This is a genomic window from Segatella copri (assembly GCF_019249765.2).
Classification (GTDB): Bacteria; Bacteroidota; Bacteroidia; order Bacteroidales; family Bacteroidaceae; genus Prevotella; species Prevotella copri_K.
The window spans coordinates 57,672-288,357 of sequence record NZ_CP152484.1 but is presented as its reverse complement, the minus strand read 5'-3'; the positions used below and the strand labels follow the sequence as shown (position 1 = coordinate 288,357).

Annotated in this window: 200 protein-coding genes, 4 tRNA genes and 7 pseudogenes (2 of these 211 only partly in view); 83 read left to right on the top strand and 128 right to left on the bottom strand. The window is 44.4% G+C overall.

Annotation, left to right across the window (positions count from 1 at the left end; all coding sequences use genetic code 11):
- From KUA46_RS01220 to KUA46_RS01200, 5 genes are all read right to left on the bottom strand, one after another.
- Window positions 1-88, bottom strand: partial view of a RapZ C-terminal domain-containing protein gene (locus tag KUA46_RS01220; RefSeq protein WP_217326156.1) — the beginning only. It extends 1,457 nt beyond the left edge of the window; only the first 88 of its 1,545 coding nucleotides appear in the window; the start codon lies at window positions 86-88; its stop codon lies off the left edge, out of view.
- On the bottom strand, window positions 72-287 hold the full coding sequence (locus tag KUA46_RS01215; RefSeq protein WP_006846290.1) for a hypothetical protein: 216 nt from the start codon (window positions 285-287) through the stop codon (window positions 72-74). Before KUA46_RS01215 ends, KUA46_RS01220 begins: the two co-directional genes overlap by 17 nt.
- Window positions 288-652: 365 nt before the next feature.
- Window positions 653-2,281 (bottom strand): chaperonin GroEL, encoded by a 1,629-nt coding sequence (gene groL / locus KUA46_RS01210; RefSeq protein WP_006846289.1) that lies wholly within the window; start codon window positions 2,279-2,281, stop codon window positions 653-655.
- 100 nt (window positions 2,282-2,381) lie between these two features.
- Window positions 2,382-2,654: a co-chaperone GroES gene (locus KUA46_RS01205; RefSeq protein ID WP_153112893.1), complete on the bottom strand. Its 273-nt coding sequence runs from the start codon at window positions 2,652-2,654 to the stop codon at window positions 2,382-2,384.
- Between the two features lie 150 nt (window positions 2,655-2,804).
- Window positions 2,805-4,148, bottom strand: coding sequence for a sugar phosphate nucleotidyltransferase (locus tag KUA46_RS01200; protein WP_218487441.1), 1,344 nt, complete (start codon window positions 4,146-4,148; stop codon window positions 2,805-2,807).
- A 432-nt stretch (window positions 4,149-4,580) separates the two neighbouring features.
- Here KUA46_RS01200 and KUA46_RS01195 point away from each other — a divergent pair, with 432 nt between their 5' ends.
- Window positions 4,581-6,008, top strand: a complete 1,428-nt coding sequence (locus KUA46_RS01195; RefSeq protein WP_194253363.1) for an undecaprenyl-phosphate glucose phosphotransferase — start codon at window positions 4,581-4,583, stop codon at window positions 6,006-6,008.
- A gap of 309 nt (window positions 6,009-6,317) precedes the next feature.
- Here KUA46_RS01195 and KUA46_RS01190 read toward each other — a convergent pair whose 3' ends face one another.
- The gene (locus KUA46_RS01190; protein ID WP_228114970.1) at window positions 6,318-7,127 is read right to left on the bottom strand and encodes an alpha/beta hydrolase; all 810 of its coding nucleotides are present in this window, start codon (window positions 7,125-7,127) and stop codon (window positions 6,318-6,320) included.
- A gap of 264 nt (window positions 7,128-7,391) precedes the next feature.
- Here KUA46_RS01190 and sppA point away from each other — a divergent pair, with 264 nt between their 5' ends.
- From sppA to KUA46_RS01160, 6 genes are all read left to right on the top strand, one after another.
- The gene (sppA, locus tag KUA46_RS01185; protein ID WP_218487440.1) at window positions 7,392-9,176 is read left to right on the top strand and encodes a signal peptide peptidase SppA; all 1,785 of its coding nucleotides are present in this window, start codon (window positions 7,392-7,394) and stop codon (window positions 9,174-9,176) included.
- Between the two features lie 65 nt (window positions 9,177-9,241).
- Window positions 9,242-10,417 carry a tetraacyldisaccharide 4'-kinase gene (gene lpxK / locus KUA46_RS01180; protein WP_117727747.1) on the top strand — a complete coding sequence of 392 codons (1,176 nt, stop codon included), beginning with the start codon at window positions 9,242-9,244 and terminating at the stop codon, window positions 10,415-10,417.
- Complete coding sequence (locus KUA46_RS01175; protein ID WP_082231209.1) at window positions 10,302-11,111, top strand: purine-nucleoside phosphorylase; 810 nt, start codon at window positions 10,302-10,304, stop codon at window positions 11,109-11,111. Before lpxK ends, KUA46_RS01175 begins: the two co-directional genes overlap by 116 nt.
- Before the next feature lie 23 nt (window positions 11,112-11,134).
- The gene (gene thiL / locus KUA46_RS01170; protein ID WP_040552461.1) at window positions 11,135-12,247 is read left to right on the top strand and encodes a thiamine-phosphate kinase; all 1,113 of its coding nucleotides are present in this window, start codon (window positions 11,135-11,137) and stop codon (window positions 12,245-12,247) included.
- Between the two features lie 111 nt (window positions 12,248-12,358).
- Window positions 12,359-12,431: transfer RNA gene (locus tag KUA46_RS01165), tRNA-Phe, on the top strand.
- 134 nt (window positions 12,432-12,565) lie between these two features.
- Window positions 12,566-13,969, top strand: a complete 1,404-nt coding sequence (locus tag KUA46_RS01160; RefSeq protein ID WP_218487439.1) for a glycoside hydrolase family 28 protein — start codon at window positions 12,566-12,568, stop codon at window positions 13,967-13,969.
- A gap of 25 nt (window positions 13,970-13,994) precedes the next feature.
- Here KUA46_RS01160 and tsaA read toward each other — a convergent pair whose 3' ends face one another.
- Window positions 13,995-14,675 (bottom strand): tRNA (N6-threonylcarbamoyladenosine(37)-N6)-methyltransferase TrmO, encoded by a 681-nt coding sequence (gene tsaA, locus KUA46_RS01155; RefSeq protein WP_006846275.1) that lies wholly within the window; start codon window positions 14,673-14,675, stop codon window positions 13,995-13,997.
- A 111-nt stretch (window positions 14,676-14,786) separates the two neighbouring features.
- On the opposite strand from tsaA, the gene KUA46_RS01150 reads away from it, so the two are divergent.
- From KUA46_RS01150 to KUA46_RS01070, 17 genes are all read left to right on the top strand, one after another.
- Window positions 14,787-15,662, top strand: a complete 876-nt coding sequence (locus KUA46_RS01150; protein ID WP_022121629.1) for an FAD-dependent thymidylate synthase — start codon at window positions 14,787-14,789, stop codon at window positions 15,660-15,662.
- Between the two features lie 333 nt (window positions 15,663-15,995).
- Window positions 15,996-16,080, top strand: a tRNA-Ser gene (locus KUA46_RS01145).
- Between the two features lie 186 nt (window positions 16,081-16,266).
- Entirely contained in the window at window positions 16,267-17,163 is an 897-nt protein-coding gene (locus KUA46_RS01140) for an SPASM domain-containing protein (protein ID WP_256625065.1), read from the top strand.
- 8 nt (window positions 17,164-17,171) lie between these two features.
- Window positions 17,172-17,993: a bifunctional hydroxymethylpyrimidine kinase/phosphomethylpyrimidine kinase gene (gene thiD, locus KUA46_RS01135; RefSeq protein ID WP_218487437.1), complete on the top strand. Its 822-nt coding sequence runs from the start codon at window positions 17,172-17,174 to the stop codon at window positions 17,991-17,993.
- A gap of 41 nt (window positions 17,994-18,034) precedes the next feature.
- Window positions 18,035-18,715 carry a thiamine phosphate synthase gene (locus KUA46_RS01130; protein WP_218487436.1) on the top strand — a complete coding sequence of 227 codons (681 nt, stop codon included), beginning with the start codon at window positions 18,035-18,037 and terminating at the stop codon, window positions 18,713-18,715.
- 106 nt (window positions 18,716-18,821) lie between these two features.
- Window positions 18,822-21,395 carry an endonuclease MutS2 gene (locus KUA46_RS01125; protein ID WP_218487435.1) on the top strand — a complete coding sequence of 858 codons (2,574 nt, stop codon included), beginning with the start codon at window positions 18,822-18,824 and terminating at the stop codon, window positions 21,393-21,395.
- A 192-nt stretch (window positions 21,396-21,587) separates the two neighbouring features.
- A tRNA-Thr gene (locus tag KUA46_RS01120) sits at window positions 21,588-21,661 on the top strand.
- A 205-nt stretch (window positions 21,662-21,866) separates the two neighbouring features.
- The gene (locus tag KUA46_RS01115; RefSeq protein ID WP_006846268.1) at window positions 21,867-22,481 is read left to right on the top strand and encodes a DUF4199 domain-containing protein; all 615 of its coding nucleotides are present in this window, start codon (window positions 21,867-21,869) and stop codon (window positions 22,479-22,481) included.
- 35 nt (window positions 22,482-22,516) lie between these two features.
- Window positions 22,517-23,488 (top strand): glycosyltransferase family 2 protein, encoded by a 972-nt coding sequence (locus KUA46_RS01110; RefSeq protein WP_117691989.1) that lies wholly within the window; start codon window positions 22,517-22,519, stop codon window positions 23,486-23,488.
- Complete coding sequence (locus KUA46_RS01105) at window positions 23,476-23,955, top strand: DUF6452 family protein (protein WP_117691987.1); 480 nt, start codon at window positions 23,476-23,478, stop codon at window positions 23,953-23,955. The genes KUA46_RS01110 and KUA46_RS01105 overlap by 13 nt, the downstream gene beginning before the upstream one ends.
- Entirely contained in the window at window positions 23,906-24,601 is a 696-nt protein-coding gene (locus KUA46_RS01100; RefSeq protein ID WP_367397047.1) for a DUF6048 family protein, read from the top strand. Before KUA46_RS01105 ends, KUA46_RS01100 begins: the two co-directional genes overlap by 50 nt.
- 21 nt (window positions 24,602-24,622) lie before the next feature.
- A complete protein-coding gene (locus KUA46_RS01095; RefSeq protein ID WP_118152950.1) occupies window positions 24,623-25,642 on the top strand; it encodes an FAD:protein FMN transferase in 1,020 nt (339 codons plus the stop codon).
- A 6-nt stretch (window positions 25,643-25,648) separates the two neighbouring features.
- Entirely contained in the window at window positions 25,649-26,323 is a 675-nt protein-coding gene (locus tag KUA46_RS01090) for a Crp/Fnr family transcriptional regulator (RefSeq protein ID WP_118190397.1), read from the top strand.
- A gap of 95 nt (window positions 26,324-26,418) precedes the next feature.
- Complete coding sequence (locus KUA46_RS01085) at window positions 26,419-28,506, top strand: M3 family metallopeptidase (RefSeq protein ID WP_218487434.1); 2,088 nt, start codon at window positions 26,419-26,421, stop codon at window positions 28,504-28,506.
- 4 nt (window positions 28,507-28,510) lie between these two features.
- Window positions 28,511-28,963: a deoxycytidylate deaminase gene (locus KUA46_RS01080; RefSeq protein ID WP_006846261.1), complete on the top strand. Its 453-nt coding sequence runs from the start codon at window positions 28,511-28,513 to the stop codon at window positions 28,961-28,963.
- A 45-nt stretch (window positions 28,964-29,008) separates the two neighbouring features.
- Complete coding sequence (locus KUA46_RS01075) at window positions 29,009-30,736, top strand: S41 family peptidase (protein ID WP_218487433.1); 1,728 nt, start codon at window positions 29,009-29,011, stop codon at window positions 30,734-30,736.
- 3 nt (window positions 30,737-30,739) lie between these two features.
- Window positions 30,740-31,285, top strand: coding sequence for a 5-formyltetrahydrofolate cyclo-ligase (locus tag KUA46_RS01070; protein ID WP_200757263.1), 546 nt, complete (start codon window positions 30,740-30,742; stop codon window positions 31,283-31,285).
- A 362-nt stretch (window positions 31,286-31,647) separates the two neighbouring features.
- Here the strand turns inward: KUA46_RS01070 and KUA46_RS01065 are convergent, their stop codons facing one another.
- Both KUA46_RS01065 and recF read right to left on the bottom strand, forming a co-directional pair.
- Window positions 31,648-31,938: a DUF721 domain-containing protein gene (locus tag KUA46_RS01065; protein WP_153085554.1), complete on the bottom strand. Its 291-nt coding sequence runs from the start codon at window positions 31,936-31,938 to the stop codon at window positions 31,648-31,650.
- A 4-nt stretch (window positions 31,939-31,942) separates the two neighbouring features.
- Window positions 31,943-33,040, bottom strand: coding sequence for a DNA replication/repair protein RecF (gene recF / locus KUA46_RS01060; protein WP_117691976.1), 1,098 nt, complete (start codon window positions 33,038-33,040; stop codon window positions 31,943-31,945).
- Between the two features lie 210 nt (window positions 33,041-33,250).
- Here recF and KUA46_RS01055 point away from each other — a divergent pair, with 210 nt between their 5' ends.
- The 3 genes from KUA46_RS01055 to KUA46_RS01045 are packed head-to-tail and all read left to right on the top strand — an operon-like array spanning window position 33,251 to window position 34,888.
- Window positions 33,251-33,946 (top strand): tetratricopeptide repeat protein, encoded by a 696-nt coding sequence (locus tag KUA46_RS01055; RefSeq protein WP_118079052.1) that lies wholly within the window; start codon window positions 33,251-33,253, stop codon window positions 33,944-33,946.
- Window positions 33,947-33,974: 28 nt separating this feature from the next.
- On the top strand, window positions 33,975-34,451 hold the full coding sequence (gene ribH, locus KUA46_RS01050; RefSeq protein WP_006846254.1) for a 6,7-dimethyl-8-ribityllumazine synthase: 477 nt from the start codon (window positions 33,975-33,977) through the stop codon (window positions 34,449-34,451).
- A 56-nt stretch (window positions 34,452-34,507) separates the two neighbouring features.
- Entirely contained in the window at window positions 34,508-34,888 is a 381-nt protein-coding gene (locus tag KUA46_RS01045) for a hypothetical protein (protein WP_006846253.1), read from the top strand.
- A gap of 197 nt (window positions 34,889-35,085) precedes the next feature.
- Here KUA46_RS01045 and KUA46_RS01040 read toward each other — a convergent pair whose 3' ends face one another.
- The 3 genes from KUA46_RS01040 to KUA46_RS01030 form a co-directional block, all read right to left on the bottom strand.
- Window positions 35,086-35,313 (bottom strand): DUF4248 domain-containing protein, encoded by a 228-nt coding sequence (locus KUA46_RS01040; RefSeq protein WP_218487432.1) that lies wholly within the window; start codon window positions 35,311-35,313, stop codon window positions 35,086-35,088.
- Window positions 35,314-35,396: 83 nt separating this feature from the next.
- Window positions 35,397-36,539 carry an ISAs1 family transposase gene (locus tag KUA46_RS01035; protein ID WP_211421283.1) on the bottom strand — a complete coding sequence of 381 codons (1,143 nt, stop codon included), beginning with the start codon at window positions 36,537-36,539 and terminating at the stop codon, window positions 35,397-35,399.
- 103 nt (window positions 36,540-36,642) lie between these two features.
- Window positions 36,643-37,758: a replication initiation protein gene (locus KUA46_RS01030; RefSeq protein WP_218487928.1), complete on the bottom strand. Its 1,116-nt coding sequence runs from the start codon at window positions 37,756-37,758 to the stop codon at window positions 36,643-36,645.
- Window positions 37,759-38,872: 1,114 nt separating this feature from the next.
- On the opposite strand from KUA46_RS01030, the gene KUA46_RS01025 reads away from it, so the two are divergent.
- From KUA46_RS01025 to KUA46_RS01010, 4 genes are all read left to right on the top strand, one after another.
- Window positions 38,873-39,457: an HU family DNA-binding protein gene (locus tag KUA46_RS01025; protein ID WP_181975300.1), complete on the top strand. Its 585-nt coding sequence runs from the start codon at window positions 38,873-38,875 to the stop codon at window positions 39,455-39,457.
- Window positions 39,458-39,482: 25 nt separating this feature from the next.
- Window positions 39,483-39,587, top strand: coding sequence for a smalltalk protein (locus tag KUA46_RS01020; RefSeq protein WP_022120813.1), 105 nt, complete (start codon window positions 39,483-39,485; stop codon window positions 39,585-39,587).
- A gap of 10 nt (window positions 39,588-39,597) precedes the next feature.
- Entirely contained in the window at window positions 39,598-40,026 is a 429-nt protein-coding gene (locus KUA46_RS01015; protein ID WP_218435565.1) for an N-acetylmuramoyl-L-alanine amidase, read from the top strand.
- Between the two features lie 285 nt (window positions 40,027-40,311).
- Window positions 40,312-41,277, top strand: coding sequence for an Rpn family recombination-promoting nuclease/putative transposase (locus KUA46_RS01010; RefSeq protein WP_218487926.1), 966 nt, complete (start codon window positions 40,312-40,314; stop codon window positions 41,275-41,277).
- Window positions 41,278-41,488: 211 nt separating this feature from the next.
- Here KUA46_RS01010 and KUA46_RS01005 read toward each other — a convergent pair whose 3' ends face one another.
- The 5 genes from KUA46_RS01005 to KUA46_RS00985 form a co-directional block, all read right to left on the bottom strand.
- Window positions 41,489-43,063, bottom strand: coding sequence for a fimbrillin family protein (locus KUA46_RS01005; protein WP_218487925.1), 1,575 nt, complete (start codon window positions 43,061-43,063; stop codon window positions 41,489-41,491).
- A 24-nt stretch (window positions 43,064-43,087) separates the two neighbouring features.
- A complete protein-coding gene (locus KUA46_RS01000) occupies window positions 43,088-44,053 on the bottom strand; it encodes a fimbrillin family protein (RefSeq protein ID WP_218487924.1) in 966 nt (321 codons plus the stop codon).
- Window positions 44,054-44,083: 30 nt separating this feature from the next.
- Window positions 44,084-44,986 (bottom strand): fimbrillin family protein, encoded by a 903-nt coding sequence (locus KUA46_RS00995; RefSeq protein WP_218487923.1) that lies wholly within the window; start codon window positions 44,984-44,986, stop codon window positions 44,084-44,086.
- A gap of 62 nt (window positions 44,987-45,048) precedes the next feature.
- Window positions 45,049-45,963, bottom strand: coding sequence for a FimB/Mfa2 family fimbrial subunit (locus KUA46_RS00990; protein WP_218487922.1), 915 nt, complete (start codon window positions 45,961-45,963; stop codon window positions 45,049-45,051).
- A gap of 20 nt (window positions 45,964-45,983) precedes the next feature.
- On the bottom strand, window positions 45,984-47,216 hold the full coding sequence (locus KUA46_RS00985) for an OmpA family protein (protein WP_218487921.1): 1,233 nt from the start codon (window positions 47,214-47,216) through the stop codon (window positions 45,984-45,986).
- A 699-nt stretch (window positions 47,217-47,915) separates the two neighbouring features.
- Between KUA46_RS00985 and KUA46_RS00980 the strand changes: the two genes are divergently transcribed.
- The 3 genes from KUA46_RS00980 (at window position 47,916) to KUA46_RS00970 (ending at window position 51,031) form a co-directional block, all read left to right on the top strand.
- Window positions 47,916-48,161, top strand: a complete 246-nt coding sequence (locus tag KUA46_RS00980; RefSeq protein ID WP_218487983.1) for a hypothetical protein — start codon at window positions 47,916-47,918, stop codon at window positions 48,159-48,161.
- The gene (locus KUA46_RS00975; protein ID WP_434725800.1) at window positions 48,161-49,381 is read left to right on the top strand and encodes a hypothetical protein; all 1,221 of its coding nucleotides are present in this window, start codon (window positions 48,161-48,163) and stop codon (window positions 49,379-49,381) included. Before KUA46_RS00980 ends, KUA46_RS00975 begins: the two co-directional genes overlap by 1 nt.
- A gap of 192 nt (window positions 49,382-49,573) precedes the next feature.
- On the top strand, window positions 49,574-51,031 hold the full coding sequence (locus tag KUA46_RS00970; protein WP_218487978.1) for an IS1182 family transposase: 1,458 nt from the start codon (window positions 49,574-49,576) through the stop codon (window positions 51,029-51,031).
- Between the two features lie 372 nt (window positions 51,032-51,403).
- On the opposite strand, the gene KUA46_RS00965 is transcribed toward KUA46_RS00970, so the two are convergent.
- On the bottom strand, window positions 51,404-51,982 hold the full coding sequence (locus KUA46_RS00965) for a DUF4738 domain-containing protein (RefSeq protein WP_218435440.1): 579 nt from the start codon (window positions 51,980-51,982) through the stop codon (window positions 51,404-51,406).
- Window positions 51,983-52,353: 371 nt separating this feature from the next.
- Between KUA46_RS00965 and KUA46_RS00960 the strand changes: the two genes are divergently transcribed.
- The 3 genes from KUA46_RS00960 (at window position 52,354) to KUA46_RS00950 (ending at window position 55,069) form a co-directional block, all read left to right on the top strand.
- The gene (locus KUA46_RS00960) at window positions 52,354-53,025 is read left to right on the top strand and encodes a DUF4230 domain-containing protein (RefSeq protein ID WP_218487855.1); all 672 of its coding nucleotides are present in this window, start codon (window positions 52,354-52,356) and stop codon (window positions 53,023-53,025) included.
- Between the two features lie 17 nt (window positions 53,026-53,042).
- Entirely contained in the window at window positions 53,043-53,615 is a 573-nt protein-coding gene (locus tag KUA46_RS00955) for a DUF4230 domain-containing protein (protein ID WP_006847710.1), read from the top strand.
- Window positions 53,616-53,692: 77 nt separating this feature from the next.
- Window positions 53,693-55,069, top strand: a complete 1,377-nt coding sequence (locus KUA46_RS00950; RefSeq protein WP_118139507.1) for an alanine/glycine:cation symporter family protein — start codon at window positions 53,693-53,695, stop codon at window positions 55,067-55,069.
- 246 nt (window positions 55,070-55,315) lie between these two features.
- Here KUA46_RS00950 and KUA46_RS00945 read toward each other — a convergent pair whose 3' ends face one another.
- From KUA46_RS00945 to KUA46_RS00905, 9 genes are all read right to left on the bottom strand, one after another.
- Window positions 55,316-55,891: a GNAT family N-acetyltransferase gene (locus KUA46_RS00945; RefSeq protein WP_022120562.1), complete on the bottom strand. Its 576-nt coding sequence runs from the start codon at window positions 55,889-55,891 to the stop codon at window positions 55,316-55,318.
- Window positions 55,892-56,547: 656 nt separating this feature from the next.
- The gene (locus KUA46_RS00940) at window positions 56,548-59,058 is read right to left on the bottom strand and encodes a glycoside hydrolase family 2 TIM barrel-domain containing protein (protein ID WP_218487854.1); all 2,511 of its coding nucleotides are present in this window, start codon (window positions 59,056-59,058) and stop codon (window positions 56,548-56,550) included.
- A gap of 107 nt (window positions 59,059-59,165) precedes the next feature.
- The gene (locus KUA46_RS00935; RefSeq protein WP_218487853.1) at window positions 59,166-62,120 is read right to left on the bottom strand and encodes a TIM-barrel domain-containing protein; all 2,955 of its coding nucleotides are present in this window, start codon (window positions 62,118-62,120) and stop codon (window positions 59,166-59,168) included.
- A gap of 114 nt (window positions 62,121-62,234) precedes the next feature.
- Window positions 62,235-66,371: a hybrid sensor histidine kinase/response regulator transcription factor gene (locus tag KUA46_RS00930; RefSeq protein WP_218487852.1), complete on the bottom strand. Its 4,137-nt coding sequence runs from the start codon at window positions 66,369-66,371 to the stop codon at window positions 62,235-62,237.
- Window positions 66,372-66,426: 55 nt separating this feature from the next.
- Complete coding sequence (locus tag KUA46_RS00925; protein ID WP_006847718.1) at window positions 66,427-67,449, bottom strand: LacI family DNA-binding transcriptional regulator; 1,023 nt, start codon at window positions 67,447-67,449, stop codon at window positions 66,427-66,429.
- Between the two features lie 354 nt (window positions 67,450-67,803).
- The gene (locus KUA46_RS00920) at window positions 67,804-68,220 is read right to left on the bottom strand and encodes a GtrA family protein (RefSeq protein ID WP_119226880.1); all 417 of its coding nucleotides are present in this window, start codon (window positions 68,218-68,220) and stop codon (window positions 67,804-67,806) included.
- Complete coding sequence (locus KUA46_RS00915; protein WP_218487851.1) at window positions 68,193-69,029, bottom strand: phosphatase PAP2 family protein; 837 nt, start codon at window positions 69,027-69,029, stop codon at window positions 68,193-68,195. Before KUA46_RS00915 ends, KUA46_RS00920 begins: the two co-directional genes overlap by 28 nt.
- Before the next feature lie 35 nt (window positions 69,030-69,064).
- The gene (locus KUA46_RS00910; protein ID WP_218487850.1) at window positions 69,065-69,733 is read right to left on the bottom strand and encodes a CDP-alcohol phosphatidyltransferase family protein; all 669 of its coding nucleotides are present in this window, start codon (window positions 69,731-69,733) and stop codon (window positions 69,065-69,067) included.
- Window positions 69,734-69,805: 72 nt separating this feature from the next.
- Window positions 69,806-70,348: a phosphatidylglycerophosphatase A family protein gene (locus tag KUA46_RS00905; RefSeq protein WP_006847723.1), complete on the bottom strand. Its 543-nt coding sequence runs from the start codon at window positions 70,346-70,348 to the stop codon at window positions 69,806-69,808.
- Between the two features lie 364 nt (window positions 70,349-70,712).
- Between KUA46_RS00905 and KUA46_RS00900 the strand changes: the two genes are divergently transcribed.
- Window positions 70,713-73,316: a DUF5686 and carboxypeptidase-like regulatory domain-containing protein gene (locus tag KUA46_RS00900; protein WP_022120438.1), complete on the top strand. Its 2,604-nt coding sequence runs from the start codon at window positions 70,713-70,715 to the stop codon at window positions 73,314-73,316.
- 87 nt (window positions 73,317-73,403) lie between these two features.
- Window positions 73,404-74,042, top strand: a complete 639-nt coding sequence (locus KUA46_RS00895) for a helix-turn-helix transcriptional regulator (RefSeq protein ID WP_006847727.1) — start codon at window positions 73,404-73,406, stop codon at window positions 74,040-74,042.
- A gap of 586 nt (window positions 74,043-74,628) precedes the next feature.
- Here KUA46_RS00895 and KUA46_RS00890 read toward each other — a convergent pair.
- Window positions 74,629-74,991, bottom strand: a pseudogene (locus tag KUA46_RS00890) (N-acetyltransferase); the annotation flags it as partial.
- A gap of 116 nt (window positions 74,992-75,107) precedes the next feature.
- Here KUA46_RS00890 and KUA46_RS00885 point away from each other — a divergent pair.
- Window positions 75,108-76,685, top strand: a complete 1,578-nt coding sequence (locus tag KUA46_RS00885; protein WP_218487981.1) for an IS1634 family transposase — start codon at window positions 75,108-75,110, stop codon at window positions 76,683-76,685.
- Window positions 76,686-76,954: 269 nt separating this feature from the next.
- Here the strand turns inward: KUA46_RS00885 and KUA46_RS00880 are convergent, their stop codons facing one another.
- Window positions 76,955-78,106, bottom strand: coding sequence for a hypothetical protein (locus tag KUA46_RS00880; protein WP_022120478.1), 1,152 nt, complete (start codon window positions 78,104-78,106; stop codon window positions 76,955-76,957).
- 173 nt (window positions 78,107-78,279) lie between these two features.
- On the opposite strand from KUA46_RS00880, the gene KUA46_RS00875 reads away from it, so the two are divergent.
- From KUA46_RS00875 to KUA46_RS00815, 13 genes are all read left to right on the top strand, one after another.
- Window positions 78,280-79,647, top strand: a complete 1,368-nt coding sequence (locus KUA46_RS00875; RefSeq protein WP_218487215.1) for an MATE family efflux transporter — start codon at window positions 78,280-78,282, stop codon at window positions 79,645-79,647.
- A 49-nt stretch (window positions 79,648-79,696) separates the two neighbouring features.
- A complete protein-coding gene (locus KUA46_RS00870) occupies window positions 79,697-84,175 on the top strand; it encodes an acyl-CoA dehydratase activase-related protein (protein WP_218487216.1) in 4,479 nt (1,492 codons plus the stop codon).
- A gap of 162 nt (window positions 84,176-84,337) precedes the next feature.
- Entirely contained in the window at window positions 84,338-85,279 is a 942-nt protein-coding gene (locus tag KUA46_RS00865; RefSeq protein ID WP_117694464.1) for a serine O-acetyltransferase, read from the top strand.
- A complete protein-coding gene (locus KUA46_RS00860; RefSeq protein WP_217326830.1) occupies window positions 85,263-86,843 on the top strand; it encodes a THUMP domain-containing protein in 1,581 nt (526 codons plus the stop codon). Before KUA46_RS00865 ends, KUA46_RS00860 begins: the two co-directional genes overlap by 17 nt.
- A gap of 124 nt (window positions 86,844-86,967) precedes the next feature.
- A complete protein-coding gene (locus KUA46_RS00855; protein ID WP_256625051.1) occupies window positions 86,968-89,211 on the top strand; it encodes a S9 family peptidase in 2,244 nt (747 codons plus the stop codon).
- Between the two features lie 75 nt (window positions 89,212-89,286).
- Window positions 89,287-90,555 carry a phosphoribosylamine--glycine ligase gene (purD, locus tag KUA46_RS00850; protein WP_218487218.1) on the top strand — a complete coding sequence of 423 codons (1,269 nt, stop codon included), beginning with the start codon at window positions 89,287-89,289 and terminating at the stop codon, window positions 90,553-90,555.
- A 122-nt stretch (window positions 90,556-90,677) separates the two neighbouring features.
- On the top strand, window positions 90,678-91,625 hold the full coding sequence (locus tag KUA46_RS00845) for a hypothetical protein (RefSeq protein ID WP_218487219.1): 948 nt from the start codon (window positions 90,678-90,680) through the stop codon (window positions 91,623-91,625).
- Window positions 91,622-92,074, top strand: coding sequence for a YqaA family protein (locus KUA46_RS00840; protein WP_119229903.1), 453 nt, complete (start codon window positions 91,622-91,624; stop codon window positions 92,072-92,074). The genes KUA46_RS00845 and KUA46_RS00840 overlap by 4 nt, the downstream gene beginning before the upstream one ends.
- A gap of 48 nt (window positions 92,075-92,122) precedes the next feature.
- Complete coding sequence (locus tag KUA46_RS00835) at window positions 92,123-93,028, top strand: metal ABC transporter solute-binding protein, Zn/Mn family (protein ID WP_217326833.1); 906 nt, start codon at window positions 92,123-92,125, stop codon at window positions 93,026-93,028.
- 13 nt (window positions 93,029-93,041) lie between these two features.
- Window positions 93,042-93,743, top strand: coding sequence for a metal ABC transporter ATP-binding protein (locus KUA46_RS00830; RefSeq protein ID WP_153083617.1), 702 nt, complete (start codon window positions 93,042-93,044; stop codon window positions 93,741-93,743).
- Window positions 93,744-93,909: 166 nt separating this feature from the next.
- On the top strand, window positions 93,910-97,344 hold the full coding sequence (locus KUA46_RS00825; protein ID WP_218487220.1) for a glycosyltransferase family 117 protein: 3,435 nt from the start codon (window positions 93,910-93,912) through the stop codon (window positions 97,342-97,344).
- A gap of 73 nt (window positions 97,345-97,417) precedes the next feature.
- Window positions 97,418-98,029: a polysaccharide deacetylase family protein gene (locus KUA46_RS00820; protein WP_218487221.1), complete on the top strand. Its 612-nt coding sequence runs from the start codon at window positions 97,418-97,420 to the stop codon at window positions 98,027-98,029.
- Window positions 98,030-98,077: 48 nt separating this feature from the next.
- Window positions 98,078-98,821, top strand: a complete 744-nt coding sequence (locus tag KUA46_RS00815; protein WP_022120806.1) for a hypothetical protein — start codon at window positions 98,078-98,080, stop codon at window positions 98,819-98,821.
- 345 nt (window positions 98,822-99,166) lie between these two features.
- On the opposite strand, the gene KUA46_RS00810 is transcribed toward KUA46_RS00815, so the two are convergent.
- The 4 genes from KUA46_RS00810 to KUA46_RS00795 all read right to left on the bottom strand — a co-directional run bounded on the left by KUA46_RS00810 (window position 99,167) and on the right by KUA46_RS00795 (window position 102,891).
- Entirely contained in the window at window positions 99,167-99,772 is a 606-nt protein-coding gene (locus tag KUA46_RS00810) for a GNAT family N-acetyltransferase (protein WP_153138461.1), read from the bottom strand.
- Window positions 99,744-99,938: a hypothetical protein gene (locus KUA46_RS00805; protein ID WP_117588040.1), complete on the bottom strand. Its 195-nt coding sequence runs from the start codon at window positions 99,936-99,938 to the stop codon at window positions 99,744-99,746. The genes KUA46_RS00810 and KUA46_RS00805 overlap by 29 nt, the downstream gene beginning before the upstream one ends.
- Before the next feature lie 1,348 nt (window positions 99,939-101,286).
- Entirely contained in the window at window positions 101,287-102,222 is a 936-nt protein-coding gene (locus KUA46_RS00800; RefSeq protein ID WP_218487222.1) for a ComF family protein, read from the bottom strand.
- A 540-nt stretch (window positions 102,223-102,762) separates the two neighbouring features.
- Window positions 102,763-102,891: a hypothetical protein gene (locus tag KUA46_RS00795; RefSeq protein ID WP_254918964.1), complete on the bottom strand. Its 129-nt coding sequence runs from the start codon at window positions 102,889-102,891 to the stop codon at window positions 102,763-102,765.
- A 426-nt stretch (window positions 102,892-103,317) separates the two neighbouring features.
- Between KUA46_RS00795 and KUA46_RS00790 the strand changes: the two genes are divergently transcribed.
- From KUA46_RS00790 to KUA46_RS00775, 4 genes are read left to right on the top strand one after another with little or no spacing between them, the layout of a single operon-like run.
- Window positions 103,318-103,533 (top strand): hypothetical protein, encoded by a 216-nt coding sequence (locus KUA46_RS00790; RefSeq protein ID WP_005823733.1) that lies wholly within the window; start codon window positions 103,318-103,320, stop codon window positions 103,531-103,533.
- A 12-nt stretch (window positions 103,534-103,545) separates the two neighbouring features.
- The gene (locus KUA46_RS00785) at window positions 103,546-103,785 is read left to right on the top strand and encodes a DUF6926 domain-containing protein (protein ID WP_218487223.1); all 240 of its coding nucleotides are present in this window, start codon (window positions 103,546-103,548) and stop codon (window positions 103,783-103,785) included.
- A 23-nt stretch (window positions 103,786-103,808) separates the two neighbouring features.
- Complete coding sequence (locus KUA46_RS00780; RefSeq protein ID WP_434725807.1) at window positions 103,809-104,234, top strand: PcfK-like family protein; 426 nt, start codon at window positions 103,809-103,811, stop codon at window positions 104,232-104,234.
- Entirely contained in the window at window positions 104,231-105,508 is a 1,278-nt protein-coding gene (locus KUA46_RS00775; protein WP_218487224.1) for a PcfJ domain-containing protein, read from the top strand. The genes KUA46_RS00780 and KUA46_RS00775 overlap by 4 nt, the downstream gene beginning before the upstream one ends.
- A gap of 169 nt (window positions 105,509-105,677) precedes the next feature.
- On the opposite strand, the gene KUA46_RS00770 is transcribed toward KUA46_RS00775, so the two are convergent.
- The 17 genes from KUA46_RS00770 to KUA46_RS00690 form a co-directional block, all read right to left on the bottom strand.
- A complete protein-coding gene (locus KUA46_RS00770) occupies window positions 105,678-106,163 on the bottom strand; it encodes a glycoside hydrolase family protein (protein WP_218487225.1) in 486 nt (161 codons plus the stop codon).
- Window positions 106,160-106,642 (bottom strand): DUF3872 domain-containing protein, encoded by a 483-nt coding sequence (locus KUA46_RS00765; protein WP_218487226.1) that lies wholly within the window; start codon window positions 106,640-106,642, stop codon window positions 106,160-106,162. Before KUA46_RS00765 ends, KUA46_RS00770 begins: the two co-directional genes overlap by 4 nt.
- 25 nt (window positions 106,643-106,667) lie before the next feature.
- Window positions 106,668-107,537 (bottom strand): toprim domain-containing protein, encoded by an 870-nt coding sequence (locus KUA46_RS00760; RefSeq protein WP_218487227.1) that lies wholly within the window; start codon window positions 107,535-107,537, stop codon window positions 106,668-106,670.
- 12 nt (window positions 107,538-107,549) lie between these two features.
- Window positions 107,550-108,131 (bottom strand): conjugal transfer protein TraO, encoded by a 582-nt coding sequence (locus KUA46_RS00755; protein ID WP_218487228.1) that lies wholly within the window; start codon window positions 108,129-108,131, stop codon window positions 107,550-107,552.
- A 3-nt stretch (window positions 108,132-108,134) separates the two neighbouring features.
- A complete protein-coding gene (gene traN, locus KUA46_RS00750) occupies window positions 108,135-109,163 on the bottom strand; it encodes a conjugative transposon protein TraN (protein WP_218487229.1) in 1,029 nt (342 codons plus the stop codon).
- Between the two features lie 59 nt (window positions 109,164-109,222).
- Entirely contained in the window at window positions 109,223-110,566 is a 1,344-nt protein-coding gene (gene traM / locus KUA46_RS00745; RefSeq protein WP_218487230.1) for a conjugative transposon protein TraM, read from the bottom strand.
- On the bottom strand, window positions 110,547-110,837 hold the full coding sequence (locus KUA46_RS00740; protein ID WP_256625049.1) for a TraL conjugative transposon family protein: 291 nt from the start codon (window positions 110,835-110,837) through the stop codon (window positions 110,547-110,549). Before KUA46_RS00740 ends, traM begins: the two co-directional genes overlap by 20 nt.
- 11 nt (window positions 110,838-110,848) lie before the next feature.
- Window positions 110,849-111,472, bottom strand: a complete 624-nt coding sequence (gene traK, locus KUA46_RS00735; protein WP_068856390.1) for a conjugative transposon protein TraK — start codon at window positions 111,470-111,472, stop codon at window positions 110,849-110,851.
- A 30-nt stretch (window positions 111,473-111,502) separates the two neighbouring features.
- Window positions 111,503-112,516 carry a conjugative transposon protein TraJ gene (gene traJ / locus KUA46_RS00730; RefSeq protein WP_068856391.1) on the bottom strand — a complete coding sequence of 338 codons (1,014 nt, stop codon included), beginning with the start codon at window positions 112,514-112,516 and terminating at the stop codon, window positions 111,503-111,505.
- 3 nt (window positions 112,517-112,519) lie between these two features.
- The gene (locus KUA46_RS00725) at window positions 112,520-113,131 is read right to left on the bottom strand and encodes a DUF4141 domain-containing protein (RefSeq protein ID WP_370867672.1); all 612 of its coding nucleotides are present in this window, start codon (window positions 113,129-113,131) and stop codon (window positions 112,520-112,522) included.
- Between the two features lie 47 nt (window positions 113,132-113,178).
- On the bottom strand, window positions 113,179-115,680 hold the full coding sequence (locus tag KUA46_RS00720) for a TraG family conjugative transposon ATPase (RefSeq protein WP_218487231.1): 2,502 nt from the start codon (window positions 115,678-115,680) through the stop codon (window positions 113,179-113,181).
- Window positions 115,677-116,003, bottom strand: coding sequence for a DUF4133 domain-containing protein (locus KUA46_RS00715; RefSeq protein WP_153072488.1), 327 nt, complete (start codon window positions 116,001-116,003; stop codon window positions 115,677-115,679). The genes KUA46_RS00720 and KUA46_RS00715 overlap by 4 nt, the downstream gene beginning before the upstream one ends.
- A 20-nt stretch (window positions 116,004-116,023) precedes the next feature.
- Entirely contained in the window at window positions 116,024-116,329 is a 306-nt protein-coding gene (locus KUA46_RS00710; RefSeq protein ID WP_218487232.1) for a DUF4134 domain-containing protein, read from the bottom strand.
- Between the two features lie 162 nt (window positions 116,330-116,491).
- Window positions 116,492-116,971: a DUF3408 domain-containing protein gene (locus KUA46_RS00705; RefSeq protein ID WP_256625050.1), complete on the bottom strand. Its 480-nt coding sequence runs from the start codon at window positions 116,969-116,971 to the stop codon at window positions 116,492-116,494.
- 22 nt (window positions 116,972-116,993) lie between these two features.
- Entirely contained in the window at window positions 116,994-117,695 is a 702-nt protein-coding gene (locus KUA46_RS00700) for a hypothetical protein (RefSeq protein ID WP_218487233.1), read from the bottom strand.
- 1 nt (window position 117,696) lies between these two features.
- Complete coding sequence (locus KUA46_RS00695) at window positions 117,697-118,107, bottom strand: DUF3408 domain-containing protein (protein ID WP_117587574.1); 411 nt, start codon at window positions 118,105-118,107, stop codon at window positions 117,697-117,699.
- Between the two features lie 5 nt (window positions 118,108-118,112).
- Window positions 118,113-118,874, bottom strand: a complete 762-nt coding sequence (locus tag KUA46_RS00690) for a ParA family protein (RefSeq protein ID WP_117587563.1) — start codon at window positions 118,872-118,874, stop codon at window positions 118,113-118,115.
- A gap of 848 nt (window positions 118,875-119,722) precedes the next feature.
- Between KUA46_RS00690 and mobA the strand changes: the two genes are divergently transcribed.
- The 3 genes from mobA to mobC are packed head-to-tail and all read left to right on the top strand — an operon-like array spanning window position 119,723 to window position 123,421.
- Complete coding sequence (gene mobA / locus KUA46_RS00685; protein WP_118255667.1) at window positions 119,723-120,142, top strand: conjugal transfer protein MobA; 420 nt, start codon at window positions 119,723-119,725, stop codon at window positions 120,140-120,142.
- Window positions 120,127-121,380 carry a conjugal transfer protein MobB gene (gene mobB / locus KUA46_RS00680; RefSeq protein WP_218487234.1) on the top strand — a complete coding sequence of 418 codons (1,254 nt, stop codon included), beginning with the start codon at window positions 120,127-120,129 and terminating at the stop codon, window positions 121,378-121,380. The genes mobA and mobB overlap by 16 nt, the downstream gene beginning before the upstream one ends.
- Before the next feature lie 37 nt (window positions 121,381-121,417).
- A complete protein-coding gene (gene mobC, locus KUA46_RS00675; RefSeq protein WP_218487235.1) occupies window positions 121,418-123,421 on the top strand; it encodes a conjugal transfer protein MobC in 2,004 nt (667 codons plus the stop codon).
- A 44-nt stretch (window positions 123,422-123,465) separates the two neighbouring features.
- On the opposite strand, the gene KUA46_RS00670 is transcribed toward mobC, so the two are convergent.
- From KUA46_RS00670 to KUA46_RS00470, 41 genes and pseudogenes are all read right to left on the bottom strand, one after another.
- Window positions 123,466-124,896: an ATP-binding protein gene (locus KUA46_RS00670; RefSeq protein ID WP_195507637.1), complete on the bottom strand. Its 1,431-nt coding sequence runs from the start codon at window positions 124,894-124,896 to the stop codon at window positions 123,466-123,468.
- Window positions 124,893-125,501, bottom strand: coding sequence for a DUF6088 family protein (locus KUA46_RS00665; RefSeq protein ID WP_218487236.1), 609 nt, complete (start codon window positions 125,499-125,501; stop codon window positions 124,893-124,895). Before KUA46_RS00665 ends, KUA46_RS00670 begins: the two co-directional genes overlap by 4 nt.
- A gap of 91 nt (window positions 125,502-125,592) precedes the next feature.
- On the bottom strand, window positions 125,593-126,222 hold the full coding sequence (locus tag KUA46_RS00660) for an RteC domain-containing protein (protein ID WP_218487237.1): 630 nt from the start codon (window positions 126,220-126,222) through the stop codon (window positions 125,593-125,595).
- Between the two features lie 230 nt (window positions 126,223-126,452).
- Entirely contained in the window at window positions 126,453-127,769 is a 1,317-nt protein-coding gene (locus KUA46_RS00655; RefSeq protein ID WP_218487238.1) for a sigma-54-dependent transcriptional regulator, read from the bottom strand.
- Window positions 127,766-130,066 carry a hybrid sensor histidine kinase/response regulator gene (locus tag KUA46_RS00650; protein WP_218487239.1) on the bottom strand — a complete coding sequence of 767 codons (2,301 nt, stop codon included), beginning with the start codon at window positions 130,064-130,066 and terminating at the stop codon, window positions 127,766-127,768. Before KUA46_RS00650 ends, KUA46_RS00655 begins: the two co-directional genes overlap by 4 nt.
- Before the next feature lie 38 nt (window positions 130,067-130,104).
- Window positions 130,105-131,394, bottom strand: coding sequence for an ATP-binding protein (locus KUA46_RS00645; protein WP_218487240.1), 1,290 nt, complete (start codon window positions 131,392-131,394; stop codon window positions 130,105-130,107).
- On the bottom strand, window positions 131,391-131,966 hold the full coding sequence (locus KUA46_RS00640; protein ID WP_218487241.1) for a hypothetical protein: 576 nt from the start codon (window positions 131,964-131,966) through the stop codon (window positions 131,391-131,393). The genes KUA46_RS00645 and KUA46_RS00640 overlap by 4 nt, the downstream gene beginning before the upstream one ends.
- 6 nt (window positions 131,967-131,972) lie before the next feature.
- Window positions 131,973-132,305 (bottom strand): annotated as a pseudogene (locus KUA46_RS00635) (eCIS core domain-containing protein); the annotation flags it as partial.
- Window positions 132,306-132,378: 73 nt separating this feature from the next.
- Window positions 132,379-136,587 (bottom strand): contractile injection system tape measure protein, encoded by a 4,209-nt coding sequence (locus KUA46_RS00630; protein ID WP_218487242.1) that lies wholly within the window; start codon window positions 136,585-136,587, stop codon window positions 132,379-132,381.
- On the bottom strand, window positions 136,587-138,908 hold the full coding sequence (locus KUA46_RS00625; protein ID WP_218487243.1) for a hypothetical protein: 2,322 nt from the start codon (window positions 138,906-138,908) through the stop codon (window positions 136,587-136,589). Before KUA46_RS00625 ends, KUA46_RS00630 begins: the two co-directional genes overlap by 1 nt.
- A gap of 18 nt (window positions 138,909-138,926) precedes the next feature.
- Complete coding sequence (locus KUA46_RS00620; RefSeq protein ID WP_218487244.1) at window positions 138,927-139,496, bottom strand: hypothetical protein; 570 nt, start codon at window positions 139,494-139,496, stop codon at window positions 138,927-138,929.
- Between the two features lie 3 nt (window positions 139,497-139,499).
- Complete coding sequence (locus KUA46_RS00615; RefSeq protein WP_218487245.1) at window positions 139,500-142,739, bottom strand: hypothetical protein; 3,240 nt, start codon at window positions 142,737-142,739, stop codon at window positions 139,500-139,502.
- 53 nt (window positions 142,740-142,792) lie between these two features.
- Window positions 142,793-143,530: a hypothetical protein gene (locus KUA46_RS00610; RefSeq protein WP_218487246.1), complete on the bottom strand. Its 738-nt coding sequence runs from the start codon at window positions 143,528-143,530 to the stop codon at window positions 142,793-142,795.
- 125 nt (window positions 143,531-143,655) lie between these two features.
- Complete coding sequence (locus KUA46_RS00605; RefSeq protein ID WP_218487247.1) at window positions 143,656-145,038, bottom strand: leucine-rich repeat protein; 1,383 nt, start codon at window positions 145,036-145,038, stop codon at window positions 143,656-143,658.
- Between the two features lie 3 nt (window positions 145,039-145,041).
- Window positions 145,042-145,947, bottom strand: coding sequence for a fimbrillin family protein (locus KUA46_RS00600; RefSeq protein ID WP_218487248.1), 906 nt, complete (start codon window positions 145,945-145,947; stop codon window positions 145,042-145,044).
- A 12-nt stretch (window positions 145,948-145,959) separates the two neighbouring features.
- A complete protein-coding gene (locus tag KUA46_RS00595; protein ID WP_153139497.1) occupies window positions 145,960-146,382 on the bottom strand; it encodes a GPW/gp25 family protein in 423 nt (140 codons plus the stop codon).
- A gap of 23 nt (window positions 146,383-146,405) precedes the next feature.
- Entirely contained in the window at window positions 146,406-146,705 is a 300-nt protein-coding gene (locus KUA46_RS00590) for a PAAR domain-containing protein (protein ID WP_094881139.1), read from the bottom strand.
- 7 nt (window positions 146,706-146,712) lie between these two features.
- Window positions 146,713-148,488, bottom strand: a complete 1,776-nt coding sequence (gene vgrG, locus KUA46_RS00585; protein WP_218487249.1) for a type VI secretion system tip protein VgrG — start codon at window positions 148,486-148,488, stop codon at window positions 146,713-146,715.
- A gap of 18 nt (window positions 148,489-148,506) precedes the next feature.
- Window positions 148,507-149,172, bottom strand: a complete 666-nt coding sequence (locus KUA46_RS00580) for a CIS tube protein (RefSeq protein ID WP_218487250.1) — start codon at window positions 149,170-149,172, stop codon at window positions 148,507-148,509.
- A gap of 12 nt (window positions 149,173-149,184) precedes the next feature.
- A complete protein-coding gene (locus tag KUA46_RS00575; RefSeq protein WP_218487251.1) occupies window positions 149,185-149,355 on the bottom strand; it encodes a hypothetical protein in 171 nt (56 codons plus the stop codon).
- Entirely contained in the window at window positions 149,355-149,816 is a 462-nt protein-coding gene (locus KUA46_RS00570; RefSeq protein WP_218487252.1) for a phage tail protein, read from the bottom strand. The genes KUA46_RS00575 and KUA46_RS00570 overlap by 1 nt, the downstream gene beginning before the upstream one ends.
- 12 nt (window positions 149,817-149,828) lie before the next feature.
- Window positions 149,829-150,284 (bottom strand): phage tail protein, encoded by a 456-nt coding sequence (locus KUA46_RS00565; RefSeq protein WP_172770375.1) that lies wholly within the window; start codon window positions 150,282-150,284, stop codon window positions 149,829-149,831.
- 35 nt (window positions 150,285-150,319) lie between these two features.
- Window positions 150,320-151,810 carry a phage tail sheath family protein gene (locus tag KUA46_RS00560; RefSeq protein WP_218487253.1) on the bottom strand — a complete coding sequence of 497 codons (1,491 nt, stop codon included), beginning with the start codon at window positions 151,808-151,810 and terminating at the stop codon, window positions 150,320-150,322.
- Between the two features lie 63 nt (window positions 151,811-151,873).
- Window positions 151,874-152,656, bottom strand: a complete 783-nt coding sequence (locus tag KUA46_RS00555) for a hypothetical protein (RefSeq protein WP_218487254.1) — start codon at window positions 152,654-152,656, stop codon at window positions 151,874-151,876.
- Between the two features lie 10 nt (window positions 152,657-152,666).
- Entirely contained in the window at window positions 152,667-153,197 is a 531-nt protein-coding gene (locus KUA46_RS00550) for a DUF4255 domain-containing protein (RefSeq protein WP_172770372.1), read from the bottom strand.
- Window positions 153,197-154,132, bottom strand: coding sequence for a fimbrillin family protein (locus tag KUA46_RS00545; protein ID WP_334650061.1), 936 nt, complete (start codon window positions 154,130-154,132; stop codon window positions 153,197-153,199). Before KUA46_RS00545 ends, KUA46_RS00550 begins: the two co-directional genes overlap by 1 nt.
- 22 nt (window positions 154,133-154,154) lie before the next feature.
- The gene (locus KUA46_RS00540) at window positions 154,155-155,039 is read right to left on the bottom strand and encodes a fimbrillin family protein (RefSeq protein ID WP_218487833.1); all 885 of its coding nucleotides are present in this window, start codon (window positions 155,037-155,039) and stop codon (window positions 154,155-154,157) included.
- Window positions 155,040-155,073: 34 nt separating this feature from the next.
- The gene (locus tag KUA46_RS00535; RefSeq protein WP_218487834.1) at window positions 155,074-155,967 is read right to left on the bottom strand and encodes a FimB/Mfa2 family fimbrial subunit; all 894 of its coding nucleotides are present in this window, start codon (window positions 155,965-155,967) and stop codon (window positions 155,074-155,076) included.
- Window positions 155,968-155,987: 20 nt separating this feature from the next.
- The gene (locus KUA46_RS00530; protein ID WP_218487835.1) at window positions 155,988-157,220 is read right to left on the bottom strand and encodes an OmpA family protein; all 1,233 of its coding nucleotides are present in this window, start codon (window positions 157,218-157,220) and stop codon (window positions 155,988-155,990) included.
- 500 nt (window positions 157,221-157,720) lie between these two features.
- A complete protein-coding gene (locus tag KUA46_RS00525) occupies window positions 157,721-158,047 on the bottom strand; it encodes a helix-turn-helix domain-containing protein (RefSeq protein ID WP_153091127.1) in 327 nt (108 codons plus the stop codon).
- On the bottom strand, window positions 158,017-158,847 hold the full coding sequence (locus KUA46_RS00520) for a hypothetical protein (protein ID WP_256625101.1): 831 nt from the start codon (window positions 158,845-158,847) through the stop codon (window positions 158,017-158,019). The genes KUA46_RS00525 and KUA46_RS00520 overlap by 31 nt, the downstream gene beginning before the upstream one ends.
- Window positions 158,848-158,854: 7 nt before the next feature.
- Window positions 158,855-160,429, bottom strand: coding sequence for an RNA-binding domain-containing protein (locus tag KUA46_RS00515; protein WP_420377688.1), 1,575 nt, complete (start codon window positions 160,427-160,429; stop codon window positions 158,855-158,857).
- Complete coding sequence (locus KUA46_RS00510) at window positions 160,426-160,641, bottom strand: helix-turn-helix transcriptional regulator (protein WP_218487836.1); 216 nt, start codon at window positions 160,639-160,641, stop codon at window positions 160,426-160,428. The genes KUA46_RS00515 and KUA46_RS00510 overlap by 4 nt, the downstream gene beginning before the upstream one ends.
- 236 nt (window positions 160,642-160,877) lie before the next feature.
- Window positions 160,878-161,873 (bottom strand): annotated as a pseudogene (locus tag KUA46_RS00505) (hypothetical protein); the annotation flags it as partial.
- 103 nt (window positions 161,874-161,976) lie between these two features.
- The gene (gene ltrA / locus KUA46_RS00500) at window positions 161,977-163,662 is read right to left on the bottom strand and encodes a group II intron reverse transcriptase/maturase (RefSeq protein ID WP_256625102.1); all 1,686 of its coding nucleotides are present in this window, start codon (window positions 163,660-163,662) and stop codon (window positions 161,977-161,979) included.
- A 677-nt stretch (window positions 163,663-164,339) separates the two neighbouring features.
- Window positions 164,340-169,091: pseudogene (locus KUA46_RS00495) on the bottom strand (DNA methylase); the annotation flags it as partial.
- Window positions 169,078-169,527 (bottom strand): DUF1896 domain-containing protein, encoded by a 450-nt coding sequence (locus KUA46_RS00490; RefSeq protein ID WP_218487840.1) that lies wholly within the window; start codon window positions 169,525-169,527, stop codon window positions 169,078-169,080. The gene KUA46_RS00490 and the pseudogene KUA46_RS00495, both read right to left, overlap by 14 nt.
- Before the next feature lie 179 nt (window positions 169,528-169,706).
- Window positions 169,707-171,863, bottom strand: coding sequence for a type IA DNA topoisomerase (locus KUA46_RS00485; RefSeq protein ID WP_218487841.1), 2,157 nt, complete (start codon window positions 171,861-171,863; stop codon window positions 169,707-169,709).
- 98 nt (window positions 171,864-171,961) lie between these two features.
- A complete protein-coding gene (locus KUA46_RS00480; protein WP_218487842.1) occupies window positions 171,962-173,620 on the bottom strand; it encodes a DUF4099 domain-containing protein in 1,659 nt (552 codons plus the stop codon).
- Window positions 173,621-173,651: 31 nt separating this feature from the next.
- The gene (locus KUA46_RS00475) at window positions 173,652-174,005 is read right to left on the bottom strand and encodes a helix-turn-helix domain-containing protein (RefSeq protein WP_420377687.1); all 354 of its coding nucleotides are present in this window, start codon (window positions 174,003-174,005) and stop codon (window positions 173,652-173,654) included.
- A gap of 2 nt (window positions 174,006-174,007) precedes the next feature.
- Complete coding sequence (locus KUA46_RS00470) at window positions 174,008-174,307, bottom strand: helix-turn-helix domain-containing protein (protein ID WP_218487843.1); 300 nt, start codon at window positions 174,305-174,307, stop codon at window positions 174,008-174,010.
- A 241-nt stretch (window positions 174,308-174,548) separates the two neighbouring features.
- Between KUA46_RS00470 and KUA46_RS00465 the strand changes: the two genes are divergently transcribed.
- Both KUA46_RS00465 and KUA46_RS00460 read left to right on the top strand, forming a co-directional pair.
- Window positions 174,549-174,836 (top strand): helix-turn-helix domain-containing protein, encoded by a 288-nt coding sequence (locus KUA46_RS00465; protein ID WP_218487844.1) that lies wholly within the window; start codon window positions 174,549-174,551, stop codon window positions 174,834-174,836.
- A gap of 158 nt (window positions 174,837-174,994) precedes the next feature.
- The gene (locus KUA46_RS00460; protein ID WP_218487845.1) at window positions 174,995-175,327 is read left to right on the top strand and encodes a helix-turn-helix domain-containing protein; all 333 of its coding nucleotides are present in this window, start codon (window positions 174,995-174,997) and stop codon (window positions 175,325-175,327) included.
- A 92-nt stretch (window positions 175,328-175,419) separates the two neighbouring features.
- Here KUA46_RS00460 and KUA46_RS00455 read toward each other — a convergent pair whose 3' ends face one another.
- The 3 genes and pseudogenes from KUA46_RS00455 to KUA46_RS00445 form a co-directional block, all read right to left on the bottom strand.
- The gene (locus tag KUA46_RS00455; RefSeq protein ID WP_218487846.1) at window positions 175,420-177,315 is read right to left on the bottom strand and encodes a P-loop NTPase fold protein; all 1,896 of its coding nucleotides are present in this window, start codon (window positions 177,313-177,315) and stop codon (window positions 175,420-175,422) included.
- Window positions 177,316-177,578: 263 nt separating this feature from the next.
- Complete coding sequence (locus tag KUA46_RS00450) at window positions 177,579-177,968, bottom strand: hypothetical protein (RefSeq protein WP_256625103.1); 390 nt, start codon at window positions 177,966-177,968, stop codon at window positions 177,579-177,581.
- Window positions 177,965-178,219: pseudogene (locus tag KUA46_RS00445) on the bottom strand (tyrosine-type recombinase/integrase); the annotation flags it as partial. The pseudogene KUA46_RS00445 and the gene KUA46_RS00450, both read right to left, overlap by 4 nt.
- 290 nt (window positions 178,220-178,509) lie before the next feature.
- On the opposite strand from KUA46_RS00445, the gene KUA46_RS00440 reads away from it, so the two are divergent.
- Window positions 178,510-179,739 (top strand): site-specific integrase, encoded by a 1,230-nt coding sequence (locus KUA46_RS00440; RefSeq protein ID WP_218413639.1) that lies wholly within the window; start codon window positions 178,510-178,512, stop codon window positions 179,737-179,739.
- Between the two features lie 31 nt (window positions 179,740-179,770).
- A pseudogene (locus KUA46_RS00435) lies at window positions 179,771-180,646 on the top strand (phage integrase SAM-like domain-containing protein); the annotation flags it as partial.
- Between the two features lie 33 nt (window positions 180,647-180,679).
- On the opposite strand, the gene KUA46_RS00430 reads toward KUA46_RS00435, so the two are convergent.
- Window positions 180,680-182,257, bottom strand: coding sequence for an IS1634 family transposase (locus tag KUA46_RS00430; RefSeq protein WP_218487981.1), 1,578 nt, complete (start codon window positions 182,255-182,257; stop codon window positions 180,680-180,682).
- A gap of 116 nt (window positions 182,258-182,373) precedes the next feature.
- On the opposite strand from KUA46_RS00430, the pseudogene KUA46_RS00425 reads away from it, so the two are divergent.
- Together KUA46_RS00425 and KUA46_RS00420 are read left to right on the top strand one after the other, a co-directional pair.
- A pseudogene (locus KUA46_RS00425) lies at window positions 182,374-182,784 on the top strand (site-specific integrase); the annotation flags it as partial.
- On the top strand, window positions 182,781-183,143 hold the full coding sequence (locus KUA46_RS00420) for a hypothetical protein (RefSeq protein WP_008628592.1): 363 nt from the start codon (window positions 182,781-182,783) through the stop codon (window positions 183,141-183,143). The pseudogene KUA46_RS00425 and the gene KUA46_RS00420, both read left to right, overlap by 4 nt.
- Window positions 183,144-183,375: 232 nt before the next feature.
- On the opposite strand, the gene KUA46_RS00415 is transcribed toward KUA46_RS00420, so the two are convergent.
- Window positions 183,376-183,684, bottom strand: coding sequence for a helix-turn-helix domain-containing protein (locus tag KUA46_RS00415; protein ID WP_125040155.1), 309 nt, complete (start codon window positions 183,682-183,684; stop codon window positions 183,376-183,378).
- 82 nt (window positions 183,685-183,766) lie between these two features.
- Window positions 183,767-184,078, bottom strand: coding sequence for a helix-turn-helix domain-containing protein (locus KUA46_RS00410; protein WP_008656559.1), 312 nt, complete (start codon window positions 184,076-184,078; stop codon window positions 183,767-183,769).
- A 397-nt stretch (window positions 184,079-184,475) separates the two neighbouring features.
- Here KUA46_RS00410 and KUA46_RS00405 point away from each other — a divergent pair, with 397 nt between their 5' ends.
- The 4 genes from KUA46_RS00405 to KUA46_RS00390 all read left to right on the top strand — a co-directional run bounded on the left by KUA46_RS00405 (window position 184,476) and on the right by KUA46_RS00390 (window position 187,288).
- Window positions 184,476-184,958 carry a DUF3408 domain-containing protein gene (locus KUA46_RS00405; RefSeq protein WP_106811813.1) on the top strand — a complete coding sequence of 161 codons (483 nt, stop codon included), beginning with the start codon at window positions 184,476-184,478 and terminating at the stop codon, window positions 184,956-184,958.
- 184 nt (window positions 184,959-185,142) lie between these two features.
- Window positions 185,143-185,556 carry a plasmid mobilization protein gene (locus KUA46_RS00400; protein WP_218487957.1) on the top strand — a complete coding sequence of 138 codons (414 nt, stop codon included), beginning with the start codon at window positions 185,143-185,145 and terminating at the stop codon, window positions 185,554-185,556.
- Complete coding sequence (locus KUA46_RS00395) at window positions 185,553-186,503, top strand: relaxase/mobilization nuclease domain-containing protein (RefSeq protein WP_218487958.1); 951 nt, start codon at window positions 185,553-185,555, stop codon at window positions 186,501-186,503. The genes KUA46_RS00400 and KUA46_RS00395 overlap by 4 nt, the downstream gene beginning before the upstream one ends.
- A gap of 35 nt (window positions 186,504-186,538) precedes the next feature.
- A complete protein-coding gene (locus tag KUA46_RS00390) occupies window positions 186,539-187,288 on the top strand; it encodes a hypothetical protein (protein ID WP_218487959.1) in 750 nt (249 codons plus the stop codon).
- 73 nt (window positions 187,289-187,361) lie between these two features.
- Here the strand turns inward: KUA46_RS00390 and KUA46_RS00385 are convergent, their stop codons facing one another.
- From KUA46_RS00385 to KUA46_RS00365, 5 genes are all read right to left on the bottom strand, one after another.
- Complete coding sequence (locus KUA46_RS00385; RefSeq protein ID WP_094881917.1) at window positions 187,362-187,982, bottom strand: radical SAM protein; 621 nt, start codon at window positions 187,980-187,982, stop codon at window positions 187,362-187,364.
- 1 nt (window position 187,983) lies between these two features.
- Window positions 187,984-188,988 (bottom strand): energy transducer TonB, encoded by a 1,005-nt coding sequence (locus tag KUA46_RS00380; RefSeq protein WP_218487960.1) that lies wholly within the window; start codon window positions 188,986-188,988, stop codon window positions 187,984-187,986.
- A gap of 19 nt (window positions 188,989-189,007) precedes the next feature.
- Window positions 189,008-189,850: an energy transducer TonB gene (locus KUA46_RS00375; protein ID WP_218487961.1), complete on the bottom strand. Its 843-nt coding sequence runs from the start codon at window positions 189,848-189,850 to the stop codon at window positions 189,008-189,010.
- A gap of 180 nt (window positions 189,851-190,030) precedes the next feature.
- Complete coding sequence (locus KUA46_RS00370) at window positions 190,031-190,441, bottom strand: hypothetical protein (protein WP_217318748.1); 411 nt, start codon at window positions 190,439-190,441, stop codon at window positions 190,031-190,033.
- A 372-nt stretch (window positions 190,442-190,813) separates the two neighbouring features.
- Window positions 190,814-192,199: a transposase gene (locus tag KUA46_RS00365; RefSeq protein ID WP_094420941.1), complete on the bottom strand. Its 1,386-nt coding sequence runs from the start codon at window positions 192,197-192,199 to the stop codon at window positions 190,814-190,816.
- A gap of 392 nt (window positions 192,200-192,591) precedes the next feature.
- Here KUA46_RS00365 and KUA46_RS00360 point away from each other — a divergent pair, with 392 nt between their 5' ends.
- On the top strand, window positions 192,592-192,867 hold the full coding sequence (locus KUA46_RS00360; protein WP_256624992.1) for a hypothetical protein: 276 nt from the start codon (window positions 192,592-192,594) through the stop codon (window positions 192,865-192,867).
- A gap of 69 nt (window positions 192,868-192,936) precedes the next feature.
- Here KUA46_RS00360 and KUA46_RS00355 read toward each other — a convergent pair whose 3' ends face one another.
- From KUA46_RS00355 to KUA46_RS00300, 12 genes are all read right to left on the bottom strand, one after another.
- The gene (locus KUA46_RS00355) at window positions 192,937-193,533 is read right to left on the bottom strand and encodes a hypothetical protein (protein ID WP_218486657.1); all 597 of its coding nucleotides are present in this window, start codon (window positions 193,531-193,533) and stop codon (window positions 192,937-192,939) included.
- 10 nt (window positions 193,534-193,543) lie between these two features.
- The gene (locus KUA46_RS00350) at window positions 193,544-194,017 is read right to left on the bottom strand and encodes an ankyrin repeat domain-containing protein (protein ID WP_218486658.1); all 474 of its coding nucleotides are present in this window, start codon (window positions 194,015-194,017) and stop codon (window positions 193,544-193,546) included.
- Window positions 194,018-194,070: 53 nt separating this feature from the next.
- A complete protein-coding gene (locus KUA46_RS00345) occupies window positions 194,071-194,466 on the bottom strand; it encodes a DUF2750 domain-containing protein (RefSeq protein WP_218486659.1) in 396 nt (131 codons plus the stop codon).
- Between the two features lie 39 nt (window positions 194,467-194,505).
- Window positions 194,506-195,018 (bottom strand): YcxB family protein, encoded by a 513-nt coding sequence (locus KUA46_RS00340; RefSeq protein ID WP_218486660.1) that lies wholly within the window; start codon window positions 195,016-195,018, stop codon window positions 194,506-194,508.
- 337 nt (window positions 195,019-195,355) lie between these two features.
- The gene (locus tag KUA46_RS00335; RefSeq protein ID WP_218486661.1) at window positions 195,356-196,207 is read right to left on the bottom strand and encodes a hypothetical protein; all 852 of its coding nucleotides are present in this window, start codon (window positions 196,205-196,207) and stop codon (window positions 195,356-195,358) included.
- Window positions 196,208-196,250: 43 nt separating this feature from the next.
- On the bottom strand, window positions 196,251-196,691 hold the full coding sequence (locus tag KUA46_RS00330; RefSeq protein ID WP_218486662.1) for a hypothetical protein: 441 nt from the start codon (window positions 196,689-196,691) through the stop codon (window positions 196,251-196,253).
- 13 nt (window positions 196,692-196,704) lie between these two features.
- On the bottom strand, window positions 196,705-197,475 hold the full coding sequence (locus KUA46_RS00325; RefSeq protein WP_218486663.1) for a hypothetical protein: 771 nt from the start codon (window positions 197,473-197,475) through the stop codon (window positions 196,705-196,707).
- On the bottom strand, window positions 197,453-197,662 hold the full coding sequence (locus tag KUA46_RS00320) for a helix-turn-helix domain-containing protein (RefSeq protein ID WP_117662222.1): 210 nt from the start codon (window positions 197,660-197,662) through the stop codon (window positions 197,453-197,455). Before KUA46_RS00320 ends, KUA46_RS00325 begins: the two co-directional genes overlap by 23 nt.
- A gap of 328 nt (window positions 197,663-197,990) precedes the next feature.
- The gene (locus tag KUA46_RS00315) at window positions 197,991-199,163 is read right to left on the bottom strand and encodes a phage integrase SAM-like domain-containing protein (protein WP_218486664.1); all 1,173 of its coding nucleotides are present in this window, start codon (window positions 199,161-199,163) and stop codon (window positions 197,991-197,993) included.
- Between the two features lie 776 nt (window positions 199,164-199,939).
- Window positions 199,940-200,134, bottom strand: coding sequence for an exodeoxyribonuclease VII small subunit (gene xseB, locus KUA46_RS00310; RefSeq protein ID WP_118081266.1), 195 nt, complete (start codon window positions 200,132-200,134; stop codon window positions 199,940-199,942).
- 232 nt (window positions 200,135-200,366) lie between these two features.
- Window positions 200,367-201,668: an exodeoxyribonuclease VII large subunit gene (gene xseA / locus KUA46_RS00305; protein ID WP_218486665.1), complete on the bottom strand. Its 1,302-nt coding sequence runs from the start codon at window positions 201,666-201,668 to the stop codon at window positions 200,367-200,369.
- A 93-nt stretch (window positions 201,669-201,761) separates the two neighbouring features.
- A complete protein-coding gene (locus KUA46_RS00300; RefSeq protein WP_256624993.1) occupies window positions 201,762-203,216 on the bottom strand; it encodes a S8 family peptidase in 1,455 nt (484 codons plus the stop codon).
- 270 nt (window positions 203,217-203,486) lie between these two features.
- On the opposite strand from KUA46_RS00300, the gene KUA46_RS00295 reads away from it, so the two are divergent.
- The 7 genes from KUA46_RS00295 (at window position 203,487) to KUA46_RS00265 (ending at window position 210,728) form a co-directional block, all read left to right on the top strand.
- Window positions 203,487-204,860 (top strand): MATE family efflux transporter, encoded by a 1,374-nt coding sequence (locus KUA46_RS00295; RefSeq protein ID WP_153139978.1) that lies wholly within the window; start codon window positions 203,487-203,489, stop codon window positions 204,858-204,860.
- A 59-nt stretch (window positions 204,861-204,919) separates the two neighbouring features.
- On the top strand, window positions 204,920-205,543 hold the full coding sequence (locus tag KUA46_RS00290; RefSeq protein ID WP_022121486.1) for an AAA family ATPase: 624 nt from the start codon (window positions 204,920-204,922) through the stop codon (window positions 205,541-205,543).
- Between the two features lie 47 nt (window positions 205,544-205,590).
- Complete coding sequence (purT, locus tag KUA46_RS00285) at window positions 205,591-206,772, top strand: formate-dependent phosphoribosylglycinamide formyltransferase (protein ID WP_006847765.1); 1,182 nt, start codon at window positions 205,591-205,593, stop codon at window positions 206,770-206,772.
- A gap of 144 nt (window positions 206,773-206,916) precedes the next feature.
- Window positions 206,917-208,341 (top strand): MBOAT family O-acyltransferase, encoded by a 1,425-nt coding sequence (locus tag KUA46_RS00280; protein ID WP_006847766.1) that lies wholly within the window; start codon window positions 206,917-206,919, stop codon window positions 208,339-208,341.
- A gap of 48 nt (window positions 208,342-208,389) precedes the next feature.
- Complete coding sequence (locus KUA46_RS00275) at window positions 208,390-209,295, top strand: hypothetical protein (protein WP_153139980.1); 906 nt, start codon at window positions 208,390-208,392, stop codon at window positions 209,293-209,295.
- Window positions 209,296-209,343: 48 nt separating this feature from the next.
- Window positions 209,344-209,772 (top strand): sugar 3,4-ketoisomerase, encoded by a 429-nt coding sequence (locus tag KUA46_RS00270; RefSeq protein ID WP_006847768.1) that lies wholly within the window; start codon window positions 209,344-209,346, stop codon window positions 209,770-209,772.
- Window positions 209,769-210,728 (top strand): GNAT family N-acetyltransferase, encoded by a 960-nt coding sequence (locus KUA46_RS00265; protein WP_006847769.1) that lies wholly within the window; start codon window positions 209,769-209,771, stop codon window positions 210,726-210,728. The genes KUA46_RS00270 and KUA46_RS00265 overlap by 4 nt, the downstream gene beginning before the upstream one ends.
- Window positions 210,729-210,801: 73 nt before the next feature.
- Here the strand turns inward: KUA46_RS00265 and KUA46_RS00260 are convergent, their stop codons facing one another.
- Genes KUA46_RS00260 through KUA46_RS00250 form a run of 3 tightly spaced genes read right to left on the bottom strand, consistent with a single transcriptional unit; the run spans window position 210,802 to window position 213,484 of the window.
- The gene (locus KUA46_RS00260; protein ID WP_153139982.1) at window positions 210,802-211,380 is read right to left on the bottom strand and encodes a LutC/YkgG family protein; all 579 of its coding nucleotides are present in this window, start codon (window positions 211,378-211,380) and stop codon (window positions 210,802-210,804) included.
- Window positions 211,377-212,750: a lactate utilization protein B gene (locus KUA46_RS00255; RefSeq protein ID WP_006847771.1), complete on the bottom strand. Its 1,374-nt coding sequence runs from the start codon at window positions 212,748-212,750 to the stop codon at window positions 211,377-211,379. The genes KUA46_RS00260 and KUA46_RS00255 overlap by 4 nt, the downstream gene beginning before the upstream one ends.
- Window positions 212,747-213,484: a (Fe-S)-binding protein gene (locus tag KUA46_RS00250; protein WP_153091860.1), complete on the bottom strand. Its 738-nt coding sequence runs from the start codon at window positions 213,482-213,484 to the stop codon at window positions 212,747-212,749. Before KUA46_RS00250 ends, KUA46_RS00255 begins: the two co-directional genes overlap by 4 nt.
- Before the next feature lie 294 nt (window positions 213,485-213,778).
- On the opposite strand from KUA46_RS00250, the gene carB reads away from it, so the two are divergent.
- The 3 genes from carB to KUA46_RS00235 all read left to right on the top strand — a co-directional run bounded on the left by carB (window position 213,779) and on the right by KUA46_RS00235 (window position 221,407).
- The gene (gene carB, locus KUA46_RS00245) at window positions 213,779-217,009 is read left to right on the top strand and encodes a carbamoyl-phosphate synthase (glutamine-hydrolyzing) large subunit (protein WP_218486709.1); all 3,231 of its coding nucleotides are present in this window, start codon (window positions 213,779-213,781) and stop codon (window positions 217,007-217,009) included.
- 249 nt (window positions 217,010-217,258) lie between these two features.
- Window positions 217,259-219,418, top strand: coding sequence for a DNA topoisomerase 3 (locus KUA46_RS00240; protein WP_218486667.1), 2,160 nt, complete (start codon window positions 217,259-217,261; stop codon window positions 219,416-219,418).
- Window positions 219,419-219,424: 6 nt separating this feature from the next.
- Window positions 219,425-221,407, top strand: coding sequence for an OmpA family protein (locus KUA46_RS00235; protein ID WP_217326285.1), 1,983 nt, complete (start codon window positions 219,425-219,427; stop codon window positions 221,405-221,407).
- Window positions 221,408-221,693: 286 nt separating this feature from the next.
- On the opposite strand, the gene KUA46_RS00230 is transcribed toward KUA46_RS00235, so the two are convergent.
- From KUA46_RS00230 to KUA46_RS00220, 3 genes are all read right to left on the bottom strand, one after another.
- Window positions 221,694-222,146 carry a DUF5056 domain-containing protein gene (locus tag KUA46_RS00230; protein WP_181975258.1) on the bottom strand — a complete coding sequence of 151 codons (453 nt, stop codon included), beginning with the start codon at window positions 222,144-222,146 and terminating at the stop codon, window positions 221,694-221,696.
- Window positions 222,136-222,675: an RNA polymerase sigma factor gene (locus tag KUA46_RS00225; protein ID WP_218486668.1), complete on the bottom strand. Its 540-nt coding sequence runs from the start codon at window positions 222,673-222,675 to the stop codon at window positions 222,136-222,138. Before KUA46_RS00225 ends, KUA46_RS00230 begins: the two co-directional genes overlap by 11 nt.
- An 86-nt stretch (window positions 222,676-222,761) precedes the next feature.
- A complete protein-coding gene (locus KUA46_RS00220; protein ID WP_153139993.1) occupies window positions 222,762-223,496 on the bottom strand; it encodes a DUF6249 domain-containing protein in 735 nt (244 codons plus the stop codon).
- Between the two features lie 134 nt (window positions 223,497-223,630).
- On the opposite strand from KUA46_RS00220, the gene KUA46_RS00215 reads away from it, so the two are divergent.
- Both KUA46_RS00215 and KUA46_RS00210 read left to right on the top strand, forming a co-directional pair.
- Window positions 223,631-225,046, top strand: coding sequence for a methyltransferase RsmF C-terminal domain-like protein (locus KUA46_RS00215; RefSeq protein ID WP_218486669.1), 1,416 nt, complete (start codon window positions 223,631-223,633; stop codon window positions 225,044-225,046).
- Window positions 225,047-225,113: 67 nt separating this feature from the next.
- Window positions 225,114-225,653 carry a dihydrofolate reductase gene (locus tag KUA46_RS00210; RefSeq protein WP_153091850.1) on the top strand — a complete coding sequence of 180 codons (540 nt, stop codon included), beginning with the start codon at window positions 225,114-225,116 and terminating at the stop codon, window positions 225,651-225,653.
- 37 nt (window positions 225,654-225,690) lie between these two features.
- On the opposite strand, the gene KUA46_RS00205 is transcribed toward KUA46_RS00210, so the two are convergent.
- The 8 genes from KUA46_RS00205 to KUA46_RS00170 form a co-directional block, all read right to left on the bottom strand.
- Window positions 225,691-226,209 carry an Lrp/AsnC family transcriptional regulator gene (locus tag KUA46_RS00205; protein ID WP_006847783.1) on the bottom strand — a complete coding sequence of 173 codons (519 nt, stop codon included), beginning with the start codon at window positions 226,207-226,209 and terminating at the stop codon, window positions 225,691-225,693.
- 81 nt (window positions 226,210-226,290) lie between these two features.
- A complete protein-coding gene (locus tag KUA46_RS00200; protein WP_117694272.1) occupies window positions 226,291-226,755 on the bottom strand; it encodes an ExbD/TolR family protein in 465 nt (154 codons plus the stop codon).
- Window positions 226,752-227,369, bottom strand: a complete 618-nt coding sequence (locus KUA46_RS00195; protein WP_153119581.1) for an ExbD/TolR family protein — start codon at window positions 227,367-227,369, stop codon at window positions 226,752-226,754. Before KUA46_RS00195 ends, KUA46_RS00200 begins: the two co-directional genes overlap by 4 nt.
- Window positions 227,370-227,412: 43 nt before the next feature.
- On the bottom strand, window positions 227,413-227,925 hold the full coding sequence (locus KUA46_RS00190; RefSeq protein ID WP_154480252.1) for a hypothetical protein: 513 nt from the start codon (window positions 227,923-227,925) through the stop codon (window positions 227,413-227,415).
- 12 nt (window positions 227,926-227,937) lie between these two features.
- Window positions 227,938-228,600: a MotA/TolQ/ExbB proton channel family protein gene (locus KUA46_RS00185; RefSeq protein ID WP_006847787.1), complete on the bottom strand. Its 663-nt coding sequence runs from the start codon at window positions 228,598-228,600 to the stop codon at window positions 227,938-227,940.
- A 74-nt stretch (window positions 228,601-228,674) separates the two neighbouring features.
- Window positions 228,675-228,762: transfer RNA gene (locus tag KUA46_RS00180), tRNA-Ser, on the bottom strand.
- Between the two features lie 140 nt (window positions 228,763-228,902).
- A complete protein-coding gene (locus KUA46_RS00175; RefSeq protein WP_153139999.1) occupies window positions 228,903-229,739 on the bottom strand; it encodes a TatD family hydrolase in 837 nt (278 codons plus the stop codon).
- Window positions 229,740-229,778: 39 nt separating this feature from the next.
- On the bottom strand, window positions 229,779-230,686 hold the 3' portion of the coding sequence (locus KUA46_RS00170) for a polyprenyl synthetase family protein (protein WP_153140001.1). It continues 67 nt past the right edge of the window; only the last 908 of its 975 coding nucleotides appear in the window; its start codon lies beyond the right edge, outside the window; the stop codon is at window positions 229,779-229,781.

Sequence of the window (230,686 nt, the reverse complement as noted above, 5' to 3'; positions counted from 1 at the left end):
GCCGGTTACTCCCCTGCCCTGCCAATTTTATGACATCAGCCGGTTCTTCACCCGCCCATTTTTTATATAAATCAATCAGCTTTTCCATCATTATTCAGTTTACGTCGTTTCCGATCATCATCAATCTTCTGTGCGAAGTTATCTCCGATAAAGAGAAGCAATAAGATACCCAGCGTAGTAAGGAACGAGTTTGTAGTAGTCATTCCCAACTCTGCCTTTGTAATATAAATGAGTCCTCCGATAACAATCAGAAAGACCACTGCTTTTTTCCAATCAATATTGTTCATGCTATGAATTTTCTATTATGCTGCAAAATTACACAATTAAATTGAGAAAACAAAATAAAAACAAAAAAAAATCGGATGTCTCACGACAACCGATTTCCAAAAACAAACTACTTAAAAACTAATCTACTAAAACAAATCAAAAAAATATCTTTGCCATCCCTTAGGATGATACTTTCTTTTATTTACGATGCAAAGTTACAAAAAAAGATTATTCGAACCAAATAATTTTGCTATTTTTTGCATCTTTATGACTAAAAAAACAAAAAAATAGGGATAATTCGCTGAGAATCACCCCTATTTGATATTTTCGCTTTGCAAACTCGCAGTCTTACGATATGCTTTGTTTGCTCAAATTATTCATCTAATTACATCATGCCACCCATACCAGGTGCTGCAGCTGGTGCAGCTGGTGCAGGCTCTGGTTTGTCAACCAACACACACTCTGTTGTCAGGAACAAGCCTGCGATAGAAGCAGCATTCTCCAAAGCTACACGCTCTACCTTGGCAGGATCTACGATACCAGCCTGACGCATATCTTCGTAAACGTCCTTGCGGGCATTGTAACCGAAGTCACCCTCGCCCTCGCGTACCTTATTTACTACTACAGAACCCTCGCCACCGGCATTGGCAACAATCTGACGGAGAGGCTCCTCAATAGCACGCTCTACGATACGGATACCTGTTGTCTCGTCAGCGTTATCACCCTTCATATCCTTCAACGCCTCGAGAGCACGGATATAAGTAGTTCCACCACCAGCAACGATACCTTCCTCGATAGCGGCACGGGTAGCGCAGAGTGCATCGTCAACACGATCCTTCTTCTCCTTCATCTCAACTTCAGAGTTGGCACCTACATAAAGGACAGCTACACCACCGGCGAGCTTAGCCAGACGCTCCTGAAGTTTCTCCTTATCATATGAAGACTTGGTATTCTCAATTTCGTTCTTGATCTGAGCTACGCGATCCTGGATATTAGCCTTCTCGCCATGACCATTAACTATAGTTGTATTGTCCTTGTTGACGGTAACCTTGTCTGCTGAACCCAGCATATCCAAAGTTGCCTGCTCCAACTTCAAGCCCTTCTCCTCAGAGATAACAACACCGCCTGTCAATACTGCGATATCCTCCAACATGGCCTTGCGACGGTCACCGAAGCCTGGAGCCTTCACAGCACAAATCTTCAAACCGCCACGCAAACGGTTAACTACCAAAGTAGTCAAAGCCTCTGAATCAACATCCTCAGCGATAACCAACAAAGGACGACCACTCTCAGCAGCAGGCTGGAGAATTGGCAAGAACTCCTTCAAGTTAGAAATCTTCTTATCATAAAGAAGGATGTATGGGTTATCCATTACACACTCCATCTTGTCTGCATCTGTCATGAAGTAACCGCTCAAATAACCACGGTCAAACTGCATACCCTCAACAACACCGATGTTGGTATCACGGCTCTTGCTCTCCTCGATAGTGATGACACCATCCTTAGAAACCTTGCGCATTGCGTCAGCCAAGAGCTTACCAATCTCAGCATCATTGTTGGCAGAAACAGTAGCCACCTGCTCAATCTTATCGTAGTTGTCGTCTACCTGTTCAGCATGTTCCTTGATGAAGGCAACAACAGCAGCCACAGCCTTGTCGATACCACGCTTCAAGTCCATTGGGTTTGCACCTGCAGTAACGTTCTTCAAGCCCTCTGTTACGATAGCCTGAGTCAGGATAGTAGCAGTTGTTGTACCGTCACCGGCATCATCACCAGTCTTGCTGGCAACGCTCTTAACAAGCTGAGCACCAGTATTTTCGAATTTATTCTCCAACTCTACTTCCTTAGCCACGGTAACACCATCCTTAGTAATCTGAGGAGCACCAAACTTCTTTTCGATTACCACGTTGCGGCCCTTAGGACCGAGAGTTACCTTTACTGCATTTGCCAACTGATCAACACCCTTCTTCAAGAGGTCGCGGGCATCCATATTATATTTAATATCTTTAGCCATTTTCTTTTATTTTTTTAATGTTGAATGTTAAATGTTGAATGTTGAGTTAAAACAAAGCAATTGAATCCTTCACTCTTCGTTCTTCACTCTTCACTTATTCTTACTCTTCTACTACAGCGAGTACATCGCTCTGACGCATCATGATATATTTAGTACCACCGAATTCGAGTTCTGTGCCAGCGTACTTACCATAGAGTACGGTATCACCTTCTTTGAGAATCATCTCTTCGTCTTTCGTACCCTTACCTGTAGCAACGACCTTACCACGCTGTGGTTTCTCTTTTGCTGTATCAGGGATAATAATTCCACCTACTTTTTCTTCAGCTGGTGCAGGAAGTACCAGCACTCTGTCTGCTAATGGTTTAATGTTCATGATTCTATAATATTTTAATTGTTATACGTTTATTTTGCCAACAGGTATTGCTACCCGTCACCCCGCCAGTATACGAAAAACGTGCCAAAGCATCCATACTGACACTTTGACACGTTTAAATACTGACATTATATCACAAAAACTTGTGTTTTATTTCATTTTCCATTGATAATCGAATCTTTCAATATCCTCCTCAACCAGTGGATTACCATTCTGAACTTCGATGAAAGTCAGCTGTGTAATCGCCTTGATGGCATGATAATGCTCCAGAGGAATCACCACGGTATCACCAGCCTTCACATGTTTCTCCTCACCATCAAGTACAAAGATGCCCTCACCTTCTACGAATGTCCACACCTCTGAACGATGGTGATGAAGCTGATAACTGATATTCTTACCTGGCTTCAAGGTAATACTCTTGGTGAGCGAATGATTACCGTCAGCATACTCAGAATCGTCAATCACCCGATAAGTACCCCACCTTCTTTCCTCATACATCGGACGCGGAGTAAGATGTTCTACCGCCTTCTTGATGTCCTCGGAATATTTCTTTGCACAGACGAAGATGCCATCAGGACTCGCTGCAACAACAGCATCCTTCAAGCCATCCACATACAGAGGCAACTGGAGTTCGTTGATGACATGCGTATTCTCGCAATGACTTCCCATCACCGCATTACCGATGCTGGCATGATGCAGCTCATCAGTGAGTGTGTTCCAGGTACCCAGGTCCTTCCATTCACCATTAAACGGTACTACCGCTACCGATTCAGCCTTCTCCGCCACCTCGTAGTCGAAAGAGATTTTTGGAAATTCGCTATATCTTGCACGAGTATCTTCAAAGTTCTCACTCTGCATATACTTACGTACAATCTGCATCATATAGCCCAAACGGAAAGCGAAGACACCACCATTCCAGTAAGCACCCTCCTCCAGGAGTTTCTCTGCTGTAGGCACATCCGGTTTCTCGGTAAATCTCTTCACTATCTGATACTTCTCTCCTTCAGCAAAAGGAACCACATAACCATATTTTGCACTTGGATAAGTAGGTTTGATACCCATCAGCACGAGGTCGGCGACGTTTTTCTCCACACATTCCACCATACGGGCTATGGTATGGAAATATTCCAACTCGGTATAAGGATCACAAGGCATAATAACCACAACCTCGTCATCCTCACATTTCTTCTTCAGTTTCAGATAACTTGCAGCTAAAGCGATAGCAGGGAAAGTATCACGCCTCTCCGGTTCGGTAACCACAGAAACCCGCTCTCCCAGCTGGTTCTGGATGATATCCAGCTGACTGGCGTTTGTAGCAAGCGTAATATCGCTGGTCAGATTTGCTTCCTGAGCCTGACGTACCACGCGCTGAACCATACTTTCCATCTCCCCATTCTCCTTTTCGAGCAATGGCAAGAACTGTTTGCTTCTAGCATTATTGCTAAGTGGCCAGAGCCTTTTACCCGAGCCACCCGATAACAAAATTAATTGCATATTATTACTATCTAAATCGTTTATTGTTCATACTTAAGATTTCACAAATTAACAATGAGAGACTGCATCACATCAGGAGTTTACTCCCAGTACCAACAGGTCTCAAAGAAGAATCATCCGTGATAATCCGGCTGCAAAAGTACGTTTTTCTTTTGAGACCACCAAGCAATTTCTAAAAAAACTACCTATTCATATAAAAATACCTAGATATGCGCAAGAAAGTAAAAAGGAAGAAAAAACATCATTTAAACAGATTAAAAATAAGAAAAGCTGGTTCAAGTTGGTTCAAGTTGGTCTATTTCGATATTTTTTTGCTGATTTATTTCCGATTTTCAACTATTATTATTACCTTTGCGACCAAATATCAATTTAAGCATACCTCAATAACTTAAAAAGATATATTAATAACTAGGAGTATAAAAAAATAAGCAAATGACGAACAAGCATTATAAAGGAAATGAAATGATAAGGAGACTGGTGATAGGTGCCGATTTCGTTATTCTCAACATCGTACTGTTGTTCTATACCCAATATGGTCAAGAACTCATACCTGCGTATTTCGACAAAGCAACAAAGATTACCTTTTTTGTTGCCAATGCTGCCTTGTTCCTAGGCGAATACTTCTATTCCACCATCATTCATGTCAGAAAGATCGGGTTCCTACAGGTTACAAAGCGTACTTTATATCTGGCTGCAGCAACAACATTCTGTTTCTTTACCTTCTCAAGACTACTCGGTCACGGGGGAAAGATGTTCTCCTTCAGCATTATCTTCGGCATAACATTCTATCTGTCTCTCATCATAAGCCGACTCTGCGAGCTCAAATTACTAAAGTATTTCCGCTCTAAAGGCCGCAACTCACGCACCGTCGTCTTTGTAGGTAACGATCCTGCCGTGAGCGAGATGTACAAAACGATGACAGAAGATCCCTCGGCAGGTTATATCGTAAAAGGATATTATGCAGACGAAGACATCACTGATAATCCGGAAGGGTTGAAAAGAATAGGAAACATGAAACAGCTCAAAGAGATTATCTCTTCTACCATGAATGATACCATCAATGGTGAACCTTCCAATATTGACGAGGTTTTCTGCTGCCTGTCGCATAAAGATCCTGAAATCATCAATATCATGCACTTCTGTGATAAGAATGTGATACACTTCTACTACCTGCCACGTGTGTTTGGTGAGTACAAATTGCATCTTGATGCCCAGAATTTTATGGGAAGGACGGTATATTCAAACCGCATAGAACCCCTAACAAGCATGTCAAACCGCATTATCAAGCGTAGCTTCGACATCGTGGTGAGCGGGCTTGCATGTTTGTGCGTTCTACCATTCATTCCATTCATAGCTCTCATCATCAAGATTCAGAGTCCTGGTCCAATTTTCTTCAAACAGGCAAGAACGGGTCTGAATGGTGATACCTTCTACTGTCTTAAATTCCGTTCCATGCATGTGAACAAGGATGCAGACAAGGCACAGGCAACAAAGAACGACCCACGTAAATTTGCTTTCGGCAACTTTATGAGAAAGACGAACATAGATGAGTTTCCTCAATTCTTCAATGTTCTTAAGGGAGACATGAGTATTGTGGGTCCGCGCCCTCACATGCTGCATCATACAGAGGTGTATGGAAGCCTGATAGATAAGTATATGGTTCGCCACTTCTCCAAGCCTGGTATCACCGGTTGGGCTCAGGTTACCGGGTTCCGTGGTGAGACCAAGGAGCTCTGGCAGATGGAGGAACGTATCCGCCGTGATATCTGGTATATAGAGAACTGGTCGTTCTGGCTTGATATCAAGATTATCTTCATGACAGCCAAGAGCATTATCTGCCCTGACAAGAATGCTTATTAGGAGTCTATAAAAAGAAAAAGAGGATGTGCCATAAGTTTGGAAACCAGTTGGCGCATAACAGTTGGCCACCGCATGCACATCAGCTGTTGTGCATGCGCATATCAGCTGTTATGCAAGCGCACAACAGCTGTTGTGCGACCGGAGATACTTACTGTCTCAACAACATATTCTATCTCTTCCAACAACATATCCTATCTCTTCCAACAACATATCCTAGCTCTTCCAACAACATATCCTAGCTCTTTCAACAAAAAGAAGAGGATGTATCATCAACTTATGATACATCCTCTTTTTAGATATTCTCTTTACTTACTTAGACGGAAGCCTGTTGAGCCAACAGGTAAGGTCATTCAACATTTGGTCGTGATATGGGAAACCATGGGCAGCATCTCGGAATCCCCATCCATGTCCGGCAGTCGGATAGATGTGCATGGTACACTCGTTGCCCGCCTTGCTCATGGCAGAATAATAGGCTACGCCATTGGTTACAGGAGGAACAACCTTATCATCAAAAGACATTAGTATGATGGCACGAGGGGTAAGATTAGGACGAACAGCCTTGTCGTTAGACCACTCTTCTACCAGTTTCTTATTGGTATTACGCTCTTCACCCAAGAAATTCACACATGATCCCTTATGAGAGATACGCTCATCCATTGAAATCACCGGATAGAAAAGAATTGAGAAATCAGGTCGCACAGCCGTCTCAGCATGAGTACTGACGGAAGAAGCCAAATGACCGCCGGCAGAAAATCCCATAATTCCGACATCTTCCTTGTTTATTTTCCATACTGCAGAACTGTCACGAACGGTTCGCATCGCCTGATAGGCATCACTCAATGGAATATTGCGGTTTCCGTTAGGCATACGGTATTTCAAGACAAAGAAAGCGATACCCTGTTTGTTAAAATACTCAGCCCACTGATGTCCCTCATGATCCATTGCAAGATGAGAATACCCACCTCCAGGACAATCTACTACAGCTCTTCCTGAAGGATTCTTAGGAAGATAACAGGTAAGTTCACTCTGTCCGTCGCTACTGTTCTTCAATACGAACTTGCGAGCGGTAGATTGAGCTGATGCTGTAATAGCTGTCAGCATCAGTAGAAAAAAAATCATTGTCTTTTTCATTTTTCTTTTTTGTTATGTTGTTTATATCTTTATTCTGTTTTGCTAAGATAATGCAAAGATAGGCATTTTTTCGTTAACCCTATGTTATTTTTTCTTCTTTTTTTGGTGTTTTTGTTCCAATCGCTTTGATTATTGGTTCTTTTTTGCTATATTTGCAGAAAAATTGCTGTAAACGGCAATCGGAGAAAACATCTCTCTTCTGCCGCTGGCATTTATTTAGGAGTCTCACTTATAAAATATTGACATAGAATAATGAAGGATTTTTTCAAGAACGTGGCAGCCACTATCGTAGGACTGTTTGCCTTCGGGCTGATCATGACCATCCTGGGATTCATCTGTATCATCGGAATGGTGGCATCGAGCAACAGTAAACCGGCACTGAAAGACAATGCGGTGATGGTGATGAAACTACAAGGACAGATTGAAGACCGTACTGAAGACAACTGGCTCGGCGAACTGACAGGCGAGCAGTTTAACAACATAGGCATGAACAGGATTCTCTCTTCTATCCGCAAGGCAAAGAATGAGGATAAAGTGAAGGGCATCTATCTGGAAACAGGTATCTTGGAGACAGATTATGCCACTTTGCAGGAAATCAGAAATGCACTTGCCGATTTCAAGAAGAGCGGCAAATGGATTATCGCATATGGTGATGCTCTCTCACAGGGTGGATATTATCTGGCTTCGGTTGCCAACAAGGTATATGTAAACCCAGAAGGCAATGTGGACTGGCATGGTATTGCATCGCAGCCACAATATATCAAAGACGTAGCAGCCAAGTTTGGCGTTCACTTTACGGTAGTGAAGGTAGGCAAATACAAAAGCTATACTGAAACATACACCGAAGACAAAATGTCGGATGCCAACAGAGAGCAGGTTTCACGCTATATTGGTGGACTCTGGCAACAGATGTTGGGAGATGTGAGCAAAAGCAGAAACATCAACAAGGATTCACTGAACCGCTATGCTGACGGGCTGATGGTGTTTGATGATACCAAACTACTGAAATCTCGAAAGATGGTAGATGGATTCTGCTATTATGATGAAATCAGAGACGTGGTAAAGAAACAGTTAGGACTGAAGGCAGACGAGACCATCAATCAGGTTGACTATAACGACGTAGATATGACTATAGACGACTCGAATCTGATGGGCGAAGAGATTGCCGTATACTACTGTCAGGGGTCCATTGTCAGGATGGAGACTCCTAGCATCTATGATTCAGAGCAACAGATAGTAAGTACAAAGGTCATCAAGGACCTTCAGGAACTTGCAGATAACAGTCAGATAAAGGCCGTAGTTCTGCGTATCAATTCGGGCGGTGGCGATGCCTATGCTTCGGAACAGATCTGGAGAGCAGTTAAAGAATTAAATAAAAAGAAGCCGGTAGTGGTTTCGATGGGTGGTATGGCAGCATCGGGTGCTTATTATATGAGTATGGGTGCCCAATATATCATGGCACAACCTACAACATTGACCGGCAGCATCGGTATCTTTGGAGCCCTGCCAGATTTCAGTGACCTGATGACAAAGAAGTTAGGCTTCAAGTATGATGAAGTGAAGACCAACCGCAACAGTACCTATGCCTCTGCAGGCATGTCACGCCCATGGAGTGCAGAAGAGATTGCCACCATGCAAAACTATGTGAACCGTGGATATAGTCTCTTCCGCAATCGTGTGGCTGAGGGCAGAAAAATGAGTACCGAACAGGTTGAGAAGATTGCTCAAGGAAGAGTATGGCTGGGTACAGACGCCAAGAAGATCAAGTTAATTGATGGATTCGGCGGCTTGAGCGACGCCATCGACAAGGCTGCAGAATTGGCTCATCTCAGCAGTTATCAGGCGGTAGAATATCCGGCATTGGCTGGATGGATGGAACAGTTGCTGGATATGGCGGGCGGAAACAAGGGAACCTACCTCGACGAACAGTTGCGTCTGGCATTGGGTGATCTCTACCAGCCATTCATCATGATACGCAATATGAAGGAGAAAGAGCCTATACAGGCTGCACTTCCTTACGTACTGAACATACAATAACATTTATAATAAGGTATGCGTACATTAATATATAGACATACCGAATTAAGAGAAAGGAAACAGACATGAGAACAGAAGGCGATCTTATCAAGATCAACGACTGGCTGCTACCACTGAGTTGGATTTATGGCGGCATGGTCAGATTTCGCAATTGGCTCTTCGATATCGGACTGAAAAAGAGTCAGTCATTCTCAATCCCGATTATTTCTGTGGGTAACATCACGGTGGGCGGATCGGGCAAGACTCCCCATGTGGAGTATCTGATACGCTTGTTGCACGACAAGGTAAAGATAGCCGTGCTATCACGTGGTTACAAAAGAAAGACCAGTGGCTATGTGCTGGCAGATAAAGATACAACAATGTCAGAGATTGGCGATGAACCCTTCCAGATGCACAGCAAGTTTGACGATATCTATGTAGCCGTAGACGCTAAGCGGGTGAGAGGAATCGAAAAGTTGCAGAATGAAGAACCGACCAAGGATGTAGATGTTGTATTACTGGATGATGCCTTTCAGCATCGCTATGTGAAGCCAGGTATCAACATTCTGCTGGTAGATTACCACCGTCTGATTATCTATGACAAGATGTTGCCGGCAGGAAGACTGAGAGAACCTCTAAGCGGTAAGAACCGTGCAGACATTGTGATTATCACTAAATGTCCAAAGGATCTGAAGCCAATGGAATTCCGTGTACTCACCAAGGCTATGGACCTTTACCCTTTCCAGAAGCTCTACTTCACCTGCATCAACTATGATACGCCAAAGGGAGTTTTCGAAGACCAGCAGATAGCCAAGGAGGAGTTGAAAAACTACCATGCTCTGCTGGTTACTGGTATCGCATCGCCTAAGCAGATGGAACACGACCTGAAGCCAATGGTCAAGAGTATGCAGTCGCTGAGTTTCGGTGATCACCATCGCTTCAAGAATAAAGACATCACACGCATCAACGAGGCGTTTGAACAGATGCCAGAACCCCGTCTGATTATCACGACAGAGAAAGATGCCGTGAGACTAAAAGAGACAGAGGGACTCTATGAAATAGTTAAGAAAAGCATATACGAACTGCCTATCAAGGTAAGTTTCATGCTGGAACAAGAAGATAATTTTAACGACAAAATCATTAGCTATGTACGAAAAAATTCAAGAAACAGCATCCTGGCTAAAAGAAAGGATGACAACAAGTCCGAAGACAGCAATCATACTGGGAACCGGTCTCGGACAATTAGCTTCAGAAATAACTGACAGTTATGAATTTCCATATAGTGAAATACCAAACTTCCCAGTATCTACCGTTCAAGGTCATGCAGGCAAACTGATTTTCGGTAAGTTAGGAGGTAAAGACATCATGGCTATGGAAGGAAGATTCCATTACTATGAAGGATATGACATGAAGGCTGTAACCTTCCCAGAACGTGTGATGTACGAGTTGGGCATTGAAACCCTCTTTGTAAGCAACGCTTCGGGCGGTATGAATCCGGAATTCCAGATTGGAGACCTGATGATTATCGATGATCACATCAACTTCTTCCCAGAACATCCATTGCGCGGAAAGAACTTCCCTACCGGTCCACGTTTCCCGGATATGCACGAAGCATACGACAAGAAACTCCGCGACCTTGCCGACGATATCGCTAAGGAGAAGGGAATTGATGCAAAGCATGGTGTATATGTTGGCGTTCAGGGACCTACCTTCGAGACACCGGCAGAGTATCGCATGTATCGTGTATTGGGTGGTGACGCTGTAGGTATGAGTACTGTACCAGAAGTGATTGTTGCCCGCCATTGCGGAATCAAGGTTTTCGGCATCAGCATTATCACCGATCTTGGCGGTTTCGATGTACCTGTAGAAGTCAGTCATGAGGAAGTGCAGATTGCAGCCAATGCCGCACAGCCTAAGATGACAGAGATTATGCGAGAAATCATCCGCAGATCTTAAGTATAAATTATAAACTATTATTTATTTTGGATATCTCAAAGTTAGGTGAATTCGGTCTTATAAACCATCTCACCAAAGGTTATGAAAAGAAAAACGAGTCTACAGTTTATGGTGTAGGCGACGATTGTGCCGTGATGCATTATCCAGACAAGGAAGTGCTCATGACTACAGATATGCTGATGGAGGGCGTACATTTCGACCTTACCTATATTGACATGGTTCACTTGGGTTACAAGAGTGCAATGGTAAACATCAGTGATATCTTTGCTATGAACGGAACCCCACGTCAGATGGTAGTAAGCATAGCATTGAGTAAACGATTCAAAGTAGAAGACATTGATGAATTCTATAAGGGTCTTCGAATGGCATGTGACAAATGGGGAGTAGATATCGTGGGAGGTGATACGACTTCTTCTCTCACCGGTTTAGCCATCAGTATTACTTGTATCGGAGAAGCAGCAAAAGAAGAAATCGTATACCGCAACGGAGCCAAGGAAACAGACCTGATCTGTGTGTCAGGCGACTTGGGCGGTGCCTATATGGGACTTCAACTGCTGGAACGCGAAAAGGCTGTATACTACGGACAGATAGAAGATATCCGAAAGAAGATGGCTGAGGCTAAAGCAAATGGTGATAACGAGAAACTGGCTCTTCTGAACAGAGACTTAGAGAATATGCGCAACTTCCAGCCAGATTTCGCCGGCAAGGAATATCTCTTGGAAAGACAACTGCAGCCTGAGGCACGCGGAGATGTGATAGCACAACTGCGTGAGGCAGGTATCCGTCCTACAGCCATGATGGATGTGAGCGATGGTCTGAGCAGTGAATTGATGCATATCTGCGAACAGAGTCATTGCGGATGCAGAGTATATGAGAAGAACATACCTATCGACTACCAGACAGCCGTGCAGGCAGAAGAATTCAATATGAACCTTACCACCTGTGCTATGAATGGTGGCGAAGATTATGAACTTCTCTTTACCGTACCTATCGGTGACCACGAGAAGATTGAGACTATGGAGGGTGTAAGGCAGATTGGCTACATCACCAAAGAAAATCTGGGCAAGTTCCTCATTACCAGAGACGGACAGGAATTTGAACTGAAAGCACAAGGTTGGAATCCGCTGAAAGATTAATTTCAAGCAAAGGGATATTTAGTTAATAAACATTAAGCAAGAGAAAATATTTCGTTTTCTCTTGCTCAATTAAAATATTTATTGTACCTTTGCAACCGCAAAAAGCAAGATGGTGCCATAGCTCAGTTGGTAGAGCAAAGGACTGAAAATCCTTGTGTCCCCGGTTCGATTCCTGGTGGTACCACTCCTCCTTTCATAAAAGGCGGTTACTAACTGTGGTTAGGGCCGTCTTTTTTTTATATCCACACCTTAAGGTAACAGATATTACAAACAAGACAAAGTATAGAATTTATTAAACAAACTAAACTTAAAAAGCTTATGAAGAAGATTTTAATAGTTTTATTGGTCTGTTTCTCATTTGTGACAGCCAATGCCAAAGATTACAGTAAGTATTATCAGAACTTACCAGTTCAGATGCAGCAACCAACATTGCCTAGCATCCCAGACAATCATGTCAGTATCTTGGAATGTGGCGGTAATGGTGACGGACTCACCATAAATACCCAGGCATTCGCCAAAGCCATCAGCAAACTGAACAAGATGGGCGGCGGTCATCTTAATGTGCCTGCAGGTATCTACCTCACCGGTCTCATCTCACTGAAGGACAATATTGACCTGCATCTGGAAAAGAATGCCATCATCGTTCTTTCTGAAGACAAGAATGATCACTTCAAGATAGACGAGACCACAGGAAAGAAAGAAAGCCGTGCTACTCCAGCCATCAATGCCAGCAAGAGAAAAAATATTTCTATCACAGGCGAGGGCACCATTGACGGAAACGGAGAATGGTGGAGACCGGTAAAGCGCAGTAAGGTTAGTGACGTAGAATGGAAAGAATTCCAGGCTATGGGCGGAACACTGAATGAGAAGGGTGACATCTGGTATCCTTTCAACCTGAAGCACGAACCTAATGTGGCTGAGAATATGGACGAACAGGAGAAAACCCGAACACACATGATCAGATTCACCAGTTGCGAGAATGTGCTCGTACAGGGAGTTACACTTCTGAATAGTCCTAAATTCCATATCATCCCTACCCGATGCAAGAATGTGACAATCGACGGAATCACCGTAAAATGTCCATGGAATGCCCAGAACGGTGATGCGATTGATATCTCCAGCTGTAAGGATGTACTCATCGTAAACAATGTGATAGATGCCGGTGATGATGGTATCTGCATGAAGGGTGGCGCAGGCGCAGCAGGTGTGGCAGCAGGTCCTTGTGAAAACATCAATATCCAGGACAACACCGTATACCATGCCCATGGAGGTTTTGTTATCGGCAGCGAGTTCTCTGGCGGCATGAAGAATATTGTTGTTCGCAACAATACTTTCCAGGGAACAGATACCGGTTTACGCTTTAAAAGTGCTGTGAAGAGAGGTGGAACATCAGAGAACATCTATATCGACCATATCTACATGACCGATATCAAGGATGCAGCCATCACCTTTGAGACCACTTATTTTGACAACCATGTGGGTGCCCAGAAGCAGACAACTCCCGTAAAGCAGGAATTCCTGCCAAACTTTCAGGATATCCACATGAGCAACATCTACGTACGAGGTTGCGAAACAGGTATTGAAGCACATGGTGCAGAAGGTATGGTACACGATATCACCATCAAGAACTCCAATATCTTCTACACCAAGGAAGCCAAGAATATCGATGCTGCCTGCAAAATTCTGTTGGAAAACGTACGTTTTGAAAGTTTCGCAAAGTAAATTTTCTACTCAACATTCAAGAAGTCTACTTGACAACAGTAAGCGTATGATCGCAAACCGTGAAATGAATATCAAGACCCTCATAAGGCATTCCATAGACCTTATGAGGGTCTTTCTGGTAATGCGGACGGGGATCTTGGGCAAGTACCTCTTTCAATATTTCAATCTTTTCTGCATTCAATCCCTGCAGACGCAGATGCCTGTCTACATCTTCAGAAATCTCTACATCAAGTTTCTGCCATTTGCGGTCATCAACAAAACCGCTCCTGGCCCCAGGATGAGAATCGGCATACACCACATACGGCTTGATGTCAAATATCGGTGTCTTGTCCATAAGATCAGCTCCCTTAACATGAATGACAGGACCATGAGGAGTCTCCCATTCGATATGAGAAATTTTTACCGATGAAAGACCTATATTATTGGGACGGAAAGGACTTCGAGTGGCAAAGACACCCACTTTCTCATTGCCTCCCAACACAGGAGGACGAACAACCGGACTGTGCGCTTTGTGCCTATTGGCAGAAAATTCCCAAATCAGCCAAAGATAATCAAAGCCTTCCATGCCACGCAGCGCATCAGGGTTACGAAATTCGGGTTCAAAAACAATCTGTCCTTCCAGTTCTGCTACCAATCCAGCCTGTTTGGGTATGCCAAACTTGCTACTGAAGGGAGAACGAAAATATGCTATTGGTTTTATCTCCATATTTACTAATTATTACACCTTAATTATATATAAGACGAAAAAAGGCATGAATTATTTTGCCGTATGCACAAAATAATGTACCTTTGCAGACAGAACAAAAAACAAAAAGAAATGAAAATACAAAGACCATCGTATGAAATCTGGTTACAGAAACCAGGTGAGCTCGGCATCTACCAGCAGATAGAACGAGCAGGAAGAGTATGCTATAAAAGTGAGAATAATACCACAGTGAATTCTGCCAAACCTTTCGTGGATCGGATGGTGCAGAGTGAACACTTTGCCATGCTGGAACATGGAACCGTGTATCTGGTATGCAAACATGGAGAGTTGCCGCTTTATACCCACAACAAGTTCTCACGTCTGAAAACGTTAGACGGCAAAGACTATATTACAACCAATCTCCGAGTATTGGCAGAAAACAAGGCGATGGATGATTTGAAATACCTCAGCAACTATGAAGAAGGTAAGCACGAACTCCGTATTACCGTTCATTTTACTACTCAGATTTCCATTACCCGAGAATATAACCGTCATCGTGCCAACTCTATGGCAGAGCAGAGTACCCGATACTGCAACTATTCGAAGAATAAGTTTGATAACGAGATTACCATCAACCTGCCTACATGGGTAGAAGCAGAAGGTTTCGATGGTTCACAAGATCCCAGCGACTACCGAATAGAAGATATGTGTGCTGACATTGCAGAAGGAAGAACTGCTGAATGGAGTAAACTCACAACTTGGATATTCGCCAATCAGGCTGCCGAATATGCCTACATGAAACTGATAGAGGCAGGTTGCAAACCACAGGAAGCACGAGCCATCCTACCATTGGACTGCAACACAGAACTGGTTCATACCGCTTTCGTGAGTGACTGGAAACATTTCTTCGACCTCCGCGCATTAGGTACTACCGGTGCACCACATCCTGATGCCAAGATTTTAGCCTTGCCACTGATGGAAGAGTTTAAGCAGAAAGGTTACCTCTAAGGTTTAAAAAATATTAAAGCACCCTTTAAAAATAAAGATTTTCTATTCTTTTGACATAACGAATAGATTTATTTCGTATTTTTGCGGTGTGTTTTTCATAGTATTAGATTTAAGGTTATCAAGATTGGGGCTACGGCGGTAGCCCTTTTTTATTGTCTTTTTCAGCCTTACCTCTCTATTTTTTGCCGATTTTGCCACTTATTACCCCTAAAAATGCATTTTTTTGAAGAAAAATGAAAAAAAGTTGGCGAAAAATTTGGTGGAACCAGAAATTAGTAGTACCTTTGCAACCGCTTAAGAAAACCAAGCTATAGTCATCCAGACTAAAACAATGGAGAGATGGTAGAGTGGTCGATTACAACGGTCTTGAAAACCGTCGTACCGAGAGGTACCGGGGGTTCGAATCCCTCTCTCTCCGCAAGAGCCTTCTGAAAGAAATTTCAGAAGGCTTTTTTATTTCCGTATTTGTATATTTCCTTCATATTCATTCACTATCCATGACAAGAAGACTTCAAATGCAAAATTATGCTATATTATTTGGTCATATCAAAGAAAACATGTAACTTTGCTCAAAAGTAAGCTACATGCAAGAAAAGACAAGACAATGATAGATCGCTGTTACATAGAAATCACCAATACATGCAATCTCAACTGCCACTTCTGTCCAAAACATACAAGAAAGAAAAGACAGTTGACTGCTGAGGAATTCGACCTGCTCACCGACAAGATACGTGGGAAGGTCTGTTTCCTATATTTCCACATTATGGGCGAACCCCTACTACACCCCCTTCTACCCGAGTTTATCAGCATATCAAGAGAGAAAGGTTTCAAAACCGTACTTACATCCAATGGCACTCTGCTACATAAAGCCATGGACCTCCTTGATACACTTCCCCACAAGATACAGCTCTCACTCCACTCGCACGAGAGTAATGCCAAGGGAGAACTCGCCAGTTACATGAACGAGGTGATGACTTTTTCAACCCAAGCCGCAGAAAAAGGAACCTGCATAGTTCTCAGACTCTGGAACCAAGGAGGAAAAGACCGGGAAAATGAAGAAGTGATGGAGCACATCGAAAAATTTGTTCCCAAGCCCTGGAAAGAACGACCTGACGGTTACAGACTTGCCAACAATCTCTATCTGGAGTTTGATAGGAAATTCGAATGGCCCAATTTCGATAACCATATCGAAGAAAACGAAATGGTAAGAGGAAACCCGGAATCAGGTATCAGAGAAGGAAAAAGAGAAGTTTTCTGTAAAGCCCTACTCAAACAGATAGGCATATTGGCTGATGGCACATTGGTACCCTGCTGCCTGGACCACAACGGAGATGTGGCACTGGGGAACCTGCTCAAACAATCGCTAGAAGAAATTCTGGCTTCCCCCCGCGCCCAAGCCATGATAGAAGGTTTCAAGCACCATCAAGCCACAGAACATCTCTGTGAGACCTGCGAATCAGCCCTGGTAAGAAACAGTTTTAGAGGAAAAGCAAGAAGTTAATAAGAATTATGAGATATTATACAGCAATGACAATAGCCGGCTCAGACAGTTGTGGAGGAGCCGGCGTGCAAGCTGACATCAAGACAATGTCGGCACTAGGCGTATATGCAGCATCGGCCATTACAGCCATTACCGTACAGAACACCCTGGGAGTTTATGCCATCCAAGACATCACCCCCGAAATCGTAAAGGGCCAGATAGAAGCTGTGATGGACGACATCCACCCAGATGCCATCAAAGTAGGTATGGTGAACGACCGTGCCACCATCCAAGCAATCGCAGAAACCCTGAAGAGATACCAAGGAGAATATCAGCATCTTATCATAGACCCAGTGATGGTTACCACCAGTGGTTGCAGACTCATGCAGGAGGATGCTCTCAGCATTTTCATACAGGAGTTATTACCACTAGCTACCCTGCTAACACCTAACATCCCGGAAGCAGAGATACTGGCAGGAATGAAGATACAGAATAAGGAAGACATCCAGAACGCAGCTTTAGCCATCAGTAAGTTAGGCTGTAAATATGTACTCATCAAAGGCGGCCATTTCCAGGGAGAAGAAAAGATTGATTACCTTTTCGAAGACGGAAAGCCTATTACCAGTTATCGAGGCATTAGCGTAAACACACGCAATACCCACGGTACAGGTTGTACCCTATCCTCAGCCATCACTTCTTATCTGGCAAGAGAAATGGATATGAATACAGCTATCGCCATGGCAAAAACCTATCTTTCAGGCGCAATTCTGGCAGGAAAAGATGTACAGATAGGAAAAGGTCATGGTCCGGTGAATCATTTCTATGAACCCAACGCACTGTTTATCAAATAACAGCCAACACCTTTATATAAAGAAATAAAATCACAACGAATATGAAATGGATAGTAATCACTCTGCCCGATTTTATAGAGAATGAATCAACCTATATCAACCAACTCTTTAAAGCAGGTATAGACCTGCTACACCTGCGCAAACCAGAATCAAATATAGAGGAGTGTAAGCGACTGATACAGGAAATCGACAAGAAATGGCATAAAAAGATCGTAGTACACGATCACTTCGAACTTTGTCAGGAATTTCATCTTCATGGTATTCATCTTAACAGAAGAAACCACGAGATTCCAGAAGGCTTTCAAGGAAGCATCTCACAATCCTGCCATAGTTTTAAGGAAGTAGAACAAGCTCTCCAGACTATATCACCCAAGAACAAAGACGAAAAGAGCGCGATTCTCAAACCTGCCTGCCATTATGTTTTCCTCAGTCCAATCTTTGACAGCATTTCAAAGAAAGGCTACAAACATTCCTTCTCCAACAAAGACTTAGAGGAAGCAGGCATCAATGGAATCATCAATGAGCGAGTAGTTGCATTAGGAGGTGTCACTCCTGAATATATTCCACAATTGAGAGCATGGAACTTTGGCGGAGCTGCATTCTTAGGTGACATCTGGAACAGAAGAACTGATGCGAACTGGGCAAAATACCTTACCGGAATTAAGAAGAAACTTGCCCCTGGGAATGCCCAGAATACGCTTAACAGTTCAAACATTTGGTAGAGGGAAATACACTACTTTCTAATAAGACAGGCCGAATCTCAACAATAAAAATAAAAAAATGCTTTTTTATTTTGTATTGTCTTCGATTTGCACTACCTTTGCACCCATGATATATCCAGATAATTTTGAAAACAAGATAGGATTCAATGAAATCCGCAAGATGCTGCGCGAAAGATGCCTCTCTCCACTCGGAAAGGAACAGGTAGACAAGATGGCATTCAGCAGCGATGCAGAACAAGTTAACGAATGGCTCATGCAGGTGCGTGAGTTCCGCAGACTGATGGAGGAAGTAGAAGACTTTCCCCTACAATATTTCTATGATGTAAGGGAGAGCATCCTCCGTATCCGTGTAGAAAACAGTCACCTGGAGGAGGACGAGCTGTTTGACTTGCGACGTTCACTATCTACCATAGCCGATATGGTGAAAATATTGAATCACAGCGATGACGATGACGAGCCGGAAGACGGATGGAAAAGAGAGAAAAAGTATCCCTACCCAGCCCTACATCGCCTTTCGCAGGATGTAGTTACTTTTCCACAACTGATTCAGCGCATCGACCAGATACTTGACAAATTCGGAAAGATAAGAGATAATGCAACCCCTGAACTTCTTCAGATTCGCAGAGAACTGGCAAAGACAGAGGGCAGCATCTCACGTACCTTATATAGTATATTGCGCTCGGCACAAAGTGAAGGCATCGTAGAAAAAGACGTAACCCCTACCCTGCGTGACGGCAGACTGGTTATTCCCGTCATCCCTACTCTGAAGCGTAAAATCAAAGGTATCGTACACGATGAGAGTGCCACAGGTAAAACAGTCTTTATAGAACCTACCGAGGTGGTAGAGGCAAACAACCGTGTACGTGAACTGGAGGGTGAAGAGAGAAAAGAAATCATTCGCATCCTCACCGACTTTACCAACAAGGTACGCCCATACTCCAAGGAAATTCTGGACAGTTACCGTTTTCTTGCCATCATTGACCTGATACAAGCCAAGCAAAAACTGGCTGATATCTTCAAAGCCATAGAACCCGAGGTAGAAGACCATCCACACATAGACTGGACCCGTGCGATACACCCATTATTGCAGCTATCTCTACAGAAAAAAAACGAGAAAGTAGTTCCGTTGGATATCATGCTTACACAGGACAAACGCATTCTTATCATCTCCGGTCCAAATGCAGGCGGCAAATCTGTCTGTCTGAAAACCGTCGGATTATTACAGTATATGCTGCAATGCGGTTTGAGTATCCCTGTAAGTGAGCGTTCAAAGACAGGCGTCTTCCAAAACATCATGATTGATATCGGTGACGAACAGAGTCTGGAGAACGACTTGAGTACCTACTCATCTCATCTTCTGAACATGAAGAATATGATGAAGGCAGCCAATGGCGAGACCATCATTCTGATAGATGAGTTTGGTACAGGTACAGAGCCAGGAATCGGAGGTGCTATCGCCGAAGCTGTACTCGACAAGTTCTGCAAGCAGCAAGCTTATGGTGTGATTACCACCCACTATCAGAACCTGAAGCATTTTGCCGACAGCCATGAAGGAGTGGTTAACGGCGCCATGCTCTACGACCGCCATGAGATGAAAGCCCTCTTCCAATTAGCTATCGGCAGACCAGGTTCTTCTTTCGCTATCGAAATTGCAAGAAAGATAGGATTACCCGAAGAAGTAATCAAGGAAGCATCAGATATCGTTGGTTCTGAATACATTCAAAGCGACAAGTATCTTCAGGATATTGTTCGTGACAAGCGATATTGGGAAAACAAACGCCAGAATATCCATCAGCGTGAAAAAGACATGGAGAAAACAATCTCCAAGTACGAAAACGACATAGAGGATATTGAGCGAAGCAGAAAGGCAATTCTCAAAAAGGCAAAAGAAGAAGCCGCAGAACTTCTGAAAGAAAGTAACAAGAGAATCGAAAACGCCATCCGGGAAATCAAAGAAAGCCAGGCTGAAAAAGAAGAAACCCGCCGTATCCGTCAGGAACTTGATACCTTCAAGCAAGAGGTTCAAGAAATTGATACCAAGGAGACCGATGACAAAATTGCCCGCAAGATAGCCCAGATTCAACAACGCAAAGAGCGCCATGCCAAGCGCCAGGCTGAAAAGAAAGAGAATCAGGAAAAGGCTGCTGCAGCACTGAGGAATGCACAGAACAAGGCTCAAGCAGATAGTAAACGTGATATTCAGATTGGCGATACGGTGCGCATCAAGGGACTGACTACTGTCGGAAAGATAGAAAACATTACTGGAGATACAGCAACTGCCGTATTTGGAGGAATGAGAACCAAGATGCGCCTGAACCGTCTGGAGCATGCCACAACTCCTGTTGAAAATGCAGACAAGACAGAAGAGCGCAAGGAAAATCTGGCTTCATACGGTATCAGTAAGGAAACCAGAAAGACCATTGACTCTCATAAATCCAACTTTCACCAGGATCTGGACGTTCGCGGAATGCGAGGCGATGAAGCACTTAATGCGGTACAATACTTCATCGATGATGCTATCCTGGTAGGAATGCCAAGAGTCAGAATCCTTCACGGAAAGGGAAATGGCATCCTAAGACAGCTCATTCGTCAATATCTGAGTAGTGTGCCTAATGTGACCCATTATGCAGATGAACACGTACAATTTGGCGGATCAGGCATTACGGTAGTTGATTTTTAGCAAACAAACGTTAAACAACTGAAGTTTTTTGGCAAAACATTTGGCGGGTTCAAAGAAAAACCGTACCTTTGCACCCGCTTAAAAATTGAGACGGACAAGTCTCATACGACCAGCTCCCTCGGAATCCCCCAGGATGGGAACATAGCAAGGGTACTTGGTTGTAGCGGTGCGATATGAATCGCTTGTCCACCCGCCTCTTTAGCTCAGTTGGCCAGAGCACGTGATTTGTAATCTCGGGGTCGTTGGTTCGAATCCGACAAGAGGCTCAAAAAGGAATCTTCTTTTGGAAGGTTCCTTTTTTATTTACATACATTTTACTTCTATATTTCATAACATGACAGTTGAAACCTCTATTTCAAGAGGATTTATCTTTAATTATATATAAATATTTCCACCCTTTACACCTTATATAATAAAAAAGTTGTATTTTTGCAAATTGATATGTCACATCCGTAGAAATACAATTAAAAAATGAATACAGAAAATAACGAGAATCAGGAAGAAAAGAAAACAAGCCAGCAAATGCATAAGGTTAAAACGATTATCATCGACACAGGCAAGATAAGACAAACCAAAGCATTCGCCCGGCAAGATGGTGCCATCCTCGGAGCTGTCTGGATTGTCAGTTTCGTATGTACCATGCTGGCAGTAGACCCGCAATACCAGATGCTGGGATTCATTTCCAACATTCTCATCATAGCAACCCCATTTGTTGTGGCCAAGCGACTGAAGGCATTCCGTGACTATGCAAGAGACGGACATATCTCTTTCCGTCATGCATTCTACTATTGCATCCAGACATTCTTCAATGCAACCCTTCTGCTTACCCTTGTGCAATATCTTTGGTTCCGTTTTATGGATACGGGTCTATTCATGAACCAACTGCAAACCAACTATCAGATTGTAGCACAAGCGTATCAGTTAACTGCAGGGGAATCCAAAGCCCTTCTTGATGCTGTCAGTATGATGAAACCGATAGCCTGGGCTTCCATGTTTATGATTACCGACCTGGTAGCAGGTGCTGTACTCAGCCCGATTATTGCTGCTGTAATGGCAAAGAAGGATAAACAACAGCATACAAAATAACAATAAATAAGAAACAAACAGATAAATACAAGATAATGGATATTTCAGTAATAATTCCTCTTTTCAATGAGGAAGAGTCGTTACCAGAGCTCTTCGCCTGGATAAAGCGAGTAATGGACTCAAACGATTTTACTTATGAAGTCATCTTTGTGAACGACGGTTCTACCGACCGTTCATGGAACGTCATAGAAGAACTTGCCGAGAAGAACGAGCAAGTAAAGGGTATCAAATTCCGCAGAAACTATGGAAAGAGCCCAGCACTCTTCTGTGGTTTCAAAGAAGCGCAGGGCGATGTTGTCATCACCATGGATGCCGATCTGCAGGATTCTCCAGACGAGATTCCGGGACTCTACCAGATGATTAAGAAAGAGGGATACGACCTCGTGTCAGGTTACAAGCAGAACCGTAAAGAAGGAGACCCTCTGAGCAAGACCATCCCTACCAAACTCTTCAATGCTACTGCACGCAAAGTAAGCGGCATACACAATCTGCACGACTTCAACTGCGGTCTGAAGGCTTATCGCCTCGACGTAGTTAAGAATATCGAGGTATATGGTGAGATGCATCGTTACATCCCATATCTAGCCAAGAATGCAGGTTTTGCCAAGATAGGCGAAAAGCCTGTTCATCATCAGGCAAGAAAGTTCGGCAAATCAAAGTTTATGGGATGGAACCGCTTTGTAAATGGTTATCTTGACCTGATGACTCTCTGGTTCCTGAGCAATTTTGGCAAAAAGCCAATGCACGTATTCGGCTTTCTGGGCAGCGTCGTATTCTTCATAGCCTTCCTATCGCTCATCGGCTTAGGCATAGACAAGGCCATCGACCTGCACAACGGCATCTACGGACATCTCATTACCGATTCACCTTACTTCTTCATTGCTCTAGTAGCGATGGTTTTGGGTAGCCAGCTGTTCCTTGCCGGATTCCTGGGCGACCTTATCAGCCGCCAGAACCCAAACCGTAACGATTATCAAATAGAAAAAGAAATAAGATGCGGAAAATAATACCTTTCGTCGTTTTCATGGTTCTAGCCATGATGGGATGTACATCTCTCGACTGCCCACTCAACAATACCGTATATACCAAATACAAGTTGATGGGCGACAACAAGACGCTAAAAGACACGCTAACGATTTCTACGAAAAAGATAGAAGGAACAGATAGTGTGCTGATCAATAAGGATGTAAACGTAGACAGTTTCAGTCTGCCTATGAGTTACAGCCTGGATGAAGACGTATTGTTTTTCGAGATACATACCCTATCGAAGCAAGTATTCAAGGACACCGTGACTGTATCAAAGGAAAACCGCTCTCATTTTGAGTCGGTAGACTGCAGTCCATCGTTCTTCCATACGATAACCGATGTTAAGACTACTCACAATTATATTGACTCAATAGTCATCAATCAAAAAGAGGTAAATTATGATGCATCCAAAGCACATTTCTACATATATTTTGGCAGCCGCAACTAGTATGCTATCCCTATTTGCTGTTCTCCCCAGTCAGGCCCAAAGCAAGAAGAAGATCATAGAGCAGCAGCCTGATACCATACCTTTTTTTAGAGGTATGGCTGTGGGAGTTGACCTGATAGGTCCCGTACAGTTGATGGTTAGCGACTATGGGCAGTACGAAGCATCTCTCCGTATCAATCTGAAAGACAAGTATTATCCTGTTTTCGAATTGGGTTATGGAAAGGCAGATGCCAGCGATGAGGCAACCCGAATTACCTACAAGACCAGCGCTCCCTATTTCAGATTAGGTGTAGACTGGAATCTTCTGAAGAACAAACACGACGACTACCGTCTGTTTGGCGGTTTCCGTTATGCCTGCACCTATTATGAATATGACCTGAGCGCCCCACCCGTTTCAGACCCGGTATGGGGCGGCGAAACGCCCTATGGCGGTAATGGCATTTCCTGCAACTATCATTGGCTGGAAGGCGTAATAGGTATTGATGCCAAAATCTGGGGTCCCGTCCGTATGGGTTGGAGTTTCAGATACAAACGCCGCCTCTTCAAGAACGATGGAGAATTAGGCAACACCTGGTATGTGCCAGGCTACGGTAAACAGGGAGGTTCACGCCTTGGCGGAACATTCAATGTAACCCTAGAGATTTAAAGACTTCATAATGTGTAAAGAATGAATAAAAAGAAACTTATCTGGCAAATTCCATTTCTGTTGATACTTATCGTTGGTACCATCGTTATCATACGTCAGCAGCATAATACGCCCTATCAGAAAGATACCGGCTTTATCTTTGGCACCATCTATCACATCACCTATCAGAGTGATACCAACTACCAGCAAGAGATAGAAACAGAACTCAAGAAGGTAGACCAATCCTTGTCTCCCTTCAACAAGACCTCTGTCATCACACAGGTAAACCAAGGTAAAGATATTGAGGTAGACGAAATGTTTACCGAAGTATTCCGCATGGCAGAAAGCATCTCAAAAGAAACAAATGGAGCCTTTGATATCACGGTTGCCCCAATGGTAAACCTCTGGGGCTTTGGATTCAAGCAGGGGGTACCTCCTACGAAAGCCAAGATAGACAGTATCAAAACGCTGGTTGGTTATGAGAAAGTAGCCTTGGAAAAGGGACGCATCATCAAGCAAAATCCTAAAATCATGCTTGACTGTTCTGCTATCGCCAAAGGATATGGCAGCGACATTGTTGCCAGATTCCTGAAAAAGAAAGGTATCAGCAACTTTATGGTTGAGATTGGTGGAGAAATTGTAGTAAACGGTGTTAGCGAGAAACAGGTGCCTTGGCATATTGGTATCAACAAGCCAACTGACGATTCTACCAATACGAGTCAGGAGATTCAGGATGTACTTGATATTACCGACATAGCCATGGCTACGAGTGGTAACTACAGAAACTTCTATTACAAAAACGGCAAGAAGTATGCACATACCATAGACCCAAAAACAGGCTATCCTGTACAGCATAACATCTTATCAGCAACGGTTTTAGCCAAGAACTGTGCTACAGCCGATGCCTATGCTACCTCGTTTATGGTAATGGGAATGGAGGGTGCAAAACAGATTCTGAAAAAGCATCCGGACCTCTGTGCATATCTCATCTATGCTGACGAAAAAGGACAAAACAAGATATGGTATTCACCGTCTCTCAAAAACAAGATATTAAATAAATAAACTTACATGTCAACCAATAGACTATACGACAGTTTATTATCACTCCCATTATTCCTGGGAATGACTTGCTATGACTTCCAAAATGTAGCTGGTAAAACCCGTTTTGACTTTCAAAAACTGGAAGCGGGTGAAACTATAGTTGAAGAAGGCACCAGTTGTACACGTCTATATTATTTAATCAGTGGAGACATTAAGGTGATAACCCAGGCAGATGACTACGGCTATCAGGTAGAAGAAGACATTTCGGCACCGGAATCATTCCAGCTGGAACGACTTTTCGGTCTTACCCAGCGTTTCACCCACACTTATGTGGCAAAGAACAGCTGCAGCATCATGTCAGTCAGCAAGCAAGAGATCATGAAGTTATCCGATGAATATGAAATATTCCGCATCAATCTTCTGAACTTGGTCTGCACCCAATCCCAAAAGAACAACCGCAGACTGTTCAGAGTTCCTGCCAAGACACTGAGTGAGCGTCTGATCCGTTTCTTCGAGAGCCACAGCGTCCGCCCGGCAGGCGAGAAAATCTTTCATATCAAGATGACCCGTTTAGCAGAAGAGATGAATGTAAAACGCATCTATGTATCCAAAGCCCTCAACGAACTACAGTCAGAAGGACTTATCCAGCTAGAACGAGGCAGAATCTATATCCCTGCACTGGAAAATCTCATCAAACGATAAAGAAAGTATAACGACCGATAAATATAAGTTAAAAACGTTTATTATCAAGGCAATAAAGCATTTTTTTGCTAACTTTGCAGCTAAAAAGTAACAATATGCAAGACAATACAATACAGAATAGAACCAACCCATTCTTCGTGCCTTACAATACACCGCACGATACAGTACCATTCGAACGAATCCGTCTCGAAGATTATGAACCAGCATTCATGGAGGGAATCCGCCGTGATGACGAGGCTACAGACAAGATTGTAAACGATCCGGCAGAACCAACCTTTGAGAATACCATTGCAAGAGTTGATACCGAAAAGGGCGAACACTATTACGACCTCTTGAGCCGTGTATCTAACGTTTTCTCTTGCATGATGAGTGCTGAAACCTGCGAAGAGATGGAAGAGATTGCGCAGAAGATGAGTCCGATTCTCACCAAGCACGCAAATGACATCACGCTGAACAAGAAACTCTTCGAGCGCATCAAGTTCGTTCACGATCATCCAAACAGAGAACTGACTCCTGAAGAGAAGATGCTTCTGGACACCAGCTATGACGGATTCGTACGCAGCGGTGCACTTTTAGATGAAGAAGGCAAAGAGAAACTTCGCGAACTTACAGAAGAAGCCAGTATGCTCACTCTGCAGTTCTCACAAAATCTCTTGAAAGAAAACAAGGCATTTACGCTCCATATCACAGACGAAGCTCAGCTCGACGGACTTCCAGAAACAGCAAAAGCTGCCGCTGCGCATACCGCCAAAGAGCAGGAAAAAGAAGGTTGGATCTTCACACTCGATTATCCAAGTTATTCTCCATTCATGACCTACTCTACCCAGCGTGAGCTCCGCAAACAGATGTATATGGCACGCAATACGGTATGTACCCATGATAACGAGCAGAACAACCTGGAAATCTGCAAACGATTGGTAAACCTGCGCAGAGAACTCGCCCAGTTGCTCGGTTTCGAAACCTATGCCGACTATGTTCTTCGCCATCGTATGGCAAGCAATACAGAACATGTATATAAACTTCTCAACGACCTGATAGAGGCTTATAAGCCAACGGCAGAAAAGGAAGTGAAAGAAGTGGAAGCCCTTGCCAAGAAGCTGGAGGGTAAAGATTTCGAAATGAAACCATGGGATTTCGGCTTCTATTCTCATAAACTCCAGATGGAGAAATATAATCTCGATGCAGAAATGCTTCGCCCTTATTTCCAGCTGGACAAAGTGATAGACGGTGTGTTTGGCCTCGCCAACAAACTGTATGGCATCACCTTTAAGGAGAACAAAGAGATACCGGTATACCACCCAGACGTCAAGGCATACGAGGTATTTGATAAAGACGGAAGCTATCTGGCAGTATTCTATGCCGACTTCTTCCCTCGCAAGGGCAAGCAAGGAGGTGCCTGGATGACAGAGTTCCAGGGACAGTGGATAGACCATAAGGGCAAAAACATACGTCCTCACGTAAGTGTGGTAATGAACTTTACCAAGCCAACAGAAGAAAAGCCTGCTCTCTTGACATTAGGAGAAGTAGAAACCTTCCTCCATGAGTTTGGCCACAGTCTTCACGGCATGTTTGCCAATACCCGCTTCGAGAGTCTTTCGGGAACCAACGTATGGTGGGACTTCGTAGAGTTGCCATCACAGTTTATGGAGAATTATGCAATAGAGAAAGATTTTCTCCGTACATTTGCCTTCCACTATCAGACAGGTGAACCATTGCCAGATGAGCTCATAGAGCGCATCGTGAAGAGTCGCAACTTCATGGCAGCCTACGGTTGCCTGCGCCAGGTAAGTTTCGGATTGCTTGACATGGCATACTACACCCAAGAGAAAGAATTTACTGCCGACATCATGCCTTATGAAAAGGAAGCCTGGAAAAAGGCGATGATATTGCCACAGTTGCAGGAAACCTGTATGACCGTACAGTTCTCCCACATCATGGCAGGAGGTTATGCCGCAGGATATTATAGCTACAAATGGGCAGAAGTATTGGATGCTGATGCTTTCAGTGTATTCAAGAAGAATGGAATCTTCGACCAGAAGACTGCTCAAAGTTTCCGTGACAACGTACTCTCTAAGGGTGGAACAGAGCATCCTATGACTCTCTACAAACGGTTCCGTGGACAAGAGCCAACCATCGATGCACTGCTGGAACGTAACGAAATCAAGGTACAACATAAAGGATAAGAGGATGGCAAACGAACTTTCCAAACAAACCAAGCTCGACCTTCGCTATTTGCGAATGGCACGTATATGGGCTGAAAACAGCTATTGCAAACGCCGGCAGGTAGGTGCACTGGTTGTAAAAGATAAAATGATTATCAGTGATGGCTACAACGGTACACCGAGCGGATTTGAAAATGTCTGTGAGGATAACAACGTAACCAAGCCATACGTTCTCCATGCGGAGGCTAATGCTATTACGAAACTGGCTCGCAGCAGCAATAACAGTGAGGGAAGTACGCTTTACGTCACCGCCTCTCCATGTATAGAATGTGCCAAACTGATTATACAGTCGGGCATCAAGCGTGTTGTATATGCAGAGAAATACCGTCTGGACGATGGTATCAAACTGATGCAACGGGCAGGAATCAAGGTAGAATACCTCAATCCTGATGAAAAGACATCTTCTGTAGAAGATTAGAGATAAGATAGATAAAACGTTAGTAAAAAGAGAATTGTTATGAACATGAGTAAGAATAAGACCAACCGCTTTATGCCATTCATCATGGCATTCTGTGTTGTGATAGGCATTATCATCGGAACATTCTTTTCCAACCATTTCTCTGGAAATCGCCTCAACGTTATCAATAGTGGAAGCAACCGTCTGAACAACCTGCTCCATCTTATTGATGACCAATATGTAGATCCCGTGAACATCGACTCGCTGGTAGATAAGGCAATTCCACAGATTTTGGCAGAACTGGATCCACATTCCGTATATATCAGTGCTAAAGATGCTGCTCAGGCCACCGACGATCTGAAAGGTTCGTTCTCGGGTGTAGGCGTAGAGTTTGTCATCCGCCAAGATACGATACATATACAGAATGTGATACAGAATGGTCCTGCCGAGAAAGCCGGACTTTTGGCAGGAGATAAGATTGTAGCCGTAGACGGCAAACCTTTTGTTGGCAAGATTGTAACCAATCAGGAGGCTATGCATCGCCTGAAGGGTCCAAAGGATACCAAGGTGAAAATCGGAGTTATACGATATGGAAGCAAGAAGGTTCAGACCTTTAACGTAACACGAGGTGAAATACCGACAAAGAGTGTTACAGCAGCTTACATGCTTAACGATAAAACCGGCTATATCCGTATCAAGAACTTTGGCGAGAACACCTATCCGGAAATGCTGATTGCTCTTGCCAAGCTCTCACAGCAGGGATTCACCAACCTCTGTATTGACCTTCGGGATAACTCAGGTGGTTACCTGACGGCTGCAGTAAACATGGCAAACGAATTCTTGCCAGACAAGAAGCTCATCGTTTACACACAGGGACGCAAATCGCCTAGACATAACTATACGAGTGACGGCAAGGGTGCCTACCAGAAGATTCCGATGGTAGTTCTCATCAATGAAGGTTCTGCATCATCTGCAGAAATCTTTGCGGGTGCCATGCAGGATAATGACCGTGCTACCATCATCGGACGACGCTCGTTTGGTAAGGGACTGGTTCAGCAACAGATAGAATTCCCAGACCACAGCCTCATCCGTCTGACCATTGCGCGCTACTATACTCCTTCAGGAAGATGCATCCAGAAGCCATATACGCTGGGCGATGACAAGGATTATGAGCAAGACTTGCTTGACAGATACCAGCACGGAGAGTTCTTCTCACAGGATAGCATCAAGCATACAGGACCGGCTTATCATACAGGTAACGGCCGTACTGTCTATGGCGGAGGTGGCATCACCCCAGACATCTTTGTTCCTGAAGATACACTCGGCATGACATCCTATTTCAAGGAGGCTAGTCTGAGTGGTCTCATCTTGCAGTTTGCGTTCACTTATACAGACGATAACCGTCCGAAGTTGAACAACTTCAAGGAGATGATGGAACTTGCCGATTATCTTGACAGTCAGGACATGGTTGAAAAGTTTGCCAGCTATGCTGATAAATGTGGTTTGAAACGTAGAAATCTTTTAATCAAGAAATCACACAAACTATTAGACCGTGTCATCGACAGCCGTATCATCTACAATATGTTGGACGAGCAGGCATGGACCCAATACATCAATCTTGATGATCCAGTCATCAAAAAGACGCTGGATGTATTTGAGAACCATGCAGCATTTCCAAAGAAACCGGAGCCAGCCAAAAAACGCGCTGCGAAGAAAGAAAAGATAGCTATGGCGAATACGCCCTACAACTATTCTTCCTTACACCATAATAATTGTATGATAGCAAATGCTTAAGGCATGGACAAGAAAGAATTAAGAAAAATCATAAAATACAGAAAGCGACAGTATTCCTCAAGACAACTTGAGGAACTGTCGCTTTCTGTATTATCACGTTTAGATTCCAACCCGCATCTTCAGAATGCCCAAACCATACTGATGTACTATTCGCTTCCTGATGAAGTGGACACCCATCATTATATAGACCAACTTGTTTCCAGGGGAAAACGGGTGATACTGCCCGTTGTGCTGGACGATACGAATATGGAACTGAGAGAATATTCCGGAGTTCAAGACCTGAAGGAAGGAGCCTATCATATACTTGAACCGAAAGGCAAGATTTATCCGGAAGAGAAATATCCTGAGATAGAACTTGCCGTAATCCCAGGTATGAGTTTCGATATGAAAGGCAACCGGTTAGGAAGAGGAAAAGGCTATTACGACAGATTTCTTGCCCAGATTCCACATGCATACAAAATAGGAATCTGTTTCGACTTCCAGAAAATCAAAGAGGAAGGACTCCTTCCTGTTACCCCTACAGATATATGCATGGACGAAATCATATAGTACTGAAGTTTCGCAAGTTTTGCCCCACACGCCCTGTTTCGCAAGTTTTGCCCCACACGCCCTGTTTCGCAAGTTTTGCCCCACACGCCCTGAAAGGGCAGAAGCTCCTAGCCCAGGGCATCGCCCTGGGTTATTACGGGCGCAAACCTGTCGCCCTGTAAGGGCAAAAGCTTTCAAATATCAGGCAATTTATAAAGCTTTTGCCCTTACAGGGCGCCTTGCTGACTGCTACTATACCCAGGGCGATGCCCTGGGCTAGGAGCTTCTGCCCTTTCAGGGCGTGCTGCTTCTGGAGCTTTTGGGCCTTCAGCCCGTTCTTGAACCACATGCGAAAGTTCAGTATAGTATATCAGAACAGAACATTAATAAAAGCGTATATCTGCAATAACCTGAGCACCAACCTGTTCATTCAAACGGTGAACAAGGTTAGCACGGCTCATCGTGAGGTCAGCCCTCAATGCAGCATTCTCTATCTTTACATAGAGAGTCTGGTTCTTGATAAACTTATCACCACAATATGCAGCAATATTTTCCCCTACTACAGAATCCCAACTCATGATCAGGCGTTTCTGCTGTAAAGGTGTCTCCAACCCTTCCTTTCTCAGAAATTCGGGCAAGAGTTCTGCTATTGACTTAACTTTTCTTTTAAACATATTCTTACTTTATTATTTCCCCATTCTCTACATAGAATATCGTATGGTCTCCCTGCATGTTCTGGAGAATCTTATCCAAATGATCACGGTTCGTATCCGTAATAAAAATCTGTCCGAAATGGTCACCGGCAACCAGTTTCACAATAGCCTCAACCCGCTGAGCATCCAACTTATCGAAAATATCATCTAAGAGGAGCAAAGGAAGCGTATTGGAACTCGTGCGCTGCAGGAAAGTAAATTGAGCCAGCTTCAGGGCAATCACGAAAGTTTTGTTCTGCCCCTGACTTCCCTCTCTCTTCATCGGATAATCACCCAGCAAAAACTCCAGATCATCACGGTGAACACCATGCAGAGAATACCCTACAGCACGGTCCTTAAACCGGTCGCGCTGGATAACATCCAGCAAAGGACCTCTCTGGCAATGAGAAACATAGTGAAGACGGACCTGCTCCTTATCACCCGAAATCTGCTGATAAATCTGCTGAAACAGCGGAACCAGTTCGTCAACGAAAGCCTGCCGTTTCCGGTACAGCAATTCACCATTACTCGCCATCTGCTGCTCCCAAAGTTCCAGCAGCGTAATATCAGGCTCCTCCTCCATTTTCAGCAAAGCATTTCTCTGTTGCAAAGCCTTATTATAGTTGGACAAAGCCTCTATATAAGAGTAATCATACTGAGAGATGACCACATCCATCAGTTTTCTGCGCTCTTCACTTCCTCCTTCTATCAGAGAAACATCAGATGGAGAAACCAGAATCAGAGGGATAAGCCCAATATGTTGCGAAAGACGCTTATACTCCTTCTTGTTTCGCTTGAAATGCTTCTTGGTACCCCGTTTCATACCACAGTAAACATTCTCTATCTCCCCCTTATCATTATCATAATTTCCCTCCAGCATAAAGAAAGGCTCATCATGAGTAATAATCTGGGAATCGATAGAATTATAGGCACTCCTACAGAAAGAGAGATAGTAGATGGCATCAAGGAAATTAGTCTTTCCCATGCCATTATGTCCTATCAGACAATTGATTTTGGGCGACAATTCCAGATTGGCGCTCTTTATATTTTTAAAGTTAATAATGGAAATATTCTTTAAAATCATAGTCTCTTTTCTGCTTTTATAGTGCAAAGTTAGCAGAAAAAGAGGAAAAAACAAAAAAAATAGGCTAGAAATTTCAATAATTGAATAAAATTGAGTAAATTTGCAGAAGTTTAGCGGCATTCCACAATTTGAAAGCTAACTTTCTATTGAACAGATTGCCCCAAAGCCAGAAACTAAAAAGTATAGAATAATAAAAAAAGCAAAATAAAAATGGCAAACAACAACGTACAGGCTCAGGAAACAGAGAGCCTAAACATTCGTGAGGCCTTCTTCTTGAAGTACAAGAAGGCAATTATCATTGCAGTAGTAGCTATCATTGTTATCATTGCAGGTGTATTCGGTTATGTATCTCAGATCTCAGGTCCGCGTGAGGACAAGGCTAGCACTATGCTTGCTAAGGGTCAGACCTACTTTGCTAACCAGATGTATGAGCAGGCATTGAAGGGTGATGGCGCAGGCTATGTAGGTTTTACTAAGATTGCTGACGAATACAGCAGCACAGATGCAGGTAACCTGGCAAACCTCTATGCTGGTCTTTGCTATGCAAACCTCGGCAAATGGGCAGAAGCTCAGAAGAGTCTGGAATCTTTCTCTTCAGAAGACGACCAGATGATCAGTCCTGCTGCTGAAGCTGCCTTAGGTGATGCTTATGCGCATCTCAACCAGCTCGACAAGGCTGTAGATGCTTTCAAGAAGGCTGCTTCTATGGCTGACAGCAAGGCAGAAGATGGTACAAACAATAGTCTTTCTCCTACATTCATTATCAAGGCAGGCGAGATTCTCGAAAGCCAGGGTAAGAAAGACGAAGCTTTGAAGCTTTATCAGGATGCTAAGAAGAAGTATGTTAACGCTATGCTCGTACAGGGTGGCGAAATCGACAAGTACATCGAGCGCGCTTCTAACTAATCTGTACTGATAACAATTCGAAATCAATATGGCAACAGCACTTCATAATTTATCTGAATACGACTTTACTAAAATACCAGACGCCAGTAACATGTGCTTTGGTATCGTTGTAGCAGAATGGAATCCTGAGATAACGGGCGCTTTGCTCGACGGAGCAGTAAAAACACTCGAAAAACATGGAGCTCTCACTGAGAATATCCATGTGAAAACTGTTCCAGGCAGCTTTGAGCTTATCTACGGAGCCCATCAAATGGTTTTGAATGGCGGCTATGATGCAGTCATCATTTTAGGTAGTGTGATACGTGGTGAAACTCCTCACTTCGATTACATCTGCGAGGGTGTTACCTACGGAATTGCCCGTCTGAATGCTACTCAGGAAATTCCTGTTATCTATGGTCTCTTGACTACCAACGATCTGCAGCAGGCTAAGGATCGTAGCGGCGGCAAGTTGGGTAACAAGGGTGATGAGTGTGCTATAGATGCTATCAAGATGGCTAAGTTCTAGTCTTCACAACGAGAGTTGATAAACTGAATGTTATATATATAATAAGGTATAAGCATATGAAACTCTACCAGCTATTGCAGTCGTTTGAATTTGAAGAGATATTTCCAACAGTCAATGTGATGTTTCCAAATGCACAGTTGCATCGCGATATTTTTGAAAAAGCATTCGATATGCTTTGCAATATCCAACCTATCACATCTAAAAAGGTTATCAAGTTTGAACTGATGGAAGATCCTGACTCAAATGATATGTTTGTTGGAGCAAATGATAGCTGTTTCCAGTCCACATGGGATGTATGCCTGGGAAAGGAAGTCAAAAAAGGCAAAGGCGCTGATCTCAATGATGTAGAACTGGCAGCCAACTGCTTACTCAATGTTCTTTTCATCGGACGTCATCCTCAAGGATTTGACAAGGACTATAAAAAGTTATTGAAATAAAGGGTAAAAAGGTAAAAAGGTAAAAAAGTAAAAAGGTAAAAAAGCCTACCCCCCTTCGTGCCCCCGTCCCCAGCGATTCCATCGCTGGTCCCCTAAAAAAAAGGTAAAAAGAGCACCCTAGCTTAACATTCCGCTAGGCTCTTTTTACCTTTTTACCTTTTAACATTCAACATTCAACATTCAACATTCAACATTCCTTATTCCGCCCCCGGCTCGCCCAGATATTCGAAGATGGTGAATACCTGGCGGGGAGGGAAATACTGGCTACGATTCTGGTAGCCTAGGCGTTGCAGCTCGTTCCAAAGAGGCTCGCAACGCTTGATCCAGTCCATGATATGACGGCGCGCTGTCGCCCCGTCGGTTGTGTCGGGAAAGTAGAGCAGACCGAGTTCGGTCTTGCTGTACATACGTTGGGGATAATTCATAAGCTTTATATTTTTTACAGTCCTTCTACACCATGATCCTTAAAGAAACCTACCATGGCTGTGGTCATATCAGGGCGGACGCATCAAAATGCGTTCGCCTCCAAAAGTTTTGACAGGTAATTTTCGTCCCAGCCAGCTTTCATTCTTTTTAAGTTGAGACTTCCCTTGATCGTTTTATCCTTTTTAAGGATGGACAAAGCAATCTTAGTAATAGTAGAGAAGTTCCTTGCTGCATTTTTCACCTTTCTACTTTCGTCTTCTCTAAAGGTAAAGTCTAATTGCCAGTGCAAATTATTCTCTATTCCCCAGTGCTTTCTTATTGCATTGGCGATTCCCTCAGGCCTTTCATTTCCTAGGGAAGTTACGTAGTACCTGTTTTCCTCGGAAGTTTCACCTGTTGAAACGATAGTTCTTCGTGACAGAATGCCAACAATAGATTTTAGCCCTTCAAATTTGTTCTTGAACATTTTTTGAGTAGTGCTGCCATAACTCACCACTATACATTTCCTTTCTTCTAATCTGCCATGCCCTCTGTCAAAGGAAGTATGCTTTGAAACTATACCCTGATAGTCACGATCAGTGTATTCGGCTATGATATCCTTTGCAAAATCATAGCTTGTCTTTTGATTTTTCTTCAATGCAATAATATAATCTCCGTTTCCCTCTCTTATTTTCTTGGTTATAGAGGTTTGGCATCCCATGGCATCAATCGTTACAATGGTGTCTTTTAAGTCTATTGCGCTAAGCAACTTTGGTACAACGGTGATTTCGTTAGTCTTGTCGCCCACCTTCTCTTGAGCCAGAGAGATATTGTTATCAGAAGACCATGCCGACACAATCCACATGCGAAAATCATCTTTGCCCAATGTGTGCTCTGAATCGCATTTGCTGGAGCCACGCATTAACTTGCCGTCAATGGCTACTATGCCTTTGACCTCACCAACAATTTCCTTGACCCAATCGCGAAAAATTTGTTCAAAGCCCTTTGGGTCAAATATAGAGAAGAAACGATTGAAGGTGTCATGGCTTGGAATGTGCTCCAAACCTACCAAACGAGATTTGAAGAACTCCTTCTTAGTTCTTCCAAACTCAGCAATATCATCCCATGTTTGACATCCAGCCAGTACTGCTGCTATGGTAATATAGATAATATGTTCCATTTTATGAACAGTTCGTCCTGTGACTCTTGGGTCTGGAATTTGTTTAGATAACTTAATTATGCTCATTTTGTAACTTTTAAGTGTTTAATTATTCTTTACAAAGATACAAAATATTTTTGGTACAAGCAAATATAAATAGTTAATATTCAATAAGATACAACATTAATATCTATATGTTAAAAGGTAAAAAGTTTGATGCGTTTACCCTGGTGGTCATATAGCCACCCGTGTTCATCTTCTTGTTCGAACGCCTGCAGTTGGCTATGTAATAATCCTTTCGCAGGAAGAAGTCCTCCAGGTCGCCAATCATATCTAACCTGAGATAGCCGCTCAACTGCTCAGCCTTCTTCTCGCTCACATCATAATTGCATTGCAGCCGGAGTTTCAGTTTGCTCCGCTGCCCTCTCAGTTCGCTGCTCACTTCTCCACCCTCTGCAGTTTCACCTGAAGTGCGACGGTCGTGCAGAGTAAAGGTGATGTGCTCTGGCAGGTGATGCTTCTCTTTTTTACCCTCCTCCAGAAAGAAAGGCTTATAGGTAATATACTGGTCGATGATGCGGTTACGGTAAAGGCGCTTGAGGTCTTTGCAGGCAGTTACCAGACATTTTCTGTCCAGTTCCGACCAGGTCTTGTAATAATCAGCCCTGCCATGCATCAGTTGCTGGAAGTGCGCCGTTTTGCAGATGGTGAATCCCTTTGCACCCCAGCAGTTCATGATGAGATACAACTTGATGCTCGATGCACTGCGGCATTGCTTGATGGCATTGAGGTCGATATGGCTGACTCCCTTTTCATAACTGTAGAAAAACCGTATCACGTTGTTGTCGAAGCGGAATTTTACCATCCAGTTCTTATGCCGGTCTTGGTATATCTCACTCTTAAACAGGCATGCAAATTTCCGGTATAATGTCTGTTTTTTCAGCTTGAACGGCAGCAGGATGGGCTGTGAATCTATACGCTTGATGGCATCGCGCAATTGCGGATAATGATGAGCACCATAAGGAAACTCCGACAGCTTCATGATGACATCGGTGTGGTCTGCAGCTCTCTGTTCTGCGGTGAAGCCATTAAAAGTCTGTGAAGTCACCTGATAAGGCACTACATAGTCTTGAATAACTTTCTGGGCATGCCTGATAATCTGTAGAACGATTTTGAGTTCTACCACCGAATAGTTCTGGTAAGACAATCCCTGAACGCCAAGGATGGCTATCAGTTGTTTCTCTTGTTGATTTGCCTGAGGGAAGGACTGCTGCCCGCCCGGAGGCTGTTGATTAAATTGTTCCATTTCCGTTTTCTGTTAAAATCGTTAGAGGCCTACCGATTGGGGCAAGTCTTGGTTATAGTTTATTGAAAACCGGCATGGAATTGGAGTAAGGAAACAAACAAGATAAATGAACAATCACAAAGGAAAGTTTTCCCATCATCGCTCTTGCTTCCAAAAGTCCTTACTTCGCATCCATGCCGATAAATTTTTATCAAATTTATCAGGCATAGAATGCCCTGTAAGGATTACCTTTTGGTCACTCACCTTTCGGGATGGGAAGTCCTACTCAATGAGCTATGTTCTAATCCTTAACCGAAAGCTATTCCCGGTGTCCTTCATCGGGAGGAGAATCACATTCTCCGCGCTTTCATGATGCAAAAGTAATATTTATTTCAGACTTATGCAAATTTTTTGAAGAGAAAAATGCATTTTAATAGCTGATTTGTCGAAAAAAAAAAATCTTTTTCTTCCCGTATTACGTATAGTGTAATTGATGTAAATGTATATATATAATATACTTGGTATAGTATAGGAAAGAAAAATTAGCATTTAACTGTCTGATATTCAAAGTCTTGCATTTTTAAGATTTGCCAAGATAGTCATTCGGGCATATCAGAAAATACATGATTGGCCCTGATGGTACCTATTATTGGCCCTGATGGTACCCTCTGAAAGACTAAATTGCCCTGATAGTCATTGCCCACCCAAATGAGGTAAAAAAATGATGTTCTTCCGTTTACCAACTGATGTGGCTGCGTCGGGTTAAGGATATGGCTGAACTGGGTTACGCAGACGGCTGGATTCGCTTACTCAGACGGCTGGACTCGCTGATTGAGCCACTTGAGTAATCTGACAAAGCCACTTGAGTAAGCTGATTGAGCCACTTGAGTAAGCTGATTGAGCCACTTGAGTAAGTTAACTGAGCCACTTGAGTAAGTTAACTGAGCCACTTGAATATTCTGCAGCATACGCTTGCGTGCAAAAGTATACATAATTGAGCCAAATAGAGCACAACTGGTACTTATCGTACCAAAGTGGACAAGTGGGGCACCGCCGATGTTGTATCTTTGTATCAGCATTCGGGAAGAGACCGGTGCACAACATGATTATTCACAATTTTAAAATTTTATGTATTATGGCAATTAATTACAGTTTAGTAAAGCTTGCGTCAAAATTTGGTGACAAAGCAGGAGTTCCTCTTTTCTACGCCCGTGCTCAGATGAAAGACTCCATTTCGCTCAAGAAGTTCGCGAAGTTGATCTCTATGCAGACCACTGTATCCTATGCGGATGTAACAGCCGTTCTGGTCAGTATGCAGGAGAACATGATCATCGAGTTGCAGCGAGGCAACCAGATTGATTTCGGCGAGTTGGGCAAGTTCCGCCTCCAGCTTACCAGTGAGGGTGCTGCAACCGCTGCCGAATTTAAGAGCGACATCAACATCAAGGGTGTGAACATCCAGTTTATCCCGGGCAGCGATCTTGCCAACATCTTCGTAGGTATGGAGTTTGAGCAGGTTGCATCACGTGCCGTACAGAAGGCTGCCCTCAAGGCTGAGAAGGAGGGTGCCAAGACTCTCGACATCGAGGAGGCTAAGAAAAAGCCTGCCAAGGACAATGCTCCTTCTGGCGGCGATACCACGGGTGGCAACACCTCAGGCGAGCAGACCGGCGGCACAGGCAGTACTGGCAATGGTGACACTGGAGACGGATTAGAATAATTAACCTTTTAAAACAGAATAGATTATGACAGAAAAGAACAAGCAGAAATGGAATGAGATTCTCAAGTTTGCAGTAACCGTACTGACAGCTCTTCTCGGGGCGTTAGGCGTTTCAGCAGGTGGACTTTAGAAGGATGCCTATGAGAGACATCGATATGATAGTGGTGCATTGCAGCGGCAGCCGCTGCGATCACCGTTATACGATGAAGATGCTGCGCTACGACCATGTTCATAACAACGGCTGGACTGACATCGGCTACCATTTCTACATCACGCTGGATGGAGTGGTTCATGCCTGTCGCCCGGTAGAGCGTATGGGTTCTCATGCCCTCGGTTACAATGCGCACAGCATAGGCATCTGTTATGAGGGTGGTCTTTCGCCATCGGGCTGCATCAGCGACACCCGCACTCCTAAGCAGAAGGAGTCGATGAAGCATCTGATTCAGGATCTTCACCACCGTTTTCCGGGCATCCGTACCATCCTGGGGCATCGCGATTTGCCTGGCGTTCAGAAAGCCTGTCCGTGTTTTGATGCCACGAAGCTCCAGTACCTCCTGGATGCTTCCTGATTCTCTTCCATTAAGAGGGTTTTTCAAGAGCAGAATCCCTCCGATTTTATTTAACAAGTTAGGGCGCATCCAATCCGGATGCGCCCTTTTTCTTTGTCGTCATATTTCTTTCAGTCATCACTCAACATTCAACACTCAACATTCAACACTCAACATTCAACACTCACCATTCAACATTCAACACTCACCATTCTCTAACTTTTTCAGAAACTTTTCCTAGAAATCTCTTGCGGGTTTGGAAATAAAGTCGTAACTTTGCGGCATGGATTTTTAAAACAGAAGATTATGAAGCAGGTAGAAGAAAGATATATCAGCTTGCTGACCGACTTCGGTTTCAAGCGAATTTTTGGAACAGCGATGAACAAGGATTTGCTCATTTGCTTTCTCAACAGCTTGTTTAATGGCAAACAGGTTGTGAAGGACGTGTCGTATCTGAACCCGGAGCATGTGGGAGATGTATATACCGACCGCAGAGCCATCTTCGATGTATATTGCGAGGGCGAAAACGGTGAGAAGTTCATTGTAGAAATGCAGAATGCGTACCAGACGTATTTCAAGGATCGCGCCCTCTTCTACTCCACCTTCCCTATCCGAGAACAGGCACCAAAGGGGAATGAATGGGATTTCAAGCTCAATCATGTCTATACCGTAGCCCTGCTCAACTTCAGCATGAACGAGGACGCATTCGACAAGGAGAAAATCCGCCATCATGTACAGTTGTGCGACACAGCTACCCACAAAGTATTTTACGACAAGCTCGAATATATTTATGTAGAGATTTCCAAGTTCAACAAATCCCTGGAAGAACTGGATACGCTCTACGAGAAGTGGCTCTATGCACTGAAGAACCTCTATAAGCTTACCCAGCGTCCTAAAGAACTGTGCGATAAAGTCTTCGACCGTCTCTTTGAGGAAGCCGAGATAGCCAAGTTTACTCCGCAGGAAATGAGGGAGTACGAGACCAGCAAGATGGCATATCGCGACATCAAGAATTCCGTAGACACTGCCAAGCGTGAAGGTATAGCTGAGGGTAAGGAAATTGGTATGAAGGAAGGTATGGAGAAAGGTAGAGAAGAAGGCAGAGCTGAAGGCAGAGCTGAAGGCAGAGCTGAAGGCAGAGCTGAAGGCATGAACCTGCGAAGCCTTGAAATTGCCAGGAAGATGCTGGCAAAGGGTATGGATGAAGCGTCTATCATGGATATGACGGGGCTGACGTCAGAGGAGATAAAGCTGCTGAAAGCGGAGATGTAGATTACGAATATCATCCTATAATCAAGGGTCTATACGCCACCTTTTCATCGTGGCATATAGACCCTTGTCGTTTCCCGAGTGACATACAGTTCACCTTAACACCCGTTAACCAATTCGTTTAAACTTGTTTCCAGGTGCAAAGGTAAAAGTGAAGTGCGGGTGAATATATGTTTACTGGACACCTTATACTCCTGCCCAGCTTAGGAGTTTATTAATCGTCTGCACAAATGATTTTATTAAATGTATAGCCAAGAAACTGTTTGTTATCGTAGTCTTCTGTGCCCCAATAGCTTCCTCCAGCTGGAACCCATTCATACGTTGCTTCCTCTGTATAACGAAGCTCCATCATAGATTGTCGTGAAGACAATGTCAGGTCAACAACTTCGGTGATACAATTATCAAATATACATCCTGTACCGTCATCATATGCTACTCCAACTGAACTAAGTGCACCGAAACGGACCCTATTTAAGTCGTAACATCCTTCAAATGCCCTGCTTCCTATCCTTGATGCCTTTTGCATATCTACATGTCTAAGATTAGTGCATAGGTAGAAAGCCCAATATTTAATCTCTTCGACTTTTGGAGCATATATTTCCGTCAATGTACTGCCTTGAAAAGCTTCATCTTCAATAATGGTAGCGTCTGGCAAGCGAACTACGTTAAACCATGGAGCAACGCCTTCTGGTAAATTACCAAAAGCTTTTTGAGGAATTCTCATAACACCTTTTAAGGTAATATCGACAGAACTTTTTGGAACACCTTTATCTTTTAAGGCAGTCTTTATGGCCTCAAAAAGACCTAACGACGCATTGGAAGGTAAAGTTAACTCCACATCATTGCCGTTTTCCAATTGCTTAGCGACCGATTCTCTTACACTCTCTTCCGTTACCAAAGAAGCCTCGCCACCAGGTATTGCCGTTCCTTCTTTCCAATCTGTCACTGTAACATTATCTATTATGGCTTTATCCTTACCAATCTTTAATTTATAGGTATAGCTCATACCGCTTTCAAGATTTGGAATGCCTTTAATAGAGTATGCTTTAGGCGTTCCAGTACCGTTTTCCTGTACACTTATGCATATAAAATCTTTGTTCGCGTCTTCTGCATTTGGAGCAACCAGAGCCACCCAAGAACTCTTTGGGTTAGAGTCATCCACCTTATATGCTTTTATAGCAGAAACATCTGCGCCTTGAGTTGCCGGTAGCTGTAATTGAGAATATATATTTATCTCAGCTACATATGGTTGGTCAAACTCATTCATGAAAGTCGAATTTTCTATATCGATAACAACACGTGCCGTCTGGCGCTCGAAAGTCAAATCGAGCTGACGGTTTTCTGGTATGTTTTCATATGTCGTCCTAGCTTTCATGTAGTCAGAAAGAGCTAATCCTTCCTTTGTGTTCTGTTCTGTACCGATTTGTCCGTTGTCAAAACTATTGTTGACATTATTATAAGAATACGGATAAAACGCCTTGAAATCTGTAGCTTCGGATTCCCATTTTATTGGAACTTCGGATTCGGCTACTCCCCAAACTCCATTTTTCATTTCATACTTATGAGCGGCACCACCATTCAAGCTAATTCCAATTTGGTCAAAATCTTGAAATTCACTCTGTTCTTCTGTACTGCCAATGGGATTACTTCTGGTAAAAACGCTCTCGCCACCAATGGTTGCATTTACTTTTACCTCATCTCCAGCAAAGCGAACCTGCTCATCTTCTGTAGAGCAAGCAGCAAGCATTGCGAGAAATGCAAAGGTTCCTAAATATTTTGAAATTTTCATATTCTTCGCTTTTTATTCTGTTACTTATTCTGTTTCTAAAGTTGCACCAGTCTCTTCTACCCAAGGGCTTGCCTTAATGCTGCCAGCTTTTACGAAATCCTTACCTACAGTAAGGGTCAGGAGATGTTTTTTACCTGCTTCCAATCTCGCAATCACACTTTCAGGAGCTCTCCACACATAAATCTTTCCATTTATTTCAAACTCTACTCTAAATCCGTCTTCAATAGTTTGAGGTATAAGGATAGCCGAATAATTTGCAATTGCATGGGCGTCTTTGTTGGCAGCTGCTGTGAATTCCCCACGTTCAGGTCCTATCAAGACAGGAGCACAGGTTGCATCTACTGCCACAGTAATAGGATCTGCCGTCAAATCAGCATAAGCCCGGTTGATGCTTCCTCCGATAATTATATTATTTATCGGATTAGCTGCCAAAGGAGTCGTAGTATTGAAATCTGTGCCGAACTCAATTTTTATGTTCAGCAAACTGAGGGCATGAGTAAAAGTGATGTCAACTGCACCATTTGTCAAATCCTTTTCTGGCACAAACCCCGTTTTCTTATATACAAGGAAGTCAGACTCGTAAGTACCCGCCATCTGTTGCGTACCAACAGAAACTGGATATTTTTTTACTTTAGTCATTGTTTCCGTATTTCCATTTGAGTCGAATGGGGCATAAGCCATTATATCGACAGGTTGAGTTGAGTTCTGCCAAAGCATCTGAACAGAAGGATTCCATTTAGTTCCCTCTTTTGTCATCATGATGTTGTTATAGGAATACTTGATATTATTAGCATTGCGAATGCAAAAAGCGAATTCATCAAGAGTATTTGTGGTGTGAAATGCACGTGTAGTCATATTCTCTACGTTTGTTGTAACTCGTACCACATTATCCGCAGGATAACTGCTCTGTGTCAAATCCTCATCGTTGGAGCAGCTGGCAAAAACTGCCGTTGCCAAAGCTGCCATTGTGAATAATTTTATTGCTTTCATATTCTTTATGTGTTTAAATGCTGTACTATGTTAGTTGAGAGCCTCGCCACCGAATGTGCTGCCATCCTCCCAATCAGTAATTTTAACATCTCCAAGTTTTATCTCGTCACGTCCTACCTCCAGATTGACTGTAGTAATCTTGCCACTCTCTAACTTGAAAGGTGTGCCGTTATCATAAACGAAATTCTTACCATCGATGACAATGGTGAGTTGCTTGACATCTTCCTGTGGAATAATGACAGAAACATACTTGGTGTTTTCAGTAATCTCAGGAAGCGAGAAATCTTCCTTTGCTGTAGTGGAAGGAGTAACAACCTTTGTCAGATAATTGATGGTTGCCTCTTTTGCCGCATTACCCACTGCCACTTTCTCTACAGTCGGAATGCCGCCCCATTGGTTCTTGTAGGTGAGGTTCACCACAAGTTTAGCCATTACATGGGTAAAGGTAAGAGGTACTGTCTGTTGGGCATCGGCATTATAGGACAGGCCATCTTTATTGACTGCCACTAAGAGGTCGCTTTCTGTTTGCTTATTTGCATCGAATGTATATTCTCCGGCAGAAAGGTCGGATATTGCTGCTGTAGGATAGACACCGATGAAATAATGCTTGTCACGGTTGTTCTTCCAAAGCATCTGTGGAGTGGATACCCACGAACCGTTAGTCAACTTGTTGATAGCGTTGTTCACCACACGCTCGCTTGCATCCGGAGCAATGGTTGCATCACCAGTCCAGGCATACACGCTGATTTCATCACCCTCCTCAAAGGTTTGACCGCCTTTCGCATCTGTGGCAACACGTGTCATATTGCCGATACTGGTAGAAACGGTGATATACTTGGAGGTCTCGCCTCCGATACCGTTCTCGTTGTCAGAACAACTGCCTAATGTCAAAGCCATTGCCATCAGAGCAAAGAGATAAGTCTTCTTTTTCATTGTCTTTTTACTATTTTATGTTTATATTCTTGTTTTGATTCTTGCTTAAATGAGAGGGGCGCTTAATCTTCGGGATTCAGGATTTCACCACGATAAATCCATTCCTCTGTCCAATCATCTATCTTCGTGCTTGTAAGATACATGTAAGGTTTCATCTCCTCAAATTCCAAGTTTATCTTGTACTTGCCGCCAGATTTCATGACGGGTGCTTCGATGTCGTAGTTGCTAACTACTCCCCCAGGAGAAATCAGTTGGATAAACAACTTGGTGTTATGAAAACCATTGGCTGTCGGCATCAAGCGTAATGTTTCCGTTTTTAAAGTTTCGCCAGGCACTGCGATTCTCAAAGGTATATCACACTCTTCCTTGGTATAGCTTGCCGTCCCGAATGTTCCATCCTCATTCTTTTGCAGGGGAAGGAGTCCGGTTGCCACATTCAGAACCTTACCTATCATTGCAAAATTGTCAGGAACTCCTTCAATGAAGATGGTCAATTCTGCAAGTATATGGCGCATTTCATTTTTTGTTATGTAGTTGACATTTGATTTGTCAATACCGATGTCCGTGACACCATAATAGGCATGGTCGGGAGAGGCACTTGGATTGGACAATCCAAACATGAGTTGGTTCATATTGAGGGTTGCCCTTGTAACCTCACCGATAAAAAACGGTTCTATAAGGTTAGTGGCAGCCAGAATCTGATAATGCCCTACAGGAAGAGCAAAGCGTTGGCTTGCCACCTCCTGCGCACTGCCATAATGTTTTTCCTCTACAAGCGAACCATCATCGGCATTGAATATCCAGAGTTTCACATCCTTCACTTCCGTACCTTGGTCGGCTTCATCTGCCCAAGTGAGCGATACTGACAAGCCACCTTCCTCTTCACCATCATGAACATCATGGTCGCAGCTTGCCAAGAGGCATGGGACACATAACAGCACCCATAACCAAATATTAAATCTTCTTTTTGCTTTCATTCTCTATCTTGTTTTATGGGTTACTTATAATTGTCTTTAGTCTCTACTCGGCGAGCCTTATCCGCATCTTGGGTGTCATCGCTACCATTTCCTATTGCAGTAATGCGATTAGCCTCTATGCCATTCTTCGCAAGCCAGGTTCTTACGGCTTCTGCACGCTGGCGAGATATACGTTTATTGACAGCCACGCTGCCTTTTGTGTCACACCAACCTGTTACTGTCACCTTCATGTTCGGATTCTCTTTCAATGTTTTGAGAATAGCATTCAATTTAGTCTCTTCATTTTGCTGGATGTCGATACTATTGAAGGTGAAATATATAACAGGGAAAGTCACCTTTGCAGATTCTTTTATGTCTTGTTCTGCAACTCTTGTTTCAGCCTTATCTACTGTTTCTTTCTGATTGACATTCTCCGAAGAAGTTGGTTCCTGTTGTAGAACTTCCTTTTGTAGAACCTCCTTTTGTGGAACTGATGGAGTTTCTGCTATCTTGTTCTTCTTTTTAGAGAGGTTTATCCCCAATCTTACTCCACTTTCCCAAACAAAGTTGTTCTTATGCAGATGCTCCGGCATTCCATCCATACGTTCGCCAGTAAGACGAGTCAAACCGGAATAGATGCCCAATTTCAGGCATGAGGTCAGTTGGTAGCCAACCTGCAAATCTGCACCATAACCCAAATGCCAGTTGGTAGAACCTTTCATTACCTTAGCATCATCGGCTATAGTCTGGATATCAGCCTTGGTCGTTACTGCATATATATGAGGTGAAACAGCCAAATCCCATCGGCTGTCAGCTGTTTGATGGAACAGTCCAAGGAGATGAACGTTCACTCTTGCCCCATACCAACCCATTCTGACATGGCTTTTCAGATTGGCATATTCCCAACTGTCCATGCCCAGGACACCTGCGTTGTAAAGCATACCGTCGCTACCCAACCAATAGTTACGTTCTACGCAACAGTCTTGTGCCGACAAGTTCATTTCTCCATACTTGGCAGATAACTCTGCCGAGAAGATGGAGTTGAAACGATAGCCACCATATATGCCAGCAGCCCAACCAAGACGAGTCTTGTCATGTCCGAAGCTTGAGAAGGTAGAGAAGCCGAAAGGCATTCCACCCTCTACTCCGACGTACCAGCCTTGCTGCCCCGTCTTTCCATCTTCTTTTACTTCTGCTCTCGCAAAAGAAAATGGAAGAATAAAAGCAAGTGCTGCAACCAGTAATCGATTTTTTCCAGTTAAGTAATTTCTCATATTAATCTTTTTTTTATAGAAAATATACTGTCTTTTTCCAAAGAGCAACATACTTTTTTCTTAGTTAAAACTTTCTTCATATCTATTATGTTTGGATTATAATTTACAATATTTTAAATCCTTCATGATACAGATTGTAAAAAACCTGGTGCAAAGTTAAGGGTTTTATATGAAAGTGGGGGGGTAATATTTGTTTTTTCAGGTATGATTTTTTGGTTTTAGGTGTCTCATTCGTGAGCAATGCGACACCTTGTTAGTATTCTTTAACGTTTCCAGACTCTATTCAAGCCCAGAATCTGTGTAAATCTTTAGCCGGTGTCCGTTGGTTCAAGGTGTGTGGAGCCTGCATGCGAAAGTTCTGTACAAAAGAAAAAAGAGGGTGTGTCATAAGCCACATCCCACACGCCCCGAAAGGGCAGAAGCTCCTAGCCCAGGGCATCGCCCTGGGTATAATAGCAATCAGCAAGACGCCCTGTAAGGGCAAAAGCTTTATGTATTATCTGTGAGTTTTTTAAAGCTTTTGCCCTTACAGGTAGGCTGTTCAAAATCCGAATCAAAATCTGGTATAAAAAAATGGTGTTATATAGGTGTATTTAAGTTACTGATATTTAACACTTTAATATACAAAATAGTTCTTTAAAAATTTGTATAACTCGCTGATTTTTAGTATCTTTGCAAATAAAAACAAATACATAAGATATGAAAAAATCAGTCAAAGATATGGAGCCAAAAGAGCTTCAAAAGTATGCCGAAAAACTAAAGAAGGAAAATAAGTCTCTAAAAAGGGACAAACGTAATCTTGAGAGAAGATTGTCTACCTCTCAGAATAAGTCCAATAAGTATCGTTCTGAACTTAAAAAAAAAGAAAAGCCGAACGTAGGATTGGACAAGGAGACTTACGAACAAATGATGAGTCTATTAGACGACATCATTATTCATCCTTAATGGTTGCTTTGAGTACGGCTTTTTATGCTCGTCTGTCTATAGGTTCACGTCAGATTGTTGAAATATTCAATATCCTGAATGAGTTTATGGACAATATTTTCGGTAAAGTACCAGCTTATACGACAATTGGCTATTGGGCACAAGAGTTAGGGCTTAGTGTCTATAAGGAATCGTGTACCCTTTTCAAGGGTAAGCGTTATGCCTTGATTGTCGATGAAAGCATGATGATTGGCAGTGAGAAGATGCTGCTTACACTTGCTGTTGCGGCAGATAATATAGGAATGGCTATTACTGAAAAAGACATATCCATTGTAGACATATCTATCGCTAAGAGTTGGAATGGAAAAACTATTCAGGAAGTATTGGAGAAAGTCGCAGCTAAAATTGGGCATGAGCCAGAATATGTTATCAGCGACAACGGCTCCAGTATATGTAAGGCCATTAGAGATGCTGGCTATAAACATCACCATGATATTAGTCATACTCTTGGCATGTTTCTTGAAAGAGTTTACAAGAATGATCTTGATTTTCAGGAGCTTTCAAGTAATGTTCAGATGGCACGTCTTAAATATAACATGCAAGATGTTGCTTATATACAACCTCCATCGCAACGAAGTATTGCACGTTTTATGAACATGTCAAAATGGATTGACTGGATAAGCAGGATGCAGTATGTATATCATACATTGCAAGAGGATATAAAGAGCATATATGCCTTTATTCCGCAGAATGCTTCTCTGGTTGATGAATTGGCCGAAACGATGGACTGTATAACGAAGATTGAAAAAGACATAAAAAACAACGGGTGGTCTCAAGTCTCTATTGCCCGTTGCAAAAAACTCGTGACAGAAAGCTTGATGTTGAAGCATGAGCGACAGCGAAAAGTTGGCTCTTATATCTTGGGATATTTAGAACGTGAGCTCTCTCTCTTAAATGAAGGAGATGTACACAATGCAAGTTCTGACCCAATAGAATCAACATTTGGAGTGACTAAGGCTAGAATGTCTAACGACAAACTTACTGGTGTTACCCCAATGATTCTTATAATACCTCTGCGCATAGCCTTGGCTGACAAAAATAGGCGAGTTGGTTTCGAATTTAAAGAACGTTTGGAGAAAGGAAGACATCGTCACATCAAAGAATGGACTAGTACAAACCTCTCTCCTAATTTGACCGTGAAACGCATCAATACCTTAGGGAATAAATGCGTCGGATTTTAAACGGATTTTGAACACCCTACCTTACAGGGCGACAGGTTTGCATCCGTAATAACCCAGGGCGATGCCCTGGGAGGGCACTGAAAAAGTCCCTTCATGGGTTATGTTAGTTTAACATTCGATCTTTGAAATAGTGTACCCAAAAGTTGCATATGTGCAATATTTTTTGTATCTTTGTAGAAAAATACAAGGATTATGCTAGAGCAACAACAGACCATATCATTCAGTGATTATTCAAGTTTGTATGACTTGATTATCCCAAAAGACAACCTGCTCCGCCAGATTACTGACCTGGTGGACTTTAGTTTCGTATACCAGGAATTGCAGGACAAGTATTGTCATGACAATGGTCGTACAGCAGAGAGTCCTATCCGTATGTTTAAGTATCTTCTTTTAAAGGTAATCTATGACATATCGGATGTTGATGTTGTTGAACGTACTCGCTATGATATGTCGTTTAAGTACTTCTTGGGATTAACTCCTGAGGAGACTAATCTGATTAATCCTAGTTCCTTGACCAAATTCCGTCGACTTCGCCTGAAGAATATGGACCTGTTGGATCTTCTTATCAAGAAGACTGTTTCTATTGCTATAGAAGCAGGTGTCCTCAAGTCTAGAACCATCATTGTTGATGCAACCCATACGCATTCTCGTTCCAACCCTATCAGTGCAGCAAAGAGTTTGGAGTATTATTGCAAGGCCGTAATCAAGGTCGTTAATTCTGTAGATGACAGCATGGAATTGCCTGAGCTTCCAAAAGAAAAGAAGTATTCTTCTATCATGACTGCAGCCAAAACGATAGTTGCTACGGTGGAAGCTGATGCTGCAACTGCCAATATGCCTGCAGTCAAGGAGCGTCTCAATATGCTGAAAGAAACCATTTCAGACGCAGAGACCCGAGGCGTAATATCAAAGGATGAGGATGCCCGTACAGGACATAAAACAGCGCATTCTTCATTCTTTGGCTATAAGACGCATATAGCTATGAGCGATGAGAGAATTATCACCGCAGCTACCGTCACCTCCGGCGAGAAGGGTGATGGACAGCAATTGCCAGAATTGATAAAAAAGACAGAGGAAGCAGGAATGGAAGTTGATTCCATAGTAGCAGATAAGGCATATTCCAGCAAGGAGAATCTCAAAATGGCAAAGGAAAACAATATGCGCCTCTCTGCTCGTTTAAGCTCTGTAATTGACGGTAATCGAACAAACAAACTCCCTTTTGAATACAACAAGGATGCAGATCTGTACGTCTGCCCAGCAGGGCATCTGGCGAAATGGAAAGAGATGAATTATCGCAAAAATGACAAGCGTCACAGAAACTCCAGCATTACCTATTATTTTGATGTGGACAAATGCAAGGTCTGTCCATTACGTGAAGGTTGCTACAAGGAAGGAGCCAAGACAAAAACATATGCGATTACCATCAAATCGGATGAACAGTTGGAGCAAATCGAATATCAAAAAACAGAAGAGTTTATAAATCTTCAGAGGAAACGATACAAGATAGAAGCCAAAAACTCCGAACTTAAGAATGTCTTAGGATATGACAGAGCCCTGTCATACGGTTTGTCGTGCATGGAAATGCAGGGAGCTTTGACTATTTTCGCTGCAAATGTGAAGAGAATCATCAAATTGATGCAAAATGCATAAGGGGGGAAGTAGATTTCTCTATATATTGCCGAATTAAACGCCAGAAACGCTATAGAAAGCTATTTGGGGCTATATTCCTGTCCAAAAAAGTATTCCACTTTTAAAAGATGAAATGCTTCTTGGACAAGAATTAAAGTTCAAAAACAAGCTATGCAACTTAAAATTGGGTACCTTTTTCAGTGCCCTCCCTGGGCTAGGAGCTTCTGCCCTTTCAGGGCGTGTGGGTAATTTCAACCGTACAGGTCGAAGAAGTTTACCCATTTATCAACTATATTCTTATAGTACTTCTTCACAAACTGCGTTCATCAGAAAGTTGATGTAAAGATTCTGTACTACTACCGAGAGCGATAAATGTAAGATTGAAGAACCGCTTTATACCCCATCTTCTTCCTCTTCCTCCTCTTCAGCAGAAGCGTTGGTATCCAACTTCTCATCCTTTGAAATAGAGATACTACCCATTCGGGAAATCTTAAGTACCAGAGGTACATATTCATCACTGGTAACATCAGGCGACCCAACACTTGCTGCGAAGTAAAGATAATCACCTTCTGCTTTCACATACACAATACCGAGCAAAGCACCCATGTCCTGTGTATGTTTGTCAATATAGGATGTGAAATCTTTCTTTGTGAAAGTACGGCTAAAGAATTCAGAACCATCGCTTCTCAATACCTTAACCGATATTCTGTTATCATAATACTTGGTGTTTTCGTCCAACTGGAGAACCGGAAGTTCCTTGTCAGAACTACGCTTCACCACCACTTTATAATGAGAACCAACCCAGTCAGCCTCCCTGGTCTGCTCATAATCACTCATTTTCTGAGTAGCTTTGTTCACAACCTTAGCCACCGGTTTAGGAGCAATAATGATATTACTCTTCTTCTTTTCTGTACAAGCCGTCAAGCTAGAAATAGCCAAAAGACCTATTAATATATAATCAATTCGTTTCATTCCGTTATTTTTTCTTACTGCAAAAGTACATTTTTCTTTTGAAATAGCCAAAGAAAAGAACCGAAATCTACATTCTTACACAAAATCAGATGCAAAAAGGCGCCTACTTTCACAAGCAGACGCCTTAACATACCTAAATACTAACTAATAAATTTCCTATTGAATCTTACACGATATAATAAAAGTTCAGTTTATGAATTCTAATCGTAACTTTGACGAAAAGAAAATGAAAAGGTTTAATCAAGATATAAAAAAAAGTGCTTTTTCTGCTTTTTTTTTCATTTCTTAGCAAAAGAACATCAAAAAAAACGATTTTGTTTTGTTTTTCGAACAATTTGCCGTACCTTTGCAGCATAATAAAGACATTAAGTATGAAAAAGAGGTTAATATTTATCATTTCTGTATTTTTTGCCTTCATTTCATGTTCGCATCAGCAAACAGAAAAGAAGGAGCAAGTCATCGACACAATACCTGTGATGGTGATGCAGATACAGAAATGCAATCGCTTATATACAGCAGAAGCTCATGTTCATAAGATTATAACACATGATGACCAGCTTAATCTGAAGGGCTCACTGTTCAAGAAAGACTTCAATATTCATGTTCCCGGCTCAAACCGCAAGGTGGCCATTCCGATGGATGCGACATTAAAAGCTTATGTAGACTTTTCAGGATTCTCTGCTAAGAACGTTTACCGACAAGGTGACAAGATAGAAATCATCTTACCAGACCCAAAAGTGATGCTCACCAGCAGTAAAATCAATCATGAAGGAGTAAGACAATTCGTTTCACTCACCAGAAGAAACTACAGTGATGCAGAACTGTCACAATTCGAACAACAAGGCAGGGAAAGTATCATTCGCGATATACCGAACCTAGATATTCTTGAACAGGCACGCCAAAGTGCAGCAAACACCCTGATTCCGATGCTACAGGACATGGGATTCGCTGAAGAGAATATCAAAATCAGTTTCAGGAAGAAATTCACTTTCAACGATCTGAAGACTCTTCTGGATAAGACAACTATCGAAAAGAATCACTAAGCGAGGAGAACAATGATATGAAAAGAATACAAATCATCGTACTATTAGCACTGATCCTTATTCTGGGTGGAGCCTTCTATTGGCTCACCAAAGACAACGAGGTCAGCGTGGTACAGGAAGATAAGACAACCCTCTCACCCACTCAGGTAGAAAGCATCGAGAATATCGGTCAATGGGAATTTCTATCTGTAAGTGATGAAGAACTGATAGATACTATACGCCGTGGCTTTTGGGGCGACGACCAACTGGTACGTATCTATTACGGAACGTTGCGCTTGGGTATCGATATGAAGGATGTAAAAAAAGGATGGCTACAAGCCAGCCAGGACAGCATCGTATGCACTTTACCTCCTATCAAACTGCTGGACCATAACTTCATTGACGAAGCGAAGACCAAGAGTTTCTTTGAAGAAGGCAAATGGACAGGCAGCGACAGACAGGCTATGTATGAGCGTGCTTATCAAGCCATGAAGAAACGTTGCTTAAACCGCACCAATATCTATACTGCACAGGCGAATGCCAAGACTCAGTTTAGAGAGATGCTGAAAGCAATGGGATTCAAAAACGTAAAGATAGAATTTGAGAAATAACAAGGTTATAATACACAAGTAACTGCGTTATCAGGTATAAAAATATAGATATAAGATAAACATAAAATTTTTAAGAGATGGATGCAATAAACGATTTTTTCACCGCATTTAGTTCATTCCTGTGGGGATGGCCTATGATTATCCTGCTGTTGGGAACCCACATCTTTCTGACCATCCGCTTGCGCTTTCCACAACGCAAGATTTTCAAGGCAATCAAACTGTCTGTAAAGAAAGACAAGAATGCCACAGGAGATGTTTCACAGTTCAGAGCACTGGCAACAGCACTGGCAGCTACAATTGGTACCGGTAACATCATCGGTGTGGCTACAGCTATCGCTCTTGGCGGACCAGGAGCCGTACTCTGGTGCTGGTTAACCGGTGTCTTTGGTATTTCTACCAAATATGCCGAAGGATTACTCGCCGTAAAATATCGCGTAAAGACCAAGCGAGGCACGATGCTGGGTGGTCCTATGTATGCCCTGGAAAAAGGATTGGGCTGGAAATGGCTTGCAGTCCTGTTCGCCCTCTTTGCCGCATTGGCATCATTCGGAATCGGTAGCACGGTACAGGCAAATGCCATCTCTACCCTGGTAGAAAACCAATACGGCATTTCTCCATACATTACTGGAACTATCGTTACGGCTTTAGGAGCAGCTGTGATTCTTGGAGGCGTGAAAAGTATCTCCAAGGTTTGTGGCATGCTGGTACCTTTCATGGCACTCTTTTATGTATTAGGCTGCATCTACATTCTCTGTGTAAATCATGCTTATTTATTGCCTGCCATCCACGTAATCTTTGACTCTGCATTCACAACAAAGGCTGCAGGTGGCGGCTTCGCTGGAAGTACCGTGATGATTGCAGCCCGCTATGGTATAGCCCGCGGATTGTTCTCTAACGAAAGTGGTCTGGGTTCGGCACCTATCGTTGCTGCAGCAGCCCAAACCCGTAACCCTGTGCGTCAGGCATTGGTTTCATCTACCGGTACCTTTTGGGATACTGTCATCATCTGTGCCCTTACAGGTCTTGTCATCACCTCAAGTATCATAGCATACCCAGACATTGACTACCATAACGGAGCAGCACTCACCAAGGCTGCCTTCAGTAAGATTCCATATATCGGAGCTCCGATATTGACCATCGGACTGGCAACATTTGCATTCAGTACGACATTGGGATGGAGTTATTATGGAGAACGGTGTGTAGAATATCTGAAAGGCAAAAAGTGGATGCTCTGTTTCCGCATAGTCTATATTGCTACTATCTTCCTGGGTAGTGTCATCAGTCTGGGACTGGTTTGGAACATTGCCGACTGCATGAATGCTTTAATGGCCATACCAAACCTTATCTCCCTGCTCTGCCTGAGTGGTATCATAGTGCATGAAACCAGAAAGTATCTGTGGAGAGACCAGTTAGATAAAGACATGGACGAAAAAGAAATAGAGGAATTAGAATAAAGACACAGAAAGGAAATACCCTGAAAGGGAGTAAAAATACAAAAGCTCGGTATTGCATCACTGCAGACCGAGCTTTTATTATTAAATCAACAAAAACTAATAAAATATCTTTTCTAAAAACCAAAAAACCTATTCGCTATGAACTTATGGTGCAAAGATACTACAGTTTGCGCAATAAACAGCACATTTTCTGTTGATTTCTATACTTTTTATTGGGCAAACGTTTGCACAGTTTGCCCTATCAGATTACAATTTATACTGAAGATGTTTCATTGCATGACCACCCCAAGTGGTATCATTAACATACTGGAAACCAACCTTCGTATAGAGACGCTCCGCTTTCGGATTGCCTTTATCACAAAGCAAGCCTACAGCAGGAAGTCCCAGCTCTCTTGCGCGAGAGATAGCAGCATCCAACAATTTAGATGCAATACCTTTTCCACGGTATTGATTAGAAACTGCCAAACTATCCAAATAGAACTCACCTTCCTCTGTTTCAAGCTCCATAGCCGAATAGTCTATTCCAAAAGCCACGATTGCAGCCTCAATAAAGCGCTTACGTAATCTTTTGACGTCAGCACCATCGTATGCAACCAAGATGCCAACAAGAATGCCATCAGTAGACATAGCAACCAATGTATTCTTATAACTATACTGACTGTCCTCCATCTCTACAAGTTTAGTCATCATACGGTGAAAATCAACCAATGTATGCTGAGGACCAGCAAAATTTTGGCAACACTGCGCATTCATCGCCTCCATGATAAGCGATGCGATATGCGAAGCCTTGTCAGGCGTAGCCTGTTCTATTTGAATTTTCATTATATTGTTTTTATTTTATTGTTTTATTATTGTTATTTCTTTCATGTTCCAGCATCGTGAGGAAATTCTGCAAAGATTACTTTTTTCATGATTGCTGATTGGCTTTGATGCCTTATCGTTTACAAAGTTACGTATATTTTTTGATAAGAGCAAGTTTTTTATATTTTTTATTCGAAAAAGTTTTTTTATTCGAAAAAAAGATGTATCTTTGCCGCAGGTTTTGAAGCTAAATTTCTATTACTAGTATAATAGAGATACCCAAATCCCTTGGGTCCCAATGCTTCAAAACCTTTTTCGTTTTTAAGAGCGAAAAAAGAGGGTGTGTCATATCAGGATAATAGTTGGTGTATAACAGTTGACTACCGCATGCACAACAGGTGTTGTGCATGCGCATATCAGCTGTTATGCAAGCGCACAACAGCTGTTGTGCGACCGAAGATACTGACTGTCTCAACAACATATCCTATCTCTTTCAACAACTTATTCTATCTCTTTCAACAACATATCCTATCTCTTTCAGCAACATATCCTATCTCTTCCAGCAACATAACCCATATTTACCAACGACAAGAAGAGGGTGAATCATAAACTTATGACACATCCTCTTCTTCGCAATATAGATCCTTAATGTCTTGTTTTTCAGAATATTACTGTAATCACAAAGCTACAGAAGCATCCTTTAAGTCTACTGCCTGTGCCTTGAGGGTTCCCTTTCCTTTTATCACAACGACACATTTTCCGAAGAATGCCTTGCGATGTGAATCGGTGAAACGCTCCAAAGAAGTCTGACATCCATTATCTGTTCCCAGAATCCTTGGCGTTTTCAGGAAACCATGACCACTTGCATCCTGTTCTCCTGAAACAGAGAAGAAAATCTGGTTATCTGCGTTCGGACAGAGATTGCCGTCTTTATCTACCACATTCACCTCTACAAAGGTAGTCGGATCAGAAGAGCCATAGGCCTGACAGCCCTGATAGGTCTTCTTCAACACAAGATGATGAGGAGCTCCTGCTGTCTTTATGACCTGCTCTCTAAGAACTTTACCATTCTTTCTGGCTACAACCTTCACTTCTCCCGGTTCAAAGTTTACGCGCCACATCACATGATATTCAGTACTTTTTCTGAAAGCATCGCCTTCGTTCTTTGCACCGTAGACTGTCTTCTTACGGATGCCCTGACTCTTGCCATTGATAAAGAGTTCTACCTCATCGGCATGATTATAATAACACCACATGTCGATGGTCTGTCCCGGCAGCCAGTTCCAATGAGGGAAGAGATGAAGCACATCTTTCTGGCTCCACTCACTCTGATACATATAATAGCTGTCTTTTGGAAGACCCGCCAAATCGATAATGCCAAAATAACTGCTACGGGCAGGATAAGCATAAGGAGTAGGTTCACCGATATAATCGAAACCGGTCCAGATAAACTGTCCGCCCACAAAGTCGTTGTGCTTCACCACATCCCAGGTTTCTTCGTGGGTACTACTCCATGATGCGTGGAAATTATCATAAGCCGAACACATAAACGATGGATCGGTATAAGGCAACCACCATTCCTTTGGCGCAGTATAAATGCTGTCGCTAGGCATCATATAGTAGCCACGAGTCTGCAAGGCAGAAACACTCTCCGACAGAATGAAAGGCTTGCCAGGGAAATTCTTCGGCACATCCTTCACCCACTGATGGTGATAATTGAAACCTATAACATCAATAGCCCCACTCTTAAAGAGGTGATTCTTCTGATCAGGCTCATTACAGCCAGCAGTAACAGGGCGTGTGCCCCAAGGATCATACTCCTTCACGATTTTTGCCAGATGCTGGGTAAGAAGCGAATTGACACTCAGTTCATCGCTATGTGACAAGGTTGAAGCATCATGACCGGCATTCAGAATCAGGTTAGCCTGCTCCAGACTGAGCGTATCAGCAGCCACATCCGACCATTGTTCGAGAACTTCATTACCGATACTCCACATGATAATACTTGGATGATTACGGTCGCGCTTGATGAGATCAGACAGGTCTTTCTTATGCCATTCATCGAAGAAACGGGCATAATCGCCATTCGATTTCTTGCGGCGCCACATGTCGAAACTCTCGTCCATCACGAGGAAACCCATCGAATCGCACATGTTCAGGAGTTCTGGTGCCGGAGGATTATGACTGCTTCGGATAGCGTTCACGCCCATATCGCGAAGGATGGTAAGCTTACGGTGCATCGCATCTTCATTGACAGCAGCACCCAGGCAACCGAAATCATGATGCTCACAGACACCATTTATCTTGAGATTCTTGCCATTGAGGAAGAAACCCTTCTTTGCATCAAACTTCACATCACGGAAGCCGGCAGTTGACGTAGCAACATCCACTACCTTCCCATTTACTAACAGCTCGCTCTTGACAGTATAGAGATATCCCTTTCCGATGTCCCAGAGATGCGGATTCTTCACCTTGAGTTTCTGTTCCTGAACACCCTGACTCTTTGCTACGATCTTTCCTGCAGCATCATAGATTGTATTACGGACAGAGAGTTTCATCTTATTACCGGAAGCAGCGAAGTCCACCTTCACCCTGACATCACCCTGTGGAGAAGTTGCCACATACTGTCCCCATTGGGGAATATAAGCAGTTTTCATGGTTTTGGTGAGCCAGACATGGCGGTAAATACCGCAACCGGAATACCAGCGGCTATTAGGCTGGTCGCTGTTGTCTACCTTCACAGCAATGACATTATCACCCTTCTTATTAATATAAGGTGTAAGATCATACTCGAATGTACTGTATCCGTAAGGACGGGTTCCGAGTTTATGACCATTGATATACACGGTAGAATTCATATATACTCCATCAAAGGTGATGGTAAACCGGTCATACTTTTCCTTCGGATTCACCGAGAAGTGCTTACGGTACCATCCGATGCCGCCCGGCAATGCACCACCACCGGCTCCCGAAGGATTCGAAGGAGAGAAATCGCCCTCTATCGCCCAATCGTGAGGAAGATTCAAACTTCGCCAATGTCCGTCAGCATACTCCGATTTCTGCATACCGGCACTATCGGCTAAAACGAAAAGCCAGTCTTTATCAAAAGACTGATGTTCGCGGGCGTTCAACTGATGAGCTAAAAGCCCACTCATCAAAACTACGCCCAATAATGTTTTCTTGTTCATTCCTATCATATAAGAAATCCCACAGATAGCACAGAGTTACACAGATTAATCTTTTCTGAGAATATAAAAAAAATCTGTGAAATCTGTGTCATCTGTGGGAGATTAGACTACTTCAGTTTTACAGTAACTGCCTTACCAGCATACTTCACCATCTTGCCCTTAGGCGCCTTGACGAGGCTGATACCCTGCTGGTTGTTATCACTAACAAGTACGATATTGAAACGACGCTTCTGTAGCATACCATCAAAAGCACCCTTACGGGCAGCAATAGTAATGGTCTTCTGAGCATCATTATACTTGAAGTCTATCATAGCATACTTACCCTTCTCGTAGTTGTAGTTGGTTCCCTCATCCTCATAGAGTGTATAAGAACCGTCCTTGCCTGCATAGACATAGAGGTCGATGAGTTCAGCCTTCTTCTGATCGCTCCACTCCATCTCTGGACCCACAGGAAGAATAGAACCCTCTGGAACAAAGACCGGAATCTTATCGAAAGGTGCATCGGCTACGATTGTCTGTCCACCGGCATAGTGCTTACCGGTATAGAAATCATACCAGCCCTTCTGCTTAGGAAGATAAACATTGCGGCTGTACTTCTGATACTCGCCTACAGGACAAGCCATGAGAGCAGGACCGAACATCCACTGATCCTTGATGTCGTAAACATTGTCATCGCCGTTGAAGTCCATTACCAATCCACGCATCATCGTATAGTCCTTGAAATGAACCATACCCGCCATACTGTAGAGGTAAGGCATCAGGCGGTAACGGAGTTTATCGTAAGCCACGATGGTCTTGTAAGCCGGATGATCTGCCGGAGCAATGTTCCAGACCTCACGGGTAGGCCACTGGCCATGAGTACGATAAAGAGGTACGAAGCAACCGAACTGGTTCCAACGCGCCTGCAACTCGCGCCATTCCTTCAAGTCGGCATTCTCCTTACCGGTCTTATCGAACTCCTGCTGGGCAGCCACATAGCGGTTCTCTACACAGAAACCGCCCTGGTCCATTCCCCAGAAAGGAAGACCTGCCATAGAATAGTTCAAACCGGCTGTCATCTGGGCACGCATATCTTCCCAACGGGTAGCGATGTCGCCAGACCAGGTAGCCGTACTGTAGCGCTGCTCACCGGCAAAGCCCGAACGGGTCAGGAGGAAAACACGCTGGTTAGGGTTCACGCTGCGCTGTCCGTTATAGATAGCATCAGCATTCACGATGCTGTAAGCATTGAAATATTCGGTAGATGTACCGAGGGCTGTAGGACCGGAAAGGGCCTTGCGGTACCACATCGGGGTACAGTCGCGAACGTTTGGTTCTGATGCATCCATCCACCATGCATCGATTCCGAACTTATACTTGGTATAAAGATTCTCGTCCATCTGGCGCCAGAACATCTTGCGGGCACCATCAGAATAGGCATCATAGAATGAACCGCGGAAGCCGAGCCAGTCGTGAATATCATCCTTGATAGCCTGATGATACATCCAGCCCTTGCTGTCGAGTTCCTTATAATTTTTGACTGTATCGTAGAACTTAGGCCATACGGAAATCATGAATCTTCCATTCATCGCATGTACGCTGTCGAGCATAGCCTGTGGGTTTGGATAGCGGGCAGCCTCAAACTCATGACTTCCCCATGAATCCAGCTTCCAGTAGTTCCAGTCCTGAACGATATTGTCTACAGGAATATGCAGGTCGCGGAACTTCTTCATGTTGTCCTCGATATCCTTGCTGCTCTGATAGCGCTCACGGCTCTGCCAGAAACCGAGGGTCCACTTAGGATAAAGCGAAGCCTTACCGGTAAGCGTACGGTAACCGGAAATCACCTCATCGAGATTCTGACCGGCGATGAAATAATAGTCCATATCCGGCGACATTTCACTCCAGATGCTCAACTGGTTCTTCTCTGCCTCAGAACGAGGAGCTGCTACGCGAAGACCGCAGTAAGAAACATCACCATCTGGCTGCCACTCGATACGGATAGGAGTCTTTACGCCCTTCTTGATAGGAGTTTCAAACTTATAAGAGTTCGGATTCCAGGCTGTACGCCAGCGCTCAGGCACAACCAGTTTGCCATCGATATAAATCTTCATGTAACCGGCATAGTAGAGGATAAACTGATAGAAGCTGTTGGTTGGAGCCTCTACATAACCCTCGTAAACCACCTTGGAACCATTCAGCGCGAAGCCCTTTGGCAGGTTCTGAATACCGCCCTTATCTGTCTTGTTGCAAATCTCAGAAGCCTCAGGCATTGCATACTCAAAGTAAATGCTATCTTCGCCTCGAACAATCTTCTGACCATTCTTATCCACATAAGTACCTGTCAGCTGACCTTCCTTACCATCCTTATCATAGAGTTTGAAGGCACGGTTGAGCTGGAGATAATCTTCCGGATTACCCCAACGGCAATAAGAATAAGAATCCCAGAGGATGCCGTAGTTTTTATTAGAGATGACGAAAGGCACACTCACCTTGGTATTATACTGGAAGAGGTCTTCGTTCTTACCCTTCATATTGAGTTCCTCACTCTGATGCTGACCGAGACCATAGAACGCCTCGTTATCAGGAGAATTGAAGAGCGCACGCCATGACCATCCGTGCTTCTGTGCTTCAGGAACCTTGGCAATGTCTACACCGATTTCACGGTCAGGCACAGTGAACGGCTTGAAAGTCTTTCCACCCTGAGCAACCTCATTGAGAAGGACATTGTCTTTCAGGTCATAGAAGGTAATCTGACCCGTAGCCTCGTTCATGACAGCACGCATGGCTGCAGTGGTAATGATGAGATTGTCTCCCTGCTCTTCCACCTTATAATTTGCCTTGCTGTTTTGAGGCACTATTATCAGACTCTGTTTATTACGGAAACTCTGTTCGGCTGTAGCCTGAACACGGATAATCTTATCGCTCACCACCTGGAGGCGAATCTGACTAGGACCAAAATTCTGGTGTTGCTTCAACTGAACAGTGAGATAATTACCATTCTGGTTGAAACCAGCTGCCTGCATACCTGTGGCACTCATCAGCAGCACTGCTGAAATCAATAATGTTTTAGTTAGTCTCATTTTATATGTTTAAAGGAAAGTTTAAAAATCTGCGGCAAAGATACGAGAAAATTCCCGTATCTTTGTGCGCAAATGTTATCTGTATGTGTATAAAATGTTAACTAGAAGCGTAAACTACTCTGTTTCTGACAGATTCTTACGATATTGAGACGGCGTAACGCCATACGCGTCTTGGAAGTATTTAGTGAAATAACGTGGATTATTGAATCCCACCTTATAGGCTATTTCACTGATGTTTAAGTCGCCCGAGCGCAGCAGATGCTCTGCAAATTTGATACGCTTGGTTCTGAGATACTCAGAAGGTGTAATACCCGTCAGCGAAATCATGCGCTTATATAATTGTACGCGTGAAATGCAAAGATGAGTACTGAGCGATTCTACCGATGTTTCAGGATTGCTCATATGATCGCGGATATAAGCATTCACCTCATCTATAAATTTGCGGTCGGCCTCTGTTATTACATATTCTGTACTCACATTCTTGCGTTTCTTCAAGAGGTTCAGAATACAGAGATTCAACATATCAATATCGAATGGTTTGGCAATATACTCGTCAGCACCACACTTCAGACTTTCCTTGCGTTGCTCATCTCCCATACGGGCCGAGAGCATGATGAAAGGTATGGCTGTTGTTTCGTCATTGTCCTTACACATCCGGCAGAGTTCGTTACCATCCATCACAGGCATCATCACATCGCTCAGGATGATATCAGGACGACGGTCGATAATCTTGTTCCAGGCATCCTGACCATTGACAGCCTCAACAACCGTATAGTCTGTCAATACTTCGTTCATAAACTCACGGAAGTCCTCACTGTCGTCAACGAGGAGCACTACCGGCTTCTTGATCATCGATTCTCCAGGCTGATGCGCATGTTTACTCATTCCGTAGAGAACGTTCTTACCTGCATCCGGATCCTCATCAGTAGCCTGATGCACCGTGGTTATGATAGGTGCTGCTCGCAAGGAACCGAGATGTGCCGTAGAATTAGAGGTGGTACTGCTCTCTATCGGAAGGTCTACCATAAAGATGGCTCCTCCGCTTGGATTATCTGTAACATCTACTTTACCGCCATGCAGTTCGGCAAACTTCTTTACCAGGTTCAAACCTATTCCGCTACCACCCTGTGGTTGCATTTCAGTACCATTGACCTGATAGAAACGCTCAAACACATGTTCCTTCTCCTTATCGCTGATGCCCTTGCCAGTATCAGATACTGAGATGCGGAGCATATCCGAATCCTTGTCTCCTACACGCTGACGGAGTACAACACTCAGAGAAACGGTGATAAATCCTCCATCTGGCGTAAACTTATAGGCATTGCTCAAGAGGTTATTCACGATTTTTCCTACCTTATCAGCATCAAACGACATCTGCAGACTAGGCACCGTAGAATCGAAGGCAAGCGTTACTTTGCTGTTTGCCAAAGTACGGAACGAAGTACAGATATTGTCAACGAAGCTCACGATGTCGATATGCGACAGGGTAAGTTTTTCCTTGTTCTGGTCAATCTTGCGGAAGTCGAGAATCTGGTTTACCAGATTGAGCAAACGGGTAGCATTGCGATGAATCATCTCCAGCTTTCTGCGTTTACTTTCATCTCTTTCTTCTCTAATCATATTGACCAGCGGCGAGATAATCAGGGTGAGCGGAGTACGGAGTTCGTGGCTCACATTGGTAAAGAAGTTGAGTTTGAGTTCATTCAACTCCTTGGTCTTCTTGATACTGTCTTCCTTGCTCTGGAGTTCGAATTTAACACGCTGCTTTTCGAGCATGCGTTTACGGTAGAGATAGAAAGCTACACCTATTAATATAATATATACGATAATCGCCCATATAGAGAGATAGAAAGGCGGATGAATATAAATCTTCAGCGTGCTCACCTCTTCGCTCACACTACCATCAGCATTCACCACCTTTGCCTCCAGGACATAGCTGCCTGAAGAGAGATTGGTAAAGGTAGCCTCCGGACGTCCCTCAGGTGTAAGCATCCATTTGTCATCAAGTCCCTTCATGCGATAGAGGAAACGGCAACGGGCCGGAATACTTACCTGGTCGGAAGCAAACTGTATGGTAAACGCCTTGTCCTTATAACTGAGATCCAGTTCAGGATGAGTATCGAGCGATTTTTCCAGAGGCACTCTTCCCTCAAACTCCTCACCTGCCTTCAGCGGATGATCGAAGAGTACGAAACCGCTGAACAAGACATGTGCATGTTTCTGGGCAGGAAGAATCTTGGCAGGATTGATGATATTAATACCATCCTGTCCACCGATGGCGATGGCTCCATTTCTCATCAGACAGGCAGAACGCTGGTTAAACTGGCGGCTCTGCAAGCCATCGAGCGAATTGAAACTGATCATCGTGATGTCCCATTTACCCTGATTGTTCTTGGTCAGCGTAACACGGGTAACGATAAATTCAGAAACCAGCCAGATGTTATGCTGCTTATCTTCGAGCACCATACAGCCTACCGTGCCCTGCGTACCATTGAGGTCATTGATTGACTCCAACTGTCCTGAAGCCTCATCATACATGGTGACGCCCGCAGGCGAAGCCATCCACAAGATGCCTCGGCTATCCTTCATCATGTAATTCAGGGAAGGACTAGGGAAAGGCTGTCCGTCCTTGGTTGTATTCACATTGGTTACCTTTCGGGTTCCGAAATTAAAGATAGAATAGTTCTGCGAATGACCTATCAGAATTTCATCTTTATCCGGCAGGAAGAGCGAGTTGATAAAATCGCTGGTAATACCAGAATTCTGAACATTGTAGGTTGTAAACTTACCACTTTCAGGATTATAAATCTGGAAGCCTGAGCCCAAGGTTCCGATAATCAGGCGATGATACGGATCTTCGGCAAGACACCAGACGCTGTTATTGGCAAGACCGCCAGGAGCTGCCTGAAAACTCTTCCATCTGCCATTTTTATATTGGGCAAGTCCACCATTGAAGGTTCCGAAATACATCGTACCATCACTCATAGTTACGCTGCTGACGATAATATCCGAAGCCAGACCGGTTTCAGCCTGTGAGAATCGCCAGCTCTGTCCGGTAAGCGGACTGTAGCAAACAATTCCGCTATCATTGGTTCCACACCAGAGATTACCATTCAGATCCTGCGTGATAGTACACACATCACCAAGCGGAATAGTTGTGAACTTCTGGGCAGCAGGCGAATAATAAGCCACACCGTTCTTGTAACTACCTACCCAGATAGCTCCCTCATCATCCACATAAACCTTCTGTAGGGAATTGTCAACGATACTTCCCTTTGCTTCGGAATGAACATACTGACGGCAGATTTTGCGTTTGAAATCAACAAAGAAGAGACCGTTATGGTCGGAAGCCACCCAGAGATTGCCAGCCTTATCGCGGGCAATATCGCGCATCAGAATACGGGTTGGGCAAGGAATATGAATGCCCATGTTCTCAAGATAAGAACGGGCATCGGTCCATTTTCCGGTCTTTGACTGATACACATAATTGGCATTACTTACAGAAACCCAAAAACCTCCTATACCATCATAGAAAGTATAGGCGCCATTATCACCGGCAGCTTTATGGGTGGCAAGGAAGGAATTGTACCAGAGAACCTTCTGTTTCTGTCCGTTGACACGGCAGATTGTACCATCATTATAGGTAATGAGCGCATCGCCGTCAACCTCGGTTATTTTACTGATATTTCCCTCTTTCAGACAGCCCGGCTGAGCCTTTTTGGTAAATTTAAAAAGATAAGTATTTTTGGTCTTGGCATTATGAAAGAAGAGTCCCTGTCCGTAGACAGCTATCCACATGTTCTTATCCTTATCTATCAGGAGTTTATAAGGAGGTCCCTGCACATGGATGTTTTTGAGCCATTCTTCCGGTTTGCGCTCAAACTGCTCTTCATCATATTTGTAGATGCTGTAACCCACAGAGGTATGCACCCAGATATTTCCATCATAGTCTTGCTGAAGTTCATCTACCGAATTGTTAGGCAGCGACTTATCATCAGTGTTGCTATAATAGAAAGTTTTCATACGGAAGCCGTCAAAGCGGCACAGTCCCGACTGGGTACCGAACCAGATGTAGCCTCTGGTGTCCTTGAGGATGGCACCCACCTGACTGTTCGTAAGTCCATCATGATTGGTGAGGCTGCTGAATTCTACGTTTTCATAGGCAGCCCATGCCCTCTCCGGCTGCATGAGCAGCAAGAGCAGAAACAGCACGATGGCATGTTTCAAGTAGTTTTGTTTTTTTATCATCATAATCGTAGGTTTATTATATATTTTCTGAAAAGATATTTTATTTCTATAATAGGTTTTATTTCACGTCGTTTTTTTCAGAACTTTCGCGTATTTTCAGTATCATCGGTACCACTTTCTTGTAGATTTTTTCATCACCATTGATACTTCTCATGAGAAGATCGCAGGCTGTGGTTCCCTGTTCGTGTGCCTTGTCCATGATAGCCGAGAGTTTCGGCGTAACGAAGGCAGCAGTATCACCATCGGTAAAACCGATGATAGCAACATCCTCTGGTATTCGGAGCCCTTTTTCCTTGATAGCATCGAAGGCGGCATAGGTGATTATGTCGTTAAAGGCGAGGATGGCATCAGGTCTGTCCTCCTTTTCGAGGAGACGGAGGGTAGCGTTTCGAGCCACATCGAAATCGATTCTGTCGCAAACCACGAGGTCGCGGTCGATAGGAATGCGGTTCTCTCTGAGCGCCTCCAGATAACCGTGTTTTCTGCGGCGCACCATATCAAGATGGTTTGGACCGCCGATGAAGGCGATGCGGCGCGAACCGGTATCTATCATATGCTGGGTAGCCTCCTGGGCGGCAACATCACCATTGCCTACTACCTGGGAGAACTTATCTTCTAAGCAACAACGGGCAAAGAACACCAGTGGAACTCCCATCTTATGCAACTGCTCGAAATGAGAATAGTCGACCGTATCCTGTGCCAGACAGGCGATGATGCCTTCTACATGCATATTCAGGAAGTTTTCTACCGCTCTCTTCTCGTGTTCTGTATTCTCGTGGCTATTGGCGCTGATCACCGAGTAGCCATTTCTTACGGCATAATCTTCTATACCATCCAGCACGGCAGCATAATAATGAGTCACCAGGTTTGGCACAATTACACCAATTACCCTAGGTGCTTCTTTTCTGAGGCTCTGTGCAAAGGGGTTTGGTCGATAATTGAGCTCCTTGGCAAGGCTTTTCACCTTTTGAGTCATCTCCTCACCCACTTCATGGCTGTTTCGCAGGGCTCTAGATACAGTTGCTATGCTGACGCCAAGTTGATCGGCGAGGTCTTTCAAAGATGTTCTTCGTTGTTTCATTTGTTAGTTTACGCTTTATTGACATACATTTTTGTATCCACAAATTCTGCATATTTTGTCTTTCCGACAGCAAAGTTAGTGAATTCTCTGCAAAGATAACAATTTCTTCCGAAAACGCAAACGTTTACGTTATTATTTTTTTGAAAAAATTTATTTTATAAGAAAAAAACTCGTATTTTTGCAAACTGAAAAGTAATGAATAGTTGATAATAAGTTAGTTAGAAACAAGCGTGGGTTTGGAATGTCGGGAGACAATCCAAACTCTTTTTTTATGTCCCGATGCCAACAGATTACCTGATAGGATACAAAAAAAAGATGAGGGCACATACTGAATACTGCCCCCATCTGATATGGTTATTTCTGCTTAAAAACAAATTTCTTCTGTCCGGGATAGTTAACGAATATCGCTACCAGCAGAGATACAATACTCTTCGGAATCATATAATGCAACTGAATATGTTCGTGCGCATTCAGAAATTCGGTCAGGGCGATAGTGCCGCCCGAATTGAGCATCCAGCTGATGCCCCAGATGATAAAATAGCGCCAGGCTACACTCTTTTTCTTGCTCTTGGAATCGCCGAACACATAACGGTAATTCAGTATGCAGTTGGTAATGCCGCCACTTATCACTCCCAGCGCATTGGCAAGTCCGTAATAAATGCCGATGATATCTGAGAGGAAGAATGCCAGTCCGAAGTCTATCACAGAGGCGCAGGAGGCAGTCAGTTCCGCCTTGCCGAAGGTTACGAGTTCTTCTTTAATCTTGCCCATAATCTCTTGGATTCCATTAGCAGTACGCCTACTATCGTAGTAAGAATACCCAACATGACATCGATGATATAATGATGACCGGAATAGACTGCCGTCCACCAGATGCCCAGACAGATGCAGGCGAAGAGCAACACCGTATACCAGCGTTTACGGCTCATCACAGCATAAATCGTAGTGAGGAACATATAGGCAGCATGCAGACTAGGCACGGCAGCAAAGACATTGGCATTCTTGCCATAGAGTCCATGGAACACGTGCAGTCCGGTCATTGCGTCCCATCTGCCCAGACCAGCCACATTGCCCGGTGTATTGAGCACAGCCTTGAAGCCATAGTTCATCGCATACCAGGGCGGAGCAGCCGGATAGATGTAGTAGCCGATGAAGCCGATGAGATTCACCAGCAGGAAAGCCCAGGAGAAGCGCTTGAACCATTTAAGCTGTTTCGTTAGATACAGATAAAGGGCAAAGGCGATAGGCACCGGAACCCAGCAGAGATAGAAGATGCCTGCCCAGAAATCGGCAAAACCGCAATGGTGAACCTTGAAGTATTCGCCCGGAATCATCAGCTGGCTATGGTCGGCTACAGCCTGCAGTTCTGCGCTGGATGAAGCAGCAATGCCGAAGAGCGACTTTTCTGCATGATAGAGATTCGCCACGTCAATATCGTTCACCATATAGTTAGGATAAAGGCGCATCGAATCATAGATGATTCCGAAGAGGAACCAAGGCAGGAAATAGAAGGCAAAACGGCGTGTCTTCTTCCAGGCTGCGAGTACCGCCAGAAGGATAATCAGATAGATACTAAACACTTTTTTCTACTTTTTATTGATAGAACTTGAGTTTATTATTTATGAGCGTTCATCACAACATAACAATGCCAGATGCGCCAGAAAGCGGTGATGTTTGCCAGAACGGCAATCAGAATCATGCCGCCAGCCAGCCACCAGATATTGCCTGTAAAGCCGGTAATCATCGCAGTAACAGCGGTAACCACAACGCGCTCAGGACGCTGCATGAAACCTACCTTGCACTCAATATCCAAGCCCTCAGCACGGGCACGGACATAACTTACCATCACAGAACCGATCATCGCTGCAAAGGTGACTACGCCCATCCAGAACCAGAGCATATCGCCTTGCATACGTACGAAGATGAGGCAGATGCCAAAGAGACTTACCAGCTCGCTGTAGCGGTCGAGTGTAGAATCCCAGAGTGCACCGAAGAGACTGCTCTTGCCGCTCATACGTGCCAGACGGCCATCCATCATATCGAAGAGACCGGCTGCCAGGATGATGAATCCACCCCATCCTACAGTAACCATGCAAGATGCATAATCAGCCTGCTCAGTTCCGAGCATCCATGCAGCATCGAGGAAGAAACCGGCTGCCACGATATTGCCCAGGAATCCTACGAAGGTAACAATGTTAGGAGTAATACCTACTGCTATCATCCCCTTGATAAGTGGATTGATGATGGCATAGATAACTTTTTGTAAGAAATCTCTATAATTCATATTTTTATCTATTTTTTATTGTCTGTTTAAGAAATGTCTGCTTAAGAATTTGTTTCTTTAAGAAATGCCAGACTAGATGATTCCAGCCGAAACCAGTATGATTTTGATGATGATTAAAGAAACGGCTGCATAGAAGCCGCCCAGCAGATCATCAGCCATCACATAGAAGGCGCCCTGCCTGTTATCCAGTTTCTTGATGCCCAGCGGTTTCACCATATCAAAGAAGCGGAAGAGAACAAGTGCCACCAATGCCCACCACCATGCATCTTTCACTTCGCCCTGAGCGGTAAGCGGAGTCAGCAACGACAGGGGAATCCACACGCCAGCCATCTCATCGATGACCACACGGCTGGGATCCTCGCCCCAGTAAGGCTGCAACTGCGCTGTTGCCCAAGTGCCCAGAATAGTGGAAACAATGACGAGAAAGAAGGTGATGCTCTGCAGACTCTCGCCCGTAATACCGAGTCCGTAAGCCAGGGCTGCCCAGATGAGGGTTGCCAATACAGAGCCAGCCGTTCCCGGTCCCCAAGGCCAGAAGCCACTGCCGAAACCGGTGCCTATGATGACGGGCAGCAAAGGAGGCCGCTCGTCGGTAAGATTTCCCTTGTTATTCATTCTCTTAATGTTTAATAAGCCCGCAGAAGGGCGTTTCTTCTTTAAATTTCAGTGTGCAAAATTACGCTAAAAAATTAAATTAACCAAATAGTTTTCTGTTATTTTTCTGAATTTCATCAGATATTGACAGATAAACAGGTGAAATAGAGCAATATCAAGGGGTTTTATACCACTTAGGCTCGCACGGCGAAGAGCAAGAACAGGCAGCAAAAGGAACTGCATGGAAGCCTTTTTCTGAAAATCTCATAAAAAACTGAAATAATGAATAGGTTTTTGCGTCTATTTACGAATAATGTTATAACTTTGCATCCTGAAAAGATTAAATCATGGGCGGAGAGCCCCTATATATAATAAGGTATAAAAAATGAAAGGTATTAAAAAGTTGTATTTTACAGTCATCCTTCTGATGATTTCTACACTTCAGATGATGGCTCAGCAGAAGATAACAGGCCGTGTCATCGATGACGACGGTTTTGCCGTACCGTATGCAAGCGTGCAATACAAAGGACATAAAATTGCGGTTTCCAGCAACGGAGAAGGTAAGTTTACCATTGACAAGAAGCCGGGACTCATGCTCACCGTAAGCGCACTGAGCTACAAGAGTACATCGGTGAAGGTTGACGAAAAGACCAACTTTCTGGAAATCAAACTGAAAGACGATACGCACAAACTTACCGAAGTGGTGGTGAAATCGAAAAAAGGCCGCTACAAGCGTAAGGATAATCCTGCCGTAGAACTGATGCGGCGCGTGATTGCTGCCAAGAAGAAGAGCGATTTGAGCAACCACGACTATGTGCAATATGATAAGTATCAGAAGATTACACTCGCGCTCAACGACCTGAAGAAAGAGCAGCTCGAGAGCAAGTTCTTCCAGCGCCGCCAGTATCTCCTCGACCAGGTAGAAACCTCTCCGTACAACGGAAAGCTCACCCTGCCTGTCAGCATCGACGAGACGGTTTCACAGCATATTTACCGCAAAGATCCGAAGACCGAAAAGGACATCATCAAGGGTCAGCAGAGCAATGGAATCGGACAGGTAATCCAGACCGGAGAGATTCTCAACACCGCCCTGAAAGAGGTGTTCACCGATGTAGACATCTACGATGATTACGTGCGCCTGCTGCAGTATCCCTTCCCATCTCCTATCGGCAGAACTGCCATCAGCTTCTACCATTACTACATCGAAGATACGGTGTATGTGGAAAGAGATCTCTGCTACCATCTGCAGTTTATCCCAGCCAACAGCCAGGATTTCGGATTCCGAGGCGAGCTCTATGTGCTTGCCGACAGCAGCCTGCACGTGAAGAAATGTAACCTCTACATGCCTCACAACAGCGATGTAAACTGGGTTACTGACATGAAGATTGAACAGGAGTACACCAAGCTCGACAACGGCGAGTGGGTGCTCTCTAAAGACGATATGATAGCCGAACTGCACGTCAACAAGCTCCTTCAGGACCTGCTGGTGGTGCGAAACACGCGAATCACCGATTATGCCTTCGATGCCTTGCCGAAGCAGCTCTTCAAGGGCAAGGCGAAGATCAGGCACGATATGGATGCGATGAACCGCGATGAGGCTTACTGGAACAAATACCGGCAGGTGGGCCTCACGAAGAGCGAATCGTCGATGGACAGCTTTATCCACCGCATGGAGAACTCCAAGGGATTCAAATACATTATCTTCGGTGTGAGAGCCCTGATGGAGAACTATGTGGAAGTGGCTCATACCAAGGGCAAAAAGGTAACGGTGAAAGACAGTCTGGGTGTTGAAAGAGACAGCATCATCAACGACCGCCGCAGCCTCTTCGACCTGGGACCTATCAACACGTTCCTCTCCAACAACTATGTAGACGGTGTGCGCCTGCGTCTGGCGGGCAGAACGATGGCGGCCCTCAACCCTCACTTCTTCTGGGATGGTTACGGTGCTTATGGTCTGAAGAGCAACAAGTGGTATTACGGCCATGTGCTCACCTATTCGTTCAACAAGAAGAAGAACAGTCCGTTCGAGTTCCCTATGCGTAAGCTTACCTTCGAGTTGGGGCATGATATTACATCTCCATCCGATGATAACCTGCTGCACAACAAGGACAACTTCTTCATGACCCTCCGTGCCACCACGCAGGACCAGATGTATCAGTATCACCGTCAGAAGGTGACCTTCACCTACGAAACCGACTGGGGCTTCCGCTTCGACACCAGCCTCCGCTGGCAGAGCAATCGCACCGTGGGCAATCTCCACTACTACAGAGTGAGCGACGGCGAGGAAATACGCAAGATACGCACCACTGAGGCGAGTGTAGGCTTAGATTACAACCCGGGGGTTACCTATGTCAACACCAAGCAGCAGCGCTTGCCTATCAACCTCGACAGTCCTGAAATCTCGCTCCGCCACACCATGGGCTTAGACGGATTCATGGGCGGCCAGTATCAGAGCAACCTCACCACGCTGGGCATTTACAAGCGCCAGTGGCTGGGAAGTTTCGGCTATATGGATTTCAATATCGTGGGCAAGGCGCAGTGGAGCAAAGTGCCTTTCACCATGCTCATCCAGCCACCGGTCAACCTCTCTATCTTTGAGCAGGAGGCAACCATCAGCATGATGAAGGACTGGGAGTTCCTGAGCGACCGCCAGCTGTTCTGGTCAGTAGCCTGGGATATGAACGGCAAGCTGCTCAACCGCATTCCGCTCATCAAGAAACTGAAGTGGCGTGAATATGTAGCCATCAAGGGTGTTTGGGGCGATTTGACCAGCAAGAACGACCCGAGCAAGAACCTCAATGATGAGAAGCTCTTCAAGTTCCCTACCAACTCCTATACCTTTGGCAAGACGCCATACTGGGAGTTTGTAGCCGGCGTGCACAACATCTTCAAGTTCTTCGGAATCGATTATGTTCGCCGCCTCAACTATTATGACCATGCAAACATCTCAAAATGGGGCATCCGTATGGGCTTCCTCATGTCATTCTAATAAGAAAAAAAGATGCCTTGATGCAGTATTTTACTGCATCAAGGCATTTGCGTACATATATAAACAACATATAAGAGAGTAAACACAATGAAGATTCTATTAGCAGACAAACAGGACATCACAAGAGCTGGATTGAGCTATGTGATCAGTAAGATAGAGGGTTTGGAAACCCGGACCATCGAAGACAAGGCAGACCTGATGCTTGCCTTAAAGGAAAATGAGGATACGGTTGTAATACTCGACTACACCCTTTTCGACATCAATGATGCTGCCGAATTACTTATTTTAAACCAGCGTTTCCCATACACGCGCTGGCTACTGTTCAGTGAGGATCTGAGTGCCGATTTCGTGAAGATTCTCATCGCCAGCAGTACGCAGTTCAGCGTATTGCTGAAGGAGTGTTCGCTAATGGAAATCAAGGAGGCGATACGTTTCTGTGTGGCAAGCAACCGTTTTGTCTGCCAGCGCATGATGGAGGTACTTCTGGCTCCGAAACAGGAGGAGCAGGAGAAAATCAACCTCACCAAGACCGAGACAGAGATTCTGAAGGACATTGCGCTGGGAATGACGACGAAAGAAATAGCCGAGAAGCGCTTTTCCAGCTTCCATACGGTCAATACCCACCGCAAGAACATCTTCCGCAAGTTGGGCGTAAACAACGTTCACGAGGCTACGAAATATGCGCTGAGAGCCGGTTTGGTTGATTCGGCAGAATACTATATTTAACTATCAACTTTTCATTGGGGGGTTAACAGGGTTAACAGTTAACAGCTGTTTTTTGCATGGTCCCCCTCGCGTACCTTATTATATAATAATATATATATACTTATTTTTATATAAGTGTGTGGATGGAAGTATGCATTTTTGGGGTGTTAACTGTTAACCTGTTAACCCCCATCTTATTTTTCTCTTTCCAGAGCGCATCTTTTTTTTCTTGGCAAGCGTCTTATATTAAGACGGAGAAGTGCCTTATATTAAGACAGATAAGAGGCTTAAATGATGACCAGCGGGAGGCTTCAATGATGCTTTACGAGGGGGCAATTAATGCGTCGCGACGGAAGAATTGGTGCGTCGCGATGAAAAAAATATTGCGTCGCGACGCAAAAAATAATGCATCGCGATGGAAAAAACAGCCATTTTACAGCCATTTTTCATCCTATCGCGATGCATTCTTCATTTTCTCAACCGGAAAGCTATGAGTTGCTAACCGGAAAGCTATGAGTTGAGAACCACAAAACTATGAGTTAGTTTTATTAACTTTTTAGCCCATTTTCTATCTTTTTTACCACTAAACGGCCCAAAACAGAGACTTTTAAATCTTCTTCTTATAGCAGCGATGACGGCGATGCTGTTCACTCTCCAGATACTGCCACTGGCTCTGAACACCGGTATTGGTCTCCATCTGCGGCATTGCCTCAGCCCATTTAAAGCCATAACGATGGTACTGCTCTATCAGATCGGCAAAAATAAGCGCGTTGGCTCCCTTCTTGCGATATTCCGGAAGAACACCTATCAAGAGCAAATCTACCGTATCCGTCTTGTGCCACTTCAGAACCTTCAGCACCTTCAGCCAACCCGTAGGGAAAAGCTTGCCATCGCCTATCTCGCGCAGCGCATCGGTAAACGAAGGGAAGGAAACACCAAAGGCTACCAGTTTGTTGCCAGCGTTGCCATCTCCTGACTTTGACAAAATGTGTACCTATAAAATAACATATCCTAATTTTCAGGCATTTAGCAAAAATAATCTCTGTAAATGGGTGACGCAACGACTATTTTTTGTATCTTTGCACCATGTTTGTACGTAAGAAGAAGCACCGCAGTGGGCATATCGGAGTGCTTGTGGTGGACAAGAGCAATGGCAAGTTCCGTGAAATCAAGAGTTTCGGTGTTGCGAAGACAGATGCCGAAGCGGATGCTCTGTGCCTAGAAGCGAACAAATGGATAAGAACTTATGGTGGACAGCAAGAGATTAACTTCACAGAACCAGACATCAAGCAAAACGAAGAGGAAGAGACAGAACGAGTACTGTCTAACATAGACTCCCTGCTTCTAAATGGACACCAAATTATCCTAAACCAAGTATATGACAGCATAGGTTTCAACCAAATTCAAGATTCCATACTTCGCCATTTGGTTATCGCTCGCATCTCTCAACCCATGAGCAAACACGCAACAGTAGATTACCTGAAGTCATACTTTGATGAAGATGTCGAGTTGTATAAGCTTTATCGCTACATGGACAAGTTGTACTATACCCAAAAAGAAGAGGTACAACGCATCAGTGTAGAGCACACCAAGCGCATACTCGGTGGACATGTAGGTCTGATGTTCTATGATGTGACCACACTGTATTTTGAGACCAGTAGAACAGATGTGCTGCGAGAGTCTGGTTTTTCAAAGGATGGCAAGACATCAGAGTCGCAGATAGTGCTAGGCCTCTTGGTCAGCCGTGATGGCTATCCTCTGTCGTATTGTATTTTCAATGGAAGCCAATACGAGGGATACACCATGCTACCTATCATAGATGATTTCATACAACGCTTCTTTCTGGACGATTTTGTAGTGGTGGCTGATGCAGGGCTCATGAGTAAGCGCAATGTAAAGTTACTGGAGGATGCAGGATACAAATATATAATAGGTGCTCGTATTCATACAGAGTCTGAGCAGATAAAAGAATGGATCTTGCAGCAAGACAAGATGCCTGGAAAATTTCACGAATACAGATATGGTGACAATGCAAGATTGATCCTCGGCTATTCCGAAGAACGAGCAAAGAAGGATGCACATAATCGTGATAAGGGAGTGGCAAGGCTCAAGAAGGCATATGCAAATGGAAAAATCACAAAAGCCTCCGTAAATAAGCGTGGCTATAATAAATTCTTGGAAATCAGCAAAGACATAGATGTAGTTATCAGCGAAGACAAAATCAAGGAAGATTCACAGTGGGATGGCTTGAAAGGTTATATAACCAATACTTCCATCACACCAAAGGAAGTTGTCGAACAATACCACGGTCTATGGGTCGTGGAACGAGCCTTTCGTGTAACCAAAGGGAACTTGGAGGCACGCCCCATCTTTCATTTCACAGAGAAAAGAATAGAGGCACATATCTGCATATGCTTCATTGCATACAAGGTGTATAAAGAACTGGAGCGTATCTTAAAAATTGCCAAGATAAACAAAAGTGTAGATTCAGTTTTGAAAATTGCTAAGACCATAGCTACTATCAGAATCAACATGCCGAATAATGGGAAGGTCAGGCAAGAAACATTGCTGCTGACTCCTGCCCAACACTCTATCAAGCCCTTGTTTGATGTTCAAAAGATACTAGACGGGGGCAAAAGTGACGATTCTGCCCCCGAAAAATAGAAAAATCCAAGATGGGTGACGCATAGTCAAAGTCAGGAAAAAATATTGCGTCGCGACGCAAAAAATAATGCATCGCGATGGAAAAAACAGCCATTTTACAGCCATTTTTCATCCTATCGCGATGCATTCTTCATTTTCTCAACCGGAAAGCTATGAGTTGCTAACCGGAAAGCTATGAGTTGAGAACCACAAAACTATGAGTTAGTTTTATTAACTTTTTAGCCCATTTTCTATCTTTTTTACCACTAAACGGCCCAAAACAGAGACTTTTAAATCTTCTTCTTATAGCAGCGATGACGGCGATGCTGTTCACTCTCCAGATACTGCCACTGGCTCTGAACACCGGTATTGGTCTCCATCTGCGGCATTGCCTCAGCCCATTTAAAGCCATAACGATGGTACTGCTCTATCAGATCGGCAAAAATAAGCGCGTTGGCTCCCTTCTTGCGATATTCCGGAAGAACACCTATCAAGAGCAAATCTACCGTATCCGTCTTGTGCCACTTCAGAACCTTCAGCACCTTCAGCCAACCCGTAGGGAAAAGCTTGCCATCGCCTATCTCGCGCAGCGCATCGGTAAACGAAGGGAAGGAAACACCAAAGGCTACCAGTTTGTTGCCAGCGTTGCCATCTACCACACCCGTTACCAGGTTCAAGTCAGCCTTCTTGATATAAGTATTTACATATTCATCTATCTGCTTCTCCGTAAGCTGCTGGAAATCATAGAGATTCTTGTAAGTCTCGTTCACGATTTCGAACACCTTCCTGCCCATTTCTCCCGAGGTCAGTTCGCGGCGGGTAAACTTATGAACATGCAGATTATATCGGCTCTCTATCATCTGGGCAGTCTTGGCAAACTTAGCCGGCGTCACTTCCGGAATCCTGATGCGGTACTCCAGCCAGTCGTTATCCTTCTCATAGAGCGGATAACTCTCCAGATGCGTCTTATAATAAGGATAATTGTAATTGATATACATCGTAGACTTCCGGTCGAAGCCCTCGATGAGCAAGCCTTCACGGTCCATATCCGTAAATCCGAGCGGACCTACGCATTCGTTCATTCCCTTGCTCTTGCCCCAGTTTTCTACCGCGCGCAACAAGGCACAGGAAACCGCTACATTATCCACGAAATCGAACCAGCCGAAGCGAACCTGCTTCTTGTTCCACTCTTCGTTGGCACGATGGTTGATAATGCCAGCAATTCTACCTACGATACGAGCCTCGCTGTCAACCGCCAGGAAGTATTGAGCCTCGCAGAATTCGAAGGCAGGATTCTTCTTTGGGTCCAGCGTATTCATCTCGTCAAAACGCAAAAAGGGAATGGCAAACTTATGGCCTCTGTAGAGATCATAATGAAACTGAATGAAGGTTTTCAGCCCTTTTTTAGTCGTTATCGGTATGATTCTTATCTCATCATTCATTAGTATATTGTTTTATGTATATATATTCAATTGCGGTGCAAAAATACAATAAATTTATGAATAATGCAACTCTTTTCTTATAAATTTATAAAAGTTGGTTCATAATTGTCCAACTTTGTGGATATTTATGTACCTTTGCAGGTTGAAATGCCCCAAAAGAGCATCATAAAGTTATGAAGAAAGAGAAAAGAGACAACTATACGTTCCTCACACATGCCCCTGTGCATCATGTGATTTTTACGATGGCCATACCAACGATTATCAGTATGCTGTCGACGAGCATGTACAACCTCGCCGACACCTATTTCGTGGGCAGCATCAACACGCAGAGTGTGGCAGCGGTAGGCGTTTCCTTTGCAGCAATGGCTGTTATCCAGGCGATAGGTTTCTTCTTCGGCCACGGAGCAGGCAATTATGTTTCGCGACAGTTGGGCGCCAAGCATACGGAAGAGGCACAGAAGATGGCAACCACGGGCTTTGTACTGAGTTTTCTTACCGGTCTCCTCATCGCCATCCTGGGTCATCTTTTCCTCACACCGCTCTGTCTTCTGATGGGTTCTACGCCCACCATTCTTCCTTATACAGAACGCTATCTGGGCATTATCCTGCTGGGTGCTCCCTTTATGACCACCTCGCTTACGCTGAATAATCTGATGCGATTTCAGGGCAATACGATGTATGCGATGAAGGGCATCATGTCGGGTGTGCTGCTCAATCTGATTCTGGCTCCTCTGCTCATTCTCTACTTCCAGCTGGGCATTACCGGAGCCGCCGTAGCCACCCTCACCAGCCAGTGCTTCGGCTGCGCCATGCTCTTCTGGATGACGCATAAAGGCGAGAACATCCGCATCCGTCTCAGCAATTTCACCCCTACCCGCGCCTTTGCCAAGGAGATTATCTTCGGCGGAACCCCTTCGCTGTCAAGACAGGGACTGGGAAGTATCGCTACGCTGATGCTCAATGTGGCAGCAGGTGCGTTTGGCGATGCAGCCATTGCGGGCATGAGCATCGTTACCCGCATCTCCTTCTTCACCTATGCGATGGTCATCGGTCTGGGACAGGGATTCCAGCCGCTCTGCGGATTCTGCTACGGCGCCAAACTCTATGGGCGCGTAAAGGAAGCCTTCTTTTTCTGCATCAAATGCGGCACGGTTTTCCTCAGCGTCTGTGCCCTTCTCGGCTTCATCTTCTCAACTTCCATCATCAGCATCTTCCGCGATGATGCAGCGGTTGTAGCCGTAGGTTCGGTGACTTTGCGATGGCAGGTGCTCAGTTTTCCGCTCGTAGCCAGCATCGTGCTCACCAACATGCTGATGCAGACCATCCGTAAACCGGTGAGAGCCAACATCGTAGCGGCGGCACGCAGCGGACTTTTCTTCATTCCGCTCATCTTCATCCTCCCCTATTTCTTCGGACTGCTGGGCGTGGAGATGTGTCAGATGTGGGCAGATTGCTGCTCGTTTGCCGTTGCGGTTCCGATAGCCTGGAGCGCTTTCAGGGATATGAGAAGAGAGCAGATGGAACTTGGGAAAAGCCACTAGAAGATAAGAAGATACTGGAAGATAAGAGAAAATACTTGAGATAAGAGAAATGGAGAAAACTTATTACATAGGATTGGACGTTGGCTCTACGACAGCCAAAATAGCCGTTATCGACAGCGATAACCGGGTAATTTACTCAAAATACGAACGCCACAACGCTCGTGTCAACGAACTTGTGTCGCAATATTTCGATGAAATTTTAGCCCTCACGGGCAATGCAGAGGCAAGAATCTGCGTAACGGGAAGCGTAGGAATGGCTACTGCCGAACAGCTCCAGGCGGAGTTTGTACAGGAGGTGGTGGCTGCATCGGTCTATGCCCGTACGGCTCATCCTGAGGCGAAGGCGCTCATCGATATCGGCGGCGAGGACGCGAAGGTTATCTTCTTCAAGGAAAACGGAAATATGGAACTGCGCATGAACGGCAACTGTGCCGGCGGAACGGGCGCTTTCATCGACCAGATGAGTGTGCTGATGGGCGTAGAGAACCAGAAGATGAGCGAGTTGGCAATGAAGGCAGAGCACGTTTATCCGATGGCTGCCCGCTGCGGCGTATTCGCCAAGACCGACATCCAGAACCTGATGGCACGCAATCTGCCCGAAGCCGATATTGCAGCCAGCATCTTCCATTCCATCGCCGTACAGACGGTGGTAACGCTTTCTCACGGCATCAGTTTCGAGGCTCCTATCCTGCTCTGCGGCGGTCCGCTGACCTTTCTTCCGGCTCTCCGCAAGGCTTTCTGCGATTATCTCCATCTCTCTCCAAACGATTTCATCGTATCCGAAAACAGCAATCTCATTCCGGCTCTGGGCTGTGCTTACCGGGCTAAATCGGCAGATTCTGCAGCCTCAGTATCTGTTCTCAGAAGTCGGATGAAAAAAGAAATACAAACGGAATGGACCAGCAGTCTGCTGCCTCTGTTCAAGAATGAGAAAGAGCATCAGGAATGGCTCAAATCAAAGGCGAAATTCGCTACCGAAACCCAACCGCTGAATAAAGGAAAACAGCAGGTTGTGATTGGTATTGACTCGGGCTCTACTACGACGAAGATTGTTGCGGTAAGGGTGAATGCGGAGACGCCTACGGGAGATATTGTCTTTACCAATTACCGCCTGAATCTGGGAAATCCGATCAAGGCGGTAGCGGATGGACTGAACGCCCTGAAGCAAGAAGCTGCATTGCGAGGCGCAGAACTGGAAATCGTAGGCTCCTGCTCAACAGGTTACGGCGAAGAACTCATCAAGGCGGCTTTCGGCCTCGACAGCGGCATTATCGAAACAATGGCGCACGAAAGAGCTGCTGCCTCACTCATGCCCGACGTGAGTTTTATCCTGGACATCGGCGGACAGGACATGAAGGCTATCTTCGTGGAGAAAGGGGCTGTGGTGCGCATGGAACTCAACGAGGCGTGCAGTTCGGGCTGCGGAACATTTATCCAGACCTTTGCCAACAACATGGGCTATTCTGTAGGCGATTTTGCCCAACTCGCCTGCCAGTCGAAGGCTCCCTGCGACCTGGGAACCCGCTGCACCGTCTTCATGAACTCGAAGGTAAAACAGGTGCTCAGAGAGGGCGCATCTGTTGCTGATATTTCTGCCGGAATCTCTTATTCGGTCATCAAGAACTGTCTTTATAAGGTATTGAAACTCCATGGTAATGAGAACCTTGGAGGCAAAATCGTTGTACAGGGTGGTACGATGAGAAACGATGCGGTGGTAAGAGCATTTGAGTTACTCACCCATACCGAAGTGGCACGAAGCAACATGCCTGAACTGATGGGCGCCTATGGCTGTGCCCTTCATGCGGCGGCAGATTACAAGCATCGCATATCTGCAGAAAACGAGCACCCTGCCTCATCAAGATCCATCGATGATCTCCAGAATCTGGCTCATTATGAAACCAAACAGCTGCAATGCAAAGGCTGCGAAAACCATTGTTATGTTTCCCGCTACACCTTTGCCGGCGGCAACCGATTCTACTCCGGAAACAAGTGCGAGCGTGTGTTCAACAACAAGGGAGCAAACGGGGAAAAAGGCAAAAATATTTACGAATACAAATATAGTTTACTATTTGATAGAGAGGCAGTTAACCCACTTGACGCTGTAAAACACAGCGTCAAAGTAGGCATTCCTCGCATCCTCAACATGTACGAGGAATATCCGTTCTGGAATGCGCTGCTTCGGGCAGCAGGATTGGGCGTGATTCTCTCTTCCGATTCCACTTTCAGCCAGTATGAAGGAGCCTTGAATACGGTGATGAGCGACAATATCTGCTTCCCGGCTAAACTGGCTCACAGTCATCTGAAGGAACTCAACGAGAACCCGAAGGTAGACCGCATCCTCATGCCATACGTGGTTTATGAACATAATGACGACCCGAAGAATACGCTGAACAGCTTCAACTGTCCGGTCGTTTCGGGCTACAGCGATGTCATCAAGTCGGTCATCAATCTGAAGAAACCGATCGATACGCCCGTCATCAACTTTGCCCAGCCTAAGGCGCTGGAAAAGCAGATTACCGATTATCTCAAGCAACTGGGAGTAAGCAAGAAGACTGCCCATAAAGCGCTGAGAGAGGCCCTCTATGCTCAGGCAGTATATACAGCTGAGATTAAGAAACAGGGCTGGGAGATTCTGAAAAATGAAGAAACAGAGGCTCAGAAAACGAACAAAGACAAGATTCTGAAGCCAAACAAGGGACTTACGATTCTGCTGGCGGGCCGTCCTTATCATACAGACCCGCTGATTCAGCACAAGCTGAGCGAGATGATTGCCAATCTGGGAGTCAACGTCATCAGCGAAGACATCGCCCGGGGTAATCTCTTTGCAGATTTCAAAGACTTCAATCTGGAGGACCTGGCGGCAGAAAGAAATGAGGCAGCATTAGCCAGCCAAGACAACAACGAAGCATACAACTGTCAGCCAGAGACTTATCTCGTGAAGCAATGGGCGTATATGAACCGTATTCTGAAAGCAGCGCAATGGGCTGCCGAACAGGGCGATGAGGTTCATTTCGTCCAGATGACCAGCTTCGGCTGCGGTCCTGACAGTTTTATCCAGGACGAGATTCGCGACATCATGAAGCGCCACAACAAGCCGTTCACGCTGTTGAAGATAGATGATGTGAGCAATATCGGCTCCCTGAAACTCCGTGTCCGCTCGCTGATAGAAAGCCTGAAGGGAGTGAAGAGTGAAGAACGAAGAGTGAAAAATTCAACAGCAGAAGAAATTCAACATTCAACACTCAACATTCAACATTTACAGCAGACCAAGGTATTCACCAGGCAGGATATTCATCGCAAGATTCTCGCTCCTTTCATGACCGAATACCTCACCCCTATCATTCCGCCTATCCTGAAACTGATAGGCTATGATGTAGAGGTACTTCCGATGAGCGATGAGGTAAGCGCCGAACTCGGCTTGAAGTTTGCCAACAACGAAGTCTGTTATCCGGCAACCCTCATCGTCGGCGACATCATCAAAGCCTTGAAATCAGGCAGATACGACCTGAATAATACGGCAGTAGTGATGAGTCAGACGGGCGGCCAGTGTCGCGCAACCAACTACGCCGGTCTCATCAAACGTGCGATGATTTCCAATGGATTCCAGGACATTCCGCTGCTCACGCTCGGTGTAACAGCCTCAACAGGCGAAGCATCAGGCTCAACAGACGACAAGCAAGACTATAACGAGCAGGACGGCTTCAATGTGCCTTGGCTGAAATACAGTCAGATTATCGTTACCGCCATTTTCTATGGCGATGCAATCAACGAAATGTACAACGCCTGCATCGTAAGAGAGCGTAAACCGGGCATTGCCAGAGAGTTGCGCGATAAATACATGCAGCTGATAGACGGACCTATCGCCCAGAATTCAGCCAAAGGACTCATCCGACTCCTGGAACAGGCAGCCGAAGAATTCAACCAGATGACCCTCGACAGAGAACTGCCGAAGGTAGGAATCGTAGGCGAAATCTTCCTGAAGTTCAATCCTTTCGCCCATCAGTTCCTGGAGCAGAACATCATTTCGCGCGGCATAGAGGTGGTTCCGCCTCTGCTTGCCCCTTTCTTCCTGCAGGAATTTGTGAACGTGGAGATACAGAAACACATGCGGCTGAGTTGCACCAAAGTGCCCGATTTCATTATCAAGGGCGCTTATCAGGCGCTGATAGGCAGAAGATTGCGCCAGGTAAACAAGGCAGCCGGCAAGTTCCGCTACTTCCGTCCGTTCACCAATATCTATGATGATGCGAAGGACGTACAGGGACTGGTTTCGCTCGCAGCCCAGTTTGGCGAAGGCTGGCTTCTGCCTGCCGACATCGTAGGTTACATCCGTGATGGCGTGAACAACATCATCTCGCTCCAGCCTTTCGGCTGCATCGCTAACCACGTGATTTCCAAGGGCATCGAGAAACGTCTCCACGACCGTTTCCCTACACTCAACCTCGTATCGCTCGACTTCGATTCCGGTGTTTCAGAGGTAAACGTTACCAACCGACTGCTCCTCTTCCTGGACAGCATCGCAAAATAAGACAAGCCAGACCCATGTACGGCAAAACACCGTATATGGGTCTTTCCGTCTTTCATCCCTCAAAAAATCACTCTAAAAAATACAAAAAACCATAGCTATTTCTTTGTCATTCAAGAAAATAATCGTATCTTTGCACTCAAATTTTATTGAGACATTAAGAAAATGAGTAAAGATACATTAACTCATCAGCTGACAGAGACCATCGAGGAGCTTTCGAGCGCCGAATCTTTGAAGGGTCTCTTCCATCAGCATCGAGACGGGAATCCACTTCCTTCGGGCAAGGCGCTCGAAGAAATCATCAGTTTGTCCCGTTCTATCCTCTTTCCGGGATATTTCGGTAATTCTTCGGTAAATATCTCAACCATCAAATATCATATTGGAGTAAGAGTAGAGAAACTCTATGAGATGCTGTCGGAGCAGATTCTCGCCGGTCTCTGCTTCGCCAACGACTGCGAAACGGAAACCCAGGCTGAACTGCAGCACCAGCGTGCCAAGGCAGGCGTGATTGCAGCCAAGGCAATCATGGAATTCCCGAGACTGCGCAAGATTCTGGCTACCGATGTAGAGGCTGCCTACGAGGGCGACCCGGCTGCCATGAGTCACGGAGAAATCATCTCCTGCTACCCGGTCATCAAGGCGATTACCAACTACCGCATCGCTCACGTGCTGCACGAACTGGGAGTGCCGCTCATTCCGAGAATGATGACTGAGCTGGCACATTCGGAAACCGGTATTGATATTAACCCGGAGGCTACCATCGGCAAGCACTTCACCATCGACCACGGTACGGGTGTGGTGATTGGAGCTACCTGCATCATCGGTGACAATGTGAAACTCTACCAGGGTGTAACCCTCGGAGCCAAGAGTTTCCCTCTCGATAAGGACGGCAACCCTATCAAGGGAATCCCTCGCCACCCTATCCTCGAAAATGATGTCATCGTCTACGCCAATGCCACCATCCTCGGTCGCATCACCATCGGAGAAGGCTGCGTAGTGGGAGCCAACGTATGGGTTACCAAGGATATGAAACCAAAAACAAAGAAATATAAAAAAGAAAAACAAAGTTTATTAGATATAGAATTCAATAATGGAACAGGAATTTGAACTCATTGCCAAGACCTTCATGGGCCTCGAGCCTGTCTTGGCTGAAGAGCTCACCCAGTTGGGTGCCAATAATGTACAGATCGGTCGCCGCATGGTGTCTTTCACTGGCGACAAGGAAATGATGTATCGTGCTAACTTCCAGTTGCACACAGCCATCCGTATCTTAAAGCCTATCAAGCACTTCAAGGCTAGAAGCGCTGAAGAGGTGTATGATCAGATCCAGAAGATCAAGTGGGATGACATCTTAGACGTGAAGAAGACTTTCTCTGTTGACTCAGTAGTCTACTCAGAGGAGTTCCGCAACTCACGCTTCGTAACCTACAAGGTAAAGGATGCGATTGTTGACTGGTTCCGCGAGAAGCAGGGTACACGTCCAAATATCAGCGTATCTAACCCGGATATCCGCCTCAACATCCACATTGCAGAAGACAATGCCACCTTGAGTCTTGATTCGAGTGGTGAGAGTCTGCACCGCCGTGGCTACCGCCAGGAGCAGGTAGAGGCTCCTCTGAACGAGGTTCTCGCTGCAGGTATGATTCTGATGACCGGCTGGAAGGGCGAATGCGATTTCATCGACCCGATGTGTGGTTCAGGTACCATCGCCATCGAAGCTGCCCTCATCGCCCGCAACATCTCTCCAGGTGTATTCCGCAAGGAGTTTGCCTTCGAGAAGTGGAACGATTTCGACCAGGATCTCTTCGACATGATCTATAACGACGACTCTCAGGAGCGCGAGTTCGAGCACCATATCTATGGTTACGATGTTGACATGAAGGCTGTAAACACAGCTAATCTCAACGTTCGTGCTGCCGGTCTTAGCAAGGACATCACCATCTCACAGGCTGATTTCAAGGACTTCACCCAGCCAGCAGAGAAGAGCATCATCGTGATGAACCCTCCATACGGTGAGCGCATCTCTACCCCTAACCTCCTGAACACCTACAAGATGATAGGTGAGCGCTTCAAGAAGGCTTTTGCCGGCAACGAGGCTTGGGTATTGAGCTACCGCGAGGAGTGCTTCGAGCAGATTGGTCTGAAACCATCTATCAAGATTCCTGTATTCAACGGAAGCTTGGAGTGCGAATTCCGCAAGTATGTGATGTTCGACGGCAAGATGAAGGACTTCCGTTCAGAAGGCGGTATTGTGAAGACTGAGCGCGAGAAGAGCGAGATGGCTCAGAAGCACCGTTTCAAGAAGGAGCGTGAATTCAAGAAGCGTGTTAGCGAGGAGACTGAAAACGAGGAGGACGATATCCGTTCTTTCAAGTTCCATACTCACCGTCTGGAAGACTTCGAGAAGAAGCGTGCTGAGTTCCATAAGGGCGGCCGTTCACGTATCGGTGGCGGTCGACGCAATGATGACGACGATGACAAGCGTGGCAGCCGTAGCTTCAAGGGCGACCGCAAGGGTGGCCGTGACTTCGGTGGCAAGCGCGACGGAAAGCGTTTCGAGAAAGGCGACAAGCGTGGTGGCTTCAAGGGCGACAAACGTGGTGGCCGTGATTTCGGAGGCAAGCGCGGAGGCAAGAAGAACTTCAGCGTTGACTTCGACGACGAGGATTAAAGACATATCGACCCATACGTCGTGTTTCACGACGCATGGGTGTTAAACCCGATAAAGTAAAGTAAAGAATATAATGAATCTGAAGAATTCAATTTATAAATTATCTTTTGCTGCTATGATTATGATGGCTATGAATGCAACCGACTTACAGGCTCAGGGCGTGGTTCCTGCTCAGAAAGGCGAGAAAGCCTTTACATTGGAAGACCTGAACTTCGGCGGCAACAACTATCGTAACATGGTAGCCAAGAACCGCTGGTGCACCTGGTGGGGCAATGAACTCGTTCGCCAGGATGTGGATGCCTGCTATCTCGTCAACAAGACGACAGGCAAGGAGACCAGACTCTTCGGCATCAATGACATCAACCAGTGGATTGCTCCTACCAAAGACATCAAGGTAAGAGCCCTCTACAATGCTCTCTTCCCTTTTGCAGGCAAGAGCATCGTGATGGTAAGCAACGGCAGCAAGACTTATACCGTAGACTTCAAGAAGCATAAGCTGCTGAGCGAGATGGATTTTGCTGACGGCGAGAACCTCCTGGAGGCCAACGCCCAGCAGAACGCCTTCGCCTATCTGAAGGGCAGCAACCTCTATGTGCGTACCTTCGATGTAACCAGCAACGCCCTGACAAAAGAGAAGAAATCTCACGATTTCCAGCTCTCAAAGGACGGAAGCCGCGAAATTGTTTATGGACAGAGTGTTCACCGCGATGAGTTCGGCATCAGCAAGGGAACCTTCTGGAGTCCGAACGGCGAACTGCTCGCCTTCTATCGCATGGACCAGAGTATGGTAACCGACTATCCGCAGGTCGACATCCCGGAAATCGGTTTCAATCATCCTGAAACACAGAGTTGCATCGCTACTCCTGCACCAGACAAGTATCCGATGACAGGCGAGACATCACACAAGGTAACCGTAGGCGTGTTCGACTGCATGACCGGCAAGACCATCTATCTGAAAGCTGGCGATCCAACCGACCGCTACTTCACCAACATCGCATGGAGTCCGGACAGCAAGACCATCTATATGTTCGAACTGAACCGCGACCAGAACGACTGCCGTCTGACTGCCTACAATGCAGAAACCGGCGAGAAGACTGGCGAGCTCTATCGCGAGACCGATGAGAAATATGTAGAACCATGTCATCCTATCCAGTTCCTGCCTTGGGACAGCAACAGCTTTATCATGCAGAGCCGCAAGGATGGCTACAACCACCTCTACCTCTGCACCCTGGGCAAGCACGGAAGCCGCATGGCAAACAATACAGAATCACTCGAAATCAAGCAGTTGACTTCCGGTAAATGGGAGGTGATGGAAGTACTCGGCTTCAACAGCAAGCGCAAGAGTATCATCATCGCATCCAACGAGAAATCGCCTATCCAGAGAAACATCTTTGCCGTAGATACAAAAACCGGCAAGCGTACGCTGGTAGATGATTGCGGCAAGGGATGGCACAGCGCCACTTTGAGCGAGAACGGACAGTATGTCTTCGACAACTACTCTACTCCTACCGTGCCTCGCAAGATTGCCCTCGTGAATACCGAGAACGGCAAGCGCACCGCTTACTTTACTGCCGAGAACCCTTGGAAGGGCTACAATGTACCTGAGTACAGCTGCGGTACCATCAAGGCTGCCGATGGCGAAACAGACCTCTACTGGAGAATGGTGAAACCGGTAAACTTCGATCCAAACAAGAAGTATCCTACCATTATATATGTATATGGTGGACCTCATGCCCACAACGTAGATGCCCGCTGGAACTACTCTAGCCGTGGTTGGGAAACCTACATGGCAGAAAAGGGCTATCTGCTCTTCATCCTCGACAACCGTGGAAGCGAGAACCGTGGCAAGGCTTTCGAGCAGGCTACCTTCCGCCAGCTCGGACAGATTGAGATGCAAGACCAGATGAAGGGCGTGGAATATCTGAAGACGCTTCCTTACGTAGATGCTGACAAGATTGGCGTTCACGGCTGGAGCTTCGGCGGATTCATGACCATCTCACTGATGACCAACCACCCGGATGTGTTCAAGGTAGGCGTAGCAGGCGGTCCGGTAATCGACTGGCACTGGTACGAGGTAATGTATGGCGAGCGCTATATGGACACCCCACAGACCAACCCAGAGGGTTACAGGAAGACCTCTCTGCTCTATCAGGCAAAGAATCTGAAGGGCAAGCTGCAGATTATCCAGGGCTTGAACGATGTGACTGTAGTGCCACAGCACTGCCTTACCTTCCTCAAGGCTTGCATCGCAGCAGGCACCCAGCCAGACTTCTTCGTCTATCCTGGCGAGCCTCACAACATGAGAGGTCATCAGAGCACTCATCTGCATGAGCGCATCAGCAATTATTTTTTCGATTATCTCAAGTAAATATCTAGAAGTAAACATCCCCCGGAAAAGGGGAGTTTACTTCTACATCAAATAACAAACAATAACTTACAGCAAATGAAAATTTTATTGTTAGGAGGCGGTGGCCGCGAGCACGCCTTAGCATGGAAAATCGCTCAGAGCGAAAAGTGTGAGAAACTCTTCATCGCTCCTGGTAATGCCGGTACTCAGAATGTCGGCGAGAACGTAGATATCAAGGCAGACGACTTTGAGGCGCTCAAGAACTTCACAGTAGAAAATGGCGTTGATATGGTGGTAGTTGGTCCGGAAGACCCATTGGTAAAGGGTGTTTACGATGACTTCAAGAACGATCCTCGCACCAAGAACATCCCTGTCATCGGTCCATCAAAGGCTGGCGCCGTATTGGAAGGCAGCAAGGACTTCGCCAAGAAGTTCATGAAGCGCCACAACATCCCTACTGCCCAGTATGAGACTTTCGACGGCGAGCACGTAGAGGAAGGCTTGAAATTCCTGGAGACACTGAAGGCTCCTTATGTATTGAAGGCTGACGGTTTGTGCGCCGGTAAGGGCGTTCTCATCCTCCCTACCCTGGAAGAGGCTAAGAAAGAGTTCAAGGAGATGCTCGACGGTATGTTCGGCAACGCTTCTGCACGCGTAGTCATCGAGGAATTCCTGAGCGGCATCGAGTGCTCTGTATTCGTATTGACCGACGGCAAGAACTACAAGATTCTGCCTGAGGCTAAGGATTACAAGCGCATCGGCGAGCACGATACTGGTCTGAACACCGGCGGTATGGGTAGCGTTACCCCTGTACCATTCGCTACCAAGGAGTGGATGCAGAAGGTTGACGAGCGCATCATCCGTCCTACCGTAGAGGGACTTGCTGAGGAGAACATCGACTATAAGGGATTCATCTTCTTCGGTCTGATCAACGTTGAAGGCGAGCCTATGGTCATCGAGTACAACTGCCGTATGGGTGACCCTGAGACAGAGAGCGTGATGCTCCGCCTGAAGAGCGACATCGTGGATCTCTTCGAAGGTGTAGCAGCAGGCGATTTGGACAAGCGCAGCATCGAGTTTGATGAGCGTGCAGCAGTCTGCGTGATGCTCGTAAGCGGCGGTTATCCTGAGGCTTACAAGAAGGGTTATCCTATCCATGGCATCGACGATGTAGAAGGTTCGGTAGTCTTCCACTCCGGTACAGCCATGAAGGATGGTCAGGTAGTAACCAACGGTGGTCGTGTCATCTGCGTAAGCAGCTACGGCAAGGACAAGGAAGAAGCCTTGAAGAAGAGCTTTGCTGAGGCACAGAAGATCCAGTTCACCGACAAGTACTTCCGTTCTGATATCGGACAGGACCTTTAGATTTTAATGTTGAATGTTGAATGTTGAATGTTGAATTAGGCTAGCGCCCTTGAGTCCGTTAGGCAATTCAACATTCAACATTCAACATTCAACATTGTTTTAAGCATTCAACATTGAATTAGATGTTAAGAAAGAAAACTTTTCAAAATAAAGTAGCGGCTAGCCGCTACTCTTTACCAATTACTGCAACCCTTGCCACACTGGTTTGGGTTGCAGTAGGTTTATTGGTATCCAATATCTGGGTAGAATTTGCTTTCACAGCCATGTCTACCCTGCTGATGGTGGAACTGAACAACCGTAATGCCCTCATGCGTACCTACAGCCGAATGGTATCCTGCAGTTTTCTGGCATTACTGACGATGACAGGACTCCCCCAACTCTCTTTAAAAAGCAGTATTGTGACGATGTGTTTCATCGCCTTTTATCTCATTATCTGGAATTGCTATCAGGATAAACGCTCAACAGGCTGGACTTTCTACGCCTTTGCCTGCATCGGTCTGGCATCGATGATTTTCGTGCAGATAGGCTATTTCATGCCTATACTGTGGATTATGATGATGGTGTTTACCCTCTCGTTTAGCGTAAAGACATTCTTTGCATCCCTGGTAGGTCTCATCGTGCCCTACTGGTTTGCAGCCGGTTATTTCTTCTATACCGACAACATACAGGGGCTGGCTGACCACTTCTGCGAATTCATCAACTACAGCGAACTCTTTGATTATTCGCAGGTTACCGACCATCAGATTCTGAACCTGAGTTTCGTTACCCTGCTCACCATCATCGGTTCCATCCACTTCATACGCACCAGCTACGGCGATAAGATACGCACCCGCATGATCTACGAAACGTTTATCATGATATCGGTTGCCTGCATCATCTTCATCGTCCTCCAGCCTCAACATATACAGGAACTGGGCGGCATCCTGATTGTGAATACAGCACCGCTTATCGCCCATTTCATCACATTCACCAGAGGTAAGTTTACCAACATCTCCTTCATCCTGCTGCTCATCATGCTGGTACTTATCATGGCTTACAACATACTCGTACCAGAGAGCATATTACTATGAGTTGGATGATAGATTTCTTGATGAGCTGGGGCTACTGGGGCATGCTGGTATCAGCCTTCCTTGCCGGCAGTTTCTTTCCCTTCAGCAGCGAGGTGGTCATGTCGGGCTTACAGGCTGCCGGACTGGAACCTATCCAGCTCGTACTGTATGGAAGCATCGGCAATGTGCTCGGTTCTATGTTCAACTATGGCGTAGGACGGATGGGCAAGCTGGAATGGATAGAGAAATATCTGCATGTAAAGAAAGAGAGTCTTGACAAGGCTCAGAACTTCATGGCCGACAGAGGTGCCTGGATGGGATTCTTCGCCTTCCTGCCCCTGTTGGGAAGTGCCATCACCATCGTTTTGGGACTGACGAGAGCCAACATCGTGATTTCTGTCATCAGCATCACCATCGGAAAGGTGTTGAGATATGTACTGCTGGTTTACGGACTCAGTTTCATCTTTTAAACAAGCTGCAAAGAAAACAAAGAATTGATTTATATAGATTGACTGCTTATGAGAAAGTATTTATACCTTATTATATTATGTGTGGTTTTCGCAGGCTGTAAAGGCAGCCAGCAGAAAGGCAACACCGCAGAAAGTAACGGAAAGGAATCTGTCGCCAACAGCGATGGCAAACCTGCTGTTACCGTAACCATCCCTCCCTACAAGTTTTTCGTTGATAAGATTGCCGGAGATAAGGTGGATGTCAACGTGATGGTATCCAACGGCAACAATCCAGAAACTTACGAGCCTTATGCCCAGCAGATGATGGAACTCTCCAGGAGTGCCCTCTATCTGAAAGTGGGAAGCATCGGTTTCGAACAGACCTGGATGAAGAAGCTGCAGGACAACGCTCCAGATATGAAAGTGATAGATACTTCCGTGGGCATCAAGCCTGCCAAGACTCCAGGTGGCAACATCGACCCACACGTATGGATGAGTTGCAGCAACGCCCGCATCATCTCCAGCAACATCTTCAAGGCACTCTGCGAACTGGAGCCGAAGAACAAGGTATTCTTTGAGAAGAACTATCTGTCGCTGCTGAAGATCATCGACAAGCGAGACAGCACCATCAGAGAGGGTTTCAAGAATCATCCCGAGATGGTACGCAAGTTTGTGATTTATCATCCTATCCTCACTTATTTTGCCCGCGACTACCAGTTGGAGCAGCTTGCCATAGAGGAAGAAGGCAGGGAGCCGAGTGCTGCCCAGCTGAAGAGCCTCATAGAGAGAGCCAGAAAAGAGAATATCAAGTTCTGCCTGATACAGGCAGAATTTGCCAACCGCAACACCACAACCTTCATCAAGGAGAGCCACACCAAGCCAATGAATATCAATCCATTGCAAGGCGATTGGAACTGGGCGATGCAGGAAGCGGCTGCAGCGGTACAGGGCAAGAAAATCGTTGTTGGGAAGTAAAAACTACAATAATATGACTCCAATCATAAAAATCGAGCATCTTTCTGCTGGCTATGAAGGCAAGGAGGTGCTCCACGACATCAACCTCACCGTCTGTAAAGACGATTATCTTGGCATCATCGGTCCCAACGGTGGTGGCAAGACAACTCTCATGCGCCTCATCCTGGGGCTGATGAAACCCACAGACGGCAGCATCCGCTTTTATAAAGACGGGGAGGAAGTAAGGGAAATCAGCATGGGATATCTGCCCCAATACAATCATCTCGACAAACAGTTTCCTATCTCCGTCTATGAAGTGGTACTCTCAGGACTCAGCAAGACCAAAAGTCTCTTTTCGAGATACACCCAGGCACAGCACCAGCAGGTACTCGACTGTCTGGAACAGATGCAGCTCACGGAGTTGAAAGACCGCCATATCGCAGCCTTGAGCGGCGGACAACTGCAGCGAGTACTCCTCGCCCGCGCCATTGTTTCGAAACCCGATGTAGTGATACTGGATGAGCCCAACACCTACATCGACCGCCGTTTCCAGAAGCAGATGTACGAGATGCTGGAACAGATCAACCGGGAGTGCGCCATCATCATCGTCAGCCATGATGTAGCCGAAGTGCTCAATAACGTAAAGCACATCGCCTGCGTAAATCATCATCTCCACTACCACGATACGGCTGATATGCCGAGAGAGAAACTGGAAGAGCATTTCTTAAATGTATAGGCTTATTATATAATAATGCCTAAAAAACAGGTGCAAAAATCCATATTATCTCATCTTTTTATTATCTTTGCAACTGGAATGTGCCTTTTTGAAAGGCACAGAGAAAGCATTCAGAAACAGAGAAAGCATTCAGAAAGAAATATAATACATTAAAGTTTAAACAATAATGAAACAGTACAGATTAGTGGACAATATCTTCGGATGGGTCGCATTCATCATTGCGGCGTTCACTTATTGTTCCACAATTGAACCGACAGCCAGTTTCTGGGACTGTCCTGAGTTTATTACGACTGCTTACAAGCAGGAGATCGGTCACCCACCTGGGGCACCATTCTTCATGCTTTTAGGCAATTTCTTCACACATTTCGCCAGCGACACTACCCAGGTAGCCAAGATGGTAAATACGATGAGCGCCCTGCTGAGCGCCGTCTGTATCATGTTCCTCTTCTGGACCATCACCCACCTGGCTCGCCGACTCGTCATCAGCGACTGGAAAGAACTGACTACCAGTAAGCTGATTGCCATCGAGGCATCCGGTATGGTGGGCGCACTCATCTACACCTTCAGCGATACCTTCTGGTTCTCTGCTGTCGAGGGTGAGGTTTATGCGTTCTCTTCTGCCTTTACCGCTGTGGTATTCTGGCTGATATTGAAGTGGGAAGACCATGCTGACGAGCCTCATAGCGACCGTTGGCTTGTGCTCATCGCCTATATGACCGGTTTGAGTATCGGTGTCCACCTGCTCAACCTGCTCTGTATCCCAGCCATCGTATTGGTTTATTACTACAAGAAGGTGCCACATGCCAACCTCAAGGGCTCGCTCCTGGCGCTGTTCCTTTCATTCCTCGTAGTGGTAGCCGTACTGTATGGTGTGGTTCCAGGTATCATCACCGTAGGCGGCTGGTTCGAGCTGTTCTTTGTCAACACCCTCGGCTGTCCGTTCAATACCGGTGAAATCGTATACATCATCTGTCTTGTAGCCTCTGTCATCTGGGGCATCTACGAGACCTGTAATGCATCAGAGAAGAACGAGAAGAAGCAGAATATCGCCTTCGTTCTCGGCTTCGGCATGCTCGGCATCCCATTCTACGGATATGGCTGGACAGCTGCCATTACCGGCATCATCGTGCTGGTTATCCTCTGGTTCGTACTCGGCTACAAGCGCAAGCAGGAAGTAGTAACAGGCGTTGACGAATCTACAGGCATCGCCAAGAAGAAGATGCAGCTCCTGCCGCTCATCTCAGCACGCGTCAAGAATACAGCTTTGCTCTGCATGCTGATGCTGATGATTGGTTATTCCAGCTACGCACTCATCGTGATCCGTTCTTCTGCCAACCCTCCTATGGACCAGAACTCTCCTGAGGACATCTTTACCCTGGGAAGTTATCTGAGCCGCGACCAGTATGGCGACCGCCCTCTGTTCTATGGCCAGGCTTATACATCACAGGTAGCCCTCGAAGTAGACGGCAACATGTGCAAGCCTGTTATGAAGGAAGGTGCACCGGTTTACCAGCGCAAGGAGAAAGCTTCGGCTGATGAGAAGGACTCTTACTTCGTAGTAAGTCACAAGAATAAGTATATCTATGCCCAGAACATGCTCTTCCCTCGTATGTACAGTTCGGCTCATGCCCAGGCATACGAAGACTGGATGGGCGGTGTAGAAGGCACAGAGATTCCTTACGACCGCTGCGGAGAGAGTATGATGGTAAAGATGCCGTCACAGTTTGACAACATCCGCTTCTTCCTCTCTTACCAGTGCAACTTCATGTACTGGCGCTACTTCATGTGGAACTTTGCCGGCCGTCAGAACGACATCCAGGGCAATGGTGAGCCAGAGCACGGAAACTGGATTACCGGTTTCTCATTCATCGATAATTCACTCTATGGCGACCAGAGCAAATTGCCAGACGACCTGAAGGAGAACAAGGGACACAATGTATTCTACTGCATGCCGCTGATTCTCGGTCTCATCGGACTTTTCTGGCAGGCTTGGTATACCCGCAAGAAGAAGGTAATGAAGAACGGCAAGGAAGAGGAAGTACTCCTCCCTATCGGAATCCAGCAGTTTTGGATTGTATTCTTCCTGTTCTTCATGACAGGTCTTGCCATCGTCATCTACCTGAATCAGACACCTATGCAGCCACGTGAGCGTGACTATGCTTATGCCGGCTCATTCTATGCATACGCTATCTGGTGCGGTCTCGGCGTACTCGCCATCATCGACATCCTAAAGCGCAAGATGAAGCTCAGCGGTACTGCCGTAACAGCTATCGTAGCAGTCATCACACTTCTCGTACCTATCCAGATGGCATCACAGACCTGGGATGATCACGACCGTTCAAACCGTTACACCTGCCGTGACTTCGGTCAGAACTACCTGATGTCACTCCAGGAGAAGGGCAACCCTATCATCTTTACCAATGGTGATAACGATACCTTCCCACTCTGGTACAACCAGGAGGTAGAAGGCGTTGGAACAGATGCCCGCGTATGTAACCTGAGCTACCTGCAGACCGACTGGTATATCGACCAGATGAAGCGTCCTGCATACAACTCACCATCTGTGCCAATCACCTGGCCACGTCTCGACTTCTGTTCAGGTACCAACGAATATGTATCTGTTGAGCCTGAAGCAAAGAAGCAGATTCTCGACTTCTACAAGCAGGATCCAGAGAATGCCAAGAAGCAGTTTGGTGACGAACCGTTCGAACTCAAGAACATCCTGAAGAACTGGGTACGCAGCAAGAACCCTGACATGCACTTCATCCCTACAGATACCCTCTATGTCACCATCGACAAGGAGGCTGTAAAGAAGAGCGGCATGATGATGGCATCAGATTCTATTCCAGACAAGATGGTCATCTCGCTTGCCGGCAAGAGCGCACTCTACAAGGGCGACCTCATGATGCTCGAAATGTTGGCACAGTGCAACTGGACCCGTCCGCTCTACGTAGCACTCACCGTAGGCGAAGAGAACTATATGAACCTCGGTGACAACTTCGTACAGGAGGGACTTGTGAACCGTATCACTCCGTTCACCACCAACAAGCCAGGTGCCAAGAACTTTGATACAGAGAAGGCTTATCACAACATCATGACCCGATTCAAGTTCGGCAACCTGAAGCAGAAGGGACTCTACATCGACGAGACAACCATGCGCATGTGCTATACCCACCGTCGCCTGCTCGCCCAGACAGCCCTCCAGCTCATCGCCGAAGGCAAGAAGCAGAAGGCTATCAACATCCTGAAGAAGGCTGATACCGAGATTCCTGCCTACAATGTTACGCTCGACTACATGAGCGGTGGCTTGGATATGGCTCGCGGCTGGCTGATGACCGGTCAGAAAGCCAAGGGCAAGGAATATATAGAAGCGGTATGGAAGAATGCTTCACAATACCTCAACTACTATCTCTCGCTGCCAAACGACCGTTTCCTCCAGGCAGAACACGACTGCATCCGTCAGATTATGATCATGCAGAGCATCTGCGAGGCTGCCGGAATGGTAAGTCCACAGTTGGAGCAGAAGTATGAGAAGCAGCTCAACAACCTCTACCGTCTCTATCATGGCAGAGGTGGCAGAATGCCGGAAGGCAATCAGTAAAAAATAGAAAAAAGTTTGGTGTCGCGAAACACGACACCAAACTTTTCATTATTCATATAAACCTGTTTTATCCATGTTCATAGAGCAACCAGCCAAATGGCTCAGATGGTTATATCCAAAGGCCATCTGGAGAATGAACAAGAAAGACCATTCTGTCTATCTTACATTTGATGACGGTCCGATTCCAGAGTCAACTCCATTCATCTTAGAGACCCTGAGAAAGTACAATATCAAGGCTACTTTCTTTATGGTAGGCGAGAATGTATTGCGCCACCATGACCTCTACAATCAGATTGTGGCAGAGGGTCATCAGGTAGGCAACCATACATTCAATCATATCGGTGCCTTCAAGCACCGCGTCATCTCCTACGTGCTCAACACCAATAAGGCGAACGATATCATCCATGCCCATCTCTTCCGTCCACCTCACGGCTGGATGCGACCTAGTGAGTATTGGTGGCTGCACCGCACTTACAAGGTCATCATGTGGGATGTGGTGACGCGCGACTATTCCAAATGGATGACGGCAGAAGATGTAGTGAACAATGTGAAACGGTATGCCCGCAATGGCAGCATCATCACCTTCCACGACTCGCTGAAGAGCATTGAAAAGCTGAAGACAGCGCTCCCTCAGGCCATAGAATGGCTCATGGAACAGGGGTATGAATTTAAGACTTTTGAATAAGAAGCTGTTATTCCCAAACAGGAACAGCCCAATAAACACAGACAAGAAATGAGCAAAAGAATCAACAGTTATCAGGCAGTAGCTGCATTTGTAAGAGGTTTCTTCGAAGCCTACGCACGTGGCATCATCGATGCTACCATCGAAGGCAATGACTTCAGCAAGAAGAACGACCCGAAACAGATCAAGCAGATGATGCTGGAGCACTATGGCGAGGTAAACCAATACTTCTTTGACATCATGTTCTCTACCCTCGTACGCCTCAACTACAAGACTGCCGAGGAAGCCAACGAGCGCATGAAGAAGAACTTCGACAGCATGAAACAGGCTGACCCGACCTTTGAGCCAACCATGCTCGACTACTTGCGCATAGCCTGCAAATCGAACCAGCTTTACAAGGCGATGGAGTCAGAATACAAGCGTAACTTCACCTGGCTTCTTCAGGGCAAGTTTACCACTCTTGAAGAGCATGTACGCGATTATACCCATGGCATTCTCATCAGTCTCGCCGACGAGCCGATGGCTATCCATCTCCTGGTCCGCATCATCGTAAAGGCATACGCAGCCGGACTGAAGTGTGGCAGCAAGGAGGGCGAGCAGCACCAGCTCCACATGCCTACCCTTCACGGCATGTTGCTGAACAATGTCAACATCCTGCTCAACGAGACTCCGCTCAAGAGCAGCACCGAAGATCCTGTTGCCCTCTTCAAGGAGGCATGCAAGAATGAAGAAGAAAACATCAACGTTCTTTTCAACACATTAAACGATGCGATGAAAGAACTGGCAGAAGAATAAGAGAAAAGCATCATTGATGACGAGCACAGCACCAGATTCGAGAACCTTATCTATCGTGCCCTGCCAAGTGGTTTGATTACAGAATCCAAAGTTGCCGTCTTACTCAACAAAACGACAGAGGAAGTATTACATAATTTCGTTCTTGCCTAATGGAAATAGTAATCAGTGATACCAATATATTCAGATAGAAAACTCATCAGCATAGCCCATTGATTGGGCTATGCCAATAAGTATATTTTATCTTTGGATATAAGCAGACTTTACGTCTGCCCCATCTGTGTTAATCTGAGAGATCTGTGGGCCAGAAAAGAGTTAAGAAGAATTCTAAAGATTACCTCTTGTTTTTTATCTTATATAGCCCAACAAGTCAAGATACATCATCCTTGACTCTAAGTGTTCATCATCAGGAATATGATTTGCTTCTTTCTCTAATTCTTCTGTTGAGTACAAGAATTTGAAGCCATTCTTTCCATAAAAACGTAATACATTTTCCTTGTTATAGGCATCAACCACAATAAAACGGCAACCAGTCTTATTATCAGGTAACAAAAACCAAGATATGATATAGTCAATTGCTTGTGAGCCAATACCATCATTAGTACCTTGAAAATTCTTCGCAACTCCAAGTCTTCCTATCAATACTGCAGGATAACTTCTTGTTCTTTTGGAATTAGGAATTTTTCTCTGTATTTTGTTTCTTGAAGCATTCGGAATCAAAGCAGCCTTGATACTATCATTTGCCAATGTAAAGGCACAAACGATTTCATCCTTACCACTTTTTTCCGTGGCAAAGAAATATGTTTTTCCCAATAATTGCCCATCATAAAGACAAGCCTCCTGGTGAAAGAAATCATCAAGATCTTCATCACCACAGCTAAAAGAGTCAAGCTCTTCTTTTGTCGTAACCCGATAAAGAGAGCAATTACTTTGCAAAAGGACTCTTTCCTCCATGTGCTTTCAAATTAGCGGTTGAACGAACCAATATTTTCTCCACATCAGCAAATGACATTCGCAATGCCTTTCTTTGTGGATTGCGTTCATTCTCCTCTGCCTCACGAACAAATCGTTCAGCAGTCTCACCTGTCAAAACAGGAATACTTCTTATCTCTAAAGCCATAACCTTTCATTTTAAACGTTTAATAATGTCGCAAAATTACACATATTCTTCGAAACCACCAAGAAAATCAGAATAAATCTGCAAATTATCAGCCAATTACCCAAAAATCAACTATACAGCCAGATTATGAAATAGACAATGAGCATCGTACTGTTGGGGGAACCATCTATGGAAAAATGATCGATGAGAAATATACCAATCTTTTAAAAGCAAATAACTCTTTGTCACTGAAATTTAGACAACAAAGGACTGTCATGGAAATAGTTCTGTCATTGTTTCTAATTTTGCACAAAAATATAAAATTTAAATTGTCTATGAGAAAAATCAGAAACTTTTTATGCTTTTTTATATGTTCTTTCCATCTTAATTATCCGACTACGGAGGAACAAATCACCGACAGGCAAGTTCTTTTGGGAGTACCCCAAAAGGATGCCAACCGTAATCGGCGTTCTCCATCGTGTGACAGAACAACACCGTGCCAATACCCATCCATACCTTCAGGCGAACCTCCTCGCTAGCATAATGGGTGAAAATCCAATTGGTAAAACGAACAAACTCGGAGAGCAACACTTCTCATCGACAGAAAGAAGTTTTTTTTCATCGTCCCCTTTTTTAAAAGATTTATTATTTATTTTTTTTAATTTTTACTACAATGTGGTAAATTCCGATTTCCTATATCGCCGTTTTGTCGTAACTTTGCCGACACTTACCGATTGGTGAACAGCGGGGTGAACACTTGCCCCAAGCATTCACCTTTTCGGCTCTGGGGTGAACCCAAGTAAAAAGAACTTTGTATATACAGCGCATGCTAGAAATATAAGAGTCTCTATTATAATGGGTTATATAGTGTTTTTAACACATTATTAACGCTAAAGGTTGGCATCGGGGTTCACCCTTCACCGATTTCATCGCCAAGGGCAGAGGACGACTATTCGCAGCAGGATACCGCCCCCGACCTGCCCTTCTAGGGGTGGGTAGGGTAAGTAAGGGGAGGGTACTTTCTAAGAGTTTCCTTATGTAAAGGTTCGTTTACTATAGGAAAGATATAGTATATATATAGACTCCCAGAAAAAGCGATTTCCTACTCACCCTAGTTACCCCCGGCCGTAAACAAGATAGTTACGATAGCAAAACACGCTATTTTATGTAAGTAATTGAAAATGAAACATCTTTTTGTTTCAATAGAAGAAGAGGTTACGAATTAGAAATATACAGGATGTAGTATCCTGCTGTAATTTGCATAACCAATTAAAGAACTCTTTCGGTTGCAAAAGTACAAAAATAAATCGAAGATAAAGAATGTTTCCAGCACATTTTTATCTTCTATTTATTATTTAGACAAAAATCATCATACCGACATTTCTGTTTCTTGAACAGTTTTAGCCATAAAGACACCTCTGACAGACAACGCTCCAAGTTCTAATAGTTTCTTCCCAATTTGAACTAAACTTGTACCTGTAGTGATTACGTCATCAACAAGCAACACATGCTTGCCTTTTATATGTATCCGATTGAATGTCAGATTTTCAATTTTGTTCTTCCCAATTGTACCTTTCATCTTTTCTCTATCAAATTCAATCCACAGAGTTCGGAATCCATCGGCAATATCCAATCGTTTTGCCAACTCCCTGCAAAATCGAGTAAAGCGTTTACCATGTGCTTTCTTCGTTGAAGCGGGTATCGGCACAAGCACAGCATTCTCTTTTATTGCGTCAAAACACGATAGCTTAGAGATGCATACAGAAAACACCTTAGCCCAAAGCAAAGATTTTTCTCCATCTTTGAATGCATAGACGGTATTTCGAACTTGTCTTGCTTTATGGGATACTTGCTTACATGTAAGCGGATAATAGTCATGAATATAGTAATATTCTATATCATGTGCATAATCCTGTCCTATAAAAGAGGTGTCATAAGAGAAATAATCTATATTCGGGAGACCATTACCTAGAAACACAAAATGCAAGACATCTTTCCAAATCTTATATGTGTCCTCGTTTTTTGTGCGAAAAATGGTCATGTCCGACATACCCTTCTCTGCAAGGCCCATTCCTATGACTAAATCACGATTAAAGAGTTGCTGGTGTACTATTACCCATCCCATATCTTTGCATACAGTCTGTAAATTACACTTTATGCAATGAAGGAAATAAAACTTGTCTGAATTTTCCAGACAAATGACCATAAAACTACCTTTTGTTTGTGACAAGAGTTTCGCAGAAAGATCATACAGATGACCTTTCTTTCCATATTTATTGTTTATGCCTGCATATTGTTGCCCCATAAGCTATAACTATTTAGAATTCAAAAATACGCATTTTATCTTGGGATATTACATTCTGATACAATCTTTATGCTCTTTTATTTTTCATTAGCATTTTTGTTTGCCGTTTCTAGTTTCTTGAGGTTCACATGATAGCCTATTCACACTGTCAAAGTACTATATAAAAGTCAGCCGTCGTCGAAGAAAGACAGTCCTCGTACCTCAGACTAACTTCCTCCGACTATGGCACGGCAAGAAAAATCCTTGGCAGTATGCCTTGAAATGCTTCAAGACTATACTGCCAAGGACTTTTCTTTGTTTGCCGTGCTGACAACGGCTGATTTTTATAGCCACAACTCGCAGTTCCATTTTTTATCGCACAATCCAAACGACATGAAACAGTGGTACGCCACCCTTTCATGTCTCAGTAGTACGGCATGAGGAAAAGTGCTTCTTTTTGTCGGTTGCAGGCTAACCGATCAAAAGAAACACCATTCCTTGATTTGCCGTACCATTTTGTTTGCATACTCCACCGCAAAAAAGAAGTCATTGATGTAAACCTCAACGACCACTTTCATGCTTGGCTGCACAGCCTTGGAGAAAACCCGATGCAAGAAGCATGGATAAGCCATACTCTTCTTTCACCGGAATTTCTCTGAAGGCTGTGCCATTCTTGTATGCGATTTCCATTTTCCTAAAAACATTTGCAAGACAGTAATTGTATCCATTTCTCAGAAATGAGTATGCGATAATCGTGCAGTCCAAAAACTTCCGTGAAGTTTCTATTTTCATTTGCCGCTCTGATTTTCTTTCCTCCACATGGTCTTTCCTTTTGGCATCAACCGTTATCGTGCAGGTGCAAAGGTATGGCAGCGGGCTTTGGAAATAAAAGGTCGAGCCTTCGGTTTTCGAAAAAATCTCCACACCGTTGGGTAGTATTTTTCCGAAAAACCTTGTATTTCCAGCCTCGCCGCCCTTGAAAGGCACCTGAAACGAAACGACCGATGCGACAGGAAGACGCAAAAAAAATGTCGGAAAAGGGAGCGACAAAAAGGTGAAGAAACGAGAACTTCCCTTCAGCTCCTGGAACCGCAAATAAATTTAATTCAAGGCTATATGACAACAAACATCAATATAACACAGACTTGGTGGAGATTACTCTCCGCAGTTGGCTCAACCCTCATCACTTTGGTGGCTTGGTTGGGATATATGGCTCTCTGCATGGTCGGTGAAGTCATATTGGGAATTGTGAAGTTCATCTTCGGCATCATCATTTCCATTCTTTCTATGGTGGTACTGATTGGAACATTCATTTGGTTATTAACACTTTAAAGTACAAGCGGTATGAAAGGAAGCATTGAAGCGATACCTACATGGGCACTCTGCTACATCATCAATGGCGATGCAAGCGGACTGACAGACGAGGAAATCCGTATGGTGGACGAAGCCATACGCAAGAACAATATAGAGATAGTAAGTCCAAGATACAACGAGGACATGTGTACAGAACCTTACTTCAGCCATTATCCGTTCTTCGGACTGCCTACAGAAGTTGAGGACTGCGACATCATCTATCACGAGTAACAACCCCTTTAACAACATCAGATATGAACACTACAGAATATTTCAAGAGAACCATACAAGCCTATTTGGAGGAGCGTGCAATGGAGGACGAACTCTTTGCAGCCAAGTATGACAACCCCGACAAGAACATAGACGATTGCGTCACCTATATCCTTAATTGGGTACAGAAGAGCGGTTGCAACGGCTTTTGCGATGACGAGATATATGGGCAAGCCATCCACTACTACGAGGAGGAGGACATTGAGGTAGGAAAACCATTGAACTGCCAAGTGTCTGTTAACCACCACATCGAACTCACAGAGGAGGAGAAGGCACAGGCAAGACAGGAAGCCATCCGCCAATATCAGCAAGAGCAGATGAACAAGATGCGTAACCGAGATACCGCCAAGCGCACCTCACAGAGAACGGAAACAGAAGTACACCAACCATCATTATTCGACACGTTATGAAACCAAGAACGAAATATCAGAAGCAAGTCGTAACCTCAAACAAGGGGTTACGACCTATCAAGGGAGCGCAAATGCAATGGGCATTCCGTGAATGTCTTGACCACTATGCCTTTCAGTTGAAGCACGGACAGACCACTTGCATGGACTGCGGACACACTTGGACTACGGACGAGGATGCGGACAAATGTGTCTGCCCGAAGTGTAAGGCAAAGTTGGAAGTGCAGCGCACCAAGCGACAGAAGGCAATGTCTTCTACCTATTTCAGTGTACTCACTGAGCGCAAGGGACTGCAACTTATGCGAGCATTTCAGATGAAAGCATACTACCGCAAGGGACAAAAGGCAGACATTTATTGTTGGGAGGTGGCACGCTATTGGATGAACGAAAAAGGCAAGGTGGAGGTTATGGCACGCAAGCGCACAATGGGTATCTATATGGACACGTTCTGCTACGACTCCGACATTGAACTGCGCAGGGACAACACCACCTATCAGCATATTGCTTCATTTCCGGTCTGCCCCGATATGAAAGTCATTCCTCAGATATGGCGCAACGGCTTTGACGGAGCGTTTCACGGCATCGAACCGCTTACATTGTTCAAGGCGATGCTGACAGACCACCGCATCGAAACGATGATGAAACAATGTCGTTACGGACACGTCCGCCACTTCATAGACCACCCACGGCACTTGGAAACTTGTTGGAATGCCTACAAGATAGCCAACCGCAACCATTACCTTATTACAGACATCGGCAAATGGGCGGACTACATCTGTATGTTGGTGGAAATGGGCAAGGACATCAGAAGTCCACATTACATTTGCCCCGACAATCTTGAAGCCGAGCACGACAGAATATCCGAGAAAATCAGAGCCAAGAAAGAAAAGGAGCGCACCGAGGAGGAGATACGCAAGGCATTGAAGAACGAGGACAAGTTCAAGGAAATGAAGAGCCGTTTCTTCGGTTTGATGTTCACGGACGGCAATATCGTGGTGAGAATGCTTGAAAGCGTCAGGGAGCACGTTCTTGAGGGCAAGGCGATGCATCATTGTGTAGGCAGCGGTACAAACTACTCACTCAATCCCGACTGCATCATCTTCTCTGCAAGAATAGCCGAACACAGGGTTGAGACCGTGGAGTTTTCACTCGAACAGATGAAAGTCGTACAATGCCACGGACTACAGAACAAGGACACCGAGCACCATGCCGACATCATCAACTTGGTGAACAGCAATGCAAGACTTATAGAGCAACGAATGGTTGCAACAACATAAAATCCATATCGGCGGAGCGATGAAAATTCGTTCCGCCACTTTCTTTCATGAGCCGAGGAGCGGAAAAGAAAGTGGCAAAGAAACCGTCTTTTCCTTATCTGCGATGCTTGCAGAATAACAAAGGACAGCCCCCAATCAAAAGGACTGTCCTATTTTATAAAACCTTATACTATGGAGTAAACAAGAGCAGATACTCCATTTTTCTTCTTCGCTCGATGGAGGACACTATCTTTCCATTCCACCTTTTGAAGTCCACATAGTCACGATAGATGTTTCTGTTGCCACTTCGCATCTTGGCATACATCCGGCTTTTCATCACCTTTCCACATCCCACATTGTAGGCAAGTGCAGCCAAGAGCAGCGAGTCACGACCGAAACCACGAAACATGGCGCAGAGCTTTCTGAGGTCAGAGCGCAGCAAGGCATCGGCTTGCCGCTCCGTCATTTTTGGAGAGAACCGCTCTCCAGGCAACAGCTTGTGTCCATATCCGACATAAGGATAGTGCTTCGGTCCGTGCAGACCCTCGTACTTCTTGATGCAGGCGACAGCCAACTCAAAACGTGACACATGACGAACTCGCTTTATCGCCCCTTGCGTCTGGGCAGACAAGCTGCCCGACACAAGAAGCAAGGCTAACAATATCATCAACCTCATACGCTACCGAGTTTGTTGGCACTTCTCGCAAACTCTTCCTCCTCATCAGTATCGTTGAAACTGAACTCCATTTCGTATGACTTGCCGAAGTTGTCCTCTACCACCACTGTCAGCGTCTGTGTCTCCGTGCTTGCCGAGGTATAGTAAAGACGGAACTTCTCGTTCTCCAACAGATAGCGGTCGTTAGGCTGGAACATCGTTCCATTCTCCATTCTCAGCGAACCTTTTCCGTCATGCTGAAAATAGCGGATGGTATAGATGGTGCCGTCAAACTTGCCCTCCGCCTTCAACTCGCAGCGGATTTCAACGGTCTGTCCACGCACAATGTCCTTTGGCACAGGCATCGTCTCCACCTTGAACGGATACGACTGCTGAATGTCCAGCTCATCGCTGCACGATGAAAGGATTACCGACACGGCACACACGAAAAGGAATGCCAACACGCTCACTGATTTCTTGATTTTATTGTTCTTCTTCATTGTCTTGTTGCTTTTTGAATGATTGTTACTTTCTTGTCTTATGGCTCATCAGGTACTCGTTCAAGTCCTTGTAGCCAGTGTATAGATGCGAATGGTCCATGACCTTATCTCCATATCGCTTTTGCAGTTCGGCACAGGCATTCTCGCCTGCTTCGTCATTGTCCAAGTGACAATACACTTGTGCATAGCCATCCAAAAGATGATGCACCTTTTGCATATTAGCCACAGAGTTGAGGACAATATGATCCTCACCACGACCTATGCCGAGAATTACGGCAGAGAGGAAATCCATAAAACCCTCGTACAGATGGCAGACGTTGCTGTTCCTGCCAATGAGAGTGATGTCCTTTGGCGACACGCAACCTTTGAAGAAGCGGTTGCGTATCTCGTAGCCACCGCTGTTGTTCTTGAAACCGACAGCAAAGAACTGTTTGCCATTATATCGGTATTCCACCTGACAGCAGAAACGGCTCGCCACGTCAGCCGATATGCCACGCTCACGCAAGTACTGCCGAAGTGCAGGATGACTCAAAGGCTTTTCCACAATATCACTAAAAGGATTGCCTTTTACCTTCACAGCCTTTTCCGCTATCCTTTGATGATGCGGAAACGATGTCGGGAAACTGCCACCAAGCGTTTCAGATATGAACTTGGCTTGTGCCACAAACTCATTGCTGTTGATGAACTCCCCTGCGAGGTTGAAGATGTCACCACCTCTGGCGATGCCATAATCATACCAGACATTCTTGTCCGTTGATACCCGAAGCGAAGGATTGCGGTCGTTGCGGTATGGCGCATGATACCAAAGTCCCGAAGCCTTGTGCTTGACAGGCTCAATGCCGAGAATATAGAGAAAGTCCACGATAGGCACTTGTTTGATTTCATTGATGTCCATAGGCTCACTGTTTTAGTTGATGATGAACTTCATGCCGATGCCAAACTGCGTGTGGAAATGTCCCGTACTGTTGCCCCAAACAAGCCTTTCCTTAACGGAAGCGGTCAAAGCTATAGCATCCGACAGGTATATTTCCGTTTCCAATGCCACGGCACCGCCATAGATAAACGCTCCCTTGTTATGCAAGGTCGCTCCGTCCGACATGGTCCTCTTGCCCCAGTTTACGGACTCATAGCCAGCCAGTGCCGTACCTCCGATATAGAACAGCACTGTCTTGCTGTTGTCGGAAAGGAAGTTGTAGGAATAACCGAACTCGCCTGTCATTTGCGCTATAGGAACGGAGGTGTCGCGGTAAGGCTGATTCACTTGCAGGTATTCCGCCCCATACGTCCACTTGTCCCCACCTTCGGTATAATTCGAAAATCCAAGTCCTGCGTAATAGCCAGCCTTGCAGGACTTCTTGCCGTTATACACTCCGTCAGCCATGCCGACCTTCACCTCAATGCCTTTCATCTGAGGAAGACATCTTTGGGCGAATGCCTGTCCTGCGGTGAGGACAAGCATCGCCATGATTGCAATGTTTCTTCTTTTCATCCGTTACTTCACGCTAAGTTCGTTGATTGTCAAAGCTCGCACCAAGTCGCTGTTCTCCACGACAAACGACTGATGGCGACCGCCTTCCTTCTCGTTCATCTCCACGACAAGCTCCTTGTCGTCGGGAATGGTAAATTTCGGCAAGCAGAACACCGTCTGCTCCGTTTTCTTGCCAGCCACACGCACCACATAGTTGTAGGCACGGACAGGAAGAAGCACCTGCTCCTGAATGGCGGTTCTTTTTGCCACCTTCTTGTCAACAACCTTGAATGTGATATAGTCCACGTTAAACGGCACGTTGCTCTGGTTCTTGATTTCTGTGTGGAAATACAGCAAGTCACTGTGTACATAGATGCCCTTCAAAAGGTACTGGATTCCAAAACGCTTGCTGCCGATGTGCTTCACCTTGCGTTTGTTCTCCTTGTGGATGGACTTCATGATGAGGTGTACCAGCATGGGACTTTCCTTGCCCAACTCCTTGAGGTAAATCTCCTGCGCATTGTTCGGACGGTTCACCGCCTCACCGTCATGGATGAAGTCCGCCATCTCGATATTGAGCATGAGCGGTTCCTTGGCATACTTCACATTGAAGGTGTAGAATGAGCCATCCTCCGTGATGACGCTCATATTGGTCTCTTTCTTGAAGTTCTTCACGGCTGCTTTTACACGGATAACATTCTCCGCACCGTCCGCCTTGCCAGCTATCAAATCCTCTGAACCCAAGTCAACGTACTTGACAGAGGCAGGAAAGAGAATATGAACCGTCTTGTCATAAGTCACTTCCAAACCATGAGGTGGAATCATGCGGTCGAAGGTCAGCTTCTTGGTCAAGCCGTGATAGAGGTTGCTGTTCTCTTCCTTCTGCGGATACACCTCCTTGGTCAAGGTCAGTCTCTCTTCCTGGTCGGAAGAAACATTGCTTACTTGCTCAGTCTTTACAGACTTCTGCGCTTTTTTCTTACCTGTCTTCTGCGCTGATGCAGTGCAGGCTACGCCCAGCATAAGGGCGAACATGATTGTTGTCTTCTTCATTTTAGTTTGCTTTTAATTAAACTTTTGGATTAAGTGGTATAAATGTTGTTGCCTTTCGGCTAATCTTCCTCTTGGTAGAGCATGACCCTGTAGCCAGCCTTCAGGTGTATCTTGACGGTACGCATCTTCTTGGAGATATACTGCGACACGCCTTGTATGACACCTTTTCCCAAGTCGGAGGCAAGCTGTGCACCGGCATTGGAGGAAATGTTGATGCTGCTGTTCAGCGAGCTTCCCATGTTGGCACCGACTTCCTTGGCTGCGTCAACCTCCATCGACTTCGGGATGAAGATGCCCTCCTGACCGTCATTGTCATAGACGGCAAGCTCAATCGGGATAATCATGCCGTTGTGCTCAATGGACTTCAAGGCTATGGAAAGCCTTTCGCCTTGCAATCGTGCCAATCCGACAATGACAGAATTTCGTGGTATCTTCCTATTGCCGACACGCATAGATTCCAACAATCTCAACCTTACTGCCTGTCCGTCCGTTATGGTCTGGTTGCCGTGGATGCAGGCAGAAATCGTGTTTTTGTCGGAAACACCACCTCTTCCGATGGCGGTATTGAATCTTGCCGAAGCTTTTTCCGAGTAAGAGGCTACAAACTCCCCGTTACTCATGGGGCGGTTCAAGGACGAGACTACACGCCTTTGAACTTGCCTTACAGGGGAAACCTTGGCTTTCTTGCCCTTGGTGACAGCTTCCTTGTTTTCCTCTGTTGCAGTTTCTGCAGATGAAGGACTTGCCGCATTGGCATTTCCACCAGGCATGTACTTTGCCGCAAGTTGATAGGACTTCTCCATAAGGGCAACTTGCTCGTCCATATTGGAACGCTTGTTTTCCTGCTGCATCATGCTTGCCTCCAGCTCGTCAAGACGTTTCCTCAACTCAGCATCTTCGCAGCTTCCCCCTTGCTGTGGCTGTTCATAGAAACCGCCCAAGGTCGTGTTCAAGATTTGGTATGCCTCGGCAGACGAGCGGATGGCATCCGCCTCCTGTCTTTCCGCTTTTGTTGGCTGCTGCCCAGACTGCATCAGGTCAAAGTCCTTTTCTTGCCGTGTAGCAGTCGAATCAATGCCTGGCATGTACTCACCAAGAGAGTTCATTGCTCTGCTTTTTTCCTTTTGCTTGTTGGCAAGATCCTCCTTGGAGTATGCCTTGCGCTTGTCCGCCTCCACATCAGTCTTCTCCGCATCGGGCATTTCCATGTTGAATCCCTTGCTGCCTTTCTCACCCTCTGATGCAGACGGCTTGAAGATGAGCCATAGCACCAGACCGCAGACGAGGCACATGCACGGTATGGCAATCATCTTGTTACGCTTGATACGCTGCTCTTCGGTCAAAGGCTTCTTTTCCTTTGGAGCCTTATCCGGCTCCACCTTGTCATTCTTCTCTTTCTCCATGTATCAATTCATTCAGGTTGGTCACTTGCTGCCCCTTGTCGGTGGGCAACTTTACACTCTCTATGTGCTCAACCTCTATATTAGAGGTCTTGCCGTTTCCGAAGTTGATGATGGCTGAACCTATCATGTAAAGGCTACAGAGGGCTAACAAGCCGAACATGACGAGCACGACTTTCAGTCTCACCCTTGGCGGAAGGGAATCCAGCCTGTCACGCAGTCTTCCCTTCATACCATTCACCTTTTCTTGGATTGTCTTAATCGGATTTTCCATTCTTGCTATTTTTATCGTTCTACTGTACTGATGTCCCTGTTCTCCACAATGGTGAAACCTTCAATGGTAAAACCATTCGGGTTATCATCGGAGCGTGTGGCATTCACCAACCTGCATACGGTGACAAGACTTCTCTCCGTCACGTTGCTCTCTCGGAGTATCACCTGCCGTGCGTAGGTCTTGGCTTGATAAGGGTAGTTATCAAAGTTACAGACCACGCTGTCAACTTGCAGCGACTGGTTGATGTTTCCTGCAATGAGTCGGTTATAAAAACCTTTCTCCGCAAAGTCCTGGTAATAGTTGTATGCGCTCTTGTCTGCCAGCAGCAAGGCTCGTTTCACGTTGTGCTCGATGGCGCTCTTTTCGGGAGATAGCGTAAAGAACAGCTCATGAAAGCGTCTCACGTGTTCCCTTGCCTCGGCGGGTCTGTTCTGTGAGAGGTCTTGCGAGAGGGCGAGCATCAGCGACTTGCCTCCGTCAAGGACGTATATCTTCTCGCGTTGCTTCTCCGCAAATCGGAATGCGAACACCACCGAACATATTGCAACAACAGCGCAACCGATGACGAGGACGATGCAGAACAGGCGTATCTGTCTGAACGAGGTCTCGATATTCTTCAATGACTTGAATTCCATTTTTCTTTTCGTTGTATTGTTCATGAATGACTATATTTTCTTAAATCCGCTCTTGATGAGCCTTCCGGCACGTCCTGCCACATTTCCAGCCGTTGCTCCTGCGATGCTTCCGCCCAGTGAGCCTGCCGTGTTCACATTCCGGTTGTAGTTGCCGATGCCACCACCTGCCTGTATGATCCATCCCGCCACGGTCGGTATGGTGAAGTAACCGATGATTCCGATAATGAGGAAAACGATGTAAACACCGTTGCTTGCCTCAATGGAAAAGTTCGGGTCGTTCTGCAATGCCTCGATGTCGTTTTGCAGCATCAGCACCTGTATCTTGGCAAGGATTGTACTGAACAAGTCCGAAACGGGTAGCCAGAGATAAATCTGTATGTACCTGCAGAACCATTGCGTCAGCGTGGACTGGAATCCGTCCCATACCGATATGGCGAAACAAAGCGGTCCGAGGATGGACAGGACGATGAGGAAGAATGTCCTCAGCACGTCTATGACCAGTGCAGCGGCTTGGAACAGCAGCTCCAGCAGTTCACGGAAGAAATCACGGATGCTCTTCTTCATGCTGTACATGCCACGCTCCACATACATTCCTGCCATTGTCACCACGTCGCCGGGTGACCAGCCGAGTTCGTCAAGCTGCTTGTCAAACTCCTCGTTGCTCACAAGGTATGCGGTTTCCGGATTGCGTTTCATCGCCTCATACTCCAACTTGTCTTTCTGCGCCCGGTATTCATTCATGTCGAAGGTCTGTGTCTCCAGCATGGAATGTGTACCTTGCACAATGGGACTCATCACGCTGTTGAGCGTACCGAGCACGATGGTCGGGAAGAACATGATGGCAAGTCCGATAGCAAACGGACGGAGCAGCGGAAATACGTCTATCGGCTCTGCCCTTGACAGTGACTGCCAAACCCTCAGGGCGACATAGAACAGCGCCCCAAGTCCTGCAAGTCCCTTGGCAATGTCCGTCATGTCGGAACACAGCGGCATCATCTCGTCATACAGGGAACGCAGTATCTGGTGAAGGTTCTCGAAATCCATAGGCTACCAGTATTTCTCGTTTGACTTGCCGTAGAGTCCCATGATGCGGTCGAGGTCGTTTTTCTTCTTGGCACGCAGATAACTCACGGAAATGTTCTTGTTGGTATAATAGCTCACGAGATTGCGGTAACGCTTCATCTTCGAGTAGCAGCGTTCCACCACGTCCATTCGCTCCTTGTCCGTCATGGAAAGGGTCGTGATGTTCACCACGTTCTTCAGTTCTGTCAGCACATCGTTGCTTTCCTCCAGCAGTTTGGTGTAGCCGAAGCCGATGGCGGAGAGTTCCTCCACGGAAAAATTGTCATCGTGCATCATCTTCTGATAGTTGTTGATGTAGATGTCCGTGATGTCACCCACCATGAGGATGGTCTGCTGCACCTTGCGTGCGTCCTTGACGAGATTGTTCACCGACTTCAGTGCATCGTAGTACTTCTTGCCCTGCTCGTAAATCTTCACGGTCTCCTTGAAGTTGTTGATCATGTTCTGAGCCGTCGAAGACGTGTGGACGATGTTGTTGGACGAGTTGATGATACTCTGCGCAATGTTGGTAGGATCTATGACAGACCACTGTGCGCTTGCCTTTCCCACCATCAGCAGGAACAGGCAGATTGTCATGATTACTTTTGTTCTCATTTTACTTTTGGATTAAGTGGATAATGAATTTACTTATTCTCTTGTTTGTCCTCTGCAAGCTGCCGGATGGCGGCTTCCATGTCACCACCGAGTTTCTCCGCCAATGCCCTCACCTCCAGTTTCTCACTTTCCTCAGTCGTATAGGCGAGATATTCCTGCGTGGACACCTCTGTGGCATATACTGCCGACTGCGTTCCTCCGAGTCCTATCCATACTTCCTTGTAGAGACGTGACGGGTCGTTGGACTGGTTGATGGAGAGAATCTGCGACTTCTCCTTTTCCGTCAATCCGAGCAATGACTGTATCTGCTCGAACTTGTTCATGAACTTCCTCTGGTCAAGGAGTATCTTGCAGTCTGAGTTGTTGATGATACTGTCCTTCACGATGGCTGATGAAATGATGTCCTCGACTTCCTGAGTCACCACAACCGCCTCACCGAAGAATTTTCTCACAGTCTTATAGAGATACTTGATATAGGATGCCATGTTTGCCGAAGCTATCGCTTTCCATGCTTCTTCTATCACTATCATCTTGCGGATGCCTTTCAGGCGGCGCATCTTGTTGATGAACAGCTCCATGATGATGATGGTCGTGACTGGGAACAAAATTGGATGGTCCTTGATGGAATCAATCTCGAAAACGATGAACCGCTTGTGCAGCAGGTCAAGCTCCTTGTCTGAGTTCAGCAGATAGTCATATTCGCCACCTTTGTAGTAAGGTTCCAGCACGTTGAGAAATCCGTCTATATCAAAATCTTTCTCACGGACTTTCTTTTCTTCCAGTACCTTGCGGTATTCCGTTCCCACAAACTCATAGAAGGTATTGAAGCACGGCACGATGTCGCTTTCCTCTTTCTGTTTACCGATGTAGAGCGACACGGCATTTGACAAGGCAACCTCTTCCGCTCGTGTGGCAGGCTCGTTGTCCTTCTTCCAAAGTGTCAGGAGCAAAGTCTTGACGCTCTCTCGCTTCTCGATGTCAAAGACCTTATCCTCGGTGAAAAAGGGATTGAATGAGATGGGACTCTCATCCGTATAGGTATAGTAGATACCGTCCTTTCCGCCTGTCTTTCTGTTGATCATCTCGCAGAGTCCCTGGTAGGAGTTTCCCGTATCGACCAAGACCACATGCGTGCCTTGCTCGTAATACTGTCTGACGAGGTGGTTCATGAAGAAGGACTTCCCGCTTCCCGAGGGTCCGAGCACGAACTTGTTGCGGTTGGTTGTCACGCCTTTTCTCATCGGCAGGTCAGAGATGTCAATGTGCAGCGGCTTGCCACTGATGCGGTCTGCCATCTTGATTCCGAACGGCGAGGGAGAATCCATATAGTTGGTTTCCTCCGTGAAGAGGCAGGTTGCCTGTTCAATGAAGGTATGGAAACTCTCCTCTGAGGGGAAATCGCCCTCGTTGCCGGGTATCGCTGCCCAGAAAAGTGTCGGACAATCCACCGTATTGTGGCGTGGCACACATTCCATGCTTGCCAACTGACTGCCCACATCATTGCGAAGATGCTTCAACTCTTCCATATCCTCGCCCCATGCCATAACATTGAAATGGGCACGGACAGACTGCAAGCCTTGTGAGTGAGCCTCGTTCAGATACTCGTCAATCCATTCCTTGTTGATGGCGTTCTGTCGGCTGTACCTTGACAGCGAGTGCATGTTACGTGCGGTCTTCTCGAACTTCTGCAAGGTCTCGTCACTGTTGTCTATGAAGACATACTGGTTATAGATATGGTTGCAGGACAACAGCAAGCCAACTGGAGCGGCAAAAGATAGTCGGCAGTCACTTCGGTCAGTGGACAATCGCTCAAAGCGGTTGTCCGTAGATACTTCCGTAGGAAGGTCTTCCGTTTGCGACAAGGTATGAAGGCAGAGGTGCTTGTTTCCGATACGCATACCACTTGCAGACACTTCCATGTCCTCCAGACATTGCACGTTCTCAGTGGAGAGCGAGAGGTACTTGCCTACAAGTCCAGTCGTTCGTTCCGTACCTGTGATTTCCTCGTCCGTCAGTCTGCGTAAGGAGATATAGCCGGAGTCGTTGATGATTCTTGCGAACTGCTCCACGGCATCAAGGAATCTTGCTACCATTTCCTTGTCCTTGATTTCCTTGGGGATGATATGCCCACGGCACAAGGTGGAAAAATTGCTCTGGTGTGCCATGCGCTCCTTGGAGGTCTTGGTAAGGAACAGGTAACACTGGTGATGCAGGTAAGGACGCTCATTGAAGTGTCTCTCGTAGCTCTTTGACAGAAAGCTCATGTCGCTATTCTGCATGTCTGGAGCATAGCTCTCTTTCACGAACCAGTCCTGCTTGTGGACAATGCTGTAGTCGGGCAGCACCTTGATAGCCTTGCACCATGCGGCATGTACCGACTCATACTCCTGCGATGTTACCGTGAAGATTCCGGGGAGCGTCACCTCGTAGGCGACCGTGATGTCGCCCTCCTTGGAGATAATGCAGCCTTGCTCCACGGCAAGCAACGGGAACTTGCTTTCAAGGGTGCTTGATTTTCTGATATTTCTCATTCTTCTTTCTTTTTATGTTTGAACATTCGGTTTGTTTTCCTTCGGTTGAGGATATAGCGTGGATGGCTCTTGGCGGCAAGGAGCTTCATCAGTCCATGCTCTCCGTACTTGTTGTTCAGGTGGAATGTTCCCCATACAAGCAATGATCCGAGCGTGAGACCCAAGCCGATGCAGACCAGTTGGTCCGCACCTGCCATATAGAGGACGACCACAAGGAAGAAGACGGCAAGCAGTCCACCTGCGAAGATGAAGAGGTACTGTGCCTTCAGTCCCTTGAACTCAACCGAATGACCGATGCCCTTGTTGATTGGGTAGCCAGCCATAAGTCTTATACCTTATTATATTATAGGAAGAATGAGCGGAGGATGGTTGCGCTCACGATGAGGAAGATGCAGGCTCCGAACCAGCTTGCGGCAGTCTTGCTCGTGTCGGGGTCGCCAGATGAGAACTTGCCATACACCTTGATGCCTCCGATGAGACCTACCACGGCACCGATGACGTAGATGAGTTTCGTTCCTGGATCGAAATAGGAGGTCACCATACTTGTTGCCTCGTTGATACCTGCAAGTCCGTTGCCTTGCGCGAATGTCTGTGATACGGCTGCGACAATCATCGCAGCAAGAAGAATGATTCTGTTTTTCTTGTTCATAAATCGTTTTTTTTTCTGTGCCTTGGGGATTGGATGATCCCGTTTGGCGATTGATACTTTTGTTTACTAATGCGGCATAATGCCGACTTGTGGATTCAGTGGCGAGCTGAGATTTTAGCCGTAGTCTTTCTTTTTCATTACAGTCGTACATTAAAATTATAGTTAGAGGCCATATGTCTTTATACCTTCCTCAAATGCAGTTTTAATTTCTGCATCATATACGTTGAAGTGCTCGTTGATGATGTTATCAATGTAACTTGACATGGAAACCTGTCCCTTGCCAACGACATTCACAAGCTTCATAATGCGCTCATGAGTCTCTTCTCTGATATAGATTTGTTTTCTTGGTCTTACAGTAAAGTCTGCATCTACCATGAACTTATCTACATACTGCTCGCTACGGTTTTTCTCCGTTCTATCAATTGGTTCAAACTGTCCCATCTCGAAATTCCCAAATGTTACATCCCCCTCCAAATCATTCTCTTTGTATGAAGAACTGTTTGGAAAAGCCTCATCAAGACAAGCGTCAATCTGCTTATGAATTTTCTTCTTGCACTCATCATGATTTCTCATGTAAATCTCATACAACTCCTTGTCATCTATCGAAGGAATTTGTCTTTTAACACTGTTTCTTTTTTTCATCGTAATTCTTACGTTTTAATTGTTATACAAAATCTCTAATATTGAAATCCTTGAAGTTTTCAGGAACAACAAGTTTCTTTTTTTCGATAACCTTTGTTGCTTTTTCCGACATAGGCTTAACGGTGGAAATGTTCGACATGTGCAATTCCATCAACGCATTCATTCTGCGTTTGATAATCTGGGAACGCTCCGCTATCATGTTGAAAAGCTCGTTGCCTTCCATTTCAGAAAACACCTTGCCAGCATGAGCACATTCTTCGTTTGTGGCATTCTGCTTGCTTGCCGTTTCAACAGCCTTGTCTATCTCCTCGAAGCTATTGCCACTTGCTTGTTCAACAACTGCTTCTTCTTCCGATTCATCATACTTCACGCCAACATCCTCAATGCGTGTATTTGTGAAAACTTCATCCAACTTATCATCAGGGATGCGAGCGGACTTCCTCGGAGAACTGTCTTCCTCGAATGTAACCTCACTTTCCTTTATCACTTCACCCTCGTCCTCCTGCTTAGTTTGCACAGTTTCCGTTGGGACTTTTTTCGGTGAGACGGTATAAATGTGTCTGACGATGAAGTCATCCGCAGGAATAGGTGGGTTCTCCTTAGGTTCAACCTTGACCTTTTCTATTCCCAACTTGTTTCTAAGCCAGATGTCGGCATCAAACACCAAAACTGCTATGCTCCATACAAAATACAGGAGCACAATTATCACTAACATTATTCCCATATTACCACATGATTATGTCCTTGTTATTCTTCTTATACACTTCTTTGATAACTTCCCCATACTTTTGGAAATGTTCTGTCAGCACATGGTCTATATAACCCGACAAAGACATATCCTCACGGTTAATGACAGACACGAGGCGCATGATGGTTTCATGATACTCCTTTCGGATGTATGTCATCTTGCCAGAACGAGCAGGATTCTCAGACCTGCGGATGTACCTTTCTTGGTATTCATCCATGAGATATGAAGTACCCTTGGAAGGTATCGCTTCTTTCGGTTTGCTGACTTCGTTCTTTGGAGCCTCCTTTTGTATAGGTTCTTCCGTTGACGCCCTGCTTGGTGGCATGTGTGGTCGGAATGAGTTTCTGAACTCTTCCGAGTCGATGTTTACTTTCAGATTCTTTGCCATACACTTTACTTCTTGATGATTGATAGAATTTCGTCAGCAAGTTTCTCTATGTTGCTGCCCTTTATCAACTGCTTGTCGGGAGGAAGGATTGTGGAGCGGAATACCGCTTTGTTGCCATCCTCTGCACATTCCTTTCTGAATCGCTTGCTGTCGGGAATGAATGTATCCAAAACCGACAAGCCCAATCCGTCCATCACACGACCAGCTTTCTCATAGAGGTCTGTCTTCTCTCTTGCATCAACCATATTCCAAAGCATATTCAACTCTTTGATATTGGTCTTTCCGACACTGACGAACATATCATTCAACTGGCTGGCGAACATGATGGAACTTCTCAATACCACGTTGTCTGCCGTAATTGGGCAAAAGATGTAGTCCATTGTAGCAACGGTATCTATCACGCCGAGATTGTCAATCGTTCCTGCGAGGTCGAAGAAGATGAAGTCTGGCGGAGTATCCATATCCAAGAAAGGCTTAACAGTTTCCACTGCCTCTTCTGGACGACTCTCCACGATTGGATAGGCAGGTTTGCCAGTTCGTTTCATCATCTCATGTGTCTGTCTCAACAGATACTCGTTGCTCTCGATACTCTGCATGTCACGTTCTCTCATGTCTTTGATGCTGAACTGTGGAAAGTCGCAGTCAACCACCACGACATCGTAGCCTCTGACATAATAAAGGTAACTTGCCATCAACACCGTTAGTGTTGTCTTGCCAGCCCCTCCCTTTTGGGTGGAGAAGGCGATGAATGTTGGTTCTTTCTTCATGTTTGTCTTTTATGAGTTATACATCTTGTTTGTTATAATGCGGTATTGCATTTTTATTTGTGATACATCCTACATGCTATGGTGCAAATCTATGAGCCATGAGGCTTGCAAGTGATATTATATGTTATGCAACTTTCGTATCTGTTATACTGTTTTTATGCTTGCTATATGGCTTTTATATATGTCATGCTTCATAACTGTTCTATAGCCAGTCTGTGTGTCATGCCACATTTGTGCATACTTATATTACATTTTACATATCAAGCATTTTGCATGTCAAACGTTTTATCATATTACATGTAATACGTTTTATATGATTGCATTGGAGCATACAAATATGCCACTTGTTTTGCATCATTCAAGACATGTATATCTGTCATTCACGCTGCAAAGTAACAACGAAAAATCCGAAAAACAATGGTTTTCAAATCCTGTGGCAGCATGTTGCCGATAGTTGCAGTGGTTGTCTGGGGTGCATCTGTTCCAAGGGCGCTTTTTTAGCCGTAATTTTGCACCCGAAAGGCAAAGCGATGGATGGCGCATCCATATCGTTCCGAGAAGAACTAAGGCTTGATGCTCCGCAAAGGACTGGATTTCCCGAACAGCTTCCATTCGGGATGGGGACGGCTTCTTACCAAGGCTAACTCCAATCCACCCTAAGCGGATTTTTATGTCCTCAAAGACATAGCAAGGTATGTTTTGAGTTACTCAAAACCTTTGGAGTTACTCTCCAAAGACCTTGCCCTGCCGGGTTGGTAGCCTCTCCGAAGTCAGGCTCCCCATGTTCCAATCTGACGATAGTTTGTGCAATTCCATCATTGCCGCATATACCACTTAATCCATTTTATATGAACACAGAAAGAAAACGAGGGGGACGAATCCCCAAGCTGAACCCGAAGTCGCACCATGTGATGCTTCGGTTCGACGATGACGAGTGGATGAAATTCCTCGTCATGTATGAGCAGACTGATGTGAAGGCGAAGGCTGTTTTTGCCAAGGCACGTATTTTCGGCGAGCCGTTCAAGGTGCTGCGCGAGGACAAGACGCTGGTGGAATACTACACCAAGCTTTCTTCTTTTCACTCGCAGTACCGAATGATTGGCAACAACTACAACCAGGTTGTCAAGGAACTCCGTTGTCATTTCTCAGAGAAAAAGGCGATGGCTTTGCTCTATAAGCTGGAGAGCTGCACCAGGGAACTGGTCTCTCTTACCCGTGAGATTGTTGAACTAACCCGTAAGTTTGAGGAAAGATGGTCGCAAAGATAAGTTTCGGAAGTTCATTGTATGGCGCACTGGCATACAATGGTGAGAAGATTAACAAGGAAGAGGGAAAGCTCTTGGCAACGAACAAGATCTTCGATGATTGTTCGGGAAAGACGAGCATCGCCAACGCCTTGCGTGATTTCCAGCGATACCTTTCTCCACACATCAGAACAGAGAAGCCTGTCGTACATATATCCTTGAATCCGCATCCCGATGATGTGCTGACGGATATGGACATGGAGAACATCGCCCGTGAATACTTGGAGCGCATGGGATATGGCAACCAGCCATACATGGTTTACAAGCATGAGGACATCGACCGTCATCACATGCACATCGTGACCATCCGGGTGGATGAGAACGGCAAGTGTTTGAATAGCCGATACAACTACCATAGGAGCAAGGCTATCACCCGTGACTTGGAGGAGAAGTACAATCTCCACAAGGCAGACCGCAAGCAACGCCAGGCAGACAATCCACTCCGCAAGGTGGATGTAAGCCAAGGCAATGTGAAGAAGCAGGTTGCCAATACTGTAAAATCACTCTGCACTACCTACAGGTTCCAGTCATTGGGCGAATACCGTGCACTTCTTTCCTTATATAATATATCCTTGGAGGAGGTCAGAGGCGAAGTTGGCGGTCGTGAGTATCATGGTTTCGTCTATTCTGCCACGGACGGACAGGGCAACAAAGTTGGAAATCCTTTCAAGGCTTCCAAGATAGATAAGTCTATCGGTGTGGAGGCGATGGAAAAGCGGTTCGCTTATTCAGCCAAGAAGTTCAAGGAGGACAAGAAACTCTCCGAGATGACCAAACATAGTGTGGAGGCAGTGTTGAAGCAGACTTACCATAAGGATAAGTTCGTTGAACTGCTGAAAGCAAAGGGCATTGATGTTGTTTTCCGCCATACAGCTGACGGCCGTATCTACGGAGCAACATTCATTGACCACCGCACCCAAAGCGTGTTCAATGGTTCAAGGCTTGGAAAGAATCTTTCTGCCAATGCCATTCAGGAGCACTTCTCCTTGCCTTACGAGAATGAGCAACCGATACCGCTTACCATTCCAACGGAAGATGGCGTTGTCTTGGAGAAGGAACTTCAAAGCTCAGGATTGTTCGACGAGTACGGCAGCGGTCTTGGACTTATGTCTGGAGGAGGTTCATCAAATGAGGCACAGGAGGCTGCGTTTGACAGAGAGCTACGCAGAAAGAAAAAGAAACGAAAAGGGAGAAACCTTTAATCGTATTATCAAGGTATAACTTCAAAACAGAAAAACAATGGCACAAGAAGACGATTTGAGAGCATTGGGAAAAATCATGGATTTTCTCCGTGCCGTGAGTATAATACTCGCAATTATGAATGTATATTGGTATTGCTATGAGGCAATGCGCATGTGGGGAGTGACAATCGGGGTTGTTGACAGAATCCTAATCAACTTCAACCGTACAGGCGGTTTATTCCATTCCATTCTCTACACCAAGCTGTTTTCGCTTCTTCTCCTGGCGCTCTCATGTTTGGGAACCAAGGGCGTGAAAGCAGAAAAGATGAGTTGGAACAGGATTTTTACGGTTCTTGCCGTAGGCTTCTGTCTGTTCTTCCTCAACTGGTGGATATTATTGTTGCCTATATCTTATTTGGGTAATGCCACGCTGTACATCTTTACAATGACAGCAGGTTATATCTGCCTATTGATGGGTGGACTGTGGATGAGCCGACTCTTGAAGCACAACCTCATGGAGGATGTCTTCAATAATGAGAACGAGAGCTTCATGCAGGAGACCAAACTCATGGAGAACGAGTATTCTGTCAATCTGCCCACTCGCTTCTACTACAAGAAGAAATGGCAGAGAGGATGGATCAACGTGGTCAATCCGTTCCGAGCGACCATCGTGTTAGGTACACCAGGTAGTGGTAAGTCCTTTGCTGTAGTGAACAACTACATCAAACAGCAGATAGAGAAGGGGTATTCAATGTATATCTATGATTTCAAGTTTTCCGACCTTTCGACGATTGCCTACAACCACATGATGAACCATCAGAATGGATATAAGGTCAAGCCCCAGTTCTATGTCATCAACTTTGATGATCCTCGCAGAAGTCATCGCTGCAATCCGATTCACCCGGATTTCATGAGTGACATTTCCGATGCTTATGAGAGTGCATACACCATCATGCTCAACCTCAACAAGACGTGGGTTCAGAAGCAGGGCGACTTCTTCGTGGAGAGTCCGATTATCCTCTTTGCAGCCATCATTTGGTACCTAAGAATCTACAAGAACGGGAAGTATTGTACCTTTCCCCATGCCATCGAACTGCTCAATCGCAGATACGAGGATGTCTTTCCGATACTGACGAGCTATCCCGAACTGGAAAATTATTTATCTCCGTTCATGGATGCCTGGCAAGGTGGGGCGATGGAGCAGTTGGCGGGTCAGATTGCAAGCGCAAAGATTCCGTTGTCACGAATGATCTCACCACAACTCTACTGGGTGATGTCCGCAAGCGAGTTTACACTTGACATCAACAATCCCGAAGAACCGAAGATTCTATGTGTCGGCAACAATCCCGACCGTCAGAACATTTATGGTGCTGCACTCGGCTTGTACAATAGCCGCATCGTGAAACTCATCAACAAGAAGGGACAACTCAAATCATCCGTTATCATTGACGAGTTGCCGACCATCTATTTCAAGGGATTGGATAACCTGATTGCTACGGCACGAAGCAACAAGGTGGCGGTGTGTTTAGGCTTCCAAGACTTCTCGCAGTTGGTTCGCGATTATGGAGACAAGGAGGCAAAGGTGGTTATCAATACGGTAGGTAACATCTTCAGCGGTCAGGTCGTTGGCGAGACCGCCAAGACTTTATCCGAGCGTTTCGGCAAGGTGCTCCAAAAGCGCCAGTCCATTTCCATCAACCGTCAGGATGTCTCTACATCCATCAATACCCAGATGGACAGTCTCATTCCGCCAAGCAAGATTAGCGGACTCACCCAAGGTATGTTTGTTGGATCTGTTTCCGACAACTTCACCGAGCGCATAGAGCAGAAGATCTTCCATGCCGAGATTGTCGTTGACACCGACAAAGTAAAGCGAGAGGAAAGCCATTATCAGCCTATCCCCATCATCAACGACTTCAAAGATGCCGATGGCAACGACTGCATGAAGCAAGCTATTCTGGACAATTACAACCAAATCAAGGAGGATGTCAAACAAATTGTCAAGGATGAACTGGAGCGCATCGCAGGTGACGAAAACTTGAAGCATTTGATACAGAAATAGGAAAAGAAAAGGCAGTGGCGATTTATTCCACTGCCTTTTCTTTTCTATTTCAATAATGTCTTGCCTTTTTCTGTAAGCATATATTTCTGTTTTGGATGTTTCGGATTTTCAGGATATAGTGGTTCAACATAGCCTTCTTCCATTGCAGGATATAGATATTTATCAAGGAAATAAGTCTTATCTTTCAACTTTATACATTCCATTATCTCCTTGGCGGCCATCATGTTATCTCTTATTACAGTAATTACTTTCATTAACTGTGGGGTAACTGTGGGGTAACTGTGGGGTAACTGTGGGGTAACTACCACACTGTTCCTGTTGTATTTGAATACGACCCACACAAAATTACCATCAGTATTGAATTCTGGAGCAGGCAAGCCTACACGTTTGCATTCATCGACCATTGTGCCTATTCCACGTCCCCAACTCTCCAATATCTTGCTCTTATAGAGTACGTTGGCGATAATTGGATTCTGTGGTTTGGAGTCATGTTCCTGCATAAGACGTTCTATAGGCAAGTCGGCAGGAAAAGTTCCCGTATTTCGTATTTCAACACGGTCATCGTAGATAGCGATGCTTACAGAACTACCTGGTTGATGATACGAGCGATGGCAAAGTGAGTTGATGCAACTCTCTCTTAAAGCCTTGTACGGAATGCTCAACTCTTCCTCACGATAAAGACCGTTTATCTTACCAGACAGTGAGAGATGCTTAAAGAAAAATGCCATTGAGGCATCAAGCAATTCGTAAATGTTACCTTCCGCACGTTGGTTGTCTATAAATTCTTCTTTTGTTGTTCCTTTGAAACGAGCCATACGCACAAGACATTGTGGGTATCCATACAAATCCTTGCCAAACAACACGGCGGCTGCATTGTTCAGTTTACCATCATGGAACAAGCCGAACTTTTTCAAGATTACAGGTATCTCCTCGCGAATAGTTGTTTCTGGAAGTCGTCCGTTTCGTATTCCCTCACGGACAGCACCGAGAATGGCATTCTCATCCAAGTCACTTATCTCCAAATCAGAGTTAATCATTGCCTCCCACCCATATTTGCCGCCTCTTTCCATTAAGAGATGGTTATACCGTTCCTGTGGCATAAAGGTCGTGGTACTTTCAATGCGCATATAAGCCCTTCCCTTATAAGTGAAAGGACGCATGAATCGTTGACATTCCGCATGAATGGCTATCACATATTTGTCAGTCTCAAGAATAGGAACATACGAGATTTCCAACTCTACAAAAGGCTCAATTCTATTGACCGCCTCAGCAATAGAGCGTTTAGTATTGTCAGATACCTCTTGACCTATAATCTTACCATTATCCTTTACACCATAAAGAATAGTACCACCTTCACAGTTGAGAAACGCACATAGAGTCTCCATCGAACGGTCTAATTGACCTGTCGATTCCTTAAACTCCAAATTGTTGCTTTCCTTTAAGGAAGCAAGTTTTTCTATATCTTGATAATTCATACTTGTTGCAATTTTTTACGAACCCATGCTGGAGCCAGCAAAATGTCTTTTTGAAAATCTCCCGTTGGGACATTTTTCAAATGACCTTTGATGATGTTCATCTGTAGTTCTGTTATATTTTCATCACCGATTTCACGGAGAGCCATTACTATCAACAGCATAAGCTTTGATTGATAAGCAAATGTTCTCATCTCAGATGTATGCTTGAAAAGGATTCCGTTACCTTTGCCTACAGAAACCTTGCGAGAAGACCCATCTGTAAAGAACACCACATTAGCCGGTACTTGTTTTGACAGTCCTAATACATTCAACACATACGCACCTGTCGGAACAATTCTAACTTTATCACGTTTAGCAATGCCATTGGCAATGTCTTCAATGGATGGCGGTACAACTCCGCTTCCCCATTTTGTGTCAATCTTTGGATAGCAATAGATGCCTTGTGCCACTCTTATTATGTCTCCATCTTTGCACAAACGCACCAAGGCTGACCTTATTGCATCGGATGATGCCATTTGAGCGAACGAATCGGGAAAGAACAATGTTCCCCGTTTGGAAGACGTTATTTTCCTTTTTATCTCGTTATAAGCGCTATTCGTTGCCATTCCTCTTTATTTTGCCACAAAACTACAACATTTTTGTGGCAATACCAAAAGTTTTTAATCTTTTTCAGAAATAACATAAGAAACACTTCGATTATCGTCTCATTCTTTCCAATTCATCATCCTTTCGCATTTTGTCGTTCAACTTCTCCTGCATTCTGTCAAGGAAGTAAGTACGGCTATGGTTCTTGCGTCTTCTGATGTCGGTGTAGAAACGATAGCAGTCCTTGGCATTGATGCCGAAGAACTGGTACATGGCTTGCGCCAAGTCCTTGAATTTCACATCGCCATCGTTCACGCTTCCCATTACGCAGATGCCATATACCATTTCTACAAGGTCAACGGCATTGCCAGTCCATTTCACTAATGGCTTTGATTCTGATGATACTGGCGGAGAGGCTTCTGAAGTGGATGTGGTCACATGAAGATGATATGTTGCGGCCACATGCTCTTGCATCCTTCGGACAAATGCAATAGCCTTGCGCACATACAAGCCTACGGTTCCCAAACAATCCTTTATATGGGGCATTGACAGATGAAAGTCAAGCTCGGTTTCTGCGTATGACAGTGCAAAGACCGCTTGCTTCACGTTGGTGCTGCATAAATCAACCACAACCTTGATAAACTCACGATATGAGTTCTCCAAAGCGTTACCACCTTTGTTCTTATGATCTGTATTCAGCAAGTTGAAAAAATCTGTCTCTATCAATATGTTGTATTCCATGTTGCTGTCTCTTTTATGGGTTTGTACTAATTTGATGTTTCTGTGTGCACATCATTTATTAGTCCAATACCTATGCCATTCCAAGACAATCTAAACAACAGAATGACGATATTGTCTGATAATCAGCAACTTTATCAATAGGATAAGATTTTCACAAGGGAATTGTAATAAGAAATAGTGTAAGGAAAACCGGACACTCGTCCAATCTTCCTTACACGGTTCTTATACCGTTACAACTTGTTCGTAGAAATACCATACTCTTTCATACGGGCATAGAATGTAGTATGGCTCATTTCCAACATTTTTGCCGCATCACGCTTGATGCCATTGCATTGCTTCAAAGCCCACAAGATACGTTCTCGATTGATCTTACGTTCTTGTTCATCAAAGTCCAAAGCCTCTTCTGTCAATGCCGATTGTGACAGCTGCAAGTCCTCAACATCTATTATCTCATTCTCGCATAGCAGCATGGCTCGCATTATACAGGATTTCAACTCACGCACATTGCCTGGCCATGTATGGCTTACAAGTGCCCTTTGCGCTTCCTTACTGATACATTTTATCTCTTTGTCCGTATGCCTATCATATAGTTTCAAGAAGAAGTTAGCTAATGGCATAATATCTTCCTTGCAATCCCGCAACCGTGGAATCTCAATAACCGCTTCGTGAAGTCGATAATACAGATCGCTTCTGAATCGTCCTTCCCGAACTGCCTCTTGCAGGTTTTCGTTGGTGGCGGCAATAATGCGCACATCAGCCACTTTATCTTTTGTAGCTCCCAATGGTCGGTAGCTCTTGGATTGCAACACACGTAGCAGCATCGCCTGTACGTCTTTCGGCAGGTTCCCTATCTCGTCCAAGAACAGCGTACCTCCAGCAGCCAATTCAAAGTAACCTTTTCTTGCTGCGTCTGCACTTGTGAATGCTCCTTTCTCATGTCCGAAGAGAGCGGAAACGGCAAGTTCCGCAGAAAGCGTACCGCAATCTACTACCTCAAAAGGCTTGTCGGCTCTTTTGCTTTGCAGATGTATCTTTTCCGCTATATGTTCTTTGCCTGTTCCGTTGTCTCCCAATATCATAACAGCCATGTCGCTTTTGGCAAACAATTCTGCCATTTTGTATATACGGCGAAACTTCTCACTTTTGCGGTAAACAATCTTGTTATTCAACTCTACGAGTCGTTTCTGCTTGTCTATGATTTCTTCCAAACGTTCATAAACTACATCAAGCAATAATTTCTTCGGTATATAGTCTTCTGCTCCCAACTTCATAGTCCTCACGGCACTCATGCTTTCATCGTAAGATGTCATGATGATAAATGGATTATGATAGCCGTTACTACGCATCCATTCCAACAGGTCGATACCGTTATCATTCCCCAAGCGCATATCCGAAATGACAACATCCCATTCAGAGGATTCCTTCACAGCTTTCAGACCATCTCTGTAATTGTAGCATAAGATTGTTTTCCATCCCTTCGCTTCCAACTTCTTGCCCAACATATTACAAAATGTCGGGCTGTCTTCAATGATTATTACTTTCTTCATGCTGTTACCTCCTCAATTTTCTTTTGTGCGGCTTTGATGATTGCCTCACCATGTGCGAAAACATCCTCAACCGCTTGGTTGATAACGTCGTCTGATGATGTAGAATCTTCAATCAGGTCAAAGAGATGGTTCAAAGACTCGTCAGATTGTACCATCATCCACGAGCTTCTTGCGTGGTGAATGGCATCGGACATTTTCTTGCGGTTCTCCTCTTTGGCTGCATTACGGATACTACCCAATGTGTCAGTCATTTCCTTTACGAAATTCTCCAAAGTCTCTTTTTCATTGCCGTAGGTCAGCAACATTGAGAAGTCTATTTGTTTTTCTGCTATCTTACCGTTCACACACTTTCTTGCAGTGTTTATTAAATCCTTGTCAGACATCGGCTTGAATAGGCAAGCGACAAATCCCGCATCAAGCAGTTCTTGCTCACTCACATTTGGTGCTGCAGTCATAACGACAACAGGAATGGTCTTGGAGTTACGCACGTTCACCATACGCATCATTTCCAGAATCTCGATACCGTTCACTTCAGCCATCTTCAAATCCGTTATCAGCAGATCATAAGATTTTTTGCGCATCATATCCAATAAATCCGTGGCATTATTACAAGTGTCACATACGATGCCGTTTGATGCAAACGCCTCACGAATGGCACTCAGTTGCACATGGCTATCATCAATGGCAATGACAGTAAACGAATCTTGTCGTTTCGTTCTATACTGGATTGGTTCCACATTCCGCTTTTCGGCTGCAGCCATAGGAAGACTAATGGTAAAAATACTTCCCAGCCCTTGGTGACTGGACACATCGATTTTTCCTTTCATCAGTGAAACGAGGTTCTTGACAATGGAAAGTCCCAAGCCAAATCCCGGTTGGGTAACCGCATTTCCCAATCTTGCAAATTCCTTGAAGATTTGTTTTTGTTGCTTGTCGCCCAATCCTGTTCCCGTATCCTTAACCTTTAGCATGAACACACCATCTTTATAGGTTGTGGATAATACGATCTCACCCTTTCCCGTATATTTGATGGCATTGGAAAGCAGATTGCGTCCTATTGTAAGCACCTTTTCCTTGTCTCCATTGACAACACCATCTGCCTTATTGCTGACGCTCAATTCCAGTTGCTTCTTTGCAGCAAAGGGTTCATACTCCATCTTTAATTGCTCGGCAATGTCCATTATACGGAAAGGGCGTTCCTTGACGGTCGCCTTTCCATTCGCTAATTTGGAGTAAACCAGGAAACTGTCTATCATAGAAGTCAAGCCTTTCGATGTGTCAACAATCAAGTCGGCATATCGTTTGCTTTCATCCGAACTTTCTTCAAGTCCACTAATCTTGCGGGCATAATCCTTGATGGCAGACAAGGGACTGCGCATCTCATGCGTTACTGTCAGCATCACCTTTCTTGTTTCTTCCTTGCTCTTACGTGTCTTGAATGCGAATCGCCACACCAATAGGAATAATACGAAAAATACCAATATCAACAATCCTATCATCCCTATATAATAATCGGTATAATTGCCTTCCAAGTCTGCGATTTGTCGCTCACGAACTTTTATGCCTTTATCCACATTCTCATCAGCTATGCTGATTACTCTTTGCAACTGCTTATTGATACCTTCATTTCTGTTTCCCAGACTATCCAATATCTCCACTACCTTACGGCTTTGCTGGTGATGTTTAGCAACAACCGTTTGGTTTAGGTTGGTGAGCATCTTTTCTGTTTGGGTTAAACGGTTGCCTGTTGTTACTGCATTTTCTTTCTTGCCGAACAATCTGCTGAAGAAACCTCGCTTCTTTGGCTTTGCCTGCTGTGGCATAGATGAAAATCTTTTGCTTTCAGTCTTATTCTGCTCTACAATTCTTGGAACTTCTGCGGTCAGCTTTTCTTGAGTGGCATTCAGATCCTGCATGGCATCCTTTATATCCAGAAGGAGCTGTTCCTTTTCTGCAAGAAGACGGCAGATCGTATCAGAATCTTCTTTCGGACAAATACCTGCGATGCCTTCAAGCATACTGTCCACTTCCAATCGAAGCGAATGATACTCATTTACATCTGTTGAGTCCCAATCCGCAACCATTTCACCAAGCAGTGACAATTTCGTTATGTGCAAGTTTAAGTCATGCACATTCTTTCGCCACTGATGCAGTTCTGCATTTCTACACTCAATCTCCTTTCTGTCGCGCCATTCAAATAGGCCGATAACAATGGTACATCCTACGATGACGATGGCAGTCATGATGCCTAAAGCCATCCATCTACAGATATGCCCGGTCTGTTCTTTGCGTTCCATATTGTTTACTACTATTATTTACATTTTTATTTTTGTTTTTAACTTTGGATTTTCTCAATCAAAGAAGCTAAAACTTTACTATTTACATGTCCTATTTTTCTTCCTGCTAAAAGTATTGCTGCTTGTCTTACTATATTAACTATCATACCACCTGAAAGTTCGATTTGAGCTGCAGTTGCAATAGTTCTTTCTGCATCTTCACCAAGCCATTCTTTCGGCAACACAGATTGCCATAGAGCGGAGCGTAATTCTTCCGTAGGAATTGGGAAATATACTACAGATTGAAATCGACGCAAGAAAGCTTCATCTATGTTTGACTTTAAATTTGTTGCCAAGATAATAGTACCAGGAAAATCTTCTATGCGCTGTAAAAGATACGCAACCTCTTGATTGGCATGTCGGTCGTTGGAAGAATTAGAAGATGAACGTTTCCCAAAGAGGGCATCTGCTTCATCGAAAAACAAAATCCAGTTTCTATTTTCTGCAAGGTCAAAAAGCCCAGCAAGATTCTTTTCTGTCTCGCCAATGTATTTTGACACTATCATCGACAAATCTACCCGATAAACATCCATGTTGTTCTTTTTTCCAAGTAGTGTTGCCGCAAGAGTCTTGCCTGTTCCTGGTGGTCCATAAAACAAAGCACGATAACCTGCTTTGAGGATACGCTTCATACCCCATATTTCCATTATCGTGTGTTGATGCTCTATCCATGAGTTTATCCCGTTCAAAGATTCTAACGTATCATAATCCAAAAACATATCATCCCAATCTAAAGAAGTGGTTATACGTTTTGCAGGAAATCCGATACTATAGTCTGGCTTATACTCTCTACCGAGAAGTACCAAACTTAGAAATTCGTCCGAAACTCGTAGTTGTCCACTAAGGAATGGTTCTCCGTCATTTGCTCCTTCTAATCGTAATATATTAGATGTGTAGAACCAATAATCACGTTGAAACATACGAATGACATTACAACGTTTAACAGGATCATCACCTGCAATTATAAAAACCGCAGTTTCCCCAGTTGGAAGGAATCCACCATGTGACAATCCCTTCCAACCACCGAATTGGGTAAATGGTCTATCCAATGCTCCATTTTGGAGAAAAAAGCAATCAAGTGCTTGTGGTTTGATATGTGGCATCAAGGCAAGCATAATGATTACTCTTTCCTCAAATGTTATATTTGGATGATTTGTCATTTTCTCCAACCACTTCCCTGTAGGTTGTTTTACGCAGTCCATTGACAGATTTTCAAAACCTTGATGTTGAAAATATACCCCAATAGCAACGTTTAATACGGCTTCAAACCATTCTATATGTTCATTCATGTCTTATATTTTTTACTTTTTATAGTTTCATATTCTTTTACGGCACCAATGTGGCGTTGTGAATGAAATATTGGCTCTGCAGGAACCATGTTGCAACGAGCATTATTCCCGACCCAATTTATTCCTTCCACATGATGCCAAACCCAATTATTGGGATTGTCATGTAAAGCTTCAGCCTTTTCCTTATCTTTCTTTCGACTACCAGTCATTTCTATTAGACACTCTCTGGATAAATCCATAAAATGAGGATTTCTGGGTAAGAACTCGTTTTGTGGAATAACTTGATTTGTAATATCTTTATACGAAGAAAAAGAAGACCCCTTGCTGAAAGCAGCTTCTAAATATATTCCAATATTTTCTGGTATTTTCCAACTTTCTATTTTGAAATGCTGCGCATAAGCCTCTGAAAATAGGGCAAAATTTGTATATTTTTTCCCGGGCATACTTATGTGTCCATGACTGGCTTCCAAGTTGCGTGTATCTAAACTTTTTGGCTTTTTACCAGCTCCTTTATCACTTAGAGTTCTACTCGTATTTCTATTTCGTAAATTATACGTTCTAATAACACACATATCTTCTTATATGATTTTATAATTATTTGATTTTTCTCCCATAACATCAGCTTCATGTTCAAGAGCAGCATTATCATTTACAGGCATTCCGTTTATCTCTGTCGTAGGTGCAACACGCCCTGCCATCTGTTGCGCCACATGCCATGCCTCATGTGGAAGATGACGTTCTTGACCTGGTGCTACATAAATGTCCGTTCCTTGCGTATAAGCATAAGCTTGAACAGCAGCAGGCTTGCTTGAACCATAATGCACGCGAACATCATCCATAGAATAGCCAGACAAGTTCTCTATTCCTGCTTTCAAATTATCAGGCAGACCTGTTCTGTTCTTTTTCTGCACAAGAGTACGAGACGCTTGTTTCTTATATGTTCTTTCTGCTTTCATAACTTCTTATTTTACAGATTAATACTTATTATTCATTATCAAATTCTTCTTTATTCCGCCACTTAACATAGATTGGCTTTTTCAACCATGGTAGGCGTATTGTCTTATACGACCACGGTAGTGAGTCCAGCAATATGTCATAAGCTTTGTTATCAACAGTTAACACCCACTTCTTATCTTGTTGTTCCAAAAATCCGTCTCTTTCAATAAAACTCCTCTGGAATCCACCGACAGAAGTATTCTTTAACTTTATCCAATTGGCTTTTACCCCAGATAACATTGATTCTATCGTCTCAACTTCTTTTTGTGTCAATTCAATATTCTTTGGCAAAGGAACATTGAAAGGACAAGCAACTAAAAGCCGATTGAAAGCTAACTCTGTTTCTTTATAGAGTCGCTCTTCCGCAGTAACAAGTCGTTGCAGTATAAATATTGCTCGAACTTTAGCATCTATATTCTTAAACTCATTTTTTTTCTCATTTAATAAGTCAAGCATGCCGAACAAACGCAGTAGCCATGGAGCGAATAAACACAAGCCAGCATTACCTATTGGTAAATAATTTGGTTTTGGCATTGATTCTAAATCGACTTCTTCAATATCGCTAATCTTTAATTCTGAAAGGATGTTTGTTACAACTTGTTCCAAGGCGACTGACTCTTCTTTAAGTCCGTTGCGTTCAGCAACATCCTTCAATCCAACGATATAATCTTTCGCAATATCCATAATCTTGTAATTATACCAATCATCCTTGCTATGTCTTGCTACAAATAAGACAAAAGCATGAGAGATTAGTTTTTCTGATACCATATCAGATATTTGCAATTTCTCAGTCAACTGTTTCAAACTTTCAGCCCAAGAATAGGATATTCGGGCTATAAGTATTAGCCAATCTTCAATATCTATCCATTCACTAAGCTTCTGCACCTCAAAAGTATCGGAAGCATACATATATTCAATAAAATCCCAAAAGACAAATTGTTGCCAATGAGTATAATGACGCAATAGGTGTCTCTTTTCTGTGTCACTCACTTCTGAAGATGACAACCATTTTGCCAACATTTCAAAATCTCTATTGCAAAGAATAAGGCACTTAGTCGCAAAATGATTTGTATTGCCCAATTCAATATTAGCCTTTCCCTCATAAGAGACGTTTCTCGATAATACTATATTTTCATTTAAGCAATCTGAATTTGCTCTTAATGTCACCTGCTTTTCGTAACTCTTAGTATCAACAAGATGTTTCTCTAAATCTTTTAGAACCCTTGCTTCTATACCTGCAAGACCACTTTGCATAATGATATTCTTTTCCAAACAAGGTATGACGAATCCTACAATATCTTTAAAGTTTGTCAAGAATTTACCAACAAGTAAGCATTCATTCACATATTGAAGCATCAGCAATGTTAACAGACTCTCTGCTGACAAAGAACCTGCTAATAATGCGTTATTATTTACCCATTGGTAGATCACATTTCCGATATGAACAAATGCCATAGCTATTTTTATATCTACCGATACGAACACTTCCTTTAGCATTTGGAAATCAACAATGTCGTTCCAAATAGAAAAGGTATTCTCAGTCAGAGACATTTGCCACAAACTCATAAAGGTTTGTGGTGCATTCTCTGCTAACCAAGCCAACACCTGCCGTTTTATAGAAACATTGTAATCTGAACTTTGTAGCCACTCAGTCAGTAAATACTTATCGTTCAAACTTTTTTCAAATGCTATTCGAGCGGCATTATATGATGTATCAATACAAATATTCAGCCCTCTTAAATACTCCTGCATACGAGCAAACAATACTGCAATTGTATTATTATTCCCCAATGATAAAAGAGAATACACATTGGTCGCATTATACAAACGTATTATCTTTTCCATCACATTGTGAGCATTTTCAACACAAGCAATATTTGCTATAAATGTCAAAGAAAAAGTAATATCTTTATTTTGACTATTAGGAATAAGCTTATCCTTAGTAAACGGCACAAGTTCTTCTACTGTTTCAATGTACCATTCACTTTTGATTAATTGCTCTATAATTCTTTGAATGAGAACAGTTTTTGAAATAGAACAAATTGATGCCACATCAGAAACATGCAAAACAAGCCAATCAACAAAGAGTACGAATGATGATGAGGAACCAATCTTTATTACTTCTTCTGCCATTTCCACAATTATCGTTCTCAACACTGTTGTGTCAAGCAACTCAATGACCTGCGTCAATATTCCTTTTTCATTTAACGTTCTGAATATAATCTCCGCTTTGCCAGTATATGCATCTAAGCACAATAATAAAAGATTGCGTTTTGCTAATATAGACAAGGAGGAGTTCTCTATGATAGCATGTATATTGGCAACGATAACCTTGACATCATTAGATGTGTCGTATGTGAAAAATGCAGGAATATATTCAGTATAAGCTACATCTATTATATTTTTTCTCGCCAATACAGTAAGCACTTTAGATATTGCATAAGAAGTGTCTTTGTCTTTTCTTGTTTTATTCCATCCATCAAAGCTTACACCTTTATAGATAACTGTATAGATATTGCATACGATTTCCGTTACCAATTCCATTCCACGAATAGAATTGTCTGAAACAAGCCAATGTGCAACCAAATTCTTGTAAATATTCTTCAAATCTACAATACCGATCTTGCACATCCATGGTATTTCTTTTGCTACTTCATTAAGGGATGAATATATGGACGAAAGCAATGAATATTCATTATATGATACAACAGAAACCAATGTGAACACATTTTCTGTGCTCACAACCTGTAGCAAAAATTCTAAGACGTTTATGTTTTTGACTTCTTTTAGCCAACAAAGCACCTGCTGCGGTTGCGTCATAATTAACAATGTCAAGAATTCTCTTTTCTGGACTATGCTAATCATGTTATCCATTAACCAGGTCTCAAATGGCTTTATCTTTTTCAAGAAGTCACCTACATCAACAAAAACATCGTTTTTATCTAATTCATTATAATTATCTATAATGTCTTTATTGTAGTTCTCCTCACTTTTTAAAAGCGACAACTTTAGTAGAATCTCGTAAATCTCACGACTGAAATAATCAGAGTTAATTGGTGAGCCATCCTCGTTCAACGCTTGATTATGATATAGCAAGTTCAATACGTCATAACAATAATCAGTACCAAACACTTCCAATAAAAAGCGCATGGTAAGTTCTCCTTTTGAAAGGTATGCATATACAGAACGCTTGCGGATAAAAAACAAGAATCGTTCATGTAAGTGTATGATAAAATGTTGCTTGTCACCAAACATTGCCACGCCATTGAATGGATAGTATTCTATTAACCACAGATATAGATGATGCCAATATTCAGGAATATCAACATCAGCATGACTTTCCGTTTCTGTAACAATAATACTATGAACACTCTCTGAATCAAGCAATAATGCCAAATCCTTTATATTGTCTTCTGTCGTTTCACGAATGAAGCGAAGAACAAGCTGGGGGCTTGTATCTAAAACCACAGCAAGACATCTTTGTTTCTCGTAATATCCAAATGCTGTAGATTTCAACCATGACAAAATCAGATTCCATCCAGTTTTTTCATTCTCATCAACAAACTGACGTGGTATATGCCTTGCCAATAATGGATTGTCCGTAACATATCCCTGCAGAAAACGCATACAATCAAAATTCTGAATAGTCCAAACTACTATATTTTGATTGTGTTCACTATCTTTTCCGACAAACCAATGAGTAAGTAATATATTTAACTGCCACTTGTCAAGCTGTCTTGTTAACCGCTCAAAACAATAGGATGCGCTAAAGCATAATCCAAATACTGATTCTTCATTTTTGAAAAACATAAGATCTTCAAAAAGGTCAAAATCATGCATACTCCATTCTGGAAGACAGAATCCATATTTTAAGTAATGAATCAGATTGTCCAAACGTTTCCTTTGGACAGAAGAAGGATTATCATTTAAAGAAATTGACAGTATTATCCTTTCCAGTTCTGTACGCAAACGCTTAGGAAACTCAGAATAGAAGTCCTTTTGCTCAATAGAGCCAATGTTTAAGTTAAGAGTATCAACCTCTATATACGAATCTTTGTTATCATATTTACCAAGACATTCCTCTAATATTTTTGTAAAACAAGATTGGCAAAACTCATTCCAATTCGCATAAAGTCCTTTGGCGAATTGCTCATCCGCCATCTTGAAATGGAATGATATTTTGCCTACATGAATCATTATGTATCTCCTTTATTTTTATCTGTATCTTCTTCGATATTGCCCCCTACAGTAAAGTCTGTAGCCAGTATTTTCATCATGTAACTTTGATAGCCTTTCTGAACTTCAGAGGTGTTGCTTCCATCAAGTCCGTCACGCCACAAATGGTAACACTCTTCAAAATACTGCATTTGTTGCGCTCCTAACCAATAAGCCTCCATCTTTAGGTGTGCAGGAAGTAAGGAACGAACCAATTGCAAGCATTTGTTTCGGAATTGAGGAGAATGAGTCCTTGCTGTCCAACCTGTAAAGACTATAGTCACCGTAAATGGTTCTGAGGGAATGAAAAGATTTTTTTCTATCACATACATTGCCTCGCAAAGATTATTCAATTCTTGTAAATAGCGACATAGTGTATTCGCCCAGCCATTCAGTTTTTCCTTGTCTTCTGAACGTCCAAGATTCATCCATTCACCATCTTCCTCATTGCGGAACACCAATAAATACTCACGCTCAAGTTCCACTATCTTGTAATTGTTGAGATTGATTCCATTACGGAATAATCCACCACTGATGAAATTCGTGTTGAATATCGGTAGATTTTTACGTATATATTTATATCTCAACTGCTTTTCTTTTTCTGTAGATGGAGCCTTGTTTGGAATGATAGGCATAACCGACTCTTCATCAAGCATCTTCTCATCTATCAGCATAGAGTTGAGCTTGTCTCTAAAATGCTTACCTTTACTACTTTCCCCCATAATGATTAGATTATGGCTTGGCAACACATTACCAACGGACACTTGCTCGTTATTCCGAAATCCAAGAAGAAGTGATACATATTGCTTTATGACAGCAACATTTTTTACTGACCGTTCATCCATTATATCCATAGCCTTGAAACGGTCACGAGTCAGAATTGGCAATGCTTGCAAGAATTTCATTCTGCGACGTGTCATCTCTGGCTCCATCTCACCATAACTGCCAAACTCGTATTGCCACTTTTGTTCGCTATCTACACCATACAGGTTGTCAAGAAAATCAAGATAGCGTAGTTTCATTTTTGTGTTTACACCATCCTCACGCAAGGACAACAAAGTCTTCACGCTATCTAATTCTCCTAAACCTCTTTCAATGACTTTATCGAACAAAGCAAGATAACTACCAAAGTTCTTTACATCCTCTTTTTCTTCATTGGTCATATTTTTAGTGAAGTCCTTTTCGCTTGTCTTGTAACAACGTGGAAGGTCATTTTCCAGAGGATAATGCTCATACACGTCTCTGTATGTAGCTTCACGCAAGCTTTCTGTTGGGCAGTTCTCCCAACTTCCATCTTTAGTTTTGTGTTCCTGTAAGTAGAAACGCATTCTTGATGTACTCTTCGTAAAATAGAAAGCACGTAACTTCTCCTTGAAACGGTTGAAATCTATTGCAACCGTTTCATTACCCACTCTAACCTTTATGAGACTAAGGTCGTTGGGAATTTCCAACTTATAAATTCCCTTAAAATCATTTTTCCTACGGTATTCACAGATTCCGTCTGGAGTATCTTCATAGAAATAACAGGTCTTGAAGTTTTTAACTCCCTTAATGTCCATCAATATGTGATACAGTTCCGTTTCAGTTTTCTTTTGCGTTGGAATACTGACACGGACATCCTCAACGGCTCCGTCATACCACTCATCAGGACTTAGTACAGCGAAATCATCTTGTGGTTTTGCCTCTATTTTCACTGTCCCAGCAATATAGGACATGGCAGTATGGAAAACCTGCACCAATACGTCGATGGCATCCACGTCTGTTTCAAGTTCTATATCAGCACTAAATAATAAGTTTTGAGGCTCAACGATACTCACTTCACCTATGTTTTCACATAAGTTACGATGTTTGTGGAAAAAACATCTTACTCGTTTAGTAATGTCAGTACCTTTGAAAAACGGAGACAAACGTAAACGGACATGATATATTCCATGCTCACAGTCTGTTTCAATACCAACATTTTCTACAGCAGGGAAATGCGCAAGAATCAACTTACGATAATCATCCGTAGTTACAGGTGAGGTAGGATATACTTCATTGTCTGGAAACAAGCCATACTTTTGAATGGAATATTTGCCATTAGTGTCTGAAAGATAGTCTTCCAGTTTAAAACTAAGCTTATACGACAATTCGGTCAAGGCATAATTGGCCACATCTGCAATGGTCACACCTGGGTCATGTGGATTGAAGTCAGTCCACACATCCCCAGATAGTCCTTGTATTTCTTGAATGGTTCTCTTTTGCAATTCGGCATAGAGTTCATCTTCTGACTGCCTGCTAATATATATACCATTGTCGCTCATTGTCATATAGTTTATGGGTTATACACTATTTGTGAAGTTCCAAATTTTCTCTATTCGATACGCTATGTCCTTCACTCCTTTTTTATCTCCTTTACTTCGCATTTGCAGAAATAGTTGGTCATCTTTATAATACCAACGTATCTTGATGTTTCCCGACCATCCCCACCAATGTTTCTGTGGTGATAGGATTTTTCTATCTTTACCACTACAGTGTGAGGCTGTCGCCACGCACAGGTAATAGGAATCTTCTCGTTTATTGTAACATGAAGCATAAACTCGATAGATTCTGCAACCATCAATTTCTTTATCTACAGCGGACTCTACAGGTAATTGATACCAATCGCCATCTGCCGGTATAGTCAAGTACGCATCAACCGAAGTTTCACTTGCTTGCTCAGGCTTTATCCTCTCTTCTGTATTCTCTTCTTTTAGAGATTCATTCTCCGGCATATCAGTAGCAAACAACGGTTTGTCATCTACGATGTTGACCACAGAATCTATCAGAAGCGCAAAATGCTCTTCTGTCGGAACATTTCCTTTGCGGAAATAGTTCTTTAGTTCTTCTCTATTTTTCTTGTTGTCGCTCATACTCTAACCAATTATAAAGTTTGTACCAATACTTGAATCTTCAATTCCTTCACCAGCATCGGTGATTGTGATATTTATATCCTTGGGATAAAGGATACCGCTTTCAGTACTACTGAGGTAATACACATCTTCGAGTTTACCCTTGGCATCATAAGATGACTTATTGTGTCCTCCTTCGATAGTTAAAGAGACACAACGCTCTATACCTTCGTCATTCACCAACCATGCTTTCAGTTCCTCATACGAGTAGCGTTTGCCGAGTTCTGGTAGTTGCGCCTTGACGAACCACGGCACAAAGAAATTGTAGATACGTCTGTATAGTCTCCTCCGCGCTTCATCTGCATCACCATCTTTCTTTAATATAGCCGTCATGTTGATTGTTATCGTCTCGTATGTAGGGTTAACCACTCGGATCTTAGCAAAAGGTGAAACAAAACTCTTTATATATTGTTCTATCTCTGCCAATTTCCAATTTGGTAACTGTGGCAACACACGCTTCTCGGGATGAGGGAACACAACTATACGGACATCACTGCTATCTTTAGCCACAGGTATGCAACAAACTTTTTCGATGTCATCAAACCGCTCTAATATCATTTTCTCATAATCACAGCCATTCAAGGCACGATTGCGGGTTGATATGCGAGTAGTAGTTCTTATCGACATCGCTTTTTCATTTTCGGCAAGTTTTCCACCAAAGCCATCCATAGGTTGACTTACTTCCAACACCCTTGGATCTTCAATAGCCAAGGCAGATATTGAATCCGCTGGTAGCTGTCTACCATCACCATTTTCACATTGCACCTTGAAACAGTTCAGATAGATGCCATCAACAATGATATTGTTTGGAGCTACATCATTTTCAAAACCAATTCTAATCCAAACCTCGTTACTTGTAAACAGGCATTTGTTAGTGTTGTCATAAGTGTTTAGCACCATGAATCCACTACGTGTCAATCCGTTTGTGTTTTCTTGCAAGATGCACTCCGATGGGAAACGTTTCCATTGGCTTTCACCACAATTACTATACTCTATAACGGATGCGCCACTATCTTTGACAGAACCTATACGACTACCATATTTCGCATACCGCAGATTGAAATAGAACCTAATTTGCTTAACATGGTCTATTTCTGTAAGATTGAGATATACATAATGTTTGCCAAGGTCTGGAAGTAGTGGTATATTGCCATTTTCCAACTCAACTTTCTCATATCCATTGGTATCATTGATTCTATATAATATACCTTTTTCACCTAAACAATCTGCTGCTGTATAAGACAATGTTGTATCTGCAAGCATCGGCATTACAGGCATGTTCGGTACAGGTTTCTGATTTCTTTCCTTAGCCTTGCTGTTATATACCATGACCTCTGCAAATTGCTTGCGATATACATCCATGCCAAAGCCAATGCTTGGCTCACTCAACCGTATGCGATAGAATCCGTTTGCCTTCTTGGTATAAGCATACGAGTTGTTTGTTCCCAGTAGTGAATTGTCGGCAATATTTAAAGTCAACGCCACATCTTCCTTAACATTTCTGTTCTTGTCAGTTTCAAACAGTTGAATAGGGGAGTTGCCGCAAACATTCCATTGACTATTTTCCTGCCATTCGCAGATAGCCTTAAAACTGCCATTTTTTATAGGCTGCTCTAAGTCATAGTCTTTATATAATAAGGTGTAGCCACCATCAGGTATTTTGTTCCATGTTCCTTTCAGAACCACGCTCTGAATTTTCTTCGCTGCCAGTTCTTCATTACCGAAAATGAACCACGAACCTTTTTCGCCTGTTGTACCAAACGGATAGAATGGTTGTGTGGAGTCCATTTCGCCAACTTCACTATACAGGCTAAAAGTACGGATGTCTGAAACCTCTACCTTTATTTGAATATCCCTAAACAGGACACTTGCCATTTCTGTAACGTTGATAGGCAAATCATTGATGAGTATGCGTACTGTAGGATATGCCGTATCTATACCATGAATGTCTTTGCTACAAACAGAAAGAGGATTATCTCCATCTGCAATTGTAAATGTAAACAACAGACATTCTTCTTGCTTATTGTAAACAACAGAAAGTTCTCTCTCTGTCCAACCATCCTCATTGCTTGTAAACAAACGAAATGTGGTGTTGCTTGCAATCGATTGCGCCAAATCCATTCTTCCTGCCATCATAAAGCGAAGAGACGCATTTCGTGTCCCCTCTGCAAGTAATAGCATAGGAGAGGCTATAGCCCAACCTAACTCTTGCTGCTCGTTGGCAGGATTGTTATTTTTGAAGAGCACGCCATTATCCTTACCTTCAATGGTTATAGGAGCAGTGATTACTCTTGTTCCTTGTTGAAACAGAGTACGTGCAGATTCGAGTATGGTTGGAACAACATATGCTTTTTCTGCAAGAGAATAATACAGCGTATTTCCTTCCGTACTTTCGCCTGCAACAAAACGTGTACCCATTGGAAGTGAAAACGTCTTGTTTACCATCTCCGTATTTGGATGCAAGATAACGTATGTACTATCTTGAATAGCATTTTTCGGTGTCGCCTTTAATATCTCATGAAGATAGAAACTTGGTAATTCCGCAAACTTATGATTAAACCGTTTCACAATGCGGCAGTAGTTTCGTACAAAAGTAAGAAGCAGTGCTTGGGCAGCATCCATATCACCGCTATTCTCTATCTGGTCCATATAAAAGTCGAACTTCGACTGAATATCCGCAACAACACCGAGCATCGAGAAATAGGGACGATTATTCTCGTCTAACATTCTTTGTATGAAGTTACGCCTACGAGGAGATGAATTTGCTATCGGGAGAGACTTTTCAAGTTGCTCTTTTATACTTTCGGCAATATGAACAGCAGGTGTTGGCATACCTTCTGTATAGGCGGTGTTCAAATAGATAGATAATCTACCAATCCATCCCTCTATTTTGCTTCGAAGGTCTTCTGTATATTCATTCTGCAAAGTCGTACCGCAACCATTGGCAAATGAGGCTGCATACTTTTCCAGATTTTTATGGCGAATATCCAACAGAACTGTAAGGACATGATTGTGCCATAAGGCAGCGATGTCTTCATTGGTCTCCTTACTACTATCAACAAATAGTAAGTTTCTGTTTTTTGACATTACCCAATGGAAAATATCACGCCAATCGCTTTCAAGTGCATGAACACCATGAAATTTATCAACATCAATTTTATGGTGTTGATTTTTTTTTTGATTATGTGATGTTTGTTTTTCCATATAGCAATGTTATGTAAAGAGCATTTTTTCAAAATTGAATTTTCAATATATCATCATACAATATTTTCATCAACTATCATATCCAATGTTTCCTTAATACGAACAAGTTTGTTTATGATAAAATGTTCTCCTCTACCTTGTGACTCCACAATTCCAGAGGATATATAATTTTGGAAATTCATCCAACTAGTTTGTAAATCTCCAATGTAGTGAGCTAAATTAGGATTTGGATACCGATACAAAGCCACACCTACAGCTCCAGCAGAGGCATTTAGAGAACCTAAGACAGGATGAAGATTAGATTGGTCATTATAATATTTTTTAGCATCATATACAGTATAGTAAGTTGCTGATAAACCATCATCAACCCTAATATTATGGCTATCCATAATATTAGCTATATTCTCCCAACTTTGAGCATGATCTAGTTGAATTCCTTCAACATTATTATATTGTCCTGAACTATCAATTATAGATACAACACGTGTGCCTATATATCGAGGATGGTATTCAGGCTTCCCCAAAACCTCATCCCGAGTTTTTGATCCAAATTTAAACTGTGATCTTCTATTACGATTTTTACGAAATATACTATCGTCAGCATGTGGACTATAACTCCCAGTTTCTGCTATAGGATGAGGTTCCTCAAACTCGCTATATGGCACTCTACATTGGATAGTATGAGCATATTTATTTCTATTTGCTTCTCTTGATGAATCCAATAACTTGTTATTGGAACGAATTATGCGCGAAGTATCTTTCTTATGTTCTTTAGATGCATTTATATTCATATAATTCTACTTTTTAATAAATGATTAAGAAAAGAGCACACAATGCAAACCAGTATAGGTAATTTCTAATAAAAGCAACCAAATTCTACATAATAGAATGCGGACTAGTACTAAAAACTACGAACTTATTTTTTAAAGCTCACGGAATTGAATTTATATTCGAGAAACGATGGGCTGTAATACTCAACGCTCCCTTTATAATATTCTTTTGTCGGAGTCCAAAAATATTCATTTCCTTGCCTGTTTTTTGTCATAACTTTTTGGTTCTCTGACAAAACTAAATTTATACGTTCAGTGTCTACCCCAGGGTCAAGGATTCCGTCATAGTCATGAGATAGCCCTTTCACTTCAGTTAGCTCTCCAAAAGTAATTTTTTGTAAGTTTGTACATCCCCCAAAAGCATTCTCGTGTATTGAAGTTACATTTGGAGTATTTATTTCTTCCAAATATACACAATAGGCTAAACCTTCTACTCCAATTCTTGTAATATCTGGTAAATAAATGGATTTTAAAGCATCTAACTTGCCGTCCCAATTACTCAATCCTTTTGTCGGAATCTCCTTGCATCCTATTAAAGAAAGGTTTATGCTACCTGCTGTTCCACCATATAAAGCATCTTTAATTATGGCAAATACATTCTCTCCTGCATCAGAAGCAAGTATGAGTTTAATATTCGTTTTTCCTGCATCCAATTGCTCCTTAATAGTTTTCCCAAGATCTTCAGCCTCCATGTTGTCTGCAAAGACAACATTTGCATCCAAAGCATAACTTTTGCCATCAATCGTACTTTCTCTAAATGTATAATTAAGTAAAGAATACTCTTTCAATTTTATACCAATAGAGGTTTGAACAGTAAAATGACCATACAAATAGACATTACCGTTATTGTCTGGAGTCAAGGTATAGGTGTTGTCTGTTAGGGCAACAGTATTGCCTGGACTAAAATTACTAACTGTAACAGTAATGTCCTCACTATAATTTGTCGCAATGCGCAAGCGTGAATAGTTACGTGTTGCATTAGAAAAAGATACAGTTATAGCCTCACCATTAGGAGTGATTTGTGCAGTTCCCTCTATGTATTCATCCGTTCCCGCAACCTTACCTTCTTTCAAAGTTAATTTGCCTGATTCCCATTTGTAATTAGGGGCATAATATACATGAGGAAAGGTTGGCACTTCGCCTTCTTTATAAGACAGCTCTCCACTTGCCAATTCCCAGCTACTGCCATTATATTTAAAAGCAGCATACTTAGTTCCAAAAGTCTCACTAGTCATCTCCAGAAGCAACTCATCTCCTACAGCCCATGAAGTCTTGCCCGGATCAGGTGTACCTATAGTACGAGTCTGCGAATCTCCGAATGCCGGAAATTCACCAACAACCAACTGTACGTTGCTCTTGCCCGTTGTTGCAGTTGTTTCTTCTATATCACTTGTGCATGACGCCATTACTATAGTAACGACTGCCAGCATGATGTATTGAAATATCTTGCGCATAGTTATATCCTCCATTGTTTATTTGAGTTCTTCTTCATTTGTCCAACCAGTCATATTATTTACGCTGATTCGGGTCAGTTCCACTTTGTCTTTTCCTACATCGAGTTTGTAGATGTAGCGTTTACCCTCTTCAAAGTCCGTTTGTGATTTTAGCTTTGACACAAAGTTTTTCTCACCTATTGAGAATTTTAAGAATTCCTTGTCTGTTCCCACCGTTCCAGGCACTATGATGGCAGAGAAAGTTTTCACTTCACCATCTTCTGTCTTACAGGCATCCACCAACTTAGCCTCTTGATAATTGGAAGTGTCCATTTTCCATCCATTTTTATCGTCTGGCAATTTAAAATACGCTCCACTGCAAGGTGAGCAAATTTTTGGGCTACTTATGTCCAAATTAGGATAATCTGCAGTACCAACATGATACATGATTGTAACCAAAGACATACGATGCTTCATTGGAATCGTTACATAACCATAAGGAGAACCGTACCCATGACCATTTATTAAATCGGCAGACTTCAAATCTTTTGGTGAGCTTTGATTTGTTGGCAATTCATATACCAAATGAAATGGATCATAATCATCCGATGATGGATATACAGCTAATATAAAATGTTTGTCGACTTCATCTAACCAACGAAAACTTCCACTGCGAGACCATTCGTTTGTTGCACTATTAAAAGAAAGAATAGCCGTACTACCAGCAACGTAATCAGTAAATGTCCCTACTTTCAGTTTATCTTTGTCCTCCCAACTGTCACCATGTCCTAAAGTATTGACACGAGTCTGCATACCTCCAACAGAGAAAGTGGCATTGATTTCCTGCCCTTTCAGCGTAGGAGCCATATCTTCATTTTGCGTACATGCTGTAAAGCCCATAGCCATAAGGCCCATTACCGCATAGATAATTTTTCTTATGCTCATAATATCTTGTTTTTATAAGTTTACTAAATCTGTTCCCTCTACAAAATAGAATGGATAAACCATATTGGTTCGTCGATTCGTCTGCCTTATCGTATAGTCTATGAGGATATTCATTTTCCCCTCGTCTTGTTTCTCCTCGAAATCAATCCGATTGACTATCACTCTTGGCTCAAACAGAATTATCGACTGTTCTATTCGGTCTCGTAACATCGTTCTTGTGGATGCCGTCATCATTTCAAAGGCGTATTCCCTAATGGGACAACCATACTCATAACGATGTACTCTTTCTCCAGGCATTGTACTCAACAAGGTCATAATGCTTTGCTGAATATTAGCCTCGTTTGCAACCATCTCAGTGGGTTGCGAACTTCCGCCACCTTTAAAGCGTGGAGGATAGTTCCATGCTATTCCTAAGAACGTTTTTGTATCTGTCATATCTCGTATCCATTTAATCATTTCTAACCACCTATGATAACTGTAGGACAACCCATGATGATGCTACCCCCATGCGCTGTTGTATCTCCCATCCTTGCAGCTGGTTTACCACCTATCATCACTGTTGTTGAACCTTTAATGATAGTGTCGGGCGGCCCAACGCAAGTAGCCATGTCGCCCATAACGGCTGCAGGAAGTTTTCCTATCAGTACCGTTGGCACTCCTGGCCCAATAATCGGACCGCCTACATGCGGAACAGGAGGAAGTCCTGGTGTCTGCATCGGACAGGTGTGCATATCTGTTAATCTTGCAGCATTTGGCATATCTTTATCAGTTTATCATTACCATTGCGCCTTTGACAGTGGTCTGACCAGAAGCTGAAAGTTCCGCCGTAGCATTGCCTTTGACCTTCGCACCGACTTTGGCTGTAACCTTTACGTTTGTTCCATTTATATCGACATCCGATTTTGCATCTATACTGACTTTTCCGGCTGCATTCTGTGCAATGTTACCTTTCGCTGTCAGTTTTATATTTTTTGAAGAGCTAAGTTCTATACCATTACTGTCCATGACAATCTTGTTTTTGTTTTGGTCTGTAACAGAGATGGATTTTCCCTCGTCACTCATCACTATCGTATTCTTTGCAGGCGTTTGAATTGTTATGATTTTCTTTTCCTCGTCAAACTCAACAGACATCTTTGAACGAGTCACAATCGCCTTTATGTTGTTTTTTGCTTCATATCCAAATGGAGGAGTGTGTTTGCTTCCATACATCCCTCCAAGGACTATCGGGTAGTTTGGGCTGTTATTGATGAATCCCACGACCACCTCGTCACCTATTTCGGGAAGAAAGAAGATTCCCGACTGATTGGTGGCATATACTGACGAAAGGCGAGCCCAAATCAATTTCTTTTCGCCGTCCATCCATGGCAGCTCTACCTGTATGCGGCATTGCTTGGATGTGTCACCATCAAGTTTCTTGACCACAGCAATGTGAAGCCCTTCCATTCCCGGTAAAAATCCTGCGGCAGTAGGAGCAATCACATCTGCTTCGTCTGTTATGTTGTTGGCAGGAACTCCCATGCCTACCTTTGTAATCCATTCATTTCGTTCTATCGTATGCGTCACAGACCCCACATAGACTTTTCCATTAAACCGCTTCCCCAATCCCTTTAGCTCTATGATACATCCAGGAACGACTTCGGCAGCTCCATAAAAGCTGAACGAACCGTGGTATCTTGCCAATCCTGCTTTCAACGCTTGGCTGTCAACCCATTGCTTTAGGGCGTTCTTGTCGAGAGGGGCATCAGTTTGCAATATTTGACTATCATCTCCTGCCAACTTTTTGATGGTGATGTCGCCTTGTTCGTTCAAAGTTGGCGCAGATGCAGTTTGCCTCACTTGGTTCTGCGTGGCAGGATCCCAAGAAACTGCCTCATACTTGCCATATTGCTCACTGCCAGAAAGTCCGCCATCGAAGTCTATCAAATCAACGCCATTAGTAACGGTCAGTACTGGCTTCCCACTTACCTTAGGCTTAAAGACGTTTATTTCTTTTCCTCTTGTATATATAAATAATCCATTGGCATCAGCCCTCGACAAGGCGAAGTCCCAATCGGAACAGTAATATTGTACCATTTCGGGATGTTGATAGGAAGTTGCATCGACATTTACCGTACCGTATGCTTTCAAAACGTCCTTTATTATTTCCGAATCCTTCTTTTTCTCGAATATCCGATTTTTACGTCCTTGTGTAGCATGATAAGCATAATCCCTACATTCCACTATCATCATGGAGCGTGAGTTCCGCCCCATTTTTATACCTATTTCAAGTATAACACCTTCAAAGATTGTATTTTGCTTGTCAATGTTGCCAACATCAATGCGTATGGTAGTTCCTGGTTTGAAAGAATTGGCATCAGTCTCATCAAAAGTCTGCTTGTCCATATCGCCAGCATAGAACTTCAATGTAGCCTTTCCTATTCGATTGATGGCAAGATGTACTTGGGCATAAACCAACTTGTAGGAGTCGTCCAGTGCCTTGCCGTCGCAATTGATAGTCCATGCAACGATTCTGTCCTTGTATTTTGATGGAGAGTCTGCCATATTCCTTATATGTTTATATTATTGACTTTTTCTCAATGGTGGAAACAGAAGTTCTGTTCCTGCTAGAATGTTTCTGAATCCGTTGAGATTATTAAATCTTGCCACTTGTGCAACCAAAGTTGAATCACCGTATGTCTCGTAGCAAAGTTTGGCAAGCGTATCACCATCCTTGACTGTTATGAGACGAGACATATCAGGAGAGTTCTTGGGATATTTCTTGCGTTCCTCATCGCTTGCCATATAGCCAACGAACTCCATTCCAACTTTTGCCCTAAGTGCATCGCCTGCGCCATTGAACAAAGAATAATCTACGTTCATCTTGGTGACCTGTCCCTTGAACATAACCGAGCCATAAACTATTTCTACATAGGACGGTCTGTGCAGTTCGCTATTGTAGCAATATACGCTGTCCTCTATCTCTTTGACCTTGGCGGTAGCAGTATCACTTTGTAGTGTTCCTTCAACAGCACCTGTACAGTCAATGGTAAAATCGAATGAGAGGTTTTCTGAGTCATATCTATCAAAGATGTTGTTCTTGCCGATCGCTCCCAGTTGCTTGTCTTTATTGTAACGTATTCTCTTTCCTGTCTTGATATTTTCAGGATTCAGTAAAATCGTTATCTGTCCACGTTGCTTGCTTCTGAACTTGTCATCAGAATATGCTTGTATGATAAGATGTTCCATAAGCTACAAATGTTAGCGATTGTTTTTCCTCTTATCCTGTGGATTTACATCTACATGGCATTCGAGTTCTTCTAATATCTCATTCTTTATCTTGTGATAAATCTCCTCTGATATTTCTTGGTGAGTGATGATTTTTTTCTCCACCACTGTATTCACCCTGATTTCCTTGATGACAATTGGCATTACTTAATCCTCCTCAATTTACTGTGTTTAAGTGTTAATGTTTCTATCGCCAAACTGCTGTTCTCTGCATTCAAATCGTCAAGTTTCCATTTATATGGGATAGCTCTTAGACATTCCCAGGAACTTATCGGATTATTCTGCTCGTCAAGCAATGAAATAATCAATGTACATGGCTCTATCTTCTTGTTTGTTTCCTTGAAGGTTATGCAGTCAGTCACCCACGTGTTGATATTGTCAGAGAGAGGTTCGAGTGCCCGAGCAAGGACAATGTCACTATGGCTTACGCCTGTTGGCAACCATAGGTCATTGTCTCCTTGCTGAGCCTGTTGTTGCAATTCCAACACCTGTTCTATGCCACTTACCGTCCTAAAGGAGGCTATGACATCACCACTTGGCAGTTTGAACACTACGCTGAAGTGGAATAGCACTGGAAGTGCCCAGTTGTTGGTATTTGCTGACATTTTCTTCTAAATTTAAATAGGTTTGACTCCTTCGTGAGCGAGCGTCATAGTTTCCATTGCCACGCTGTTACCTTCTGCCTTGAAGCCTTCTACTTGCATTTTCTTCGGCCAAGCATTTACAACTTGCCAGCTTTGGACAGGATTTCCAGACTCATCAAGTAGCTTGATGGTGATGGTCTCACGCTGAATAGTATTCATCTTCACTTGTCCAATGTAGTCCCACATCTTGGTGTCACTCATGAAGATTCCCTTCTTGAGGGTAATGTCGCTTGTCTTGCGCAGACCAGGCTGCTTCGTCTTTGTAAACTCAGGAGAGTCGCCTGCACGATATTCGATTACGTCAAATTCAGTCTCAAGCCCTGAAACCTCTTTGCATGAAATAACTCCTACATTGGTAATTTCCACACTAAAGTGAAATTCAGGTACCGGCCAAGTGTTTTGGCTTTGTGTTGCACCAGTCTCTGCCATAATATCTTGTTTTTAATCAATTACTAAATCATTCCTTAACTCTTTTGCACCTGCTGTTGGAAGGTAATCTCGATGAATTCTGCTGGACGAGTAATGGCTACCAACACGGTAATACGCATGATTCCGTTGAGAACATCGTCTTGCGTCATGGTTTCTCCAAGTCCAACTTGAACAGAATATGCATCTTCAGGAACAGAACCTGCAAGGCCACCTTGTTTCCATACACCATTTAAGAAGCTACCAATCATAGACTTCATATTGAGCCATGTATTAGAAACGTTTGGCTCAAACACATAAGCCTTGGCTGCATTCTTTACGGATTCCTCGATGAAAAGCATAGTGCGACGTACATTAATGTAACGCCAGTCTTGTGAATTTCCATCAAGTGTGCGAGCACCCCAAACCTTAATACCTTCACCAGGGAATGTACGAATGGCATTAATCGCTTTTCCGTTCATTGGCATATTCAGATCTTCCTGTTCAAGGTCGCTTATAGTCTCTGTAGGACTATTTACATAATTGAGAGAAACGTTTGCTGGAGCTTTCCATACACCACGGGTGTTGTCCACCATTGCATATATACCAGCCATTGCTGCAGAAGGAGGAAGTAGATTGAGATATTCCTTAACCTTGTTGGCGGCATTTTTATATTCATCCCAATTTATCAAAAGTGCACTATGTGCATTGTTGCGCGCTGTATCGGTGATTTCTTTTCCTTCTTCAATCTTGAAACAATCATCCAAATACTTTTGAAGTTTAGAGTTTTCTCCAAATACAGATTCCAATTTAGGAGCGGTTTCCCATCTGAGTACCGTTCCGTCAATATCCTTATCACTTATAACAGAAGTGTTCAAATAAGGATAGTATGCTGCACCGTAAGAAAGATAATTTGAACCTATGCCTGTTTGGAAGTCTTCTATTTGTTGCGACATTGGGTCTTCATCTTTTTCCTTTGGATGCACATCAAAGATTGCAAAACGATTCTGCATTTCACCACAGTGCATAATCACATCCGTTTGAATATTCTTGCAGGTTTCTTTTGCGGTATTAACAGCCTCTGGTACGACAATCAAAGTTACCTCACGAATCTTCTTTAACGAGTCTAAGGCTAATTTTATATTGTCATTGTCGATTTTTCCCTTTTTATAAGTTCCGACAGATACAATATAGCAAGTTCCACCTCCATTCGCAAAGAACATGACCATGTTATAGTATAAGGTATAAAGGGCAGAAGGATTTGACACCTTAAAGTATTGCCCCTCGACAATTTCTTTGCAATATAAAGCATTGTTGGAATCTGTGGCTATGCTCAGATTGAACACTGGTTTTGGTGCACCTCCAAAGTACTGAACAAACTCAGTCATTGAGGTGATTTTCCAAGGTTTGTTAGCCAAGGATTCCGAACCATTAACAGCCTTCTCTGTGATTCCGATGAAAGCGGGGATGGCGGTTGCGGCCTCGACAACACTTGTCGAAAAAGCGTTCTTCTCTTGAATGTAAACGCCTGGGGTCTTCATTTGTGCCATACGCATTGATGATTTTTGATAAACAAAAGCATCTGTAGTCAGATTGCATTTTGCATTTGGTTACTAAAAATAGCAGACTTGTCTCAATTTATCCGCTTTGCTTTTGAATTGACCTGGTATAGGATGCTCTATATTTCTCAGCAAATATTGTTTTTGCTCTTTGTCGTGGGTAACAATCAGATTCAATTTTATGTCATAGCGTTCCCGCATCGGCACTGCTTTCTCCGACACGGTGCGGAATGCGTTTCTTCCAAATTCATTTGTCCTTTCAAATGATTCAAACGTTAGTATTTCCTTGTCTGTTTCCAATTTCAAGCATTCTGAGGATATTTCTCTATTCGTATTTTGACAAATGAAGACATATTCCCAAAAACGCTCAGGAGTTTTGAATATTAGAGTGTTCTTCAGTGGAACATCCTTCTTTGCTGCTTGCCATAACTCTTCTGTCAAATGAATCATTATTGTGCAAAATGGTATTCCAAAACTCCTTTTCACTCCTATTTCAGTTATCACGTCTGTAGCATTAACTTCGGACTTTCCAATCGGTAAGTCTATCTGATAGGCAACCATTGGATTGAAGTTTTGCCATTCGGTGTAAAAAACAAATGCAGGTTCAGACATCAAGACTCCAAACTCAATGATGTCAGATTCGGTATCTAAACCTGCATTTTCCGTATCATACAATATCGTCCATTCGTTTTCGTCAGTCTGTCGAAACAGCAAACCCCGTTGCGCCATCAGCTTTTGGGCTGAAGGTAGGACAGAACACATCAAGGCATTACCGTTACTATCCTCAAAGTATTCATGCTCTATACGAAAGCTATATAATGAACGATATGTACTCATGCTGTCAATTTTATGTTTGTACTTCTGTGTTCTGAGCAGTTGAACCGCTTGATTTAATTTCATTGGAATCAATTACAACTCCAGTGAGTTTACACACAACAGAAGGATAATATTGCCCTCCCATTGTTGTCCAAATGTTATGGAAGTCAAATGTGGATACTGTTTCCAAAGTTAGAGTATATTTCACATTGTCAACCATAAACTTCTGCTGTGACTGTATGAAAGCCAATGCCTTGGAAAATACTGACAATGATTCCGCATATTGCTTTTCCTCAAAAACAGCCGCAAACATTACTTTCAGATTCAGCAAGAATGGGGCAGAAGAGGATGTGAAGCTGCCACCATAAGTCTGAACATTGTTTGAGATACCTCCTGCAGTTTCTCGTTCCACATTCACCAATGAAACGATTACCTTATTAGGAATTTCTCCTGTTCTTTGACCTATATGTCCAACTTCTGCAAGCCCTTGTGGTCGATGGTAGTATCGACCAAGATAGCTATTGAGTTGCTCTGCGCAATATGTCAGTATTTTCTTTATCATTACAAATCTATATCTGCGTCTAAATCACTTGAATCATCATTTTCCCAAGGAACTATATTAGCTTTTTCTATAGTAATCCCCGTATTTTTAACAGTTATGTTGTATATATATTTTTTGCCACCTTCAAATTTTCCATTGGTGGATGGTGTTATAGGGGTTGTGTATTTTACTTCGCTATCATTCAACAACAAGTAAATCTCTATATCCATTTTATTGCTTTCAAGGCTTTGCGGCAACATGATATAAGCAAAACTTTCTTCGCTTTCAAAAGGTACATCATTAAAAACACGAGTAAGAGTAGCTCTGTCACCAGCAGTTTCAACCGAACCTGTTCTTGTGTCAAATTTACCGCTTGTAAATATTCCTTTCATATTCAAGCTATTGAATTTATAATTGTTATATTTGACACCCTGCCCTGGCTTAATTTTGAATTCAACCAAACTCATACAATGCTTAAAGCGATGTTCTGCATCTGTAAAATTCACAGTTGGAGATGCTTTACTTGCAGTAGCTCCTGAGGCAAAAAGTACATCAGCCTTACAAGGTTGGTTTGCTTCTACCTCAGCTATATTCCAATTCATTTTACCATCAGTTAAGAATTTGCTATAAGGATAGTATGCACTAAATGTTGTCTCTTTGTTGTCCTTGAAATAGATGATGTTGTTATTGTCAGCAGCTTCAAAAGTACCATCCCCATTTGTTGTTACATACTTTTTGTTGTCTCCTGTTGTATTGCCAGAAGATGTGGCATATACGCCAATGGCATCATTCTTAGACCATGTATCGTCAGTGGTGGCACGTGTGATGTTTTTAACAATGTCCGCCTGTACGGTAGCAGCAACAGGACCATTGTTGCCGATACCGTCTTCTTCGTTAGCGCAAGCTGCAAACAGCAATGCTGCGGCAGCGATGTATAAGAATCTAAATTTCTTCATAAACGTTATATTTTAAGTGTTGTTATTGTGCTATATGTTCATTATCGTCTCCAGCCTTTATCCAAGGCTCAATGTTTCCAGAAATATCTACGGCAGAACGACTCAATTTTACTACTGTATAGTGGTATCTGTTGCCACCCTCAAGTTTTGCAGGCATTGTCCATACGAAAGGAGCGTCGTAACCATTGTTGAGGTCAAACTCTATCACTCGGCTTGCTTCTTCTGTAGGGAGCAGGATTGCCTCATACAGCTTGCCAGCTTGGGTAGTTTTCATCTTGATGTCCGTAGGATTTCCTTCACCAGAGATGGTCCCATCCGCAAGATTGAAAGTGGCTTTGGTATTCTGACCTTTCACTGTCACAGTCATTTTCTTAAGGTCTTCTTGCGTGAGACCGTTACCTGGTTGAACATCCAAAACAAGATTGCTTAACTTATGGTAGAACTTCAAGAATACCTGTGGCGTAGCTTTGTTGCAGCCTTCTGTCTTGGCATACATGAAGTCGATAGCTTCTTGTTTCCCTTGGTCTGTTACATCAAGTGCTACCTTGTAATCATTGACAGTGGTCTGTGGATAGTAAGAATAGAAGTCCACATCTCCATCTATCGGGAAGAAAACAGTCTTACCTCCAGAAACAGGTGAAAAGCCTATACTTCCACTTGTCTGATAGCAAATATTGTCAACACCCTCTTGGATAGCATCTGCCGAGAGAGGCTGTTTGGTACCTGTCATGAAGATACCGATCATGTCACCTTCAGCCCAAGCTAAACCGGCAGCACGGGTGTTTACGCTAATACCACCAGTAAACTGCACGGCTACCTTATCGTTCTGGACAGAAGGTGCGGTGTCTTCTGTACTGCATGAAACCATTGCACCAGCCAAGAGTGCAAGGGCGAAAAACTTCGTCATTTTTTTCATCTTATCAATATTTTAAAAGTTATTATTATTTTATTTCTACTTCATTGTTGAGGTTCGTCCAACCGTTGATGGTAGCTTCCAGATTCATCTTTGGCTGCATTTGGTTGTAGTTGAGTCGCAACTCATACTTTCCTCCAACCTTCATCGCAGGAGCGGTGATGTCATACTCTTGCAAGGTCCCGTTAGGCAGCAAGAGGCGGAGATAAACATGAGAGGCGGGGCTTCCCTGTATGGTCGGCATCAGTCGGATGACTTCTGATTTCAGGGTTGATTCTGTAGCCAGGATAGTAGGTATTTCCACTTCCGTTGGCTCTATGCTCGGCAATCCATATTCTCCATCACTGTTCTTCTGTGTAGGGAACAGACACCAGGCTGCATCTAATGCCTTGCCACTCATCTCTGTACCTTTAGGTACATTCTCTATGATGATGGTCAGTTCGGCAAGCACGCTCTTCATCGGGTTTTGCACCACATAGCTGCCTTCCTTGTTATCTATCTTCACATCGGCAACTCCGAAATAGGCATTGTTCCTTACATCCTTAGGATTGGTCAAACCTATCTGAATATTGTTCCAGTTAGTCAAAGCCCTGGTCTGGTCAGTGGTGAAGAATGGCTCTATGAGATTGGTAATAGCCAATATCTGATAATGCCCTTCAGGAAGAGCGAAGCGTTGGCTTGCTACCTCCTGTGCACTGCCACCATGTTTTTCCTCTACAAGCGAACCGTCATCGGCATTGAATATCCAGAGCTTCACGTCCTTCACATCCGTGCCTTGGTCGGCTTCATCCGCCCAAGTGAGCGATACAGACAAGCCACTTTCTTCCTCGTCAGAATGAACATCATGGTCGCAACTTGCCAACAGGCATGGGACGCATACCAGCACCCATAACCAAATATTAAATCTTCTTTTTGCTTTCATTCTCTATCTTGTTTTATGGGTTACTTATTATTGTCTTTAGTCTCTACTCGGCGAGCCTTATCCGCATCTTGGGTGTCATCGCTACCATTTCCTATTGCAGTAATGCGATTAGCCTCTATGCCATTCTTCGCAAGCCAGGTTTTTACGGCTTCTGCACGCTGGCGAGATATACGTTTATTGACAGCCACGCTGCCTTTTGTGTCACACCAACCTGTTACCGTCACCTTCATGTTCGGATTCTCTTTCAATGTTTTGAGAATAGCATTCAATTTAGTCTCTTCATTTTGCTGGATGTCGATACTATTGAAGGTGAAATATATGACAGGGAAAGTCACCTTTGCAGATTCTTTTATGTCTTGTTCTGCAACTTTTGTTTCTGCCTTATCCACTGTTTCTTTCTGATTGACATTCTCCGAAGAAGTTGGTTCTTGTTGTAGAACTTCCTTTTGTAGAACCTCCTTTTGTGGAACTGATGGAGTTTCTGCTATCTTGTTCTTCTTTTTAGAGAGGTTAATCCCTAATCTTACTCCACTTTCCCAAACAAAGTTGTTCTTATGCAGATGTTCTGGCATTCCGTCCATACGTTCGCCAGTAAGACGAGTCAAACCGGAATAGATGCCCAATTTCAGACATGAAGTCAGTTGGTAACCCACCTGCAAGTCTGCGCCATAACCCAAATGCCAGTTGGTAGAACCTTTCATTACCTTGGCATCATCGGCTATAGTACGGATATCAGCCTTGGTCGTTACTGCATATATATGAGGTGAAACAGCCAAATCCCATCGGCTGTCAGCTGTTTGATGGAACAACCCAAGGAGGTTAACGTTCACTCTTGCCCCATATCTGCCCATTCTGACATGGCTTTTCAGATTGGTATATTCCCAACTGTCCATGCCTAAGACACCTGCGTTGTAAAGCACACCGTCGCTACCCAACCAATAGTTACGTTCTACACAACAGTCTTGTGCCGACAAGTTCATCTCTCCATACTTGGCAGATAATTCTGCCGAGAAGATAGAGTTGAAACGATAGCCCCCATATAAGCCAGCAGCCCAACCGAGGTGCGTCTTGTCATGTCCGAAACTTGAGAAAGTAGAGAAACCGAAAGGCATTCCACCCTCAATACCGACGTACCAGCCTTGCGAAATAGTCTTTCCATCTTCTTTTACTTCTGCTTTCGCAAAAGAAAATGGAAGAATAAATGCAAGCATTGCGACCAGCAACCGATTTTTTGTTGTCAAATAATTTATCATATCATTCATTTTTTTACCGTAAAAAATAAAGATCTATCTCCAATTACAGGACAAGTATCCACCATAAAGCTAATTCATCCATTCTATCCGAAACTCACTCCAGAAAATACAAGAGGTTTGTTAGGAAGATAAATATGGATGCAAAGAACAAATATATATAAAAGCGTTCCCTCTTGATGAAGTCACGAAAGCTATAGCGAGCCTTATAGTGATCATCAAGATATATCCTGTACTCATGTATCATGGCATATCCCAAGATAATACCTAATATGAGTACAAACACCCCGATGATGATCAGGGCTAATTCTATCCTTGGTATAGATTCTAACATTTCTTTCATGGCACAAAGATAGTGTTTTTCATGTAAAAAAGGAGGCGCATTCCCCTGTCAATGTGTCTACTTCCTATGTTTTAGGTGTCTACTTCGTAGGAAGTAGACACCCTTTTTAACGTATTTTTTCATTTCGCAATGCGTTTTTCTGGTATTTATTGAAAAATGGTTAATCCTGTTTTTCATCATCTGGGGCTGCATTTGCAACTTGTTCTTCTCGCCATTCGGTAGGCGTACAACCTTCCTTTGACTTGAATATCCTGTACAGATAGGTACGGGCAGAGAAGCCACACTCGGCAGAAATAATGTCATTACTATAGTCTGGAAATTCAAACATCATCTTCTTTGCCGCATTGAAACGTATATCACCAAGCCATATTCTGAATGTAGTTTTCAGATACTGGTCGAAGAATACAGATAACTCATCCTTGGAGATACAAAGTGTGCGAGAAAGCGTCAACATGTTTACATTACAATCCTTATAGCCCAAATCCATACACCATTGGTCAAGACTGTTTTGGATAAAGTTTCTGCGCTCCTCAGACAATTGATGTAAAGTTTTTTCTCTCTGCTTCGTTGATTTTCCTCTTCTTTATCCAATAGCTCTTCTGTTGGAATATAACTGCTGCCGAGAGCGATAAACGTAAGGTTGAAGAACAGCAAGGCAAGCAATACGGCTGGACCTACTATATATAATAAGGTAGTAGAAAAGATGGCAACTGGCATAGCGAGAACTGCGAGCCATAGAATGATTACACTTGCACGCGAATATTTCACGTAAGGCAACAAATCAGTTGCCGCCATTGTCTCCAACATATTTTTACGCCTAATCATCTCCTGAATAATCATGTATATGCAATAGAAAACACTTACGCAAAACAGAGTCAGCATCAGATAAAGCCCTCCTCTGATATACAGGCTATGATGGAGATTGATACCCACGCAAAAGACCACAATGATGGCAGCATAAATACCACTGCACATCAGTATCATCTTTCTGAGGTTAGCACGGGTGGTTTCTATGTTGTAGATTCCTATGGAGATAAGCGAGAAGCAGGGGGTATAGAGGAGGATGTTGATGACCGCCCCCAGATTATCGTGCATAGCACGGAACCCGAAAGTCATCTGCAGCACATATTGTATCGCCAGTCCTATCAGGGCAGCAACGATCATCCATCGAGAACGCTCATACCGCTTGTTCTCCCATCTTACATGCAGATGAGAGAGTGCTACGATGAAGGCATTGATGAGCATGAATATAAAACATGCAAACTGAAGTAGAAATAATGAATCCATACGCTTCTTATCTTTTGTTTACTTTCTTGTATTTTTGATTACTTGCTGTAGGATTATCTGGATTAGTCATCTGCAAATATCCTGCTGCAACAAGGGAGGTGATGTAACGCTCTCGGTTCTTGGTTTGATTGGATAAGCCAAGGCGTTCCATAATCTCTGCGGTGGTTCGAGGAACAGAACAGAAATTGACTATATCCCTTTGCTTATTAGACAATGACACTTTTTTAGTGTCAGAGTCTTGGACTTGGTTACTTTTCCCTTCGACTTCGTTACTTTTGCCCTCGACTTCGTTACTTATTTGTTCGACTTGGTTACTTTTTTCCTCAACTTGGTTACTTTTTTCCTCAACTTGGTTACTTTCTCCTCTCCAAACCGTGATGACAAATTCCTGTGCCTTGTCATTATTCATAAACGTTACATTGATATCTTCGTCCAGTGCACGAGTGATGCCGCTACCTACACCAGTGTATGGCAGCAAGTATATGGCATTGTTAAAAAGGAACGTATTGCGAGGCATGGAAGTTCCAGCCTTGATGTCATCAATAGTGAGTCCGTTAGGCAATGCACCAGGACTGTGAATCTCCACACGATTGTCGAAAATGAAAATGCGAACAGGGGCTTTCATGTTCAACGAACGGTGTACAAGGCTGTTTACCGTGAACTCAACCAAACTGGTGTAAGGTATTTCCAACTTTCCGATACTGTTGAATTCTTCTCCCACCTGCACATTATGCAGATTACGAGTGAAGAAATCCATGATAGTGTCATATTGGTGAAGCAGATTCCCCTCCATATCTGCATCATTCACCTTGTCACGGAACACCTTGCCGCCGATGCTGTTGCCAGCAAAACAGATGCACTTGGCTGTCATCATTGGCATCCAGCGTTGGGTGTATTTGCCAAACAGAAGCATGGCTGCAACAGTCAGTGTACCATCAGGACGGATAAATCGCAGGTTGCGAAGTATCTTCTCACAGTCATGTCCCTTAGCTATGGCAGAACAAATCATATCAAGTGATGCTTCATTAAAAGCGTCACCTGTCAAGCCTTTCTTTTCCAACACTCTTTCAAAACGGTTGCCAAGAAACTGCTTGATGGTCGTTGCATCAAGGTCGTTGACAGTTGCATCCCTAACACCAGCCTCGTCTGGAGCAAAACTACCGCAGTCGGTCATCATTTCTGCAAGTTCGGCATTATCGAACACTTTACGCTTGTCGGCACCATTCTTCACCCATACGATTCCCTTGTTGTCATGATAAGGCTTGTTGAGTCCTTCCTTCACAGTAACAACAACCAAGTTGCCATCCTCAACCTCAACAGTATCTATCTTTATCAGAATGGATGGCACTACGTTTTCTGAAGCAATGTCACTCAACAAATTGGTTGTTTCTTGTACTTCAGAATACGACAAGGCATTAGTTTCTCCGGTCTTATCCTTTATACCAACTACCAATTTGCCACCATGTGAATTACTGAACGCCACTAACTCACAGGCAATATCATATTTGTCGAGAATGCGTTCCTTGAACTGCACCCCCGACACCTCGCCAGCCTTTATCTGTTTCAATATATCGTTCATCATTCTTTGATACATTCTTTGTTCAACAAATCGTTTACATCCACTTTCAGCAAATCAGAAATCCGTATTAAGGTTTCCAAGTCTGGTTGGCAAGTGTTGGTGCACCATTTAGAAATGGTTGCTTGGTCTTTACCCAACATTTCTGCCAACCACTTGTTTGGGTGCTTGGTTACTGCCAACATAATCTTCAATCTGTTTACATCTTTCTTTGCCATACTTTTATAGATATATAATTCGTATGCAAAAATACAATAATTATTCTAAATATTGCTGTGATATTTCCAAAAAGTTTGTTTTAAAGGCTATTTATTGAATATTTCGCCATTTTTTAGATAAGAACAGGGGTATCTTATTATGATAAAAACATTAAGATACCCCTATATATAATAAGGTGTCATAACCGACAGAAGGAGCGTGCTTGTTTTCCAACTATGCTTTGTTCTGTTTCTATATTCTTTGTTTCGTGTTTTTCAGCAGTATCTTGCTCCTGTGGCGGTGCAAGTTCAAGCTGTATTTTTCTATCCAATGCAGCCAGTTCCGCTTTAAGACCTTTCAGTTCTTCCTCTTTCTTCCAAGTCTTGCCAGCTATCTCTTCCAGTTGCGGTATTTCCTTTCCCAAAGCCTTGCATCTTGAATCATACTGCTCAATGTAGCTTGGTATCTTCTGTAAGGCATTCAGAAAGTTGTTTGCCGCTGCTATCGGGTCCGACTTGGCAATGTGACCGTAGTTGTACTGGTACTTGTAATTGCCCTCGACAAAAAAGCGGTTGTCAACAAATGGAAGACCATTCTCGAAACTTGTCTCGCTGACAATCTTGACAGGGAATCCGTAGATTTCTCCAATCCGCTTGTATTGTCCGCCAGTTGTCTCTTTCTCCGCCAACATTTGCAGATGCTTTCCTATAACCTCTAAGTTCGTGGACTCCACACCATCGAGAGTGATGAGGTTGAGGATGTTGCCGTCCTTGTCTTTCTTGGCTTTGCCCATAAACTTGCCGTAGTCCTCGGTCATTCCCTTGAGAGAGGCTTTGTTGTTGCCCAGCTCTGCCGTCTTTGACTGCAATTTTGTTTCTGAGTCACGCTTACCCTTGTTAAACGATTTGCGCTCACCCTCCAGAGAAGCAACCTTCTTCTCCAACTTCGCCTTGTCAAGCAAGTCGGTATTTCCGGAGAGAATAGCCATATACTCTGAAAAATTCATGCCCGATTTCTCGTCCATCGCTCCCTCGTCAATGGTTCTCGCTCCCAAGGCTCCGCTTTTCAACTGCGAGATAAAAGTCTGCTTGCAGTGCAGGAGGTTGAACTTGTACGAGTCAAGCGACTTTTCCACCGCATAGATGATGACATCCACCTTGTTGTCGGCATACAGCTTGGCAATCTCGTTGCCGGCACGCACACCTCGACCATCACGCTGTGCCAAGTCTGACGGTCGATCGGGTAGGTCAAGGGCATTGCTGCCCTCTTCCCCCCTAAGAACCGTACATGAGAGTTTCCCCTCATACGGCTCAAGCTTTTCTAAGCCTCTGTTTGTATGCAGAGACCGGCTCAAACTACTTCTTGTTTCCATTTGATTTGCGGGATAATTTAAAACATTCATCATGAACCAACAGATTGCATTTCTTTCCGTTTTGAACGGTTGGCATGACATTCCATGCCTTGTGCGTATCAATAGGCTCACCGCATATAGGACATTTGCGTCCTTGCTTTTCCCATAGGTACAGCAGTGACTTGCGTCCTTTTAGCGTAACAAGCATTTTCGACTTCTTTCTTTTATAGAAGTACAGACGACAGTCTGCATCAAACGGGTTCATGTCTCCTTTAATCTGCGTGTATTGCAGGAATGGAAACGATGAAGTCAGAGACAATAATGTCAATTGGTCTTCCTTTCCGTTTGGTTTCTTGAATTTTGAAGCGAAAGTCCATTTGTTCCCTCGAATGTCATGCCAATATCGGTCTTTTATCCACCGTTTCCCTTTCTTGGAATGACGGCGTTTTGCCCATTGCCATAGTGAGAGGAATATCTGATGGTCGATTCTGTGAAATGAATCACGTGTCGCTCCATGCTGATAATAACCTCCCCATCCTCGGATTTTAGAGTTCAACATTCTGATTAACAACTCCTGTCTGCAACCCTTGTTCTCCTTAATTACCTTACGGATATTCTCCATAAAGCGTTTCTCGGATTTCTTTGTCGGCTTGGTCAATATGTCCTTGCCGTATTTGCGGATATTAAAGCCAAGAAAATCAAAACCGTCATGCACGTTGGTTATCACCGTCTTTTCCTCTGATAAGGTCAGACCTCTTTCAGACATAAATTCAGCAACCAATGGCTTGATTTCATTTTCAAGAGTTTCCTTGTTCTCGCAAGTGATGATAAAATCATCCGCATAACGTACAAGGTTCACCATTGGTGAATACAACTTACCATTAACATGATGGCGCTTATATCTATCTGCAAGAGCTTTCTGCAATCCGTCCAAAGTCATATTGGCAAGTGTCGGAGAAATTATACCACCTTGCGGTGTTCCTTCCTCGGTCGGGAACATTTGCTTGTTGAAAACATAGCCACATTTCAACCATTTTCGGAGTATTGCCTTATCCATTGGGATATTGGCAAGTAACCACTCATGGCTGATATGGTCAAAACACCCTTTTATGTCACCCTCCAAAATCCATTCGGGAGAATATCCCTTTCGGAGAATGTTATGACATTGCTGTATTGCATCCATACAGCAGCGTTCCTTGCGGAAACCGTATGAACGAGTATCAGCTGTAGTTTCTGATACAGGCTCCAATGCCATAAGATAGAGTGCTTGCATGGCTCTGTCTTTCATTGTCGGTATTCCCAACGGTCGCAGTTTGCCGTTGCTCTTCTTGATATGAACTCTTCTCAGCGGCATTGGCTGGTAGCCTCTGCGTTTGAGTTGGGTTATTGCTTGCGTTTTAGCTTTAGGGGTATCCCATATTTCTTTGTCAACCCCAGGAGTATAACCACCCCCGTTAGAAGTAACCCTCTTTACGGCTAAGGCTTTTGTGTAAAAAGAGTGGGTAAGCGTCCATTGCAAGGCTTTCACCTTGTTATGTCTGCCTTCCTTCTGAGCCTTTACAATACGAGCTTGAAGCTTCTTAACAGCTTGCTCCGCCTTAGTCCAGTCTATTCTGTCCCAATTTGATTGCAGGTTGTCAGTCGGCGCACACGATTGGTCGAGGAGATTTTCTTTGATTTTATCGTTCATTTGCATTCCTACTTTAAAAAGTTCTAAAAGTTTATTGTAAAGAATTACCATTTGGCTAATGTTGGGTATTTGCCTCCCAAACATTACCACAGAAGTCTGCCCACTTTCGTGGTAGGTTGATGTTGTCCCTTGTCAACTCGTGATAAGTGGCTCAAACCCTATCCGTCCCATTACAGAACGGCATTCGCTTTCTCTGTTATCTTATACCTGCACATCATTCAGCATCCATTACTTTCAGCTTACCTGTCTTTTGTCTGACAGGAGATGTACAGGCTTACCATGTTCCACATAGATAACTAACGGATAGGTTAGGTTCTGTCTCATCCTCCGACGGTCTTTACATCCGTGTAATCCTACCATGGAGAGGATTATCTGACCGCATCCCATTTTGGGTAGAGTGTATCAGTATCTTGCACTCTTTTACGACATTACGAAGTTTACTAACAGTTCGCTTACGCTAACCATACTATCCAGCCTCGCCACTCTACGGTATGATACTAACCATACTTGACTTCCCCTCACGGTTCTGTCTTGTCTTGCGAAAGTGTACTTTGTCCCGACCGCTTAATACAACATTAAGGTGCATCGGTCGGTAGGCTACCGCTGACGGAACAGCGGGTTAAAGCTGATACTTAAAGTATCATTCCAACAATTATCTATGCGACTTCATGTCGCACCCACGGTGTGTCCAAATGATGAATAGCCACACACCGTTTTTGTGCGTTTACACCTGTACCCAACATGGATGTGGAGCCGAACAATACTCGTACCGATCCCTCGTTCATAGCTGCTATCACCGCCTTTCTTGCCCTCTCGTTCTTGCACTCCTGAATGAAGCGAATCTCTGACGAGGGTATTCCATAATCCTCTATCAGCTTGCGCTTGATTTCAGAATACACGTTCCATTCGCCCGGTCTGTATGTTCCCAGATCTGAGAATACGAACTGCGTACCCTTGTGGTTGTCATAGCGTTTGTAATAGTCCGCTATCATCTTCGCACAATGGCTCGCCTTGTTGTCGGGATGGTCCTCACAAGTCGGGTCTATCATGCGCATATCGAGAGCCATCTTTCGGGCATAGTCCGTGGCTATGAGCATCTTTGCCTTCTCTTCCGTTTCCGACAGTGGCAGTCTGCCGAGGATGGTGGCATCACCTGTCTTGGCAAACTCCATCAGCTTTTGGATGAAGTCCTCCTGCTCGGGTGTCGGCGGTATATTATGAAGGATCTCGTTCTTCTCCGGTCTGTCCACGCCAACCGCCTCCGCCGTACGATAGTCGGTTATCTCGTTGTAGAAAGCAGCAAGCTCCGGTACCTTGATGAAGTATCTGAAACGTTCCTTCTGTACGATGTTGTTGGTGACGTTAAACTCGAAGTCGGTAGTTTTCTTGGCGAAGATTGCCGCCCACGCATCGAAACAGCGGATGTCCTGACGCTCCAGTTCCTTGGGGCGCAGGTACTTGAAGAGCAGATACAACTCTGTCAGTGAGTTACTGATGGTTGTTCCCGACAGGAATGTAGCTCCCAGATCTCTGCCTGTCCGCTCCTGTATGGTTCGGATGGCAAAGAGCATATTGAGTGCCTTCTGACTTCCCTCGCTGTTGCCGAGTCCTGCCACACGGTCGTGACGGGTGTTGAACATAAGGTTCTTGAACTGGTGGCTCTCGTCCACAAACAAGTGGTCGATGCCCATCATGCGGAAATCCACCACATCATCGGTGCGCTGCTCGATGCTGTAGGCTATCTTCTGCAACTTTGCCTCCAAGTTGAACTTCCGCTTTTCCAGTCCTTTGAGCATTCCCCGTGACACGTCCTTGCCCTGCGTACGTATCACCTCCAAGTTTTCCTCCACGGTATCAAGCTCCGCCTGCAATATCTGCCGCTGGAGTTCTGGCGATTGCGGTATCTTCCCGAACTGGTCATGCGACATGATTACACAGTCATAGTCGTTGTTCTTGATGTTGTTGAAGAAACTGACACGGTTCTTGGTGGAAAAGTCCTTCTCCGAGGCATAGAGTATCCTCGCATGGGGATAAGCTGTCTGATAGGTGGCAGCTATCTCCGCGACATTGGCTTTCAGTCCGATAATCATCGGCTTGTGAGCCATACCGAGACGTTTCATCTCATGCGCAGCCATGCACATGATAAGGGTTTTTCCAGTGCCGACCTCATGGTCACATATCCCGCCGCCGTTCTGCAAAAGCATCCATACACAGTCCTTCTGACTTGGGTACACACTCTTGACACCATACTTTCCGCCAAGGGCTTTCAGATCCAAGCCGGGGAATCTTTGGTGAGAACCGTCATACTTCGGACGCACGAAGCAGTTGAACTTCCGGTTGTACATTGTGGTCAAGCGTTCCTTAAAGGAGTCAGACTGCTCCTCCAGCCATTCAGTGAACCCGTTGCGGATTTCGTCAATCTTGGCATTGGCAAGCTGTATGCCCTCGCTGTCACGCACCTTGATGTCGTTGCCGTTCTCGTCCTCACCGATGCTCTTCATCATGTCGGGACAAGTGTTGTGCAGGGCATGTTTCAGAAGACTCATGCCGTCATAGTGGCGGTAATATCCCTTCACCATATACTCATCCGTGATGGCCATGGTCTTCATACTGCATTTTGCCGAATATTCGTCCATGCTGTCGGAATAGACGATGCTGACCTGTGTATTGAAGAGGTGGCTCATGTAAGCGGAATACACACCTGTAGGTATCCAACGTTCACCGAAGTTGAAGTCCAGGTCCTCAAAGGCTATCGGTTCGGGAAAGCTTGCCTTCAAGGCTTCCAACGACTCCCTCACGATTGCATGGTCGGGATTTTCCTTCAGCCATTCTTCTATACGCTCCGCTTTCTCTATGACATTGCCGGCAATGAAGCGGTCGGCTATCTCGTAGCCATCTATGAGCGGATTGTAATAGATGCGCCCTTTAAGCGCTTCCGTCAGTTCCTGTTCCGGCATATCCGATAATTCAGTCATATACGGCAAGTCGATACGGCCGAACTTGTTGAGCGAGGCGGTGAGCGCTTCCTCTGGAAAATCGACATGACTGACCTCGTCAAGCGAAAAAGAGACCGGGTGGTCGAAGATGTCTGACTTTGTGAACTGTCCGTTTTCTACCCGTTCCAACGACAGCATGTCGCGCCCTGAGGCATCCATAAGGATGAACTTCACGGTCTGCTTGGCATTGAGGTTGCCGAAGCGGATGAAGAAAGCATCATAATAGACATTCAGACTCTCACGCATCTGCTTGTTTTCCGTCTGTTCTTCCGCTTCATAGGTGTAAAGTTTCTGATAGGCATCACGGAGGGCGATATACAAGACTGCCTTTTCTTTCTGCTCCATATTCAGATCCAACGGTATGAAGGTAGCACCATACTTGGTAAGGTCTTTCAATACACCGATGTTTCTGGCAGAGTCGAGCACCATAGAACCCTCACGATGAAAACTTTCCAGTTTCTCATCAAATGGACGGGGCTTCATAACATTCTCTTTCTTCCTTGCCAGCTCTTCCCGCTTTCTTTCTTGCTCTTTTTGTTGTTCCCGCTCATGATTTGTTTCTTTCAAGGTGTTCTGAGTTTTGGAATCTTCTTTTGCCTCATTCCCTTTCGACTGTCCATGCCCGATTTGAACTTTGAGAACTTCTATCGGTTCCATCGGCGGCTTGAACTTCGGATCAAGCGTATCTTCAACGCCCAGAGCCTTGAGTTGTTCCTGACGGTGCAGTTCCGCCTTTTGGCGCAGCAGCACCCTGTCTTCGGGAGCCATGGTCATCATCATCTCGTAAAAGCCATTGATTGGCGGATTCTCTTCCCAAGAGATGCTTGCGTATGGCTCATCCCCAGACAGGATTGGTTTTGTCTCCAGTGTTGTTTCCTGCTCTTTTGCATCTGTCAACGAAGGCTTTTCTTCTTTTTCCACAGGCTTTGTCACAACTTCAAAAGTCGGATTGACGCTTTTTACCAACGGACTTGCTTTCTTCCTTGACACTTTCTTGGCGGCAGCACCCACTGTTACCTCTGCTTTCTTCTTCGTTGAATGGACAGCCTGACGGTTTTCTTCTTCCATTCCCCAAAGGTCAAACAGAGTCATTTGGACTGGTGGCTGCTGATGATTGGACTTTTGGGACAGCTCTGCATCATCAGTAGGCTTTTCCTGCTTTTGCAAGGATACTACCGTATTGTTCTGCTTTTCCTCAATGGAAGGCTTCATCTTCTCTGTTTTTTCTATCTTTTCTGTTTCTTCAACCTCCTTAACTTCCTCAGACATTGTTTCATCTATCCCCAAGTATCGGTTCAAATTGAGGTTCTTCTTAAAGTCTTCATGGAGCATCTTTCGCAAATCCTCTGCAATGCCTTCCACGCCATCCTCATGCGTGTATATCATTGCAGGTTTGCCGAACGGGTCAGTATCCAACTTTGCAGTTGTATGGATAATGCGTTCCGGATGCTCCAGAAAGTAGTTGTTTGTCGGAATGCGGTTCTCGTCATTATAGACAGTGTCAAGCAGGTTGTCGTCTCCTCGCAGCGACTCCTTTTGGCTGTTTTTCTGGAGGATGATGAGGTCACTGCCCACTTCCGTATTGGCATTTTCCGTGAACAGGTTGTTGGGAAGACGAATCGCTGACACGAGATCAGCATGATAGAGCATCATAAAACGCGCGGCACTGTTGTTTTTGGCATTCAATACGCCTTGTGAGGTGATGAAGGCAACCAACCCGCCGTCCCTTACCGTATCAAGAGCCTTGACAAAGAAGTAGTTGTGTATGCGTCTGGTGACAAGTGCCCTCATGCCTTTCATGGCTGTATAAGACGGATCAAATACGGCAACATCGCCAAAGGGAATATTTGAGATGGCGAGGTCGAAGTAGTCATTGAAAGGCTTTTCTATCTTCTCGAATCCCTCTATGCGCACTTTCTGCTCCGGGTGCAGATGGCGAAGTATCTTTCCCGTAAGCAGGTCTTTTTCAAATGCCATAATGTCTGCCTTGGGATTGTTATCCAAGACCGAATCGACAAAGGCACCGATGCCTGCCGAGGGTTCAAGAACCTTTTCGGGGATAATCTGATGCTCTTTCAATACATCCGTCAGAGCCTCTGTAACGGCTGACGGCGTGTAGAATGCCGTGAGGACAGACTGTTTCAGACTGTCCATCAACTGTTTGTACTCGCTTTCATTCTTGCTGTTTTCACGGATAAGTCTATGCAGCTCCACGGTTGGAGCAAACAATTCAAGGTCTGATTTTGCCCAATGGACGGCATCCGCCAGTTCCCTGGCAGGGTTCAGGATGCACTTCAATCCTCCGAATCCGCAATAACGCTCCAGAAGGAGACGCTCACGGGCGGTCGGCGTGCGCTGTTCCCTGTCAAGGATGAATGCTGTCTCTATCGCCTTGATGTTGTCGTTCAGACGTTGTTTTCTATTGTACGCCATTTGACTCTATGAAAAGGGCTACGGCTCCCGTCAACTCGGTATAGAGCTGGTCGTAGTCCGGTGACTGGGCAAAATCATCATCGGTGAGGTCGTAAATGGAATACACGTTGTCAACCAAAGGCAGGAGGTGCTTGACAAACGCTTCCTGGTCTTCTACTGCTACCTCCAGGGGGAACTCACGGTCAACAACATCATACAGGATGCTGTACTTGGAAAAGCGGAGACCTTTCAGCAATGCTGACATGGCAAGCTCTTGTGCTGCATCGGCAAAGAGGGCATCACGCCGTGCCTGCTCATATACTTCTGCGGCATGGTCTGCACGTTCGCGGATAAAGTCCGCATCGTTGGCTTGTGGAAAACGGTTCTCCCTGAGGTGGTTCAAGAGGTACAGTCCGTAATAGGACAGCTCTGTCTGTGCCTGTTTCTTTCTGTTCATTTGTCAGTTGAATGGATTGAGTGGTGAATAATAAACCGTGGATGGCGGTTGATGTTTGTTGAAAGCAAGAAAAAGGCACTCGGTATCCCTCCGAGTGCCGCCACTTAATCCACAGTAAATAAAAGCATCCTAAATGAAGACACCATTTATGAACCATGTTTCGGTGGCAAAGGTACAAACTATTTCTTGTATCTCTTCACATTTCCTCGCTTTTCTGCTGTTTTGCGCTCTGCAAAGACGAATTTCGTGTTGAAATTCTCGTCAAAGGCTATGGCTGCGGAGAAAGGTTTGCCTTGCTTGCTGGTGAAACCATTGAGCGTTCTGGTCTTGCCCTTGGTAAGCAAGTCGGTGATGTCGGCATCAGTGAGCAACTTTCCTGCTACCTGCTTGAACACTGGCATACCGCACTCCTTGTTGCTGCATCTTACTACCTTTCCGAAGAACTGCATGGTACCTTGCTTGCACTTCGGACACTGGCAGCCGGAATCCTTGTGGCTGAAAAGTCTGTCACAACCTAACAATTCCGCAGTGATTTCACGGGTATAGCCTTCGATACTATGTGTGAACCCGTCTGCACTTGCTTCACCTCGTTCTATCTTGGCAAGTTCCGCCTCCCATTTGCCCGTCATCTCCACATTGGCAATCGCCATGTTCTTCACCACGGAATGCAGGGCGAGTCCTTTTTCCGTCGGCACAAGTTTCTTCTGCTGGCGCACCATATACTCTCGTTTGAGCAGGGTTTCGATGATGGCGGCACGTGTGGCAGGTGTGCCAATACCGCTGTCCTTCATTGCCTGGCGCATCGTATCATCTTCTATCTCTTTGCCTGCGGTCTCCATTGCTGCAAGCAATGTGGATTCCGTATGCAAAGGCTTCGGTTTGGTCTTGCCCTCCGTGATGGTGCAGCCAGAAAGAGTGATATGCTGTCCTTCTTGCCAGTTGGGAATGACTTGATCCTTGACCTCATTGTCGGTTGCGTCTGCATCCTTATCCTGCCTTTTGTTCTTTTCCTTGAGCGACAACGCTCGCCAGCCAGTCTGTCGGATGATGGAGCCACTGATGCCAAACTCAACTTCATGATCCACTTGCGCCGATACTGATGTGATGTCCTTGATGCAGTCTGCTGAGAACGCTTCAATCATCCGGCACAATATCATGTCATAAACGATCTTCTCGTCCTTGAAAAGACCGATGGCTGCATTTTCTGTGATGAGCAGGGCATGGTGGTCGGTCACCTTGGCTGCATTCACGCTGTTCTTGCTATAGTCCTCACTGCCAGGCAAGAGTTTCACTTTCTCTCCATATTCCGAATGATTCTCCAGATTCTTGAAGAGTTTGGGAAGGGTGGCAAATACATCATCCGAGATATAGCGGCTTGATGTTCTTGGATAGGTGATGAACTTTGCCTCGTAGAGTTTCTGGGCGATGGAGAGTGTATGCTCTGCCGTGAAGCCATGCTGGGTGTTGGCTTCTTTCTGCAAGGTGGTAAGGTCGTAAAGGAGTGGTGCCTTCTCCACCTTTCGCTTGGTTGCGACCTTTGTGATGATGGCAGAACCGGTATCTTTCACCTTATTATATATGTCGGTTGCGGTGGCTTTGTCTGTCCAGCGGTTGGCAGATGTGAACTTCAGTATATTGCCACTGTCTGCATCAACCACACCGAAGTGTACCTGCCAGAACGGTTTCGACTCGAAACGCTTGTGTTCCCAATAGCGTTCGCACACCATGCCAAGTGTCGGGGTCTGCACACGACCTACGGAATAGGTGCCACGTCCTGCGGCTATCGTCAGGGCTTGTGTGCCGTTGATGCCGACGAGCCAGTCTGCCTCACTTCGTGCCTTGGCTGCATGATAGAGATTGTCATACTCCTTGCCGTCCGTGAGGTTCTGAAGTCCCTCACGGATGGCGGTGTCCGTAAGCGAACTGATCCAGAGACGGTCGAAAGGTTTCCTGCAACCGAGATACGCATAGAGGTATCGGAAAATCAACTCTCCCTCACGTCCGGCATCGGTTGCTACGATAATGCGCTCACTGCTGTCAAACAGCTTGCCGATAATTTTAATCTGGGCAAGCACACCTGCATCTGGTTTGTAGCCGTTCTCAGTCTTGACTTGTCGGGGAACAAGAACGAACGGGTCGGGAATCACAGGCAGATTCTCCGCATGGAATCCCTTCATGCCGTAAGTTTCCGGCATGGCTGGCTGCACTAAATGTCCGAATGCCCATGTCACATAATAGCCATTGCCCTGCATATAGCCTTCCTCACGCTTGTCAGCTCCCACAATGTGGGCGATTTCCTTGGCTACGCTTGGTTTCTCTGCGATGATTGTCTTCATTGTCTGTTGTTTTTGTGACATCCGCAACCGTGGGATAGACGGTCGCAGATGTCGGTTGTTATAATGGATGATTAACTCTGTGGATCAAGTGGCGGCAACTACATCTTCACGCTTCTTGCCTTTCTCTTTGGCTTCTGTTCCTCGGCGTTCTGTTCCTTCTGCTGCTTTTCGTTCTTTGGCGCAGACTGTCCCGGACTCAGCGGCTCCTTGGTGTGCTTGGTCGCCTCATGGGTCTTGCCCTGCTCGTTGACGGCGACTTGTACCTTGTTCTCGTTGGTCGGAATCTGTTCCTTCGCCTGTTTGAGGTCTGGATTGTTGCGGTAGGAACGTGGCTGCATCTTGTCGAAATCGAACTTCACGTAGGCGGTATAGGTACCGCTGCCGTTTTTGTTGGGCACTTCCTTGATCTCGATGGTCTTGCCTGCCACATAGTCGTCCTTCTGCTGCTCGGTCAGTTCCTTCTTGAAATAGGTGTTGAGTCGGCGGATGGTCCCGTCCTCATTGAGCCAGTGGTTGGAATCTTGCTGCTTCTTCTGACCGCCCGCATCACCTTCTGCCTTCTGCTCTTGCTTGTCAGCGGTTTGCTTCTTGTCTCCATTCTGTTTCTGACCTTGCGCCTGTCTTGTGCTGCCAGGCACGAACTCCACGCCACGCTGTTCCACATTCACCTGCAGCAGCGGTGTGAACTTGCGCCCGTTGGCAAGCTCAATCTCCTTGCGAAGCGGAATACCTGAGTAGAGCACTCTCTTGTCGTCCTTGGTAATAGGTGTCTTGCCGATGGTATCGGGTATGCGCACCTTGTTGGTCGGGATGTCAACAATCTCATTGGTGAGACGGTCGATACTGATGAAATGAGGACGCAGCTCACCTGTATTCTTGTCGGGGAAATCCACTACCTTTCCGAGGTTACCGTTCTGCAACAGGTTCTTCTTGTCCTCTGGAGTGAAGGTATAGCCTTTGTAAGCGACATCGAGTTTTGGCTCGTTGCGCACGAAATGCGGCACAAGTTGCAACTGGTCGTTATCGTCCTTGCGGAATGACAGACGGGCCTGTATTTCTATCTGTTCACCGCCGAAGGTCGGCTTCACTATCACAAGCCCCGTCTTGCCGTAGTTGAGCAGGGCTTTCATATCCTTCTCATTCATACTGTTGAAGTCTATGCCATATTTGGCACCCAATTCCTGCAGGTTCACATCGTTACCACTAATGAGGTTCTGCTTTACACCCGGAGCGGTCTGTGCCTGCTGTTCGGCTGCGGTCTGTTCTGGTTTCTGTTCCATGTCGTTCTCTTTTTCGTTGGTTTGTTCAGATGATACATTCTCTTTTTCTGTGTTAGCTTGCGTCTTGGACGCATCGTCCGATGATGCGGTTTCTTTCGCCTGACCTTCCGATTGCTTTGCCTCTTTCTCATAATTGGAGGTGTCAACCTTGTGGGCGGAAAGAATCTCCTTGTTAGCCTCCGGATCTTTCAGTAACTCCTTCATCACGCCAAGCAGATTTTCCACCTGGTCTGCCGCTATGCGGTAGAATCCGAATCGGCTTGGCTCCTTGCACTGGCGGAAGAAGTTTCGGAAGAAACTGTCCATCAAGTCACTGTTGCGGTCAAAACGCAGGAAGTCGGACGTGTTCTCCGCCTTGGCGGGTGCTCGCTTCGGTGTGCCGTCTCTGCTGAGTCCGGCGACGACGCTGATCTCGCCCGTCTTCTCGTCACGGACTACCAGCACGTCCTGTTCATCACTCTTTTTCTTTTGTACCATAATTGTAAATGTTTAATGGTGAATACTGTTGTTATTTGAATTTTTGGTGAATGCGGGTCATATAATGCTCCACATTCTCCTGATTGAAATTCTTCACATTGTTCTGGATAAATTGCTTCACGTCTTCCTCCGTGTAATAGGTCTTCTGTCCCAGCCGCTTGTAAGGAAGCACTCCCAGGCTGCGGTAACGTTGCAGGGAACGGGGAGAAATTTGAAACAAAAGACAGAGATCCTGGTTGTCGAGCAACTTCTCGTTGATGCCAGAGCATCCCTTGTCCTCTCCACTTCGCTCATGTCTCAACATCAGCATGTCATAGATGCCGTCAATTTTCTTGTGCAAGTCATGCAGATATAATTCCAATCGTCTCAATGTTCCATCTTCCATACTCATGTCTCCTTGGTTATGGTTCGTTCCTCAATCAATTTCTGTACAGCGTTGATGCTGTATCTGCATTGTCCGCGCACCATGAAGTACTCGATACTGTTGGTAGAGCGCAAGCGCTGCAGGGTTCGCTTGCTTATCCCAAGTATTCTTGCAGCATCACTGCTTGTCAGCACAAGTTCCATGCTTCTTCTTTTGGTATTTTCTCTCGCATTGGAATATATGAGAGCTACCAACTTTGCCACGTCGGCAATCTGTTCTGTCAGCATCTTAAAGGCTGAACTTTCCATTGTTATTACTTCCATTTTGATTCCGTTTTAAATGTTACAAACTTTGCTGTTTTGATTTCTCGGCGGCAAAATTAATCATTTGCGAAATACCCGTTTAACAACTCATTAATGACCCACGTATAATTTTCTTGAATTACTTGCCTGTCGGTCAGCAAACGACGGAAAAGCACTGCCACAAATCTCCATTTTCATTGTTTTTCCTAATTCGTGTCGTATCTTCGCAGCCGAAAATGTCAAACCCATAAAAATCAAGAACATGGAAGTAGTAACAATGGAAAAGAAGGCATTCGACTTGATGATAGCAAGATACGATGCCTTGGTACAAAAGGTAGAGTTGTTGAAGCACAAGGCAAACGGCAAGCGTCTCAACCAGTGGCTCACAGGACCTGAGGTCTGTCAGCAGCTGCGCATCAGCCCCCGCACATTACAGAAATTACGCGACCGCCGTTTCCTGGGACATACCCAATTCGGTCGCCAGTTCTATTACAAGCCCGACGAAGTCAAGGCCCTTATCCCCCTTATCGCCCGCATTAAATCGGTATAGCATACCCCATAGCAACGCTATATGTTATGAGCCAGCCAAGTGATATTGAGAATCAATTCGGTATAGCATAAAAATGAATTTCGCCCAAGGCAAAGCAAGCACTTCACCTTGGGCGACCCAAATAAAATTTATCCACCATTTAATCCACAGTTCAAGCAATGAACACGATGAATCAGATTTTATCGCATGACAGCGAGTCCATAGCCACCGCCATGCAGTCCTTGAAGAAAGCTAACAATTGGCTTTCCTCGTTCCTGGAGTCCTACAGTCCACCTCTGGACGGTGAGCGATACCTCACCGACAAAGAACTCTCTGAACACTTGAAGCTCAGTCGCCGTACCTTGCAGGAATACCGCAAGCAGCGCATCTTGCCATACATTATATTATGTGGCAAGACCCTCTATCCCGAATCCGAGATCCAGTCCCTCCTCACCACCAATTACCGCAAGCCGATAATTGATGGGGAAATCAGAGATGACAGATACACCTGATACAATTGCCTCTAAACGAACAAAGGGAAATAACCAGTCTTTGGTCGTTCCCCTTTGTTAGTTGTATTCATTCTGATTACATCACATGATTGTCAAAATGTCGTTGCATGCATATCTCCTTTACAACGCTTTATAGCACCATCTAAAGATTTTGAAAGATTCATAAATGCTGCTTTCCTGATATATTCTTCAGTTTTGATGATCTCATCTACTTTCTCTTTCAACTTTTCCAATGGCTTGATATCATCATTCGTTTCATGTATCCAATCGCTCATATTATAAGATAATTTATATCTGTCTCGAATAAAATGAGTAAAAGAATTTAAGGATTCGTTACTCAAATTCAACAGGTTATCCATTAGTTTATCCATGTCTACATGATTGAAGATGGATACCATATCGTATGTACAGCTGTGGTCCGGCAATGCCTGTTTATTTAAAGTACACAATTCATCTACATTCGAATCCGACAATTCTTCCAGAGTGCGAGTCATGAGATTTTTACTCATCTTCAATCTATTCTCATATTCCTCATTAAATTTAGCACAAATCTCTGGCAACCGCTTCAACTTCTCTGTAGTCATATAAGAATTGACACCTCTACTAAATGCCATACGAGCGTCATAAACAGACTCTTCGTCTTGAAAAGCCTCCCAATATTTAGGCAGAGCCTCGCATATGTTATTGAAGTCCTTTTCATCAAACTCTTTTATTGCACGAGAGTCCAGGTATACCAAATAAGCGATGGCATGTCCCAAATTTTTCATGCTCGTCACTTGGATACCACAAATATCATCAATCAAGGTACGATAGAATGAAATAAAATCCTTATTACTCATTGCATATACCTCATTGATCCTAGCCCATGAACGGACTTCTGCTATAGGTGCAAAATATTCTTTCCCAACATAATCCTTAATAGAGTTGCCCGTATTTAGTTCTAAGAGAACTCTTTCTACAAACTCTATCTTGAACGTCTGGTAGTTACTCAAACGCTGATAAATATTATTATATCTCTGATGAAGATCTCCTAATTGCAACTTCAAGTTCTCTATTTTTTCTTTATCAAACTGTTGACCTTTTATGGCATATTGAATCCAGGCATCAAATAACTGATGATTTTTTCCGCGATACTCACAATAGGATATTATATAAGTCCCCAACACATGAATCATGATGTCCTCATAACGACTATCTCCCAAGAAATCAGTCATAGATTCCTCGAATCGGCTAAAATCCCATAATGCTTGACGCAGAATACGAAGATTATCACATTCCGTCATGGCAAAGAATTTCTCAATCTGCTCTTGATGACCTACAACAAAATCATTCTTGGGTGTCTGATTGACAAAAGTGTCAAGAGCACTATGTAGATCCGTCGCTATCTCAAACTCACGACCTATCGTTTTCTCCTTGAACTCACCAAATATTTTCTTATTCTCGCCTTCGGCAATCTTATCCTCATCACCTATGACAATGAGGTGACAATTACATTGCTCCACAAAGAAGTTCAAATATCCCAACAACTTCTTCATGGGAATATCACAACGTTCCAAATCATCAAAAATGAGCAGTTTTTTAGAATTTGCCAAACTGTCATTTGATTTGAACTTTGATAAAGAGTCAATACCTATATTAATAGAAAGGTCTGAAATACCATCATAATTCAAATCAACTTCATGCTTTAAAACCATTGCTGAAGCAATTTTAGCCAAGACTTTTCCTGCTTTTGCTGCTTTCCCATATAAGATAGGGCATATAACTCTATTTAATGCTGTTGTAATTTGTTTTGTATCACTTAAGCCATATAGAGAAACATAGATGGGTTCTAGTACCTGTTCTGTAGTAGGATTTCCTTTGTATGCATCTATCCAATGATTGATAAAATGAGTTTTCCCACATCCCCATTTGCCCTTCAGTAGAACTGCATATTGAGGATCGGGATTCATCATGTATCCATTTAAAAAGTTTACTATATTCTCATTCATATAAATCTATCTTTGGTTTGTATTACAAAAATACACTTTTTCCTTGAAAAGCAAATACAACCGATGAATTATATAACAAACTTTATATAATGAGTCTACTCGCAATAGTCCTAATTCGAATTTCTTCTTTATAACTTACCGACATTCAGAAGGTCATTACCACAAAGCAACTTTTCAGGTGAACTCATACTAGAGTCCCGCAAACAAAAACAGGTAGAAGCAAATAATGATTATTCGCTTCTACCTGTGCTATATTCTGGACTTCAGTTGAAGTCTTTGCTATTGTTCATCATAACAATCATAGGCTGTTCTGTCTTTTGCCATTCACGCTCTACCTTTTCTTTGTTGACAACTCTTTTCACCATCCATTTTCTAAAGATTTGAGCCCAAGAAGTGTCCAGCAGAAAAGCAATAGCCATCACCATTTCCATGCTATATACATCAGCTTTGTTCCCATTATCCAGTGTGATATATTTTGCTGCTTCAAATTCTTTCAAGACTCCCTGTTTAAAAATACGTTTAATCGTATTTCTCACTGTTACACCCGAAACATAGAACAGCTCCGCTATTTCCCACGCAGTCATCCACACCTCACCATGATGAGGTGCGTAGATGACCATGTCCTCCTGTATCGTTATCACCTGTCTTTTCATACTTCGTCTTGTTTAGAAATTTGATTACTCTTGTCATTTTCAACACTCTGTTCTACATGTCCCATATACTCCTCGATATGATTCAGTTGCAAAGATAACTTATCCATGTCCTTATTCAACTTTTCCTTAGTTATTTTTGCGTAAATTTGTGTTGTTTTAATATCCTTATGCCCCAATATCGAACTCACCGTTTCTATTGGCACACCATTGGTGAGACAAATCTCCGTAGCCATCGTATGGCGACTCATGTGCACAATTTAAGCAAAAGCAACGGAAAGTGAAGATGAGAGAAATGAACTGCAAGTGGTTGAGAATGAGCAATATTTCATAATTCTGCCAATTGGCTGCAAAGCAAAGCCGAGCAGGATATTGAGTTATTTCAGTTACCAAACCGTTAGCGGTCAGTTACCGAAACCAACACTGCTAACGAGGTGAAAAACAAATAGTTTGTCACCAGTGTTTGTTGCACTGTTCTGCACAACTTTCAATGACAGAGAATGCTTACTGATTGATTATTTTTGCAAACTAAAAAAGTAAGCAGATGAAAGTTGAAAAATTCAAGGTGCTGCTCTACCTCAAAAAGAGCGGATTGGACAAGAACGGTAAGGCTCCCATCATGGGACGCATCACCCTCAACCGAACAATGGCGCAGTTCGGTTGCAAGTTGTCATGTACGCCAAAGTTATGGAATCCACGTGAGAGCAGACTTGACGGCAAGAGCAAGGAGGCTGTGGAAGTGAACGCCAAAATTGACAAGCTGTTGCTGGCAATAAACTCAGCCTACGAGTCACTTGTGGAGCGCAAGACGGATTTTGACGCAAAGGCGATAAAGGATCTGTTTCAATGCAGTGCAGACACTCAGATGACCTTGTTGAAGCAGCTTGACGCCATCATTGCGGACATTGAGTCAAGAATCGGCATCGACTACAAGAAAGGCACGCTGCCAAACTACCAGTACACTCGCCTGACATTGGTATTGTTCGTCAAGAAGCGTTATGGAACTGACGATGTGGCATTCGGTGAGCTTGACGAGCAGTTTATCCGTGAGTACATGGACTTTTGCTTGGACGAGAGAGGTCTTGCACTTGATACAGTCCGCCACTATCTCGCCATCTTGAAGAAGACCTGCCGAATAGCTTTCAAGGCAGGACACTCCGAGCGTTATCATTTCATGCACTTCAAGCTACCTCAAAAGAAAGAGAATCCACCAAAGGCATTGACACGTGAGGACTTCCTGAAAATTCGTGACCTCGAAATACCAGAGCGAAGAAAATCGTTGGCTTTGACCCGTGACCTTTTCCTTTTCGCTTGCTATACAGGCACGGCTTATGCCGATACTGTTTCTATCACGGAAGAAAACCTCTTTCGTGATGAGGAGGGCAGCCTTTGGCTGAAATACCACAGAAAGAAGAACAAGATGCTTGCACGTGTGAAGTTACTGCCAGAGGCGCTTGCCATGTTGGAGAAATACAAAGACCCGACAAGACCTACTCTTTTACCGCCACAGGAATTTCGAGTGCTGAGAGGTAACATGAAAAGTCTCCGAGTACTATCTGGCATAAGTATGGATTTGGTCTATCATGTTGGACGGCACAGTTTCGCATCGCTCGTTACGCTCGAAGAAGGTGTTCCGATAGAGACTATCAGCAGAATGCTTGGTCACAACAACATTCAGACCACGCAAATCTATGCACGTGTCACCCCGAAAAAGCTATTTGAGGATATGGACAAGTTCATCGAAGCCAACAAGGACTTCAAGTTTGTCCTGTAATATTATCACAAAATAAGAAAGGAACATAAAAATGAGAAGTACATACAAGCAGTTTTATTATATCAACCGTGGCAGAGTAAAGGCAGACGGAACCACATCTATATTTTGCCGTATCACGATTGACGGCAAAGTGTCAGCCATAGCAACAGGTCTTTACTGTGCTCCCGAAGAATGGGACACGAAAAAAGGTGAAGCCAAGAATGCAAGAGTGAACGGACAACTGCAAGCGTTCAGACTAAGAATTGACGAAGCCTACGAGCAGGCAACAAAGGAAAAGGGCATCGTTACCGCCGAGATTCTGAAGAATGTTATTGTTGATGCAAATACTATCCCGATGACATTGCTTGCCACTGGCGAGGAGGAGCGTGAACGCCTTAGGCTGCGCTCCATCCGTATTAACTCAACATCTTCTTATCGCCAATCTAAGACATCGCAGCTCAACTTGCGAGAGTTCATCGGGTTACGAGGAATGAATGACATTGCATTTGAAGATTTGACTGAGGAATTTGGCAAATCTTATAAGTTGTTCTTGATTGGCAAAGGGTATAGTGCATCCAATACGAACCATAATCTTTGTTGGTTGCAACGCTTGGTTTATATCGCTGTTGACAGAGGTCTGCTGAAATTCAATCCACTGGAAGATGTCGGATATGAAAAGAAAAGCTCACCAAAGCGTAGACATATATCCAGAAATGACTTGCTGCTCATTATGGAGACTCCTATGGAGGATAAGGCATTGGAGTTGGCACGAAGAATGTTTGTTTTCTCCAGCCTTACAGGTTTGGCTTATGTCGATTTACGTAACCTGTATCCACACCATATCGGGATGACGGCAGACGGTAGAAAATACATCCGTGAGAAAAGAGCAAAGACCAACAACGAAGCGTTCATTCCCTTGCATCCCCTGACTTTGACTATGCGTCACCCATCTTGGATTTTTCTATTTTTCGGGGGCAGAATCGTCACTTTTGCCCCCGTCTAGTATCTTTTGAACATCAAACAAGGGCTTGATAGAGTGTTGGGCAGGAGTCAGCAGCAATGTTTCTTGCCTGACCTTCCCATTATTCGGCATGTTGATTCTGATAGTAGCTATGGTCTTAGCAATTTTCAAAACTGAATCTACACTTTTGTTTATCTTGGCAATTTTTAAGATACGCTCCAGTTCTTTATACACCTTGTATGCAATGAAGCATATGCAGATATGTGCCTCTATTCTTTTCTCTGTGAAATGAAAGATGGGGCGTGCCTCCAAGTTCCCTTTGGTTACACGAAAGGCTCGTTCCACGACCCATAGACCGTGGTATTGTTCGACAACTTCCTTTGGTGTGATGGAAGTATTGGTTATATAACCTTTCAAGCCATCCCACTGTGAATCTTCCTTGATTTTGTCTTCGCTGATAACTACATCTATGTCTTTGCTGATTTCCAAGAATTTATTATAGCCACGCTTATTTACGGAGGCTTTTGTGATTTTTCCATTTGCATATGCCTTCTTGAGCCTTGCCACTCCCTTATCACGATTATGTGCATCCTTCTTTGCTCGTTCTTCGGAATAGCCGAGGATCAATCTTGCATTGTCACCATATCTGTATTCGTGAAATTTTCCAGGCATCTTGTCTTGCTGCAAGATCCATTCTTTTATCTGCTCAGACTCTGTATGAATACGAGCACCTATTATATATTTGTATCCTGCATCCTCCAGTAACTTTACATTGCGCTTACTCATGAGCCCTGCATCAGCCACCACTACAAAATCGTCCAGAAAGAAGCGTTGTATGAAATCATCTATGATAGGTAGCATGGTGTATCCCTCGTATTGGCTTCCATTGAAAATACAATACGACAGAGGATAGCCATCACGGCTGACCAAGAGGCCTAGCACTATCTGCGACTCTGATGTCTTGCCATCCTTTGAAAAACCAGACTCTCGCAGCACATCTGTTCTACTGGTCTCAAAATACAGTGTGGTCACATCATAGAACATCAGACCTACATGTCCACCGAGTATGCGCTTGGTGTGCTCTACACTGATGCGTTGTACCTCTTCTTTTTGGGTATAGTACAACTTGTCCATGTAGCGATAAAGCTTATACAACTCGACATCTTCATCAAAGTATGACTTCAGGTAATCTACTGTTGCGTGTTTGCTCATGGGTTGAGAGATGCGAGCGATAACCAAATGGCGAAGTATGGAATCTTGAATTTGGTTGAAACCTATGCTGTCATATACTTGGTTTAGGATAATTTGGTGTCCATTTAGAAGCAGGGAGTCTATGTTAGACAGTACTCGTTCTGTCTCTTCCTCTTCGTTTTGCTTGATGTCTGGTTCTGTGAAGTTAATCTCTTGCTGTCCACCATAAGTTCTTATCCATTTGTTCGCTTCTAGGCACAGAGCATCCGCTTCGGCATCTGTCTTCGCAACACCGAAACTCTTGATTTCACGGAACTTGCCATTGCTCTTGTCCACCACAAGCACTCCGATATGCCCACTGCGGTGCTTCTTCTTACGTACAAACATGGTGCAAAGATACAAAAAATAGTCGTTGCGTCACCCATTTACAGAGATTATTTTTGCTAAATGCCTGAAAATTAGGATATGTTATTTTATAGGTACACATTTTGTCAAAGTCAGGAAAATACATCCGTGAGAAAAGAGCAAAGACCAACAACGAAGCGTTCATTCCCTTGCATCCGATAGCTGAACAAATAATGTCGCTATACAATACAGCGGATGATAGCAAACCTGTTTTCCCTCTTTCTTCACGTGATTCCATGTGGTTTGAATTTCATTCACTCGGTGTGGCTTTGGGTATAAATGAGAACCTTACCGCACACGTTGCAAGACATACATTCGGAGTAAACATGGTTACTTCGGGCATATCAATGGAAAGCATCGCCAAGATGATGGGGCATTCCAACCTGCGAAGCACCCAGGTCTATGCCGTCATCACCGATGACAAGATATCCAAGGACATGGACAAGCTGATACAGCGCAGAGAAACAAAAAAAACTGACCAGAATAAAAATAAGGAGGACGGGAAATGAACAGAGGAGTTATAACTATCAGCGAGAGCGGAACGGTATCCATGCCGACCGATACTGTATGGATGACCATGCAGGAGATTGCCGACATGTATAATGTGTTCGGCTGCTATGTGCGAAAGGCAGTCAAGGCTGTATTCAAGGATGGCATTCTGAAAGAGCAGGGTGTACGCCGTCATGTCAGGAAGAACGACCGCATCAGCTATGATGTGTATAGCCTTGAACTCGTCATTGCGGTAGCCTTCCGTATTGACAGCATTGAGAGCAGAGCCTTTCGGGAGTTCATCATGCAGTCCGTCATCGGCAGACAGACAAGCCGCACTAAACTGGTCTGTATCTTTACAGAGAATGCAATGGCATAGACCTGCCATAAAGCAACGTTCCTTGGAGGCTTTGCGCCTCCAGCCACTTGGGCGAACCACCGCAGTGTGTTTTAGCATGGTATTAGATTTATACAGGTAACACAAATGATACCCGGCAAACACGACCAACTCGGTATAGCCAATAAAACGAGGCGACAACCTATAACAGCCACACTCGGTAAGTTATACGTTGTCGCCTTGTTCATTTCACACACTCATCAAGGACATTCTCCTACACACTTTTCATTCTGTACGCTTCACGATAGTTAGCCATCAGAATCTTCTGAATGTCGGACTCGCGGTAGAGTATCTTTCCGCCAAGCTGAATATACGGGATGACACCGTTGTTTCGGTAGTCCTGCAGGGTTCTTCGGCTCAGTTGCAGTCTGGCACAAAGCTCCTTGTCCGTCATGAAGCGCTCACCGTCAAGCATGGGGCGGTAGTTCATCACGGCACGTTCAAAATTGTCAACCATTCGGTTGAGGTGGTTCACGATGTGGTTCATCCACTCGCTGTTTCTTGTCATTACTTCATTGCTCATAGTTGTCTCGTTTTATTGTTGATACTTACGTTACTCGTTTTACTTGCTGCATTGGATAAAGTGGCTGTTGTATATTGACAGCCTAACCTGTGCGCTTGCGAAAGCGCATGTCCTTTTTCTTGTCCTCCACTACTGCTACGATAGCCATCACGTCCTCCGGCTTGTAGTAGGTCTTGTGGCTGATTTGCGTATAAGCCAAAGTTCCGTTGTCCCGAAGCGTCTGCACTGTCCGTGGGCAGATGTTGAGCGTCTGACACACGTCCTGCGTGTCGAGCCACTTGTTCATGGTCTTGTCCTCACTGCGCTCACGGATTCTGTCCATGCGCTTCACGAAGTTCTCCAACTGGGCATCAAGATAGTTGAATGCCTCTTCCTCGAATACGATGAATCCCATACTTTTCTTTTTTCTAAGTTTATACTATGTTATATGTCGCAAAGCTCCACGCATATGCTGTGCTCCACGTTTGTGAGTGCAAAGATAAGGCACGGCAATCTAAAAACAAGCGTTTTCAATTTCTGTGGCAGTATGTTGCCGGGGTTTGCCGACTTCAACGCCAAAAACAACAGGAAAAACTTGCACGACTGCAACGAATACATGAACAATGATGAGTTGAGAAATACGTTGAAGTTCTCACAACTATCTCGGTATGCAAATAAGCAAGCCACAACTAAATTGCCACGTTACACCCAATCAGTTGCATAGCTGCACTCAGTACACTTACTTTGCACCCGACAATCGGTCAATGGTGCAAACCGTGACCACTATACTAACAAATAAAACAGCATAAGCTATGGCAAGAACAAAAGATGTAGTCTTGGCTCCTGAGCAAAAGGAGCTGATGGAAAAAGAGTATTTGGATTTTGTTAAACCATCTACGTATGGCAACAAAGCCAATCCAAGTAGTTGTAATTCTCTCTATGATGATGTAGAGAACCCAGAGTTGAGAGCAATTGTAGAGAAAGTTGCTGCAACAACTCCCTATAGAGAGGAAACATCAACGAACGAGGCTCAATCGCCACCGAATCCGCAGAAGCGCATCAGTGGCAAGCAGCGCAAGGCGACACTGGAGGAGTATCAGCAGACCTTCCTCCAAGTTCCAAGGATTGACGACCGCAAGCCAGTCTTCGTCAGTTCCGATGTACGAGACCGTCTTGATCGTGTCGTCCGCATCCTCGGAGGAAGGCGCATGAGCGTATCGGGCATCATCGAGAACATCGTGCGCCACCACCTAAGCCTTTATGAAGAGGACTTCGAGGCTTGGCGCAAATTGTGAGGATTAAGGTCTGCGACCTTGGACGTGGATAGCTGAAAGGCAGTAGTTCCAACTAACGTGTTATGAGAGGGAGCGAGGTTATGTTTTGGGAACCCCAAAACGCCTCGCTCCACCATGAGGGCGGAGGAACTTTGCTCCCGACGGTCGCAGAAAGTGAGTGTAACAACTGTAAACAGTATATCGAATGACAAGCATACATGAACAAGACAAGAGAAAGGGCGGAAGACCGCCTACGGGCAGGGTTCGCAAGCTGTCGAAGTCTGTCACGGTGAAGTTCTCGAAGCCAAGTTACGAGGCTTTGAGACTGAGGGCGAGAAAAGCCAACCGCAAATTGGCGGAGTACATTCGTGAGTCCGCCTTGAACGGCGAGGTGGTCAGCGGACACAATGCAGAGACGGTAGCCATCGCCAAGAATCTCATTGGTATGGCGAACAACCTCAACCAACTTACCAAGCTGTCGCATCAGAAAGGTTTCCATGAAACCCATGTATATGTGGTGGACTTGTTGAGAAGATTGAAAGAAATCCTTGGCGAGTTTCGCCAAGCAAGTTATAAACCGAAGCCAAGCAGTATGGGCAGAAAGGAGGATACACCATGATAGGCAAGCTAAAGAAGGGCAGCTCATTTGGTGGTTGCATCCGCTATGTTACAGGCAAGGACGAGGCGAAAATCATCGCCTCGGATGGTGTGTTACTCGGCACGAATGCCGAGATAACGCAAAGTTTCGAGCTACAGAGGCAGCTAAATCCAAGGATTAAGAAGCCTGTGGGACACATTGCATTGAGCTTCAAACCCGAGGACAAGCCACGCTTGACGGATGAGTTTATGACTAAGATTGTCCTTGAATACATGCAGATGATGGGCATCACCGATACCCAATTCATCATCGTAAGGCATCACAACACGGACAATCCACATTGTCATATCGTATATAACCGCATCAATAATGAGGGCAAACTCATATCAGACAGGAATAATTACAGGCGTAATGAGCAGGTGACCAAGGCTCTAAAATCCAAGTATGGACTGACCTACGGAACGGACAAGAGCAATACTAATACTCGCAAGTTACGCAATGCTGAGCGTGCCAAATACGAGATTCACAATGCTGTCAAGGATGCCTTGAAAGGCGCTGATAGTTGGCAAAAGTTCAAGAGTGGGCTTGAAAAACGAGGTGTTCACCTGGAGCTTGTCTATAAGGACAAGGAGCGGAGCAAGGTACAAGGCATCCGTTTCAGCAAGGATGGATATAGCTTCAAAGGTACGCAGATTAGCCGAGGCTATAGCTTTGACAAGCTGAATGCGAGATTTGAGGGAACGGAGAACCTTTTATCAGCAAGAGCCAGCTCTGCTCAGCAATATGAGCAGTGCTGTAGCAAGAATGAGCAGGTGCCATGCATATCGGAGAGCAGCCAGGACCCTTGGGACGGTATTTCTTCCATTGGACTTTTTGCTTCAGCCAATGCTCAGACCTTTGAGCCATTCCCAGAGGATGAATCAGTCAAGAAGAAAAAGAAGAAACGCAGAAGAGGCTTTAGCCTTTGATGCAAGTTACAAACCATTTAAACAACATAAGAAAGATGAAAGAAGAAATGTTGGAAGCCATCTACGGCACAGTTGAGAGATTGGAGCAGAAAGTCGATGAACTTTCTGCCTCCACAAAGAACGCTGGAGCGGAAACCGTTCCTGCAAGTAATGACACAACCAAGTTAGAGAAATCAATCATTGCCATGTTTGGCAAAGAAGAGGAAGCCATTGGTAAAATATCCAAATTAAGAGATGCCATAGGCATTTTTGCCGACCTAATCAAAGCGGAACTTGGTAAAAATGAACAGCGAAGCAAGTTCTTGGTTGATGTTATCAAGCAGATGAGACAAGAGAACAATGTTTCCTCGAAGGCATTGCAAGACAAACTTGAAGTGATGAACAATTCACCTCAGAAGAAACTTGTCACCCATCGCTTCGAGCCTACATCAAAGTATGTTCTTCTTTTCATTGGCGGCTTGGCTCTATCTCTCGTTCTCTCCATTTGGGGCAACCTCACCCAATGGCGAGAGCACCAAGATTGGGAGGAGGCAGACTTGAAGTATAGAGCTTTGAAGATGGTTCTGTCTGCTGATGACCCAAACATCTTATATATAGAGAAGCACTTCTCTGTAAACAGAGACGAAAATGTCATAGACTATGTCAAAAATCGTGTTGCAGCTTACGAAGATTCTGTTCTCAAATACAATGAAATGGTACGGATGGCTGCATACAAAGACAGTGTAGCTAATGAACTTCGCAGAGAGTCTAATAGCATAAAACGTACTATTAAAAATTACCAATAATTTTTATCCAATACCCCAATGAGATGGAATTTACATTCAAATCCATTTCATTGGGACATATAATTAAAACTGTTTATTTGTTTCTAATAACATATTCAAATTCATCAAAATTCTCATATCCTAATTCTATTAAGACTTGGCGACTGTGTTTCCTGTCATCTTCGGTGTTGAACTTGGGGATTATGGGGAGACGAAGGATGATCTTGTCTTTATGTTTGGCATGAGTGTTGAGCCAGACAAGGTTGTCGATAACTTGCCGGTTGGGCTTACCTGTGTAGGCTTGATAGATGGCAGGATTCATGTCCTTGATGTCGATGATAAAGGAGTCAATGTATGGGGTGACTTTCTCCAAGTGATGGCGAGGTACGTTTAGACTCGTCTCCATCGTAAAGTGCCATCCCTCTGGGCATAGTTCACAAAACTCCTTTATGAATGAACTCCACAGAAGCGGTTCACCTCCACCAAAACAGATGCCGCCTCCTGTAGCTAAGAAGTAGAGGTTGTCCATCTCCACGTTCGCCATCAGCAGTTCTGTATCCACCTCCTGCCACACGCCGTCAGCATCAAGGCATTGGGGATTGAGACAGTATTTGCAACGAAGCGGACAACCGTGGAATGCCACAAGCGTGGTGACGCCCTCGCCGTCTATCGTGAGGCGGTGGCGGTCGATGCAAATGAGTGGGGCGGTCTTCATGTTATTCTACTTTAAATGTGAAAGGAACGGTGGCATGTGATTTCACCACCTTTCCGTTTTTCTTGGCAGGAGTCCATTTCGGCATGCTTTTCAGTACTCGGATGGCTTCCTCGTCGAGGATAGGGACAAGACTTTTCTCCACCTTGATGTTGCTCAAACTTCCGTCCTTGTTGACGGTGAAACCAAGGATGACTCTGCCTATTGGCGCGCCTTCCCGACATTCTTTTGGATATTGAAGGTTGGTCTTGATGTATTGCGTCAATGCAGTCGAACCGCCTGGGAATGAAGCCTCTTCGAAAGTATCTTCTCTTTTGATAACGGGAGCCGTTCCTCTAATTCTGACTTCGGGAACGATTCCAGCCACGACTTCCCCTAAGGCACTTTCGTTGAATATTAGAGTGATGATATTGAGCTTGTCTCGGCTCATTTCAGATAGTTTGATGCTTCGGTCTATGAAGCCGATGTATTGCACGATTATCGTGTCGCCTTGCTCAACTTCGAGAGTGAAGTTTCCATTGACATCAGTTATTGCATACTTTCCCGAAAGTTTAGCGATGACGGAGGCTCCAATAAGCGGCTCATTGTCCTCGTCGCTAATGAGATGCCCTTGAACGAAGAGCATTCCTTTCTTGCTGAGAGAATCTTTCGCTTGGAGTAGGGCGATGTCGTTGGTGGTGTATTTTTGGAACTGGATAGGGATAACCTTTTCAGACTTAGGCGGTGTTGATTTGTAATATCCCTTCTGCGTGGCGCACGATGTGGCGGATGCGGTGAGGGCGGTGATGCCCAAAGCCACTCCTGCGACCTTGATGGCTTTCCCTGCCATCTGTCGGAGGTGCAGTTCGTGTTCTAAGTCCCTCACGTCTTGCTCGCATTTCGGGCAAGTGCCCTTGCATTCGCCCTTAAAGTGGCATTCTTCGGGTGAATAACTGATTCCGTTGGCATCCGCGATCTGCTTGCGGATGGCCTTGAGCGTGTTGCAAATGTTGCGTCCTCTTGTTGCCATGATTTTTCCTTTTTTATAGTTACTGCACGTGGATGTAGACAGGAAGCGTGTATTTTGATTTCACCGCCTTGCCGTTTTGCTTGGCAGGAATCCACTTTGGCATACTTTTCACCACCCGGACGGCTTCTTTGTCAAGGTCAGAATAGACGCTTTTCTTCACTTTGATGTCATTTAGATTTCCATCCTCATTGACCGTGAAAGTAACGACAATTTTTCCTTGTATGCTGCAATCGCCCTGTATGTTTGGATAGCGAAAATTGTCTGCAATATATTTCATACACGCCGCTATGCCACCAGGGAATGACGCTTCCTCATCAGCATTATCAAATATTTTGCTGCTTTCAATGGAATCTATACCAATGGCAGACCTGGTGACAGCATTCCTGCCTTGATTTTTTGAGGAATTGCCTTTGATATTCTTTTTTATCTCTTTTGTTTCTAAGGATGGATTGTATGAAGCCTCCCCGTCCTTTCTGTTTTCTTCTTCCAGAAGTTTCTCCTTGTTGCCAAGAGAAATGGCTCCTTCTAATTGTCTGTTTCTTGGGTTCGGTTCTTCTTTTTTAACAATGATTGTATCACCTGTAACCATGTCTGAAGCATTTCGCTGTGGTTTTCCATCAGAACAAGCCGTTAAAGCAACAAGTCCTGCTGCAATGCCAACGACCTTGATGGCCTTTCCTGCAATCTGCCTATGTCGCAATTCATACTCCAAATCTCTCACATCTTGCTCGCATTTGGGGCAAGTTCCCTTGCACTCACCAGTGAAGTGACATTCTTCTGGTGAATAGGCAATCCCATTAGCATCTGCTATTTGTTTGCGAATGGCTTTGAGAGTGTTGCAAATGTCTCTTCCTCTTGCCATAGTTTATTTTCTTTTATGATTATGTCTCTTTTTGATAACAACAATTTCCCCTGTGAGTCCTCCACTTTCTGTCAAAGTGATAACATTGAGCTTTTCGAGGTTCATTTCAGAGAGTTTGCGTTTTCTTATCGCAGTTAAAAATGCAATAATATAGCCTATTCCAAAACAATTCTATATACTTCATATAGGCCTCTCTTTCTTTGAATTGGTTCTTTTTGAAATAAAAGAATAAATGGCATACTGGATACAAATTGGCAGGAGATTGACTATCCCCAACCAAACAAACACTATGAGGCTCAAAGATAAGGCTGCCCCATTGGTTACAACTAAGGAAATAATGCCTATCAAAAGCAACGTCACAAGACTATTCAATATTATTTGTCTTTTCAGCAAAAATTCCTTTCTAACAGATTTTGCCCAAAGCCAAGCAAGCAAAGCCATACTCAAGTTAAACAAGGAAATACAAATCGTAAGCATAATGCCCATAAAATGTCCCAAGTACAAGACCACTGCAGGAATAATATAGGCAACAAATGTAGCCACAAATACTGTGAGCAAATATTTCTTTGTATCTTTATCTCTTAGTTTCATATTACGTTTATTATATTTTACTTTGTTTTATACATTACAATGAAATGCTGTTTTATACTCATTTCTTGCTACAAAAATAACATTTTGTAGTGATAATCGGTTATAATCCCTTGAAAATCTACGATATTTTATCGTAATTTAGACAAAATAGAAATATAATCTGTAAAAATGGAACTAAACAATTGATTTTCAAATACGATAAGATACATAGGGGTTGTCGTTTAATTCTAAGAATTCAATATCTATAGACGAGGGTATGCCTTCCGAGGTTGCCATCGTCTGCTTATTTCCGGAGTTTTATCGTAATTTTAGTCGATTCTTGTCTTGTCAGGGCATAGTTATCCCTTGCATGGAGGATAATGCTATATGAGGTTAAGCAGCCTGATGGAGTTCCGCTTTTGCAATTCTTCTTGCCAGTTGTACTGCATTAGCCGTGTGGATGCCGAAGAAGATGATTAGGATTTCTGTCTTCTTGATTCGGCCGCTTATCCGCTTGAGTCCGTAATGTTCCTTCTGCGTTCCAAAGGATCCTTCCATTGCTGTGGCTCGTACACGGGCAAGTTCTTTCTTGACCATGCTGACAGTGGACGTGGTTTCTCGCTTCCTGCCTTTCTGCGAGAATGAAGTCACTATGTTTTGTTCACTGCAGAAAGAACGGTTGGCATTACCAGAATAACTGCAGTCGCCAGCCAGTTTGGTGATCTTCTCTCCAAAGAGTTTCTCTGCAAGCTTTACACAATGCACAAGACGAGTACCCTCATTGAATGCGTTGAACGAAAGCTTCTCGATGAACGACAGGCCATCAACCTGTATGTTGTTACACTTGGCTCCAAACTCGACCTTCTTTACTTCCTTGCCACGGACGATTGGACGTATGTATGGTTTGTTGACGCTTACGATACGATTAGGAATGCTCTCCTTGGCATTGCCACTCTCGTGATGCTTATGCTGCTGACGGTATATCTTCGTTATCGTCTCTATTTCTGCGAGTTGCTTATCGGAGAAGATTCCTGCGCAGGGATTTTCTCTGTCGAGTCTTCTTAACTCTTTGAGAATCTTCCCTAACAGATCCAACTGTCGACGGATCATCCTGCGAGTACGCTTGTTGGTGTGATGGCGTTGCTTCACATAGGCCATGTTGTCGTGGGCAACATCAAGGTACTTCGTTCTCATGCGGTGAATGCCGAGTTCCTTACTTGCCTCACACATCATTGTATATACCTTCTCTACGCATTCCCATAGCAACTTTGTGTCAGTGGGGTAACGCATGCTGCTTTCGTAGCACGTTGCATCGGTATAGATTGTATCAAGATTCCTCATGTATGGTTTCCATGTTTCTGCCAATGACTCCTGCTGAGTCTGGATCTTCAGGCGCTTGGACAGTTCAAGGATAATATCATCTATGAGCTTGTAGTTGGTCAGGGGATTGGCTGAACTTATTCGGATGCCACAGAATATCTGATAGTGTATGTTGGCGTTGAGCTGCTCCATAAGTTTTGGGGCAGACAATCCGGTATACGACTTGAGGAACATGAGTGCCACCTTGCCTTCAGGGCTGAAGTAAGATTTGCGACCGACTTTTCTGCGTGGAACAGAGTCAATCAAACCGAATCTAATGGCCATCTCACGCAACGGAAGGAGGGCATGAAAGCGTCCGAGTTCACTCTTTTTGAACGACTCTTCATAATCTTTGTAAAAATCAAACTCTGTGAACGCAAGACCTGGTGTTATTTCAGAAAATTGTAGTACCTTTGCCATGACGATTATTTTTCGTTTCCCCCAAAACAGGCCGGTCAAAGCAGTTTGGGGGATTTTTTATTATTTTATGCAAAGATACAAAATTCTTATAACACTGACAATTAGATCGTTAGGTTGTTTTTGACTGATTTACGAGCATCCCTACATATATGCGTTCTTGAATATCGCTCTTTTGCCATATTCTTAAAATGTCAAAATCGGAAAATTACTATTGTTTTCCGTGTTAATTTTTGTTTTCTCATGCTTTCATTTTGGGGTTTCTTGATTTTGTTGTTCCTAATTTGTTTCTTTCGTCATTTTGTCATTCCAATTAGTATTGATTATCAGTATATTACGAGCAGTCAGTAAGATTTCAAGACAAAGTCTTGGAAAATGCTCCCACAAAATTAAAGGTGTCTGTAAATGTCAATGATGCTGACTGGCAGAAAATCCAAGAACTGTTCACCAAAGAACGCCAATGGATGGTCTCACAGATGCAGGAGCATATCCGTGAGGTCAATTCCATGTTCGCTGATGAACGGAAAAAAGTCCGTGAACGCTACAAGGAATATGATGGTTGTTATCTCGGGCACTATGCCCAGTGGTTCTTCTGGTTCTTCTTTACCATTGGATTTTTTGTGATTGCAGGATGTATAGGGATGATGATTGCACAATGCTATAATAGGTGATAAAAGTCGAAAGACCTTCGGCTCTTGTCACCTTAGGCTTCGGATTTTTATTTGTTGTATCACTAAGAATTACCATTTTTTACGGACATATACAATACCTGCCTTTATTTGGGCATCAATTGTATTTATGTCAATCCCTAATCGAATCATATACTCTCTAATTATATTATTATTTAGTCTGTCTGTAATTCGTCTTCTTTTGTAATAATCCAAATTTTCAAAAGAGAGCGGCTTTCCCTCTTCATAAAATATCCACCGATCTTCTTTGTATGCTTGAATTAATCGTTCTTCTAAATTGGAATTGGAAAAATAGAATTTGAAAAATGGATTATCTGTTTCAGTTTCATTGGATAATGCACATGTAATAATGTTACATCTCAAATGTTTTTGTATGATTCTGCAAACATTAGACAGTCCATCTTCATAATTTGATATAAAAAACACTTTGTCTGGATATATCTTATTTTGCCAGCAACTAAATTTGGGAAAATGGGAGCCTCCACTTTGTGGATTAACCCACCCATTTGGATTTGGTATTTCCGAATAGATTTCAGCCTTTCCTGTTATCAGTTGTTTTTTGAATATAACTTTCACAGTATCAACAAATAGATTAAAATTGCAAATGTTGAATACAGAAAAAATCAAGTAATTAAAATCTGTTGTCATACCTATGTTTTTATCTTCTTTTTAAAAGTATTTTCGTCATCACTTCGTCACCTATTTCTTTTGCGAAATCTAATGGGGATCGCATGGCTTTATTTTTGCTTAGTGCATCAGCTCCATATTTAATGAGCAACTTGACAAATTGGTAATCGCCATCCGCATAGAAAACAGCATACCATAACGGGTTGTTGCCGGAGGAGTCCAGAATATTTACCTTTCCTCCTTTTGCTAACAATAATTCAGCTATAGTAAGATTGTTGTGCTGCACACAATAGTGTAAGGGAGTTAGGCCTCTATTGTCTTGATGATTGATGTTGATACCTCTGTTCACCAAATCTACAGCAATACTATTTCTATAATAAGCAATGGCTTCTTGCAGAAGATTTTGCCCCAACTCATTGTCGCAGTTTATGGGAGTGCTTGAGATTAACAGATGGTAATGCTCTGTCAAGCCATTACGTATGATTGAAAATATTTCATTAGTCATAGCCGTCTTTCTTATTATACTTGAATATTTCTCATTCGTAATCTATCGTTTTATTAGTAGTCTTCTAAAAATACGCTTAAATCTTCGGCAAACCTATTCAAGCTTACAATTTTACCAAGCGGTTCTTTTTCGGTAGGAAAAACATTGATATAAAGACCCTTTTCGCAAATGAAATCAATCACTGAATTTTCGAAACAATCCAGAGTTATTGTGACACTTCGGCAATTTATTCTTTCATTAACACAAAATGCTTGTGCATATTCTTTTGCAGACCATATAGGGAATAATTTTATCTTTCCATTGGATTGAATCGAAAACGAGTTGTCGTTTCCTACAATAGACCACATAGTTTCCGTATCAGCGATTCTTTTAAGAGTGTACTTATACCGAACTTCTGCTTGGCACTGTATTAAAGCATTCTTTTCTTCAATAGAAATCCTTAATTCCATTTGACCTAATGATTTTGTTTTAAAAAATATAACACACAACTATCTGTTTGTAAATTTATGAATATAAGCATCAAAATCATTAGGGCAATCTGCTTTACAAATTATTGTCCCACTAACCTTTGATGCCATCAAATAGTAATTTGTATCAGTCTCTATTATTTTGTACAATTTATCGAAAGGAATACTTGACTCTATTTCATTGCATGTCACTACATAGTGGGCATCATAGAACTTAACTATATAAATTGCATCTCTTATTGTTTTATTTTGGCGATAAACTTTTCTGGCTTTTTGTATTGGCGATTTGTAAAGAGACCAATTGACAATAATAATGACTAAAAACATCATTATTGAGCTTATAGGAAAGTCTTCCGAAGTAATGTCATTCACTATCGTACCAACTGTGAATAGCAGCAGTATTATATTGCAAATAACAACATTCCTTACATAATGAGACATATGTAAAGTTACATATTTATTGAAACGCACTACTTCTTCTTCCGAGAATGTGCTGTTAATTGTAAAAAGCGGTTGCTCCATATTTCTTTTCATTCAATTTTGCGCTACAAAGATAGTCTTTTATACTGATAATCATGCAGGAACTATTAAGTATCTGTTGTTTTTAGTTGCTATTTAGACAAATTGAAATTAATATCTGTAATTTATGGATATAGAAGTCTTTTTATCTCATCCAATAATCTCAAACAAGATATTTGCATGATGCTTTATATGAGGTGGTTTTACTCTTGTATAGCCTACACTCTATATCAAAATCTTCAAAAGAGACATTTGAGATATTGTTACTTATAAGAATTTTTTTTACTCGTAGAGAATAAACAGTTGCCACGGAATCTTTCAAATAAAATAGCTCCTCACCGTTCTCCAATGATTATGATTCACACAGATCTTTGCATTTCTCCCAATGCGCATCGAATTCCTCTTTGCTAACCAACATATTGGTTTCTATAGAATACAAGTCATATTGCAGGATGATGGACATCGGAGGATTGTGTTTGATGAAATCTTCTGGAAAGCAACTATCTACGTCGACATTAGCTACGCAATAGTTGCCATCTGCAGAAATTGTAATAGCCCTTGATACTCTCACGCAATCAAACTCGCCATAGCAAACCGTGTCGAACACCTTTATCTTGAAATAGAACTTGTATATCAATATTCTGTTGTTGCATGGAAGTTGTTTTCTCAGACGGATGCACAAATGAGCCAAGGACAACAAAAAACTTTTCTTGGCATCCTTTGGAGACATTATCAGCGTGAAGTCCTTGCCAAGCTGACCTACGGAATGCACTTCAACTTCTGTTTCTGGGGCTTCTTTGGAGACAAGTATCTTGACTTCCTTCACCGCCTTGCTCCAAATCTCGACGTAATCAGGAAAAATAAGGTAATAGTAGCTGCTGAAAAAGAACTCCTTCGTCTCAGGCTTGTACTGTATGAAGAAGTTGGCTGAATCAAAAGATTCGGTAAATTGTTCTTCGGGCATGATGTGAGAATCATTGGGCGACTTCTCGCAAACCGTACTAAGCATCTTGACTTGCCTCTTGAACCATATTTTGTATCTTTTGGCATAGAGTACAAAAATAATCGATATAACAGCCAAAATGACAAGTACGACAACACCGATAATATCCGAGCAGATATGAGTGATGACACCTATGCCATATATGATGACAATGCACCATAAAACGACCATTCCAAGTTTAGACATTATTTTTTCTATCATAAAGCTATTCGTTTTTGTGGTTTTTTGAATCCACGATTTTCTGTTATCTATGATACAGGCAGTGCCCTTTTCTGTAATCTTCGGGAGATAATTTTTTTTTGTTTTCAAACGCCATTTTATGGTCTTTCATATACCATTCCCATGCTTCTTGCATTACATAGTCCTTGTCATATAATATCCAAATCAACCTGTCCCATTCGTAGTTCAAGGCTTTGGGAACCATCGTTACTTTACTTCCTTTTTTACCGCTTGGACGATTGGCTTTTACTTGATACCTTATATTTCTATAAACGAAATCCGTCCCTTTGGCAACAGCAGTTTTGTCTCTCATGTAATCAGAGTATTCTTTCTCTGACATACCAACTAACATTGCTGCATCATATTCAGAAATTGAACTCGTAATAGACGGAGCTATACCAAAACTTGCTTGCCATTGCAAAGCAACATCTACAAGTATATTTTTTAGCTTTACTTTTTTATCCATAGTAGTATTAATTTTAGCCTGTGGTATGATAAAAGTCCTTCGGGTCAATGGAGTCAGAATCTTGCTCCATCATCCATGCCGAAACGATTAAGACCATCATTTCGTAGTTCGCCTTTTCTTTCTGCCGTGGAGACAATCGTTTCAATGCTTTCCGAAGCCCTTCTATCTTTTGGGGATATTTCCGCAACATTCGGCTTAATCCTTCAGAAAGGGTCTCGTCATACGTCTCATCGGTATGCGACAAGCAATGCCTTATCACCAATATGTAGTCCTGCTCTTCGGAATGTTCTTGGGCAAAAAAATCACCATCTATGATTCGGCTGAGAAATAGGCTGTCGGTATTCGTTTCTTTCTTGCCTTTCAATTCTATCCTTCTTATGCTTTTGTCACAGAAAAGGACTCCATCAGTAGAAGCGTTTAGTGGATAGATATAACATTTTTCTCGCCCTCTTTTAAACAAGTATTTTATATCATAGAAGATTTCACCAGTCAAAGTTAGCGTATCAGCCTCTAATGAAGCAAAGTAAAATTCTTCGATTTTATTTTTGCCAAGTGCTTTGTTACTTTTGGAGATTTCCAATGTGCCAGTGGTGTCATTATCAAATGTAAGTTTTACAGATATTGTTGTGTCAGAAAGTTTCACATCTCCGACATAACAACATATACCTTTTCCAAAAGTAGCTGATTGACATCCCATACTGCATAGAAACAGTATGGTGATGCTTGTCAAAATGATAGCTTTTCTTCTTCCCATAATCACTTTAAACATTACGTTCTTTTTCATTCGTAATAAGTTCTTTCATATCCACAGACAGTAATTGTGCAATTTCAAGAAGTGTGGTAAGGTTAGGTTGAGAGCGGTTGCATACGTAAGCATTGACCGTACTGAAACTTCTTCCCAACTTCTTTGCAAGCCATGTTTGGCTTATCCCTTTGTCCTCTAAGACTGCTCTTATGCGATTTAACTTCATCTTTTTATCGTTTTTATGTTACAAAAATAACGTTTTATTTTGATAATCCATCCAAATCCCTTGAATATCTGCTGTGTTCTGTCGTAATTTAGACAAAATAGAAATATAATCTGCAAAAATGGAACTAAGCAATTGATTCCCCAACATGGAAAGATACATGTATGCGTTCATGAATATCGCTCTTTTGCCATATTCTTAAAATGACGTTACATGAAAATTACTGTTGGTAACTACTCTTTTACCTTTGCAAAGACTAATCTTAATATTTTGTAAAATCACAGCATAAAATGTTGTTTTTCAGAAATTAGATTTAACTTTGCACTCGAAATCAAAGCGTTCTTTGTATATTGCAAAGTTGTGAAAGAAAAAGAATATAGCTCGTTTCTAAATCGTTAGCAGTCATATTCTTTAAAATACTCAACTCGCTGATATTCAATAAATAAAAGAATTTACTGTGACTCCTCATGTGCCAGGTCAGGTGCTTCGTAATGCCACATCTTTTCGCAACGCGAAGCAGAATGCCACGACAATCAGAATAGCATGGCACAGGAAAGATTCGTCCATCCGCACATAGTCCTCTGTATTTCTCCATGATGGATTTTGGATAATCCAACAATTTGATGGTCGATCTCACACCCGTCTTTTGTCTATCGATCATTATCCATTCACTGTCATCAAAGAATGTCTGTATATGTTCCTCTTTCAGATTTTTCAAATCTGCAAACGACAATCCCGTAAAGCAACAGAACAGATACAGGTCTCTTATCAATTGCATGGTCTTTCTTTTCAACTCAGCATTCATCAGCAGATGAATCTCCTCTTTCGTCAGAAATCCACGAGTTGTCTCTACTTTCGGCACCTTATAGTCATGGAAAGGATCTCTCGTTAACCATCCATTATCTATCGCTCTGAACACCATTGTTCGCAATGGCAGCATATACACTGACAGTGAATTTTCGCACAAATGTTTATCTGTGCGCAGAAAAGCTTCAAAATCCGTAATAAAAGCAGGAGTCAGTTCTTTAAGAGATATATCATTGACATGATAACGACTCTGCAAGAACTCCTGTAGATGACGGTACACGCATCTATATCTTCTAAGGGAACCCCAAGAGCGCATACCCGCTTTATAGAGTTTCTCATAATCCTCATTGTACTGAGCATAAACCTTCAGCAAAGTCTGACAGCGATATTCCAATCCAAGAAAAGCATTCTTCACCTTCTCGGCTGTCACATAATTGTCTCTGTCAAGAATCTCTTGATAATGCTTGTTGATACTCACACGCATCTTGTCCAGCTTGCGGTTCACCTCCAATGCCAGCATACTTTTTCCTGTCATGCGTCCGCCCTTGGTGTCCCACAATTTTGGATTTGCCGTCACCTTACAACTGAACTGTGCCTGTGTTCCGTCCACTGTGATACGTCCCATGACTGGGACTGTACCGTCTTTCTTAACTACCTGTCTTTTGAGGTAGAAGATAATTGAAAATGTACTCTTCATAACTTCATTATTTTTTTGCGTACAAAATTAATATCTGAAGAGTCTTTTCTTGCTACGCATTTCACAGCAGAACACCACAATTTTCGTTTATCAACAAAAAACTTACGTTTTTCATTAGCAACTCACTATATATCAGTACATTCCCTTACTATATATAACCTACATCATTCTTCAAAACTCGAATCGTACCATTCAAAAGTATAGGTTACGAGTTGGTAACGTTCCTCTGTCTCATCTTGTCATATTTCCGTCTTCGTTTGTCGTCATCTCTTTTAATAAAAATGAGGAAAGTAACTGATAATCAGTAAACTTTCCTCATTCTTCTTTCAATCACTTTTTATAACTCGTTTTCGACCGCTAAGTATCATGGTTACGATGCCTAAGTATCATAGTTACGGATAGTATTTAAGTCGCACACGGATCTCACGGATTTATTTTTTTCGTTGCAAGCAACGGGTATTCTCATTTGGTCTTAATGGAAAAACTCCAAAGGAGTCGAAATCGGTGAGTATCGGTGAGCAACAGTGAGCATCAGTGAGTTGGGAAAATGAAATGTTGTATCTTTGCAATGTGATTCAGAAAGAGAAGTCTCACACGGACCTCACAGATCTCACGGATCTTCTTCGTTGCAAGCAACGGTACTCACTAAGACTCACAGCCAAAACTCCGAAGGAGCCAAAATCCGTGAGATCCGTGTGCAAAACTAAACATTAACCCTTTAAAATCCATAGAATCCAATGAAGAATCAAAGAAAAATCGGCCCGCCACTCAGAAAATCAATCCTCGCTGAGGAGTTTCTTGATTTCCTCATCGGTCTTGGTGAGTTTGTCTTTACAGAGTTTCACCAAGGTTTTGGCACGTTTCAACTGCTCGGAGAGCTGATCAATATCGAGTTCATCATTCTCCATTCTGTCTACGATTTCTTCAAGCTCTCTTACGGCTTGTTCGTATTTCATTTCTTCTTTTTCCATATTTTTTATTTTTGTTTTGGAGTAACAGTGGATATTTTAAAGCTTTTGCCCTTACAGGGCGCCTTGCTGATTGCTATTATACCCAGGGCGATGCCCTGGGCTAGGAGCTTCTGCCCTTTCAGGGCGTATGGGGAAATCCATTCCTATTGCCTTTCAGGGCGTGTGGGGCCAGATTGCTATAAACTATTAACTATAAATTATAAACTATCCCGTAACTATAAATTATAAACTATTATTCAACTTGCGCCTTCACGCTGCCCTCGGCAAACTTCGTTTCGATGATGTCGCCAGACTTCAGTTGCGAGGCAGAGCAGATGCTTTTGCCATCTTTCAGCGTGATGCTGTAGCCACGTTTCAGCAACAATTCGGGGTCTTGTGCATGAATGCGCTGGGAAAGAAGCTGCAGACGATGACTCTCGTTGAGCATCTTCCTTTCCAATATCGGCTGAATATTCTGAGAAAGAATCTCGAAATGGCGCTGGGCTTCTGATAGTTTCGACTGGACATTTGTGCTTAAACGGCTCATCAGACGGTCGAGATAAGCTCCCTGCTTCGTCTTCACCAGCGAAAACTGGACAGGAATCGTGTTGCTCAATCTGTCGAGCCTCATCTTCTCCACCTGCAGACGGTGCTTTACATTCTGCACGATAGCCTCTTGCGCATTCATCACACGGGCATAAACCTCAGTAAGATGATTAACGAGGAAGGCGGCAGCGGCTGTCGGTGTCTTTACACGCTGGAAAGAAATCATATCCAGCACACTCTCGTCCCTTTCATGTCCTATTCCCGTGATGATAGGCAGCGGGAAGTTTGCCACATTCTCGGCAAGCGCCAGGGTGTCGAAACCCGAGAGATCGCTCGTAGCGCCACCGCCTCGGATGATGACTACGCAGTCAAACTGTTCCCATTCGGCATTGATACTGTCGAGGGCAGCTATCACACTCTGCTCTACCCCCTCGCCCTGCATCGTAGCAGGAAAGAGGCGGGTTTGAAACTGCAGACCATAATCGTTATCGGCAAGCTGGTTGCAGAAATCACCATAACCTGCTGCCGTAGCACTGGAAATGACGGCGATGCGCTGGCAGAACATCGGGAGCACCAACTCCTTCTGCAGTTCGAATACGCCCTCTGCTTTCAGCGTATTGATGATTTCCAACCTCTTGCGCGCCATATCGCCCATCGTATAGTTAGGATCAATATCATCTACTATCCAGGAAAAGCCATAGTTCTCATGAAACTGCGCGTGTACCTTGAGCAGCACTTTCATACCGGCATGAATGCGCTGTCCGGTGATGCGCTCGAAATTCGGTTTGATGGACATCCATCGGTTTCGCCAGCAGGAGGCATGTGCCTTGGCAATGGGCGTATTAGACCGCTCATCCTTCTCGATGAGTTCCAGATAGCAGTGCCCGCCGTAGCCCTCGCGAGCCTCGGAGAGTTCCGCTTCCACCCAATAACTGTCGGGCAAGGACATCGAAATGACGTCGCGGACCATGGAGTTTAATTCAAAAAGTGATAATCGAAGTCGTTCCATGCTGTTTACTGTTTAAAGTTTACAGTTTATAGTTGAAAGTTTATAGCTAGCAGAGCAAGTTTGCCCTATTAACTATAAACTATCAACTATTAACTACTTGATCGCTTTCCCCGTCTGATAAGCCTTCCAGAAATCAGGCACACCATATCCGAATACATTATCGGGATGATGCTGATTATTACCAGCCAATCTCACGAGTTTCATAATCTGCTTAGCCGTCTTCTGAGGCAAAGCCTGCCAGAGACACGCTACCATTCCGGCGATGAGCGGAGATGAGAAAGACGTTCCGTTATCATTGATGATATTTCCACGGCCCGTAATCACACAGGTAGGACTTCCGTAAGCCATCACATCAGGCTTGATTCTGCCGTCAGCAGTAGGTCCCACGGCACTGAAAGCCGCATTCTCGCCCATTTCGTTTACGCTGCCCACGGTAAGGATATTGCGTGCATCGGCAGGAAAATTGATTTTCTTCCAACTTCCCATTCCGTCGTTTCCTGCAGAATTGACACAGATGATTCCCTTGTCAGCACACATCGAAGCGGTGCGGGAGATGAGGGTAGAATTGCCGTCCTGCTCATAATAATGATGGTTGGTAGACGCATCATCGAAGCCATGATAGCCTAACGAAGAGTTGATGACATCCACGCCGCAACTGTCAGCATATTCAGCCGCAAAAGCCCAGTAATCTTCTTCTGCCAGACTCTCAGTGCGCTCATCTTCACAGCGCACCAACAGATATTGAGCCTCAGGCGCCACTCCCACGAATCTTTCGGGTTCGTTGGCAGCCATCGTAGAAAGCACCATCGTTCCATGCTCCATCTCGGCAAAAACATTCTTGGATTGAGGAACCACAAAGTCCTTAATGCCCGCCAATCTGATATTATGCAGCGCCGGAATCTTATCCACATTCATGAATCCGCCGTCGAAGACAGCGATCATCATTCCTTTGCCCAAATGTCCGGTTCCATGCAGCCGCTTGCCGTTGAGCGACTGGATCTGCGCATCGGCAGCACCATATTCGCCTACTCCACCAGTCCAATCGTTCAATCCCCTGCGAACGCTACTTCTGATGCGCTGACTGACAGAATCGGGAGCAGAGAAGACCTTCATCTTCCGGGTGATGAAATCGAGTTCATCCAGTTTCCGTAGTTCCTTCTCCTTATGAATGCGGACCAGCAGGGTATTGTTCCACTTGCTTTTGCCCACAATCTCGATGCCTGCCTCGCTTACAGCCTGCTCATAAGCAGGAGCCACAGGCAAATCGGTAACATCGATGGGCAGATTCTGTCTCTTTCTGCGCTCTATGGAACGGGGAGAGAGAAAATCTGCAGGGCGACTTACCGAGAAGGGAGTGTGACTGAGGTCTTTGTCTCTGAGATAAAGACGATACATCATACACTTGCCTCCCGGATACGACACCATATCGGTTTCGGCGATGCGGGGCAACCGCATCAGTTGCTCAAAATTGCTAACCCTGTCTTCGCGAGCAAACAAAGAAAGAGCGGTCATTAAAAATGCATAAAGCATCAAATATTTTTTCATCATTATATCGGTAGTCCGGTTTGTTATTGTTGTTGCTGCAATATTTCTGTATTGCATTTATTAATCAGTTGAATTGTTTATTCTGAAGTGCAAAAGTACAGAAATTGTACGAAAACACCAAAGGAAAAGGGAAGTTTTTATCATGAAATGCAAGTTTTTCTCATATATATAATAAGGTATCAGATATTTTTTGTACTTTTGCAGACAAGTAGCCGCCGCAATTGCATTCTGAAAGAAGCTGGGCGAGCGGCTATGAGGAAAAAACAGATATAAATGGAAAATAAACAAGCGACATTAGAATTAGGTACGAAGCCGGTGGGTAAGCTGCTCGTTCAGTATGCCCTGCCAGCTATGATTGCGATGACCGCCGCCTCACTCTACAACATCGTTGACCGAGTATTCATCGGTCAGGGTGTGGGAGCCATGGCCATCTCAGGTCTCGCCATCACCTTCCCCTTCATGAACCTCACCGCCGCTTTCGGAGCCGGTGTGGGCGTAGGAGCATCTACTGCCATCAGCGTGAAGCTGGGACAAAAAGACTATGCCACAGCGCAAAACATTCTGGGTAACACAATTTCTCTGAATCTCATCATCGGTATCGGACTGAGCATCATCTGTCTGCTCTTCCTCGACCCTATCCTGAGATTCTTCGGAGCCAGCGACCAGACGCTCATCTATGCACATGAGTATATGGTCATCATCCTGCTGGGTAATGTGGTGAGCCACATGTATTTCGGTATGAATGCCCTGCTCCGAGCCGCGAGCAAGCCTAAGCAGGCAATGTACGCCACCATCTTCACGGTGGTGATGAACGTGATACTGGATGCCCTCTTCATCCTCGTCTTCAAATGGGGAATACAGGGTGCCGCCATCGCCACCATCCTTTCGCAGCTGATGGCGCTGATGTGGCAAATCAAGCTCTTCAGTAATAAGAATGAGCTGCTCCACTTCAAGAAAGGCATCTACAAACTGAAGAGGAAACTCGTGGATAACATCCTTGCCATCGGCATTTCGCCTTTTCTGATGAACGTGTGCGCCTGCATCATCGTCATCTTCATCAACAACCAGCTGGTACGGTTCGGAGGCGACCTCTCCGTGGGTGCCTACGGAATAGCCAATGGTATTGCGATGGTGTTCGTGATGTTCGTATTCGGCGTAAACCAGGGAATGCAGCCTATCGCCGGCTACAATTACGGAGCACAGAAACTGGACCGACTGATGCGCGTATTGAACCTGAGCATCATTGCCGCCACCGCCATTATGGTAACGGGCTGGCTGATAGCGATGCTTCTGCCTTACTACTGCGCACGACTGTTTACAACCGATAAGCATCTGATAGACTTAGGCATTAAGGCAATCAGAGTAGTGATGTTCTGCTTCCCGGTCATCGGGTTCCAGATGGTTATCACCAACTTCTTCCAGTGCATCGGAAAGGTGAAGATCAGTATCTTCCTCTCCTTGTCGAGACAGTTGCTCATCCTCCTGCCGCTCCTGGCTTTCCTGCCGATGATATGGGACATTGATGGTGTATGGTACAGTATGCCTATCTCCGACTTCTCAGCCGCAGTCATCGCTGCCATCGTAATGTCATGGTACATGAACAAGTTGAAAAGACAACACCAAGAACAGCTAAAAGTTAATAGTTAATAGCAGCTTCGCCGTTTAGCAAGATTACCCTATAAACTATAAAATATAAACTATAAATTATGAATAAGATTATCATAAACGTGGGTCGCCAGATAGGAAGCGGCGGCCATATCATCGCCGAGAAGCTGGCGGAGGATTTCGGTTGCAAATGTTACGACCGTGAGCTGCTGAATCTTGCCGCCAAGGAGAGTGGATTCTCTGAGAAATTCTTCGAGCAGAACGATGAGCAGAAGGGATTCTTCAAGTCTCTCTTCCATACCCATCTGCCCTTCCTGAGCGATAACAATTTCTATCACAACGACTTCTCGCAGGAAGGTCTGTACAAGTTCCAGAGCGACGCCATCAGAAAGGCTGCCGATGAGGGCAACTGCGTGTTTGTGGGCAGAACCGCCGACTATGTGCTGCGTGATTACAAGAATGTGATCAATATCTTCATCACCGCCAACATCGACGACCGCATCAAGGCTGTATGCAAGCGAAAGGACATCGACAGAGCCTCCGCCCGCAAGTTTATCGAAAGCCACGAGGAGCAGCGCGCCTCTTACTACGATTACTATACAGGCAAGAAGTGGGGACACAGCGAGAGCTACGACCTCTGCATCAACAGCAGCCATCTGGGAATCGAAGAAACAGAGAAGTTTATCGCAGAATTTATCAGAAAGAAGTTCGGACTTAGTGATTAATTATTAGTGATTAATTTTAGGGACATAAAATATTAAACATCATATAAATGAAGAAGATTATGCTTTTGGGCTCAGGCGAACTGGGCAAAGAATTTACCATCGCCGCAAAGCGAGCAGGACAGTACGTCATCGCTTGCGACAAGTATGACAATGCACCAGCCATGCAGGTAGCCGACGAGCGAGAAGTGTTCTCGATGCTCGATGGCGACGCATTGACCGCAGTGGTAGAGAAACATCACCCAGACATCATCGTGCCTGAGATTGAAGCTATCCGCACCGAGCGACTCTTCGACTTCGAGAAGGAGGGCATTCAGGTTGTGCCTTCTGCCCGTGCCGTAAACTACACCATGAACCGCCGTGCCATCCGCGACCTTGCCGCCAAGGAACTGGGTCTGCGCACCGCCAAGTATTTCTATGCCAAGACCTTCGAGGAGTTTAAGAACGCTGCCGATGAAATCGGTTTCCCATGCGTAGTGAAACCTCTGATGAGTTCAAGCGGCCATGGTCAGAGCTATGTTCACAACGATGATGAACTGAAGGAGGCTTACAAGGAGGCAATGGAAGAAGGTCGTGGCGACGTGAAGGAAGTAATCATCGAGGAATTTATCGACTTCGATTCTGAGTTCACCCTGCTCACCGTCACCCAGAAAGACGGTCCTACCCTCTTCTGTCCACCTATCGGCCACGTACAGAAGGGTGGCGACTACCGCGAGAGTTGGCAGCCATTCCAGATTCCAGAGGAGGCTTTGAAGAAGGCTGAGCACATTGCCGGCGAAGTAACCAAGGCATTGACAGGTGCCGGTCTCTGGGGCGTAGAGTTCTTCCTGAGCAAGCAGGGCGAAGTTATCTTCTCAGAGTTGAGTCCTCGTCCACACGATACAGGTATGGTAACCCTCGGTCACACCACCAACCTGAGCGAGTTTGAACTCCATTTCCGTGCGGTGATGGGCTTGCCTATCGCCGGAATCCATCTGGAGCACATCGGCTGTTCTGCCGTCATCCTCTCGCCAGAGGAAAGCACCGAGCCATTAAACTACAATATGCTCGATGCCCTGAAGGAAGACCACACCCGCATCCGTATCTTCGGCAAGCCAGAGGCTCACGTAGGCCGCCGCATGGGCGTTGTTCTCTGCTACGGCGAGAAGGGCGATGACCTCAACCAGCTCCGCGACAAGGCAAAGCGCCTGGCAAAGACTGTATTGGGAACCGACCCATACATGAAGAAATAACATCATCCCCCATTAAAAAATACCGAGAGGGCAGATTTGTTACCTGCCCAGCAACAAAGAATACAGAAAGCGAAAAGTTAACTGTAACAGTTAACAGTTCGTTTTCTGTACTTCTTTTATTGAAAACTCGCCCACACTATTCCAATGATTTACAATTCATTTCTATACATCACCTTATTTCCCTTCCTCTTCTTGCTGCTCCATGCCATCAAGAAGGAAGCCATCAAAAAGTATTTTTTGTTGGCGATTTCCTATGCCCTATACTACTATTACAACCAGTCATTGGCAGCTATACTTTTGGTGGTAACACTCATCTCATATACTTCCGCTCTATTGATAGAAAGAAATAAGGGAAAGGAGAGAACAAACAGCACCTCAAACAACAGAAGCAAACTCATTGTTTATTTAGGAGCCCTTCTCACCACCCTCCCCCTGCTCTTCTACAAATATACAGACTTTATCCTCACAGAGGTGCTCTACATGGATAGCCTCTCATCTCACCATACCCTCATAGTACCACTGGGTATCTCTTTCTTCACCTTTCAGGCATTGAGTTATCTCTTCGATGTTTACAGAGATAAGTATCAAGCAGAGCATCATCTGCCCACCTACATGCTCTATATATCCTTCTTCCCATCCATCACGGCAGGTCCTATCAACCGATACGATGCCCTGAGATGCCAACTGAGCCAGCTGGTGCGTCCTAACTATCAGCAGTTGGCAAATGGTGCCAAGATGATAGTGTGGGGTATGTTCTTGAAGACGGTTATTGCCGACCGTCTCTTGCTCTACGTGAATCCCGTGCTGGATGGCTATATGCAACACAGTGGATCAGAACTGCTGGCAGCCTCCGTCCTCTATTCCATCCAACTATACACCGACTTTGCCGGCTACTCTCTCATAGCCATCGGTTCGGCTTCCATGCTCGGCATCCGCTTGCAACAGAATTTCCACAATCCCTACTTTGCCCATAGCGTCACCGACTTTTGGCATCGTTGGCACATCAGTCTCTCCCAATGGCTGCGCGATTACATCTACATCCCCATAGGCGGAAACAGATGCAGCAAGGGGAGAACCTATCTCAACATCATTATCACCTTCCTCATCAGTGGCATTTGGCATGGGGCTAACTGGACCTTCATACTTTGGGGAGTTCTTCACGGATTCTTCCAAGTGATGGAGAAGATGTTAAGCTTCACCAAAGAGAGTAGAAATACCGAGCACAAAGTTAGGCAGAGAATGAGGAGAGGAATAAGCATCCTCATCAATTTCCTGCTCATCAATTTTCTATGGATATTCTTCCGAATGCCAAGCGTGGGCGATGCCTTCCATGTAATCGGCAAGATATTCACTGAGCAAGACATGAACTTCTGGGTATTTGAAAAATTCATCCTCTTATTCATCTTGATGGTATTCGCCAAAGATCTCATCGTTGAAGTAACCCCAGGTCAAAATCCATTCCATCATCCAAAGCTCTGGGTGAGATGGTGTACATACGTCGTGGTAACTACCAGCATCTTCCTCTTCGGTGTATTCGATTCGGGGCAATTCATCTACGCAGGTTTCTAAATCGTAAGCTGAAATAAACGTAAGTTGAAACAAATCGTAAGCTGAAATATGAAAAAGTTCTTAAGTAAAATCATGGTCTTTCTTATCTTGCTGACCATCATATATATCATCACGGCACAAACCTTTCGTTATCTCGACCTTCAGGTAAAAGGCGAGAGCGGCAGGATGCGCTATATCCACAATGAGCTGATAGCCGACTCCATCATCATGGGGTCGTCGAGAGCCTTGCATCACTACGACCCAGACATCTTGGGCAACTATTATAATGTGGGAGAAGACCGCATGGGCATCATCTTCAGCATGGGCAGACTGCAACTACTCAAGCAAAGACGCATGCCCCACATGCTCATCTACGATGTAGAACCAGACTATGACCTGCTGCAAGATGACAACAGTACCTATCTCACCAACCTGCGCCCCTATTACCACCGACCAGGCATACGAGAGATTTTCTGGGACGTGGACTCCACCGAGCGCATCAAGATGCTCTTTCCTTTCTATCAGTATAATTCGAGGTTACTCAAGCTGCTTGCCGACTGGCGTCATCCAGCCATGAGCTATACCAAGGGTTACTCTCCCTACGAGGGATGCCAAGCCATCGAGAAGGAGACCTTACCCCAAAACAAACACGACAGAAAGAAATATGAATATCTGCACAAGTTGATAGCCGAATGCAAAAGGAGCCATACCTGCCTCATATTCACAGCATCGCCACAGCTATCCTACCAAAGCGACTCAGTATTTCGCAGGTTCAAGCTTATCTGCCAACAGGAAGGCATCCCATTCCTTAACCATTATTGCGACACTGCCTACACCCATCACAGGGCATTATTCCACAATGCCAACCATCTGAACCGTGAAGGTGCAAGCCTCTACTCCAAGGAAATTAAGAAGGAAATAAGCCATCGTAAGTTCAATGCCAGTATCAAGTTGCCCAAGAAGGATAAGCAATAAGCAATAAAATAAGAAAAAGAGCGTTATCAAATAAAAGAATACAACTTTATGAAAGAATTAGGTAGAATCATCAAATTACATACCATATCCGACCCTAGAGGCAACCTGACCGTATCAGAGGAGAACATCGAGCTTCCCTTCGACTTGAAACGTGCCTACTGGATATACGATGTGCCACAGGGTGGCAACCGAGGCGGTCATGCCCACAAAAAGCTCCAGCAAGTCATCATCGCCGTGCATGGATCATTTACCGTATCCCTAGACAACGGCAAGGAGACCAAGAAATACCAGCTCAGCAATCCTGGCATGGGGCTCTATCTCGGCACAGAGATATGGCGCACACTGGATGATTTCTCCGAGGGAGCCGTATGCCTGGTGCTTGCCTCTGAACTTTATGAGCCAGAAGACTATCTGTATGAATACGATGAATTTCTGAAATACATCCATACCACACATAGCACAACATCAGAGCCATGATAGAAATCAAAAGATATACCCCAAAAGACGCTGCCGAATGGAACAACTTTGTTTGGAAATCCAGACAAGGCACCTTCCTCTTCGACAGAAACTATATGGACTATCATCAAGACAGATTTCATGACCATTCCTTGATGTTCTATTATAAAGGACGCTTGTATGCCATTCTTCCTGCCAATGAAACTGCGGATGAGGACAAGAAGATTCTCTATTCTCACCAAGGACTGACGTATGGAGGCTTACTGACTTGTTCCAAGGTAACAGCAGAAGTTTGCATCGACATCTTTCAGGCTCTCAAGGACTATCTCCTGCAAAATGATTTCCAGTTATGTATCTACAAGGCAATGCCATGGATATACCAGAGCATCCCTTCGGAAGAGGACCTCTATGCTCTCTCCTATATTGGGAAGGCAAAGTTGATAGCTAGAGAGATTTCCACTACCATTTTTCTCAATGCCCCCTTACGATTCAGCGAGCAGAGAAGAAGAGGCATCAAGAAAGCTGTGAGCCATGGACTAAGTGTTGGATTTACAAAATTTCCAAAGGACATCACAGACTTTTGGGATTTATTGGACAAGAATCTTTGGCAGAGGCATAATACTCATCCTGTACACTCGAAAGAGGAACTGCAATTACTTATGCATCGTTTTCCAGACCACATTCTCTGCTTTGTGGTAAAGAAAGATGAAACGATTATTGGTGGAAGCATCGTATATACTACCCCCCAAGTAATTCATACCCAGTATATCGCTGCCAACGAATTGGGCAAGGAACTGGGAGCTTTGGATGCCCTCTTCGACTTTATCCTCCACAAATGCCCATGGAATGTCCCATACTTCGACTTCGGCAAATCCACAGAAGATGCGGGCAAGTATCTCAACAAGAATCTCATCCACCAAAAGGAAGGATTCGGAGGAAGAGGGGTCATCTACGACACATACCAATGGGAAATCTAACTGAGCAGAGATAAGAATAAAGCCCACCGATTTGGTGGGCTTTATTCGTATAGATTAAGATTCAATACTTCTTTTACAAAAGCACTACGGTTACGCCTCTGGCTGCCTGCGCACCCATAACCAGTGCCTGCTCAATATCGGCAGTTTTGGAAGGACCACTGATGAAAGTACCGAAATTGTACTTCGGATCCATCTCAATACGGGCATAAGCCTCATGCATATTGTTCACAATCTTCTCTTTTTCGAGGAATATCACAAGGTATTCCGAGATGAAAAGCACCGCTTTCTCCTTCATGGTCTGAGGAATCCAGACGCAACCATTCTCGGCAACACCCACTTCACCACGAACAATACCCACATCAGTACCATTCAGGTCATTAGCCTCAGCCACCGTATCAGGATTCTTCTGGGCAATCGTGATTTCTGGCAGATGAGAGGCAAAGACCTTGGCTTCCGGATAAGCTTTCTTCACCAGCTCATCCAGACTCTCACCCTCCTTCGCCTCTATCACATGGCCACCTACCGATTCCGTCATCTCAATAAACTGTTTCAGTGTATCCTCATACTGGATACCCTTCACATCTACGGCAGGCATATCGAATTGAACGTGCGTATTCTTACGCAACTTGTTCAGGAAATCTTCTTTCTTCATTTTACTTTTCCCTCCTTCCATAATTGATGAAAACTCTTCTTGGCAAACTCAGGCATGGCGTGACCGATGCCCCAGGCATTCCAATTGCTGAAGTGCGTACAGCATTCAGGAATCAGGTTGGCGAGTGGCGCAAACTTCAAGGCTGTGGTGTAGAGCGCAGGACGGTCGAAGAGATACTTCATACCATTCGACATCGCCTTCTTCACAGGATCTGCCTTGCCCAACTTCTCCAGACTCTGGCGCCATACGTAAATCTGCGAACCTGGTCCTACCTTAGAAGGACAGACATTGTCGCAAGACAGGCACAAGGTGCAGGCTGAAACATTGTCGCTGTACTTCTGAGGATTCTTCAGCATACCCAGGTTCACACCAATAGGACCCGGTATAAAATAGGTGTAACTGTAACCACCTGAACGACGATAAACCGGACAGGTATTCATGCAGGCACCGCAGCGCATGCATTTCAACGTCTGCCAGTGGTCCTTATCGGCGAGAATATCGCTTCTGCCGTTATCCACCAATACTACATGCATCTCAGCACCCGGACGAGCCTGGCGGAAATGAGAAGTGAAGGCGGTGGTAGGCTGACCGGTTCCGCAGCGGCAAAGCAGGCGCTGGAACACAGCCAATGACTTATAATCAGGAACCAGTTTCTCGATACCCATCGCTACGATATGGAGCTTAGGCATGGAAGTGGTCATATCCGCATTACCCTCGTTGGTGCAAACCACGCAATCGCCGGTAGCAGCCACACCGAAGTTACATCCGGTCATACCTGCTCCGGCTTCCATAAACTGGTCGCGGAGATGATGACGGGCACAGCGGGTCAGATAAGTAGGATCGTAGTTGCCGATTTCCTTGGAGATACCCTTCTCCTCGAACATCTTACCTACCTCCTCACGCTTCAGGTGGATGGCAGGCATCACGATATGGCTAGGCTTCTGATGCAAGAGCTGGATGATGCGCTCACCCAGGTCGGTCTCCACCACGTCAATGCCGTGCTGCTCCAGATAAGGATTCATCTCGCACTCCTCGGTGAGCATCGACTTCGACTTCACCATCTTCTTCACGTTATGGTCTTTCAGAATACCGAGCACAATCTCATTAAATTCCTGTGCATCCTTTGCCCAGTGAACCTTCACCCCACGGCTCTCCAGATTCTTGGAAAACATATCGAGGTAATCGGCAAGATGGGTAATCGTATGCATCTTGATTTCAGACGCATGCTCACGTAGGTCTTCCCACTCAGGAAGTTCCTGCGCCATCTTATCTCTCTTCTGACGAACAGACCAGAAGGTAGCATCGTGCCAGGTGGTCTTCTCTACGTTCTGCGTAAACTTCGCAGCTCTCTTGGAATGTTCTGTACTCATAGTCCTGCAGCTAATATTTGAACAACATGAATAAACTTGATCGGCATCTTCTCTTTCTTGGCGATTCCCGCCATGTGCATCAGGCAGGAAGAATCCGGACCCGTTACATACTCGGCACCTGTAGCCATGTGGCGCTTGATCTTGTCCTCGCCCATACGGGTAGAAACGGCAGGTTCCTCAATAGAGAACATACCGCCGAATCCGCAGCACTCATCCTTGCGCTCCGGTTCGTGGATGGTAATGCCTTCCACCATATTTAAAAGGTCGATAATCTTGTTGAACGGCTTGATGTGGCGCTCAGAAGGAGATGACAATCCCAGTTCGCGCACACCGTGGCAACTGTTGTGTACACTCACTACATGCGGGAACTTTCCCGGAACATGATCCACCTTCAGCACATCGTGAAGGAACTCCACAACATCCATGATTTTCTTTGAGGAAATACACTCGTGCTTACCCTCAAGGATTTTAGGATAATACACCTTTACGTAAGCAGCACATGAGGCTGAAGGAGCTACGATATAATCGTAATCCTTGAACAGCTCATCAAATGTCTCTATGACCTTCTCCGACTTGTACTGAAAACCGGCATTAGCCATTGGCTGGCCGCAGCAAGTCTGTTTTTCGGGATAACCCACGTCTAGTCCATAATGCTTAAGCAACTTGTATGTAGCCACACCCGCTTCAGGGTAAAGGGCATCCACATAACAAGGGACGAATAATCCGACTTTCATTGTTGTTATATTTATCTTGTTTGCTATTTTTTATTCTTTTTCTACATGACTAAAAGCCGCTGCAAAAGTAACAAAATAATTGCAAAAATACGACATTCTAGAGAAGAAATAATAATAATTGATGTTATTTAACTGTAAAGATTTGCAGAAAATTTGGGATAATCAAATAAATAGCGTAACTTTGCATCTAGAAATAGAGTGTCTACCATTTGTGAACTAAGCCAAATGCAGTTTAGTTGCTAAAAACATAAATAACAAGACATATAAAGAACAAACTTATAGTTATATTTAATGATGAAGAAACAGCTTAAGAAAGTCCTCGTTCTGGGTTCCGGTGCTTTGAAGATCGGCCAGGCAGGTGAGTTTGACTATTCCGGTTCGCAGGCTCTCAAGGCTTTGCGCGAGGAGGGTATTAGTTCCGTCCTCATTAATCCAAACGTTGCTACAATTCAGACAAGTGAAGGTATTGCTGACAAGGTTTATTTCTTGCCGGTGACACCTTTTTTTGTAACTGAAATTATCAAGAAGGAGCGCCCAGACGGCATCATGCTGGCTTGGGGTGGACAGACGGGTTTGAACGTTGGTACAGAACTTTACCTCAACGGTGTGCTTAAGGAGTATGGTGTGGATGTGTTGGGTACTTCGGTAGAGGCTATCATGAACACAGAAGACCGCGACCTCTTCGTAAAGGAGCTTAACAAGGTTGACCTCAAGGTGCCTGTAAGCCACGCTTGCGAAAACATGGAGGAGGCTGTGGCTGCGGCACGCAACATCGGCTACCCTATCATGATTCGTTCTGCCTACGCGCTGGGTGGTCTCGGTTCTGGTGTCTGCAAGACCGAAGAGGAGTTTAAGGAGATTGCTGAATCTGCCTTCACTTTCGCACCTCAGGTACTCGTTGAGGAAAGTCTGAAGGGATGGAAGGAGATTGAGTTCGAGTGCATCCGTGATGCTAACGACCGTTGCTTCACCGTTGCCTCTATGGAAAACTTCGACCCACTCGGAATCCATACAGGTGAATCTATCGTTGTGGCTCCTACCTGTTCTCTTACCGACGAGCAGGTGAAGATGTTGCAGGACATCGCCGTGAAGTGCGTCCGTCACCTCAACATCGTGGGTGAGTGCAACATCCAGTATGCTTTCAACGCTGAGACCAACGACTACCGTATCATCGAGATCAACGCTCGCTTGAGCCGTTCTTCTGCCCTTGCATCTAAGGCTACCGGTTATCCGCTCGCCTTCGTTGCAGCCAAGATTGCCCTCGGTTATACGCTCGACCAGATTGGCGAGATGGGTACTCCTAACTCAGCTTATGTAGCTCCATCACTCGACTATATGATCTGTAAGATTCCTCGTTGGGACCTTACCAAGTTTGCCGGTGTAAGCCGCAAGATTGGTTCTTCCATGAAGTCTGTAGGCGAAATCATGTCTATCGGCCGTTCTTTCGAGGAGATGCTCCAGAAGGGTCTCCGTATGATTGGTCAGGGAATGCACGGTTTCGTAGGCAACGACCACACCAAGTTCGATAATTTGGATGAGGAACTTTCCAACCCTACCGACCTCCGTATCTTCGCCATCGCCCAGGCTTTGGAGGAAGGTTACACCATCGAGCGCATCGAGGAGTTGACCAAGATTGATCCTTGGTTCATCGAGCGCATGAAGAATATCGTAGATTACAAGCACAAGCTTTCTGAATATAATACTCTGGAGGAGATTCCTGCCGAGGTATTGCGCGAGGCTAAAGTATTGGGGTTCTCTGACTTCCAGATTGGCCGCTTCGTATTGAAGACTCAGAACACCAACATGGAGAAGGAGGTGCTCGCAGTTCGTGCCCAGCGTAAGAAGCTGAACATTCTGCCTGCCGTAAAGCGCATCCCTACTGTGGCTAGCGAGCATCCTGACCTCACCAACTATCTCTACATGACATACGCTGTAGAGGGTTACGACATCAACTACTACAAGAACGAGAAGTCTGTCATCGTTCTCGGTTCGGGTGCTTACCGCATCGGTTCTTCTGTAGAGTTCGACTGGTGTTCAGTAAACGCCATCAATACAGCACGCAAGTTGGGTTACAAGTCAATCATGATCAACTACAACCCGGAGACCGTATCTACCGACTACGATATGTGCGACCGTCTCTACTTCGATGAGCTTTCATTCGAGCGTGTACTCGATGTCATCGACCTGGAGTCACCACGTGGTGTGATTGTTTCTGTAGGTGGTCAGATTCCAAACAACCTGGCTATGAAGCTCCATCGCCAGTCTGTGCCAATTCTGGGTACATCTCCTGTCAACATCGACCGTGCCGAGAACCGCGGTAAGTTCTCTGCCATGCTCGATAAGTTGGGTATCGACCAGCCTAAGTGGAGCGCCCTCACCTCTATGGAGGATGTTCAGAAGTTCATCGACGAGGTAGGCTATCCTGTTCTCGTTCGTCCATCTTACGTTCTTTCCGGTGCAGCCATGAACGTTTGCCACAATGATGATGAGTTGCGTCGCTTCCTGGAGGCAGCTTCTGAGGTTTCTAAGGAATACCCAGTAGTTATCTCTCAGTTTATGACAGAGACCAACGAGATTGAGTTCGACGGTGTGGCTCAGAACGGTGAGATTGTAGAGTATGGTATTTCAGAGCACGTTGAGTATGCTGGTGTTCACTCCGGCGACGCTACCATGACCTTCCCTGCCCAGCAGATTTCCTTCGCTACAGCCCGTCAGATCAAGAAGATTTCACGTGCCATTGCCAAGGAGCTCAACATCTCTGGTCCTTTCAATATCCAGTACTTGGCTAAGGGTCGCGATGTGAAGGTAATCGAGTGTAACCTCCGTGCATCCCGTTCGTTCCCATTCGTGAGCAAGGTATTGAAGCGCAACTTCATCGAAACGGCTACCCGCATCATGCTCGATGCTCCATATCAGAAACCGGATAAGTCTGCTTTCGATATCGACCGTATGGGTGTGAAGGCATCCCAGTTCTCATTCGCCCGCTTGCAGAACGCCGACCCAGTTTTGGGTGTAGATATGAGTTCTACCGGTGAGGTAGGGTGTATGGGTGATACTTTCGAGGAGGCATTGCTCAACTCATTGATTGCCACCGGCTACAAGATTCCTTCTAAGGACAAGGGCATCATGCTTTCAAGCGGTGGTGCGAAGGAGAAGGCTTCTCTGCTCGACGCTGCCCAAGCGCTGGTGAAGAATGGTTACACCATCTATGCTACAGCCGGCACAGCGAAGTTCCTGAACGAGAACAACGTGAAGGCTACAGCCGTAGGATGGCCTGATGAGGACCACAAGGATCTTCCTAACGTGATGCAGATGATTGCTGACCACAAGTTCGACCTCATCGTCAACATCCCTAAGAATCACACCAAGCGTGAGTTGACCAATGGTTACAGAATCCGTCGTGGCGCCATCGACCACAACATTCCTCTGATCACCAATGCCCGTCTGGCTTCCGCCTTCATCGAGGCATTCTGCACATTGAGCCAGGATCAGCTTCAGATTAAGAGCTGGCAGGAGTACGAGTAATCGCACGCAAGGATTTACCCACACGCCCTGAAAGGGCAGAAGTTCCTAGCCCAGGGCAGCGCCCTGGGTTAGATAACAATCAGCAAGGTCGCCCTGAAAGGGCAAAAGCTTTGAATACAAGAAGCTTTTGCCCTTTCAGGGCGACCTTTTTTGTGGAATATTTTATTCCCCGCCATGAGAAAAAGGAGCTGAAATGATGGCTATCTCATTATTTTATTGTACCTTTGCAAACAGAAATAAGAATAAAGAATGATAGTTTGTATAGCAGAGAAACCGAGTGTGGCTAAGGATATCGCCCGAATCATCGGGGCTACCACGGCACGCGACGGTTATATGGAAGGTAATGGTTACCAAGTAACATGGACCTTCGGCCACCTTTGTGAGCTGAAGGAACCGGATGATTATACTCCGATGTGGAAACATTGGAGCCTTTCGGCGTTGCCGATGATTCCACAACGTTTCGGTATCAAGCTCATCAACGATGAAGGCATCAAGAAGCAGTTTGCTACCATCGAGAAACTGATGCAGGCTGCCGACAGCATCATCAACTGCGGTGACGCCGGACAGGAAGGAGAGCTTATCCAGAGATGGGTGATGCAGAAGGCACAGGCGAAATGCCCCGTCAAAAGACTGTGGATTTCGTCCATGACCGATGAAGCCATCAAGCAGGGCTTCCAGGAACTGAAAGACCAGGGGGAATATCAGTCACTCTATCTTGCCGGACTTTCCCGTGCCATCGGTGACTGGATTCTCGGTATGAACGCCACCCGACTTTACACATTGAAATACGGTCAGAACCGACAGGTGCTCAGCATCGGCCGGGTGCAGACCCCTACCCTTGCCCTCATCGTAAACCGCCAGAAGGAAATCGACAACTTCGTTTCCGAACCTTACTGGGTACTCGCCACCATCTATCGCGACACCCAGTTTACGGCAACCAGCGGCAAGTTTACCAGCAAGGAGGAAGGCGAGAAAGCATTTAGTACCATCGCCGGCAAACCCTTCACCGTTACGGATGTAAGCAAGAAGAAGGGAAACGAGGCACCCCCTCATCTCTACGACCTCACCTCGCTACAGGTGGATTGCAACAAGAAGTTTGCTTACTCTGCCGATATTACGCTGAAACTCATCCAGAGTCTCTACGAAAAGAAGTACACCACTTATCCTCGTGTAGATACCCAGTTCCTGACCGACGATATCTATCCGAAATGTCCGCAGATTCTGAACGGAGTGAGTCAGGCAAAGATCATGAGTCAGCAGAAATACCTCCCGCTCATCCAGCAGCTCGCAACAATCAGCAAGAAATTACCGAAGAGCAAGAAGGTTTTCGATAATAGCAAGGTAACCGACCACCACGCCATTATCCCAACCGGTGTTCCGCCAACCGGACTCACCGATATGGAGGCAAACGTGTATGATCTCATCGCCAAGCGCTTTATCAGCGTGTTCTATCCGGACTGTAAATTCTCCACCACCACCGTTTTGGGCGAAGTCATCAACGAAGACGGACCGAAACCGGAGAAGATAGAGTTCAAGGTGAGCGGTAAGGAGATTCTCGAACCAGGCTGGCGAGTAGTCTATGCCAAGGATGTAAAGAATGCAGATGACGATGATACTTCAGATAACGCCAACGGAAATGCAGACTCAGGAAATGGTGCCAAGAAGGAAGTGGTAGAAGAAAGAACCCTCCCATCCTTCACAAAAGGCGAATCGGGAGAACATCAGCCTACCCTGACGGAGAAATGGACCACGCCACCTAAGTATTATACCGAGGCAACCCTGCTCCGTGCGATGGAGACAGCCGGTAAATTCGTAGAAGACGAAGAACTTCGTGCTGCATTGAAGGAGAACGGAATCGGCCGACCATCCTCCCGTGCCGGCATCATCGAGACCCTCTTCAAGCGCCACTACATCCGTCGCCAGCGCAAGAATCTGATGGCAACCCCGACAGGCATCGAACTCATTGACACCATCCATGAGGAACTGCTGAAGAGTTGCGAACTGACCGGTATCTGGGAGAAGAAGCTCCGCGACATCGAGCACAAGACCTACGATCCTGCCGACTTCATCAACGGACTGAAAGAACAGATCAACAAGATAGTCATCGATGTATTGTCAGACAACAGCAACCGGAGAGTGACCATCATGACAGAGGAAGACCTCAAGAAGAAACCGGCTGCCAAGAAACCGGCTGCCCGAAAGGCTCCAGCCAAGAAAGCCGATAAGGCAGCAGCACAGAATACAGATTCTCAGAATGCCCCTGCTCAGCCGGCTCCAGCTGCCGACCCAATGGTTGGCAAACCCTGTCCGCTCTGCGGCAAGGGCGTCATCATCAAGGGCAAGACCGCCTATGGCTGCAGCAACTGGAAGGCAGGCTGCCAATATCGCCAGCCATTCTCGCAGATGTAAATCAATATGAAACAAATAAGATTTTATCAAATCATAACAGCAATCAGCTGCCTCTTTCTGATAAGTTGCGGCATTGAACAGAACCTGAAGAAAGCAGACAAGCATCTTTCTTTAGGCGAATACTACGATGCGGCAACCCAATATAAAAAGGTGTACACCAAGACACCTACCAAAGAGCGGGCTGCCCGAGGCAAGGTGGCTCTAAAGATGGCACGCTGTTATGATAAAATCAACAGTACGCCGAAGGCACTGGCTGCCTACAGCAATGCCATCCGATACAAGCAGGCAGACCTCAACGACCGCCTGGCTTACGCCCGGCTTCTCCTGAAGAACGGAAGTTACAGACAGGCTGCCAAGGAATTCGAATTCCTGCTCGATTCCATGCCCGACAACATGCTGGTAAAGAACGGACTCGAATCGGCACGAAAAGCCCCAGTCTGGAAGAAGGAAGGAAGCCGGTACAAGGTAAAGCGGATGAATGTTTTCAACTCCCGAAGAGACGACTATTCGCCGATGTTCCTCAGCGATGACTACAGCCAGCTCTATTTTACCTCAACCCGCAACGAAGCCCAGGGCAGCGACCTGAACGGAGTGACGGGAACGAAATCTGCCGACATCTTCTTCTCTGAAAAGAACGACAAAGGCAAATGGAGCAAGCCGGAAGCCATCGGAACCGGTCTCAATACCGACTACGAAGAGGGCGCATGCTGCTTTACCCCAGACGGCAAGCAGATGTACCTCACCCAGTGTGCCACCGATCCCACTTCGCCCCGCTTAGCCCAGATAGTAACCTCCAACCGCTCGGATGCAGCCTGGAGCAAGCCTACGAATCTGGAAATCAGCAAAGATACGCTCAGCTGTTTTGCCCATCCAGCCATCTCTCCTGATGGCGAATGGCTCTATTTCGTATCAGACATGCCGGGCGGAAAGGGCGGTCTCGACATCTGGCGAGTGCGCATCACTCCTGCCGGACTGGGCGGCGTAGAGAACCTGGGCGAACCTATCAACACCCCAGGCGATGAGATGTTCCCTACCTTCCGTCCTAACGGCGACTTCTACTTCAGCAGCAATGGTCATGTAGGAATGGGCGGACTCGACATCTATATCGCCAAAGTAAATTCCATCACCCGGAAATATGAACTCACCCACCCCGGCTATCCGCTGAATACAGAAGCCGATGACTTCGGAATGACTTTCGAGGGTCTCCACAACCAGGGTTTCTTCTGCTCTAACAGAAAAGACGGAAGAGGCTACGATCATATCTACTCCTTCGAGAATCCGGAGATTGTTACCACAATGAAGGGATGGGTTTACGAGAAAGACGGTTATGAACTGCCTGCCGCCGAGGTGAGAATCGTAGGCAACGACGGAACGAACAGGAAACTATCCGTCAAGGGCGACGGTTCGTTTGTCCTCCCTATCAATCCGCATGTCGACTACCTGGTGATGGCATCCTGCAAAGGCTACCTCAACCACAAGGAAGAACTTCGGGTTGATTCGGCTAAAGAGAGTAAGGAATACGTGCTCCAGTTCCCGCTGGCTTCCATCACAGCCCCTGTACTCATCGACAACATCTTCTACGATTTCGACAAGGCAACCCTTACCGAAGCCAGTACAACAGCCCTCGACCAGCTGGTAACGCTGCTGAAAGAGAACCCGCACGTTACCATCGAACTCAGCGCCCATTGCGACTACAAGGGAAACAGCGAATATAACAAGCATCTGTCTCAGCGCCGCGCCCAATCGGTAGTAGACTATCTGATAAAACACGGCATAGAGAAAGAGCGCCTCACCCCTGTGGGCTACGGTAAGGAGAAGCCGAAGAATGTGCGCAAGAAACTTACCGAGAAGTATCCTTGGCTCAAGGAAGGCGATGTGCTCAGCGAAGAGTTTATCCTGAAGCAGAGCAAGGAGCATCAGGAAATCTGCAACCAGCTGAACCGCCGAACCGAGTTCAAAGTGCTCCGCACTACCTATAAATTGTTTTAGAAACCGATATCATAAGCATAGGTGCTCTACTGAAAAAGTAGCAGCACCTATTTGTTTTTCTATATTCAGCAATATTAAATCTTCGTTCAAAGACATTGAATGTCCGTTCAAAGTCATTGAATGTCCGTTCAAAGACACTGAACGGACATTCAAAAGCTTTGAACGGAGATTTCAAAGGCATAAAGATGATATTTATAGTAATAAAAAACTCTTTCTATTAGCACTAAAAACTATTCTGCTAATAGAAAGAGTTGATCATTCATACAATTGATATCAGGGAAGAAGCCTACTGACGCGCATCAGCCAGTTCATTATATCCCCAAACCATGATGAGGACAACGATGCCAGCCAGCACCATCAGGAGATTCTGAGAGTGGGCGATGGAATCTGCCACATGCGTAAGGGCACGCGAACCGGAAAGGAGGAAATCTATCTTCATAGAGAAAAGCCACCCCTGAATCTGTTCCCATCCCTGACAGACCACTGCTATGATGATGCCTGCTGCCACACAGACTGCCGTCCATAAATGTTCCAGACGCTGGCGCTTAACCAGCGACATCGCAGTATCAGTTTCGGGTAAAGCCGGCAATGCCTGCATCACTCTGTCGGAGAATCCGTCATCAGGAATCTCTGACATCTGGCAATCGGAAAAGAACATCTGCAAGAGTTCTTCATCCTGAGGGTTCAATGGTTCCCCTTTCATGCTCTCCAACTTCTTATCATTTATCTTATCGGTCATAACCATTCTTTTTTAAGTAACTTGCAAGTTTCTGTTTTCCACGAGAGAGATGCGACTTGATGGTGCCTTGCGCCATTCCCGTCACCTCTGCAATCTTATCTATAGAGAGTCCATCCATCAGCTGCAGCGTGATGCATGTACGTTCATTTTCACTCAATATCTGTAGTGCCTTGAGCAAATCCATCTTCAATCCGGCATGGGCGCCCTGTGCATTCTTACGGGAAACGGCAGGCGTATCGATGTCCTGCGTTTCCTTATGACTGCGGGTATAATCATACCATACATTATAGGCGATGCGGTAGAGCCAGGTGGAGAAAGAGGCTGTACCCCTGAAACCGGACAGATGGGTATATGCCTTGACAAAGGTATCCTGAGCCAAGTCGTCACTCAGCTGCGCATCCCCCAGCGTCTGCCGCAGGAAGAACCCACGAATGGGTGACTGATACTTCCTGACCAGCAGGTCGAACGACTTGCGGTCATGAAGCATCACCACCTTCGTGACGAGAGAGATATCGGATAACTTTTCCACCTTATATATATTAACTAATAATTGTTGTTCTTTTCCTTGTGACTTCCCCTCCTATTGAGAAGCCATGATATATTGAATGTCGGCTGCTAGACCGGAGTTCCATTATATCCCGTGCCCTGGTCGCCGTGACGGTTCTTCCACCAGTCCTTGATGGCAGGAAGCGAGCCGATAACGGTCTGACCGATGCCATAGAAGAAGACCAGGGCTCCGATGCCAGCCAGGAAATCAGCATCCCACCAGGCAAACATGGCGCACAAGCCGGCTCCCAGGAAGGCATTTCTCAATCCACGCTTTACCAGATACTCATCGCTCTGCTTGTCTATCGGCCGGTCGCTTTCCGGAACATTGATGCCCTTCTCCATCGCCATCTCCGCCAGTTTCATCCGGTCGTTGTGGCGGCGAATCAGATATCTGATAACCAGAAATACGATGATCAGCGGAGCAAAGACAAACAGCAGACCGAAGATGATACAGAAAATGATCATAACAGCCAGCGCTCCGCCACCAAATACCGAACCGATGAAATCGAACGGATCATCATAGTTGTCTAAACTGTATCTAGAATGAACAGACTTATTATCATTCTCATCATAATCATCATAGTTGGCCGAATCTGTGCTGGTGGTATCAGAATATGCCTCCAACGCCTCGTCGTCTTTATCCTTCGAAGCAGATGGCTGTGCGGCAGATGCAGGAGCAGCCTTTGAATCTACCTGTTGGGTAGTTGGATGATAACGATGTTTTGGAGCTGAAGACGCCAAAGACACTTGGGTGGCTCCGATGCTCATAACGAGCGCTAATGCCAATATTGCTTTCTTCATATCATTATTTTTTTATTGTTTTTACCTTGTTATTTGAAAAATTTCTGCTTCTTAGACGCATCTCTTCGCGATTTAGTTGCAAAGAAACGAAAAATTTCTTATTTTTGCAAACAAATTAAAGAAAAAGAGACAGAATGAAGACATTACCTGAAGATTTCAGAACATATACTCAGGCACTGATGGGCGAAAAGCTGTATCAGCGTCTGGAGCATGCTATCCTTGAAGAGGAGGCACCAACCAGTATCCGCATCAATCCTTTTAAATGCAAGGATGCTGATGGCGAACCGATTCCCTGGTGTCCGGAAACCGGACGTTATCTCTCTACGCGTCCCGGATTCACCTTCGATCCGCTGCTGCATGCCGGCTTATATTATGTACAGGAAGCCTCATCTATGTTTGTTGATATGGCTATCCGACAGTACGTAAAAGAACCGGTGATGATGCTGGATCTCTGTGCTGCCCCTGGCGGAAAGTCGACTGCCGTAAGAGCTGCCTTGCCGGAAGGGAGTCTGCTCTTCAGCAACGAACCGATGCGCACCCGCTCGCAGATTCTTGCCGAGAACGTACAGAAGTTCGGTCATCCGGATATGATTGTTACCAACAACTATCCCCGCGATTACAAGAAATCGAAATTGCAGTTTGATGTGATCCTTACCGATGTTCCCTGCTCCGGCGAAGGAATGTTCCGCAAAGATGAAGGGGCTATCGACGAATGGAGTACCCAGAATGTGAACAACTGCTGGCAGCTGCAGCGCGAAATCGTATCGGATATCTGGAACTGTCTGAAGCCAGGCGGTATCCTGATTTACTCTACCTGCACCTTCAATGCGCACGAAGATGAGGAGAATGTGGAGTGGATATGCGAAGAACTTGGCACAGAAGTGATGGCACTGGAGGGTGTAGAAGATGCATGGAACATCACCCGCAACCTCACGGGCACCGACTTCCCTGTTTACCGGTTCATTCCTGGCGTTTCGCGAGGCGAAGGTCTGTTTATGGCGATTCTGAAGAAAGAGGGCGAATGGGAAGCAGGTTCTTCAGCCAAGGAGAACAGGAAGGATAAGAAAAAGAAAGACAAGAAGGTGGCTAAAGGAAAGGGACCGGAGATTCCGGACGGCTGGCTGAAGGCTGATACGGAATGGATGCCTGCAGAGAGCAACGAGACGGTTTACGCCATTCCGGGCAGATGGAAAGACATCTACGACCAGGCTGAAAAGAACCTGAAGGTGCTGCATGCAGGTGTGAAACTGGGAACAGACAAGGGAAAGGGTCTCATTCCCGACCAGGCTCTCGCTCTCTCAACGATGCTCAACAAAGATCACTTCCCACAGGTGGAGTTATCCTACGATGATGCCATCCGCTACCTTCGCAAGGAGGCTGTGAATCTGCCTGCCGATACGCCTAAGGGTTATGTACTGGTAACCTACAGACAGGTTCCGATAGGCTGGGAAAAGAACATTGGCAACCGTGCCAACAACCTCTATCCGCAGGAGTGGAAGATCAAGAGTAGCCATGGGACGGGAGAGCTGTTTATAGTTAATAGTTTATAGTTAACAGTTTATAGCAAGAATGAATAATTCAACATTCAACACTCAACATTCAACATTAAAATAAAAAATGCTCAGCATCATCGCCTGTATATCAAAAGTGCATAGAGCTATCGGGTACAAGAACCGGTTGCTCTACGCCATCCCATCGGACATGACCCGCTTTCGTATGCTCACAACCGGACATACGATCATCATGGGCAGAAAGACATTTGAGTCGCTGCCGAACGGAGCCTTGCCCAACCGCCATAATATTGTTATCTCGAAGACAAGAGAGCAGATAACAGGGTGCGAAGTATACACCTCTCTGGAAGAAGCGCTGACAGCAAGGAAAGAAGAGGCAGCAAGGAAAGAAGAGGTTGGAAACAAAGAAGAGGTAGGAAGCAAAGAAACTTCAGATGAATGTTTCATCATCGGAGGAGCCAGCATATATGAACAGGCTTTGCCTTTTGCAGACAAGCTTTATCTCACAATCGTTGAAAAGGAGCCTGAACATGCCGATACCTTCTTTCCGGAAATCAATCCGGCAGAATGGGAAGTGACAGAAAAAGAAATGAGGAATGAAAACGGCTTACCGTTCACATTCCTCACCCTTTATAGAAAGCAGTAATCCCGCAGGGAGCTACTGCTTTTTTTCTTTTTATATCTTATTTCTCTGCTGCAGCCTCCTCATCAGTTTCCTCTTCATCATCGTTGAAACTCTTGAGGTCCTGCATAGAAAGCTGACGATTGATAGATGCATTGAAAGAGATGATGGTCTCGCTGCGAGACAATCCCAATGGCTGCAACTTATCATGGATGATTTCCAGGAGATGGTGGTTGTTCAGCGCGTAAATCTTGATAAACATATCAAAGCCGCCTGTAGTATAGTGACACTCTACAACCTCAGGAATCTTCTTCAACTCCTCTACGACCTGGTCAAACTTCTCAGGCTCCTTCAGATAGAGTCCCATATAAGCACAAGTTTCGTAACCTATCTTTTCTGGGTCAATGATGAATTGTGAACCCTTGATGATACCAAGATTTGTAAGTTTAGCAACACGCTGATGAATGGCAGCACCGCTCACATTGCAAGCGCGTGCCACTTCCAAAAATGGAATACGGGCATCCTGAGAAATCAGCTTCAGAATCTGCCTATCTAATGAATCTAAAATTTGTTTTGACATAATACTAATAATTTGGTTGCAAAGATAATACAAAAAATTAATAAAAGCAATTTTTTAAGAGAAAAACATGATAAATTAATATTATTTTCCATTTTCTGTGGCAGAATAACTGATTTTTAGTGCTTTTGCCTGGCGCAAAGCCTGCTTTACGTCGGTTATCACACCCATCTTGGTTTCCTGGTCTGCTTTAATTGATACGGTCATCAGCTTCTGGTCTTCCGGCGACATACGCTTCTTTTCTGCCGAAATGTAATCCATCACTTCGGGAGCCGAAGCAAACTTATCATTCAACTGAATCTGGGTACCGGTACCATACTTTGCCTGCATCTCTTTGGTTGGCTTACCTATATAAATATGGCTCACCGCCGATTTCTTGGTCAGGCGGGTGAGTTCCTTGCCTTGTGGCAAACGGCAGTCTACCTTCAAGGTAACCTGGCGCATGTGGGTAACAATCATAAAGAAGAACAGTACGGAGAAAATGAGGTCTGGCAGAGAAGATGTATTCAACCCTGGCACTTCATGCGATTTCTTATGAAAATTCATCATTGTTTACCTCCTTTCTGCTGTTCAGTAGCTGTTTCTGCCGAATTTTCTTCCCCTTGCTTTTCTTCAGCATTGGCATCAACACGCTGGTCGGCATGAGTCATTGCGTTGGCATACGACTCTGTGATGCGCTGCGGACAGATGTTGCGCACCTGTTCTTTCTGGTCATTGTTCAAGAGGGCATAATCCCTGTGATATTTCTTCTGGGCCGTTTCGTTGCGTAGCTGGCTATATGCTTCCATCAGCTGATTCTGCATCTGGAAATAGAGATTATAGTCGGCATCGCGGTCACTCTCGATAGAGATGAGATGTTTCTTGCCCAGGCGGTGTACAAAGCGGATGGTTTCTTCCTTGAGCAGGCTCACCTGCATCGGCTTACCGTTGACCAAAAGCGTATCGCCAGCCGTCAGGCGCAGCGCCATGAGGTTAGCCTTGTCTACCACCGACTGCTGCTGTTCCTTCTTCTGCGGTTCAGGTGAAGGGAGTTGGCGCAACAGTCCCTTATCCACATCCATTGATGTGGTGACAAGGAAGAATATCAACAGCATGAACGAGATGTCGGCTGTAGATGTGGTATTCAGTCCCGGGGTTTCGTGTTGCTTCCTTCTAATCAGCATATTTAATCCTTATTTATAGAATAGAGAGCCTAAAGCACTCTCTTTAGTTTTTCTTCCGAATATAACGTGTGGCACCGAAACAGACGGCACCGATTCCTGCCACCAGCATCAGGAGCGATGTGATGACAAACATATCAGAAAGCTTGAGCCAGAGCCAGTCGGCATAATTCTCGCCATTGATGAGCATCGGAGCAGAACCGCCCAAAAAGAAGGTAAGCAGCAAAACTGCCAAAGTTCCGATCCATGTGATGCGGAAGATGCGACGCACGGGAATGCCATTCACTACAGCCTCCGACTTGCTGCTGCGATAATCTCTGATCATCGAAAAGACTGCCAGACCTGTACCTCCTATCAGGAAGAGCCACATCAGCAGGATGAGCACATCGGTAAAGAGAGGCGCATTAAAGTCGGGGTTCTCTTCGAAAGGCAAATCGTAGCCTACCAAAAAGAACAGACCGAAAATCAGCACCGCCAGTCCTATCATGATATAGAACACCTGCTGCGATATCTTTTCGGCCGACTTCGTCTTCTGCTTTGAAAATTGAAATTTAACCATTTCTCTCTTCGTTTATTTATTCTTGGCAATAATATCCATTAAAGTAACCGCCGACTCCTCCATCTGGCTTGTCAGGTGCTCCACCTTAGAAAGGATGTAGTTATAGAAAACCTGAAGGATGAGGGCTACGATGATACCGAAGATGGTAGTGATGAGCGCCACTTTCATACCCGAAGCAACGATAGTAGGACTGATATCGCCCGCCTGCTGAATCTGGTCGAACGACATGACCATACCGATCACGGTTCCGAGGAATCCGAGCGATGGCGCCATAGCGATAAAGAGTTTGATCCAGGAGCAGCCCTTCTCCAGGTTAGCCGCCTGAACGGTACCATATCCGCTTACCGAGCGCTCGATGTCATCAAGACTCTCGCTGATATGCATCAAACCCTGGTAGCAGATAGAAGCCACCGGTCCGCGGGTATTCCGGCAGAGCGTCTTAGCCCCTTCCACATCTCCCGCCGACACCTTCTGGTCAATATCCTGCATCAACTTCTTGGCGTTGATTTCAGAGAGACTCAGATAGATGATGCGCTCGATACAGAAAGCCATACCCACGATGAGGGCGATGGCAACGAGAGACATAAATCCCGCATTACCCTCTATAAACTTTGTCTTAAGAGCTTGATGAAATCCCATGTTCTCTTCTTGAGCCATCATAGGCAGAGAACACATCCATGTGAAAACCAATATTGCAAAACGTGCAATAGCTGTATTTTTCTTCATATACCTTATTATATATATAAAAGCGGAAAGAGGGGGATTCGAACCCCCGAACCGGTTTTGCCGGTTACACGCTTTCCAGGCGTGCCTCTTCAGCCACTCGAGCACCTTTCCATATTCCGAAGAACTCTTCTTAATCGCCGCAACATGCTGCTGCAACAATTTCGAAGTGCAAAATTATTGCTTTTCCTCCGAAATACCATAACTTTCATTGTTTTTTTATGTTTATTTAAGGAGTTTTGAACGCTTGCGTCCTATACTTGCGATACGGAAAGCGGAAAAACCCGCTCTGCATTGAGGTTGGTCTGTCGGGCAAACTCCTCTTCGCTTATGCCATAAGCCTTGGCGAGCGTCTTCATCACTTCTACCACGAAAGCACTCTCGTTACGCTTGCCGCGATAAGGAACAGGCGCCATATACGGACTGTCGGTCTCCAGAACGATGCGATCCAGAGGAACTACTGCAGGGAGGTCTTCTCTGAGATGGCTGCTCTTGAAAGTAGATACGCCACCGACGCCCAATACAAACTTATCGAAGGAGAGGAGTTCTTCTGCCTCCTTCTGATTGCCCGTAAAGCAATGGAAGACGCCACCCGGCAGTTCTTTCTCATACTTTCTGAGCAGATGCACCATCTCGTTCTGTGCCTTGCGGCAATGAATCATCAGCGGGAGCTGGGTTTCTACCGACCATTTTACCTGTTCCTCGAAAGCCTCGAGCTGCTCGTTTTCGAACTCACGGCTCCAGTAATAATCAAGTCCTACCTCTCCGATGGCGATCAAGTCAGAAAACTGAGGAGAACCCGCCTGACTGGCATTACCGGTCATGCGATGCTCCTCCAGTATCTTCCGGAGTTCAGCCAGCTGTTCCTTCCAGTCTTCCTTCACCTCTTCAGGATGCAGACCAATCATCGGATAAGCATAGCCTGGATATTCCTTAGCCAATGCCAGTACCGCTTGTGTGGTTTTCACATCGATGGCAGGCAAGAACACCTTGCCTACCCCCGCTTCCTTGGCACGGGCGAAAGCCTCCGCCCTATCCTCATCAAACTCTTCCGCATCAAAATGCGTATGTGTATCTATTACTTTGAACATTGCCCTATCAACTGTCAACTATAAACTATTAACTATCAACTAGTACTGTCGCTTCATCATTTTCTGAGCATACTTTGCCAATTCCTCCTTACGCTCAGCAGGCACATTCACGGCATCCAGATACTTCTTGCTCTGCTCGAAATAATAAGCAATCTTATCCTGCGCCATTTTGTCGATACCTATCTCGTTGTATAGACGGGTAACGGCAGCCACCTTCTCCTTGCGGTCGAAATCCTCGGCATCCACCCACTTCTGCAGTTCTGCACGCTGAGCGTCGTTGGCATGGTTGAAGGCATTGATGAGCATGTAAGTCTTCTTGTTAGATGTGATATCGCCACCAATCTCCTTACCGAACACCTTGGTATCGCCGTAAACATCGAGATAATCATCCTGCAACTGGAACGCCAATCCTATCTGCTCGCCAAACTTATACAGGTTCTCTGCATCCTCATCAGAAGCATCGGCAAGGATAGCACCCATCTTCAGGGCGCAAGCCAGAAGAACGCTGGTTTTGAGGCGGATCATCTCGATATATTCCTCCTCCTTCACATCGTTACGGTTTTCAAACTCCATATCAAACTGCTGACCTTCACCAATTTCCAGGGCAGTGGTCGTAAAGAGTTTCAACACCTTGGCAAGATGCTTTTCATCACATTGAGCCATACGTTCATAAGCCAGAACGAGCATGCTGTCGCCTGAAAGGATTGCCGTATTGGCATCCCATTTCTTATGAACCGTTTCATGACCGCGACGCAAATCAGCATTGTCCATCAGGTCATCATGCAGCAAAGTATAGTTATGATAAGTTTCCAGGGCAACGGCATTCATCAGAATCTTCTCAGGATTGTCCTTGAAAAGATTGTAGCCCAAAAGCATGAGCGTAGGACGAATACGCTTGCCACCCATAGAAAGTACGTATCTGATAGGCTCATAAAGAGACTTTGGCT

What these genes read in the sequence shown, in the direction of transcription:
- KUA46_RS01215 (WP_006846290.1), bottom strand. Translation starts at nt 287, where the DNA reads ATGAACAATATTGATTGGAAAAAAGCAGTGGTCTTTCTGATTGTTATC.
- groL (WP_006846289.1), bottom strand. Translation starts at nt 2,281, where the DNA reads ATGGCTAAAGATATTAAATATAATATGGATGCCCGCGACCTCTTGAAG.
- KUA46_RS01205 (WP_153112893.1), bottom strand. Translation starts at nt 2,654, where the DNA reads ATGAACATTAAACCATTAGCAGACAGAGTGCTGGTACTTCCTGCACCA.
- KUA46_RS01200 (WP_218487441.1), bottom strand. Translation starts at nt 4,148, where the DNA reads ATGCAATTAATTTTGTTATCGGGTGGCTCGGGTAAAAGGCTCTGGCCA.
- KUA46_RS01195 (WP_194253363.1), top strand. Translation starts at nt 4,581, where the DNA reads ATGACGAACAAGCATTATAAAGGAAATGAAATGATAAGGAGACTGGTG.
- KUA46_RS01190 (WP_228114970.1), bottom strand. Translation starts at nt 7,127, where the DNA reads ATGATTTTTTTTCTACTGATGCTGACAGCTATTACAGCATCAGCTCAA.
- sppA (WP_218487440.1), top strand. Translation starts at nt 7,392, where the DNA reads ATGAAGGATTTTTTCAAGAACGTGGCAGCCACTATCGTAGGACTGTTT.
- lpxK (WP_117727747.1), top strand. Translation starts at nt 9,242, where the DNA reads ATGAGAACAGAAGGCGATCTTATCAAGATCAACGACTGGCTGCTACCA.
- KUA46_RS01175 (WP_082231209.1), top strand. Translation starts at nt 10,302, where the DNA reads ATGTACGAAAAAATTCAAGAAACAGCATCCTGGCTAAAAGAAAGGATG.
- KUA46_RS01160 (WP_218487439.1), top strand. Translation starts at nt 12,566, where the DNA reads ATGAAGAAGATTTTAATAGTTTTATTGGTCTGTTTCTCATTTGTGACA.
- tsaA (WP_006846275.1), bottom strand. Translation starts at nt 14,675, where the DNA reads ATGGAGATAAAACCAATAGCATATTTTCGTTCTCCCTTCAGTAGCAAG.
- KUA46_RS01150 (WP_022121629.1), top strand. Translation starts at nt 14,787, where the DNA reads ATGAAAATACAAAGACCATCGTATGAAATCTGGTTACAGAAACCAGGT.
- KUA46_RS01140 (WP_256625065.1), top strand. Translation starts at nt 16,267, where the DNA reads ATGATAGATCGCTGTTACATAGAAATCACCAATACATGCAATCTCAAC.
- thiD (WP_218487437.1), top strand. Translation starts at nt 17,172, where the DNA reads ATGAGATATTATACAGCAATGACAATAGCCGGCTCAGACAGTTGTGGA.
- KUA46_RS01130 (WP_218487436.1), top strand. Translation starts at nt 18,035, where the DNA reads ATGAAATGGATAGTAATCACTCTGCCCGATTTTATAGAGAATGAATCA.
- KUA46_RS01125 (WP_218487435.1), top strand. Translation starts at nt 18,822, where the DNA reads ATGATATATCCAGATAATTTTGAAAACAAGATAGGATTCAATGAAATC.
- KUA46_RS01115 (WP_006846268.1), top strand. Translation starts at nt 21,867, where the DNA reads ATGAATACAGAAAATAACGAGAATCAGGAAGAAAAGAAAACAAGCCAG.
- KUA46_RS01110 (WP_117691989.1), top strand. Translation starts at nt 22,517, where the DNA reads ATGGATATTTCAGTAATAATTCCTCTTTTCAATGAGGAAGAGTCGTTA.
- KUA46_RS01105 (WP_117691987.1), top strand. Translation starts at nt 23,476, where the DNA reads ATGCGGAAAATAATACCTTTCGTCGTTTTCATGGTTCTAGCCATGATG.
- KUA46_RS01100 (WP_367397047.1), top strand. Translation starts at nt 23,906, where the DNA reads ATGATGCATCCAAAGCACATTTCTACATATATTTTGGCAGCCGCAACT.
- KUA46_RS01095 (WP_118152950.1), top strand. Translation starts at nt 24,623, where the DNA reads ATGAATAAAAAGAAACTTATCTGGCAAATTCCATTTCTGTTGATACTT.
- KUA46_RS01090 (WP_118190397.1), top strand. Translation starts at nt 25,649, where the DNA reads ATGTCAACCAATAGACTATACGACAGTTTATTATCACTCCCATTATTC.
- KUA46_RS01085 (WP_218487434.1), top strand. Translation starts at nt 26,419, where the DNA reads ATGCAAGACAATACAATACAGAATAGAACCAACCCATTCTTCGTGCCT.
- KUA46_RS01080 (WP_006846261.1), top strand. Translation starts at nt 28,511, where the DNA reads ATGGCAAACGAACTTTCCAAACAAACCAAGCTCGACCTTCGCTATTTG.
- KUA46_RS01075 (WP_218487433.1), top strand. Translation starts at nt 29,009, where the DNA reads ATGAGTAAGAATAAGACCAACCGCTTTATGCCATTCATCATGGCATTC.
- KUA46_RS01070 (WP_200757263.1), top strand. Translation starts at nt 30,740, where the DNA reads ATGGACAAGAAAGAATTAAGAAAAATCATAAAATACAGAAAGCGACAG.
- KUA46_RS01065 (WP_153085554.1), bottom strand. Translation starts at nt 31,938, where the DNA reads ATGTTTAAAAGAAAAGTTAAGTCAATAGCAGAACTCTTGCCCGAATTT.
- recF (WP_117691976.1), bottom strand. Translation starts at nt 33,040, where the DNA reads ATGATTTTAAAGAATATTTCCATTATTAACTTTAAAAATATAAAGAGC.
- KUA46_RS01055 (WP_118079052.1), top strand. Translation starts at nt 33,251, where the DNA reads ATGGCAAACAACAACGTACAGGCTCAGGAAACAGAGAGCCTAAACATT.
- ribH (WP_006846254.1), top strand. Translation starts at nt 33,975, where the DNA reads ATGGCAACAGCACTTCATAATTTATCTGAATACGACTTTACTAAAATA.
- KUA46_RS01045 (WP_006846253.1), top strand. Translation starts at nt 34,508, where the DNA reads ATGAAACTCTACCAGCTATTGCAGTCGTTTGAATTTGAAGAGATATTT.
- KUA46_RS01040 (WP_218487432.1), bottom strand. Translation starts at nt 35,313, where the DNA reads ATGAATTATCCCCAACGTATGTACAGCAAGACCGAACTCGGTCTGCTC.
- KUA46_RS01035 (WP_211421283.1), bottom strand. Translation starts at nt 36,539, where the DNA reads ATGAGCATAATTAAGTTATCTAAACAAATTCCAGACCCAAGAGTCACA.
- KUA46_RS01030 (WP_218487928.1), bottom strand. Translation starts at nt 37,758, where the DNA reads ATGGAACAATTTAATCAACAGCCTCCGGGCGGGCAGCAGTCCTTCCCT.
- KUA46_RS01025 (WP_181975300.1), top strand. Translation starts at nt 38,873, where the DNA reads ATGGCAATTAATTACAGTTTAGTAAAGCTTGCGTCAAAATTTGGTGAC.
- KUA46_RS01020 (WP_022120813.1), top strand. Translation starts at nt 39,483, where the DNA reads ATGACAGAAAAGAACAAGCAGAAATGGAATGAGATTCTCAAGTTTGCA.
- KUA46_RS01015 (WP_218435565.1), top strand. Translation starts at nt 39,598, where the DNA reads ATGAGAGACATCGATATGATAGTGGTGCATTGCAGCGGCAGCCGCTGC.
- KUA46_RS01010 (WP_218487926.1), top strand. Translation starts at nt 40,312, where the DNA reads ATGAAGCAGGTAGAAGAAAGATATATCAGCTTGCTGACCGACTTCGGT.
- KUA46_RS01005 (WP_218487925.1), bottom strand. Translation starts at nt 43,063, where the DNA reads ATGAAAATTTCAAAATATTTAGGAACCTTTGCATTTCTCGCAATGCTT.
- KUA46_RS01000 (WP_218487924.1), bottom strand. Translation starts at nt 44,053, where the DNA reads ATGAAAGCAATAAAATTATTCACAATGGCAGCTTTGGCAACGGCAGTT.
- KUA46_RS00995 (WP_218487923.1), bottom strand. Translation starts at nt 44,986, where the DNA reads ATGAAAAAGAAGACTTATCTCTTTGCTCTGATGGCAATGGCTTTGACA.
- KUA46_RS00990 (WP_218487922.1), bottom strand. Translation starts at nt 45,963, where the DNA reads ATGAAAGCAAAAAGAAGATTTAATATTTGGTTATGGGTGCTGTTATGT.
- KUA46_RS00985 (WP_218487921.1), bottom strand. Translation starts at nt 47,216, where the DNA reads ATGAGAAATTACTTAACTGGAAAAAATCGATTACTGGTTGCAGCACTT.
- KUA46_RS00980 (WP_218487983.1), top strand. Translation starts at nt 47,916, where the DNA reads ATGAAAAAATCAGTCAAAGATATGGAGCCAAAAGAGCTTCAAAAGTAT.
- KUA46_RS00975 (WP_434725800.1), top strand. Translation starts at nt 48,161, where the DNA reads ATGGTTGCTTTGAGTACGGCTTTTTATGCTCGTCTGTCTATAGGTTCA.
- KUA46_RS00970 (WP_218487978.1), top strand. Translation starts at nt 49,574, where the DNA reads ATGCTAGAGCAACAACAGACCATATCATTCAGTGATTATTCAAGTTTG.
- KUA46_RS00965 (WP_218435440.1), bottom strand. Translation starts at nt 51,982, where the DNA reads ATGAAACGAATTGATTATATATTAATAGGTCTTTTGGCTATTTCTAGC.
- KUA46_RS00960 (WP_218487855.1), top strand. Translation starts at nt 52,354, where the DNA reads ATGAAAAAGAGGTTAATATTTATCATTTCTGTATTTTTTGCCTTCATT.
- KUA46_RS00955 (WP_006847710.1), top strand. Translation starts at nt 53,043, where the DNA reads ATGAAAAGAATACAAATCATCGTACTATTAGCACTGATCCTTATTCTG.
- KUA46_RS00950 (WP_118139507.1), top strand. Translation starts at nt 53,693, where the DNA reads ATGGATGCAATAAACGATTTTTTCACCGCATTTAGTTCATTCCTGTGG.
- KUA46_RS00945 (WP_022120562.1), bottom strand. Translation starts at nt 55,891, where the DNA reads ATGAAAATTCAAATAGAACAGGCTACGCCTGACAAGGCTTCGCATATC.
- KUA46_RS00940 (WP_218487854.1), bottom strand. Translation starts at nt 59,058, where the DNA reads ATGAACAAGAAAACATTATTGGGCGTAGTTTTGATGAGTGGGCTTTTA.
- KUA46_RS00935 (WP_218487853.1), bottom strand. Translation starts at nt 62,120, where the DNA reads ATGAGACTAACTAAAACATTATTGATTTCAGCAGTGCTGCTGATGAGT.
- KUA46_RS00930 (WP_218487852.1), bottom strand. Translation starts at nt 66,371, where the DNA reads ATGATGATAAAAAAACAAAACTACTTGAAACATGCCATCGTGCTGTTT.
- KUA46_RS00925 (WP_006847718.1), bottom strand. Translation starts at nt 67,449, where the DNA reads ATGAAACAACGAAGAACATCTTTGAAAGACCTCGCCGATCAACTTGGC.
- KUA46_RS00920 (WP_119226880.1), bottom strand. Translation starts at nt 68,220, where the DNA reads ATGGGCAAGATTAAAGAAGAACTCGTAACCTTCGGCAAGGCGGAACTG.
- KUA46_RS00910 (WP_218487850.1), bottom strand. Translation starts at nt 69,733, where the DNA reads ATGAATTATAGAGATTTCTTACAAAAAGTTATCTATGCCATCATCAAT.
- KUA46_RS00905 (WP_006847723.1), bottom strand. Translation starts at nt 70,348, where the DNA reads ATGAATAACAAGGGAAATCTTACCGACGAGCGGCCTCCTTTGCTGCCC.
- KUA46_RS00900 (WP_022120438.1), top strand. Translation starts at nt 70,713, where the DNA reads ATGAAAGGTATTAAAAAGTTGTATTTTACAGTCATCCTTCTGATGATT.
- KUA46_RS00895 (WP_006847727.1), top strand. Translation starts at nt 73,404, where the DNA reads ATGAAGATTCTATTAGCAGACAAACAGGACATCACAAGAGCTGGATTG.
- KUA46_RS00885 (WP_218487981.1), top strand. Translation starts at nt 75,108, where the DNA reads ATGTTTGTACGTAAGAAGAAGCACCGCAGTGGGCATATCGGAGTGCTT.
- KUA46_RS00880 (WP_022120478.1), bottom strand. Translation starts at nt 78,106, where the DNA reads ATGAATGATGAGATAAGAATCATACCGATAACGACTAAAAAAGGGCTG.
- KUA46_RS00875 (WP_218487215.1), top strand. Translation starts at nt 78,280, where the DNA reads ATGAAGAAAGAGAAAAGAGACAACTATACGTTCCTCACACATGCCCCT.
- KUA46_RS00870 (WP_218487216.1), top strand. Translation starts at nt 79,697, where the DNA reads ATGGAGAAAACTTATTACATAGGATTGGACGTTGGCTCTACGACAGCC.
- KUA46_RS00865 (WP_117694464.1), top strand. Translation starts at nt 84,338, where the DNA reads ATGAGTAAAGATACATTAACTCATCAGCTGACAGAGACCATCGAGGAG.
- KUA46_RS00860 (WP_217326830.1), top strand. Translation starts at nt 85,263, where the DNA reads ATGGAACAGGAATTTGAACTCATTGCCAAGACCTTCATGGGCCTCGAG.
- KUA46_RS00855 (WP_256625051.1), top strand. Translation starts at nt 86,968, where the DNA reads ATGGCTATGAATGCAACCGACTTACAGGCTCAGGGCGTGGTTCCTGCT.
- purD (WP_218487218.1), top strand. Translation starts at nt 89,287, where the DNA reads ATGAAAATTTTATTGTTAGGAGGCGGTGGCCGCGAGCACGCCTTAGCA.
- KUA46_RS00845 (WP_218487219.1), top strand. Translation starts at nt 90,678, where the DNA reads ATGTTAAGAAAGAAAACTTTTCAAAATAAAGTAGCGGCTAGCCGCTAC.
- KUA46_RS00840 (WP_119229903.1), top strand. Translation starts at nt 91,622, where the DNA reads ATGAGTTGGATGATAGATTTCTTGATGAGCTGGGGCTACTGGGGCATG.
- KUA46_RS00835 (WP_217326833.1), top strand. Translation starts at nt 92,123, where the DNA reads ATGAGAAAGTATTTATACCTTATTATATTATGTGTGGTTTTCGCAGGC.
- KUA46_RS00830 (WP_153083617.1), top strand. Translation starts at nt 93,042, where the DNA reads ATGACTCCAATCATAAAAATCGAGCATCTTTCTGCTGGCTATGAAGGC.
- KUA46_RS00825 (WP_218487220.1), top strand. Translation starts at nt 93,910, where the DNA reads ATGAAACAGTACAGATTAGTGGACAATATCTTCGGATGGGTCGCATTC.
- KUA46_RS00820 (WP_218487221.1), top strand. Translation starts at nt 97,418, where the DNA reads ATGTTCATAGAGCAACCAGCCAAATGGCTCAGATGGTTATATCCAAAG.
- KUA46_RS00815 (WP_022120806.1), top strand. Translation starts at nt 98,078, where the DNA reads ATGAGCAAAAGAATCAACAGTTATCAGGCAGTAGCTGCATTTGTAAGA.
- KUA46_RS00810 (WP_153138461.1), bottom strand. Translation starts at nt 99,772, where the DNA reads ATGGAGGAAAGAGTCCTTTTGCAAAGTAATTGCTCTCTTTATCGGGTT.
- KUA46_RS00805 (WP_117588040.1), bottom strand. Translation starts at nt 99,938, where the DNA reads ATGGCTTTAGAGATAAGAAGTATTCCTGTTTTGACAGGTGAGACTGCT.
- KUA46_RS00800 (WP_218487222.1), bottom strand. Translation starts at nt 102,222, where the DNA reads ATGGGGCAACAATATGCAGGCATAAACAATAAATATGGAAAGAAAGGT.
- KUA46_RS00795 (WP_254918964.1), bottom strand. Translation starts at nt 102,891, where the DNA reads ATGGAAATCGCATACAAGAATGGCACAGCCTTCAGAGAAATTCCGGTG.
- KUA46_RS00790 (WP_005823733.1), top strand. Translation starts at nt 103,318, where the DNA reads ATGACAACAAACATCAATATAACACAGACTTGGTGGAGATTACTCTCC.
- KUA46_RS00785 (WP_218487223.1), top strand. Translation starts at nt 103,546, where the DNA reads ATGAAAGGAAGCATTGAAGCGATACCTACATGGGCACTCTGCTACATC.
- KUA46_RS00780 (WP_434725807.1), top strand. Translation starts at nt 103,809, where the DNA reads ATGAACACTACAGAATATTTCAAGAGAACCATACAAGCCTATTTGGAG.
- KUA46_RS00775 (WP_218487224.1), top strand. Translation starts at nt 104,231, where the DNA reads ATGAAACCAAGAACGAAATATCAGAAGCAAGTCGTAACCTCAAACAAG.
- KUA46_RS00770 (WP_218487225.1), bottom strand. Translation starts at nt 106,163, where the DNA reads ATGAGGTTGATGATATTGTTAGCCTTGCTTCTTGTGTCGGGCAGCTTG.
- KUA46_RS00765 (WP_218487226.1), bottom strand. Translation starts at nt 106,642, where the DNA reads ATGAAGAAGAACAATAAAATCAAGAAATCAGTGAGCGTGTTGGCATTC.
- KUA46_RS00760 (WP_218487227.1), bottom strand. Translation starts at nt 107,537, where the DNA reads ATGGACATCAATGAAATCAAACAAGTGCCTATCGTGGACTTTCTCTAT.
- KUA46_RS00755 (WP_218487228.1), bottom strand. Translation starts at nt 108,131, where the DNA reads ATGAAAAGAAGAAACATTGCAATCATGGCGATGCTTGTCCTCACCGCA.
- traN (WP_218487229.1), bottom strand. Translation starts at nt 109,163, where the DNA reads ATGAAGAAGACAACAATCATGTTCGCCCTTATGCTGGGCGTAGCCTGC.
- traM (WP_218487230.1), bottom strand. Translation starts at nt 110,566, where the DNA reads ATGGAGAAAGAGAAGAATGACAAGGTGGAGCCGGATAAGGCTCCAAAG.
- KUA46_RS00740 (WP_256625049.1), bottom strand. Translation starts at nt 110,837, where the DNA reads ATGGAAAATCCGATTAAGACAATCCAAGAAAAGGTGAATGGTATGAAG.
- traK (WP_068856390.1), bottom strand. Translation starts at nt 111,472, where the DNA reads ATGGAATTCAAGTCATTGAAGAATATCGAGACCTCGTTCAGACAGATA.
- traJ (WP_068856391.1), bottom strand. Translation starts at nt 112,516, where the DNA reads ATGGATTTCGAGAACCTTCACCAGATACTGCGTTCCCTGTATGACGAG.
- KUA46_RS00725 (WP_370867672.1), bottom strand. Translation starts at nt 113,131, where the DNA reads ATGACAATCTGCCTGTTCCTGCTGATGGTGGGAAAGGCAAGCGCACAG.
- KUA46_RS00720 (WP_218487231.1), bottom strand. Translation starts at nt 115,680, where the DNA reads ATGAGAAATATCAGAAAATCAAGCACCCTTGAAAGCAAGTTCCCGTTG.
- KUA46_RS00715 (WP_153072488.1), bottom strand. Translation starts at nt 116,003, where the DNA reads ATGGCTGGCTACCCAATCAACAAGGGCATCGGTCATTCGGTTGAGTTC.
- KUA46_RS00710 (WP_218487232.1), bottom strand. Translation starts at nt 116,329, where the DNA reads ATGAACAAGAAAAACAGAATCATTCTTCTTGCTGCGATGATTGTCGCA.
- KUA46_RS00705 (WP_256625050.1), bottom strand. Translation starts at nt 116,971, where the DNA reads ATGAAAAAAAGAAACAGTGTTAAAAGACAAATTCCTTCGATAGATGAC.
- KUA46_RS00700 (WP_218487233.1), bottom strand. Translation starts at nt 117,695, where the DNA reads ATGGGAATAATGTTAGTGATAATTGTGCTCCTGTATTTTGTATGGAGC.
- KUA46_RS00695 (WP_117587574.1), bottom strand. Translation starts at nt 118,107, where the DNA reads ATGGCAAAGAATCTGAAAGTAAACATCGACTCGGAAGAGTTCAGAAAC.
- KUA46_RS00690 (WP_117587563.1), bottom strand. Translation starts at nt 118,874, where the DNA reads ATGAAGAAAGAACCAACATTCATCGCCTTCTCCACCCAAAAGGGAGGG.
- mobA (WP_118255667.1), top strand. Translation starts at nt 119,723, where the DNA reads ATGAACACAGAAAGAAAACGAGGGGGACGAATCCCCAAGCTGAACCCG.
- mobB (WP_218487234.1), top strand. Translation starts at nt 120,127, where the DNA reads ATGGTCGCAAAGATAAGTTTCGGAAGTTCATTGTATGGCGCACTGGCA.
- mobC (WP_218487235.1), top strand. Translation starts at nt 121,418, where the DNA reads ATGGCACAAGAAGACGATTTGAGAGCATTGGGAAAAATCATGGATTTT.
- KUA46_RS00670 (WP_195507637.1), bottom strand. Translation starts at nt 124,896, where the DNA reads ATGAATTATCAAGATATAGAAAAACTTGCTTCCTTAAAGGAAAGCAAC.
- KUA46_RS00665 (WP_218487236.1), bottom strand. Translation starts at nt 125,501, where the DNA reads ATGGCAACGAATAGCGCTTATAACGAGATAAAAAGGAAAATAACGTCT.
- KUA46_RS00660 (WP_218487237.1), bottom strand. Translation starts at nt 126,222, where the DNA reads ATGGAATACAACATATTGATAGAGACAGATTTTTTCAACTTGCTGAAT.
- KUA46_RS00655 (WP_218487238.1), bottom strand. Translation starts at nt 127,769, where the DNA reads ATGAAGAAAGTAATAATCATTGAAGACAGCCCGACATTTTGTAATATG.
- KUA46_RS00650 (WP_218487239.1), bottom strand. Translation starts at nt 130,066, where the DNA reads ATGGAACGCAAAGAACAGACCGGGCATATCTGTAGATGGATGGCTTTA.
- KUA46_RS00645 (WP_218487240.1), bottom strand. Translation starts at nt 131,394, where the DNA reads ATGAATGAACATATAGAATGGTTTGAAGCCGTATTAAACGTTGCTATT.
- KUA46_RS00640 (WP_218487241.1), bottom strand. Translation starts at nt 131,966, where the DNA reads ATGTGTGTTATTAGAACGTATAATTTACGAAATAGAAATACGAGTAGA.
- KUA46_RS00630 (WP_218487242.1), bottom strand. Translation starts at nt 136,587, where the DNA reads ATGATTCATGTAGGCAAAATATCATTCCATTTCAAGATGGCGGATGAG.
- KUA46_RS00625 (WP_218487243.1), bottom strand. Translation starts at nt 138,908, where the DNA reads ATGAGCGACAATGGTATATATATTAGCAGGCAGTCAGAAGATGAACTC.
- KUA46_RS00620 (WP_218487244.1), bottom strand. Translation starts at nt 139,496, where the DNA reads ATGAGCGACAACAAGAAAAATAGAGAAGAACTAAAGAACTATTTCCGC.
- KUA46_RS00615 (WP_218487245.1), bottom strand. Translation starts at nt 142,739, where the DNA reads ATGGAAAAACAAACATCACATAATCAAAAAAAAAATCAACACCATAAA.
- KUA46_RS00610 (WP_218487246.1), bottom strand. Translation starts at nt 143,530, where the DNA reads ATGAATATAAATGCATCTAAAGAACATAAGAAAGATACTTCGCGCATA.
- KUA46_RS00605 (WP_218487247.1), bottom strand. Translation starts at nt 145,038, where the DNA reads ATGGAGGATATAACTATGCGCAAGATATTTCAATACATCATGCTGGCA.
- KUA46_RS00600 (WP_218487248.1), bottom strand. Translation starts at nt 145,947, where the DNA reads ATGAGCATAAGAAAAATTATCTATGCGGTAATGGGCCTTATGGCTATG.
- KUA46_RS00595 (WP_153139497.1), bottom strand. Translation starts at nt 146,382, where the DNA reads ATGACAGATACAAAAACGTTCTTAGGAATAGCATGGAACTATCCTCCA.
- KUA46_RS00590 (WP_094881139.1), bottom strand. Translation starts at nt 146,705, where the DNA reads ATGCCAAATGCTGCAAGATTAACAGATATGCACACCTGTCCGATGCAG.
- vgrG (WP_218487249.1), bottom strand. Translation starts at nt 148,488, where the DNA reads ATGGCAGACTCTCCATCAAAATACAAGGACAGAATCGTTGCATGGACT.
- KUA46_RS00580 (WP_218487250.1), bottom strand. Translation starts at nt 149,172, where the DNA reads ATGGAACATCTTATCATACAAGCATATTCTGATGACAAGTTCAGAAGC.
- KUA46_RS00575 (WP_218487251.1), bottom strand. Translation starts at nt 149,355, where the DNA reads ATGCCAATTGTCATCAAGGAAATCAGGGTGAATACAGTGGTGGAGAAA.
- KUA46_RS00570 (WP_218487252.1), bottom strand. Translation starts at nt 149,816, where the DNA reads ATGTCAGCAAATACCAACAACTGGGCACTTCCAGTGCTATTCCACTTC.
- KUA46_RS00565 (WP_172770375.1), bottom strand. Translation starts at nt 150,284, where the DNA reads ATGGCAGAGACTGGTGCAACACAAAGCCAAAACACTTGGCCGGTACCT.
- KUA46_RS00560 (WP_218487253.1), bottom strand. Translation starts at nt 151,810, where the DNA reads ATGGCACAAATGAAGACCCCAGGCGTTTACATTCAAGAGAAGAACGCT.
- KUA46_RS00555 (WP_218487254.1), bottom strand. Translation starts at nt 152,656, where the DNA reads ATGAGTACATATCGTTCATTATATAGCTTTCGTATAGAGCATGAATAC.
- KUA46_RS00550 (WP_172770372.1), bottom strand. Translation starts at nt 153,197, where the DNA reads ATGATAAAGAAAATACTGACATATTGCGCAGAGCAACTCAATAGCTAT.
- KUA46_RS00545 (WP_334650061.1), bottom strand. Translation starts at nt 154,132, where the DNA reads ATGAAGAAATTTAGATTCTTATACATCGCTGCCGCAGCATTGCTGTTT.
- KUA46_RS00540 (WP_218487833.1), bottom strand. Translation starts at nt 155,039, where the DNA reads ATGACGAAGTTTTTCGCCCTTGCACTCTTGGCTGGTGCAATGGTTTCA.
- KUA46_RS00535 (WP_218487834.1), bottom strand. Translation starts at nt 155,967, where the DNA reads ATGAAAGCAAAAAGAAGATTTAATATTTGGTTATGGGTGCTGGTATGC.
- KUA46_RS00530 (WP_218487835.1), bottom strand. Translation starts at nt 157,220, where the DNA reads ATGATAAATTATTTGACAACAAAAAATCGGTTGCTGGTCGCAATGCTT.
- KUA46_RS00525 (WP_153091127.1), bottom strand. Translation starts at nt 158,047, where the DNA reads ATGGATTTGGGCTATAAGGATTGTAATGTAAACATGTTGACGCTTTCT.
- KUA46_RS00520 (WP_256625101.1), bottom strand. Translation starts at nt 158,847, where the DNA reads ATGGATTCATTATTTCTACTTCAGTTTGCATGTTTTATATTCATGCTC.
- KUA46_RS00515 (WP_420377688.1), bottom strand. Translation starts at nt 160,429, where the DNA reads ATGATGAACGATATATTGAAACAGATAAAGGCTGGCGAGGTGTCGGGG.
- KUA46_RS00510 (WP_218487836.1), bottom strand. Translation starts at nt 160,641, where the DNA reads ATGGCAAAGAAAGATGTAAACAGATTGAAGATTATGTTGGCAGTAACC.
- ltrA (WP_256625102.1), bottom strand. Translation starts at nt 163,662, where the DNA reads ATGAACGATAAAATCAAAGAAAATCTCCTCGACCAATCGTGTGCGCCG.
- KUA46_RS00490 (WP_218487840.1), bottom strand. Translation starts at nt 169,527, where the DNA reads ATGAACAGAAAGAAACAGGCACAGACAGAGCTGTCCTATTACGGACTG.
- KUA46_RS00485 (WP_218487841.1), bottom strand. Translation starts at nt 171,863, where the DNA reads ATGAAGACAATCATCGCAGAGAAACCAAGCGTAGCCAAGGAAATCGCC.
- KUA46_RS00480 (WP_218487842.1), bottom strand. Translation starts at nt 173,620, where the DNA reads ATGGTACAAAAGAAAAAGAGTGATGAACAGGACGTGCTGGTAGTCCGT.
- KUA46_RS00475 (WP_420377687.1), bottom strand. Translation starts at nt 174,005, where the DNA reads ATGGAAGATGGAACATTGAGACGATTGGAATTATATCTGCATGACTTG.
- KUA46_RS00470 (WP_218487843.1), bottom strand. Translation starts at nt 174,307, where the DNA reads ATGGAAGTAATAACAATGGAAAGTTCAGCCTTTAAGATGCTGACAGAA.
- KUA46_RS00465 (WP_218487844.1), top strand. Translation starts at nt 174,549, where the DNA reads ATGGAAGTAGTAACAATGGAAAAGAAGGCATTCGACTTGATGATAGCA.
- KUA46_RS00460 (WP_218487845.1), top strand. Translation starts at nt 174,995, where the DNA reads ATGAACACGATGAATCAGATTTTATCGCATGACAGCGAGTCCATAGCC.
- KUA46_RS00455 (WP_218487846.1), bottom strand. Translation starts at nt 177,315, where the DNA reads ATGAATGAGAATATAGTAAACTTTTTAAATGGATACATGATGAATCCC.
- KUA46_RS00450 (WP_256625103.1), bottom strand. Translation starts at nt 177,968, where the DNA reads ATGAAAAGACAGGTGATAACGATACAGGAGGACATGGTCATCTACGCA.
- KUA46_RS00440 (WP_218413639.1), top strand. Translation starts at nt 178,510, where the DNA reads ATGAAAGTTGAAAAATTCAAGGTGCTGCTCTACCTCAAAAAGAGCGGA.
- KUA46_RS00430 (WP_218487981.1), bottom strand. Translation starts at nt 182,257, where the DNA reads ATGTTTGTACGTAAGAAGAAGCACCGCAGTGGGCATATCGGAGTGCTT.
- KUA46_RS00420 (WP_008628592.1), top strand. Translation starts at nt 182,781, where the DNA reads ATGAACAGAGGAGTTATAACTATCAGCGAGAGCGGAACGGTATCCATG.
- KUA46_RS00415 (WP_125040155.1), bottom strand. Translation starts at nt 183,684, where the DNA reads ATGAGCAATGAAGTAATGACAAGAAACAGCGAGTGGATGAACCACATC.
- KUA46_RS00410 (WP_008656559.1), bottom strand. Translation starts at nt 184,078, where the DNA reads ATGGGATTCATCGTATTCGAGGAAGAGGCATTCAACTATCTTGATGCC.
- KUA46_RS00405 (WP_106811813.1), top strand. Translation starts at nt 184,476, where the DNA reads ATGGCAAGAACAAAAGATGTAGTCTTGGCTCCTGAGCAAAAGGAGCTG.
- KUA46_RS00400 (WP_218487957.1), top strand. Translation starts at nt 185,143, where the DNA reads ATGACAAGCATACATGAACAAGACAAGAGAAAGGGCGGAAGACCGCCT.
- KUA46_RS00395 (WP_218487958.1), top strand. Translation starts at nt 185,553, where the DNA reads ATGATAGGCAAGCTAAAGAAGGGCAGCTCATTTGGTGGTTGCATCCGC.
- KUA46_RS00390 (WP_218487959.1), top strand. Translation starts at nt 186,539, where the DNA reads ATGAAAGAAGAAATGTTGGAAGCCATCTACGGCACAGTTGAGAGATTG.
- KUA46_RS00385 (WP_094881917.1), bottom strand. Translation starts at nt 187,982, where the DNA reads ATGAAGACCGCCCCACTCATTTGCATCGACCGCCACCGCCTCACGATA.
- KUA46_RS00380 (WP_218487960.1), bottom strand. Translation starts at nt 188,988, where the DNA reads ATGGCAACAAGAGGACGCAACATTTGCAACACGCTCAAGGCCATCCGC.
- KUA46_RS00375 (WP_218487961.1), bottom strand. Translation starts at nt 189,850, where the DNA reads ATGGCAAGAGGAAGAGACATTTGCAACACTCTCAAAGCCATTCGCAAA.
- KUA46_RS00370 (WP_217318748.1), bottom strand. Translation starts at nt 190,441, where the DNA reads ATGAAACTAAGAGATAAAGATACAAAGAAATATTTGCTCACAGTATTT.
- KUA46_RS00365 (WP_094420941.1), bottom strand. Translation starts at nt 192,199, where the DNA reads ATGGCAAAGGTACTACAATTTTCTGAAATAACACCAGGTCTTGCGTTC.
- KUA46_RS00355 (WP_218486657.1), bottom strand. Translation starts at nt 193,533, where the DNA reads ATGACAACAGATTTTAATTACTTGATTTTTTCTGTATTCAACATTTGC.
- KUA46_RS00350 (WP_218486658.1), bottom strand. Translation starts at nt 194,017, where the DNA reads ATGACTAATGAAATATTTTCAATCATACGTAATGGCTTGACAGAGCAT.
- KUA46_RS00345 (WP_218486659.1), bottom strand. Translation starts at nt 194,466, where the DNA reads ATGGAATTAAGGATTTCTATTGAAGAAAAGAATGCTTTAATACAGTGC.
- KUA46_RS00340 (WP_218486660.1), bottom strand. Translation starts at nt 195,018, where the DNA reads ATGAAAAGAAATATGGAGCAACCGCTTTTTACAATTAACAGCACATTC.
- KUA46_RS00335 (WP_218486661.1), bottom strand. Translation starts at nt 196,207, where the DNA reads ATGATAGAAAAAATAATGTCTAAACTTGGAATGGTCGTTTTATGGTGC.
- KUA46_RS00330 (WP_218486662.1), bottom strand. Translation starts at nt 196,691, where the DNA reads ATGGATAAAAAAGTAAAGCTAAAAAATATACTTGTAGATGTTGCTTTG.
- KUA46_RS00325 (WP_218486663.1), bottom strand. Translation starts at nt 197,475, where the DNA reads ATGAAAAAGAACGTAATGTTTAAAGTGATTATGGGAAGAAGAAAAGCT.
- KUA46_RS00320 (WP_117662222.1), bottom strand. Translation starts at nt 197,662, where the DNA reads ATGAAGTTAAATCGCATAAGAGCAGTCTTAGAGGACAAAGGGATAAGC.
- KUA46_RS00315 (WP_218486664.1), bottom strand. Translation starts at nt 199,163, where the DNA reads ATGAAGAGTACATTTTCAATTATCTTCTACCTCAAAAGACAGGTAGTT.
- xseB (WP_118081266.1), bottom strand. Translation starts at nt 200,134, where the DNA reads ATGGAAAAAGAAGAAATGAAATACGAACAAGCCGTAAGAGAGCTTGAA.
- xseA (WP_218486665.1), bottom strand. Translation starts at nt 201,668, where the DNA reads ATGGAACGACTTCGATTATCACTTTTTGAATTAAACTCCATGGTCCGC.
- KUA46_RS00300 (WP_256624993.1), bottom strand. Translation starts at nt 203,216, where the DNA reads ATGATGAAAAAATATTTGATGCTTTATGCATTTTTAATGACCGCTCTT.
- KUA46_RS00295 (WP_153139978.1), top strand. Translation starts at nt 203,487, where the DNA reads ATGGAAAATAAACAAGCGACATTAGAATTAGGTACGAAGCCGGTGGGT.
- KUA46_RS00290 (WP_022121486.1), top strand. Translation starts at nt 204,920, where the DNA reads ATGAATAAGATTATCATAAACGTGGGTCGCCAGATAGGAAGCGGCGGC.
- purT (WP_006847765.1), top strand. Translation starts at nt 205,591, where the DNA reads ATGAAGAAGATTATGCTTTTGGGCTCAGGCGAACTGGGCAAAGAATTT.
- KUA46_RS00280 (WP_006847766.1), top strand. Translation starts at nt 206,917, where the DNA reads ATGATTTACAATTCATTTCTATACATCACCTTATTTCCCTTCCTCTTC.
- KUA46_RS00275 (WP_153139980.1), top strand. Translation starts at nt 208,390, where the DNA reads ATGAAAAAGTTCTTAAGTAAAATCATGGTCTTTCTTATCTTGCTGACC.
- KUA46_RS00270 (WP_006847768.1), top strand. Translation starts at nt 209,344, where the DNA reads ATGAAAGAATTAGGTAGAATCATCAAATTACATACCATATCCGACCCT.
- KUA46_RS00265 (WP_006847769.1), top strand. Translation starts at nt 209,769, where the DNA reads ATGATAGAAATCAAAAGATATACCCCAAAAGACGCTGCCGAATGGAAC.
- KUA46_RS00260 (WP_153139982.1), bottom strand. Translation starts at nt 211,380, where the DNA reads ATGAAGAAAGAAGATTTCCTGAACAAGTTGCGTAAGAATACGCACGTT.
- KUA46_RS00255 (WP_006847771.1), bottom strand. Translation starts at nt 212,750, where the DNA reads ATGAGTACAGAACATTCCAAGAGAGCTGCGAAGTTTACGCAGAACGTA.
- KUA46_RS00250 (WP_153091860.1), bottom strand. Translation starts at nt 213,484, where the DNA reads ATGAAAGTCGGATTATTCGTCCCTTGTTATGTGGATGCCCTTTACCCT.
- carB (WP_218486709.1), top strand. Translation starts at nt 213,779, where the DNA reads ATGAAGAAACAGCTTAAGAAAGTCCTCGTTCTGGGTTCCGGTGCTTTG.
- KUA46_RS00240 (WP_218486667.1), top strand. Translation starts at nt 217,259, where the DNA reads ATGATAGTTTGTATAGCAGAGAAACCGAGTGTGGCTAAGGATATCGCC.
- KUA46_RS00235 (WP_217326285.1), top strand. Translation starts at nt 219,425, where the DNA reads ATGAAACAAATAAGATTTTATCAAATCATAACAGCAATCAGCTGCCTC.
- KUA46_RS00230 (WP_181975258.1), bottom strand. Translation starts at nt 222,146, where the DNA reads ATGACCGATAAGATAAATGATAAGAAGTTGGAGAGCATGAAAGGGGAA.
- KUA46_RS00220 (WP_153139993.1), bottom strand. Translation starts at nt 223,496, where the DNA reads ATGAAGAAAGCAATATTGGCATTAGCGCTCGTTATGAGCATCGGAGCC.
- KUA46_RS00215 (WP_218486669.1), top strand. Translation starts at nt 223,631, where the DNA reads ATGAAGACATTACCTGAAGATTTCAGAACATATACTCAGGCACTGATG.
- KUA46_RS00210 (WP_153091850.1), top strand. Translation starts at nt 225,114, where the DNA reads ATGCTCAGCATCATCGCCTGTATATCAAAAGTGCATAGAGCTATCGGG.
- KUA46_RS00205 (WP_006847783.1), bottom strand. Translation starts at nt 226,209, where the DNA reads ATGTCAAAACAAATTTTAGATTCATTAGATAGGCAGATTCTGAAGCTG.
- KUA46_RS00200 (WP_117694272.1), bottom strand. Translation starts at nt 226,755, where the DNA reads ATGATGAATTTTCATAAGAAATCGCATGAAGTGCCAGGGTTGAATACA.
- KUA46_RS00195 (WP_153119581.1), bottom strand. Translation starts at nt 227,369, where the DNA reads ATGCTGATTAGAAGGAAGCAACACGAAACCCCGGGACTGAATACCACA.
- KUA46_RS00190 (WP_154480252.1), bottom strand. Translation starts at nt 227,925, where the DNA reads ATGGTTAAATTTCAATTTTCAAAGCAGAAGACGAAGTCGGCCGAAAAG.
- KUA46_RS00185 (WP_006847787.1), bottom strand. Translation starts at nt 228,600, where the DNA reads ATGTGTTCTCTGCCTATGATGGCTCAAGAAGAGAACATGGGATTTCAT.
- KUA46_RS00175 (WP_153139999.1), bottom strand. Translation starts at nt 229,739, where the DNA reads ATGTTCAAAGTAATAGATACACATACGCATTTTGATGCGGAAGAGTTT.